General features: G+C 66.6%; 229 protein-coding genes, 2 tRNA genes and 1 other RNA gene (2 of these 232 cut by a window edge). 108 read left to right on the top strand and 124 right to left on the bottom strand.

Features of this window, described 5'->3' with window-relative positions; all coding sequences use genetic code 11:
- The 3 genes in view from drmB to ACPVPU_RS01560 are tightly spaced (at most 37 nt apart) and all read left to right on the top strand, a layout consistent with a single transcriptional unit that may run on beyond the window.
- Positions 1-1,148, top strand: partial view of a DrmB family protein gene (drmB, locus tag ACPVPU_RS01550; protein WP_448659164.1) — the 3' portion only. It extends 721 nt beyond the left edge of the window; only the last 1,148 of its 1,869 coding nucleotides appear in the window; its start codon lies beyond the left edge, outside the window; the stop codon is at positions 1,146-1,148.
- 16 nt (positions 1,149-1,164) lie between these two features.
- The gene (locus ACPVPU_RS01555; RefSeq protein ID WP_448659165.1) at positions 1,165-2,829 is read left to right on the top strand and encodes an AAA family ATPase; all 1,665 of its coding nucleotides are present in this window, start codon (positions 1,165-1,167) and stop codon (positions 2,827-2,829) included.
- A 37-nt stretch (positions 2,830-2,866) separates the two neighbouring features.
- Positions 2,867-3,751, top strand: a complete 885-nt coding sequence (locus ACPVPU_RS01560) for an NgoMIV family type II restriction endonuclease (protein ID WP_448659166.1) — start codon at positions 2,867-2,869, stop codon at positions 3,749-3,751.
- On the opposite strand, the gene ACPVPU_RS01565 is transcribed toward ACPVPU_RS01560, so the two are convergent.
- From ACPVPU_RS01565 to ACPVPU_RS01635, 15 genes are all read right to left on the bottom strand, one after another.
- A complete protein-coding gene (locus ACPVPU_RS01565; RefSeq protein ID WP_448659167.1) occupies positions 3,748-4,188 on the bottom strand; it encodes a very short patch repair endonuclease in 441 nt (146 codons plus the stop codon). The genes ACPVPU_RS01560 and ACPVPU_RS01565 overlap by 4 nt on opposite strands.
- Before the next feature lies 1 nt (position 4,189).
- A complete protein-coding gene (locus ACPVPU_RS01570; protein ID WP_448659168.1) occupies positions 4,190-5,161 on the bottom strand; it encodes an HNH endonuclease in 972 nt (323 codons plus the stop codon).
- Position 5,162: 1 nt separating this feature from the next.
- On the bottom strand, positions 5,163-6,227 hold the full coding sequence (locus ACPVPU_RS01575) for a DNA cytosine methyltransferase (RefSeq protein WP_448659169.1): 1,065 nt from the start codon (positions 6,225-6,227) through the stop codon (positions 5,163-5,165).
- 629 nt (positions 6,228-6,856) lie between these two features.
- Entirely contained in the window at positions 6,857-8,875 is a 2,019-nt protein-coding gene (gene rlxS, locus ACPVPU_RS01580) for a relaxase/mobilization nuclease RlxS (RefSeq protein ID WP_448659171.1), read from the bottom strand.
- A gap of 197 nt (positions 8,876-9,072) precedes the next feature.
- A complete protein-coding gene (locus ACPVPU_RS01585) occupies positions 9,073-9,432 on the bottom strand; it encodes a hypothetical protein (RefSeq protein ID WP_448659172.1) in 360 nt (119 codons plus the stop codon).
- Between the two features lie 233 nt (positions 9,433-9,665).
- Positions 9,666-10,277, bottom strand: a complete 612-nt coding sequence (locus tag ACPVPU_RS01590; RefSeq protein ID WP_448659173.1) for a lytic transglycosylase domain-containing protein — start codon at positions 10,275-10,277, stop codon at positions 9,666-9,668.
- On the bottom strand, positions 10,265-10,846 hold the full coding sequence (locus tag ACPVPU_RS01595) for a S26 family signal peptidase (protein WP_448659174.1): 582 nt from the start codon (positions 10,844-10,846) through the stop codon (positions 10,265-10,267). Before ACPVPU_RS01595 ends, ACPVPU_RS01590 begins: the two co-directional genes overlap by 13 nt.
- Entirely contained in the window at positions 10,843-11,073 is a 231-nt protein-coding gene (locus ACPVPU_RS01600; RefSeq protein ID WP_448659176.1) for a helix-turn-helix domain-containing protein, read from the bottom strand. The genes ACPVPU_RS01595 and ACPVPU_RS01600 overlap by 4 nt, the downstream gene beginning before the upstream one ends.
- Before the next feature lie 157 nt (positions 11,074-11,230).
- On the bottom strand, positions 11,231-11,530 hold the full coding sequence (locus ACPVPU_RS01605) for a DUF736 domain-containing protein (protein ID WP_448659177.1): 300 nt from the start codon (positions 11,528-11,530) through the stop codon (positions 11,231-11,233).
- Positions 11,531-12,047: 517 nt separating this feature from the next.
- Entirely contained in the window at positions 12,048-13,805 is a 1,758-nt protein-coding gene (locus tag ACPVPU_RS01610) for a ParB/RepB/Spo0J family partition protein (RefSeq protein WP_448659178.1), read from the bottom strand.
- Between the two features lie 104 nt (positions 13,806-13,909).
- On the bottom strand, positions 13,910-14,308 hold the full coding sequence (locus ACPVPU_RS01615) for a DUF2958 domain-containing protein (RefSeq protein ID WP_448659179.1): 399 nt from the start codon (positions 14,306-14,308) through the stop codon (positions 13,910-13,912).
- On the bottom strand, positions 14,305-15,282 hold the full coding sequence (locus ACPVPU_RS01620; protein WP_448659180.1) for an ArdC family protein: 978 nt from the start codon (positions 15,280-15,282) through the stop codon (positions 14,305-14,307). The genes ACPVPU_RS01615 and ACPVPU_RS01620 overlap by 4 nt, the downstream gene beginning before the upstream one ends.
- Before the next feature lie 297 nt (positions 15,283-15,579).
- A complete protein-coding gene (locus ACPVPU_RS01625; RefSeq protein WP_448659181.1) occupies positions 15,580-16,389 on the bottom strand; it encodes a DNA -binding domain-containing protein in 810 nt (269 codons plus the stop codon).
- A gap of 223 nt (positions 16,390-16,612) precedes the next feature.
- Positions 16,613-17,134, bottom strand: a complete 522-nt coding sequence (locus tag ACPVPU_RS01630; RefSeq protein WP_448660574.1) for a DNA -binding domain-containing protein — start codon at positions 17,132-17,134, stop codon at positions 16,613-16,615.
- The gene (locus ACPVPU_RS01635) at positions 17,106-17,630 is read right to left on the bottom strand and encodes a transcriptional regulator domain-containing protein (RefSeq protein WP_448659182.1); all 525 of its coding nucleotides are present in this window, start codon (positions 17,628-17,630) and stop codon (positions 17,106-17,108) included. Before ACPVPU_RS01635 ends, ACPVPU_RS01630 begins: the two co-directional genes overlap by 29 nt.
- Between ACPVPU_RS01635 and ACPVPU_RS01640 the strand changes: the two genes are divergently transcribed.
- The 7 genes from ACPVPU_RS01640 (at position 17,593) to ACPVPU_RS01670 (ending at position 23,136) form a co-directional block, all read left to right on the top strand.
- Positions 17,593-18,363, top strand: coding sequence for a LuxR family transcriptional regulator (locus ACPVPU_RS01640; RefSeq protein WP_448659183.1), 771 nt, complete (start codon positions 17,593-17,595; stop codon positions 18,361-18,363). The two genes, ACPVPU_RS01635 and ACPVPU_RS01640, sit on opposite strands and share 38 nt — an antisense overlap.
- Before the next feature lie 52 nt (positions 18,364-18,415).
- Complete coding sequence (locus tag ACPVPU_RS01645; protein ID WP_448659184.1) at positions 18,416-19,021, top strand: acyl-homoserine-lactone synthase; 606 nt, start codon at positions 18,416-18,418, stop codon at positions 19,019-19,021.
- Positions 19,018-19,902: a phytanoyl-CoA dioxygenase family protein gene (locus ACPVPU_RS01650; protein WP_448659185.1), complete on the top strand. Its 885-nt coding sequence runs from the start codon at positions 19,018-19,020 to the stop codon at positions 19,900-19,902. The genes ACPVPU_RS01645 and ACPVPU_RS01650 overlap by 4 nt, the downstream gene beginning before the upstream one ends.
- Positions 19,899-20,495 (top strand): GntR family transcriptional regulator, encoded by a 597-nt coding sequence (locus ACPVPU_RS01655; RefSeq protein WP_448659186.1) that lies wholly within the window; start codon positions 19,899-19,901, stop codon positions 20,493-20,495. Before ACPVPU_RS01650 ends, ACPVPU_RS01655 begins: the two co-directional genes overlap by 4 nt.
- A 105-nt stretch (positions 20,496-20,600) precedes the next feature.
- Complete coding sequence (locus ACPVPU_RS01660; protein WP_448659187.1) at positions 20,601-20,723, top strand: benenodin family lasso peptide; 123 nt, start codon at positions 20,601-20,603, stop codon at positions 20,721-20,723.
- Positions 20,724-20,767: 44 nt separating this feature from the next.
- Complete coding sequence (locus ACPVPU_RS01665; protein ID WP_448659188.1) at positions 20,768-21,445, top strand: lasso peptide biosynthesis B2 protein; 678 nt, start codon at positions 20,768-20,770, stop codon at positions 21,443-21,445.
- Positions 21,442-23,136: an asparagine synthase-related protein gene (locus ACPVPU_RS01670; protein WP_448659189.1), complete on the top strand. Its 1,695-nt coding sequence runs from the start codon at positions 21,442-21,444 to the stop codon at positions 23,134-23,136. Before ACPVPU_RS01665 ends, ACPVPU_RS01670 begins: the two co-directional genes overlap by 4 nt.
- Here ACPVPU_RS01670 and ACPVPU_RS01675 read toward each other — a convergent pair.
- From ACPVPU_RS01675 to ACPVPU_RS01690, 4 genes are all read right to left on the bottom strand, one after another.
- Positions 23,031-25,142 (bottom strand): Atxe2 family lasso peptide isopeptidase, encoded by a 2,112-nt coding sequence (locus ACPVPU_RS01675; protein WP_448659190.1) that lies wholly within the window; start codon positions 25,140-25,142, stop codon positions 23,031-23,033. The two genes, ACPVPU_RS01670 and ACPVPU_RS01675, sit on opposite strands and share 106 nt — an antisense overlap.
- Entirely contained in the window at positions 25,139-28,051 is a 2,913-nt protein-coding gene (locus ACPVPU_RS01680) for a TonB-dependent receptor domain-containing protein (protein ID WP_448659192.1), read from the bottom strand. The genes ACPVPU_RS01675 and ACPVPU_RS01680 overlap by 4 nt, the downstream gene beginning before the upstream one ends.
- Positions 28,052-28,114: 63 nt before the next feature.
- Complete coding sequence (locus ACPVPU_RS01685; RefSeq protein ID WP_448659193.1) at positions 28,115-29,098, bottom strand: FecR family protein; 984 nt, start codon at positions 29,096-29,098, stop codon at positions 28,115-28,117.
- Entirely contained in the window at positions 29,091-29,645 is a 555-nt protein-coding gene (locus tag ACPVPU_RS01690) for an RNA polymerase sigma factor (RefSeq protein ID WP_448659194.1), read from the bottom strand. The genes ACPVPU_RS01685 and ACPVPU_RS01690 overlap by 8 nt, the downstream gene beginning before the upstream one ends.
- Positions 29,646-29,669: 24 nt before the next feature.
- On the opposite strand from ACPVPU_RS01690, the gene ACPVPU_RS01695 reads away from it, so the two are divergent.
- The gene (locus tag ACPVPU_RS01695) at positions 29,670-30,890 is read left to right on the top strand and encodes a HEPN domain-containing protein (RefSeq protein ID WP_448659195.1); all 1,221 of its coding nucleotides are present in this window, start codon (positions 29,670-29,672) and stop codon (positions 30,888-30,890) included.
- Positions 30,891-31,352: 462 nt separating this feature from the next.
- Here the strand turns inward: ACPVPU_RS01695 and ACPVPU_RS01700 are convergent, their stop codons facing one another.
- On the bottom strand, positions 31,353-32,180 hold the full coding sequence (locus ACPVPU_RS01700; RefSeq protein ID WP_448659196.1) for an ImmA/IrrE family metallo-endopeptidase: 828 nt from the start codon (positions 32,178-32,180) through the stop codon (positions 31,353-31,355).
- Between the two features lie 20 nt (positions 32,181-32,200).
- Positions 32,201-32,512: a helix-turn-helix domain-containing protein gene (locus ACPVPU_RS01705; RefSeq protein WP_448659197.1), complete on the bottom strand. Its 312-nt coding sequence runs from the start codon at positions 32,510-32,512 to the stop codon at positions 32,201-32,203.
- Between the two features lie 111 nt (positions 32,513-32,623).
- Between ACPVPU_RS01705 and ACPVPU_RS01710 the strand changes: the two genes are divergently transcribed.
- From ACPVPU_RS01710 to ACPVPU_RS01740, 7 genes are all read left to right on the top strand, one after another.
- Positions 32,624-33,658: a CBASS cGAMP-activated phospholipase gene (locus ACPVPU_RS01710; RefSeq protein WP_448659198.1), complete on the top strand. Its 1,035-nt coding sequence runs from the start codon at positions 32,624-32,626 to the stop codon at positions 33,656-33,658.
- A 1-nt stretch (position 33,659) separates the two neighbouring features.
- Positions 33,660-34,829, top strand: a complete 1,170-nt coding sequence (locus ACPVPU_RS01715; protein WP_448659199.1) for a cyclic GMP-AMP synthase DncV-like nucleotidyltransferase — start codon at positions 33,660-33,662, stop codon at positions 34,827-34,829.
- Positions 34,826-35,503, top strand: coding sequence for a hypothetical protein (locus ACPVPU_RS01720; RefSeq protein WP_448659200.1), 678 nt, complete (start codon positions 34,826-34,828; stop codon positions 35,501-35,503). The genes ACPVPU_RS01715 and ACPVPU_RS01720 overlap by 4 nt, the downstream gene beginning before the upstream one ends.
- Before the next feature lie 701 nt (positions 35,504-36,204).
- Positions 36,205-36,738, top strand: coding sequence for a helix-turn-helix domain-containing protein (locus tag ACPVPU_RS01725; RefSeq protein ID WP_448659201.1), 534 nt, complete (start codon positions 36,205-36,207; stop codon positions 36,736-36,738).
- A gap of 63 nt (positions 36,739-36,801) precedes the next feature.
- Positions 36,802-37,149: a hypothetical protein gene (locus tag ACPVPU_RS01730; protein ID WP_448659202.1), complete on the top strand. Its 348-nt coding sequence runs from the start codon at positions 36,802-36,804 to the stop codon at positions 37,147-37,149.
- A gap of 14 nt (positions 37,150-37,163) precedes the next feature.
- Positions 37,164-37,661, top strand: coding sequence for a hypothetical protein (locus tag ACPVPU_RS01735; RefSeq protein WP_448659203.1), 498 nt, complete (start codon positions 37,164-37,166; stop codon positions 37,659-37,661).
- Between the two features lie 62 nt (positions 37,662-37,723).
- Positions 37,724-38,218: a JAB domain-containing protein gene (locus ACPVPU_RS01740; RefSeq protein WP_448659204.1), complete on the top strand. Its 495-nt coding sequence runs from the start codon at positions 37,724-37,726 to the stop codon at positions 38,216-38,218.
- A gap of 334 nt (positions 38,219-38,552) precedes the next feature.
- Here the strand turns inward: ACPVPU_RS01740 and ACPVPU_RS01745 are convergent, their stop codons facing one another.
- From ACPVPU_RS01745 to ACPVPU_RS01775, 7 genes are all read right to left on the bottom strand, one after another.
- Entirely contained in the window at positions 38,553-38,885 is a 333-nt protein-coding gene (locus tag ACPVPU_RS01745; protein WP_448659205.1) for an excalibur calcium-binding domain-containing protein, read from the bottom strand.
- Positions 38,885-39,484: a hypothetical protein gene (locus ACPVPU_RS01750; RefSeq protein ID WP_448659207.1), complete on the bottom strand. Its 600-nt coding sequence runs from the start codon at positions 39,482-39,484 to the stop codon at positions 38,885-38,887. Before ACPVPU_RS01750 ends, ACPVPU_RS01745 begins: the two co-directional genes overlap by 1 nt.
- The gene (locus ACPVPU_RS01755) at positions 39,481-40,689 is read right to left on the bottom strand and encodes a M48 family metalloprotease (RefSeq protein WP_448659208.1); all 1,209 of its coding nucleotides are present in this window, start codon (positions 40,687-40,689) and stop codon (positions 39,481-39,483) included. The genes ACPVPU_RS01750 and ACPVPU_RS01755 overlap by 4 nt, the downstream gene beginning before the upstream one ends.
- The gene (locus tag ACPVPU_RS01760; RefSeq protein ID WP_448660575.1) at positions 40,686-41,432 is read right to left on the bottom strand and encodes a hypothetical protein; all 747 of its coding nucleotides are present in this window, start codon (positions 41,430-41,432) and stop codon (positions 40,686-40,688) included. The genes ACPVPU_RS01755 and ACPVPU_RS01760 overlap by 4 nt, the downstream gene beginning before the upstream one ends.
- A gap of 342 nt (positions 41,433-41,774) precedes the next feature.
- A complete protein-coding gene (locus ACPVPU_RS01765) occupies positions 41,775-42,197 on the bottom strand; it encodes a hypothetical protein (RefSeq protein WP_448660576.1) in 423 nt (140 codons plus the stop codon).
- 5 nt (positions 42,198-42,202) lie between these two features.
- Positions 42,203-42,400 (bottom strand): hypothetical protein, encoded by a 198-nt coding sequence (locus tag ACPVPU_RS01770; RefSeq protein ID WP_448659209.1) that lies wholly within the window; start codon positions 42,398-42,400, stop codon positions 42,203-42,205.
- Positions 42,401-42,596: 196 nt separating this feature from the next.
- Positions 42,597-42,929 carry a hypothetical protein gene (locus ACPVPU_RS01775; protein WP_448659210.1) on the bottom strand — a complete coding sequence of 111 codons (333 nt, stop codon included), beginning with the start codon at positions 42,927-42,929 and terminating at the stop codon, positions 42,597-42,599.
- Positions 42,930-43,390: 461 nt separating this feature from the next.
- Between ACPVPU_RS01775 and ACPVPU_RS01780 the strand changes: the two genes are divergently transcribed.
- The 15 genes from ACPVPU_RS01780 (at position 43,391) to ACPVPU_RS01850 (ending at position 59,390) form a co-directional block, all read left to right on the top strand.
- Positions 43,391-45,445 (top strand): conjugal transfer protein TraG, encoded by a 2,055-nt coding sequence (locus ACPVPU_RS01780; protein ID WP_448659211.1) that lies wholly within the window; start codon positions 43,391-43,393, stop codon positions 45,443-45,445.
- Positions 45,446-45,448: 3 nt separating this feature from the next.
- On the top strand, positions 45,449-45,862 hold the full coding sequence (locus tag ACPVPU_RS01785; RefSeq protein ID WP_448659212.1) for a CopG family transcriptional regulator: 414 nt from the start codon (positions 45,449-45,451) through the stop codon (positions 45,860-45,862).
- A complete protein-coding gene (gene trbB / locus ACPVPU_RS01790; protein ID WP_448659214.1) occupies positions 45,859-46,845 on the top strand; it encodes a P-type conjugative transfer ATPase TrbB in 987 nt (328 codons plus the stop codon). Before ACPVPU_RS01785 ends, trbB begins: the two co-directional genes overlap by 4 nt.
- Positions 46,846-46,848: 3 nt before the next feature.
- Positions 46,849-47,190 (top strand): TrbC/VirB2 family protein, encoded by a 342-nt coding sequence (locus ACPVPU_RS01795; RefSeq protein WP_448659215.1) that lies wholly within the window; start codon positions 46,849-46,851, stop codon positions 47,188-47,190.
- Entirely contained in the window at positions 47,187-47,471 is a 285-nt protein-coding gene (locus ACPVPU_RS01800; RefSeq protein WP_448659216.1) for a VirB3 family type IV secretion system protein, read from the top strand. Before ACPVPU_RS01795 ends, ACPVPU_RS01800 begins: the two co-directional genes overlap by 4 nt.
- Positions 47,472-47,481: 10 nt before the next feature.
- Positions 47,482-49,944: a conjugal transfer protein TrbE gene (trbE, locus tag ACPVPU_RS01805; RefSeq protein ID WP_448659217.1), complete on the top strand. Its 2,463-nt coding sequence runs from the start codon at positions 47,482-47,484 to the stop codon at positions 49,942-49,944.
- Positions 49,945-50,537: 593 nt separating this feature from the next.
- Positions 50,538-51,482 (top strand): SIR2 family protein, encoded by a 945-nt coding sequence (locus tag ACPVPU_RS01810; RefSeq protein WP_448659218.1) that lies wholly within the window; start codon positions 50,538-50,540, stop codon positions 51,480-51,482.
- Entirely contained in the window at positions 51,479-53,224 is a 1,746-nt protein-coding gene (locus ACPVPU_RS01815) for an ATP-binding protein (protein ID WP_448659219.1), read from the top strand. The genes ACPVPU_RS01810 and ACPVPU_RS01815 overlap by 4 nt, the downstream gene beginning before the upstream one ends.
- 583 nt (positions 53,225-53,807) lie before the next feature.
- Positions 53,808-54,560, top strand: a complete 753-nt coding sequence (gene trbJ, locus ACPVPU_RS01820) for a P-type conjugative transfer protein TrbJ (protein WP_448659220.1) — start codon at positions 53,808-53,810, stop codon at positions 54,558-54,560.
- A gap of 161 nt (positions 54,561-54,721) precedes the next feature.
- Positions 54,722-56,044 carry a P-type conjugative transfer protein TrbL gene (gene trbL / locus ACPVPU_RS01825; protein WP_448659221.1) on the top strand — a complete coding sequence of 441 codons (1,323 nt, stop codon included), beginning with the start codon at positions 54,722-54,724 and terminating at the stop codon, positions 56,042-56,044.
- Positions 56,045-56,047: 3 nt separating this feature from the next.
- Positions 56,048-56,869, top strand: a complete 822-nt coding sequence (gene trbF / locus ACPVPU_RS01830; RefSeq protein WP_448659222.1) for a conjugal transfer protein TrbF — start codon at positions 56,048-56,050, stop codon at positions 56,867-56,869.
- Positions 56,866-57,702, top strand: a complete 837-nt coding sequence (gene trbG, locus ACPVPU_RS01835; RefSeq protein WP_448659224.1) for a P-type conjugative transfer protein TrbG — start codon at positions 56,866-56,868, stop codon at positions 57,700-57,702. The genes trbF and trbG overlap by 4 nt, the downstream gene beginning before the upstream one ends.
- On the top strand, positions 57,699-58,886 hold the full coding sequence (locus tag ACPVPU_RS01840) for a TrbI/VirB10 family protein (RefSeq protein ID WP_448659225.1): 1,188 nt from the start codon (positions 57,699-57,701) through the stop codon (positions 58,884-58,886). The genes trbG and ACPVPU_RS01840 overlap by 4 nt, the downstream gene beginning before the upstream one ends.
- 1 nt (position 58,887) lies before the next feature.
- Entirely contained in the window at positions 58,888-59,112 is a 225-nt protein-coding gene (locus ACPVPU_RS01845) for a DUF2274 domain-containing protein (RefSeq protein ID WP_448659226.1), read from the top strand.
- The gene (locus tag ACPVPU_RS01850) at positions 59,109-59,390 is read left to right on the top strand and encodes a helix-turn-helix domain-containing protein (protein WP_448659227.1); all 282 of its coding nucleotides are present in this window, start codon (positions 59,109-59,111) and stop codon (positions 59,388-59,390) included. The genes ACPVPU_RS01845 and ACPVPU_RS01850 overlap by 4 nt, the downstream gene beginning before the upstream one ends.
- Here the strand turns inward: ACPVPU_RS01850 and ACPVPU_RS01855 are convergent.
- Positions 59,287-60,540 carry a tyrosine-type recombinase/integrase gene (locus ACPVPU_RS01855; RefSeq protein WP_448659228.1) on the bottom strand — a complete coding sequence of 418 codons (1,254 nt, stop codon included), beginning with the start codon at positions 60,538-60,540 and terminating at the stop codon, positions 59,287-59,289. The genes ACPVPU_RS01850 and ACPVPU_RS01855 overlap by 104 nt on opposite strands.
- 185 nt (positions 60,541-60,725) lie before the next feature.
- Positions 60,726-60,816: transfer RNA gene (locus ACPVPU_RS01860), tRNA-Ser, on the bottom strand.
- A gap of 87 nt (positions 60,817-60,903) precedes the next feature.
- Between ACPVPU_RS01860 and ACPVPU_RS01865 the strand changes: the two genes are divergently transcribed.
- Entirely contained in the window at positions 60,904-61,794 is an 891-nt protein-coding gene (locus ACPVPU_RS01865; protein WP_448659229.1) for a peptidylprolyl isomerase, read from the top strand.
- 4 nt (positions 61,795-61,798) lie between these two features.
- Here the strand turns inward: ACPVPU_RS01865 and ACPVPU_RS01870 are convergent, their stop codons facing one another.
- Genes ACPVPU_RS01870 through ACPVPU_RS01885 form a run of 4 tightly spaced genes read right to left on the bottom strand, consistent with a single transcriptional unit; the run spans position 61,799 to position 65,300 of the window.
- Positions 61,799-62,392: an ABC-type transport auxiliary lipoprotein family protein gene (locus ACPVPU_RS01870; protein ID WP_448660577.1), complete on the bottom strand. Its 594-nt coding sequence runs from the start codon at positions 62,390-62,392 to the stop codon at positions 61,799-61,801.
- Positions 62,392-63,363 carry an MlaD family protein gene (locus tag ACPVPU_RS01875; RefSeq protein ID WP_448659230.1) on the bottom strand — a complete coding sequence of 324 codons (972 nt, stop codon included), beginning with the start codon at positions 63,361-63,363 and terminating at the stop codon, positions 62,392-62,394. Before ACPVPU_RS01875 ends, ACPVPU_RS01870 begins: the two co-directional genes overlap by 1 nt.
- A gap of 8 nt (positions 63,364-63,371) precedes the next feature.
- On the bottom strand, positions 63,372-64,181 hold the full coding sequence (locus tag ACPVPU_RS01880) for an ABC transporter ATP-binding protein (protein WP_448659231.1): 810 nt from the start codon (positions 64,179-64,181) through the stop codon (positions 63,372-63,374).
- A 3-nt stretch (positions 64,182-64,184) separates the two neighbouring features.
- Positions 64,185-65,300: an MlaE family lipid ABC transporter permease subunit gene (locus ACPVPU_RS01885; protein WP_448659232.1), complete on the bottom strand. Its 1,116-nt coding sequence runs from the start codon at positions 65,298-65,300 to the stop codon at positions 64,185-64,187.
- Between the two features lie 11 nt (positions 65,301-65,311).
- On the opposite strand from ACPVPU_RS01885, the gene ACPVPU_RS01890 reads away from it, so the two are divergent.
- Positions 65,312-66,043 (top strand): HAD family hydrolase, encoded by a 732-nt coding sequence (locus ACPVPU_RS01890; protein WP_448659233.1) that lies wholly within the window; start codon positions 65,312-65,314, stop codon positions 66,041-66,043.
- A gap of 68 nt (positions 66,044-66,111) precedes the next feature.
- Here the strand turns inward: ACPVPU_RS01890 and ACPVPU_RS01895 are convergent, their stop codons facing one another.
- From ACPVPU_RS01895 to ACPVPU_RS01905, 3 genes are read right to left on the bottom strand one after another with little or no spacing between them, the layout of a single operon-like run.
- The gene (locus ACPVPU_RS01895) at positions 66,112-67,383 is read right to left on the bottom strand and encodes a DUF445 domain-containing protein (RefSeq protein ID WP_448659234.1); all 1,272 of its coding nucleotides are present in this window, start codon (positions 67,381-67,383) and stop codon (positions 66,112-66,114) included.
- A 31-nt stretch (positions 67,384-67,414) separates the two neighbouring features.
- On the bottom strand, positions 67,415-70,645 hold the full coding sequence (locus ACPVPU_RS01900) for an efflux RND transporter permease subunit (protein WP_448659235.1): 3,231 nt from the start codon (positions 70,643-70,645) through the stop codon (positions 67,415-67,417).
- A 46-nt stretch (positions 70,646-70,691) separates the two neighbouring features.
- Entirely contained in the window at positions 70,692-71,906 is a 1,215-nt protein-coding gene (locus ACPVPU_RS01905; protein ID WP_448659236.1) for an efflux RND transporter periplasmic adaptor subunit, read from the bottom strand.
- 267 nt (positions 71,907-72,173) lie between these two features.
- Here ACPVPU_RS01905 and ACPVPU_RS01910 point away from each other — a divergent pair, with 267 nt between their 5' ends.
- Positions 72,174-72,887 (top strand): SIMPL domain-containing protein, encoded by a 714-nt coding sequence (locus ACPVPU_RS01910; RefSeq protein WP_448659237.1) that lies wholly within the window; start codon positions 72,174-72,176, stop codon positions 72,885-72,887.
- 67 nt (positions 72,888-72,954) lie between these two features.
- On the opposite strand, the gene ACPVPU_RS01915 is transcribed toward ACPVPU_RS01910, so the two are convergent.
- The 3 genes from ACPVPU_RS01915 to ACPVPU_RS01925 all read right to left on the bottom strand — a co-directional run bounded on the left by ACPVPU_RS01915 (position 72,955) and on the right by ACPVPU_RS01925 (position 74,058).
- Complete coding sequence (locus ACPVPU_RS01915) at positions 72,955-73,218, bottom strand: GlsB/YeaQ/YmgE family stress response membrane protein (RefSeq protein ID WP_448659238.1); 264 nt, start codon at positions 73,216-73,218, stop codon at positions 72,955-72,957.
- Between the two features lie 159 nt (positions 73,219-73,377).
- Positions 73,378-73,677 (bottom strand): CtrA inhibitor SciP, encoded by a 300-nt coding sequence (gene sciP / locus ACPVPU_RS01920; RefSeq protein ID WP_448659239.1) that lies wholly within the window; start codon positions 73,675-73,677, stop codon positions 73,378-73,380.
- 51 nt (positions 73,678-73,728) lie between these two features.
- On the bottom strand, positions 73,729-74,058 hold the full coding sequence (locus ACPVPU_RS01925) for a hypothetical protein (protein ID WP_448659240.1): 330 nt from the start codon (positions 74,056-74,058) through the stop codon (positions 73,729-73,731).
- Positions 74,059-74,151: 93 nt separating this feature from the next.
- Here ACPVPU_RS01925 and mnmA point away from each other — a divergent pair, with 93 nt between their 5' ends.
- Entirely contained in the window at positions 74,152-75,261 is a 1,110-nt protein-coding gene (gene mnmA, locus ACPVPU_RS01930) for a tRNA 2-thiouridine(34) synthase MnmA (protein ID WP_448659241.1), read from the top strand.
- Between the two features lie 4 nt (positions 75,262-75,265).
- Here the strand turns inward: mnmA and ACPVPU_RS01935 are convergent, their stop codons facing one another.
- The 4 genes from ACPVPU_RS01935 to ACPVPU_RS01950 form a co-directional block, all read right to left on the bottom strand.
- Entirely contained in the window at positions 75,266-76,639 is a 1,374-nt protein-coding gene (locus tag ACPVPU_RS01935) for a glutamate--cysteine ligase (RefSeq protein ID WP_448659242.1), read from the bottom strand.
- A gap of 565 nt (positions 76,640-77,204) precedes the next feature.
- On the bottom strand, positions 77,205-77,516 hold the full coding sequence (locus ACPVPU_RS01940; protein WP_448659243.1) for a GIY-YIG nuclease family protein: 312 nt from the start codon (positions 77,514-77,516) through the stop codon (positions 77,205-77,207).
- 126 nt (positions 77,517-77,642) lie between these two features.
- The gene (locus ACPVPU_RS01945; RefSeq protein WP_448659244.1) at positions 77,643-78,386 is read right to left on the bottom strand and encodes a 16S rRNA (uracil(1498)-N(3))-methyltransferase; all 744 of its coding nucleotides are present in this window, start codon (positions 78,384-78,386) and stop codon (positions 77,643-77,645) included.
- 182 nt (positions 78,387-78,568) lie between these two features.
- The gene (locus ACPVPU_RS01950; RefSeq protein WP_448659245.1) at positions 78,569-79,651 is read right to left on the bottom strand and encodes an oxidoreductase; all 1,083 of its coding nucleotides are present in this window, start codon (positions 79,649-79,651) and stop codon (positions 78,569-78,571) included.
- A 179-nt stretch (positions 79,652-79,830) separates the two neighbouring features.
- Here ACPVPU_RS01950 and ACPVPU_RS01955 point away from each other — a divergent pair, with 179 nt between their 5' ends.
- The 3 genes from ACPVPU_RS01955 to ACPVPU_RS01965 are packed head-to-tail and all read left to right on the top strand — an operon-like array spanning position 79,831 to position 83,793.
- Positions 79,831-80,487: an HPP family protein gene (locus ACPVPU_RS01955; RefSeq protein WP_448659246.1), complete on the top strand. Its 657-nt coding sequence runs from the start codon at positions 79,831-79,833 to the stop codon at positions 80,485-80,487.
- A gap of 58 nt (positions 80,488-80,545) precedes the next feature.
- The gene (gene hemB / locus ACPVPU_RS01960) at positions 80,546-81,535 is read left to right on the top strand and encodes a porphobilinogen synthase (RefSeq protein WP_448659247.1); all 990 of its coding nucleotides are present in this window, start codon (positions 80,546-80,548) and stop codon (positions 81,533-81,535) included.
- A complete protein-coding gene (locus tag ACPVPU_RS01965; protein WP_448659248.1) occupies positions 81,532-83,793 on the top strand; it encodes a fused MFS/spermidine synthase in 2,262 nt (753 codons plus the stop codon). Before hemB ends, ACPVPU_RS01965 begins: the two co-directional genes overlap by 4 nt.
- A 4-nt stretch (positions 83,794-83,797) precedes the next feature.
- Here the strand turns inward: ACPVPU_RS01965 and ACPVPU_RS01970 are convergent, their stop codons facing one another.
- The gene (locus ACPVPU_RS01970; protein ID WP_448659249.1) at positions 83,798-84,322 is read right to left on the bottom strand and encodes a hypothetical protein; all 525 of its coding nucleotides are present in this window, start codon (positions 84,320-84,322) and stop codon (positions 83,798-83,800) included.
- 83 nt (positions 84,323-84,405) lie between these two features.
- Here ACPVPU_RS01970 and ACPVPU_RS01975 point away from each other — a divergent pair.
- Positions 84,406-84,482 (top strand) — tRNA-Arg (locus ACPVPU_RS01975).
- Between the two features lie 130 nt (positions 84,483-84,612).
- Here the strand turns inward: ACPVPU_RS01975 and ACPVPU_RS01980 are convergent.
- The 10 genes from ACPVPU_RS01980 to ACPVPU_RS02025 all read right to left on the bottom strand — a co-directional run bounded on the left by ACPVPU_RS01980 (position 84,613) and on the right by ACPVPU_RS02025 (position 94,619).
- Entirely contained in the window at positions 84,613-85,470 is an 858-nt protein-coding gene (locus ACPVPU_RS01980) for a sugar phosphate isomerase/epimerase family protein (protein WP_448659250.1), read from the bottom strand.
- A gap of 52 nt (positions 85,471-85,522) precedes the next feature.
- Positions 85,523-85,921 carry a c-type cytochrome gene (locus tag ACPVPU_RS01985; RefSeq protein WP_448659251.1) on the bottom strand — a complete coding sequence of 133 codons (399 nt, stop codon included), beginning with the start codon at positions 85,919-85,921 and terminating at the stop codon, positions 85,523-85,525.
- A gap of 95 nt (positions 85,922-86,016) precedes the next feature.
- A complete protein-coding gene (locus ACPVPU_RS01990; protein WP_448659252.1) occupies positions 86,017-87,213 on the bottom strand; it encodes a Gfo/Idh/MocA family protein in 1,197 nt (398 codons plus the stop codon).
- Entirely contained in the window at positions 87,210-88,016 is an 807-nt protein-coding gene (locus ACPVPU_RS01995) for a 3-keto-disaccharide hydrolase (protein WP_448659253.1), read from the bottom strand. The genes ACPVPU_RS01990 and ACPVPU_RS01995 overlap by 4 nt, the downstream gene beginning before the upstream one ends.
- 17 nt (positions 88,017-88,033) lie before the next feature.
- The gene (locus ACPVPU_RS02000; protein ID WP_448659254.1) at positions 88,034-88,948 is read right to left on the bottom strand and encodes a hydroxypyruvate isomerase family protein; all 915 of its coding nucleotides are present in this window, start codon (positions 88,946-88,948) and stop codon (positions 88,034-88,036) included.
- On the bottom strand, positions 88,945-90,249 hold the full coding sequence (locus tag ACPVPU_RS02005; protein WP_448659255.1) for an MFS transporter: 1,305 nt from the start codon (positions 90,247-90,249) through the stop codon (positions 88,945-88,947). Before ACPVPU_RS02005 ends, ACPVPU_RS02000 begins: the two co-directional genes overlap by 4 nt.
- A 46-nt stretch (positions 90,250-90,295) precedes the next feature.
- Positions 90,296-91,342 carry a sugar phosphate isomerase/epimerase family protein gene (locus ACPVPU_RS02010; protein ID WP_448659256.1) on the bottom strand — a complete coding sequence of 349 codons (1,047 nt, stop codon included), beginning with the start codon at positions 91,340-91,342 and terminating at the stop codon, positions 90,296-90,298.
- A 68-nt stretch (positions 91,343-91,410) separates the two neighbouring features.
- On the bottom strand, positions 91,411-93,090 hold the full coding sequence (locus ACPVPU_RS02015) for a GMC oxidoreductase (RefSeq protein ID WP_448659257.1): 1,680 nt from the start codon (positions 93,088-93,090) through the stop codon (positions 91,411-91,413).
- Positions 93,091-93,163: 73 nt separating this feature from the next.
- Positions 93,164-93,715 carry a gluconate 2-dehydrogenase subunit 3 family protein gene (locus tag ACPVPU_RS02020; protein WP_448659258.1) on the bottom strand — a complete coding sequence of 184 codons (552 nt, stop codon included), beginning with the start codon at positions 93,713-93,715 and terminating at the stop codon, positions 93,164-93,166.
- Between the two features lie 280 nt (positions 93,716-93,995).
- Entirely contained in the window at positions 93,996-94,619 is a 624-nt protein-coding gene (locus ACPVPU_RS02025; RefSeq protein ID WP_448659259.1) for a c-type cytochrome, read from the bottom strand.
- A 137-nt stretch (positions 94,620-94,756) separates the two neighbouring features.
- On the opposite strand from ACPVPU_RS02025, the gene ACPVPU_RS02030 reads away from it, so the two are divergent.
- From ACPVPU_RS02030 to ACPVPU_RS02040, 3 genes are all read left to right on the top strand, one after another.
- On the top strand, positions 94,757-95,647 hold the full coding sequence (locus ACPVPU_RS02030; RefSeq protein WP_448659260.1) for a prephenate dehydratase: 891 nt from the start codon (positions 94,757-94,759) through the stop codon (positions 95,645-95,647).
- 94 nt (positions 95,648-95,741) lie between these two features.
- Positions 95,742-97,088 (top strand): TldD/PmbA family protein, encoded by a 1,347-nt coding sequence (locus ACPVPU_RS02035; protein ID WP_448659261.1) that lies wholly within the window; start codon positions 95,742-95,744, stop codon positions 97,086-97,088.
- On the top strand, positions 97,081-97,872 hold the full coding sequence (locus ACPVPU_RS02040; protein ID WP_448659262.1) for a 3'(2'),5'-bisphosphate nucleotidase CysQ: 792 nt from the start codon (positions 97,081-97,083) through the stop codon (positions 97,870-97,872). Before ACPVPU_RS02035 ends, ACPVPU_RS02040 begins: the two co-directional genes overlap by 8 nt.
- A 4-nt stretch (positions 97,873-97,876) precedes the next feature.
- On the opposite strand, the gene ACPVPU_RS02045 is transcribed toward ACPVPU_RS02040, so the two are convergent.
- On the bottom strand, positions 97,877-98,956 hold the full coding sequence (locus ACPVPU_RS02045) for a 5-(carboxyamino)imidazole ribonucleotide synthase (protein WP_448659263.1): 1,080 nt from the start codon (positions 98,954-98,956) through the stop codon (positions 97,877-97,879).
- Positions 98,953-99,441: a 5-(carboxyamino)imidazole ribonucleotide mutase gene (purE, locus tag ACPVPU_RS02050; RefSeq protein WP_448659264.1), complete on the bottom strand. Its 489-nt coding sequence runs from the start codon at positions 99,439-99,441 to the stop codon at positions 98,953-98,955. Before purE ends, ACPVPU_RS02045 begins: the two co-directional genes overlap by 4 nt.
- A gap of 250 nt (positions 99,442-99,691) precedes the next feature.
- Between purE and ACPVPU_RS02055 the strand changes: the two genes are divergently transcribed.
- A complete protein-coding gene (locus ACPVPU_RS02055; RefSeq protein WP_448659265.1) occupies positions 99,692-100,135 on the top strand; it encodes a hypothetical protein in 444 nt (147 codons plus the stop codon).
- A gap of 113 nt (positions 100,136-100,248) precedes the next feature.
- On the opposite strand, the gene gpmA is transcribed toward ACPVPU_RS02055, so the two are convergent.
- Genes gpmA through ACPVPU_RS02075 form a run of 4 tightly spaced genes read right to left on the bottom strand, consistent with a single transcriptional unit; the run spans position 100,249 to position 103,187 of the window.
- Positions 100,249-100,935, bottom strand: a complete 687-nt coding sequence (gene gpmA / locus ACPVPU_RS02060; RefSeq protein WP_448659266.1) for a 2,3-diphosphoglycerate-dependent phosphoglycerate mutase — start codon at positions 100,933-100,935, stop codon at positions 100,249-100,251.
- 40 nt (positions 100,936-100,975) lie between these two features.
- Positions 100,976-101,440: a GNAT family N-acetyltransferase gene (locus ACPVPU_RS02065; protein ID WP_448659267.1), complete on the bottom strand. Its 465-nt coding sequence runs from the start codon at positions 101,438-101,440 to the stop codon at positions 100,976-100,978.
- A complete protein-coding gene (locus ACPVPU_RS02070; RefSeq protein ID WP_448659268.1) occupies positions 101,437-102,555 on the bottom strand; it encodes a M14 family metallopeptidase in 1,119 nt (372 codons plus the stop codon). The genes ACPVPU_RS02065 and ACPVPU_RS02070 overlap by 4 nt, the downstream gene beginning before the upstream one ends.
- A gap of 8 nt (positions 102,556-102,563) precedes the next feature.
- Positions 102,564-103,187, bottom strand: a complete 624-nt coding sequence (locus tag ACPVPU_RS02075) for a DUF4136 domain-containing protein (protein ID WP_448659269.1) — start codon at positions 103,185-103,187, stop codon at positions 102,564-102,566.
- A 213-nt stretch (positions 103,188-103,400) separates the two neighbouring features.
- Here ACPVPU_RS02075 and ykgO point away from each other — a divergent pair, with 213 nt between their 5' ends.
- Positions 103,401-103,526, top strand: a complete 126-nt coding sequence (ykgO, locus tag ACPVPU_RS02080; protein ID WP_260020881.1) for a type B 50S ribosomal protein L36 — start codon at positions 103,401-103,403, stop codon at positions 103,524-103,526.
- 26 nt (positions 103,527-103,552) lie between these two features.
- The gene (locus tag ACPVPU_RS02085) at positions 103,553-104,170 is read left to right on the top strand and encodes an HAD family hydrolase (RefSeq protein ID WP_448659270.1); all 618 of its coding nucleotides are present in this window, start codon (positions 103,553-103,555) and stop codon (positions 104,168-104,170) included.
- A 52-nt stretch (positions 104,171-104,222) separates the two neighbouring features.
- Here the strand turns inward: ACPVPU_RS02085 and pyk are convergent, their stop codons facing one another.
- Positions 104,223-105,683: a pyruvate kinase gene (gene pyk / locus ACPVPU_RS02090; protein ID WP_448659271.1), complete on the bottom strand. Its 1,461-nt coding sequence runs from the start codon at positions 105,681-105,683 to the stop codon at positions 104,223-104,225.
- 75 nt (positions 105,684-105,758) lie between these two features.
- On the opposite strand from pyk, the gene ACPVPU_RS02095 reads away from it, so the two are divergent.
- Positions 105,759-106,151 (top strand): DUF1244 domain-containing protein, encoded by a 393-nt coding sequence (locus tag ACPVPU_RS02095; RefSeq protein ID WP_448659272.1) that lies wholly within the window; start codon positions 105,759-105,761, stop codon positions 106,149-106,151.
- Between the two features lie 75 nt (positions 106,152-106,226).
- Here ACPVPU_RS02095 and pal read toward each other — a convergent pair whose 3' ends face one another.
- The 7 genes from pal to ruvB all read right to left on the bottom strand — a co-directional run bounded on the left by pal (position 106,227) and on the right by ruvB (position 111,807).
- A complete protein-coding gene (gene pal, locus ACPVPU_RS02100) occupies positions 106,227-106,736 on the bottom strand; it encodes a peptidoglycan-associated lipoprotein Pal (RefSeq protein WP_448659273.1) in 510 nt (169 codons plus the stop codon).
- Positions 106,737-106,818: 82 nt separating this feature from the next.
- Entirely contained in the window at positions 106,819-108,108 is a 1,290-nt protein-coding gene (tolB, locus tag ACPVPU_RS02105; protein ID WP_448660579.1) for a Tol-Pal system beta propeller repeat protein TolB, read from the bottom strand.
- 116 nt (positions 108,109-108,224) lie between these two features.
- Positions 108,225-109,100 carry a cell envelope biogenesis protein TolA gene (locus ACPVPU_RS02110; protein WP_448659274.1) on the bottom strand — a complete coding sequence of 292 codons (876 nt, stop codon included), beginning with the start codon at positions 109,098-109,100 and terminating at the stop codon, positions 108,225-108,227.
- Between the two features lie 6 nt (positions 109,101-109,106).
- Complete coding sequence (gene tolR / locus ACPVPU_RS02115; RefSeq protein WP_448659275.1) at positions 109,107-109,544, bottom strand: protein TolR; 438 nt, start codon at positions 109,542-109,544, stop codon at positions 109,107-109,109.
- A gap of 6 nt (positions 109,545-109,550) precedes the next feature.
- Positions 109,551-110,237, bottom strand: coding sequence for a protein TolQ (gene tolQ / locus ACPVPU_RS02120; RefSeq protein ID WP_448659276.1), 687 nt, complete (start codon positions 110,235-110,237; stop codon positions 109,551-109,553).
- A 7-nt stretch (positions 110,238-110,244) separates the two neighbouring features.
- Positions 110,245-110,703, bottom strand: a complete 459-nt coding sequence (locus ACPVPU_RS02125; RefSeq protein WP_448660580.1) for a YbgC/FadM family acyl-CoA thioesterase — start codon at positions 110,701-110,703, stop codon at positions 110,245-110,247.
- Positions 110,704-110,784: 81 nt separating this feature from the next.
- Positions 110,785-111,807: a Holliday junction branch migration DNA helicase RuvB gene (gene ruvB, locus ACPVPU_RS02130; protein ID WP_448659277.1), complete on the bottom strand. Its 1,023-nt coding sequence runs from the start codon at positions 111,805-111,807 to the stop codon at positions 110,785-110,787.
- 123 nt (positions 111,808-111,930) lie between these two features.
- Here ruvB and ACPVPU_RS02135 point away from each other — a divergent pair, with 123 nt between their 5' ends.
- Entirely contained in the window at positions 111,931-113,187 is a 1,257-nt protein-coding gene (locus ACPVPU_RS02135; RefSeq protein WP_448659278.1) for a DUF2254 domain-containing protein, read from the top strand.
- 33 nt (positions 113,188-113,220) lie between these two features.
- Here ACPVPU_RS02135 and ACPVPU_RS02140 read toward each other — a convergent pair whose 3' ends face one another.
- The 8 genes from ACPVPU_RS02140 to ACPVPU_RS02175 form a co-directional block, all read right to left on the bottom strand.
- Positions 113,221-114,507 carry an endo-1,4-beta-xylanase gene (locus ACPVPU_RS02140; RefSeq protein WP_448659279.1) on the bottom strand — a complete coding sequence of 429 codons (1,287 nt, stop codon included), beginning with the start codon at positions 114,505-114,507 and terminating at the stop codon, positions 113,221-113,223.
- A gap of 130 nt (positions 114,508-114,637) precedes the next feature.
- Positions 114,638-115,243: a Holliday junction branch migration protein RuvA gene (gene ruvA / locus ACPVPU_RS02145; protein WP_448659280.1), complete on the bottom strand. Its 606-nt coding sequence runs from the start codon at positions 115,241-115,243 to the stop codon at positions 114,638-114,640.
- 162 nt (positions 115,244-115,405) lie between these two features.
- A complete protein-coding gene (ruvC, locus tag ACPVPU_RS02150) occupies positions 115,406-115,897 on the bottom strand; it encodes a crossover junction endodeoxyribonuclease RuvC (RefSeq protein WP_448659281.1) in 492 nt (163 codons plus the stop codon).
- The gene (locus ACPVPU_RS02155) at positions 115,891-116,391 is read right to left on the bottom strand and encodes an endonuclease domain-containing protein (protein WP_448659282.1); all 501 of its coding nucleotides are present in this window, start codon (positions 116,389-116,391) and stop codon (positions 115,891-115,893) included. Before ACPVPU_RS02155 ends, ruvC begins: the two co-directional genes overlap by 7 nt.
- A 47-nt stretch (positions 116,392-116,438) precedes the next feature.
- Positions 116,439-117,182: a YebC/PmpR family DNA-binding transcriptional regulator gene (locus ACPVPU_RS02160; RefSeq protein ID WP_448659283.1), complete on the bottom strand. Its 744-nt coding sequence runs from the start codon at positions 117,180-117,182 to the stop codon at positions 116,439-116,441.
- Between the two features lie 244 nt (positions 117,183-117,426).
- Positions 117,427-117,747 (bottom strand): heavy metal-binding domain-containing protein, encoded by a 321-nt coding sequence (locus tag ACPVPU_RS02165; RefSeq protein ID WP_448659284.1) that lies wholly within the window; start codon positions 117,745-117,747, stop codon positions 117,427-117,429.
- Between the two features lie 30 nt (positions 117,748-117,777).
- On the bottom strand, positions 117,778-118,017 hold the full coding sequence (locus tag ACPVPU_RS02170) for a DUF2312 domain-containing protein (protein WP_260020890.1): 240 nt from the start codon (positions 118,015-118,017) through the stop codon (positions 117,778-117,780).
- An 80-nt stretch (positions 118,018-118,097) separates the two neighbouring features.
- Positions 118,098-119,393, bottom strand: coding sequence for an amidohydrolase family protein (locus ACPVPU_RS02175; RefSeq protein WP_448659285.1), 1,296 nt, complete (start codon positions 119,391-119,393; stop codon positions 118,098-118,100).
- A gap of 140 nt (positions 119,394-119,533) precedes the next feature.
- Between ACPVPU_RS02175 and ACPVPU_RS02180 the strand changes: the two genes are divergently transcribed.
- The 3 genes from ACPVPU_RS02180 to ACPVPU_RS02190 all read left to right on the top strand — a co-directional run bounded on the left by ACPVPU_RS02180 (position 119,534) and on the right by ACPVPU_RS02190 (position 120,966).
- Complete coding sequence (locus ACPVPU_RS02180) at positions 119,534-120,430, top strand: SPFH domain-containing protein (RefSeq protein ID WP_448659286.1); 897 nt, start codon at positions 119,534-119,536, stop codon at positions 120,428-120,430.
- A gap of 9 nt (positions 120,431-120,439) precedes the next feature.
- Entirely contained in the window at positions 120,440-120,649 is a 210-nt protein-coding gene (locus ACPVPU_RS02185; protein ID WP_448659287.1) for a toxin-antitoxin system HicB family antitoxin, read from the top strand.
- A gap of 104 nt (positions 120,650-120,753) precedes the next feature.
- Entirely contained in the window at positions 120,754-120,966 is a 213-nt protein-coding gene (locus ACPVPU_RS02190) for a hypothetical protein (protein ID WP_448659288.1), read from the top strand.
- 3 nt (positions 120,967-120,969) lie between these two features.
- On the opposite strand, the gene dapD is transcribed toward ACPVPU_RS02190, so the two are convergent.
- The 5 genes from dapD to ACPVPU_RS02215 form a co-directional block, all read right to left on the bottom strand.
- Entirely contained in the window at positions 120,970-121,797 is an 828-nt protein-coding gene (gene dapD, locus ACPVPU_RS02195) for a 2,3,4,5-tetrahydropyridine-2,6-dicarboxylate N-succinyltransferase (RefSeq protein ID WP_448659289.1), read from the bottom strand.
- A complete protein-coding gene (locus ACPVPU_RS02200) occupies positions 121,794-122,465 on the bottom strand; it encodes a pyrimidine 5'-nucleotidase (RefSeq protein WP_448659290.1) in 672 nt (223 codons plus the stop codon). The genes dapD and ACPVPU_RS02200 overlap by 4 nt, the downstream gene beginning before the upstream one ends.
- Positions 122,466-122,505: 40 nt before the next feature.
- Positions 122,506-123,858: a sensor histidine kinase gene (locus ACPVPU_RS02205; RefSeq protein ID WP_448660582.1), complete on the bottom strand. Its 1,353-nt coding sequence runs from the start codon at positions 123,856-123,858 to the stop codon at positions 122,506-122,508.
- Positions 123,859-123,964: 106 nt separating this feature from the next.
- Complete coding sequence (locus ACPVPU_RS02210) at positions 123,965-124,633, bottom strand: response regulator transcription factor (RefSeq protein WP_448659291.1); 669 nt, start codon at positions 124,631-124,633, stop codon at positions 123,965-123,967.
- Between the two features lie 56 nt (positions 124,634-124,689).
- Positions 124,690-125,010, bottom strand: coding sequence for a hypothetical protein (locus ACPVPU_RS02215; RefSeq protein ID WP_448659292.1), 321 nt, complete (start codon positions 125,008-125,010; stop codon positions 124,690-124,692).
- Between the two features lie 118 nt (positions 125,011-125,128).
- On the opposite strand from ACPVPU_RS02215, the gene ACPVPU_RS02220 reads away from it, so the two are divergent.
- The gene (locus ACPVPU_RS02220; protein WP_448659293.1) at positions 125,129-126,907 is read left to right on the top strand and encodes an ABC-F family ATP-binding cassette domain-containing protein; all 1,779 of its coding nucleotides are present in this window, start codon (positions 125,129-125,131) and stop codon (positions 126,905-126,907) included.
- 123 nt (positions 126,908-127,030) lie between these two features.
- Here the strand turns inward: ACPVPU_RS02220 and ACPVPU_RS02225 are convergent, their stop codons facing one another.
- Positions 127,031-127,723, bottom strand: coding sequence for an extensin-like domain-containing protein (locus tag ACPVPU_RS02225; protein WP_448659294.1), 693 nt, complete (start codon positions 127,721-127,723; stop codon positions 127,031-127,033).
- A 98-nt stretch (positions 127,724-127,821) separates the two neighbouring features.
- Here ACPVPU_RS02225 and ACPVPU_RS02230 point away from each other — a divergent pair, with 98 nt between their 5' ends.
- Positions 127,822-128,688, top strand: coding sequence for an alpha/beta hydrolase (locus tag ACPVPU_RS02230; protein WP_448659295.1), 867 nt, complete (start codon positions 127,822-127,824; stop codon positions 128,686-128,688).
- 6 nt (positions 128,689-128,694) lie between these two features.
- Here the strand turns inward: ACPVPU_RS02230 and ACPVPU_RS02235 are convergent, their stop codons facing one another.
- Entirely contained in the window at positions 128,695-129,324 is a 630-nt protein-coding gene (locus ACPVPU_RS02235) for a DUF4328 domain-containing protein (protein WP_448659296.1), read from the bottom strand.
- Between the two features lie 176 nt (positions 129,325-129,500).
- Between ACPVPU_RS02235 and ACPVPU_RS02240 the strand changes: the two genes are divergently transcribed.
- The 4 genes from ACPVPU_RS02240 (at position 129,501) to ACPVPU_RS02255 (ending at position 133,892) form a co-directional block, all read left to right on the top strand.
- A complete protein-coding gene (locus ACPVPU_RS02240; RefSeq protein WP_448659297.1) occupies positions 129,501-130,658 on the top strand; it encodes a phosphoserine transaminase in 1,158 nt (385 codons plus the stop codon).
- A 117-nt stretch (positions 130,659-130,775) separates the two neighbouring features.
- Positions 130,776-132,353 carry a phosphoglycerate dehydrogenase gene (serA, locus tag ACPVPU_RS02245; protein WP_448659298.1) on the top strand — a complete coding sequence of 526 codons (1,578 nt, stop codon included), beginning with the start codon at positions 130,776-130,778 and terminating at the stop codon, positions 132,351-132,353.
- Between the two features lie 124 nt (positions 132,354-132,477).
- On the top strand, positions 132,478-132,789 hold the full coding sequence (locus tag ACPVPU_RS02250) for an endonuclease domain-containing protein (RefSeq protein WP_448660584.1): 312 nt from the start codon (positions 132,478-132,480) through the stop codon (positions 132,787-132,789).
- 5 nt (positions 132,790-132,794) lie between these two features.
- On the top strand, positions 132,795-133,892 hold the full coding sequence (locus ACPVPU_RS02255) for an ATP phosphoribosyltransferase regulatory subunit (RefSeq protein WP_448659299.1): 1,098 nt from the start codon (positions 132,795-132,797) through the stop codon (positions 133,890-133,892).
- 81 nt (positions 133,893-133,973) lie between these two features.
- On the opposite strand, the gene ACPVPU_RS02260 is transcribed toward ACPVPU_RS02255, so the two are convergent.
- Positions 133,974-135,272, bottom strand: coding sequence for a methyltransferase family protein (locus ACPVPU_RS02260; protein WP_448659300.1), 1,299 nt, complete (start codon positions 135,270-135,272; stop codon positions 133,974-133,976).
- A 129-nt stretch (positions 135,273-135,401) separates the two neighbouring features.
- Here ACPVPU_RS02260 and ACPVPU_RS02265 point away from each other — a divergent pair, with 129 nt between their 5' ends.
- Positions 135,402-137,309: a M61 family metallopeptidase gene (locus ACPVPU_RS02265; RefSeq protein ID WP_448659301.1), complete on the top strand. Its 1,908-nt coding sequence runs from the start codon at positions 135,402-135,404 to the stop codon at positions 137,307-137,309.
- A 16-nt stretch (positions 137,310-137,325) separates the two neighbouring features.
- The gene (gene ppa, locus ACPVPU_RS02270) at positions 137,326-137,910 is read left to right on the top strand and encodes an inorganic diphosphatase (protein WP_448659302.1); all 585 of its coding nucleotides are present in this window, start codon (positions 137,326-137,328) and stop codon (positions 137,908-137,910) included.
- A 67-nt stretch (positions 137,911-137,977) separates the two neighbouring features.
- Here the strand turns inward: ppa and ACPVPU_RS02275 are convergent, their stop codons facing one another.
- From ACPVPU_RS02275 to bla, 4 genes are read right to left on the bottom strand one after another with little or no spacing between them, the layout of a single operon-like run.
- Positions 137,978-138,298, bottom strand: coding sequence for a DMT family transporter (locus ACPVPU_RS02275; protein ID WP_448659303.1), 321 nt, complete (start codon positions 138,296-138,298; stop codon positions 137,978-137,980).
- Positions 138,299-138,301: 3 nt separating this feature from the next.
- Complete coding sequence (locus ACPVPU_RS02280) at positions 138,302-138,784, bottom strand: N-acetyltransferase family protein (protein WP_448659304.1); 483 nt, start codon at positions 138,782-138,784, stop codon at positions 138,302-138,304.
- Positions 138,781-139,680: a DMT family transporter gene (locus ACPVPU_RS02285; RefSeq protein ID WP_448659305.1), complete on the bottom strand. Its 900-nt coding sequence runs from the start codon at positions 139,678-139,680 to the stop codon at positions 138,781-138,783. The genes ACPVPU_RS02280 and ACPVPU_RS02285 overlap by 4 nt, the downstream gene beginning before the upstream one ends.
- Positions 139,681-139,712: 32 nt before the next feature.
- On the bottom strand, positions 139,713-140,606 hold the full coding sequence (gene bla, locus ACPVPU_RS02290) for a subclass B3 metallo-beta-lactamase (RefSeq protein WP_448659306.1): 894 nt from the start codon (positions 140,604-140,606) through the stop codon (positions 139,713-139,715).
- Positions 140,607-140,722: 116 nt separating this feature from the next.
- Between bla and ACPVPU_RS02295 the strand changes: the two genes are divergently transcribed.
- Positions 140,723-141,586, top strand: a complete 864-nt coding sequence (locus ACPVPU_RS02295; protein ID WP_448659307.1) for a LysR family transcriptional regulator — start codon at positions 140,723-140,725, stop codon at positions 141,584-141,586.
- A 392-nt stretch (positions 141,587-141,978) separates the two neighbouring features.
- Positions 141,979-143,919: a hypothetical protein gene (locus tag ACPVPU_RS02300; protein WP_448659308.1), complete on the top strand. Its 1,941-nt coding sequence runs from the start codon at positions 141,979-141,981 to the stop codon at positions 143,917-143,919.
- A 38-nt stretch (positions 143,920-143,957) separates the two neighbouring features.
- Here ACPVPU_RS02300 and ispG read toward each other — a convergent pair whose 3' ends face one another.
- Positions 143,958-145,079 carry a flavodoxin-dependent (E)-4-hydroxy-3-methylbut-2-enyl-diphosphate synthase gene (gene ispG, locus ACPVPU_RS02305; protein WP_448659309.1) on the bottom strand — a complete coding sequence of 374 codons (1,122 nt, stop codon included), beginning with the start codon at positions 145,077-145,079 and terminating at the stop codon, positions 143,958-143,960.
- 62 nt (positions 145,080-145,141) lie between these two features.
- Between ispG and ACPVPU_RS02310 the strand changes: the two genes are divergently transcribed.
- From ACPVPU_RS02310 to ACPVPU_RS02320, 3 genes are all read left to right on the top strand, one after another.
- Positions 145,142-146,359 (top strand): acyltransferase family protein, encoded by a 1,218-nt coding sequence (locus ACPVPU_RS02310; protein ID WP_448659310.1) that lies wholly within the window; start codon positions 145,142-145,144, stop codon positions 146,357-146,359.
- A 47-nt stretch (positions 146,360-146,406) separates the two neighbouring features.
- Positions 146,407-147,357: an isoaspartyl peptidase/L-asparaginase family protein gene (locus tag ACPVPU_RS02315; protein WP_448660586.1), complete on the top strand. Its 951-nt coding sequence runs from the start codon at positions 146,407-146,409 to the stop codon at positions 147,355-147,357.
- A gap of 139 nt (positions 147,358-147,496) precedes the next feature.
- Positions 147,497-148,396, top strand: a complete 900-nt coding sequence (locus ACPVPU_RS02320; protein ID WP_448659311.1) for a S1/P1 nuclease — start codon at positions 147,497-147,499, stop codon at positions 148,394-148,396.
- A 385-nt stretch (positions 148,397-148,781) separates the two neighbouring features.
- Here ACPVPU_RS02320 and ACPVPU_RS02325 read toward each other — a convergent pair whose 3' ends face one another.
- From ACPVPU_RS02325 to ACPVPU_RS02335, 3 genes are all read right to left on the bottom strand, one after another.
- Entirely contained in the window at positions 148,782-152,201 is a 3,420-nt protein-coding gene (locus ACPVPU_RS02325) for a TonB-dependent receptor (RefSeq protein WP_448659312.1), read from the bottom strand.
- A gap of 140 nt (positions 152,202-152,341) precedes the next feature.
- Positions 152,342-154,474: an NAD-dependent DNA ligase LigA gene (gene ligA / locus ACPVPU_RS02330; RefSeq protein ID WP_448659313.1), complete on the bottom strand. Its 2,133-nt coding sequence runs from the start codon at positions 154,472-154,474 to the stop codon at positions 152,342-152,344.
- 52 nt (positions 154,475-154,526) lie between these two features.
- A complete protein-coding gene (locus tag ACPVPU_RS02335) occupies positions 154,527-156,581 on the bottom strand; it encodes an EAL domain-containing protein (protein ID WP_448659314.1) in 2,055 nt (684 codons plus the stop codon).
- Between the two features lie 163 nt (positions 156,582-156,744).
- On the opposite strand from ACPVPU_RS02335, the gene ACPVPU_RS02340 reads away from it, so the two are divergent.
- Positions 156,745-158,265: a fumarate hydratase gene (locus tag ACPVPU_RS02340; protein WP_448659315.1), complete on the top strand. Its 1,521-nt coding sequence runs from the start codon at positions 156,745-156,747 to the stop codon at positions 158,263-158,265.
- A 3-nt stretch (positions 158,266-158,268) separates the two neighbouring features.
- On the opposite strand, the gene ACPVPU_RS02345 is transcribed toward ACPVPU_RS02340, so the two are convergent.
- Complete coding sequence (locus tag ACPVPU_RS02345; protein ID WP_448659316.1) at positions 158,269-159,459, bottom strand: serine hydrolase domain-containing protein; 1,191 nt, start codon at positions 159,457-159,459, stop codon at positions 158,269-158,271.
- 21 nt (positions 159,460-159,480) lie between these two features.
- On the opposite strand from ACPVPU_RS02345, the gene ACPVPU_RS02350 reads away from it, so the two are divergent.
- Positions 159,481-160,665 carry an MBL fold metallo-hydrolase gene (locus ACPVPU_RS02350; RefSeq protein WP_448659317.1) on the top strand — a complete coding sequence of 395 codons (1,185 nt, stop codon included), beginning with the start codon at positions 159,481-159,483 and terminating at the stop codon, positions 160,663-160,665.
- An 18-nt stretch (positions 160,666-160,683) separates the two neighbouring features.
- Here ACPVPU_RS02350 and ACPVPU_RS02355 read toward each other — a convergent pair whose 3' ends face one another.
- Positions 160,684-161,244, bottom strand: coding sequence for a DUF3617 domain-containing protein (locus ACPVPU_RS02355; protein WP_448659318.1), 561 nt, complete (start codon positions 161,242-161,244; stop codon positions 160,684-160,686).
- A 53-nt stretch (positions 161,245-161,297) separates the two neighbouring features.
- Here ACPVPU_RS02355 and uvrB point away from each other — a divergent pair, with 53 nt between their 5' ends.
- From uvrB to ACPVPU_RS02375, 4 genes are all read left to right on the top strand, one after another.
- Positions 161,298-163,487 (top strand): excinuclease ABC subunit UvrB, encoded by a 2,190-nt coding sequence (uvrB, locus tag ACPVPU_RS02360; protein WP_448659319.1) that lies wholly within the window; start codon positions 161,298-161,300, stop codon positions 163,485-163,487.
- Between the two features lie 95 nt (positions 163,488-163,582).
- A complete protein-coding gene (locus tag ACPVPU_RS02365) occupies positions 163,583-163,864 on the top strand; it encodes a type II toxin-antitoxin system RelE/ParE family toxin (protein WP_448659320.1) in 282 nt (93 codons plus the stop codon).
- A complete protein-coding gene (locus ACPVPU_RS02370) occupies positions 163,830-164,156 on the top strand; it encodes a HigA family addiction module antitoxin (RefSeq protein WP_448659321.1) in 327 nt (108 codons plus the stop codon). The genes ACPVPU_RS02365 and ACPVPU_RS02370 overlap by 35 nt, the downstream gene beginning before the upstream one ends.
- A 43-nt stretch (positions 164,157-164,199) precedes the next feature.
- Entirely contained in the window at positions 164,200-164,724 is a 525-nt protein-coding gene (locus tag ACPVPU_RS02375; RefSeq protein ID WP_448659322.1) for a hypothetical protein, read from the top strand.
- Positions 164,725-164,739: 15 nt separating this feature from the next.
- Here the strand turns inward: ACPVPU_RS02375 and ACPVPU_RS02380 are convergent, their stop codons facing one another.
- Together ACPVPU_RS02380 and ACPVPU_RS02385 are read right to left on the bottom strand one after the other, a co-directional pair.
- The gene (locus ACPVPU_RS02380) at positions 164,740-165,870 is read right to left on the bottom strand and encodes a glycoside hydrolase family 130 protein (protein WP_448659323.1); all 1,131 of its coding nucleotides are present in this window, start codon (positions 165,868-165,870) and stop codon (positions 164,740-164,742) included.
- Positions 165,867-166,148: a chorismate mutase gene (locus tag ACPVPU_RS02385; RefSeq protein ID WP_448659324.1), complete on the bottom strand. Its 282-nt coding sequence runs from the start codon at positions 166,146-166,148 to the stop codon at positions 165,867-165,869. Before ACPVPU_RS02385 ends, ACPVPU_RS02380 begins: the two co-directional genes overlap by 4 nt.
- 118 nt (positions 166,149-166,266) lie before the next feature.
- On the opposite strand from ACPVPU_RS02385, the gene ACPVPU_RS02390 reads away from it, so the two are divergent.
- The 4 genes from ACPVPU_RS02390 (at position 166,267) to ACPVPU_RS02405 (ending at position 169,554) form a co-directional block, all read left to right on the top strand.
- Complete coding sequence (locus tag ACPVPU_RS02390; protein WP_448659325.1) at positions 166,267-167,280, top strand: polyprenyl synthetase family protein; 1,014 nt, start codon at positions 166,267-166,269, stop codon at positions 167,278-167,280.
- 3 nt (positions 167,281-167,283) lie between these two features.
- Entirely contained in the window at positions 167,284-168,144 is an 861-nt protein-coding gene (locus ACPVPU_RS02395; RefSeq protein ID WP_448659326.1) for a pirin family protein, read from the top strand.
- A gap of 109 nt (positions 168,145-168,253) precedes the next feature.
- Positions 168,254-168,595, top strand: a complete 342-nt coding sequence (locus tag ACPVPU_RS02400; protein ID WP_448659327.1) for a PadR family transcriptional regulator — start codon at positions 168,254-168,256, stop codon at positions 168,593-168,595.
- A complete protein-coding gene (locus ACPVPU_RS02405; protein WP_448659328.1) occupies positions 168,592-169,554 on the top strand; it encodes a hypothetical protein in 963 nt (320 codons plus the stop codon). The genes ACPVPU_RS02400 and ACPVPU_RS02405 overlap by 4 nt, the downstream gene beginning before the upstream one ends.
- 27 nt (positions 169,555-169,581) lie before the next feature.
- Here ACPVPU_RS02405 and ssb read toward each other — a convergent pair whose 3' ends face one another.
- From ssb to ACPVPU_RS02430, 5 genes are read right to left on the bottom strand one after another with little or no spacing between them, the layout of a single operon-like run.
- Positions 169,582-170,133 (bottom strand): single-stranded DNA-binding protein, encoded by a 552-nt coding sequence (gene ssb, locus ACPVPU_RS02410; RefSeq protein WP_448659329.1) that lies wholly within the window; start codon positions 170,131-170,133, stop codon positions 169,582-169,584.
- Positions 170,134-170,142: 9 nt separating this feature from the next.
- Positions 170,143-171,990, bottom strand: a complete 1,848-nt coding sequence (gene feoB, locus ACPVPU_RS02415) for a ferrous iron transporter B (protein ID WP_448659330.1) — start codon at positions 171,988-171,990, stop codon at positions 170,143-170,145.
- Positions 171,987-172,235, bottom strand: a complete 249-nt coding sequence (locus ACPVPU_RS02420) for a FeoA family protein (RefSeq protein ID WP_448660587.1) — start codon at positions 172,233-172,235, stop codon at positions 171,987-171,989. The genes feoB and ACPVPU_RS02420 overlap by 4 nt, the downstream gene beginning before the upstream one ends.
- Positions 172,236-172,273: 38 nt before the next feature.
- Positions 172,274-172,933, bottom strand: a complete 660-nt coding sequence (locus ACPVPU_RS02425; RefSeq protein WP_448659331.1) for a COQ9 family protein — start codon at positions 172,931-172,933, stop codon at positions 172,274-172,276.
- A 36-nt stretch (positions 172,934-172,969) separates the two neighbouring features.
- Positions 172,970-173,896 (bottom strand): DMT family transporter, encoded by a 927-nt coding sequence (locus tag ACPVPU_RS02430; RefSeq protein WP_448659332.1) that lies wholly within the window; start codon positions 173,894-173,896, stop codon positions 172,970-172,972.
- 57 nt (positions 173,897-173,953) lie between these two features.
- Between ACPVPU_RS02430 and ACPVPU_RS02435 the strand changes: the two genes are divergently transcribed.
- Together ACPVPU_RS02435 and ACPVPU_RS02440 are read left to right on the top strand one after the other, a co-directional pair.
- Entirely contained in the window at positions 173,954-175,066 is a 1,113-nt protein-coding gene (locus tag ACPVPU_RS02435; protein ID WP_448659333.1) for an alkene reductase, read from the top strand.
- Between the two features lie 46 nt (positions 175,067-175,112).
- A complete protein-coding gene (locus tag ACPVPU_RS02440) occupies positions 175,113-176,459 on the top strand; it encodes an MATE family efflux transporter (protein ID WP_448659334.1) in 1,347 nt (448 codons plus the stop codon).
- Here ACPVPU_RS02440 and ACPVPU_RS02445 read toward each other — a convergent pair.
- Positions 176,456-177,142 carry an MJ0042-type zinc finger domain-containing protein gene (locus tag ACPVPU_RS02445; protein ID WP_448659335.1) on the bottom strand — a complete coding sequence of 229 codons (687 nt, stop codon included), beginning with the start codon at positions 177,140-177,142 and terminating at the stop codon, positions 176,456-176,458. The two genes, ACPVPU_RS02440 and ACPVPU_RS02445, sit on opposite strands and share 4 nt — an antisense overlap.
- A 174-nt stretch (positions 177,143-177,316) precedes the next feature.
- Here ACPVPU_RS02445 and ftsE point away from each other — a divergent pair, with 174 nt between their 5' ends.
- Genes ftsE through ACPVPU_RS02465 form a run of 4 tightly spaced genes read left to right on the top strand, consistent with a single transcriptional unit; the run spans position 177,317 to position 180,154 of the window.
- Positions 177,317-178,021, top strand: a complete 705-nt coding sequence (gene ftsE, locus ACPVPU_RS02450; RefSeq protein WP_448659336.1) for a cell division ATP-binding protein FtsE — start codon at positions 177,317-177,319, stop codon at positions 178,019-178,021.
- On the top strand, positions 178,018-178,914 hold the full coding sequence (locus ACPVPU_RS02455) for a cell division protein FtsX (protein WP_448659337.1): 897 nt from the start codon (positions 178,018-178,020) through the stop codon (positions 178,912-178,914). Before ftsE ends, ACPVPU_RS02455 begins: the two co-directional genes overlap by 4 nt.
- Positions 178,915-178,916: 2 nt before the next feature.
- Positions 178,917-179,471, top strand: a complete 555-nt coding sequence (locus ACPVPU_RS02460; protein WP_448660588.1) for a YdcF family protein — start codon at positions 178,917-178,919, stop codon at positions 179,469-179,471.
- A complete protein-coding gene (locus ACPVPU_RS02465) occupies positions 179,468-180,154 on the top strand; it encodes a lysophospholipid acyltransferase family protein (protein ID WP_448659338.1) in 687 nt (228 codons plus the stop codon). The genes ACPVPU_RS02460 and ACPVPU_RS02465 overlap by 4 nt, the downstream gene beginning before the upstream one ends.
- Here the strand turns inward: ACPVPU_RS02465 and ACPVPU_RS02470 are convergent.
- Both ACPVPU_RS02470 and hisC read right to left on the bottom strand, forming a co-directional pair.
- Positions 180,151-181,056, bottom strand: coding sequence for a prephenate/arogenate dehydrogenase family protein (locus tag ACPVPU_RS02470; RefSeq protein ID WP_448659339.1), 906 nt, complete (start codon positions 181,054-181,056; stop codon positions 180,151-180,153). The two genes, ACPVPU_RS02465 and ACPVPU_RS02470, sit on opposite strands and share 4 nt — an antisense overlap.
- Complete coding sequence (hisC, locus tag ACPVPU_RS02475; RefSeq protein ID WP_448659340.1) at positions 181,053-182,150, bottom strand: histidinol-phosphate transaminase; 1,098 nt, start codon at positions 182,148-182,150, stop codon at positions 181,053-181,055. The genes ACPVPU_RS02470 and hisC overlap by 4 nt, the downstream gene beginning before the upstream one ends.
- Positions 182,151-182,238: 88 nt before the next feature.
- Here hisC and metX point away from each other — a divergent pair, with 88 nt between their 5' ends.
- Complete coding sequence (metX, locus tag ACPVPU_RS02480) at positions 182,239-183,357, top strand: homoserine O-acetyltransferase MetX (RefSeq protein WP_448659341.1); 1,119 nt, start codon at positions 182,239-182,241, stop codon at positions 183,355-183,357.
- The gene (gene metW / locus ACPVPU_RS02485; protein WP_448659342.1) at positions 183,354-183,944 is read left to right on the top strand and encodes a methionine biosynthesis protein MetW; all 591 of its coding nucleotides are present in this window, start codon (positions 183,354-183,356) and stop codon (positions 183,942-183,944) included. The genes metX and metW overlap by 4 nt, the downstream gene beginning before the upstream one ends.
- On the opposite strand, the gene nudC is transcribed toward metW, so the two are convergent.
- The 3 genes from nudC to mutY are packed head-to-tail and all read right to left on the bottom strand — an operon-like array spanning position 183,941 to position 187,175.
- Positions 183,941-184,813: an NAD(+) diphosphatase gene (nudC, locus tag ACPVPU_RS02490; RefSeq protein ID WP_448660589.1), complete on the bottom strand. Its 873-nt coding sequence runs from the start codon at positions 184,811-184,813 to the stop codon at positions 183,941-183,943. The two genes, metW and nudC, sit on opposite strands and share 4 nt — an antisense overlap.
- Positions 184,813-186,126: a serine hydrolase domain-containing protein gene (locus tag ACPVPU_RS02495; protein WP_448659343.1), complete on the bottom strand. Its 1,314-nt coding sequence runs from the start codon at positions 186,124-186,126 to the stop codon at positions 184,813-184,815. Before ACPVPU_RS02495 ends, nudC begins: the two co-directional genes overlap by 1 nt.
- A complete protein-coding gene (gene mutY, locus ACPVPU_RS02500) occupies positions 186,126-187,175 on the bottom strand; it encodes an A/G-specific adenine glycosylase (RefSeq protein ID WP_448659344.1) in 1,050 nt (349 codons plus the stop codon). The genes ACPVPU_RS02495 and mutY overlap by 1 nt, the downstream gene beginning before the upstream one ends.
- A gap of 26 nt (positions 187,176-187,201) precedes the next feature.
- Here mutY and ACPVPU_RS02505 point away from each other — a divergent pair, with 26 nt between their 5' ends.
- The 4 genes from ACPVPU_RS02505 to ACPVPU_RS02520 all read left to right on the top strand — a co-directional run bounded on the left by ACPVPU_RS02505 (position 187,202) and on the right by ACPVPU_RS02520 (position 192,671).
- Positions 187,202-187,735: a DUF721 domain-containing protein gene (locus ACPVPU_RS02505; protein ID WP_448659345.1), complete on the top strand. Its 534-nt coding sequence runs from the start codon at positions 187,202-187,204 to the stop codon at positions 187,733-187,735.
- Positions 187,736-187,801: 66 nt separating this feature from the next.
- Positions 187,802-188,524, top strand: a complete 723-nt coding sequence (locus ACPVPU_RS02510) for a thioredoxin domain-containing protein (protein ID WP_448659346.1) — start codon at positions 187,802-187,804, stop codon at positions 188,522-188,524.
- A 47-nt stretch (positions 188,525-188,571) separates the two neighbouring features.
- On the top strand, positions 188,572-191,976 hold the full coding sequence (locus ACPVPU_RS02515; protein ID WP_448659347.1) for a chromosome segregation SMC family protein: 3,405 nt from the start codon (positions 188,572-188,574) through the stop codon (positions 191,974-191,976).
- Between the two features lie 5 nt (positions 191,977-191,981).
- Positions 191,982-192,671, top strand: coding sequence for a DJ-1/PfpI family protein (locus ACPVPU_RS02520; protein WP_448659348.1), 690 nt, complete (start codon positions 191,982-191,984; stop codon positions 192,669-192,671).
- Between the two features lie 31 nt (positions 192,672-192,702).
- On the opposite strand, the gene ACPVPU_RS02525 is transcribed toward ACPVPU_RS02520, so the two are convergent.
- Positions 192,703-193,134 (bottom strand): RrF2 family transcriptional regulator, encoded by a 432-nt coding sequence (locus ACPVPU_RS02525; protein ID WP_448659349.1) that lies wholly within the window; start codon positions 193,132-193,134, stop codon positions 192,703-192,705.
- A gap of 50 nt (positions 193,135-193,184) precedes the next feature.
- On the opposite strand from ACPVPU_RS02525, the gene ssrA reads away from it, so the two are divergent.
- Positions 193,185-193,531: a transfer-messenger RNA gene (ssrA, locus tag ACPVPU_RS02530) on the top strand.
- Positions 193,532-193,604: 73 nt separating this feature from the next.
- Here ssrA and ACPVPU_RS02535 read toward each other — a convergent pair.
- Complete coding sequence (locus tag ACPVPU_RS02535) at positions 193,605-194,288, bottom strand: HAD family hydrolase (protein WP_448659350.1); 684 nt, start codon at positions 194,286-194,288, stop codon at positions 193,605-193,607.
- A gap of 219 nt (positions 194,289-194,507) precedes the next feature.
- The gene (locus tag ACPVPU_RS02540) at positions 194,508-195,176 is read right to left on the bottom strand and encodes a YggS family pyridoxal phosphate-dependent enzyme (RefSeq protein WP_448659351.1); all 669 of its coding nucleotides are present in this window, start codon (positions 195,174-195,176) and stop codon (positions 194,508-194,510) included.
- A 22-nt stretch (positions 195,177-195,198) separates the two neighbouring features.
- On the opposite strand from ACPVPU_RS02540, the gene ACPVPU_RS02545 reads away from it, so the two are divergent.
- The gene (locus ACPVPU_RS02545) at positions 195,199-195,765 is read left to right on the top strand and encodes a thiamine phosphate synthase (RefSeq protein ID WP_448659352.1); all 567 of its coding nucleotides are present in this window, start codon (positions 195,199-195,201) and stop codon (positions 195,763-195,765) included.
- Here ACPVPU_RS02545 and ACPVPU_RS02550 read toward each other — a convergent pair.
- Positions 195,738-196,460: a hypothetical protein gene (locus ACPVPU_RS02550; protein WP_448659353.1), complete on the bottom strand. Its 723-nt coding sequence runs from the start codon at positions 196,458-196,460 to the stop codon at positions 195,738-195,740. The two genes, ACPVPU_RS02545 and ACPVPU_RS02550, sit on opposite strands and share 28 nt — an antisense overlap.
- A gap of 200 nt (positions 196,461-196,660) precedes the next feature.
- Here ACPVPU_RS02550 and ACPVPU_RS02555 point away from each other — a divergent pair, with 200 nt between their 5' ends.
- Genes ACPVPU_RS02555 through holA form a run of 4 tightly spaced genes read left to right on the top strand, consistent with a single transcriptional unit; the run spans position 196,661 to position 201,125 of the window.
- The gene (locus ACPVPU_RS02555) at positions 196,661-197,092 is read left to right on the top strand and encodes a DUF3576 domain-containing protein (protein WP_448660392.1); all 432 of its coding nucleotides are present in this window, start codon (positions 196,661-196,663) and stop codon (positions 197,090-197,092) included.
- An 18-nt stretch (positions 197,093-197,110) separates the two neighbouring features.
- Entirely contained in the window at positions 197,111-199,606 is a 2,496-nt protein-coding gene (gene leuS, locus ACPVPU_RS02560; protein WP_448659354.1) for a leucine--tRNA ligase, read from the top strand.
- A complete protein-coding gene (gene lptE / locus ACPVPU_RS02565; RefSeq protein ID WP_448659355.1) occupies positions 199,603-200,106 on the top strand; it encodes an LPS assembly lipoprotein LptE in 504 nt (167 codons plus the stop codon). The genes leuS and lptE overlap by 4 nt, the downstream gene beginning before the upstream one ends.
- Positions 200,103-201,125: a DNA polymerase III subunit delta gene (gene holA, locus ACPVPU_RS02570; protein ID WP_448659356.1), complete on the top strand. Its 1,023-nt coding sequence runs from the start codon at positions 200,103-200,105 to the stop codon at positions 201,123-201,125. Before lptE ends, holA begins: the two co-directional genes overlap by 4 nt.
- A gap of 24 nt (positions 201,126-201,149) precedes the next feature.
- Here the strand turns inward: holA and ACPVPU_RS02575 are convergent, their stop codons facing one another.
- The 6 genes from ACPVPU_RS02575 to ACPVPU_RS02600 form a co-directional block, all read right to left on the bottom strand.
- A complete protein-coding gene (locus ACPVPU_RS02575) occupies positions 201,150-202,085 on the bottom strand; it encodes a ParB/RepB/Spo0J family partition protein (RefSeq protein ID WP_448659357.1) in 936 nt (311 codons plus the stop codon).
- On the bottom strand, positions 202,082-202,861 hold the full coding sequence (locus ACPVPU_RS02580; protein WP_448659358.1) for a ParA family protein: 780 nt from the start codon (positions 202,859-202,861) through the stop codon (positions 202,082-202,084). Before ACPVPU_RS02580 ends, ACPVPU_RS02575 begins: the two co-directional genes overlap by 4 nt.
- Positions 202,858-203,472: a 16S rRNA (guanine(527)-N(7))-methyltransferase RsmG gene (locus ACPVPU_RS02585; protein ID WP_448659359.1), complete on the bottom strand. Its 615-nt coding sequence runs from the start codon at positions 203,470-203,472 to the stop codon at positions 202,858-202,860. The genes ACPVPU_RS02580 and ACPVPU_RS02585 overlap by 4 nt, the downstream gene beginning before the upstream one ends.
- Positions 203,469-205,316: a tRNA uridine-5-carboxymethylaminomethyl(34) synthesis enzyme MnmG gene (gene mnmG / locus ACPVPU_RS02590; protein WP_448659360.1), complete on the bottom strand. Its 1,848-nt coding sequence runs from the start codon at positions 205,314-205,316 to the stop codon at positions 203,469-203,471. Before mnmG ends, ACPVPU_RS02585 begins: the two co-directional genes overlap by 4 nt.
- Before the next feature lie 67 nt (positions 205,317-205,383).
- The gene (mnmE, locus tag ACPVPU_RS02595; RefSeq protein ID WP_448659361.1) at positions 205,384-206,688 is read right to left on the bottom strand and encodes a tRNA uridine-5-carboxymethylaminomethyl(34) synthesis GTPase MnmE; all 1,305 of its coding nucleotides are present in this window, start codon (positions 206,686-206,688) and stop codon (positions 205,384-205,386) included.
- A gap of 46 nt (positions 206,689-206,734) precedes the next feature.
- Positions 206,735-206,977 (bottom strand): DUF6489 family protein, encoded by a 243-nt coding sequence (locus ACPVPU_RS02600; protein WP_448660393.1) that lies wholly within the window; start codon positions 206,975-206,977, stop codon positions 206,735-206,737.
- 182 nt (positions 206,978-207,159) lie between these two features.
- Between ACPVPU_RS02600 and ACPVPU_RS02605 the strand changes: the two genes are divergently transcribed.
- Positions 207,160-207,855 carry a dienelactone hydrolase family protein gene (locus tag ACPVPU_RS02605; RefSeq protein WP_448659363.1) on the top strand — a complete coding sequence of 232 codons (696 nt, stop codon included), beginning with the start codon at positions 207,160-207,162 and terminating at the stop codon, positions 207,853-207,855.
- 58 nt (positions 207,856-207,913) lie between these two features.
- Here the strand turns inward: ACPVPU_RS02605 and ACPVPU_RS02610 are convergent, their stop codons facing one another.
- The 4 genes from ACPVPU_RS02610 to hemE all read right to left on the bottom strand — a co-directional run bounded on the left by ACPVPU_RS02610 (position 207,914) and on the right by hemE (position 211,716).
- Positions 207,914-208,645: a TerC family protein gene (locus tag ACPVPU_RS02610; protein ID WP_448659364.1), complete on the bottom strand. Its 732-nt coding sequence runs from the start codon at positions 208,643-208,645 to the stop codon at positions 207,914-207,916.
- Between the two features lie 108 nt (positions 208,646-208,753).
- The gene (rho, locus tag ACPVPU_RS02615) at positions 208,754-210,010 is read right to left on the bottom strand and encodes a transcription termination factor Rho (protein ID WP_448659365.1); all 1,257 of its coding nucleotides are present in this window, start codon (positions 210,008-210,010) and stop codon (positions 208,754-208,756) included.
- Between the two features lie 192 nt (positions 210,011-210,202).
- Entirely contained in the window at positions 210,203-210,658 is a 456-nt protein-coding gene (locus tag ACPVPU_RS02620; protein WP_448659366.1) for a CopD family protein, read from the bottom strand.
- Positions 210,658-211,716, bottom strand: a complete 1,059-nt coding sequence (hemE, locus tag ACPVPU_RS02625; RefSeq protein WP_448659367.1) for a uroporphyrinogen decarboxylase — start codon at positions 211,714-211,716, stop codon at positions 210,658-210,660. The genes ACPVPU_RS02620 and hemE overlap by 1 nt, the downstream gene beginning before the upstream one ends.
- 292 nt (positions 211,717-212,008) lie before the next feature.
- On the opposite strand from hemE, the gene ACPVPU_RS02630 reads away from it, so the two are divergent.
- The 11 genes from ACPVPU_RS02630 to ACPVPU_RS02680 all read left to right on the top strand — a co-directional run bounded on the left by ACPVPU_RS02630 (position 212,009) and on the right by ACPVPU_RS02680 (position 218,853).
- Positions 212,009-212,821 carry a pyruvate, water dikinase regulatory protein gene (locus ACPVPU_RS02630; protein ID WP_448659368.1) on the top strand — a complete coding sequence of 271 codons (813 nt, stop codon included), beginning with the start codon at positions 212,009-212,011 and terminating at the stop codon, positions 212,819-212,821.
- Positions 212,818-213,414: a Maf family protein gene (locus ACPVPU_RS02635; protein WP_448659369.1), complete on the top strand. Its 597-nt coding sequence runs from the start codon at positions 212,818-212,820 to the stop codon at positions 213,412-213,414. Before ACPVPU_RS02630 ends, ACPVPU_RS02635 begins: the two co-directional genes overlap by 4 nt.
- The gene (gene aroE, locus ACPVPU_RS02640; RefSeq protein WP_448659370.1) at positions 213,411-214,220 is read left to right on the top strand and encodes a shikimate dehydrogenase; all 810 of its coding nucleotides are present in this window, start codon (positions 213,411-213,413) and stop codon (positions 214,218-214,220) included. The genes ACPVPU_RS02635 and aroE overlap by 4 nt, the downstream gene beginning before the upstream one ends.
- Positions 214,217-214,846, top strand: coding sequence for a dephospho-CoA kinase (gene coaE / locus ACPVPU_RS02645; protein WP_448659371.1), 630 nt, complete (start codon positions 214,217-214,219; stop codon positions 214,844-214,846). Before aroE ends, coaE begins: the two co-directional genes overlap by 4 nt.
- Positions 214,843-215,535, top strand: coding sequence for a DNA polymerase III subunit epsilon (dnaQ, locus tag ACPVPU_RS02650; protein WP_448659372.1), 693 nt, complete (start codon positions 214,843-214,845; stop codon positions 215,533-215,535). The genes coaE and dnaQ overlap by 4 nt, the downstream gene beginning before the upstream one ends.
- Positions 215,536-215,593: 58 nt before the next feature.
- Positions 215,594-216,187: a ribosome hibernation-promoting factor, HPF/YfiA family gene (hpf, locus tag ACPVPU_RS02655; protein WP_448659373.1), complete on the top strand. Its 594-nt coding sequence runs from the start codon at positions 215,594-215,596 to the stop codon at positions 216,185-216,187.
- A 14-nt stretch (positions 216,188-216,201) separates the two neighbouring features.
- Positions 216,202-216,669 carry a PTS sugar transporter subunit IIA gene (locus tag ACPVPU_RS02660; RefSeq protein WP_448659375.1) on the top strand — a complete coding sequence of 156 codons (468 nt, stop codon included), beginning with the start codon at positions 216,202-216,204 and terminating at the stop codon, positions 216,667-216,669.
- Positions 216,659-217,135 (top strand): PaaI family thioesterase, encoded by a 477-nt coding sequence (locus ACPVPU_RS02665; protein WP_448659376.1) that lies wholly within the window; start codon positions 216,659-216,661, stop codon positions 217,133-217,135. Before ACPVPU_RS02660 ends, ACPVPU_RS02665 begins: the two co-directional genes overlap by 11 nt.
- Before the next feature lie 3 nt (positions 217,136-217,138).
- Positions 217,139-217,474 (top strand): DUF1491 family protein, encoded by a 336-nt coding sequence (locus ACPVPU_RS02670; protein ID WP_448659377.1) that lies wholly within the window; start codon positions 217,139-217,141, stop codon positions 217,472-217,474.
- A 165-nt stretch (positions 217,475-217,639) separates the two neighbouring features.
- A complete protein-coding gene (locus tag ACPVPU_RS02675) occupies positions 217,640-218,299 on the top strand; it encodes a cell wall hydrolase (RefSeq protein ID WP_448659378.1) in 660 nt (219 codons plus the stop codon).
- Between the two features lie 50 nt (positions 218,300-218,349).
- A complete protein-coding gene (locus ACPVPU_RS02680) occupies positions 218,350-218,853 on the top strand; it encodes an MmcB family DNA repair protein (RefSeq protein ID WP_448659379.1) in 504 nt (167 codons plus the stop codon).
- Between the two features lie 15 nt (positions 218,854-218,868).
- Here the strand turns inward: ACPVPU_RS02680 and ACPVPU_RS02685 are convergent, their stop codons facing one another.
- Positions 218,869-219,480, bottom strand: coding sequence for an ankyrin repeat domain-containing protein (locus ACPVPU_RS02685; protein WP_448659380.1), 612 nt, complete (start codon positions 219,478-219,480; stop codon positions 218,869-218,871).
- An 86-nt stretch (positions 219,481-219,566) separates the two neighbouring features.
- On the opposite strand from ACPVPU_RS02685, the gene ACPVPU_RS02690 reads away from it, so the two are divergent.
- Genes ACPVPU_RS02690 through ACPVPU_RS02700 form a run of 3 tightly spaced genes read left to right on the top strand, consistent with a single transcriptional unit; the run spans position 219,567 to position 221,238 of the window.
- The gene (locus ACPVPU_RS02690) at positions 219,567-220,133 is read left to right on the top strand and encodes an SCO family protein (protein WP_448659381.1); all 567 of its coding nucleotides are present in this window, start codon (positions 219,567-219,569) and stop codon (positions 220,131-220,133) included.
- Positions 220,121-220,567 (top strand): YcgN family cysteine cluster protein, encoded by a 447-nt coding sequence (locus ACPVPU_RS02695; protein ID WP_448659382.1) that lies wholly within the window; start codon positions 220,121-220,123, stop codon positions 220,565-220,567. The genes ACPVPU_RS02690 and ACPVPU_RS02695 overlap by 13 nt, the downstream gene beginning before the upstream one ends.
- 47 nt (positions 220,568-220,614) lie before the next feature.
- Positions 220,615-221,238: a M48 family metallopeptidase gene (locus ACPVPU_RS02700; protein ID WP_448659383.1), complete on the top strand. Its 624-nt coding sequence runs from the start codon at positions 220,615-220,617 to the stop codon at positions 221,236-221,238.
- A gap of 6 nt (positions 221,239-221,244) precedes the next feature.
- Here the strand turns inward: ACPVPU_RS02700 and ACPVPU_RS02705 are convergent, their stop codons facing one another.
- Positions 221,245-221,665: the final stretch of a PBP1A family penicillin-binding protein gene (locus ACPVPU_RS02705; RefSeq protein WP_448659384.1), read on the bottom strand. Its footprint extends 1,712 nt past the window's final position; only the last 421 of its 2,133 coding nucleotides appear in the window; its start codon lies off the right edge, out of view; it ends in the stop codon at positions 221,245-221,247.

Raw genomic sequence — 221,665 nt, forward strand, 5'->3', positions numbered from 1 at the left:
TGACACAGGACCGCGAGCCCTGCACCGCAGTACCGCGCACGCTACAACGCGGAGCATCGAACCTCTATTTCCCGGTGACCTATTCCAGCCTCAGCATCCCGCCGTGGACCGATGCGATCCAGCGCGAGCTCGATCCGTTCTGGCATCCGCTGCGCGCCCTAGATCCTGCGCTGCGCGACACGATGATCGACAGCTTGGCGGCAACCAATGCCTCGGTCCACAATATGACGCCGCAGGAATATGGCGACGTAGTGCGGCGGCGGCTCGAACTCGACGAAGGCACCAGTCTCGAGACACTGCGGTTCGAAGAATATATCCGGCTCGAAGCGGTGGCCGAGAGCCCGGATTTCCAGGTGCGTCAGGAGCAGGTGCCCCCGCTCATCGCGCCGTTCGTCGCCAAAGTCGGTCGCGTCGAGCGCTTACGCGAAGTGCGCGCGCTGACCGGGTTCAAGCGCATCTATCAGCCCGCGTCGGTGGAAGATCCGGGCCGCGGCCGGTTCGGCGATCTGGCGCTCACGCCCCTGCCGTGGCTACCCGCGATCGAGGTGCGCGGCGAAGGGATTTTTGTGTCGCTCGACGGCGCTGCGATCGACAATTGGCTGGCGCAACCCGGGGTGACCGAACGGGCGCAGCGCGTAGAGGCGGCGCACACGGCGGAACACGCGCGGATGCACGACGGTGCGCAGCCGCCGCAGCCGGTCGGCGCGGTCGAGCTGCTGGTCCATTCGCTGGCGCATGCGGTAATCAAGCGTTTGTCGTTCGAATGCGGCTATGACGCGGCCTCGCTGCGCGAACGCATTTACGTCGGGGATGCGCCGCGCATGGCGGGCTTTCTGATCTACACCTCGACCAGCGACGCCGACGGCACGTTGGGCGGATTGGAGCGCCAGGGTCGGTCCGATCGGTTCATGCGAATCTTGGCCTCGGCGGTGCAGGACTGCGTCTGGTGTTCGTCCGATCCCTTGTGCCGCACCGGCATTTCGAGCCTCTCGGAGAGCATGAACCTGGCGGCGTGCCACAGCTGTCTGCTGCTGCCGGAAACCTGCTGCGAGCGCGGCAACCGCTTCCTCGATCGGACAACGCTGGTCGGCGACGGGGTCGGCTCGCCGCCGGGGTTTTTCGACGATCTTATCAACGACGCGGACTGAGCCGGTGGCAGCCCGCATGATCCCGGCGGTTTTGCCGGCCGAAGTCCGCGCCGATCCCAAGCGCAGCGGCGAAGTCGCGGTCTATGATCACTTGAGCGGCTCGCCCTATCTCGACGGTTCGACGATCTTCTATTCGTGTGAGTGGCTCGGCCCCTACGGCAATATGCTTCGCGACGGCGAAGCCGATTTCGTCGTGGCGCATCCCAAGATCGGATATCTCGTCCTCGAGGTTAAAGGGGGACGCGTGCGGCGCAGCGTCGCCGACGGCAAATGGACTACAATCGACCGAAACGGCAAGTCGGCGACGATCGAGAATCCGGTGCGCCAAGCGATGAAGTCCAAAAAGGTCATCCTCGCGGCGCTCGCCAAAAATTGGCCTGGCAAAGTGCCGTGGATCACCGCGCGGCACGGCGTAGTTCTGCCCCACAGCAGCCGTCCGACCAATGCGGCGGTGATGGGCTCGGCCGCCCCGATCGAAATCTTCGCATTCAAGGAAGACATGGCGACGCTCGGCGCGCGCGTCCTCCAGATGATGCTGTGGACGCCCGACGGCGCGCAGGAAACGCCGGGCGGCTTGGGTCCGACCGGCATATTGCTGCTTGAGGATTTCTACGGCCGCGACCTTGACTTCGCACCGCGGTTGGCAAGCGAGATTAAGGAGAGCGAGGCAGCGATTACCTCGCTCACCGCGACCCAAACCCGCTACCTCAATTTCCTGGCAGGGACGCGCACCGCGATCATCGAAGGCGGCGCGGGCACAGGCAAGACGGTGCTGGCGGTCGAACGCGCCCGGCGATCGGCGGCAGCGGGGCGACGGGTGCTCCTGCTGTGCTTCAACCGCCCGCTGTCTGTTGCGATCTCCAACGAACTTAAGGGGAGCGCGGCCGCGGTCGCGACCTTCCACGAGTTCTGCAGCCGCATGTGCGTGACGACAGGCGTCGATCTCGACGGCGTCAAGGCGAGCGTCAACGATCGGGTTTTCTGGACCGTCAAACTGCCCGAGCTGCTGACCGATATCGGCCTCACCGAGCCGCCGGAGCGCTATGATGACCTGATCATCGACGAGGGCCAGGATTTCAAAGGAAATTGGCTCGAAGCATTGAAGCTGTTCCTCAACGAGGACGCGTCGCTGTTCCTGTTCCGCGATGATTTCCAGAACATCTACGGTGGCGCTGAAGCGGTCGCGGTGATCGGTTCGACGCCGCTCCAACTGACCGAGAACATTCGCAATACGCAGACGATATTCACGGCTGGATCGCGCTTCCGCACCGGCTCAGAGCAGACCTGCCTCGGCCCGCCGGGTGGTCCGGTGCATTGGGTCACCTGCAGTCCCGAGCGGGTCGCACGCACGGCCGAGCGCGAACTCAGCCGCCTACTGACGGTCGAGAATATCGCGCCCGACGATATCGCGCTGCTGTGCGGATGCGCGGCCGAAGCCAGCGTACTCCGCGCCGCGCCGACGATTGCCGGGCGGCCGTGGTGCGCGGCCGATCAGCCGACCCCGGGCGCGGTGACGGTCGACAGCGTGATGCGGTTCAAAGGTCTCGACAAGCCGGTGGTGATCGTCTGCGAAGCCGATGATGCGTGCGACGAGCTCGCCTATGTCGCGATGACGCGGGCGAAGAGCCATCTCATTGTGATCGCAAGCGAGGCGGCCGCAGACCGGCTCGGGCGCGCATGACCGACCGGCGATGCGGCGCGGGCGCGCTTATGCCATCATGCCCGCCGAACGAATCACGACGGATGAGATTTTGAGTCTGATCAGCACCGCCCGCGCCCAGTTCCACGCCGATCTGCGCAGGAAAGTCTATGTGCTCGATCAGAATGGCAAGCCGTCGAACGCCGACAAATCGCAGATCACGAGCACGGCGATCGCGACCGGGCTCGCCGCGTCGCTCGGCGTGATGCCGGGTCAGCCGCTGTCGGCGCAGGGCGCGGGCAATGAGTTCGAGCGGGTAACCGCCGAATTTCTTAGCAATACGTTTCTCAAGCTGACCGGGCTGCGCCCCGGCGAATGGGACATTCACCACGTCAAGTCGCGCAGCGGCGTCTCGATCGCGCAATATGAGCAATATGCGCATATCGGCGACATCAAGAAGGCGGCCGCAAAGGCGCCGGAGATCGAGGTGCTGCTCGGCCAGGATTACAATATCGCGTCCGATGTTGTGATCGCGCGCAAGCCCGAGACCGACGCTGCGATCAATGCGCAGTTTGATCTCGTCGATGATCAGTCGGCGGGCCGTACCGCGATCCGGTGGCGCCCCAAGCTCAAGCCAAGCCTCCACGCCTGCATCTCATGCAAATGGACGATGCGCAGCGATCGGGCGCAGAACGCCCGCTCGGAAGCGCTCAACCTGATCCGCAGCCGCCGCGGCCGCGCGCCGCACATCGTGGTGCTGACGGCCGAGCCGCTGCCGAGCCGTCTTGCCTCGCTGGCTCTGGGGACCGGAGACATTGACTGCGTCTATCATATCGGCCTGCCCGAACTTGAGGCCGCTGCTGCATCGCTTGCGAACGAGAAACCTGCCAATCTGCTCAAACTGATGATCGATCAGGGACGGCTGAAGGATGTGTCCGACCTACCGCTCGATCTGGCGATTTAGAGTTCGTTGGGCTCAGGCTCGCTCGAGCGATTAGGGAACAGTTGGGTCAGCTTTGCGCGCAGCGCCGTAGGCTTGCGCACATCGCACTCCCATAGGACGGCGACCCGCCAGCCGAGCGCGGTCAGCGCGGCGGTCTGTTCGCGGTCGCGCGCAATCGTGCGGTCGAACTTCGCTTCCCAAAATTCCTTTCGCTGTGCGGGCATCGTCGCCCGCCGGCATCCCTCGTGGCGATGCCAAAAACAGCCGTGGACGAAGATGACGGTCCGACGGCCCGGCAAAAGGATGTCGGGACGGCCCGGAAGATCCTTGCGGTGCAGCCTGAAGCGCAGCCCCATGGCGTGAAGCGCGCGGCGGACGATCAGTTCGGGATCGGTATCCTTCCCTTTGACGCGGCGCATGTTCTCGCTGCGCTCAAACGGAGACAGGCGGTCGGCCACGTCATGCGCCCAGATCGAGACGGCCCGCGTGAACCTGGTCGTGATGGACGTTGCACAAGGTGATGAGGTTCTCGACGCTGTTGTCACCCTTGTCGGCGTGCGCGGTCAGGTGATGCAGTTCCAGGAATTTGCGGGGATCATCCGGCCGGAGCTGGTCGCGGGTCCAACCGCACACTCGGCAGGCAAAATTGTCGCGGATCAGCACTTCGACGCGGACGTCGTCGGGAATGCGACGGTCATGTTCGGGCGCCTGCTTATCCTCGTCAAGCACATAGGTGCCGACCGGCAGATCGGTGCGCCCCTGCATCCGCGTGAAGATCGGCCAGCCGTCCTCGGTGCGCAGCTCGCGCATACGGCGTGCCCATTCGCTTTTGTCGCCCGCGAGATAGCGCAGTTCTTCGATCGAAACCGGGGCACCGACGTTAGCGCGCATGTATTCAAGCAGCCGCGATTTGACGCCGAGGCCCTTGCGCTTGCGGATCGTGTTGAGGACGTTCCACCGGTGCGCGGCTTCGCGGTCCTGCTCACCGCTCACCAGGACATATTGATCGGGTTTGAGCGATCGCGGATCGGCGCCCAACTCGTCAGCCAGCGCCGCCGCCATTTCCGGTTCGTCGTCGGCCATATCCTTGAATGTCACGCCGCTGCAGATCGACCAGCCGAACTGGACGCGCAGCTCGCGCAGTCGCCTCGCCCATTCGCCGATCCCGGCCACAACGAGGAGTTCTTCGCCCTCGATCACTTCGAGCGGATAGCGCTGAAAATAGACAAGGATGCGGTCGCGCGCAGAGGATGCGAGTTCCGGCGGGATCAGGCCTTTTCCCAATCCGCGCAGCGATTGGAACACCGGTGTTAGGCTGCGCACCTGATCGCGCAGATCGTCCTCATCTAGCTTAGTCAGGAAATTGTCGAGCAGCGCCTTGATGCGTTCGACGGCGTCTGCGGGATGCTGCGCAACCGCGCGTCGCGCCATGTCAGGCGCTTTTCGCCATGGGTGCGAGCATGTCTGCGACCAGCCGAGCGATCGCGCCCGCCAAGGGCGGCGGTACGGCGTTGCCGATCTGGCGCGCGACTTCGACCTTGGTGCCCTTGAACTTGAAATCGTCGGGAAAACCCATCAGTCGCGCAGCCTCGCGGTGCGTGATCGGCCGATGCTGATCCGGATGGAGATAGCGTCCTTTCTCCGGCTTGTAGAATTCGGTGCGGATGGTGACTGACGGCCGGTCCCACCACAACCGTCCAAAGAGATCTGTTCCACCCGAGGTCTTTCTGATCCAGCAGTCCGGGGTAATCTCCGGTGCATTGCGCTGCAGGTCAAAACGATTTCCGCCGGGCGGCACCGCTCGGTAGCGCGCCAGACTCTTATCGGTCGGCGTGCGCTTGATGTGGAGGTCCAGCGGCGCCGGACCTTCAATCTCAAGGCGCTCGGGCTTAGGCAGATCAGCGATCGCGTCGCGCACCGTTCGCCACGGAGGTAGGTTAGTGCCACCGCTCTTTTCGGCATGCGTCTTGAGCGGCGGGAATTCAGGCTGCCATAGCCCGGCCTTCCACCCAATGACGATGGTGCGACGGCGGGTCTGCGGCGCCCCGAAATCTGCGGCGTTCAGGATCGCAGCCTCGGTCTTGAAACCGTCGCGAGCCGCGCGTGCTCGAATGTCATCAAGTTCGGGCGACCGATACAACTCGGCGACATTCTCCATGATGAACACGCGAGCACCTGATCGCACTGCAACATCGAGAAACGGTTCCCACAACGCGCGCCGCGCATCGCCGTCACGCTTCTTGTTCAGCAGACTAAACCCTTGGCACGGCGGACCGCCGATCACGACATCAGCTTGCGGCACTACTGCATCTTTCAGCCACGTTTCGATATTGCCGCACACCGCATCGCCGCCGAAATTCTCTTTGTGGGTCGCGATCGCAGCTGGATCGTTATCGATCGCGAGGACACTTTCAAAACCACCGCAAAAGCGCGCATCGGCAAAGCCGAGAGACATTCCTCCGGCGCCCGAGAAAAGATCGATCAGCTTCCAGGTCATAGCGCTTCTTGTCATGTTAACGCGAAAATTGCACGCGGTTATGGCTTGAACATTTAGTGAACACAATGCGAATTTACGTCTTGGACAAACGGCTGGCTAGTAACGCTCTGGAAGGCGGCGAGTGCGGCCGTAACATCGGACGCAGCCAGCGACTGCGCGCCGCCTGTAAAGGCATCGTGCGACAGGTCCGCATCGGCGGACGATGAAAATGAGCACCCACGTCACCTATCTTGACCCAACCCAATGCGGACCCCCATGTGCTTCCCTGTCCTCCTTGCTGCATTTGTCGCCGGCGCGTGGGCGTCGCCCGAGCTGAACGAACCGGGTGGCCTCGCGGCCAAGCACCGTCTCGAACGTGTCGCGATGGGCAAGGTGTTGACCTGCCGCGCCGGCCGGTGCAGCTATGATCGCGTGCTGGCGACTTGCACGCTGGGCGGACGTCCGCTTGGCTCAGCCCTGCGTGCTGCGGGCGGTGTGGAGGGTGGCCGAGGACGGCGGCGGTGAACGCAATGCTGGACCTGTTTGACGCGCCGGTCGTCGCCGGTCTCTCGATCCGCGGCTAGCTCGTCTTGGCAGCTGAAGAAGGCGCGCCGATCAAGCAGCAACTGGCCGACGGTGAGCGGTCGGTCTCAGGATATCGTCGGCCCCGATCGCCCGCGTCCGAACTGCCAGCTGATACCGTCCGCCCGCACGATGCCAGAGGCCGTTTTCCCGATGTTCCGCTCCAGGACATCACGCCACGGCACCAACGTAAAATCCCGCGACCGCTCGACCAGCGCATGAGGACCGCTTTCCAGGTCCATTCGCCGGGCAATGACGCCCTCGATCCGCTCGCCCAACTTGGCTAGGTCGAAGCGCTTGCCCAGCTCCTTGCGAAGGCGCTCGCCGACGTCCTCCAGCTCGCCCAGCCGAAGACTCTCCAGCGCCCCGCGCCGCAGCCGGAATGCCTGCCCTTCGCCATCCGCCAGCTGCTGCTCGACCAGCCACTGTCGCCGCGCGGCCAACGCCGCTCGAACCTCATGCCCGAACCCCGTATCCCGCACCGCGCCCGACGGGCCTGACGCCAACTCGCGATCGAGCCAGGTCGGCGCCTCCAGCCCGACGAGATCGCCGACGGGTCGTGGCGACAGGATGGCGAGCGCGATTGGGCGGTCGCGTTGCTGGCGCTGGGCGAACGCTTCGGAGCGCGCCAGATGATCGGCCGTTATGGTCCAGCCGCCATCGGGCTGGCGCTCCGGCCCGATGCCCGCGCGGCGCATCGCCTCCAGCCGGCGGACATGGCTTTCGGCATAGGCCTGGCTCGCCTGAGCATCATGGCGGAGATGCAGGTCGACCGAGTAGCGCCCGCCATTGGCGCGAGCCACCGCGTCGACGGTGCGATCGGCAGTCGTTGCCTCGGCCCTGGTCGGCTCGATCCGAATCGTCGCGCCCTCGGGCACCGACTGGGTCGCATCGCCGCGTCCGATATCGACATAATGGACTCGCCCATCGACGCCATCGATCATCATGTAGTGGCGGTCTCCATGCTCGTCGGAAAAGCCCCGGCTGATGAGACGTCCAACAAGGGGCTCGCGCAGCTCGGTGGCGACCACCTGCTCGACCCCGGAGCGATCGAGCCGGCGGGCGGTCAGTTCGCGCTGAATGAGGCGGATGATGTCACCGCGCTCGCCCATACGGCGCAGCGTGTCTTCTAGACCCTCAGCCAGCCGATAGCGCCCACCGCCGATATCCTCGGCCAGGTCCATCGCTTTCAGTTTGCGCAGGCGACCAGAGGCGACCGATTGCTGGAATGGATCGTTGTCGGTCGCCGCGACGGTACGGTCAGCATCCATTCGTCGAAGCAGCCGCCGGTCGATGGCGGTCAGTCGCTCCTGGTCGACATCGTGGCGGAACCGCGCCTCGATCTCGTGGTCGGTGCGGGGCCCCAAGTCGAGCGTGACCAGTTCGGACGCACGCTCGCGAAGGCCGTGCGAGATATATTCACGCGCGATGATGAGGTTCTCGCCGGACTCGTCGACCCCGCGCAGGACGATATGGGTGTGCGGGCGTTCGGTGTTGAAATGGTCGACCGCGACCCAGTCGAGCTTCGTGCCAAGATCCTGCTCGACCTGCGTCATCAGCCGCCGGACATAGGGCTTGAGGTCGGGATATTCGGCGCCGTCCTCAGCCGACACCATGAAGCGGAACTGGTGCCGGTCCCCGGCGGTGCGCTTCAGGAAATCGTCGCCATCGGCGCGATCGGCTTCGGGACCGTACAGCTCGCCCGGCAGACCTTCGCGCGTCACCCCGTCGCGCTGGATGTAGCGCATGTGCGCGCGGGCGACCTGGCCGGCCTTGCCCTGCAGGCGGATCAGGCTGGCTTTGACCACCGCCCGCCGCGCACGGATTCCGGTGAAACGGTCGCGGCTGGACAGCAGCCGCCCGACGCTCGCGCCGCGACCGATCCGGCTGCCGTCGAAGCGGCGCGCCTTCACGCCGGTCTTGGTGCCTGCAAGCCGCGCCGCGGCGAGGATGCGCCCGCCATATTTGGTGGCGCGCTTGCCGTCCTTGCTCCGGCTCCTGCCCAGCTTCGGCTTGAAGTCGTCGTCAGGCACCGAACTGCTCCCGAGTCTCGCAATTTCGGGGCGGAAATGGCGAATTTTCGCCATTCCTTGTGAAGCAGTCTCGCAGCCGCAGGCTGCTGTCTCCCGGAAAAAGGATGTGCAGACAATCACTTAGGAAGTGTCGCGAGACACTGCCTTTATCTTGTTTCCCCTGTTTCCCTTCATCCCCACCCTTCCGGCTCAAAAAAGGGGGAGAGACGAGCGCCTTCCGACGCCGCCTCTCCCCGTGGGTATGCGCCCGATCAGTGCGCATGGAGCATTGCATCCCGCGCCCGAATCAGCGACCGGAATGTCCGGCATCCCATCATCCCTTGGGCCTGGCCATCGCCATCCACGAGCATGGTGGCACAGAACCACTTGCCATCGAGCCGCCCGCAAATCGCGATCCGGTCCAATTCGAATTCCTCGCCCTCGGGGGTTTCGTAGGTGCCGATCCAGCGCTCCTCGACCCTCGCATCCCAGCGAAAATCCGCTTCCTCAGTCGCCAGGAACCGATGCGCCAGTGCCTCTCCGGCACCGCGCCCGAACTCCAGTTCCAGCCCAGCGATCAATGCGTTCATCACGCGATCCGACGCCGTTCCGATGCTCTGAACCATGCTCATGATGACCTCCAACGCTTCTGTTCTCACCATCGAGAACGGCGTTTGAAGAACGGGTGGCGGAGCGGCTGTCAGGGCCGCGGAGCGAAGCGCAGCGCCGCGAAGCGGGCGTGGGGGGAACCGATTTTCGAAGAAAATTGGGGGGCACCTGCGGGCCTTGAGAGCCGCTCCGCCACCCGTCATGCTGGGCCTGTCGAGACGAGCTTCCTTCCTCTCGGTCATGCACGACATTGCGATCAGTCCCCTCTCGAAAGCATGACGAACAGTGACGACGTGGAAGGGGATTCGGCGTCCACCGAACCGACTGCCTGCAAGTCCCTGCGCACGGCAAAGATCGATTGCGGCGTGGCAGGCCGCGCTGGTGCAGGCACCGGACCGGGTGCGGCAGGCGCGACGCTGGCAAGGTAAGCGACCGTCTCGGACGGCAGCCTGGCCCGCCCTGCTAGATAGTCCGCATAGCGCTTGGGCCCGGCATTATAGGCCGCAAATAGCCCGGGATAACCGAACCGATCATACATCAGGCGCAGGTAGAGCGTGCCGGCAAGGATATTGTCGCGCGGGTCGTCGGGGTCGGTGCCGAGGTTGAGCCGGGCGCGCATGTCCGCCCAGGTTCCGGGCATCAGTTGCATCAAGCCCATCGCGCCCGCCGAAGAGCGGATCGGGCGGCCATTCAGCTGCGTCCTGCCCCGGCTTTCGGCCTGCATGACCCGCTCGATCCATGTCGCCGGCACGCCGAACCGGGCGGAGGCCTCGGCGATATAGGGCCGCCAGTCGGCGACCGTTTCGGCGTCTGCCGGGGCGGCGATTGCGAGACTGGCGGTGGCCAGCACGACCCTCACCGTGCCCATAGCAGCCGCGCCTTGCCGATGATGTCGCTGCCCTCGGTCACCCCGAGATAGCGCCCATCGAACGATGCGGGCGCGTCCATCAGCAGGAAGCGCTGATCCCCGCGCAGCCGGACGCAGCCGGTCCAACTCGGCAACGGCCGACCTGCACCGTCGACCCTCAAGCGCTCCGCGACCGGGCGTCCGTTGACCCGAATTTGCTGCCCCAGTGCGCACACCTCGTCGCCGGCCGAGGCCGCGACGCGCTTCACCAGGGGCACGTTCAGCGGCAGGTAGCGACGGGTCGCGGCAAGCTGCCGATGGAGGTGGGGCACGCGCGCGATCACCATGTCACCGGGAGCGGTGGGTGCGCCTGGAGACACCGCGTAGAGGCCGATCGGCGCGCTGGCCGAGGCGTTCCAGACGAGGCGGGGCGTGGGCGGGAGTGCTGCCGTTCCGAGAAGGATCATGCTGCCGATGGCCACCGCCACGGCCCGCCGCGCGAGGGTCCTGCGCCGCAGCTTGGCGGCGCGGAGCGCATCGCCCCAGGCGAGCAGCGGGGCGTCGGCCAAGCCACTCCGGCGGCGGCTCATCGGATGGTCGCCCGGCCGCCGGTGTCGCGGCTCCAGTCGTCGAGATCGTCGATATGATATTGGACATAGCGGCTGTGCCGCCGGAACACCGGGCCCTTGCCGTCGCGGCGCATGCGCTTCAGGAGGCGCGGCGAGAGCTTCAGGTAGAAGGCCGCCTGCTCGGTATTGAGGAAGGGCGAGCCGCGCCGGGCTCGGTTGGCGCGGGCGATCATGTCGTCGGTGTCCATCGGTCGGGCATCCCTGATGATGCGGACCGCACGATCGCGGCCCGTGCCCCGGCATGCCCGGCCAATCACCCGGCCGGGCGTGTCGATCTTGGCGATGCGATTTTCGACACCCTTTGGTGGCGTAAGGCCCCGCGCCTTGCGGCGCGGGGCGGCGGGGTCAGCGCGACCAGATGAGCTTGTATTCGCCGCCTTCGCCCTGGGTCAGCGTCGCATAGATGGGCGCGGGGAAGGACGGGTCGTCGAGCTTGAGGCTCATATATTCGGTGCCGGTGTCTCGCGCCGCCTTGGTCCAGCCCGCGCCGAACTCGACGGTGCCCGCGTTCACCCGGTGGTCGGGCGCCTTGTCATGCTCGCGCTCGGCGGGCCGGATCGTCGCCTTGACCTTGAGGGTCAGGGTCCGGATTTCACCGGTATAGGTGCCGTTCTCGTCGCGGGTGAAGCTGCCAATCTGTGCCATGTTACGTCTCCTCGATCAGGGTCTCGAGCCCGCCCCTTGCGGCCTCGATGGCGGTCGAACAGGCGCTGGACGGCCAACGCGCACCCGCGCCCGGGCACCGGGCGCATGGGGCCGAAGCGGCAGCGGAGGACGGCAATGAGCCGGGCTTCTTGTCTCGCGAGGAAGCCCGCAGGGCGGGGAAGAAGCCCGGCGAAGCCGTTGCGCGGGCAAGGCCGGACAGCGCCAGACCCGCCATGAATGAGAGGCGGAAGGGCGCGGGTTCCGGCGCTGGTCGGGGGAGGTTATGGCAGACTGTGCAGCGCCCGCGACGGGGTCGATGGTCCATCCGATTGCTGCCATCCCGTCTGAGGATCTGAGGTCGGGAGCTGGCCAACGACCCATGCTTCGGCATGACGGAACCCAGTAGGATTGACGCAGGCGGCGTCTAGCCGGGCGTGTCGGCCAGCGCCTGGGGCGCGTGGTCCGACGCGGTTATGCAGCGGAAAGCGGGCGGGCCGTGGCCCGCCCGCCCCATCGATCAGGCTGCCCTGGCAAGCGGCGGCTCGACCGTGTCCGTCGCCATGACCGCCTCGCGCGCTGCGGCAGCGCGGGCATGGGCAGCGAGGGTACCGACCCCGCCCCGGTCGGTATAGGCGGACGGCGGGAACGCCATCCAGCGCGGCACCCAGCGCTCGACCCTGGGCCTGCCGTCCGCGCCCGCTAGGTGATCGGCGACGATCCGGCGCTTGGTCCTGGCCTTCTCGTCGCGATTGGCAGCGGCAACGGTCTCGCCCGCCACCTCGGCCAGCACCGCGCCAAGCAACTGGCCGTCGCGGACAAGGTCGAGCAGCGCGGCATCGGCCTGCCACCAATCGGCCATGTCGAGGCCGATCTCGAGGCCGACCGCATCGACAGCGGCGCTCCCGACCGCGAGCGTCTCGCCCATCACGATGGCCGCCACCTCCATGACCGCCGGGTCGGGCAGCTGGAGCAACCGGGCGAACAGCCCGACAAGGGCGTAGTCGTCGCCATTGCCGCCCGCGACGGTCGGCTCCTCCGGGTCCAGGCCCAGCATCGCGAGCACCGCGCGGCGGCGCTCGTCGAACACCGCTTCCCCGCGCGAGGTCTCGAGGCTTTCGCGGATGGCATCGTTGCGGGTCGCCTGCGGCTCGGGCCCCACCGACCAGAGCGGCGAGCCGGTGATGGCATGGGCAAGCATCAACCGCATCGCCATGCCGGGATGCGCAAGCAGGCCAGCGCGGACGGCGGCATGGCGGTGCAGGTCGACATAGGCCTGCATCGGCCCGGTCAGTTCTGGGCGCTGCGCGACCGGCGCGGCCCCCACCTCGCCGCTGGCGGCGCGGCGCGCCTCCTTGCGGGTGAGGTAGCCTTCATGGACGATGGTCTCGCCATTGGGCCGGACATCGATATAGACCCGCCCGCCCTTGCGCTTGGCCGCGCGTTCATATTCCCAGATGTTGAACGGCTCGGTGGGCGGCACGATGACGACATCGCTCCATCCTTGCTCGACCAGCGCCTCCCGCCTCGCCGCGATGGCGGCATTCTGGGCGGCCCAGAAGGCGTCGGGGTCCGCGAAATAGCGGTCCTCGCCGAACAGGTCGGCCAGGATCGTCCCGCGATAGCCCGCCACGTCGAACAGGGCATGGCGCACCGGGATGGACTGGCCGCCGGTCAGCCATGCCTTCAACTGATGGCCATGGGGCACATGCGCGTCGGGATCGTCGAACAGCGCCAGCCATGCGCGCTGCTGGGACTTGCTGGCGAGCGTGAGGTGGCGGACGGTGGTGCGGTCGATCCGCTCGGCACCATAGAGGCTGCGGATTCGCGGCAGCAAATTGCCGAGCGCCAGCACCCGGGCGATAGTCAGCACCGGCAGGCCAAAGGTCTCGGCGATGGCCTCGGGGGTCTGGCCCTGCTTCACCAGACGGACGAAGGTTTCCCACTGCGTCACCTCGTCGGCATCGAGCCGCGCGAGGTTCTCGATCATCGAGGCCTCGATGGCGGCGGCATCGTCGATCTCGGCGAGGATGCGGCAGGGCAGGGGCTCGGTCTCGCCGGTTTCCTGCGCGACGATGCGCGCGGCGTGGAACCGCCGCGCGCCCGCGACGATCTCGAACCGGCCTTCCTCAGCGCAAGGCCGCACCAGCAGGGTCTGGATGATGCCGCGCTTGCGGACGGTCGGCATGATGTCGCTGACATCGGGGGCCTTGCGGCCATGGCGCATATTGGTGCGGCTGATGCACAGCCGGTCGAGATCGATAAAGGCAAGGGTCATGGTCGTTGCTCCGTCTTGAAGGCCGGGCAGCCGGGTCTGAATGACAGGGCTGGTCCGGCTCGGGATTGGCGGCGAGACGCGCCGCCCGCGTCATTCGCCGCCGGTCAGGGCGGGGAATTCCGGTCGGCCAGCGCCAACTGGCGCTCGGCGAAGAGGATCGCGCCGGTGCGGCGCGCCATGCGCGCCCAGGCGGACAGGGGGTGCCGGGTCTCGAAGCCGAGGTCGCGCTCGATGCCGAGGCCATAGGGCAGCCGGAGGCGGGCAAGCTCGCTTAGGCTGAACGAGCCGAGCTCGGGGCAGCCAAAGCCGAGATCGGCCAGCCCGAACAGGGTATCGCCGTCCTCGGCCAGTTCGGTCGCCAGCCAGGTCGCTGCCCCGAGCGGGTTGAACAGCTTGACGACCGGGCACGGGTCGGGCTCGGCCCCGCCAGCGCGAAGCGCGGCATGGCGGGCCTCGGCATTGGCGCGGAGCACTGCGCGCAATTCGGGGGTCAGGAGGATCATGCCGCGATCCTTTCCGCCGGTGCCGGGTCGAGCCGGTCAGCGCCCGCCTCGCGGTGGCGGGCAAGCAGCCAGTCGGCGGCCTTGCTGGCGGCGCTCGCTGCCTTGAAGATGGCGCGGCTGTCCTCGCGCAGCACCTCGAGCCATGCGCCGATATAGTCGGCATGGCGAACGGTCGGCACGATGCCGAGGGCGGCGCACAGGAACGCCGATCCCATTTCCGCGACCAGTTCCTCGCGGGCATAGTCCTTGCTGCCAAAGGCGTTGGCGAGCGAGCGATTGAGCCGGGTGGGATGCCCGGTCGCATGGGTCAGTTCGTGGAGGCAGGTGCGGTAATAGTTGATCTGGTCGTAGAAGGCGGGCTGGGGCGGCACCTGCACCCGGTCGAGCGCGGGCATGTAGAAGGCCTTGTCGCCGCCGACCTGGAAAGCGACGCCCGAGGCGGCGATCACGGCCTCGGCGACCGGCACGATCTCGCGCTCGGGCAGCGGGGCCGGATCGCTGGCAAGGCCTTCGCGCAAGCCCTCGCACTGGGCGACGTTGAACACCGTGAACCGCTTCAGGAACGCGATTTGCCGGGGGTCGTCGCCCTCGCGGGCGGAACGGTCCCGCTCGGCCTCGGGGATGAAGCGGTCGGCATAGACAACGGTCTGCCCCTGCTCGCCCTTGCGGACCGAGCCGCCCGCCGCCAGGGCCTGGCGAAAGGTGAGCCAGCATTGCGAGGGGTAACCCTTCTCGATCACTGCGCCCCACAGGATCAGGACATTGACGCCGGAATAGGCCCGGCCGGTGAGCGCATTGCGCGGCAGGCCCGGGCCGGTGGTGCCCTTGGTGCCCCATGGCTGAACCCAGGGCAGGCGGCCCGCCTCGAGTTCGGCAATGATGCGGTGGGTGACCTCGTCATAGAGGCTGGCGCGCGGCAGCGCGGCGCCATCCCCCGGCTTGCCCCGATCCTGGCGCTTGGTCCTTGCTGGCATGACGGCTCCTTTCGTCCCGCCCGCAAAAAGCCCCATGGCCTTCCCGCATGAGGCGGGGGTGGGCGGCAGGGAGCGACCGGAAGGCCCGGCTGGAGCGGCCGGCGCACCGCCAGGGCGCAAGGGACTGGAGCACCCCGAAGGGGTTGCGCCGGCCGTGCCGGGCCTAGAGGGACGCGGCCGCCCACGCCCGCCGATCCGGGAAGGCCCGATCGACAACGCCGGCGCGCAGCGGCGTCCATCCATCCGCCCGGCAGGGCATCGCGCTTGTCGCGGTCATGCCCGACCCTTTGCCTCGTTTCAGTCGAACAGTGCGCGATGGCCGCCCGTGGCCATTGCCTTCGCCAACGCGATCAGCCTGCGACAGTTGGACTTGAGCGCTTCGCTTGCCCAATCGGCTTGCACGCGATCTTCGCCAAACAGCAGGATGCCGATGTCGCGGATGCTCGCCCCGAGCGCTCGCGCATCATGGACCTGCAACGCCTGGACCTGGCGGCGATGCTGCTGCCGCGTAAGCCGAACCGATGTCGAGGGTATCGGGATGCAATTCGTCCCCAGCAACCGGCCGAGCGGACCAGCAATGGGTGCCGCTGTGCGAAGCGCGGCAGGATCGAGCACCAGCCGGACCGGTCCACCCAGAAGTGTCCCTGTCACGAGATCCATCCGGATCGTGCCGGCATCATCGTCGAGGCGGACATGCTCGGCATCCGGGCCGCGCGAGATCGCCGCCCGGCCAGGCCATGCAGCAAGGTCGAAGCCGAGCCCGATGCTTGCGCTCATCGGCAGCGCGGCAAGCGGCAGGACAGTCGAATCGAGTTCTGAGGACCAGAGGATGGACGCGTCCTGCCAACCCAGACAAGGATCGGGCAGGGTCAGGCAGCCAAGCGCCTCGATGAGATTGAGAGGTGCGGTCGGCAGGTCGGTGACCGGCTGTGCTAGTCCAAGCCATCGCGATGCCTCGGCGCGATAGGCGGGATTGCGCCGGAGCCACTCCCAGGCAAGGTCAGCGGGGCCGGCGTCTGCGAGCGCCAGGGGATCGGCAGCGGCGCAACCACCCGCCCCCTCCCCGCACGAGCGGCGGGGGGGGGCGTCAGGCAGTGGCCGCCACATCGCTGGTCAAGCTGCGCCGGGCGGATATGGTCGCGCTTGCCCAATACGCCTCGCATGCTTGCCATGGGACAGCGTCGGCCATTGCCATGATGATCGCGGGGCGAGGGCGACTGGATCCCACCATTATGGCGGCATGGCGGTTGCCGGGGGCAGCCGGCAGGGACGAAAGCCGGGGGTAGCGATCTTCGTCTCTACGGACTTGTCGCTGTCAGCTTCTCCGGGTTCAGGGCAAGCGGCTGCTCCCCAGCATGAGGCTTCGATAGCCGCCGTCTGCGAGGACGCGCGCGGCCCTGGTCAGGCGGCGGATCCGGGCGTGCAGCGCGCTGCCCGGGTGCCAGTCCCGCCGGATCCGCGCCTCGCCGTGGAGCGCGATGGCGATGTCGCGCTGGCTTGCGCCTCTTGCGAGGCCGTCACTGACCCTGAGGCAGAGGAGCCAGCGCGCTATTCGCGGCTCGGTCGGGAACAGTCGGCTGGTGAACCGGCCATGGCGGTACAGGCCAAGCAGACGGCGCAGCGTGAGCAGCCGGCGCTCGGCGTCGACAATTCCGGATAACCGGTAGTGTAGCCGAACCCGATCGGTGCCGCGCAGCGATCCATGGTCCACATCGAGCCGGATGCGGCGCCAGCCATCGCTCAGCACGACGTGTTCCTTGCTCGGTCCTCGTCCGACCAATGTCAGCCATGGGGCGAGGCGGCCGAGATGCACCCCGTCGGGGTCATCCGGCTGGGCCTCGATGACGCCCACCGGCAACGTCGACGGGTCGAGCGCCGCGTGCCAGACGATGCGTGCTCGAGGGACCGGGATGACCGGGTCTTCGGCGAAAATGAAGCCCCCATTGGGCGAGGCCCGGCAGGTCGGTGCTGCGATGGTCCATGGCCTTGCTTGCGCAGCTGTACCACGCGACATAGCCGGGATCGCGGCGCAGCCATTCCCACATCAACCCCGCCCGGTCGATGCGCGCGAGCCGGGCATAGGGCCCGGGGTCGCGCCAGTCGGGCCGGTCAGCCATCGTACGCAAAGCCGCCGCACACCGCTGCATGGCCGCTGTTTGGGAACCGGGCGAGCCTATGATAGCCTTCGGGTTTCGACAAAGGCGCGGCAGGTCGGCGTGAGGAACCGGCAGGGCGCGCGCAGCGACGGGAAAGGCCGGTCGCAGGGGCACCGGTGGCTTGAAGCACCGCCTGCGGTCTCGGGGATGCGCGATGCGCACGATGGACGCGGCGCACGAGCTGATGGGCATGATCGAGTCCGTCGGCGACGCGGCCGAATTGGCCGAGGCGATGGACGCAGTCGCGACAGCGCTGGGCTTCGACTATTTTGCGCTTGCGCATCATATCGACCTGCGCGCCGCCAATGCCGAGGCGATCCGGCTTCACAATTATCCAGCGGGCTGGGCCGAGCATTACGAGCGCCATGCTCTGGCGATCTCCGACCCGGTCCATCGCGCAAGCCATGTGACGAGCATCGGCTTTGCCTGGTCGCGGATACCGATGATGATCCCGCTGACGGCGAACGATCTTAAGACGCTGGCCATGGGCAGCGAGCAGGGCATCGCCGATGGGTTTACCGTCCCGGCACATGTCCCGGGCGAGGCGCGGGGTTCGTGTTCGTTCGCTATTCGCGCAGGACGGGGCCTCCCGCGAGATGTGCTGCCGCTCGCCCAGCTTGCCGGCGCCTTCGCCTTCGAAGCCGCGCGGCGATTGTCCATTGCGCGAGGCGAGATGCTGCCCGGTGCACCGGCGCTGACCGACCGCCAGAGGGACTGCGTGGTCTGGATCGGACGCGGCAAGAGTAACTGGGAGATCAGCCGGATACTCGGCGTGAGCGAGGAGACGGTGGTCACTCATGTCAAGCAGGCCTGCGATCGCTATGCAGTAAGCAAGCGGACATTGCTGGTCATCCGTGCCTTGTTCGACGGAACGATCAGCTTCAACGACGTGCTACGGCGGGGCCATCCCCCTTTCTGGGGATAGCGGGGAGGACCCGCGCCGATCGATCACGGCGGCATCCGAGGAGGGAACCACCATGATCCGACTGATCCAGCCAACCGACCCAGATGCCGACCATGACGTGCTTCGCGCGATGTTCGCAGCCCGCAAGCAGGTATTTGTCGACCTGCTCAAGTGGGATGTGCCGGTGCTCGCCGGCACCTATGAGGTCGACCAGTTCGACACGCCAGGCGCGCGATATCTTGTCATCGCCGACGACCAGGGCGGGCACCTCGCCTCGGCCCGGCTCTTGCCGACGACGGCGCCGCATCTGCTCGGCGACCGCTTTCCGGACCTGTGCGAGGACGCGGTTCCGACGGGCCAGTCGATCTTCGAGATCACCCGCTTCTGCCTTGATCGCTCGCTCACATCCCGGGAGCGGCGCGCCCTGCGGGACGCCTTGGTCGTCGCCCTGGTCGACCATGCTACGGCCAATGCCATTACCCGCTATACCGCGATCGCCGGCATCGCGTGGTTCCAGCAGATCCTCGCCTTTGGCTGGCGGTGCCGTCCGCTCGGGCTTCCGAAGATCGTCAATGGCGAGATGCTAGTGGCGCTGGAGATCGCGATCGAGGCGGACACCCGCGCCCGGCTTGCCGCTGCCGGCATCACCGCAGCCGATCAGGCAAAGGTCGCGGCATGAGCGCGCTGCATCCAACCCATCGCCCTGAAGCCGATCCGGAACTGTGGCGCATGCGCCTGCTCGACCAAGGCTATTGCATCATTCCCGACCTCGTGCCGGGTGGTGTGATCGAACGGCTGGATGCCGACCTTGCCGACCCCTTTGCGCGCACGCCCTTCGGCAAGGGCGGCTTTTACGGGGAGACGACCAAAAGGTTCGGGCGACTGCTGGCAAGGTCGCCCGAGGCGGAGACGCTGGTCATGCATCCGCTCGTCCTGGCGATCGTCGAGCCACTGCTCACGCGGTGGTGCGACTGCATCCAGCTCAACGTCGCCCAGGCGATTGCCGTCCATCCCGGTGCGCCACAGCAGATGCCGCATCGCGATCGCGACATGTGGTGCGCCGAGCCGGGCGAAGCCGAGCTGCTCGTCAATGTGATCTGGCCGCTGACCCCGTTTACGCCCGATAATGGTGCGACCCTGGTCTGGCCGGGCAGCCATGGCATGCAGGCAGGCACCCCCAATCCGAGGGGCCGGCCGCTCGCGGCTGCCATGTCGCCGGGTGACGCGCTGTTGTTCCTCGGCTCGACGCTGCACGGCGCGGGCGCCAACCGGACGGACGCGGTGCGCCGCGGCGTTGTCATCGGCTATTCGGCAGGCTGGCTGAAACCCTATGAGAATCCGTGGCTCGCCTATCCGCCGGCAATCGCATCGCGGTTCAGCCCCGATCTCGCGGCGCTGGTCGGCTATCGCCAGCATCGCCCCAATCTTGGCAATTTCGAGGGCCAATGCCCCTCAATACTGCTTGGCGGCGAACCCGATGCGCCGCTGGGCGCGATCGATACGCTGCGTCCGGACCAGGCGGAACTGGTCGCTGCCTTTATGCGTGAGGCGCAGCAGTGAATGGCGGCCCGACCGCCGAGCGGGTGCTCGATGGGCTGCGGCGGATGATCCTCGAGCGGGACCTGCGGCCAGGCATGCGGCTTGATCCGGCGGCGCTGTCCGAACGGCTCCTGTCCAGCGCCACGCCGGTTCGCGAAGCCCTGTGTGTCCTGCTGGGCGAGCGGCTGGTCGAGGTGCGGCCGGGCGGCGGCTTTCATGTCCCTATTCCCGATGCCCCGGGCATTGCTGACCTCTATGGCTGGTGCGGCGAGGTTGCTGCCATGGCCTTGCGCGCGGCCGTGCCGCTGCGGCCACTTGCCCAGCCCGATCCGGTGCTGTCGCATGCCGACCGCATGGCGCGGATACTCGGCGCCCTTGCCGACGCGTCGCCCAATGCGGAGCATGGGCTTGCGATGCGAGGCATCATTGCCCGGCTGCATGCCGCCCGGCTGGTCGAGCCGATCTGCATCCCGGACATGGACGGCGAGCAGCATGCGCTCGAGGCAGCGCTGGAGAGGGGGGATGCAGCAAGCCTGCGCGCCGGGCTTGCGCGCTATCATCGCCGCCGCCAGCGCGCTGCCCCCGCCATCGCCAGGGCGTTGCTCCGCGAGTAATCGATAATCGACATATCGAACCCGTATAAAGTTCGAATACCCAGCCCTCGGACCCATGCTCCCAAGGTCGCAGGAGTTCTGCGACGCTTAGCGAAGGAGCATAGCATGGAACGCCAGCATGACAGCCTGATCGATCTCGGCGCGGCCAGTGTCGAGACCCAGGGCGCACCCGGCCAGCGGACCGAGTTCGGCGTGATCGCCGAGCAGCTCGGCCTCGACGTCGAGTAAGCGGCAGGGCGGGTGCCCGCACGGTACCCGCCCTGTTCGACGCCATGGCGCTTCATTACCGCCTTCGCGGCGGCCTCGGCCATGCCGCTTTCGAGGACCGCACTATCCTGCTCGATGTCGAGGCGGACCGCTACTGGCAGCTGCCGGGCACCGCGGCGTTGCTGCTCGCCAAGGCAGCGAATGGAGACCCTTTTTGCGGAACAGAGGCCGGCCTCAGCCAGCTGCTGGAGCTTGGCTTCCTCGTTCGCGGACAGCCGGGCGATCTTTGCCAACCTTATGCAAGCCTGGCTTCGATCCCTGCGCCGCTGGCGGATTTGCTGGACGATGAACGCCCACAGGACCGGCCCAGCCTTGTCCGTGCAACGCAAATCGCCTGGTCGGCGATCGCGGTCAGGGCCGAGCTGCGCGCAACCCCGCTGCATCGCCTGCTGGCCCGCATTGCGCGGACCCAGCGTCGCGGGCGCGCCGGATCGGAGAGCGAGCTGGCGTCACTTGCATGGCACTATACCGCCCTATGCCGATTGCTGCCGGTCCGTCCGCGCTGCCTGCCGGATTCACTCGCCCTGTTGCGCCTTGCGCGCCGTCAAGGCCATGACCCCCGCCTTGTCTTCGGCGTCCAGCCCGCACCTTTCGCGGCGCATTGCTGGCTGCAAAGCGGACCGCTTGTGCTGACCGATCGCATTGGCCATGTGCGGCGCTTCACGCCGCTGCTTGCCCTGTGACCATTCCCCGCTTCCTGATCCTTGCGGGCGGGGATGCGACACTACGCGACGCGCTGGCCCGGCGCCTTGCGGCGAAGCTTGGTTTGGTGCGGTGCTGGCAATCAGGGTTTGCCCTGCTGCTGACGCGTCCCGAGACGCCGTGCTCGACCGTGCCCGACGGCATGATCATCGGCCGTTGCATCGGCGATCCGGGACGAGCATCGCTCGATGACCTGGTCGGGCGATGCTGGGGAAACTATGTTGCCGTCACCAGCCAAGGCGATGAAGTAACGATCCTTCGCGCACCGATGGGGTGCCTGCCAGTCTATTGGACCCAAGCGAACGGCATGGCGCTGATCGCCGCCCGGGCCGGAGACCTGCTCGAGGCGAGCGGGATCCGCCCATCGATCGACTGGCACGCCATGGCGGAGCATCTTGCCTTCCCGCACCTGCGCGGCACCGCGACCGGATTGTCGGGGATCAGCGAATTGGTGCCGGGCGAGCGTCTGCACGTGACCCCTGCGGCAACCCATCGCACGCTGGCCTGGTCGCCATGGCGTTTCACGGCGCCGGAAATGGCGATACCCGACCCGGCCATTGCGGCAGCGCTGGTCCGCGATACCGCCATCCGGGCGACGGCGGGACTGGCTGGCGCGCATGCCCGTCCGCTGCTCGAGCTGTCGGGCGGGCTGGACTCCTCGATCCTGGCGGCGTGCCTCACGCGGTCGAATATGCAGGCCTTTGCCATCAACCTGGTGACGAGCAATGGCGAGGGTGACGAGCGCGTCCATGCCGGGCGTGTCGCTGGGCACTGCGGCCTGTCGCTGGCGTTGCGCGATGTTTCCGATGCGGTGGACCTGACTATGGTGGATCGGGAGGGACTGGCACGCCCGGGCCTGCCGATGCTGATCCGCCCGGCGGATGCCCTGTTGTCCGAAGCTGCCGGCAGCCTGGGCGCCGACGCCTTTGTCAGCGGCACTGGCGGCGACAGCGTGCTCTGCTCTCCCGCTTCGGCTGCACCCGCCGCCGACAGGCTTCGGCGCGAAGGCGTGGGCACCGGATTTGCCCGCACCGTCATTGAGATCGCCCGGCTGCGCAACGCCTCGGCATGGCGTGTCACTGCGCTCGCCATCCGCCAGGCGCTGCGGCCGCCCTTGCATCGGTACTGGCCGCAGGTGCCGGGGTTCATGGCTCCTGATGCTATCCCGGCGCAACCCGCCGCCCATCCCTGGTTTTCGGAGCCCGACGGCTTGTTGCCGGGGCGTCGGAGCCATGTCCGCTCCATCCTCGCGGCGATGGCGCATCTCGACGGCTATCCACGGCAGCGCCATCGACCGTCGCTGTTCCCGCTGATGAGCCAGCCCGTGGTGGAAGCATGTCTCAGGGTGCCGAGTTGGCTGCAGGTCGCGAATGGCCGCAACCGGGCGGTCGCGCGCGAGGCGTTCCGCAGCCTGCTGCCGGCCGGCCATGTCGACCGGGGTGCCAAGGGCGGTCTGGACCGTTTCGCCATGCACGCGATCCTCGCCAACCAGGCAGGCTTGCGCGCGTTCCTGCTCGACGGCGCGCTGGCGGCTGGGGGCCTTGTCGACCGCCCCCGGCTCGAGGCCTATCTCTGCGGCGGCGCCTTGCCTGCGGACGAGCGCATGTTCCTGCTGCTCCCCCTGATCGATGCCGAGGCCTGGGCGAGAGGCTGGCTGTCGACGAGGAATTGAGTACAGCTGGTGGAAGGCGCCGATGCCCAGCGGCACCAGCGGCGATACTGCGCTGCCTTGGCCGGGTTGTCGTCGACGCTGCCTGCCAGCCAGAAGCGGAACCAGTCGAGGTTGCGCTGGTTGGCGGCGAGGCGATGCCGGGGCTGCCATTTGATATGCGCTTCATCGGCAAAGGCCCAGAGCTCGGCCGGGGTTCCCGCCCGTTGCAGCCGGGCGAGCAGCTCGATATTGGGTCGATATTCCTGCTCGGGCAGCTGCATCAGGAACGGCGTCCGGATACGGTCGGTATTATAGGCTGGCGAGAGCTGCCGCCAGGCCGGGTCGGCCGGAGACGGCTCGCCAAGGCCCCATTCGCTGAGCAGCATGGCGGGCACATCGCGGCCCTCGACCGCGTTCTGCCAATAATAGGTCGGCGTCGGCATGACATTGGCGATGGACAGCGCAGCAAGCCGGTCCGGCGAATGGATGGCAATCCAAGCGGCGACCTCGCCGCCAAAGCTGACTCCGCCCATGCCAACGCGGCTCGGATCGATCGCGCCTTCCCTGGCCAGCCGGTCGATGATCGCCTCGATCCCCGACGCGGCGATCGCATAAGCCTCGCGATTGGCGGCCTCTCCATCCTGGGCCGGGTATCGGTTGATGCACAGGGCCGCGATGCCATGCTCCGCCAGCTGGCGCAGCGGAAATTCATCGCCCAGACCGCCCCGGATAAAGCCTGGGCAGGAATAATAGGTAATGAACAGGGGCGCAGGCCTGGCGGGACCGAGCGGTCGGAGCAGCTGGCCGGTAAAGCGCCGTGCTTGCCGGTCCTGCCACTCGACCGGCTCGAACCGCAGGGTGATCCGCTCGGCGATCCCGGCATTGGGCCCGGCGAGGGTCCGCATGCGACCATCGGCAAGATCGATCGCCACCAGACGGGGCGGGTGATTGGCATTGGCGGCGACACAGATGGCTGCAGCGGCTGTGACGGCACAGCCCTGGCTTCGGTCGCGCCCACCATTGAGCGTGTCGATGGTCTCGGCGATCCGAGTGACCCGGCCCAGCCCGATGTCCCAGCGGAGCAGGATCGTGCCGCCAGTCTCGAGGCTGTCGGCGAGCAGCAAAGCGTTTGATCCGGGGATCCAGGCGGCATGGAGGATGCGGCGCCCCTGGCAGGCCGGGTCCGGGCAGGCGATGGCGCGGCCGCGTCGGGCAAGGACGGGCTCGACGACGCCATTCCGGTAGAGGAGGTGGACGACGCCGCGGGGATCGCCGAAATCGACACTCCGCATGATCTCGCGCCCCTTCACGCCGTCGGGCAGCGGGGCGGGTGGGGGAGAAGCCGTGCCGGCATGAATGCTGAAATCGCGAAGATCGAGCCGCTTCGCCACGGGTGGCTGGTCGCCGAGCAGGCCGGCGCTGCCGAACCATCGGCCATGCAGGCGCTCCGATGCACGGCGGCCATCGATCAGGCCGCCGCGCAGCAGGGGCCTTGAGGGGTCGATGGTCGCATCGATCCGCACGCCTTTGTCACGGGCGGCGGCTTCCGCGCGCTCGATCGCCGCGCGGTCGGGCTTGACCCGGAACCGGGCGAACGCGCCATCGAGTTGAAGCAGATCTGCGACATCGCCCGGCTCGCTCGTCACGCGCTCCGCCCGCTCCCCATCGACCGAGGCGCGCCAGAGCTGGGTCTCGCCATCGATGGTCGCCCGGTAGAGGATCCAGCGGGAATCGGTCGACCAGAGTGGCGGCTCGGTCAGCAGCGTGCCGTTGAGCCAGCCCCCGTCGCCCGCGCCGCCGATGCGCCGGGGCGGCAGGCTCCCATCGACCGGGACCACGAACCAGTCGAGCGCATGGCCATTGCGCTCGATCGATCCGCTTTCCTGCCGATAGACGACATGCTTTCCATCAGGCGATGCGGCGATGCTGGAGAGATCGGCAAGCTCGATGGTTTCGCGAAGCGTTGGACCGGCCGTGGCGGTCGTGCCTGCCGCAAGGGCAAGCAGCAACGGCAACACCCGCCTCACCAGCGCTTCACCAGCTGAAGAGCGACGAGCCGTCCGATCGGGCTGGCTTGTTCGGGATCGAAGGCGGAGGCGGAGAAGGGTGTGCGATTGTTCACATAGGGCGGGTCCTTGTCGAGCAGGTTGGTGGCGGCGAGCGACAGGCGAAGCCCCTGCAGGATGCCCCTGCTGGCCCTGAAGTCATGCCAGAATTGAAGGTCGATCGTCGTCCAGCCCTCAACGCGTTCGACCGGCGTGACCCCATTGTTGAGATAGCCGCCGACATGATTGACGAAAGCGGCCGCACCGAGAATGCCCAGCTCGCCGCTCATGCGCCCACGCAATCGCAGGTCGCCGGCATTGCCGATGGTGCCGACGACGTCGGCCGAGGGCGCGCTTTCGGTCAGCTGCTGGCGGATGCGGAACAGATAGGCGCCGCCGATCCCAAGTTCGAACCGGCGACCCGGACGACCGGTCGCATAGCCGATATCGAAGTCGAGGCCATTGACCCGGGTACTGGCGAGGTTGGCATTGCGGGCATCGACGATGGCGGCGATCGCGCCGGGAGCGATCCCGAACGGATTGAAGAAGAAGGGGTCGGCATAAAGCGCGGCGATCTCGGTGCTCGAAGGGGCATCGCGGATCAGTGTCTCGAACCGGCTGCGCTGGGCGAGCATCAGCTGGAAATCGACGGCAGGGTTGTAGATGCGGTTAGTGTAGCGAATGTCGAAATAGGTCGCGCTGAGCGTCAGGCCCGGCACCGGCTTCGGGGCGGCGGTCGCGCCAAGGGTCAGGGTCCGGGCGGTCTCGGGGCCGATATCGGGATCATTGCCGAACAAGGCGATGACGGCGGTCGTGCCGGTCGGCGAGGCCGGGTCGGCAAGCCGGAAGGGTACGACCTGATTGAGCCCCGGTCCGGTCCGGACATCCAGGAAGCTCGGCGCGCGGAACGAGGTGCCCAGCGATCCGCGAAGGCTGAGGCCATCGAGCGGCTCGTAGTTGATGCCGAGCCTCGGATTGGTGGTTGTCCCAAAGTCGCTATAGTCCTCGATGCGCGCGGCGAGCGACACGTCGAGCCGGCGAAGCCCGGCCATGCCCTGGTCCGGGCCGGCGAGCGGGATGAGCAGCTCTCCATAGCCGGCGAGTACCGAGCGCGCGAGCGGAAAGCCGGCGGTCCCGCCATCGACCGGACCAGCGGTAAACTGATCCTGGATTGACCTCGAGGTGCTCCGTTCGCGTCGATATTCGCCGCCAATGGCGATGCGGATGTCCCCTGCAGGCAGCGACGCGAGCGGGCCGTCCGCCTTGGCGGTCACCGACCAGATCGTCGATGTAGAGTTCTGACGATTGCTGCCGCGCACTCGGTCGATTGTCGCCTGCGGGGTGAAGCTGCCATCGCCGAACACATTGAACGCGGTTGCCGGATCGGGATCGGCGAGCGCAGCGGCAAGCCGGACCTGGTTGACGACATTGCGCGTGAGCAGCTGCTCGCGCTGCTCGCCATAAGAGCCGCCAAGCTCGAGCTGCCAGCGGCCCGGGCTGAAGCGAAGCGCGGCGCTGCCATCCAGGTTCTCGACCGAGGAGGTGAGCCGGTAGGGGCCAAGATCGCGCCGGAAGTCGTAGCGAACGCTGATCGGCCGGTTCGTGCCGATGGGATCGACATAGAAGGGGTTGGCAGGCGTCACCGTGACGGCGGTCAGCCCGGGCAGATAGCGGGTGTCGGAATACCGATCCGCATAGACACCCCGCGCCGTAAATTCGAGGTCCGGCGCCAGCGACTGGCGCAAGGTGACCGAACCGGCATGCCGGCGGGTCAGCGGCAACAGGTCCCCGCCCGCGCGTCCGTCAGTCCGGTTCGCGACGCCGGCAACAAGGTCGCCCGGCTCGAGCGACCGTCCATCCTGGCCGGCGGGAATGGCGAAGAGGCGGCCATCGGCCGCGACGATGGTCGCGGGATTGCCGAAGGTCTGGCGGTAGTCCGGGCCGCCAAACGGACGAAGATCCTCGGTCGCGAACGGACGATCATCGGCGCGCAGCCTGCCCCGTTCATAATATTCATAGGCGCCGGTCAGCTGGCCGCTGGACCAGCCGAAGCCAAGGAGTTGGCTTGCCTGAAGCTCGTCGAACCCGTCGGCCATGCCATAGCGCAGCTGCGTCTCCGCGCCCTTGAAGCGGTTCCGCAGCCGGACATTGACGACGCCGGCAACCGCATCCGACCCGTAGATGGCCGAGGCCCCGTCGGGCAGCACCTCGATCCGCTCGATCGCGCTGGCGGGGATGAGGCTCAGGTCCACAAAGGTCCCGCCGCCGCCAAGCGCGCTGCGATTGCCCTCGACCAGGACCAGGGTCGAGGTAACGCCGAGACCGCGAAGGTTCACGGCGCTCCCATAGCCGATGTTGATGCTGGCGTTGTTGCGCACGGAATAGCCGGGCGTGGCCTCGGAGGCACCGCCCCCGAAATTCTGGGGCAAGGCGGCAAGGACGTCCTGGGTGGTCGCACGCCCGCTCTGGTCGATGGCCTCGCGGTCGATCGTCACGACATTGGCGCCGACCGGGCCGCTGCCGCGAATGCGCGTGCCGGTGACGACGATCTCGCCATCCGCCCCGGTGTCGACACGGTCCGGTGCCGGGCCCGGGCGTGTGCGTCGAATGATGAAGCCATCGCCCATGCGCTCGGCGCGAAGGCCGCTGCCCGTAAGGACCGTGGCGAGCGCAGCGGCAACATCGAAGCGGCCCTTGAGCGCAGGTGCGGTCCTGCCTTCGACCAGTTCCGAGGCGACCATCACATTGCGGCCCGACAGGCGGCCGATTTCGCCCAGCATCGTGCCGAGCGGCTGCGCCGGCAGGTCATAGTCGCGGGCCGACTGCGCCATCGCCGGCATCGCCATGACGAGGTACAGGCCGCTCGCCCCCAGGATCATTGAATGCTTCATCTCGAACCTCCCCGCGCGGCGGGCATGCCGCGTCTCGGGAGGGCCAAACGACAGGCGGGCGATCTACCCCCCACCAGCCTCCGATTTTTTTGCAGGCTCGCCTGTGAGACGAATGCTGCCATCGGGGCCCGGCTCGAGGCGGAGGTCGAACATCGCGGCGAGGCTGTCGGCAAGCGCGGCCTGCTCGCCTGCGCGGAAGGAGCCGGTGACGTGCAGGCCGACAATGGCCGGGTCGGCAACGACCAGCGGGGTCCGGCTGTAGCGGTTGGCTTCGGCCGCCACGGCGACCAGCGGCGTCCCATCGAAGCTCAGCATCCCGCTTGTCCAGGCCGTGCCGGCAGCCGGGCCGATCGAAGGCGTTGCCGCCCCGGCGCCGGGAAGGCTGACCTGTTGCCCGGGCCGAAGCCGGACCGGGCGCGCGAGCTGTCCAGGGGAGCGCCCCGCCACTTCCACGTCGCCCTCGATCAGTGCGACCTGGACCTGGCCGCGCTCGGCACGAACGTCGAAGACCGTGCCGCGGTCGAGAATGACGAGGTCGCCGACGGTCACCATGAACCGGCGGGGATCAGCGGCGACGTCGAACCGTGCCCGCCCGCGGTGGAGAACAATCTCGCGGCTGGAGCCGTCGAACCGGACGGCGATGCGGCTGTCGGTGTCCAGCGTTACCCGGGTCCCGTCGGAAAGGGTCAGCGCGCGCAGTTCGCCGACAGCGCTGGCCAGCCGGGTCGCGGTTGCAACCGGTTCCGTCAGGCGCATCGCGAAGGCGGCGACCAGCGCAATCGATGCGGCGGCGCCGAGTGCCAGGGTCGTCCGGCCATGGGGCAATCGCCACCATGGCGGTCGCAGCGGGTTGGTATTGACGAGGGCGCTGTCGGAGAGGACATGGCTGGCTGCCCAGTGGCGCTCGAGCCTTGCCATCGCTGCTGCATGGGCGGGGTGCGCATCGCGCCAACGCGCATAGGCCGGCCGGTGAAGGTCGGCATCCGGCCCCTCGAGCCGGGCTAGCCAATCGGCAGCTTCGCGTCGAAGCCGCGCCTCGTCAGTCATGGCCGAGCCGGTCCATTTCTCGAGAGAGGATCTGGAGAGCCCGTCCCATCTGCTTTTCCACGGCCTTGATGCTCATGCCGCCGGCCCCGGCGATTTCGGCATAGCTCATGCCGTGGACGCGGCGAGCGATAAAGATGGACCGGGTGCGCGGCGGCATGGCGGCCACGGCCTGTTCCACCTGGCGAAGCGTGTCGCGTGCCTCTATCTGGCGTTCGAGGTCGATGCCATGCGCATCGGCATCCTCGAGCGGCACGTGCAGCGCGGCCGAGCGGCGTCGATCGCGCTTGGCGTGGTCGAGGCCGATGTGCCGCGCGATGCGGCGCAGATAGCCGACCGGCTGTTCGGCGGCGAGTTGCCGGAGCCGCTCCGGGCCGAGCGCGAGCAGCCGGACAAAGGCGTCATGGACGAGATCGCTTCGATCCTGGTGCGAAGATCCGGGAGACGGCACGCGGCCGAGGCGCGCGGCCTCGCTTGCATAGAGGGTCTCGACCAGCTGGAACTCGTCATCCGCCGGGCGCACGCGCCGGGTGCCGCCGCGGTCGATCATGCCGACCCCCGGCAGCGCGCCAGGATGGCCCGCACGCGCGACAATGCCGTGAGCAGGAAATACCTCCAGCGCGAGGCAAACCGGCCCTGCCGGCGATCGGGTCACGCGCGATGGGACATGGCCGGCGTTTTTAGCCGCGCCAGCGGCCTGGACATCTACGCCAGCGGCCCGGAACGCCATGCCGCCCCGGCCCAAAGGTCCCAAGCGAGGTCCTCAAGCCTCGGCGCAGCCCGAGGGTTGCGCAAGGCCAAGACTATCCCCCTGAATTCATTTTGCAAGCAGGGCCAGACGGACCCCAACCGGCTTGCATTGCAGCCCGGCATCGGGGAAGATTCGAACACAATGCGAACGGACCTCGACCATCTTCCGGACCGGAAACGCCGCGACCTGCACCGCGCGGTGCAGGTGCTGTTCGCAGAGTTCGAGGACGCCACGCGACTGGCAACGCAGAAGTGGAAGAAGCAGGGCAGGATCCTCAAGGTCATCCTCTATGGGAGCCATGCGCGGGGCGACTGGGTGGACGATCCGGTCGGCGGATATGTCTCGGACTATGACCTGCTGGTGGTGGTCAGCGACGAGCGGTTGACCGATACGCTCGAATATTGGGCAAAAGCAGACGATCACCTGACCCGGGAAGTCACGATCGCGCAGGCGATCGGCGCACCGGTCAACTTCATCGTCCACAGCCTTGCCGATGTGAACGACCAGCTCGCAAGGGGTAGGCCATTCTTCGTCGATATCGCGAACCAGGGCATCGCCCTGTACGAAGCCGACGGCCACCCGTTGGATGCGCCCCGGCCCCTGACGCCAGAGGCCGTCAGGCAAGAGGCCCAGGCTCATTTCGATCAGTGGTTTTCAAGTGCAGCGGGCTTTTTGGACACCGCTCGATATTCGATCAGCAAAGCTAGGCATAATGAAGCCGCGTTTCTGCTTCATCAAGCAGCAGAGCGGTTTTATCATACCACGCTACTCGTGCATTCGCTGTACAGCCCAAAATCTCACAAGCTGAATTTCCTCCGCTCGCAAGCTGAAAACGCTGCCCCCAACCTGATCACAATTTGGCCCCGGGATACAAAATTCGCGCAACGCTGCTTTGAGCTCTTGCGGCAGGCCTATGTCAACGCGCGCTATTCGAAGCACTACCGGATCAGCGTCGAGGAGCTCGAATGGATCAGTGAGAGGATCGAGGCACTATCGGTCGTCGTCGAACAGGTTTGCCGCGATCGAATTGTCGGTACCGACTGATTGATGCCTATCTAAGAACAAGCGTCCGTTGTTCGGCCGTGAGTTGATGGTCCGGTTCTCGATGACGCACGTGAGATAGCTGCCATACCCTAGGGCAACGCAGCAGAGACGGCTCGCGACCCTACCCGGCCGTTCAGCGCCGCCATAGCGTTCGCGTTTTTTCGCAATGGGCATCGCCGGCAGGCGAATGATCTGCTTCACCTGCCGGTAATATGAATTCCATAGCCCTCACGCCGGTCATGATGATCAGCATCGACACGTGTCTCACCTTAGAGCTAGTCTAGGGATGCGACCAGCTCGGCGGTGCTGATTCAAGCTCGGCGGTGAGACGTGGCTTTGTAAGCCGTCCAGCAATTTAGCTCGGATTCACGAGTCAGGGGCGGCCGCCGATCGATCTTGGACGAGGCCGGCCAGCGGACTTTCAGAAGGTTGGTCGACCGCGCTACGTCGATCTGAATGAAGTCAGAAGCGTGGGGTGTAGCGGCGCACCAGGTCGTCGTCCTCTTCGGCTTCGCTCTCCTCGACACTGTCCATGAACAGCAGCGCCGTCTGGAAGCCGTTGGCCTGGTTGAGGATCTGCATGCGCAAGTCGGACTGCCGCGCCAATGTGGGCTTAAGCCAGTCCGAAGCCCTGACGTCCTGCCAGGCGCGAGCATTGTCGGCGTCGCGACATTCGCTGGGGGCCTGATCCCCGCTACGGATCGCGAGGTCTGGAAAGTAACGCGAGGTGCGGCTGTATCGGATGCGGCCGTCCTTCAGGAAAACGAAGGCACACGCCTCGCCGGTTAGCTCGGCGTAACGGCTGCCCGCAGCCTCCTGGCTCACGTCATATGTGGCGCTGAGGATGCGGAGATGGTCGATGTCAGGGCTACCGAAGGAGTGGACCTGATCGACGAACCAGGGCTTGGGCATGAGCAGGCCAGCGGCGAACCGGTTCGCTTGGGCCTCTTCCTTCTGATGCGAGGTTTCGCGCCTGCTCTCCAAGAGATCCCGCGTCGTGCAGCGCTTGTCGCCGCGATGTGCCGGAATCAGGTAATGTCCTAGTTCATGCGAGACGGTGAAGCGTCGGCGGGCCCGCGAGAGCCCGGCGGCGGCGAGGATGATGCCTTTCGTCTTCTCCATGTCTGTCTGGAGCGCGCCGACGAACCCGTCCGCCTCGAGATCGACGAAGTCGATGATGCCGACGGTGCGCGCGAACGTCTCGATGTCCACGGGTGGCCGCCATTCGGGATGGTGCTGAAGAATGACAGCGAGGAGTCGCTCTGGGGATCCGCAGTCGGCGAGATCCATAAGAAGCTCCTCGTTGACGGTCACTTCCCTTTCAGCCTTTCGGCAATCGACCGCAATGCATCCCAGTCCCGGTCGGACAGACCATCGAAATCGCGGAAGAACTGGAGTGCCGCAGGATCCTCGCCCTGTTCCCCTTCGTCGCTGGTGAGAAAGGCGATCGTTACCGAGAAATGCTCGGCGAGCTTACGAACCAATTCGATGCCGGGGTTGCGGCTCTTGCCCGTCTCGAGTTCCCAGATGTGGGCCTTCGACACGCCCACGCCGTCGGCAACCTGCTGGAGCGACTGACGGGCCCGCGTCCGCAGGTCCTTCAGCTTTACGGCTAATGACAAATCGTTTCCTCCTCGGCGCGTCGCTCCGTCAACTTAATCTTACGCTTCGTTCGCACCCGTTTACAAGCGTCTTTCCGTTCACTATATCTTACGAATCGTCAGAAAGGGCTTATGATGGCCAACGAGTCGAAGGACGGAGCAGTGAAAGGCGGAAGCCTTCCCCGCCGGATTCTGGCCATCGACGGTGGCGGACTGAAGGGGGCGATGCCCGCGGCGTTCCTCGCCGAACTGGAGCAGCGCACTGGCATGAGGGTGGTCGACCAATTCGACCTCATCGCCGGAACGTCGACCGGTGGAATCATTGCGATTGGCTTGGCGATGGGTATCAGCGCCGACGAAATCTCCCGCTTCTACGAAGAGCGCGGTCCCGGAATCTTCGATCAGGCGCCTGCGCAAGGCCGGTTCGGCGCGCTGGTGGATCGGCTGCGCGGCATCGCCCGCACCCTCCGGCACATCGGAACGGCCAAGTACGGTGCAGGGGAACTCCGGCGCGCGCTGGAGGATGTGCTCGGCTCCCGGCTCATCGGCGATAGCCTGACGCGCCTCGTAGTGCCGGCCTACGATTCCATTCATGGCGGACCCTACGTGTTCAAGACCGCGCACCATCCTCGGTTCAAGGTCGACTACACTGCGCTTGCGGTCGACGCGGCCCTCGCCACCGCGGCGGCGCCCTCCTACCTCCCGGCACACAGCTTCGACGGCGCGTCGCATCTGCTGGATGGCGGCATCTGGGCCAACAATCCGATGGGGACCGCGGCGCTTGAGGCCGCGTCCGTACTGCAGTGGCCGATGGCGGAAGTGCGTATGCTCTCCCTAGGCTGCACCGACAGCGTGCATCCGGTAAAGCAGGTCGTCGGCATGAAGAACGTGAAGTGGCTGCTGGAGCTGATGTTCCAGGGCCAGGACAGGCTGAGCCAGGCGACCGCCAAGCTGCTGCTCGGGCATCCGCATTCCAACCCTCACCTGCACCGCATCAATCCGACGGTCGAGCCGGGTTTCACGTCGCTCGACGACGCCTCGAAGATCGCCACGCTCATGCGGATGGGACGCGCCAGCGCGCGCGCCCATCTGCCGGTCATCGAAGATTGCTTCTTCATCGGCACCCGGGAGCCGTTCGTCCCGTTCCACACCGTAGCGGAGACCTGAGATGCTGCATTCCAATCCCGTCGACCGATACTATGACGACCTGCTCGCAGACGTGGCGCGCAAGATCCAGCTCACCGCAACGGCCTATGGCGAGGCCGTTGCCCACTTCGATGCCGTCAGCTGGTATCTCGATCAGCATGAGGGCGGTCTGCCGGAGTATCACCCGGTCATCTATCCTCAGGGATCGTTCCGCATGGGCTCGACGATCTCCGCGCACGACGACCGAGAGGATTACGACATCGACCTGCTGCTGGAGTTGGCGCTCGATCCCGCGACCTCACCCGAGGCGGCACTCCTACTGGTCGTGCGCTCGCTTGAGGCGGGCAAGGGGCGCCTGAAGTTCTCGACGCTGGAGGTCAAGAAGCGCTGCGTCACGCTCGGCTATGCGAACATGCACCTCGACGTCACGCCGGCGGTGCTGGTTCCGTGGCGCGACCCGCGCGTCGTCTCCATCTTCGATCGCCATCCCGAGCGACCGGACCACCCGCTTGCGAACCCGGAAGGCTTCGCGCGCTGGTTCGACGCCAAGGTGCGGCCCAACAGCCCTATCGAGATGCGCAGCGTCACGCCGAGCCGCTCGACCCTGGCGCATGTCGTGCCGGTGCCGGAGCAGAAGCCGGCGGAGCACAAGACCGACCGCCTGCTGGCGATCCAGCTGCTGAAGCGCTTCCGCGACATCCGCTGCGACCGCGGGGACTATGATCGCTGCCCGTCCGTCTTGCTGTCGCGTATCGCGGCCGAGGCGCCCCAGCGGCCCGGCCTTGTCGCCGATCTGCGCTCGGCGGCGGCTCATCTGGCGCGCGAGGTGGTCGCCACGCCTCTGTACGTCACCAATCCCGCCTGCCCCGAGGACGTGCTGTCCGATCGCTGGCCGAAGCGTGAAGGGTCGAATATCCTGTTCGCCCGCGACCTTGGCGTGTTGGTCGAGCGCCTTGATGAACTGGTGCGTGCCGACGGGACGCAGGTGCGCAAGTTGGACATCCTGAAGGACCTGTTCGGCGAGCACGCAGCCCTCGACGGCTTCCGCAAGGCTGTGGAGCGCGCCAGCAACCAGAGCCGCGCTGGCACCTTCTCCGCGGCGAAGAACGGTGCGGTTAGCTTCGGCGCGGCGGTTCCGGCGAGCAGCGTAGCAGCACCGCAGCACCGCTTCTTCGGCGACCCTGAGCGGTGAGCCCTGTCGGCGAGCAGGTCGGGTGGGAGGCGCCGCTGTGCGTTCCGGGCACCGGGCGGTGGCGCGCCCAAGTCGCCTGGAATCTCGCCGCGATGCAGGTCGAGGCTATGCGTGCCCATTTTCCCTCTCTCCGCCTGATCGTAAACCAGGCCGGCATCTCGATTTGGGAGGGTGAGCTCCAGCCTCTTTCTTCACCCTACACGATCCGCGTCATCGACCAGCGCGGCGTGGACGACGGCGAGATCATCATGCCGTACAGGCCCCCCGTCGTGCGGGTACGGGCGCCGCAATTGTCGCGGCGATCCAGCGAACCGCATCGGATGGTGCCACACCTGTACGGGCCGCACGATGATCCGCTCGGCGCGCACCTGTGCTTGTACTACCCCGACGGCACGGAATGGACGCGGCAGAGCCTGCTTGCCGAAACCATCCTGCCATGGACAGCCGAGTGGCTGTTCTTTTACGAGATGTGGCATGTCACCGGCACGTGGGGCGGCGCTGAGGCCCCTCACACGCCCCTTGACCCGCCCCCCGCGCCAGCTGCGGTCGCATCCCGCCTCTCTTGCCGGCCGCTGCGCATGATCGATGCCCACTGCATGCGAAGCATGTCGTACATGCTGATGAAGCAGGTCCACCGCACTATACGGGAAGACGCCCAATCCCGGGCCGCGTGAAGCAGGTGACCGAGGTGGACGCTCGCGCGCTGGGTACGGCAGCTTGCGCCGCTCCTCGAGATCAACGGGCGCGTAGCTTTCTGATCGGCTGAAGCGAAGATGTTGCGCCTCCACACCCTTCGGGCACCGATCGCGCAGTCAATCAATGTCGGCTCGGGCAAGCGCCGGACGTCGGCTTCTGGCCAGACTGCCGTTCAACACGCCGCCACGGAACAGCCGAAAAGTCCCGATGTCGGTCGTCCAATCGAGGTGCAACGAACGGCAGCTTTCAGGATCAACCAGGCGGGTCCGAAATGACCGGGATTGGGGCGCAAAGCGGTCGCTAGGCAGGTTTCCAACATGTCCCCAGAACTAGTGTTAACTGATCAGCAGCGTGGCGATGCGCGCAACCTGCCTGACAGATCGAAAAATCAGCGACCTAGGCATCTGCAGCCTCATCTTTGCCGACTGAAAGGGAGCATCCATTATGGAGGCGATGAACTGATTGCCTTGCGGATATTCCCACTAGAATGGCCCGATGGAAGGACAGCCAAGCTCGCCGTCGGAAGTGCGCAAGCGACTCAACCTGCTTATTCGCGACTGCGACCGTGCGGGCTTCACGCAAACCGCAATCCACCTCGACCTCGCAAGGCATCATCTGCCCGGCTCCAGATGGTTAAAGCGGGCTAGGCCGATGCCGGACGCCGAGTCATGATGACACCATGCCATGGTCTTCCCCGGATCCTGATTCGCAGTCGCCGATTGCGCTGCTGACGGCTCGGGAACGGAACTGCCTCGAACTCGTCGGCGAAGGGTTCCGGTCGAAGGAGATCGCCGTCCGCCTCGGCATCTCTCACCATACGGTCGACCAGCACCTCAAGGCAGCGGTCCGAAAGCTGGGAGCCACCAGCAGGCAGGATGCTGCAAGGCTGCTTCGTGTCGCGCTCCCTCCCCAATCCTTGGGGAGCCAAGCACCGGATGTCGCCAGCGCCTCATGGCCTCCCACAGACTGGCTGGGCGAACCAAGCGGGACACCAGCCCTGCAGCTTGCGGTCGAGGAGCCGCCCCCCGGGCGCTTCCAGCCCGGCGACGCTGCGGGATCGGTGTTCCCCGCCCGAGCACAGGGGAAGCGAAATGACCTGACGATCCGGACCACGTTGCTGCTGATCGTCACCCTGATCGCCGCGTTGCTGATCGGCTTCGGGGTCTTGATGACCGGCATCCAGGCGCTTGTCTCGATGAGGGCCTCATTCTGAACCGCGCCGTTCGCCCATCCGGCGAGCGAGACATTCATCATTCGGGAAAAAGGGAGCGCGCTCATGCGCAAGGAACGTGTTGCTGCTGCCACGGCGATTGCCGATCAATTATTTCCGCTGGAGGCGTCGATCGACACCGCGATCGCCTATAATGCCGGGCTGATCCGCTCCATCGTGGAGGGACGCATGGCTGCCGGCGTGGCGGTCCATTTCGGTCAGGATGCAATCGACAAGGCGGCCGAGACGATCCTCAGCCTGTCTTCCGCGCGCCGCGCTGCGATCGCGACCCACGACGAGCTGGCGCAGGTGAAGACGAGCATGGGCTTGTCCAACTTCTCGTTCGGCGATGTTCGCCCCAAGCCGGCGCCGCCGAGCGGCGAGACCGAGCGGCGCATCCGGGCGGTCGCCTGACGCATGAGCGGGCGTTGACTGCGGCCGGTTATCTTGGTCCGGTCAACGCTATGCTCAACATCTATCTCTTCTTTGCCTTCATGACGCTGTGCTGCGGCTATGCTTTGTGGCACGGCGGCGCACCGGAGCGGGCGGCTGCCTGCATTGCGCTGGCGGGCGCGATCGGCAGCCTTGTCGCAGCCTTGCTGTTCCCGTCCGAAGGCATGCGCATCTATTTCGGAGAGATCGCATGGACGCTGGTCATCGACCTGGCGATGCTGATTGCCTGGGTCGTCCTGGCTGTATGGTCCACACGCTATTGGCCGATCCTCGTCGCGGCCTGCCAGGGTATGCTGGTCGCATCGAGCTTGGCGGTGGCCGCGATGCTGATCCACCCATGGGCCTATTGGGTGCTCCAGATGATGTGGAGCTATCCAATTCCCCTGCTCATCGCGCTGGGTGCCCTTCGGCACCGGAGACGATTGCGCAGCGCAGGGACCGACATCAGCTGGAAGCCCTTCTTGCGCTGGTGAACCCGGCCGAAGCGGCGCAGCTGAGTGCGTTGATGATCGCGGCGCATGGCAATCTGGTCCAGGTGATCGAGGAGGCGGATGGCGAGCATTGGCCCGCCTGGTCGATCGACCTGATCGCCGGCATCCGGACGATCGTGCAAGACTGCGCGCGTGCCCGGCTGTTCAGCGGCGAACCGATCAAGGACCCGGCGGCGCTCAACGCCTATCTCATGACGGAACTGGCAGGGCGCCCGCAGGAAGAGGCCTGGGGCATCTTCCTCGACAGCGACCTGCGTCCCGTGAAGCAAAGCTGCTTCGCCGTCGGTCATTTCCGGAGTGCGCCGATCGAGCCGAGGCAGGTCATCCGCGCCGGTCTGATCGCGAATGCCGCCGGGCTCATCCTTGTGCATAACCATCCCGGCGGGAACCAGCATTTCTCGATGTCGGACATTGCGATCACCCGCCTGCTGATGGACTGCCTGAACTCGGTCGGGATCGTCCTGCACGAGCATATCCTCGTGACCCGGGCGGGGACCTGTTCGCTGCGGCAAAGCAATCCGGAACTCTGGCCATCCTGACCGATCTGACAGGACCGTGCCCGGCGGCGGAAGACGGAGCCCCGCGACAGGTCCTGGGTTCGGTGCGGCTGGAAACGCGGCAACCAGCGGCGAATTCGGTTGCGCGCAGCTGGATATGACGCCTGGCGCTTCACGAACAGTGGGTTGCGAGACCATAGAGGGGGTGCATGGCTGCAGCTACAGCGGCCCAGCGGTGGGATGCTGCGAATCCAGGCTGACGTTCACTTCGCCCGAGTAGCAGCGCTACGGCACGCCAAGCCACGCTGCGCCCGCCGCGCCTCGCTGCATCGTCGACAAAGGCGTTGCGCGCGTTAGTCAAACGGCGATGGCGGGATCATTCGCAGCCCACGCCATCGCCGTCCCGGTCCAGGTGGCGGCCATATCCAGGATCGCCGGCTCGGACGGGCGCGGCCCCTGCGGCGCGGGCAGCCGCACAATTTGCGAAGGCCTGCGGGCGCGATCGGGTAGGGTTGGGTGCAATGCCGGCAGCACCCGCCAGCCGGGTGGAACCCGGTCCCGGCCCGCGATGGCAATGATAGCCCGTTCCGCCCTTCCGGTCATGATGGCAGCCATGCTTGTCGAGGCCGCCGCCATGGGCATCGGCACGGTTGGGCATGCCTCCCCCCAGCACCGAAGCAACAAGCAGAAGCGCGACGATGGCCCGCATCAGAGACGGGCGGATTCCGCAAGCGCCCTGAATCGGCCTACATCCTTGTCGAAATAATGGATCTTGGGTGCATCGAAGGTCATCATGTAGAGCCTGCCGCCGATGATCGCGGCGCGCGCCTCGCCAAGCCGGGTGAGCATGTCGTCATCGACATAGCGGTAGCTGAACGCGATGCCTTCCTGGCCGAGGAACCGGGCCGGCTGCGTGTCGGTAACCTCGAAGCTGCCAATCTGCTTGTAGGTCCGATAGGTGCCCTCGAGCAGTTCGGGGACTTCGACCAGCAGGGTGGTCGAAGTGAACTTGGGCAAGGGGCCCCGCTTTTTGTTCCGCTCCTTCACGAGCGGCGCACCTGAACCGATGCCGCCAAAGAAGGTGATGTCGTTCAGCTGTTCGCCGTCGAGCGTCCAAGTCTCGGCATTCTTGCCCGGCTTGTGGTCGAGACGGTTCCAGTCATGGTCGGGCGTCACGGTGAGAGCGGAGCCGGCGACCTGCACGCTAAGGCCCTTCTCGCGAAGCTTGTGGGCATTCGCCGTTCCGCCGAGCGAAGCGGCGAGCAGCAGTGCGGCCGCCGCAAGTGCGCGAAGGATCATCTCGATCATTGCCGGGGTTCTCCAGGCACCAGGAGGCGGATCATCTTCGCGTCCTGGGCATCGGGCTTGAGAGAAAGATAGGTTCGAAGCGCAGCCTGGCCTTCGGATGGACGTCCGGTCTTGATCAACGACAGGCCAAGGCCGCGGTGCGCTTCCGCGTGGGCCGGATCAAGCGCAATGGCACTGGTGTAGAACTCGGCGGCATTGACGAGATCGCGCTGGTGTCCCCGTGTCCGGTAAAGCTCGCCGCGGGCAAACCAGAGCGTTGCCGTCCAGCCATTCTCGGCGAGCTGGCCGATGACATATTCGCTCGCACCAAAATCGTTGAGCTTGATCTGGTCATCCAGGAATATGGGCAGCCATTGCTGCAAGGCCGCTCGGTAACGGTCGGCACCCTCGTCGCGCGTTGCCGCTTCGGGATCTGCCAGTGCTTCGAGATAGGCGGCGCGCTCGGCATGGGGTGGATGCGAGGCCGTAAAGGCAATCGCGTTGAAATTGGGCTTTCTGAGACCGCGTACGCGAGCCGAGGCCTCGGCTTCGCCCATGACGTTGCGCCAGACAGCTGTCGCCGCATGGGGTCGAAGCTTGCTTGCATTGAGGTAGCCGAGCCCGAGCAGGTCCGCCTCGCGTTCCTGGTCGCGGTTGTAACGGAACAGGTTGCCGTAAACGGAGAGTTCCAGATCGCGATAGGTCCGGGCGGTGTCATAGCTCGGCGCCATGCTCGCCAGCAGCGCGCTCCAGGCCAGCACGTCGGAGCCTGACCGTGCCGCCTTGAACTTCTTGACGCCATGTCGCTGCTCGAAATGCCCGAATTCATGGCCGAGGATCGCGGCCAGCTCGGCTTCGCTTCGCATGCGGAGCAGCAGTCCACTGAACACCCGCATGGTCCCGTTCGGTGACATGGTCGCATTGAAGGTTGGCTCGCGCAGGATGTAGACGCGCGTTGCGCCGCAGCGGTCCGCGCCAACGGCTGAACAGAGGACGCCGCGCACATAGCTCGCTAACGCCTCGTCCCGGATGATCAACGACGAGGCGGCCAGCTGGCGTTCGCTTTCATCATCCTCGCGCCAGAACCCGGTCTCGTCGGTGCCGACGGGCTGGTAGGCTCCCGCATAGGGCGGCGGCGCGGGTGCGCGTTGAGCCGCGCCTGGCGATGATGCGCTCGCGACCAGCAGGGCAGCAAGAAAGCGAAAGCCTGCAGAGCGCATGGTCATTCCTTCTCGATCTGGCTGCCGGGCAGCCCCTCGAGCAGCTGGCGAACCCGCTTCTGCGACCCTTCCGGTTCCCGGACATCGCCGCCCATCGCCGCGTCTGCGTTGAGCCAGAGCAGGTCCCCGGTCTTGAGGTCCACCAAGGCGGCATAGCCGACATGCTCCCCCGATTTTACCGGGATACCGGGACCGAGCGCAGCGAGGACCTGGAGAACCTTGCGACCGGTGGAGCCGTAGGCGTCCTTGTTGTAGATGAAGAGCGCGTAATCGGCATCCTGGGCGCCGGGCAGGTCGGCAACGCCCGGACCGAGCGACCATTCGAAGATCTCGGCCTTGTTGTCCTTCTTCTTCGTGGGCAGCCGGTTTCCGACGAAGAACTGATATTCGATGACGGCGCGGGATACCGCCGCAAACAGCGCCATGTGCTCCTGCAGCCTCTGGGCATCCTCGCCATAGGCCTCGGGCGCGACAATGACGGTATTGCCGAGCTTCGCATGCATCGCCTCGAGCGAATCCTGGATATTGCGCTTGGCGCTCTCGGTCCATTCTGCGTTCGGCTCGAACAGGCCGGCAGTCGATTGTGCGCCGACACTGACCGCAGGCCGATATACCAGGATACGCTTGCCGCTCTGTGCTGGCAGTTCGAAGCCCTGCCTGACCGCTGAGCGCTCCTGAGCGCTTGCCGGCGAGCCAAGCGCTACTGTCACGGCAAGCGCAAGCGCGTGCCAAGCCAATCTAGACTTCATGCTATCCCCCTCGCCACCGAACAATCAGCAGCGTGCAACCTACTAAATCACGTTGGTATCGAACCACAAGTGGCTAGGCGAAGCGGGACACAAGTTTTCTGTAATCCGCCGGGTTGAATTTCCGGCCTTCTATCTTGGTGTCATGCGACCGCTACATAATCCGCTGCTTTAGAAATGAAGCAGCGACTCGATATGGCCGAGGGGAAAGAACCATTTTGGCTTTAATCCAATTACGGCTGGGTCAGCTAAAGGGCGGACGGCTGGTCTCGTCTGCTCCGATAGATTGATTCAGCACCAAGCAATGACTCAATTTAGACTTTTGTCATTGCCCGCTTGCCTTGTTCAGCAATCCGGCCCACGCCAGTAGCGAGCCCATCGCAGCACCGTGCCGGATACCAGCATCGCGCAGGACAGGTCGCCGTGCCGTGGCGACCGGCAGCGGGCAGCCGTTCTGCCGCCGCCAGCGCTGCCATAGGACCGGCATTGAAGCGCCGGCCCTATGATCAGCGCATGGCCTTCGCGGGAGACGCCGACCTGGCGGCCGAGCAGTCCGGCCAGTGCGGTGCGCGCGGCGGTGGCGGAGGCGACCGGGCAGGGATGGCCCTTGCGGCAGGAGCCATTTGCCTCGCGAGCCGCAATGCCATTAAGCCTGACCCTCGGGCCTTCGCTGCACCAGATCGGGCCGTCGCCATCCCAGAGACGGACTGGCGTACAAGTGAATGCGGTACCGGACGGCAATGCGGAAAGGGCAAGGGCCAGCAGCATGCCCATCAGAACAAGGCCTTCAGCAAGCCCACCAGACCCGCGATGAATGCGCCGGCGACGAGGATCGCCATCACGCCATGTTCGATGGAGACAGCCAGTTCCCGAAAGCGTTCGTTACGATCGTCATAGTCCATGTCGCGTTCGTGACATAGCGCGGGCATGTAGGACAGCCCCGTCGAGAGCATTTGCCGATGTGCAGCCATTACCGATCAAATCCCCCAAGGCGATGCCGGTTATCCTTGCGGGAGAGGATTATGCGCTGTGGTTCGAAGCGGAGTGGTCGGGAGCACGAACGCCAACGCAGCCTTTGCCCGCCCAGTTGATGACATTGACCACCGACTGACCGCCATCCCGCTACTATGTGCTGATATCGCGCTCGGCGCTATGGGAGATGCGGCTTCAGCCCCGCCAGCGGCTAAGCGCTCGCTTCCATTCTCGTTCATCGGGCCAGGGCAGGTTGATCGTGGCGCGTGCCCGGTCCTGAATGTCGATACGCGCTCCGCGACGGCCGCACCGGGTGCAGCGCAGCCGGGTCTCGAGCGATCCGAACCCGTCGTGCCATCGCTTGCGCTGGAACAGCCACCAAAGCTGATGCGGATCGAATATCGCCTGATGTCCGCAGGCAGGACAGGTCGCCGCGATCGATCGATGCCATGCGGCTGCCTCGAACAGGCTGGTTGGTTGCTTAAGGCCATTGACGATTCGCGCCATGGCAAAGGTGTCCAACAGCATGCAGCATGTAGGAAAGCGTTTGGATTGACCGGACTGTTGCCCGGATCCAGCGCTGTCCCGCAAGCGAGCCAGGCTCGATACGGAGAGGGTCGGATCAGGCTGGAACCAGTGGACGGCGGCACTGCACCGGGCCTTGAGGCACGCTTGAACGTGAGCCGACGCCTTTAGTCGCAAAGCGACCTGGACATGCGCGCCGACGACCCGGCTGTTGAAGCAATCGAACGCTCTGCCCGAACAACCTATCCAGCCGGGGCGCCGGGGGTTTGGCTTGATGCATCCATTATGGATCAGTTCCTGCGCCGCGCCGGACAGGCTGCGCGCTGCTTCTGGATAGGCTCGCTATTCCACGGCACCGGACTGCCCCATGCGTCCCCTGCCGATGCCTGATCCCTTGGGTCGTTTGAGACCATTGTGGCGGCGTCCCGGCACTGGATAGGCCAAGGCCGGGCCCGAGGGACGGCATGACACCGACCAAGCTCCTTGTTGGCCAGTTGATCGTCGTCCTGGCGATCATCCTTGCAGGTGTGTGGGCTGCTACCCAATGGGCGGCAGCCGCGCTTGCCTACCAGCCGGAGCTCGGCCCCCCGGCCGCGTTCATCCTCGGCGCGCCCGTGTACCGGCCATGGCAACTCTTCATCTGGTGGTACCAGTTCGACGCCTATGCGCCCGACATCTTCGACCGGGCCGGCGCCATGGCGGCGGGCACGGGCTTCCTGGGCTGCGGCGCGGCGGTGGCTGGCTCGCTCTGGCGTGCCCGCCAGTCGAGCCGGGTGACCACCTATGGCTCGGCGCGCTGGGCGAAACCCCGGGACGTCGCCGCGGCCGGCCTGCTTGACGATCGCGGCCTCGTCCTCGGCCGGTTGGGTGCCCGCGACCTCCGCCATGACGGTCCCGAGCATGTCATGGCGTTCGCACCGACCCGGAGCGGCAAGGGCGTCGGCCTCGTCGTGCCAACCCTGCTTTCCTGGACGGGCTCGGCGGTCGTCCACGACATCAAGGGCGAGAATTGGCAGCTGACCGCCGGCTGGCGCGCGCGCTTCTCGCACTGCCTGCTGTTCAACCCGACCGACGCCCGTTCGGCTCGATATAATCCGCTGCTCGAAGTGCGGCGCGGCGTGAACGAAGTTCGGGACGTCCAGAACATCGCCGACATCCTGGTCGATCCCGAAGGCGCGCTCGAGCGTCGAAATCACTGGGAAAAAACAAGCCACTCGTTGCTGGTCGGCGCGATCCTCCACGTCCTCTATGCCGAGGAAGAGAAGACGCTCGCCCGGGTCGCGACCTTTCTGTCGGATCCGCAGCGCAGCTTCGCCGCGACCCTGCGCCGGATGATGGCGACCAACCATCTTGGCACCGACGACGCCCCGCTGGTCCACCCGGTCGTCGCCTCGGCGGCACGCGAACTGCTCAACAAGAGCGAGAATGAACGCTCGGGCGTGCTGTCGACCGCCATGTCGTTCCTCGGCCTGTATCGCGACCCGACCGTCGCCGCCGTCACCGCCGCGTCCGACTGGCGGATCGCCGATCTTGTGGAAGCAGCGCATCCGGTCTCGCTCTACCTTGTCGTACCGCCGTCCGACATCAGCCGCACCAAACCGCTCGTCCGCCTGATCCTCAACCAGATCGGCCGTCGGCTGACCGAGGAACTGCACGGCACCGGCAAGGAAGGCGAAGGCGGAGCCAGGGGTCCTGGGGGCCGCCATCGCCTGCTGATGATGCTCGACGAGTTCCCGGCGCTGGGCCGCCTCGACTTCTTCGAGACGAGCCTTGCCTTTCTCGCCGGCTATGGCGTGCGGTGCTTCCTGATCGCGCAGAGCCTCAACCAGATCGAGAAGGCTTACGGCGAGCACAACGCCATTCTCGACAACTGCCATGTCCGCATCGCCTTCGCGACCAACGACGAGCGCACCGCCAAGCGGATCTCGGACGCGCTCGGCACCGCGACCGAGCAGCGCGCGATGCGCAACTATGCCGGGCACCGGCTGGCGCCCTGGCTCGCGCATGTCATGGTCAGCCGTCAGGAAACCGCCCGCGCCCTGCTGACACCGGGCGAGGTGATGCAACTCGCGCCCGCCGACGAGCTGGTGCTGATTTCGGGCCACCCGCCGATCCGCGCCAGGAAACTGCGCTACTATGACGACCGCCGCTACACGGCGCGCGTCCTGACCGCACCGGCGCTCAATGCCGACGGCTACCGTGATCGCCCCGCCGCCCGCCCCGACGACTGGGCTGGACAGGTGCGCGGTGCCGACATGCGCCTCGTCGGCAGCGCCGATGGCGAGGAAGGCGCCGACGCCGGCGGTCTCGAGCAGGCCCGCCACCCCGCGCACGAAATCGAGCCCGCCCCGGTGGTCGAGCCCGATATCGCTGACCCGCTCGGCCTCGGCGAGGACGATACCGACCAGGCGGCCGAGCGCCGCGCGATGGACCGCGTCCAGCAGCTCGGCACCGCGCGTGCGGTCTACGGCCTCGATGCCGCCTCGGGCCGCCCTGACGACCTGCAGCTGGAGTTCTGACCGATGGAGAAGGCCAAGGAGAAAGTGCGCCACCAGCTGTTCCTGCCGAGGCCGCTCTCAGACCGGCTCGAGGCGCTCGCCGCCAAGCCCGGCGCGAGCAAATCGGCGATCCTCGTCGATGCCGTCACCGCCTGGCTCAACCGCCGCGGCGCGTCGGAGCTCGAAGATCGGTTCGCCATCCGGCTGGACCGGCTGACCCAGGCGATCGGCCGGGTCGACCGCGACACCTATGTGATCCTCGAGACGCTGGCGCTGTTCATCCGGTTCGAGCTCGCGATCCAGACGCCATTGGCGGAAAACGATGCGGCCGGCCGTGCGCTCGGCGCGAAGCGGTTCGAAGCCTTTGTGACGCAGGTCGGACGGCAGGTCTCGACCGGGCGGCGCACCCTTGGCGCCACGACGGAGAGCGGGGAATGACCGGGACTCTGTCCGCCGATCGCCGCCGCCGCATGCTGATCACGGCACTCGGGACCGACATCGCCGCCGCCATGCGGGACCCCCTGGTCATCGAGATCATGGTCAACCCCGACGGCGCGCTGAGGCTCGACCAGCTCGGCGAAGGTCGCATCGACACCGGGGTGCGAATGGCGCCGGACCAAATCGAGCGGATCATCCGGCTGGTCGCATCCCATGCGCGCGCCGAGATCCATGCCGAGCATCCGATCATCTCGGCCGAGCTGCCCCCGCATATCGAAGGCCGTGCCGGCGAGCGCTTCGAAGGCGTGCTGTCACCGGTCTCTTCTGCACCCTGCTTCTCGATCCGCAAGCCCGCCACGAGGCTGCACACGCTCGACCACTATATTTCCGACGGATTGATGTCGGAGCGCCAAGCCGACGCGCTGCGCGCCGCGGTCACCCAGCGCTGCAACATCCTCGTCGCCGGCGGCACCAGCTCGGGCAAGACGACACTCGCCAATGCGCTGCTTGCCGAGATGGGCAACGTCGATGCCCGAGTGATCCTGATCGAGGATACGCGCGAGTTGCAATGCCCGCTGCCTGACACGGTAGCGCTGCGAACGCGGCCACCGCGAGTGACGATGACAGATCTGGTGCGCTCGACCATGCGCCTGCGCCCCGACCGCATCGTGGTCGGCGAGGTCCGCGGCCCCGAGGCGCTCGACATGCTCAAGGCATGGAACACGGGGCATCCCGGCGGGATCGCGACCGTCCATGCCAACAGCGCGCTCGCCGCGCTCTACCGGCTCGAACAGCTCGTGCAGGAGGTGGTGGTCACCGTGCCGCGCCAGCTGATCGCGGAAGCCATCGGCATCGTCGTCTTCATTTCCGGGCGCGGTATTGATCGACGCGTCTCAACCATCGCGCGCGTCGTCGGACTCGATCCTGACACCGGCGCCTACGCGCTCGCCGATCTTCCCGAACTCAACGCCAAGGAGACCTGAACCATGACCCGTACCCTCACATCCCGCATTTCCACCAACCGGCACCTGCTGGTCGGCGCAGCAATCGGCCTCGCGCTGACGCTCGGAAGCCAGGTCCAGGCGGCCGGGTCCGGCATGCCATGGGAGGAACCGCTGCAACAGGTGCTGGAGTCCGTACAGGGTCCGGTCGCCAAGATCGTCGCTGTGATCATCATCATCGTCACCGGCCTGACGCTTGCGTTCGGCGAGAGCTCCGGTGGGTTCCGGCGGCTGATCCAGATCGTGTTCGGCCTGTCGATCGCGTTCGCGGCATCGAGCTTTTTCCTGTCCTTCTTCAGCTTCGGCGGCGGGGCGCTCGTCGCATGAGCGCCAGTTCGTTCGGGGGCGGCCAGCATATCGACGGCTTCGAAGTGCCGATCCACGGCTCGCTCGGCGCGCCGCTGCTGCTCGGCGGCGCGCCGCGAGGCCTCGCGATCGTCAATGGGACGCTGGCCGCCGCCGTCGGCCTCGGTCTCCAGCAATGGCTGGCCGGGGTGCTGCTCTGGGCGGTTGGCCACAGCATCGCGGTGATGGCCGCCCGCCGCGATCCCAGCTTCGCGCCGGTTCTCCTGCGCCACATCCGCCAGAAGGGATATTTCGCATGCTGAGGCATTTATCATGATGTTCCTGGGCGAATATCGCGACCGGGCCGAACGCCTCGCCGATCACCTGCCCTGGGCAGCACTGGTCGCGCCGGGCGTCGTGCTCAACAAGGACGGCAGCTTCCTCCGGGTGCTCAGCTTTCGCGGTCCCGATCTCGAATCGGCTACCGAGGCTGAGCTGGTCGGCGCCTGCGCGCGGGCGAATAATGCGCTCAAGCGGTTCGGCAGCGGCTGGGCCTTGTTCTTCGATGCCGAGCGGCGCGAGGCGCTGGCTTATCCCCACAGCGACTTTCCCGATGCGGCAAGCTGGCTGGTCGATGGCGAGCGGCAAGCCGCGTTCGAGGCCGAGGGCACGCATTTCGAGAGCCGCTACCACCTGACGCTGACCTGGCTGCCGCCGGCGGACACGACCGATCGTGCCGGGCGCAGCCTGGTCGAAAGCCCCGATGGCGATCGGGAGCGCGACTGGCGCGGCGCACTGGAGAGCTTCGTCGCCGAGACCGACCGCGTGCTCGACCTGTTGTCGGGGTTCATGCCCGAGGTGCGTCCGTTGGACGACGGCGAGACCCTGACCTTCCTCCACGGCACCATCTCCGATCGCCGCCATCCGGTCGCTGTGCCCGAGACGCCAATGTATCTTGACGGCTTGCTCGCCGACACGCCGCTGGTCGGCGGGCTGGAGCCGAAGCTCGGCTCCAGCCACGTCCGCACGCTGACCGTGCTCGGCTTTCCGGGCCTCAGCCGACCCGGCATCCTCGATGCGCTCAACCACCAGGATTTTGGCTACCGCTGGGTCACCCGCTTCATCGCGCTCGACAAGACCCTGGCGACCAAGACGCTGACGTCGCTGCGGCGCCAATGGTTCAACAAGCGCAAGTCGGTCACTGCGCTGCTGCGCGAGGTGCTGTACAATTCGCCGGCGCAGCTGCTCGACAGCGATGCCGACAACAAGGTCGTCGATGCCGACCAGGCCCTCCAGGCGCTCGGCGGCGACCATGTCGCCTTCGGCTATCTGACCACGACGATCACCCTCACCGATCGCAGCCGGACTGCGGTCGAGGACAAGGTTCGCGCCGTCGAGCGCATCGTCAATGGTCTTGGCTTCACCTGCGTCCGCGAGACGGTCAACGCGGTCGAGGCCTGGCTCTCGTCGCTGCCGGGCCAGACGTACGCCAATGTCCGGCAGCCGCTGGTCCATACGCTCAACCTCGCGCATCTGATGCCGCTATCGTCGGTCTGGGCCGGCCCGGTGCGCAACGGCCACTTGGACGGTCCCCCGTTGCTGGTGGCGAAGACCGCCGGCTCGACGCCCTTCCGGCTTTCGACCCATGTCGGCGATGTCGGGCACATGATGGTTGTCGGACCGACCGGCGCCGGCAAGTCGGTGCTGCTGAGCCTGATCGCGCTCCAGTTCCGCCGCTATCCGGGCGCACAGGTTTACATCTTCGACAAGGGCAACAGCGCGCGGGCCGCGGTGCTGGCGATGGGTGGCGCGCATCATGCGCTCGGATCGGCGGAAGCCGACGGCGAGACGCTCGCCTTCCAGCCGCTCGCCAACATCGACGATCCCAGCGAGCGCAGCTGGGCCGCCGAGTGGATCGCGGCGCTGCTGACGCACGAGAATGTGCCTGTCACCCTTCAGGTGAAGGACGCGATCTGGACAGCGCTCGGCAGTCTTGCATCAGCCCCGCGCGAGGAGCGGACCATGACCGGACTGGCGCTGTTGCTGCAGTCGAATGGGCTCCGCATCGCGCTCCAGCCATACACGCTCGAAGGACCGCATGGCCGATTGCTCGATGCCGCCGAACAGCAGCTCAGCCTCGCCGACGTCCAGTGCTTCGAGACCGAGGCGCTGATGGGCCAGACCGGCGCAGTCGCGCCGGTGCTGACTTATCTCTTCCACCGACTGGAGGAACGGTTCGACGGGCGGCCGACCTTGCTGATCCTCGACGAGGCCTGGATCTTCCTCGATCATCCCCTGTTCGCCGCACGCATCCGCGAGTGGCTGAAGGTACTGCGCAAGAAGAACGTCGCGGTGCTGTTCGCGACGCAGAGCCTGGCCGACATCGCCGGTTCTGCGATCGCCCCGGCCATCATCGAAAGCTGCCCGCAGCGCATCCTGCTGCCCAACGACCGCGCGATCGAGCCGCAGGGCCATGACATCTATGTGCGCTTCGGCCTCAACGACCGACAGATCGAGCTGATCGCCCGGGCGACGCCCAAGCGGCACTATTACCTGCAATCCGCGCGCGGCAACCGGCTGTTCGACCTGGGCCTTGGCCCGATCGCCCTCGCGCTGTGTGGTTCGTCCGACCCCGCGGCACAGGCGCGGATCGATGCGATGCTCGCCGAACATGGCCGTGACCGCTTCACCGGAGCGTTCCTGCGGAATGCCGGCCTCAACTGGGCGGCGGACCTTGCGGATCAGTTCTTTCACGAGAAAGCGCTAGATGCTGTAATGCTTGACCCGCCTGTATAGCTGGTTCTCGGGACGATTTATCCGGGCAGTTCGGTCTGTTCAGGCACATTTTGCAAGGGCGAACCGGCGCGTGAGCTTTGCGCCCCATAATCAGCCATTAGGGTGGCGAGCGTCGAGCTCGAAACCAGTCGTTCGTTCGTTCATACTAACAAATCGCCGCTCCGAACGGCTGGCTTTGGGACAAACCTGCCCCTCGACGCCGTGGCCGAGAACGTCAAGTTGGGCCAAAACCGGCCATCCACCTGATCGCGAATTTGATCTAACCTCTGTCCGGACTTGGGGACGATGGCGACCTACCGGATCCCACCTCGCGACCTTGAAAACCTGCCCTTCGTTCAGTTGCATCATATGACGAACCCTTGGTGCTGGGCTAGATTCAGCGCCACCGTTTTCTTGCCTAAATTTCCCTTTTGTTCTTAAGTAATCGCTCTAAATTTGACGATGATTTCAGTAGATCAAGAGCTTGGAAGAGAGAGACGGTGCCGACGATATCGGATTTCGATAAGATTACTGAGTTTGCTCAAGATGCGCTCGCTTTAACGCCAGTGATCATCCTTGGGAGTGGGGCCTCCGCAGCGCAAGGATTGCCTGGCATGTGGCCGCTCGCTGCCCATCTGCGCGGCCTTGCCGTTCCGACCGAATGGCAAGCCGAAGAATGTGCCGAATGGCAGCAGTTCGTCGATTCCCTAGCTGCCGGCACCGATCTCGAGACTGCGCTCCAGGCGGTGCGCATGACCGACCGACAGACAGCGCATGTCGCCGAAGCTACCCGTGCCCTACTGCTTCCGCATGACGAGCGTGTCTTTCTGGACGTGCTGAACGACCGCCGCGCGCTGCCATTGACCCGGCTGTTTCGTCACCTCTTCGCGAGCATCCACCGCACGATCGATGTTGTTACGCCTAATTACGACCGCCTCGCCGAATATGCAGCCGACGCCGGGGAGTTTCTTCACCATACTGGCTTTACTCCGGGATACCTGCAGTCGAGGCCGAAGAGCAGCGGCACTAGGGGAGCGGCGACGCCAGGCGATCTGTCACGCATCGTCCGGGTCTGGAAGGTGCACGGCTCGCTCGACTGGTTCCACAACGGCGAGGGTCAAATCGTCGGCATCCGCGTCGGTCGCGACACGCCCCTGGGCTTCTCGCCGCTTATGATCACACCGGGCATCGACAAGTATCGTCTCACCCATACCGAACCGTTTCGCACGATTTTCAGCTGTAGCGACGCCGCGCTCGAGACGGCGCGCTCCTACTTCTGCGTCGGCTACGGGTTCAACGATCCCCACGTTCAGGAAAAACTCGTCGAGCGCTGCGATCGTGATGCTACTCCCATCGTCGTTATCACTAAATCCTTGTCCGATACCGCCAAGGCGTTCCTCGGAGGTGGGCGCTGCCGCAAATACCTGGCCATCGAGGACGACGGCGCTGGGGGTGCGCGCGCCTTCACCCACGATGCGCCGGGCGGCGTCGCGCTTACCGCCAAACCCGTTTGGGCCCTTCCTGATTTTCTCGACCTGACCTTGGGGGCTGCCGCATGAGCTTTCTCGACTATAACGATACCGATGCACTGGGACAGGTCCAGTCGGTCGATACCGCGACCGTTGTCGTGAAAGTCGCCAACATCGAATCAATGCGCGCATTGCAGGTCAATCGCCTCGTCGCCTTGCAAAGCAGTCGGGCCGGCCAGCACCTCATCGGCATCATCCAGAAAATTACCCGCACGGCTGTCGAAGCCCGCAGCCATGCGGAGGGAGAAGGCCTTGCCGAGCAGGCTTTCCCCGAAGTCAACCTCGTGCGGATCGCACTGATCGGCACGATGATCGCGCGCCTCGGCCAGGACGACAACGTCTTTAGGCGTACCCTCGAAACCGTCCCGGAAATCGACGCCAATTGCTTCACGCTCGAGGGGGAGCGGCTGACCAAATTCATGCGGGTGATCTCGGCGGTCTCGGGTGACGGCCAGCATCTCTCACTCGGTAACTACACACTCGACACAGCCGCCGAAGCCTACGTCAACGGCAACAAACTTTTCCAGCGGCATGCGCTCGTGGTCGGCAGCACGGGCTCGGGCAAGTCGTGGACCACGGCGCGCCTGCTTGAGCAGATCGCCGAGCTCGAGAGCGGCAATGCCATCGTCTTCGACATTCACGGTGAGTATCGCTCGATGGAGGGCGATGGCTTCGAGCATTTTCGAGTCGCCGGGCCCGCCGACATTGAGGCCGGGCGTGGCCTGGACGATGGCGTACTCCATCTACCCTACTGGCTGATGGCATACGAAGCTTTGGTCTCGATGTTTGTCGACCGGTCTGACGCAAATGCCCCCAACCAGGCGATGATCATGTCGCGCGCAATCACCGAGGCGAAAAGCGCGTTTCTGAGCGACGGGGGTCACAGCGCCGTTCTCGCCAATTTTACGATCGACAGCCCAGTGCCGTTCGACATTGAGCGAGTTCTCGGCAACCTGAGCGGTCTCAATCAGGAAATGGTTCCGGGAGCAAAGGCCGGCACCGAGAAGATGGGCGAGTTTAATGGCAAGCTCTCAAGGCTGATCCAGCGCCTCGAGAACAAGCGGGGCGACCGGCGCCTGGGCTTCCTTTTCCCCGCCGCCGGCGCGACGCTGGACTATGCTTGGCTTGATCGCATCGTCGCGGTCCTGCTCGGCGGCCGGTCGGCGAAGGGCGCCAAAGGCGGCGTAAAGGTCATCGATTTTTCCGAAGTACCGTCCGACGTCCTGCCACTAATTGTCGGCATGGTCGCCCGTCTCGCCTTTTCAGTGCAGCAATGGATTCCGAGCGGGAGCCGCCACCCGATCGCCCTATTCTGCGATGAGGCGCACCTATACATTCCGGAGCATCATGACGGCGGCGCCATGGAGAATGCCATTGCGGTCTTCGAACGGGTTGCCAAGGAAGGCCGAAAATACGGCGTGGGCCTCGTCGTCATCAGCCAGCGCCCTTCTGAAGTCAGCCGCACCGTCGTCAGCCAGTGCAGCAACCTCATTGCCATGCGGCTCACCAACGGCGACGACCAGGCCGTAGTCCGCCGACTCCTGCCCGACAGCTTGGGCGGGTTTAGCGATCTGCTTCCCATCCTCGACACCGGCGAAGCCCTTGTCGTGGGCGACGCTATTCTACTGCCAACTAGGATAAGGATCGCCATGCCGCGTAACGAACCGCTGTCCGGCACGATCGATTTCTGGGACCACTGGGCAGGCGCGACCTGTGCCAGCGATTTAACCAAGGCCGTCGAGAGCTGGCGACGCCAGACCGTGCAGCCGTGATCGGTGTCCATCCAGCCGCCCCCCGCTAATTCAGAGTCGAGCACGTCGGCGAGCCATTTGCGCATGTTCTCCGTCAGCAATTGCCGCGACTGTAATCTGACGATCGCTTCGCTCGCCTTTCGACGGATTCCGTCAACAGCAGACGTCCGCGGCTGGGACATTGAACGACCTGACCTGGTCGGAAGGCGTCATGCGTGATCGGTCGATTGACTCGGCAGCTTTCCCGACTTGACCGGCTGAAACTTGCCAGTCTGAAACCAGCCCAATTGCAGCCCTTAGCCTTCGCCTGAAGACGGAGCTGGGGTCGCCCAGCGAATTGCAGTGGAATTCGAAAGCAATGGTCGCGCAGTCGGCTTCGCCATGAGAGTAGCAACAACCGTCTGCCCGAGCGCCCGTGTCGATTATGGCGCGCAATCCGTCGAAGCCACCTTCAACGGACCAGGGCGAGCACCTTGCCCCGAAGGAGGATGAGTATTCCCCAAAGGGTCACTGATCTCCGGAGCCTGGATGAGACAAACTGCCCGGCAATCCTGAGGCACCTTCCGCCCTGCCAGGAGAAGATGTCAGTCCCTGGAGATCATCCATGCGCACCCCTATCCGCATTCACGCAAAATCTGTTGCCGCGCCCTTGCTTGCAGCTGCCTCGCTGGGCTTCGCTGTGATCATACCGATCATCCCCGCCCAAGCCCAGCTCGGCGGCCTTGTCTTCGACCCCAGCAACTATGCGCAGAACGTCCTGACCGCCGCCCGCACGCTCCAGAGCGTCAACCAGCAAATCCAGCAGCTCCAGAATGAGGCACAGATGCTGGTGAACAGCGCCAAGAACCTGAGCAAAATCGATTTCCCGCAGCTCGACGCGCTGAAGCACAAGCTCGCCGAGATCGACCGGCTGATGGGCCGCGCGCAGGCGATCGACTTCCGGGTCGACCAGCTCGACGACAGGTTCCAATCGTTGTTTCCGAAGGACTTCGCCTCCGCGCTGCGCACCGATGCCCGCATCCGCGATGCCCGCGCGCGGCTCGATGCCAGCATGGGTGCCTTCCGCCAGACGATGACGGTGCAGGCGCAGGTGGTCGAAAACATCCAGTCCGACACGCAGGCGCTCGCCGACATCGTCGCTAAGAGCCAGGGAGCCGAAGGATCGCTCCAGGCCCATCAGGCGACCAACCAGCTCCTCGCGCTCACGGCCAAGCAGCAGTTCCAGCTCCAGCACATGATGGCGGCTCAGTTCCGCAGCGAAGCGGTCGAACAGGCGCGGCGCGCAACGCAGGCAGCGGAAGCCCGCGCGGCGACCAAGAAGTTTCTCGGTTCCGGCTCGGCCGACACGCCTGACTAGGCCCCGTCGGGCACGGCCCGATCCGGTCACCAGCGACCAACGGCTCCCACTCCGGCCGCCGGTCGCCGTCGCGGGGCGCGGCGGCGAAAGTGTGACCCCGCACCCTTTCGCCCCACAGCCGCGTCCCGCGACACCCCTTCACCAACGTAGGAAGAACCGCCTTGAACGACCTCAACGTCATCGATCGCTTCCTCCAGGCGTTCATCACCTACATCGACAGTGGGTTCGGGCTGCTCGGGCCGGACGTCGCGTTCCTGACCGCGACGCTGATCGGCATCGACATCACGCTCGCCGGCCTGTTCTGGGCGATGGGCGGCGAGGACAATGTCATCGGCCGCTTCCTGAAGAAGATCCTTTATGTCGGTGCGTTCGCCTTCATCCTGAACAGCTTCTCAACGCTTGCCGACATCATCTTCCGGTCGTTCGCCCAGGCCGGGCTGACCGCCGGCGGCGGCACGCTGTCGGCTGACGACCTGCTCAAGCCCGGGCGGCTCGCGGGCACCGGTTTCTCGGCGGCATGGCCGCTGCTCGACCAAGCGAGCGAGATGGTCGGGTTCACGACCTTCTTCGACAATTTCCTGACGATCATGATCCTCTTGTTCGCATGGGCGCTGGTGATCGTCGCCTTCTTCATTCTCGCCGTGCAGATGTTCGTCTGCATCCTCGAGTTCAAGCTGACTGCACTCGCCGGCTTCATCCTCGTTCCTTTCGCCCTGTGGAACCGCACCAGCTTCCTCGCTGAGCGTGTGCTCGGGAACGTGGTCTCCTCCGGCATCAAGGTGATGGTGCTCGCAGTCATCGTCGGCATCGGCTCGAACTTCTTCACCGAGTTCACCGACGCGCTTCAGGGCCAGGAGCCGGACATCGGCCAGGCGATGAGCCTCGTGTTGGCCAGCCTGTCGCTGTTCGGGCTCGGCATCTTCGGACCCACGATCGCCTCAGGCCTTGTCTCCGGCGCGCCACAGCTCGGTGCAGGCGCTGCACTCGGCACGACCATCGGTGCCGCCGGCGTCACGATGCTCGCCGGTGGCGCGGCGGTCGGCGGCGCTCGTGCGCTTGGCGGCGTGGCACTGGGTGCGGTCCGCTCGGGCACCGCGATGGGGTTTGCGGCATCGGCCGCCTACAGCCTTGGCAAGGAAACCGCCCCGACCCCTTCGGTTGGTGCGGGGCTCGGCGGCGTCGCGCGCGCGGCCGGCAACGTCGCGCGATCGCGCATGAGCGGTGCGATCGGTCTGAACGAAGCTGCGGCTGGCGGACGGCAGGCGGCGTGGGATGCCCTCAGCCAGAACTCAACCCAAAGTTCTTTGGCGCCATCATCGGGTCGAGCAGGCGGCGGCGACACCGGTGTAACGCCTGCCTGGGCACGCGCGATGCGCGACCAGCAGACGAGCCGGCACCGCCAAGGCCAGGCGATCCATGCGCTGAGCCAGGGCGATCGCGGCGGCGGGTCCGTCATCCCCGACATCAAGGAAAGGAACGACTGAGCCATGTTCTTCAAGCGAAGCGTGCAACGCTACGGGCGCACGCCGCCTCCCGAGACGCCCTACCAGCGCGCCGGCCAACTCTGGGACGAGCGGATTGGCTCGGCGCGGGTGCAGGCGCGAAACTGGCGGCTGATGGCTTTCGGCTGCCTGCTGCTGACTGCCGGGACTTCGGCAGGTCTCGCGTGGCAGTCGATGCAGAGTCGGGTCACGCCCTATGTGGTCGAGGTCGACCGCCTTGGCGAAGCACGCGCGGTTCAGGCCGCCGATGTCGACTATCGGCCGACCGACCCGCAGGTCGCGTGGCACCTCGCTCATTTCATCACCAACGTCCGATCGGTGTCGCTGGATCCAGTGCTGATGCGCCGGGATTGGCTTGAAGCCTATGACTTCGCGACGAAGCGGGGCGCTCAATTTCTCGGCGAATATGCCCGGTCAGCGTCCCCGTTCGCCAATGTCGGTGAGCGCACCGTGTCGGTGCAGGTCACGAGTGTCGTGCGGGCGTCCGACAAGAGCTTTCAAGTAAAGTGGACGGAGACGGAGTTCGAACGCGGGTCTGAGGCGGGCACCAGCCGCTGGACGGCGATCCTTACCACGGTCACGCGCCCGCCGGCCTCGGCTGAAGTGCTGCGCAAGAACCCGCTCGGCATCTATGTCGACGCGATCGACTGGAGCCGCGAACTCGACACGGCGCCCAGCGCGCCGCCCGTAGCCCGGCCGGCACTACAGCCCGAACCGACCCTTCCGCTTGGATCGCCGCTCGACCCCACCCTCGGCACGCAATTCGATGCGCCGACCCGGTCCAACTCGCAGGAGACAAATCCATGAAGCTCGTTCTCTTGCCGGCGATCGCCGGTATCGTCCTTCCAAGCCCCGTGCTCGCGCAGGAACGGCCAGCATCGCCGCTGAAGACGGTCCGCACCGCGACGCAAAGCGCAACCATCGAGCCGGTCGCGACCGGGTTCGTCAGCGGCGCGCAAGTCTATCCCTATAGCGAGGGCACGATCTTCCAGGTCTATGCCGCGCCGGGCCTCGTCACCGACATCATGCTCCAGCCCGGCGAGAACCTCGTCGCGGTCGCGAGTGGCGACACCGCCCGCTGGGTCATCGGCGACACCACCAGCGGTTCGGGCGATGGCAAGCAGACGCACGTATTGGTTAAGCCGTTCTCGGCGGGATTGCTGACGAACCTGGTCATCACCACCGACAGGCGGGCGTATCATGTCCGGCTGGTCAGCACGGCGGCGACGGCGTTGTCCTCAATGCGGTGGATCTATCCGCAGGACGAGTTGCTGGCGCTGCGCCGCAAGGCTCAAGCCGCACAGGCCGCCGCGCCCGTGGCGAGCGGGCTGGCGATCGAGCAGCTGCAGTTCAACTATGTGATCCGCGGCGACCGGCCGGCATGGCGTCCGCTGCGCGCATTCGACGATGGGACGAAGACCTATGTCGAGTTTCCCGCGTCGCTGGCAAGCAGCGAGGCTCCGCCGCTGTTTGTCGTGGACCGCGAGGGCAAGGCCGAACTGGTCAACTACCGTCTGCGCGGCCGCTTCTATGTCATCGACCGGATCTTCGACGCTGCCGAACTTCGGCTTGGCCTCAAGAAGCAGCAGGTCGTGCGCATCGATCGGATTGCACCAGCCGCCAAGCGGAGGGGCGCATGACCGAGGTCGCCGCCCCCACACCGCCCGCGCCGGGCTTGCCGCCGAAAGTCGATCCCGAGACCCTAGCTATCCGCTCACGACCGGCGCGTGCGATCCGGTTTCGCAAGGGGGCGATCATCGCCATCGCGGCGCTGGGATCCGTGAGCCTGATGGGCATCGCCTGGATGGCGCTCAAGCCGCAGGTGTTCCGGCAGGTGGCACAGGAAAGCGAACTGTCGCAGCCGATGCCGAAGCCGGCGTCCGACGCGCTTTCCGGCCTGCCGTCCAGCTATGGCGACGCGCCGAAGCTTGGACCGCCGCTCCCCGGCGATCTCGGTCGACCGATCCTGCGGGCACAGCAGCAGGCTGAGAGCGTGGTCCCGCCCGCGCGGGTCGATGCCGCCGAAGCCGGGCGCCAGCAGCGCCTCGCCGATCTCAAGACTGCTCGGGAATCGGGATTGATGGCGCAGGTGCAATCGAGCCGCGCGGCTCCGGTTTCGCTGGACGTCGATCCTGCCGCGAGCGGGCCAGGCGCACCCACGGCGCCAACCGTAACCGGCACGCGCAAGGAGCAATTCGCTTCCGAGCGCGACAGGGACGGCGACCTCAATTCTGGCGGCCTGGTCGCGCAGGTCTCGCCGAACAGCCTACTTGCCGGCAGCGTCATCGCGGCGAGCCTGATCACCGGGCTCAATTCCGACCTGCCCGGCATGGTCACGGCGCAGGTGACGCAGAACGTCTTCGACACCGTGACGGGGAACATCCTGCTGGTGCCGCAAGGTGCCCGACTGATCGGCAAATATGACTCCGTCGTGGCATTCGGCCAGCGGCGCGCGTTGGTCATCTGGCAGCGCCTGATCCTGCCTGATGGCAGTTCGGTAGGGCTCGACAATATGCCGGCGATCGACGCAGGCGGTTATGCGGGGCTCGCCGACAGGGTCGATTTTCACACATGGACGCTTTTGAAGGGCGTCGCGATCGCGACCCTGCTCGGGGTCGGCTCGGAGCTCTCGATCTCGGGCGAAAGCGATCTCGTGCAGGCGATCCGTGAATCCACGCAATCCAACACGGCACGGGCGGGTGACCAGATCACTCAGCGAAATCTCGACATCCAGCCGACGATCACGATCCGCCCCGGTGCGCCCGTGCGCGTGCTGGTGACCCGCGACCTCATCCTCGCACCGTGGCGCGGAAAGGCAGGCTGACATGGAACTTAAGCTCGGCAAATTGCCCGATCGCACACCGGTCAAACTCGCCATCACAGTGCTACCCGACCTTCACGAGGCGCTTCGCGACTACGCTCGATGCTACGCAGAAACCTACGGCAACGAAGAGCCAGTGACCGAGCTTATCCCGCATATGCTCGCGGCGTTCCTGTCGACCGACCGGGCCTTCGCAAAAGCACGTGAGAAGAGTGTTCAGCGGCCGTGACCAAGCGATCCGACCGAGCGCTTCGATCGAGCCCCTTGACGGTAAGGGTCGCCGACGCCGCAGCATTGCTCGGTATCGGTAAGACGAAAATCTACGAGCTGATCGGTGCGCGTGAGATCGAGATCATAAAGCTTGGGCGCGCCACCCTGATCATCAGCGCAAGCATAGAAGCTTTCATCGAGCGGGAGCGCGAACCGGCCTCCGCAACGCCGATGCCCCGGAGGCGCGGGCGGCCGAGGAAGACTTTTCGCGAGCTGGCTTCCGGACGCGAGCCTTAGAGTTGCCGAGGCAGTGGTTCGCCCACGCCTCCATCAACGCACGCCGCTTCGCCAGGAAATCAGTCCGCCGATACGCTGCCTCGACCTTGTTCTCCAGCGTATGTGCGAGGGCGGCTTCTGCGATTTCGCGGGCCACGTCGGTTTCCTCCGCCGCCCAATCGCGAAAGCTCGATCGAAACCCGTGGACCGTGGCTGCGACCCCCATGCCCCGCACCAACTCCAGAAGCGCCATGTCCGAAAGTACGGTCGCTGACATGCTGGACGGGAAGACGAGGTCACTATCCTCGACTCGAAGGACCTTCGCACGCCTGAACACGTCCGCCGCCTGGGGTGACAGAGGCACGACATGATCAATCCCAGCCTTCATGCGATCGCCCGGTATCTTCCAAAGTGTGAGATCTTCGTTCAACTCCGGCCAGCGTGCGCCCCGAACCTCGCCGGATCGCACGGCGGTGAGAATGAGAGCTTCAAGAGCTAGCTGGCTTGCGGACAGCTCCTTGGCCCTTAGGCGGACGAGAAATGCCGGAACCTCCGCATGGGGAAGGGCAGCAAAATGCCCCGTCTTTTTTGGCTGGCGAGGCAAGCCTTTCGAGATTGAGCGCATTGGCGCTTCGGTGTCGCGGAAGCCGTTCGCATAGGACCAATCCAGTACCGTGCCGATCCGCTGCCTTACCCGCCGCGCGGTCTCCGGAATTTCAAGCCAGATCTCGGCAAGCGCGTCGCGAATGAGTGGCCCATCAATCTTGTCGACCTTGCGCTTGCCGAGCTTGGGATAGGCGTAAAGCTCAAGGGTCTTGATCCACTGCTTGGTGTGCTTGCCATTCTTCCAGCCTTTGACCATTTCGGCGTGCGCCTTCTTGGCGGCCTGTTCGAAGGTCGGCACGACCTTGGCCACCTTACGGCGCTCCTCAAGCGGATCGATGCCAGCCGCGGCCAGCTTCTTCGCAGCCGCTGCTTCCAGGCGAGCCGTTTTTGCCGGGACGTAACGAGCATCGCCAAGGCCGATATCGCGCCGCGTGCCATTGATCTGAATGCGCAGCATCCAGCTTTTGCCGCCGCTTGGCGAAACCTTCAGGTAAAGCCCGTCCCCGTCAGGATACCGACCTGGTTCTTGCAAACCCTCGATAATCGATTTGGTGAGCTTTCCCATTCACGGATCATAGCATCTGGCTGGTTGAGATTGAAGGCTATGGAACGGCCCCAGTCCCACACCCAGTCCCACACTACTTTTCGAACACCGACGAACGTCCGCAACCGCTTATGAGAATTTATCCAGCAATTCCTTGGGTTTATAAGGATTTTGCGGGCTTTGGCGAACGCCGGAAAACTGGAAAATGGCGGAGCGGGAGGGATTCGAACCCTCGATACGGTTTTGCCGTATACTCACTTTCCAGGCGAGCGCCTTCGACCACTCGGCCACCGCTCCGCATCCCTGGCAGGTTGCGCTCCCTAGAACGGGTGGGCGCGCGCTGCAAGCATTGTCAGCCGGGTTGGGCCATGCGATCCATTGGCCATGCTGAGCCTGTTGTCCGCCATCGCCCTGTATGCCCAGTCGACGCCCGCCGGGCCGCCGCCCGCGCCGTTGCCGTCCGATCCGATCGAGGCGGACTGGCAGGCCATTCCCGCCGACGAGCTGCTGGTCATCGATCTGGCGGGCGGGCGGCGCGTGGTCATCCGGCTTGCCCCCGACCGGGCACCCGTTCACGTCGCCAATATCCGCCTGCTCGCCCGGGCGCATTGGTGGGACGGCACCAGCGTCTATCGCGTGCAGGACAATTATGTCGCGCAGTGGGGCGATGCGACCGAGCAGAAGCCGTTGCCGGCGGGCATCGTCGCCAATCCGCCGGCCGAATATGAATTTGCAGCGCGCGGGCCGGTCGCGCGGCTGACCCTGCCCGATCCTTATGCCCGCCGGACGGGGGTGACCGCCGATGGCTGGCCGCAGGCCAGCGGCCCGTACCGGTCCGACCAGGCGACGGACATGGCGTGGATGCCGCATTGCTATGCCATGGTCGGGGTTGCCAGGGGCCTGGCGCCCAGCACGGGCACCGGGGCCGAACTGTACACAGTGATCGGCCATGCCCCGAGGCATCTGGATCGCAACATCGCGCTGGTCGGCCGGGTGATCGCGGGCATCGAGCATCTGTCCAGCCTGCCCCGAGGCACGGGCAATCTTGGCTTTTATACCGATCCTGCCGAACGCCTGCCCATCGAACGGGTGCGGCTGGCCAGCGATATCGCGGCGGAGGATCGGCCGACCTATGCCTATCGCAGTGCCGACAACCCGCGATTCGACGCCCATCTGAGAACCAGGGAAAATCGCGAGCCGCCGTTTTTCACCGTGCCCGCCGGCGGGGCGGACATCTGCAACGTGCCGTTGGCCGTCCGACCGTCGAAACGTTGAGCCCTCAGCGGCCCGCCGCCCAGCGGGCCACGTCGACCGCCACCTGATTGGCCGCCTGATTGAGCGCAGCGCCGACGCCCGCCGCCTCGATCGCAGCCACGGGCACGCGGGTTTCGAAGCGGCGCTTTTCGATCGATTCCGCGCCCTTTCGCACCAGGGCCGCGTCATAGGTGACGATCGCTTCGTTCGTGCGAGCATCCACGCCGAACTGGCGCAGCTCACCCGACAGCGATGCGCCGGGATCGACCAGAATCTGACGGGCAGTCAGCACGGTGAACCCGCCCTCCGCCGCCAGGGTATCGGACAACAACCGCTGGAACAGATAGGCCGGCGGTTCGACCCATTGCGCGTCCTTGACATAGGCAAGCGTGGTGGCGTCCGAGCGCACCGGCACCCGGTTGACGGCAATTTCCTGGGGCACGGACGGCGGGGCGACCGTGATCGTGGGGACCGCGCCCGAATTGACGGACTGACCGGCAGCCATTCGCGCCGTCGGCTCCAGTGTCATCAGCGACGTCGGCGCCTTGCCACCCAGGCTGACACAGGCGGCGAGGGGCAGGGCAAGCGCCGGAATGAGGACGTAGCGGATCACGGGCATCATTCCTTTTCGGGTTCGTAATCGGGCAGGCGACGACGTCCGATGATCGAGGCCGCACCCTGACGATCGACCTTTTGCAGGATCGAATTGATGCTGGTCGTCGCTTCACGCAGTTCCCCGACCAGCTGGTTGACCTCTGGCAGGGTTTCGCGGGTCAGCGTCTGGACGCCGGGACGCGCGTCGCCGATCGTCTCCTCCAGCGCGGCCATGCTGCGCTGGGCAGAGGCAATGGTGGCATTGAGGTTCTTAAGCGCGGGCCGCACATCCTCGCTGACCAGCTGGTTCGAGGTTCCGGCAAGTTCGGTCAGCTGATTGGCCGCCTGGGTCGCGGCACGGATCGCCGCCTGAGTCTCGGTCAATGTCTGGGCGATCGCCGGGGCCTGATCGGCATAGGCGCCGGTCAGCCGTTCGGTGTTTTCCAGGATCGCGCCGATTCGCGCCTGATTCTTGTCGGACAGCAGCTCGTTCGCGCGTTCCAGCACCGCCGTCACCCGTTCGAGGATGGCCGGGGCCGAATTGAGAAGCGCCCCCAGCCCGCCGCGCTTGGTGGGGATGACAGGCACCCCCAGCGGACAGACGCTTTCCGGGCGCGCCTCGGGACAGACCAGCGCCGGTGCACCCTTGGTCGCGCCCTGCAGCTGCACCTGGCTGACCCCGGTGAAGCCGATCCCCTCGATCGCGGCGGTCGTGCCGACCAGGATCGGCACATCCTCGTTCACGGACACGCGGACCCGCACGACCGACGGGTCGGGCTTGTACAGGTTGATCGATACGACCTGTCCCGCGGGAACGCCGGAGAAGACCACCGGCGACCCCTTGGCAATCCCGTCGACGGCCTGGCGGAAGAAGATGTCATATTCCCGCGCGGTATTGGTGTTCAGCCGTGCCAGCCAAACCGCGAACAGCGCGGTGACCAGCAACAGGATCAGGACGACAGCGCCTACCAGCACATGATTGGATCGCGTTTCCATTCAGCCCCTCATGCCCCCAAGGGCGTCGTCGCGCCAGCCCGTTCGGCCGATGCCACCGCAGCCCGCCCGCGCGGTCCGTTGAAATAGGTCTGGATCCACGGATGGTCCGTGGCCAGCAATTCGTCGATCGTGCCCACCGCAATCACCCGCTTGTCGGCCAGCACGGCCACCCGATCGCAAATAGCATAGAGCGTATCCAGATCATGCGTGATCAGGAAAACGGTCAGGCCCAGGGTTCGTTGCAGCGACAGCGTCAGTTCGTCGAACGCCGCGGCACCGATGGGGTCCAGCCCCGCCGTCGGTTCGTCGAGGAACAGCAGTTCGGGATCCAGCGCCAGCGCCCGCGCCAGCCCGGCCCGTTTCTTCATGCCGCCCGACAGTTCGGAGGGATATTTCGGCCCGGCATCGGCGGGCAGGCCGGTCATCACCACCTTGTACCCGGCGATCTCGTTCAGCAGTTGCTGGGAAAGGCCGGAATAGAATTCGCGCAGCGGTACCTGAACGTTTTCGGCAACAGTCAGCGTGGAGAACAGCGCACCGCCCTGAAACAACACGCCCCAGCGCTTGCGCACTTCGACCGCTTCGGTTGCCTCGCGGCCGATCGTGTCTTCGCCGAATACCTGGATGCTGCCTTCGACCGGTGTCTGCAGTCCGATGATCGACCGCATCAGAACGGATTTCCCGGTACCCGATCCGCCGACCACGCCGATGATCTCGCCCCGGCGAACGTCCAGGTCCAGCCCGTCATGCACCACCTGGTCGCCAAAGACGTTCTTCAGCCCCCGCACGCAGATGATGGGTTTCTGCTCGTCGGCCATGCCCTAGTTCCACCCGATATAGGTGAAGAACACCGCGAAGAACGCATCGAGCACGATGACGAGGAAGATCGCCTGAACCACCGCCGCCGTGGTCCGCTTGCCCACCTGTTCCGCATCGCTTTCCACCAGCATCCCCTGGAAACAGCCGGCGATGGCGATGATTGCGCCGAAGACGGGCGCCTTGACCAGGCCGACATACAGGTCCGTGATCGGAACGACCTCGCGGATGCGCTGGATGAAGGTGATTGGCGGGATGTCCAGCGTGATCCAGCACAGCAGCCCGCCGCCGATGATCGCGATCAGCGAGGCGTACATGCCCAGAAGCGGCATCATCAGCACCGCCGCGAGCACGCGCGGCAGCACCAGCGCCTCCATCGGCGACACGCCGATGGTCCGCATCGCGTCGATCTCCTCGGTCAGCTTCATCGTGCCGATCTGCGCGGCAAAGGCGCTGCCCGAGCGGCCAGCCACCATGATCGCCGTCATCAGCACGCCGAGTTCGCGCAGGGTGATGCGCCCGACCAGGTTGATCGTGAACACCTCTGCCCCGAACTGGCGAAGCTGCACCGCGCCCTGTTGCGCGATGACGATGCCGATCAGGAAGCTCATGAGGCCGATGATGCCGAGCGCGGATACCCCCACCACTTCGAACCGCTGAACGGTCGCATGGAAGCGGAACCGGTTCGGCGGGCGCACGATGCTGACCATCACCGCGCCAAAGGCAAGGACGGTGGCACCCAGAAAGCCCAGCAGCCCGGCCATCGTCCGAGCGGCCTGCACCACCGCAGCGCCGATTTCGTCGAGAATCCTGAGGCCCGCCGGCAAGCTGGGATTCTTCATCATCACCGGCTGGTCGGCTTCGGCCACCTGATCGAACAGCTGGCGCTGGTCGCCGCCCAGCCCGTCGATGCGGGCGCCCCGCGCCGTCGCGGTGCGATGCACCACCCAGGCGCCGATGGTATCGATGCGATCGACCCCGGACAGGTCGATCACCTGCACCGTGCCCGTCACCGCCGCCATCCGGTCCGGCAGATCGCCGATGCCGGCGAGCACCCAGTCCCCGGTCAGCGACAATTGCTGCGCCTGTGCATCATATCGGAAATCAGCCGGCGCGCTCATGATGGCATCCCATGCGGCATTTGCGCTGGCGCGGCAAGACGATAGCCTTCATGTACCGGCCCATGCCCGATGCACCGCGCCTTTCCATCTGGGACATGGACAAGACGATCACCAGGCGGCCGACCTGGACCCCGTTCCTGATCCATGTCGCGCTGCGCCGCAGCCCGTGGCGGCTGATCCTGCTGCCGGTGGCGGGGATCGCCGGGCTGGGATACCGGATGGGCCTGATGTCGCGGACCCGGTTGAAGGAACTGGCCCAGCGATGGGTGATCGGCCCGCGCCTGACCGCCGCCGAGGCCAATGCGCTGGCCGACAGCTATGCTGCCGACATCGTCCGGCGCGGCCTGTTCGCCAAGGCGCATGAGCGGGTGCTTGCCGACCGCGCCGACGGATACCGAACCGTCATGGCGACCGCCAGTTTCGGCTTTTATGCCGCAGCCATTGCACGGGCGCTGGATTTCGACGGGGTCATCGCCACCCCGTCGGCGCGCGACGAGCGGGACCATATCCTGCCGCGCGTCGATGGCGAGAATTGCTACGGACCGGCCAAACGCCGGATGGTCGAGGCGTGGCTGGCGGAACAGGGAATCGACCGGCCGGGTGCGTCGATCCGTTTCTATTCCGATCATGTCAGCGACGCGCCGATGCTGGAACTGGCGGACGAGGCCTTTGCCGTGAACCCGCACCCGCCGCTTCGCCGGCTGGCGAAACGGCGCGGCTGGACGATCATCGACTGGCATTGAGGGCATCCCTGCCCGCCAAGCCGTCAGCCCAGTGCGATCATTCGCCATCCCGGCGTTTCCGCTAATCGTCACAGCCATGTGTCGACCAGGTCAATGGCCAGGCCGACCAGGCCGCCGACCAGGGTTCCGTTGATGCGAATGAACTGGAGATCGCGGCCGACCGCATTTTCCAGCCGGTTGGTGATGGTGTCGGCATCCCAGCCCCGGATCGTGTCGGATACCAGCCGGACGATCGCATCGCCATAATCGCTGGCTGCGCCCACCGCCGCGCGGCGGATGAAGCGATTGATGGTGCGCGCCAGTTCGGGGTTCGACTGAAGCGTCTCGCCCAATTGACGAAGCGCGCCGCCCAGCTGGCCCGCCATCATCGCATCGGGATTACCGGCCATGTCGATCATCCGGGCACGAAGGATGTCCCAGACGCTTTGCCACCAGTCGGCCAGCGCGGGATTGTCCAGCAGCTCGGCCTTGAACGCCTGCACCTTTGCCTGGGTTTCGGGATCGTGCTTCAGGTCGATGGCCAGCCGGGCCAGCCCCTCCTCCGCCTTGTGCCGCAGGGGATGCGACGGATCGTCCGCCATGTCGTTGACCAGCCCGGTCAGGCCATCGATGATCTTGTTGGCCAGCGTTTCGTCCAGCCCCGTCCAGCGCAGAATCGACCCCGCCCGCTCGTGAACCATCTGACGGATCAGGTGCTCGTTCGCTTCCAGCACCTTGGCCGTCCAGCGGATCATGCCGTTCAACAGGGGCACGTGGCGATCGTCCTCGATCGCGGTGTGGAGCGCCTGGCCCAAAAGCGGCGCAATTTCCATCCGCCGCAGCTGCTGGGACAAGGCGGATCGGACGACACCGCCCAGCCGTTCCTGATCCAGCGATTGCAACAGATCGACCGCGAGGCGCGACGCGCCGTAGCGCAGCCGCCCCGCCGTTGCGGCGCCGGGCGGCTGGGTCAGCCAACGCCCGGCCGCACCGGCCATGTCGATGCTGCGCATTCGGCGCGCGACGACGCCGGGAATCAGGAAGTTTTCCTTGAGAAACCGGGCAAGGGTATCGGCGATCCGGTCCTTGTTGCGCGGAATGATCGCCGTGTGCGGGATGGGCAGCGCCAGCGGATGACGGAACAGCGCGGTAACCGCGAACCAGTCCGCCAGCCCGCCGACCATCGCGGCTTCGGCAAAGGCACGCACATAGCCCCAGGCCGGATGCCCGCCCTCCGCCGTCCGGGCGAACAGGAACAGCATGGCCATGGCCAGCAACAGGCCCGTCGCCACCCACCGCATCCGCCGCAGCGCAGCCGGTGGCGGTTCCAGTCGGACCGGGCGGCGGGGAAACAGTTTCATGCCCGCATCAATGCCCCATCCGGCGGATGGTTCACTCCGCGGGCTGAACCGGGCCGTCCCCGTCCTGGTAACCGATCCGGCCGCCGGGCTGATGATCGATGGCCGGCGTGACCGGGCGACCGTCATCGCCGGGGCGATAGGTGAGCAGGCGGCGGGACAGACGCGGGCCGACCCAGCGTTCGAAACCGAGCGCCAGGCTGAACGTCGCTGGCACGATCACCAGCGTCAGCACGGTCGACAGGGTCAGGCCGCCGATGACCGTGATGCCCATCGGCGCGCGCCACGATCCGTCGCCGTTCAGCGACAGGGCGGTCGGCACCATGCCCGCGACCATGGCGACGGTGGTCATCACGATCGGCTGTGCCCGCTTGTGCCCGGCGTCCATGATCGCGCTGAACTTGTCGACGCCCTTTTCCATTTCCTCGAGCGCGAAATCGATCAGCAGGATCGAGTTCTTGGCAACGATGCCCAGGAGCATCAGCATCCCGATCAACACCGGCATGGAAATCGGATTGCCGGTGATGACCAGCCCGATCAGCCCGCCGAGCGGCGCCAGCAGCAGCGAACCCAGATTGACCATCGGGGCCATGATCCGGCGGTACAGGAGCATCAGCACCGCAAAGACCAGGAAGATGCCGGACACCAGGGCGACGATGAAATTGTTGAGCATTTCACCCTGCCATTTGGCCTGGCCGACCTCCAGCTTGCCGACGCCGATGGGCAGATCGCGCATGGCGGGCAGCTGATCGATCTTGGCCATGGCGGCACCCATGACAAAGGGTTTGCCGGTCTTGGGATCGGTGCCGAGATCAGCGCCGATCACCAGGCGGCGCTTCTGGTTCAGCCGGTCGATGCGGGTCGGCCCCGCACCGAAGCGGATGTCGGCGACGACGCCCAGCGGCACCGACCCGCCGGTCTGCGTCGGCACGGGCAGGTTGCGCAGCGTTTCCAGTTCCGCCCGTGCGCTTTCGGCCAGGACGACGCGGATCGGGATTTGCCGGTCGGCCAGCGAGAAGCGAGCGCTGTTCTGGTCGATGTCGCCAAGCGTCGCAATGCGGATGGCATTGGACAGTGCGGCCGTGGTGACGCCCAGATCGGCGGCCAGCGCCGTGCGCGGTTCGATCAGGATTTCCGGCCGCTGCAGGTCGCCGGTGATGCGCGGCGAGGCCACTTCGGGCAGCTTTTCCATCTGTTCGACGATGGTCAGCGCGGTCTTGTACAGCAGTTGCGGGTCTTCGCCGCCCAGGACGATGGACACCGCCCGGCCGCTGCCACCCCAGCCGCCCTGTGCACGGACGTTGACGCGCGCATCGGGGATGCTGGTCAACAGGGGCGCGATCTGTTGTTCGAACACCGTGCTGGTGATGATGCGCTTGCCGGCCGTCGCGCTTTCGTCACCCAGCACGCTGGCCTTGAAGCTTTCCCACGCGGTCGGCCGGTCCTTCAGAATGGCGACGACGCGGCCATTGCCGACAAAGGTGCGAGAATAGACGCTGGCCACCGCATCGTCGCGCTTGGCGATCACGGACACCACGCGGTCGATCACTGCCTTGGTCTGCGACAGGCTGGTGCCGGGAACCATCTCGACGTTGATCGAGATGTCGTCCTGATCCTGATTGGGCTGGAAGGTGAACTGGAGCGGGCCGCCTGCCGCGAGATAGACGGTCAGGACGAAGGCGACGGCGCCGCCGACGATTGCGGACCAGCGGTGCCGCAGGGTCCAGCCAAGCACGCGCATGTACAGGTCGACCAGCGGCCCTTCGCCGTGCACATGATGCCCCTTGGCCTTCAGGAAATAGGCAGCGATCATCGGCGTCAGCATGCGCGCGACGACCAGGCTCATCAGCACCGACGCAACGACGGTCAAGCCGAAATTCTTGAAGAACTGCCCGGAAATGCCCGGCATCAGGCCGACGGGCAGGAACACCGCGACGATCGACATGGTCGTGGCCAGCACCGCGACGCCGATCTCGTCCGCCGCGTCGATCGACGCCTGATAGGCCGACTTGCCCATGCGCATGTGCCGGACGATATTCTCGATCTCTACGATCGCATCGTCGACCAGCACGCCCGCCACCAGGCTGAGCGCCAGCAGGGTCATGTTGTTGAGCGTGAAGCCCAGCAGGTCCATGAACCAGAAGCTGGGGATGGCCGACAGCGGGATGGCAAGTGCCGAGATGATCGTCGCCCGCCAGTCGCGCAGGAACAGGAACACGACGACCACGGCCAGCACCGCGCCCTCGATCATCGCGGTCATTGCCGATTCATACTGCGATTCGGTGTATTTCACCGAATTGAACAGCACGTTGAACGATACCTCGGGATTGCGCTCGGTCAGCGCCTTCAGCTTCTTTTCGGCCTCGTGGAACACGGTCACGTCGGACGCGCCCTTGGCCCGCTTGATGTTGAAGGACAGCACCTGGCGACCGTTATATTCGGCCAGGCTGCGCTGTTCGGCATAGAGATCCTGCACCTTGGCGACATCGCCCAGCCGCACGGTCCGGCCACCGCCGATGGCGATCATGGTGTTCGCCAGACCGACGGCATCGGCCGCATTGCCGAGCACGCGGACCGATTGTTCGCTGCCCGAAATCTCTGTCCGGCCACCGGCGGCGTTCAGATTGACCTGACGCAGCTGCTGGTTGATCTGGCTGGCGGTCAGGCCGAGCGACTGGATCTTGGGAAGGTCCAGGATCACCCGGATTTCGCGGTTGACCCCGCCGATCCGCTCCACGCCCGACAGGCCGTCGATGCTGAGCAGTTCGTTGGCGACGGTGTTGTCGACATACCAGGACAGCTGTTCCAGCGTCATGTCGGTGCCGGTCGCGGTAAAGGTCGCGATTTCCTGATCCGTCGTATTTGCGCGACCGACCACGGGCTCGAGGATGCCGTCGGGCAGGTCGCCCCGGATCTGCGCCACGGCATCGCGCACGTCGCTGACCGCGCGGTCGATCGGCGTGCCGATGTCGAGCTGGATGACGGTCGCGCTGTTGCCCTCCGTCACGTTGGATTCAAGCTGGTCGATGCCCTGAAGGTTGCGGACGGCGGCTTCGACCCGCTGGGTGATCTGCGTTTCCAGTTCGCTGGGCGCGGCACCCGGCTGGCTGATCGATACCCAGACCACGGGAAAGTCGATATCCGGCTGGTTGTTCACGTCCATCCGCATGAACGCCATGATCCCGGCGATGGTCAGCGCCAGGAACAGGACGATCGGCGGCATCGGATTGCGGATCGACCAGGCCGAAATGTTGCGAAAGCTCATGCCAATTTCCCGTAATCCAACTGTTCAACCGATCGACCCGGTGCCGCTATTTGGCCGCCGCCGCCTGCGGATTGACCTTTTGCCCCGGATTGAGGAACGCGCCTGCACTTACCACGACCCGTTCCGTGCCGGATAGCCCGTCGGCAATCATCACCCCGTCGTCCGAAACCGCGCCCGTGCGCACATCGCGGCGCACGACGGTATTCTGGGCATCGACGACATAGACGTAGTTGCCACGCGAATCGCTGAGCACGGCCGATTGCGGCAGGCGCGGCGCGACATTGGCCCCCGATTGCACGCGGGCCGTCGCAAAGCCGCCCGGCCGCAGCGCGCGGTCATAGGCGAGCGCGACCCGGGCAATGCCCTGGCGCGTCTGCGGATCGACGACGGGGGAGACCTGCCACACCTCCCCCCGGAAACTGCGTTCGCCGCCGACCGGCGTCACTTCCGCAGACGATCCGACCGTGATGCGCGCCAGATCGGACTCGGCCAGGCGGACCTGCATTTCCATCTGGCCACCCTGAGCCATGCGGAACAGCACGCCGCTGCCGCCGGAGACGATCTGCCCCGGCTCGACACTGCGCGACAGGACCAGACCTGCGGCGGGTGCGCGGATATCCAGCCGGCCGTTGCGGGCGCGCGCCTCTGCGAGTTGCGCTTCGGCCACGCGCACCCGCGCGACCGCAGAATCGCGCGTGGCGGTGCGGCGGTCGATATCGGCCTTGGAAATGAAACCGCGATCCACCAATTGCAGCGCCCGGTCCAGTTCGGCCTGGGCCAATTGAGCATCGGCGCGGGCTACCCGCACCTGCGCCGCCAGCGATTCGGCCGTCTGCGCCTGAACCGAGCGGTCGACGCTGGCCAGCACCTGACCGGCGGCGACCCATTCGCCCGCGTCGACCAGCACGCGCGTCACCAGCCCGCCCTCGCCCGCGACGCCCACCGGCATCTCACGCCGTGCGGCGATCGATCCGGTGCCGGTCACGACGGAGGCAACGGTCTGGGTGCCGGGAACCACGACGCTGATCGTCGGGATCGAACCGGAACCCGCCGCCCCGCGATCGGCGCCCTCCTTTGCCGCCGGCGCCTTGTCGGCCCCGTCCGGCGTGCCCCCGCTCATCGCCAGGACCGCAACCACGACTGCGACGATCGCTGCGATCACGCCCATGATGATCCAGCGGCGCCGCCGGCTGCGCGGCGCATCGTCGCCGATCAGATAGGGTGCCGCATCGTCCGCCGTCGTGCGTGTGTCGAAATTCATCCCGTACTTCCCTGCTTGGCCCCCCAGCAGGCCAGTCCGTCCAGCGCTGTATTATATGAACATATCACCTGGCTCAAGCAGGCATTTCTTGGCCAAATCCAGCAGGAAAGGCCATATCCTGCACTGCGACATGCGCAAAGGACAATGTGCGGCTTTACCCAAATCGCGCATACAGCAGTGCGCGACGTTCATCGCCGGTTGTGCATCCCGGCCCTAGATCGCCAGCCAGCGGTGCCGGACATTTTCGGACCGTTCAGGAGGATATCAATGAACCGTTCCGTTCCGATCGCGCTCGGCCTGGCCATGGCGGGACTGCCCGCCGCCGCCGGAGCCCAGCAGGCCGCCCCGCTGGTGATGACCGACGGTGCGCTTCTGGACATCGTGGCCGAGGGTCAGGTGACCCGGACGCCCGATATCGCGGTGATCCGCGCGGGTGTGGTGACACAGGACGCCAATGCCGCTGCCGCGCTGAAGGCCAATGCAGAGCGAATGGCTTCGGTGATGGCGGCGATCAAGCGGCTGGGGATTGCCGAACGCGACGTGCAGACCGCGCAGATCAATTTGCAGCCGCAATATCGATATGCAGAGGGTCAGCCCCCGGTCATCACCGGGTATCAGGCGACCAACACGCTGACGCTGCGACTGCGCGACGTGGCCCGCGCTGGAGCCGCGCTGGATGCGCTGGCTACTCAGGGGGTCAATTCGATCGACGGACCGACCCTGACCATCGATGCGATGGATTCGGCGATGGACGAGGCGCGCGTCGACGCGATTCGCCGTGCCCGTGCCCGTGCCGAACTCTATGCGCGTGCCGCCGGGTTGTCGGTCGACCGGATCGTGTCGATCAGCGAGGGCGGAGCCGGCATGCCCGGACCGGTCCCCGTGCTGATGGCCCGGATGGAAGCGGACAGCGCCACTAAGATCGCACCGGGCGAACAGGCGGTCGGTGTGACCGTGAATGTGCGATTCGTATTGAAATAACGGAAAAGGGCGGCGGTGCCCATCGCACCGCCGCCCCGAACCGCGTATCACGCTGACGTATCGCGGGTTACCGGACCCGGCCGCGACGCGCCAGGTTGATCAGCGCCAGCAGGATGCAGGCACCGATGAACGACCAGAGCAGGCCCACGGCGCTGAACGTCGTCAGAGTCGCGCCCGAACCGAACAGACCTCCGACGATGTTGCCGATGAACGATCCGATGATGCCGACGACGATGTTGAGCAGGATGCCCTGCTGCGCATCCGTGCGCATGACGATGCTCGCCAGCCAGCCAATGACGCCGCCGACGATGATGGCGATAATGATACCCATTTCCCGTCCCTCCTGAACAGTCTGACCCGCCATCGCGGCTGGTCTTCGGGGACTAGGACGCCTTTGCGCGGGCTTTGTTCCGCTGATTGATCGAAACGGAAACGGCCCGCCCCCGGGATGCGCCGGGGACGGGCCGTGCGGAACCGGCGATGACCGGTTTCAGAATTTCTGCTGGCGTTCGTACAGCGACCGATAATGCTGGATGCGGGTGACGCGCAGGCCGGGCATTCCGACCCGGTCGATCGCACGCTGCCACGCGGCGAATTCCTCGACGGTCAGGCTGTAGCGTTCGCACACCTCGTCAACGGTCAACAACCCGCCATTGACGGCGGCGACCACTTCGGCCTTGCGACGCACGACCCAGCGCGTCGTATTGGGCGGCGGCAGGGTATCCAGCGTCAGCGGTTCCCCGAGGGGACCGATGACTTTGGCCGGCCTTATCTTCTGGTTCTCGATCATACACCCTCGATCGGGGGCGGGGGGCCCCCCTCTCAAATACTAGAACGACCTTTAGGCCACGGACTTGAACATGGACTGAAACGGCAGGGTAAATGCGGTATTCACATCTGGGCGCGCCCGCCCCACCCCCGGACCGGCGGGCAGCGGAGCAGCAGCCGCCCGCCGACCCGCGAACCGGCCATCGGCAGGACGCAGCTTGTTGCGGCTGACCGGCGCGGCCAGACGGGCCTGGACCCGCGCGGTCGGGCTGGCCGCCTGACGACTGACGATGCCGACCAGCAGAATGGCGAAATCGGGGACATCGGCCGCATCGAGCCGAGAACGCTGGATCCGCAGCCATTTCGGGTCACCGGACAAAGGGGGCGGATCACGCAGTACCATTTGCCGTGTGTAACCCGGCAGTTCTGAAAGCCGGGTAAAGGCAACCGATCCAGCTTTTGCATCGTCGCGCCACAGCCCCTATCTGCCGCAATCATGTCGCTTGATCTGTTTCAGCTTGCCGGTCCCGCCAGCGCCCGCCGCATCGTCGTCGCCATGTCGGGCGGAGTCGATTCGTCGGTCGTCGCCGCGCTGGCCGCACGGACGGGGGCCGAGGTGATCGGCGTGACGCTGCAGCTATACGATCATGGCGAGGCGGTGGGCCGGGCGGGCAGTTGCTGCGCTGGCCGGGACATCCGCGATGCCCGCGCGGTGTGCGACCGGCTGGCCATCGCGCACTATGTCCTGGATCACGAATCGAGTTTTCGCGAGCAGGTGATCGACGATTTCGCCGAAGAATATCTGGCGGGGCGAACCCCCATCCCTTGCGTCAAATGCAATATGGGGCCGAAGTTCACCGACCTGTTCAAGGTGGCGCGGGACCTGGGCGCGGATTGCCTGGCGACGGGGCATTATGTTCGGCGCGTGATGGGGCCGGGCGGCGCGGAGCTGCACCGCGCGGTCGATCCGGCGCGGGATCAGAGCTATTTCCTGTTCGCCACGACTCAGGACCAGCTCGATTACCTCCGCTTTCCACTGGGCGGGATGGAAAAGCCCGCGGTGCGCGCCCTTGCCGCCGAACTGGGGCTTGGCGTGGCGGGCAAGCCGGACAGCCAGGACATCTGTTTCGTGCCCGACGGCGACTATGCCACGCTGGTTAAAAAGCTGCGGCCCGATGCGGTGCGCGGTGGCGAGATTGTCGACCGGGCGGGCCGGGTGCTGGGCGAACATCGCGGCATCATCCATTTCACCGTCGGCCAGCGGCGTGGGCTGGAGATCGGCGGCAGTCCCGAGCCGCTGTACGTCCTGTCGGTCGATGCGGAGACGGCGCGGGTCGTGGTCGGGCCGCGCAGCGCGCTGGCGGTGGGTGCGGCGCGGATTTCGGGCATCAACTGGCTGGCCGGGGACAATGACGGCCCGGCGATGGTCAAGGTCCGGTCGATGGCAAAGCCCGTGCCGGGGCGGCTGACCGGCGACCGGGTGATCTTCGACGCGCCCGAATATGGCGTGTCGCCCGGCCAGGCGGCGGTCCTGTATCGCGGCGACCGCGTGCTGGGCGGCGGCTGGATCGAGGAGACCGAGCCGGCGGAGGCGGTGGCCGCCTGACCGGTCAGAAGCGATTGTCGCGGTAGAGCGCGCAGACATCCTCGTCCCAGGCGCCCTTGTACCGTTCCAGCAGCTGTTCCGCCGGTACCTTGCCCCGGCGGACGATGTCGCGCAGCGGATCGAGGAACCCAGTCTCGTCGCTGCCGCCCGCGTCGATCCGCGCCCGTGCGGACAGCCCGGCATGGGCGATATCGAGCACCGCGCCCGCAATGTCGCGCAGGGTGCGGCCACCGGGCAACGGCGCGTTCAGGCCCAGTTTGGGCACCGAGTCGCGCAGCGTCTGGCGATCCTCGATGCTCCAGCCCTTGACCAGATCCCATGCCGCATCGAGCGCGCCCTGATCGTATAGCAGGCCGACCCAGAGCGCGGGCAGCGCGCAGATGCGGCCCCATGGCCCGCCGTCCGCGCCGCGCATCTCCAGGAAGCTCTTGAGCCGAACTTCGGGAAAGGCGGTCGACAGATGGTCGTTCCAGTCGTCCGTCGTCGGCAATTCGCCCGGCAGGACGGACAATTCGCCGCGCAGGAAATCGCGGAAGCTGAGGCCCGCCGCGTCGATATAGCGACCGTCGCGATAGACGAAGTACATCGGCACATCGAGGGCGTAATCGGCGTACCGCTCGTATCCGAAGCCATCCTGAAACACGAAGGGCAGCATCCCCGTGCGCGCCGGATCGGTATCGGACCAGATATGGCTGCGATAAGACAGGAAGCCGTTGGGCTTGCCCTCGGTGAACGGCGAATTGGCGAACAGCGCGGTCGCCAGCGGTTGCAGCGCCAGCGACACGCGGAACTTCTGCACCATGTCCGCTTCGCTTGCATAATCCAGGTTGGTCTGGATGGTGCAGGTGCGCAGCATCATGTCGAGGCCGAGCGAGCCGACGCGCGGCATATGGCGCAGCATGATCGCATAGCGGCCCTTGGGCATGATCGGCAGCTCGGCTCGGGTCTTGTCCGGCCACATGCCGAGACCCAGGAAGCCGAGACCCAGCCGGTCGCCCACCGCCTTCACCTGTTCAAGGTGGCGGCCGGTCTCCGCACAGGTCTGGTGCAGATTGTCGAGCGGCGCACCGGACAGTTCCAGCTGCCCCGCCGGTTCCAGGCTGACATTGCCGTCGGGTCCGGCAAGCGCGATGATGTTGCCCCCCTCCTCGATCGGGGTCCAGCCGAATTCGGTCAGGCCATTCAGCAGGTCGCGGATGCCGCCGGGTTCGTCATAGGCGGGCGCACGCAGATCGGCGGTGCGATAGACGAACTTCTCGTGCTCGGTGCCGATGCGCCAGCGGTCCTTTGCCTTTTCGCCCTTGGCAAAGGCAGCGATCAACTGGGCGCGGTCGGTAATGACCGGCGCGTTGCTATCCGAAACCGTCTTGGTGCTCATCGCGCCCCCCTAGTGCGGGTTAGATGGGGCCGCCAGCGGGATTTTGCCAAGGGGGTGCGATGCTCGCGAAAGGTGGCGAAGGTGATGCTACGTCGCAGCCGGACATCGACGGTGCGAGGGTGTGCGGCGACGAACGGAGCGGAGGTGCGGGCAGCGCGGCGCATGGGGGGAGCCAAGCAGGCGAAGTCCTACATTGCGAGCGGCTTGTGAGGCCTGTGGGTTTGTCCGCGCCGGTAGCTGCCGAGCCGGTCGAAGCACTGCCCTTCTGTCCACGCGGGGTCCCGTCAGCAAGAAGGACAATGCTTCGACAAGCTCAGCATGAGCGGGATGGGTTGTAGCGGGAGCGAACGGGCAGATCCTCCCCTGCAAGGGGAGGTGGCAGCGCGGCACGCGCTGACGGAGGGGTGAGGCGTTTTCGACAAGGTGACACCCCTCCGGCGCTTCGCACCACCTCCCCCTGCAGGGGAGGATCTTTTGGGCTGTGAGCAGATGCGAGCGGCCTGTCGGTTTCGCTTCCGGAGCTGCCATCTCCTCCTCGTCGCCCCGTGCTTGACACGGGGCTTGGCTACTTTTGCTCAGTCTCGGGTGAGAACCATTGCTCCCAAAGATCATCCCACTCGGGATTTTCGGCTTCGATCAGCGCAAACTTCCATTCGCGCCGCCATTTCTTGACGAGCTTTTCGCGGGCAATGGCGCCTTCGATGGTTTCGTGCTGTTCGAGATACACCAGCCGCGTCTTGGCAAAGTCAGCGACATGGCGCGAACCCGTCCCCTGGCGATGCTGGTAGACGCGGGCGAGTGCGTCCGCAGTCACACCGACATACATCCCGCCGCGATAGCGGTTTGCCATGATGTAGACCCAGCCGCCCCTTTCCATGCGCAACCTATCGCTGCCGGTTTCGCTGAAGAACAGCCAAGCCCCGTGTCGAGCACGGGGCGACGAAGGGGAGAGGTAGCAGCGCACCACCCATCATCGTCATTGACCCCTTCTGCCTTCCCCTTCCTACCAATCCCCCGCCGCCGCCATCCATAGCCCGACCGCGGCCGCCGCTGCCGTCTCCGCACGCAGAATGCGCGGTCCCAGCGTGATGCCGACCGCCGCCGGACAGGCGCGGATCGCTGTGCGTTCCTCGTCGTCGAAGCCGCCCTCCGGGCCGATCAGGATCGCCGCCGGGCCGGGGCGGGACTGCATCGCCGCCAGCGCGGGTTGGCCGCCTGCTTCGTCAGCGAAGAAAAGGTGGCGATCCGTGGGCCAGTCGCGGAGCAGTGCGGGCAGCTTCACTGCCGAGTCCAGCGCGGGGAGTGCGGTGCGGCCGCATTGTTCCGCCGCTTCGATCAAATGCGCGCCCAGCCGCTCGGCGTTCAGCTTGTCGACGACGCAGCGCCGGGTCAGCACCGGCACGATCCGGTCGACGCCCAGCTCGCACGCCTTTTCGAGCGTCCATTCGATCCGCCCCTTCTTGATCGGCGCGGCGCACAGCCACAGGTCGGGCCCCGGTTCGCGCGGGCGGAGCAGCGGGCTGACGGTCAGGGTCACGCGCCGCTTTGCCACGTCGGCGGCGACGGCGAGCCATTCCCCCGTCCGGTTGTCGAACAGCTTGACCGGATCGCCCGGCGCTATCCGCATCACCTGTCCCAGATAATGCGCGGCATTGCCGTCTAGGGTCAGCGACAGTCCCTCGGCCAGCAGCTGATCGACGAACAGGCGCGGGGTGGATTGCGGGGGCCAGGCGGGGGTGGCGATCATGGGTGCGCTGCTTGTGCCTTTAGAAAGGACAGTGCTTCGACAGGCTCAGCACGAACGGGGTTGGTGGCATCGATTCGCCCCTGATGGGGCAGGAACGGGGAGCGCGGCGCGGAGCCGCATCCAGGTCTGGGACTGGATTGTTTCGCTTCGCTCGCAATGACGGGCCGGTTGGGCATGGCCGCTTAATCCTCGCCCCAGGATGCTGCCCAGGCGGTGCGTTCCGCTTCGGTCAGGGGCAGGGGGACGGCGCGGCCCTCGCGTGCGCTGGCCAGCCCCGCCTCGATCACCGCCATCACCGCGAGCGCCTGAACGGGCGGCACGGGATTGGGCGCGGTGCCCCGGATCGCGTCGCGCAGCCCGGCATAGAAGCGCCGCTGGTCGCCATCGGGGACGCGGGCGTGGACCGGCTCGCCCTCTCCGCCGAAATAGACCAGCGGGTCGTCGTCGCGGCCCCATCCCGGTTCGCCGGGCGTCATGCCGCTGCGCAGCTGGCCCTCCTGCGGGTCCATCCCTGCCTTGACGATGCTGCCGCCGGTGCCGTGGACGGTGAAGCGCGCCGCACCCCCGGCAACCAGCATGGAGGCGTGGAGCACGGCGCGGGCCTCGCCATAATCCAGCACCGCATGCGCCCAGTCGTCGGCCTGTCCGCCGTCGCGGGCGACGGCCAGGCTGGCGGATACGGTGTCGGGCAGGCCGAGCAGGCCCAGCGCCTGATCCGCCAGATGCGGGCCGAGATCGTACCAGATGCCGCCGCCCGGCCCGGCGCGTTCCCGCCAGCGATCCACCACCTGTGGCCGGTAACGATCGAAATGCGCCTCGACATGGGTGACCCGTCCGATCAGGCCGTCGCGCACCGCCTGAACCACGCCCAGATAATCGCTGTCCCAGCGGCGATTGTGGAACACGGCGGCGTGTACTCCCGCCTCCTCCGCCGCCGCTATCACGCCGCGCGCCTCGTAGAGCGACAGGGCAAAGGGCTTGTCGATGACGACATGCGCACCGCGCGCGATGGCGGCGCGGGCGAGCGGAGCATGGGTTTCGTTGGGGCTGGCGATGACGATCAGGTCGATGTCGGCGCGGGCGATCAGCGCGTCGGGCGTCGGTTCCACGATCATGCCGGGATGGTCCAGCGCCACCTGTTCGGGCCGCGACGAGGCGATGGCGACGAGTTCGAGGCCGTCGGTCGCGGCGATCAGGGGGGCGTGAAACGTCTTGCCGGCAAAGCCATAGCCGATCAGGCCGACGGATAGCGGAGCGGGGTCCATGCCCCTGTCCTAGCGCGGCGCGCGCGGGCGTCAAAGCGCCGAGGGGCAGGAAGGCCGGCGGTCTTTCTTCTTCGTCGCAAAACCCGATCTTGCCCAGGCAAAAGCAGCCATGGCTGGCCATTGCAGGGCCGCTTGGGCACAGCGGTTGCGCAAACTGCAACTGGGACAGGGGGCATCCGATGATCCGGTGGTTCACGCCCATCCTTGCCGGGGCGGGTCAGCGCGAGCGGTTGATCGCGGGGATCGGCGCGGCGCTGGGCATTGCGCTGACCGCGTTGATCGGCGGTGCGGCTGGCCTGTCGCCAACGCTGTTGCCGATGATCGTTGCGCCGATGGGGGCGAGCGCGGTGCTGATCTATGCCGTGCCGACCAGTCCGTTGACCCAGCCATGGCAGGTGATCGGGGGGAACACGCTGTCGGCGCTGTGGGGGCTGGGCGTGGTCGGCATGGTGCCGCATCCGGCGCTGGCGGCCGGAATTGCGGTGGGCGGCGCGATCATCCTGATGTCCGCCACCCGCAGCCTGCACCCGCCCGGCGGCGCCTCGGCGCTGACCGCCGTGATCGGGGGACAGGCGGTGATGGCGGCAGGGTTGGCCTTTCCCCTGCTGGTGCTGGTCAACAGCGCCTCGATGGTGGCGATCGGGTGGGCGTTCCACCGGCTTGCCACCCGCAACCGCTGGCCCCACCGCCCTGCCCCGCCGCCGCCGCCGCCGACGCTGGGGCGGGCCGATATCGATGCCGCCCTGGCCGAGATGGGCGAGACGTTCGATATCGCGCCTGAAGACCTGGCCGAACTGCTCGACCGGGCAGAGGCGCACGCCCGCGCCAGGCGATAGCGGGCCGGGGCGGTTTTGGGGTTGCCACTGCGGTGCCTGCACCGCACAACCCGCGGCCATGAGCCATTATCCCGCCCTGCGCATGCGCCGCGCCCGATCCGCGCCCTGGAGCCGCCGCCTGCATGCGGAAACGGTGCTGACCCCGGCCGATCTGATCTGGCCGCTGTTCGTGACCGACGGGTCGGGCGTGGAGGAGCCGATCGCATCGCTGCCCGGCGTGTCGCGCTGGTCGGTGGACGGGATCGTGGCGCGTGCGAAGGAAGCGGCGGCGGCGCGGATTCCGTGCGTCGCGCTGTTCCCCAACACGCCGCATGACCTGCGGACGGCGGATGGGCGCGAGGCGCTCAATCCCGACAATCTGATGTGCCGGGCGATCCGGGCGATCAAGGATGCGGTGCCGGACGTGGGCGTGCTGACCGATGTCGCGCTGGACCCCTATACCGCGCATGGCCATGACGGGCTGGTCGACGCGTCCGGCTATGTGCTGAACGATGCGACCGCCGAGATGCTCGTCGGCCAGTCGCTCAACCAGGCGGCGGCGGGGGCGGACGTGATCGCGCCCAGCGACATGATGGACGGGCGCATCGGCCTGATCCGGGCGGCGCTGGAGGAAGGCGGGCATCATAATGTCCAGATCATGAGCTATGCCGCCAAATATGCGTCGGCCTTTTACGGGCCGTTCCGCGATGCGGTGGGTTCGCGTGGGTTACTGAAGGGCGACAAGAAGACATACCAGATGGACCCGGCCAATACGCAAGAAGCGCTGCGCGAAGTGGCGCTCGACCTGGACGAGGGCGCGGACAGCGTAATGGTGAAGCCGGGCCTGCCCTATCTGGACATCGTGACCCGCGTGAAGGAGCGGTTCGAGGTGCCGGTGTTCGCCTATCAGGTGAGCGGCGAATATGCGATGATCGAGGCGGCGGCAGCGGCGGGCGCGGGGGACCGCGACGCATTGGTGCTGGAGACGCTGATGGCGTTCAAGCGCGCGGGCTGTTCGGGTGTGCTGACCTATCACGCGCTCCATGCCGCGCGGCTGCTGAACGCGTGAGCGAAGCGCCGACCGAGATCGCGGCGGCCCCGGCCACCGGGGGCAGCCAGGCGCGGCGATGGCTGTTCGTCGGCACGATCCTGCTGGGCAGTTTCCTGTTGTTCCTGGTCCAGCCGATGATCGCGCGCATGGCGCTGCCCCGGCTGGGCGGTGCGCCGGCGGTGTGGAACAGCGCCATGCTGGTCTATCAGGCGCTGCTGTTGGGCGGATATGGCTATGCCCACTGGCTGGGCCGGTTCGGCGTCCGGCGGCAGGCGGCGATCCATCTGGGCGTGCTGGCGGGCGCGTGCCTGTGGCTGCCCATCGGGCTGGTGGCGATGACGCCGCCTGCGGACGGGGAACCGGCGATCTGGGTGCCGGGCCTGTTGATCGCGTCGATCGGGCCGCTGTTCCTGGCGGTATCCGCACAGGCACCGCTGATGCAGCGCTGGTTTTCCAGCGCCAGCGGCGGGGCGGACCCCTATGCGCTCTATGCCGCGTCGAACATCGGCAGTTTCGGGGGGCTGCTCGCCTATCCTTTGCTGGTCGAGCCGAGCCTGCCGATCACCGGCCAGCGCTGGCTGTGGACGATCGGCTATGTCGCGCTGATCCTGTTTGTGCTGGCGTGCGCGCGGATGCTGCCCCGGGGCACGGTGCCGACGCGCGAAAGCCATGCGCCTGGCACGGCGCCGGGTGCGCGCCGCATCCTGACCTGGCTGGCACTGGCGCTGGTACCGTCGGGACTGATGCTGGCGACGACGACGTTCCTGACGACCGATATCGTGGCCGTGCCGCTGCTGTGGGTCATGCCGCTTGGCCTGTACCTGCTGAGTTTCAGCGTCGCATTTGCCGACCGGCGGGCGGTGGCGGACATCATCGTGCGATGCGCGCCCATCACGCTGATCATGTTCGGCGGCGTCATCATTTCGGGCAATCATGAATATCCGGTGCTGAATGCGGTGATGGCGCTGGGGCTGTTGTTCGTCGTTTCGGTCGCGCTGCACGCCCGCATGTACGAGCTGCGCCCCGAACCCAGCAGGCTGACCGGATTTTACCTGGTGATGGCGCTGGGCGGCGCGATGGGCGGCGTGTTTTCCGGGCTGATCGCACCGGTGGTGTTCGACTGGACCTATGAATATCCCATCCTGATCCTGGCCGCAGGGGCGCTGGTGCCGCAGATTTTCCTGCTCGATCCGATCGAGCGGCTGTGGAGCGGGCCGAAGCGGCGGCAATGGCTGATGACCGGCGCGGTGACGGCGGCGGTGTTCGCCATCGTGATGATCGGGCTCAATCGGCCCGAGCTGTTGCCGGGCAAGAAGCCGGAGGGCGTCGGGTTCCTGGCGCTGGCCGGGCTTTCGCTGTTCGTCATCGGGCGGCGGGTGCCGTTCATGGTGATCCTGGGCGGCGCGCTGTTCCTGTTCGGCGGGTGGAACGCCATCGGCCTGTCCATCGCGGGCGACATCCGCACCCGCAGCTATTTCGGCGTCTATACGATCAACCAGCGCAGCCCCTATGTCCGCGAACTGACCCATGGCACCACGCTGCACGGCGTGCAGTTGCAGGGCAGCGAGGCGCGGCTGCGCTGGCCGACCACCTATTATGTGCCCGGATCGGGCGTGGGCCAGGCGATGATGGCGGCAGAAGCGCTGTACGGCCCCGATGCGCGGATCGGTGTCGTCGGCCTGGGGACGGGGACGCTGGCCTGTTATGCCAAGCCCCGCCAGCAGTGGCGGTTTTTCGAGATCGACCCGACCGTCGTCCAGCTGTCGCGCGATTCGGGCAAGTTCACGTTCCTGAAGCGGTGCGCGCCCCAGGCCCGGATCGTGCTGGGCGATGCGCGGCTGCGGCTGGCCGAGGCGGACGAAGCCAGCCTGGACGTGATCGCGCTGGACGCGTTTTCATCCGACGCCGTGCCCGTCCACCTGCTGACGCAGGAGGCGTTCGCCACCTATCGCCGCGCCATGGCGCCGGACGGCCTGTTGCTGGTGCATATTTCCAACCGCTATCTGGCGATGGCCCCGGTTGTCGCGGCGAATATCCGGGGCAAGGGATGGTATGCCGCCCGGATGCGGTTCGTGCCGCGGGTGGGCGAGGAACAGGCGACCGCATCCGACTGGATCGCGCTGACGCCCAGTGCCGAGACGCTGGCGATGCTGCAATTGTCCGGCCAGGGGTGGGAGGGCCTGAAACCCTATCCGACGTTCAAGCCGTGGACCGACGATCACGCATCGATCCTGCCCGTGCTGAACGCGCTTCACCCCGAACTGGCAGACGAGTGACCGTTCAGCCGGCGGGTGCCAGCTGCTGTTCCAGCCGGGCGATCAGCGCCCGGCGATCGGCCAGCGCCTGCCGCGCCTCGGCCAGGCGGGCGGCAAGCGCCGGATAGGGCGCGGCCCCGGAAATGCCCCGGTCGCCGTCCAGCCGTTCCAGATCGACCACCAGCCCGGACAGGGTGTCGCGGCGCAGATCGAGCTGACCGATCGCCAGTTGCGCCGTCAGCCAGCGGTCGCTGCCCGCGGCACTGCCCCGCGCGGCAGCCACCGCGCGTTCGGCATCGCCCTGCGCCGAATCGAATGCGGCCAGCGCTTCGGCAAAAGCGGGGTTGATGCGGGCCAGTTCCGAATCGATCGCCGGATCGGCGGCCGGCACGGCCGGTTCCGCAGGATCGGCCGGCCGGGGCCGGGCGACCCCGCCCTGTTCCACCGGACGGGGCAGCAGGCTGGGATAATCGCCGCCCGTGGTGGCGCACCCGGCCAGCGGCAGCAGCAGCGCGATCGCAAGACCGGGCGAAAGGGGGTGGCGGGCCATGGCCCGTCTCTATGCGTTGCACCAAAGCCGCGCAACGGGCTTGCATCATCCGAAAACCCCCTCTATCAGCGCCACTCCATTGCGCGCCCGTAGCTCAGCTGGATAGAGCATCAGACTACGAATCTGAGGGTCGGACGTTCGAATCGTTCCGGGCGCGCCACCATCCCCCCGACGGCTTGTCATGCCGGGCGGGGGATTTTTTTGCCCGGCGTCGGTGGCGGCAGGTCGGGCGGATGGCCCCGCCGGGGACGCGCCGTTGCCGACCCGCCCCCGGACACGGAGCTGCCGGATCAGAAGCCCAGCCGCTTCATCCCGGCAAAGCTGTATTCCACGCTGCCGAATTCGTCGGGGCGATAGGGCAGTGCCGCAAAGTCGTTTTCGACGAACAGGTGGCGGACTCCCGCCTTGGCGTTTTTGGCGAAGATCGCGGCGAAATCGATCGCGCCCGATCCGACGCTGACCATCACGCCGTCGGTGGTCCTGTCCTTGACGTGATACGACACGATGTTGCCGGCCAGCCGGTCGATCCACGCCATCACATCCTCGCCCGCTGCCACGGTCCAGAACAGGTCCAGCTCGATCTTGACCAGCGCACGGTCGGTGCCGGCCAGAAGGATGTCCATCAGGCTTTTGCCGTCATGCTTAACCGTGAACTCGAAATCATGGTTGTGATAGGCGAGCTGCATCCCGGCGCGCTGGGCGCGCTCGCCGAACCGGTTGAGATCCGCCACCAGCTTGCGCCACGGCTCCGGCGCGCGCTGATCGGGCATGGCATAGGGGATGACGAGCAGGCGCGTGCCGAGCGTCCGCGCGCGTTCGACGACCGCATCCGGCTTTGCCAGCATCTGATCATAGGGGACGTGGATCGACGGTGCGGTCAGCCCCAGCCGGTCCTGGGTCCGGCGCAGCATGGCGGCATCGAGCTGATCATAGCCGCCGCCGCCATATTCGACCTCGCGGTAACCAATGCTGGCGACGCGTTCCAGCGTGGCAACCGGATCCTTCTGAAACGCAGCGCGCACGGTGTAGAGCTGAAGCCCAATGCCGCTGATCGCGCCGGATTGGGCCAGCAATGCGGGGCCACCCGCCACCGCCGTGCCGCCAAGAAATGCCGAGGCCGCCAGAGCCTGTCGACGGGTCAGTTGCATGATCGTCCCCTCCTTGTTTGCTGATCGATGCCGGCGTTGCCGCGCCGGGCGGTTATTTCGACCCTTCGGCCTTGAGATAGGCGATCAGCGCCGCCCGCTTGGCCGGATCGTTGACGCGGGTGACCATCTTGGTTCCGGGCACCAGGCCGGCGGGATTGGTCAGATAGGCGTCCAGTTTCTCTTCAGTCCACACGACCCCGGACTTGGCGAGGGCGGGGCTGTATTTATAGCCGGCGACCGAAGCGGCCTTGCGCCCGACGACGCCGTGCAGATTGGGGCCGACGCCATTGGGTCCGCCCTTGGCCAGGCTGTGGCACGCCTTGCACTGGGCAAAGGCGACGGCACCGGGCGACGCGGCCTTTTGCACGGGGGCGGCGTGACCGCCGGTCAGGGCGACGACGGCCGCGCCGCCCGCGATGGCGGCGGCCAGGGTGATTGCTTTAACCTTCATGCGTTCATTCCCTCCATCGGGCGCAGCGGCGCCCGTCAAACTTGTCCAGCCCCGGTTTATGGACCAGCGGCGCTGAACCGGCGATTGCCGGCCGGTCAGCCCCCGCCCTGCCGGGCGGCGTCCAGCACCGCATCGAGCCGGGTCCATTTGTCGTCGCCGGCCGAATTGACGACCGCCGCCTGAACGAAGCTCATGGTGCGGATGCCGTCGGTAATGCCGGGGAACCAGTCGGGCGTTCCGGGAGCGGGCACCGTGTCCGCCCCGGCATGGATCGACCGGCCGAATGCGCGGTACAGGTTGGCGAACGCCTCCAGATACCCCTCCGGATGGCCGGAGGGCGTGCGCTGGCGCCCGACAGCCAGCGGGTCGAGCGCCGGGCCGCCCGTGCGCAGCATCTCGACCGGGCGGTCGTGCCAGCGGATGACGAGCGTGTTCGGCTCCATCTGTCGCCATTCCATGCCGCCGCGCTCGCCATAGATGCGGATGCGCAGGCCGTTTTCCTCGCCCGCCGCAACCTGGCTGGTGCGCAGCGTGCCGGTGGCCCCGCCCGCCAGCCGCAGGAGCACCGCGACATCGTCGTCCAGCCGGCGGCCGGGCACATGGATGCTCAGCTGCGCGCTGACCGCATCGACCGACAAGCCGGTGATGTGTTCGGCCAGTTGAAACGCATGGGTGCCGATATCGCCGATACAGCCACCCAAGCCGGCCATTGCGGGGTCGGTGCGCCATGCCGCCTGTTTCTGACCCTCGGCATCGATCGCGGTGGTCAGCCAGCCCTGAAGATATTCCACCTCGACCAGCCGGATCGCGCCCAGTTCGCCGCGCGCGATCCGCGCCCGGGCCTCTGCCACCATCGGATAGCCGCTATAGGTGAAGGCCAGCGCATAGAGGCGGCCGGACCGAGCGACCGCCGCCTCGATCTCCAGCGATTCGGCCAGGTTGAGCGCCATCGGCTTTTCGGAAAAGACGTGGAACCCCGCGTCGAGCGCGGCGATGGCCGCCGGTTTGTGCAGATGGTTGGGCGTGACGATGGCCAGCGCCTGCATCCGCTGATCCGCGGGCAGCGCCTGCTCGCCCGCCAGCATCGCATCCAGCGTGGCATAGGCGCGGTCGGGCGCGACATGCACGGCGGCGGCGGAGCGCGCGTTGCGCGCCGGATCGCTGCTGAAGGCGCCTGCCACCAGGTCCCATTCGCCGTCCATCGCGGCGGCAATGCGGTGGACGGCGCCGATGAACGCCCCCTCCCCGCCGCCGACCATGCCGTAGCGCAGCCTTGGGATCGCGCCGCTCATTCGCCAGCCTCGTCCAGGGTCAGCGGGCGGACCCAGATGTTGCGGAACGATACCGGCGAATCATGGTCCTGAAGCTGGATGGGCAGCGAATCGCCATGGGGTTCATAGGTAGCGACCTTGCGCCACACCGTCGTGCCCAGCATCCGCTGGCGGTGCTGGACCAGCACGCCGTTCAGGAACACGGTGACATAGGCAGGGCGTTCGACCTTGCCCGCCGCATCGAACCGGGGGCGTTCAAAGACGATGTCATAGCTTTGCCATTGGCCCGGCGGCCGCGACGGATTCACCAGTGGCGGTTTCCAGCCATAGATGGCCCCCACCGTGCCATCGGCATAGGTCGGGTTCTGATAAGCGTCGAGGATCTGCACCTCGTAGCGCTGCATGAACGAGATGCCGCTGTTGCCGCGGTCCTGCGACGTACGCTCCGGCGGGTTGGGCGAGCGGAACTCGAGGTGAAGCTGGACATCGCCGAAGCCCTGCTTGCTGATCAGCGTGCTGTCCTTGCCGCCGACGCGGGGCGGCACCGTCAGCACCCCGTCGCGCATCAGCCAGGGCACGCCGGTCGTCGTCCAGGCATCCATCGACGTGCCGTCGAACAGCACGGTGGCATCGGACGGGGCGGCCCCGACCGACGGGCCGGGGGTCACCACGGCCGGGGCCGGCCGGTCGGGATCGTGGACGCGCCATTTGCCGTCGGGCAGCATGGGCGTATCCCGGAAACCGGGCTTGTCCTGTGCCATCGCCGCCGCAGCGACCGCGACGATCAGGCCGGTTGCGGCCAGACTTGCCTGCCAGTGCTTCACCTTCGATGCTCCTTCGATCAGGCCGGGTTGATGGCGCGATAGGCGGCGGCCAGCCGTTGCTCGCCCGGGCGTCCGGCAACGGTGTTGCCATGTTCCATGCCGATCACCCCGGCATAGCCGCGCCGTTTCAGCCAGGCGCAGATATTGGCATAGTTGATTTCGCCCGTGCCCGGTTCCTTGCGGCCCGGATTGTCGCCGAACTGCAGATAGGCGATTTCGTCCCAGCAGGTATCGAGCGTGGGGATCAGCTGACCCGACTGGATCTGTTCGTGATAGAGGTCGGCCAGGATCTTGACCGACGGACTGTTCACCGCCCGCGCGACCAGATAGCCCTGGGCGATCGACTGCAGGAACACGCGCGGATGATCGGTGCGGGTGTTGAGCGGTTCCATCACCATGACGATACCGTGCGGGGCCATGATGTCGGCGGCGCGGCGCATGACGTCGATGACGCGCGCCGACTGGATGTCCATGGGCACGCGCGGGTCGAGAAAGCCCGGAACGACGGTGGTCCAGCGGGCATTCAGCCGTTTGGCGACGGTGACGGCATTGCGGATGTCCGCCAGGAACGCCTGACGGTCGCCATCGTCATTGCCGCCCAGCACCGGGCGATAGTCGCCCCAGCGCGGCATGGAGGCGACGAAGACACCCATCGTCATGCCGCGCTGCGCCAGCGCACGGGCCATCGCCTCCTGTTCCGCCACCGGACGCCCGGCGGCTTCGTTATCCTCCCATGCGCGAAAGCCGAGATCGGCGGCATAGGCGATCTGGTCAAGCCGGTTGCCCCGGCTGGCGAAGCTGCCCTCATGCGGGGCGAAGTTCAGCGCAAAAGGCGCACTGCCCTGCGCCGGCCCGGCGGCGAGGCCGCCCGCCATCGCGGCACCGGCCAGCCCGGCCCCGCCGACCAGGACGGTGCGGCGGCTGGCGCTCACGCCGCCTCACCCGCCAGCTGCGCGCGGGACTTGCCCCGTTCGCGCAGGATGACGATGCCGAACACGACCAGCAGGATCATCGGCAGGATGGCCAGCCGGGCAAAGGACAGAGACGCCGCCGCGTCCTCGACGGCCAGTTTCGCCTCGCCCACCAGCGCGGCATAGGCGTCGGCCCCGCCGGCAAAGCTGATCTTTGCCTCGTCATACATCGCGCCCAGGCGCGGCAGCACGACATAGCTGGCCAGCGCGCCCGCCGACCCGACCAGGCCCATCGCCCATGCCCCGCCGCGCGGATAGCGTTCGGCGACCGATGCCAGCATGGTCGGCCACATCACGCAGACGCCCAGACCCCAGACCGTCGATGCCGCGATGGCAGCGACCGGCGACTGGGCCAGCGACAGCATGTAGAGGCCGATCATGGCGAGCAGGCTGGACAGCCACAACAGGCCGGGGTTCGATATCTTGTTCGCCAGACGGCCCGCAAAGTGGCGGAAGATGAACATGAGCGCGTTGACATAGACGAGCAGCAGGATGCCGCGCATCCCGACCCGGTTGGTCAGCGCCACGTCGATCCACTGACCCGGGGCCAGTTCGGACGCGGCGGTCAGGAACATCGCGCCGAACCAGATGAAGAAGCTGGGGCGGCGGAACACCTCGCCCATCATCTCGCCGAACGACACGCCGCTCTGCGCGCGCAGCGGCGGCGGGAAACGGGTGGTTGCCGCCACGGCGACGGTGATGACGGCGGGAATGATCGTCAGGCCGATGATCGCCTGCCACGGCAGCACATCGCCCAGGAAAAAGCCGAGCAGGCCGCCGATGATGATGCCGCCGGGGAACCAGGCGTGCAGCACGTTCAGCCGGTGCGTTGCCTCTTCGGGATAGATTTGCGCGGTCAGCGGGTTGATCGCCGCTTCGCACAGGCCCCAGCCGATCCCGCTGAGCAACATGCCGAACCAGACAATGGAATAGATGCCCATGCCGCTGGCCAGCTTGCCCGCCAGCACGATGGCGAGCGTGCCGACGATGAAGCACAGGCCGCTGCCCAGCAGCATCCGTTTCATCCCGATCTGGTCGAGCAGCGCGCTGGTGACGAACAGGGTGATGGCAAAGCCGAGAAATGCAGCGCCGAGTGCGCCCGCGATCAGCTCGCCCGCCTGAAGCGGCGCGACGGGATCGATCCATTCCGCCTTGAGCCCGCCGGCGATCGCACCGCGAAACGCAAGCCCCGCGGCGGCGGTGAACAATGCCATGACGCTCAGCCAGAACAGCCGGGTCCGGTCAAACGCGCCCTCGATCACTGCCTCATCCCCTTGTCCCTTTATCATCATTGGCCGCGATGCGGGTTCAGCCGTCCAGGCCGAGCAGCCTGCGGTTGACGGCGGGATCGCTGCCCGCCGCGAAATCGTCGAATGCGCGTTCCGGCCGGCGGATCATGTGCGCAGCGATGAAGGGCGCACCCTCGCGCGCGCCGTCCTCGGGATGCTTCAGGCAGCATTCCCATTCCAGCACCGCCCAGCCGGCATAGCCATATTGGGTGAGTTTCGAGAAGATGCCCCCGAAATCGACCTGCCCGTCACCCAGCGAGCGGAAGCGGCCCGGCCGATCCACCCAGTCCTGGAACCCGCCATAGACGCCCGACCGGCCAGTGGGATTGAGTTCCGCATCCTTGACGTGGAACATCCGGATACGGTCGTGATAAATGTCGATGAACTGGAGGTAATCCAGCGCCTGCAGCACATAATGGCTGGGGTCGAACAGGATGTTGGCGCGCGGGTGATTGTCGACCAGCACCAGGAACCGTTCATAGGTCACGCCGTCGTGCAGATCCTCGCCCGGATGGATTTCATAGGCGACGTCGACGCCCTGTTCTTCGAAGGCATCCAGGATCGGCCGCCACCGTTTGGCCAGCTCGCCGAACGCTTCCTCGACCAGTCCCGCCGGGCGTTGCGGCCACGGATAGAGATAGGGCCAGGCAAGCGCGCCGGAAAAGGTCGCATGGGCGTTCAGGCCAAGGCGGCGGCTGGCCCTTGCCGCCAGGTGAAGCTGCTCGACCGCCCATTGCTGGCGTGCCGACGGGTTGCCGCGCAGCGCCTCTGGCGCGAACCCGTCGAACGCCGTGTCATAGGCGGGGTGGACCGCGACCAGCTGGCCCTGCAGATGCGTGGACAGTTCAGTGATCTCGACGCCCGCCTCGCGGCAGATGCCGGCGATTTCGTCGCAATAATCCTGGCTGTCCGCCGCCTTGGCCAGATCGATGCAGCGCGCATCCCAGGTCGGGATCTGCACCCCGACATAGCCGGCATCGGCCATCCATTTCGCGGCCGAGGCCAGCGTGTTGAACGGCGCGTCGTCCGACATGAACTGCGCCAGGAAAATCGCCGGACCCTTCATGCGCCACCCATTTCGTCATGCTTCATGCGACTGTCATTCCCTGATCATGGTCGAGCCGGACCGGCCGTTCAGATTTCGCCCGCCTTGATCGCCTTGACGGCATGGTCGGCCGCCCGGGCGGACAGGGCCATGAAGGTCAGCGACGGATTGACGCAGGAGATGGAGGACATCTGTGCCCCGTCCACCACATAGACATTGGCGGCATCGTGCAGGCGGCTGTGCCGATCGACCACGGACTGGCGCGGATCGGCGCCCATGCGCGCGCCGCCCATTTCGTGGATGCCGTCGCCGGGCACGTTTTCGCCCCGGCCCGAGGTGACGTTGAGCAGCCCGGCGGCCTTCAGCATCGCCTCTCCCTGCACCCGCGCATCCTCGATCAGCTTCATCTCGGCATCGCGGAAGCGGACGTTGAACTGCGCCTGCGGCATCCCGAACCGGTCCTTCTTGGTCGGGTGCAGCGTCATGCGATTGTCTTCATAGGGCAGGCATTCGCCGAACGCGCCCATGCTGAACCGCCACGGGCCATAGGCGCGCATCGCGTGCTTCATTTCGGCACCGAATCCGGGCGCCATCACTGGCCCGCGCGAGGCCGAACCCTGATAGCCATAGCCGCGGGTGAACCCCAGCCCCTCGTCCCCCGCCAGGTTGCGGAAGCGGGGGAGATAGACGCCGCCGGGCCGGCGGCCATATTCGATCACGTCCATGTTGCCCGGCACATCGCCCGAGGCATAAGTGCGGAAGATGTGATCCATGACATAGCGGCCCAGCGTCCCGCTGGAATCGAACGCGCTGGTCTCGCGGCCGTCCATCCGGCTGTTCAGCAGGATCTGGACGGTCGCCGCGGTCGAGGCACCCAGCATGATCAGCCGGGCGTTGATGATTTCCGCCTGGCCGGTCTTGGTATCTACCACCCGCACCCCGGTCGCCCGCTTGGTCCGGGGATCGTAGATCAGATTGGTGACCAGCGCATCGGACCGCAGCGTCATGTTGCCGGTCGCCTCTGCCGCGGGCAGCGTCACCGCCTGGCTGGAGAAATAGGCACCGAACGAACAGCCCCGTCCGCACTGGTTACGGAACTGGCATTTGGTGCGGCCCTGTTCCGGCTTGTCCTCGGTCATGTTGGACAGGCGGGCATTGATCAGCTTGCGCCCAGGAAGTGCCGTTTCCAGCCGTTCCTTCACCCATTTTTCAGCGACGTTCATCGGCATCGGCGGCTGGAAATCGCTGTCGGGCAGATAATCCAGATTTTCGCGGCTGCCGGAGATGCCGGCATATTGTTCGACATAGCTGTACCAGGGGGCCAGATCGTCATAGCGGATCGGCCAGTCGATGCCGTGGCCGTCGCGCTTGTTCGCCTCGAAATCCATCGGCGCCCAGCGGAACGACCAGCGGCCCCAGATCAGCGACTTGCCGCCGACGGCACCGGGGCGGATCCAGTAGAACTTGTCCCCGTCCTCATAGGCATAGGGATTCAGCCGGTCGTTGTTGTAATGCTTCTTCGCGCTGGGCGAGACATAGCCGTAGCGGGCGATGAAATAATCGCTGTCGCGTTCGCGCACCGGCATCTGGTCGCGCGCCGGGATTTCGAACGGGGCCTTGCCCTCGTAATCGTAATTGCCGTGTTCGACCATCACCCCCCGGTCGAGGACCAGGACCTTCAGCCCCTTTTCCGTCAGTTCCTTGGCGGCCCAGCCACCGCTGATGCCCGATCCCACTACGATCGCGTCAAACCGATCCGTCATCGCCACTCAACCCGTTTCATCAGAGAAATACCTGTGGTTCCTGTCCATCGGCGCGGGCCGGGGCGCGCGCCGGCGGCGATCAGCCGGTCATGATGCGGCCCACCTCCGCATAGGGATAGGCACCGTCGTAGCGGCCGGGGACCGGCAGATAGACCCGTTCCTGGGTGATGCCGATTTCCGAGGTGTAATAGCCGAACAGCACCATCTGCTTGAGCGCCGGAAAGAAGGCCGGATCGCCCAGCTTGCCGTTCATCGATTCGGTCAGCAGCGCATCGAGCTGTTCACCGGTAAGCGACGCGCCCGGCTTGCCATGATCGGCAACGGCCCGCGCCTCGACCGCGTCCAGGCCGCCGGTGACCAGCACGGCGTCGGCGGGAAGCGCCCATTCGCTGAGCAATTGTTCGATATAGGCGGGCACCTCCGCCGCCTTTGCCCCCGGCGTATCGGTGGCCGGGACGATGCGTTCGCTGAGTTCGGTCAGCAGCGCGCGCTGCGCCGGGGTGAACAGCGGCTGGGCGGGCGACTGGTGCGGGACGATGGCCCCCGCCGCCTCTGCCCGGGCAAGCGGCGCGAACAGGGACGCCCCCATCGCCGAAACCAGACCCCCGATGACCATGCGCCGATCAACCATGCCCACTCCTATGTCTGGCGCTGTCATCGCGCCGCGATTTGTTTCCCGACGGTATGATCATCTTGGTTTGATGGATCAATCGGGTTGTTCGCAAAATGCGATGCAGCGATCCTGACACCGCTGTCGGGGCCGTTATGGCAAAGGGGGAGGCGAACAATCAACCCCCATTAAATCCGATTTATTCCGGCAACAGCAAAAAGCCCGCCCCCGACTGGCGGGGACGGGCGAACCGGTTCGGAAACGGGCGAGCGGATGAAGGACCGCCCGACCGGGGCCGCGATCAGGGGGCGACGTTGCCCATCGCATCGGCAGGCGCATCGGCGGCGGCCGCCGCCGCATCCCCCTCGGCCGCCGGAGCGGCTTCCTCTGTCGCCGGGGCGGCGGGCAACGGCAGGTTCGACCCCTGAGCGTTCAGATAGGCGATGACATTGGCGCGGTCCTCGGGCTTGGCCAGTCCGGCAAAGGTCATCTTGGTGCCCTCTGCATATTTGCGCGGGCTTTTCAGCCACTGGTTCATCGCTTCGAAGTCCCAGTTGCCGCCCACCGACTTCAGTGCGTCGGAATAGGCGAAGCCGGCAACCGCGGCATGGGGCTTGCCCATCACCGCCCACAGGTTCGGGCCGATGCCATTGGCCCCGCCCTGGTTGATCGAATGGCAGCTGGCGCACTTCTTGAACACTTCGGCACCGGCCGCGACATCGGCGGTCTGCATCAGGGCCGCGATCGGGGGTTCGGCAGCCGCGCCGCCGCCCGAACCGCCGGCCGGTTCGGCCTCAGCGACCGGATAGCCCTGCTTTTCAGAGCCCTCGCCATGATAAACCATCCCGCTCGCAATCGACAGGCCCAGCGCCGCTGCGCAACCCGCCAGTACCCAGCCTGCGATCGTGTTCGTCCGATTTTCCATGTTCTGCGCGCAATCCCGCCTGATGATAGGTCGTCGGGGGTCCTTTAACTACGCAGATGCAGCACCGCAACCCGTGCGATTGCCGATCAACGGCCCATTCTTGCACCCGCGCCGGGGGGCGGCTAAGCGCCCCCGCCATGCAGCAATTCGCCGCCCCCGCCCGCGCGCTTGTCGAGCGCATGACCGCCACGGCCCTGGCCGAGCCGGCGCGCGCGGTCGCTTTTCAGGGCGCGCCGGGGGCGAACAGCCATGTGGCGGCGCTGGAAGCGTTTCCGCAGTGCGCGCCGCTACCTTGTTTCAGTTTCCTGGAAGCGATCGATTCGGTGCGCGACGGCCGGGCCGATTGCGCGATCATCCCCATCGAAAACTCGCTGCACGGCCGGGTGGCGGACATCCATTTCCTGCTGCCCGAATCCGGGCTGGTGATCACCGGCGAGCATTTTTTGCCGATTCGGCACGCGCTGCTGGGGCTGGGGCCGATCGAGGCGGTCCGCCGGGCGATCAGCCACGAACAGGCGCTGGGCCAGTGCCGCCACTGGTTGCGGGCGCACGGCATTGAGCCGCAGGTCTACGCCGATACCGCCGGGGCGGCGGCGCTGGTCGCGGAAACCCGCGACCCCGAGGTGGCGGCGCTTGCCCCACCGGGCGCGGCGGCGCTGTACGGCCTGACCGTGCTGGCGAGCGACATCGCCGATGCCGATCACAACACCACGCGGTTCGTCGTCCTGGCGCGCCAGGCACCGGCACTGCCCGCCCACGGCCAGCAAATGACGACATTGGTGTTCGAGGTGAAGAACGTGCCCGCCGCATTGTACAAGGCGATGGGCGGATTTGCGACCAACGGCGTCAACATGACCAAGCTGGAAAGCTATCAGTCCGGGGCCAGTTTCGCCGCGACCCAGTTTTACTGCGACATCGAAGGCGCACCGGGCGATCCGGCGGTGGACCGCGCACTGGACGAGCTGCGCTTTCACTGCAAATCGGTCCGGTTGCTGGGCAGTTATCGCCAGGCACGCAAGCGCGGCTGACCGGGCGTATCCGGCGCGGATTTCAGGGGCGAAAGCGCAGGCATCGGCCCCAAAGCGCTTTGCGCGCCCCGACCGACATCCTATGTCCCGTGTCATGCTGACCGTTGACCAAGCCGTTGCCCACGCCGCCGCCGCCGTCGAGGCCGCTGCCCGTGCCGGGGCGGATGCCGCCGATTCCCTGATCGCCGCAGACCGCGCCATCGGCGCATCGGTCCGGCTGGGCGTGCTGGAGGATGTCGACCGGTCTGAGGGGACCGAGCTTGGGCTGCGCGTCTTTGTCGGCAAGCGATCGGCAAGCGTATCGACCAGCGACCTGTCCGAAGGCGCGCTGGCGGCGATGGCCGAGCGCGCCGTCGCCATGGCACGGCTGGCACCGGAGGACGACTGGGCGGGGCTCGCCCCCGCCGAACGGCTGATGCACGGTGCCGCGCCCAGCCTGCACCTGGACGATGGCGGCGATGCCGATCCCGCCGTGCTGAAGGAACGCGCGCTGGCGGCAGAGGATGCCGCACGGGCCGTCCCCGGCGTCGCCAACAGCCAAGGCGGCAGCGCGAGCGCGCATCGCGGCATCACCGCCCTGGCGACGAGCAGCGGGTTCGCGGCCGGATATGCCGCCACCAGCTATGGCGTGTCCGCCAGCGTCCTGGCGGGCGAGGGTGGCGCGATGCAGCGCGATTATGCCCATCACAGCGCGCGGCATCAGTCGATGCTGGAACCGGCGGCGCTGGTGGGCGCGCGGGCGGGCGAGCGGGCGGTTGCTCGGCTGAACCCAGCGCGGATCGACAGCGGGCCGATGCCCATCGTCCTTGACCCCCGGGTGGGCAGCAGCCTGATCGGCCATTTGCTGGGCGCGATCGCCGGGCCGGCCATCGCGCGCCGGACCAGTTTCCTGTTGGAGGCCATGGGCACCCGGATCTTTCCCGCCGGCATTACGATCATCGACGATCCGCATCGGCCCCACGGCCTGCGGTCGCGCCCGTTCGATGGAGAGGGACTGCCGGTATCGCCCATGGCCATCGTCGCCGACGGCGTCCTGCAATCCTGGTTGATGGATTCGGCATCGGCCCGCCAGCTTGGGCTGGCCCCGACGGGGCACGCCGCACGGGGGCTTTCCGGGCCGCCGGGCGTGTCGGCCAGCAACGTCCACATGGAACCCGGCACCATCCCGCCCGATACCATGATCGGCGACATCCGCCGGGGCCTGTACGTCACCGAGCTGATCGGCCAGGGGGTCAACGGCATCACCGGCGATTACAGCCGGGGGGCGGCGGGGTTCCTGATCGAGGACGGCGAACTGACCCGGGCGGTGCAGGAAATCACCATTGCCGGCAATCTGACCCGGATGTTCCGGGAATTGACCCCGGCCAACGACTTGGAACTGCGATACGGCATCAACGTCCCGACCCTGCGCATCGACGGGATGACGGTGGCGAGTGGCTGAACCCGGCATCGACGCCCTGGCCCCGGCCATTGCCGATGCGGTGCGAAACGCAGGCGATCTGGCCCATGCGCGCTGGCAGGGTGCGTTCGATGCGTGGGAGAAATCCCCCGGTCAGCCGGTATGCGACGTCGATCTGGAGGTCGACGAGCATCTGAAACAGGCGCTGGGCCGGATCGATCCGGCGGCGGGATGGCTGTCGGAGGAGACGATCGACCGGTCCGACCGGTTGCAGCGGCGACGGGTATGGGTGGTCGACCCGATCGACGGCACCCGCGATTTCATCCGCCGCCGCCCCGGCTGGGCGGTATCGGTGGCGCTGGTGGACGGGGATCAGCCGCTGATCGCCGTGCTGCATGCCCCGGCGACCGACCGGCTGTGGGTCGCGCAGGCGGGGGCGGGCGTGACGATGAACGGTGCGCCGATCGCCGCATCGCCCCGCACCGACATCATCGGCGCGCGCGTGCCGGCAGACGCCCTGCCCCGCACCGACCGCGACCTGGTGGCGGTGGCCAAGCCCAACAGCATCGCGCTGCGCATCGCCATGGTGGCGGCGGGCGAGGCGGATCTGCTGGCGACGCTGCGCTGGGGCCATGAATGGGACATCGCCGCCGCCGTGCTGATCGCGCGCGAAGCGGGGGCAACCACCACCGACGCGCTGGGCCGCAAGCTGCGGTTCAACACGCCGCGCGGTCAGGCGTTCGGCGTGGTGGCCGCAGCGCCGGGCATCCACGATGCCGCCATCGCCCGGTTGCGACCCCAGGCCGTGGCGGCGCTGGGGCGATAGCCGGTTAAAGCGGGGCGCGGGTGACGCGGGTGACGTGCCCCATCTTGCGGCCTGGGCGAATCTCCGCCTTGCCATACAGATGCAGATGCGCGCCCGCCTCTGCCAGCAGGTCGGGCCAGCGGCGCGCGGCATCGCCGATCAGGTTTTCCATTTCGACCGATCGGCCGGTCAGCCCCGTCGGGCCGAGCGGCAGGCCGCAGATCGCCCGGATATGGTTTTCGAATTGCGAGGTTTCGGCCCCTTCGATCGTCCAATGGCCGCTATTGTGCACACGCGGGGCCATTTCGTTGAACACCGGCCCGTCCGCCCCGCAGAAAAACTCGAGCGTCAGGACGCCGACATAGCCGAGCCGGTCGGCCACCCGCCCCGCCAGCGCCGCCGCTTCCGTCCACTGCGCCGCGACCGCCGCCGGTGCGGGCACCTGCGACGTGGCGAGGATGCCGTCGACATGCGTGTTCAGGGGCGGCGGATAGCCCTGGATCGAGCCATCGGCACCGCGCGCCAGGATGACGGAGAATTCGTGATCGAACCGGACGAAGCCTTCAAGGATGGCGGCATTGCCGCCGATCGCCGCCCAGGCCGCATCGGCATCCGCCGCCGTGGCGAGCCGCGCCTGCCCCTTGCCGTCATAGCCGAAGCGGCTGGTCTTGAGGATCGCGGGGGCACCGATCCGGGCCAGCGCATCGTCCAGATCGGCGCGGGTTTCGACCACCGCCCAAGGCGCGGCCCGCCCGCCGAGCTGTTCGACGAAGCGTTTTTCCAGCACCCGGTCCTGCGCCGTGCGCAGCGCGGCCACGCCCGGCCGCACCGGCACGCGTCCGGCCAGCACGTCGATCGGTGCCGCCTCGATATTCTCGAATTCATAGGTGACGACGTCAACCGCATCGGCAAAGGACGCCAATGCCCCGGCATCGTCATAGGCGGCGCAGGTAAAGGCGTTGCAGATATCGTTCGCCGGGCCGCTGGCAGGCGCCAGCACATGCACCCGGTACCCCAGTTGCGCCGCAGCCACGCCCAGCATCCGGCCCAGTTGTCCCGAACCGATGATGCCGATGGTCGAACCGGGGGGCAGGGCCATGGTCATTGCGGCGCATCCGCCACGCTGTCGGTCTGCGCCGCGCGCCAGGCGCGCAGCCGTTCGGACAGCGCCGGATCCGACGTGGCCAGGATCGCCGCCGCCAGCAGGCCGGCATTCGTCGCCCCCGCCTTGCCGATCGCCAGCGTGCCGACCGGGATGCCGCCGGGCATCTGGACGATCGACAACAGGCTGTCCATGCCCGACAGCGCCTTTGATTCCACCGGTACGCCAAGCACCGGCAGGTGGGTCATCGCAGCCGCCATCCCGGGCAGGTGCGCCGCGCCGCCGGCCCCGGCGACGATGACCCGCAAGCCGCGATCCGCCGCACCGGTGGCATAATCGACCAGCCGCTGCGGAGTGCGGTGCGCGGATACGACCTTGATTTCATGCGGCACGTCGAGCGCGGCCAGGGCATCGGCGGCGTGGCGCATGGTTTCCCAGTCGGATGTGCTGCCCATGATGATGCCGACCACTGGCTGCCGCTCGGCCATCCCATCCCCCTTTGCACGCTCTACCGTCGAAAGTTGCCGGGGGGTTAGCGGCGACGCGCGCCAAGAGCAACGGACATTGCGGGATGATAGCGCTAACGCCCACCACGCATTAACCCTGTCCCGCAAGTGCGTGACATGACTTGCTGCGCTGCAGCATGTAAAGGGTCACCGGTTCCGAGGGGAATAGCCGCCGATGTTCGCGCGGCGAGGTGCCGCGGTTCGCCGCCGCCCGCAACGCAGGACGAGGCAAATGAAACTGATGCAAGCGCTGGGCGCGGGCGAGGTGGGCCAACCCATTTCGACCCCGGCCGAAGTCTATCAATTCCGGCGGTGGCGCGATGCCCATGCGCCCGGCAGCTATTTCGGCGAACCGGGCTGGGACATCCTGTTGCGCGCCTGGATCGCGCGCGAACAGTTCACGTCGATCACTGCGGAGGATCTGCGGCTGGAAATCGCGGTGCCGGAGGGTGCGTTTGCCCTGGTGCTGGAACGGATGGTGGCCGATGGCATGATCGTGCTGGTCGACAGTCCGTCGGGTGCGCACCGGGTCGAACTGACCGAGCGCGGCGGCACGTTCATCCAGTCCGTCTTTCACTTCATGTTGCGGGCGCACCGGGCACCGACCCTGGATGCTGCACCGGCAAGCCGCTTTCCGTGGTTGGCCAGGTGGCTAGGCCGACGCCGCGGCGAATAGAGGTCGACCGGTCGGCCGCCCCCTTCCCTTTTCGGGGAGGTCGACCGGATCGTCCGCCGCCATCCCGGACCTTTCCCCCCTGGTCCGGGATGGCAGCATGGACCGCCGGGCGGTCAGCGTTCGGACAGATAATAGCGGTCGGTCGCGGCCAGATCGTCGTCCAGCTGATAGACGATGGGCTGACCGGTCGGGATTTCCAGGGCGGCGATGTCTGCGTCCGAAATGCCCGACAGATGCTTGACCAGCGCGCGCAGCGAATTGCCGTGCGCCGAGATGACCACCCGCTTGCCCGCGCGCAGATCGGGGGCGATGACGCTGTCCCAATAGGGCAGGACGCGGGCGATGGTATCCTTCAGGCTTTCGGTGGCGGGGATTTCTATTCCCGCATAGCGTCGGTCGGCGGCCAGATCATAGTCGCTACCCGCTTCCATCGGCGGCGGCGGGATATCGAAGCTGCGGCGCCAGACATGCACCTGTTCCTCGCCGTGGCGGGCCGCCGTCTCCGCCTTGTTCAGCCCGGTCAGGCCACCATAATGCCGTTCGTTCAGGCGCCAGTCCTTGACCACCGGCAGCCACAGCCGGCCCATTTCCTCCAGCGCCAGATTGAGCGTCTTGATCGCACGGGTCTGAAGCGAGGTATAGGCGATGTCGAAATCGAACCCCTTGTCCGCCAGCATCCGCCCGGCATCGCGCGCCTCTGCAACACCCTGTTCGGTCAGGGCGACATCCCACCAGCCGGTAAAGCGGTTTTCCAGATTCCAGGCGGACTGGCCGTGGCGGATCAGGACGAGCGTGGGCATGGCGTTCCTTTCGCGTAATGGGGGTTGCGCAGCCGCTACCCTAGATCGCGCGCGTCAGGAAGCGGTTGAACGCATTGCCGTCCCGATAGTCGCCGAACGCGGCGCATGGCCGAAACCCCGCACCGGCATAGAGCGCCAGCGCCGGGGCGAAGGGTGGCGTGGTGCCGGTTTCCAGGCTGAGCCGCGTCATCCCCGCCGCCCGCGCCTGTCCGATCAGATGGTCGAGCAGCGCACGCCCGACGCCCCGGCCCAGATGGGGCGCGGCGACCCGCATGGATTTCAGTTCGCCATGATCCGCGTCCAGCCGCTTGAGCGCGCCGATGCCGGCCAGATCGTCGCCGTCCCAAGCGGAGTAGAAGCTGACATCGCTCCGTTGCAGGCCCGACAGGTCGAGGAAATGGCAGGCATTAGGCGGCGACGCCGCCAGCATGCCGTCGGCATGGATGCGCAGCAGCGCGAGCACTGCCGGATGGTCGAGCCCGCCAGCCCGGATCGCCAGGGTCATAGCCGGTCGACAAAGCCCGCCAGCGTGTCCAGGCAGGCATGGGCCAGCGCCTTGCACCGCTCGGGCGACCAGCCATTGACCGGATCCGGCGCGGGATCGTGATCCTTGAACGGCATTTCCAGGGTCATCGCCACCGCGCCGAACCGTTCCGCCAGCTGATTGGTGGACATGGACAGGTTCGCCCGGCCCGGCCGCGCCTTTTCATAGCCCTTTTCCGTCTGGAACAGCGGCGAACTGGCCGCGAGCGCCCGGGCATAGGCGTAGAATTTGTCGCCCAGCGCGTCCGTCCAGCCCGGAATCCCCTCGAACCCCGCAAGGAAATTGGCCGGGATCGCCTCGTCCCCGTGCACGTCCATGGCAAAGGCGACGCCGGTTTCGTCCATGGCGCTCCGGACGCAAAGCACTTCCGGGCTACGCTCGGGCGTTGGGGCATGCCATTCGCGGTTGAGGTTCACACCAACCGCATTAGTTCGCAAATGGCCACGTCGCGATCCATCCGGGTTCATGTTGGGTACGATGTGAAAGGTCGCCTTTTCGCGTAGCAGCCGCGCCTGCGGATCGGCGGGATCGGTCAGCTTTTCCAGCGCCCCTTCCGCCCACCATTCGGCCATGCTTTCGCCCGGATGCTGGCGGGCATAGAGCCAGACCGGTTTCGGCCCGTCGCCCAGGGTCAGGCAATCGATGGGCTGGCCGTCGAGCGACAGGCCAAGCGCGCGGTGCCGCACCCCCGGCATCGCTGCCATCCGTGCGATCAGATCGTCATGCCGTTCCATCGAATAGGGCGCGAAATAGGCGAACCAGGCGACATCGCCGTCGAACCGGTGCGTAAAGCTGAGCACGCCGTCGGCATAGTTCGTATCGGTCATCGGCCAGTGGCGGCGATCCGTGCTGACCCGCGTGCGATAGCCCGGCCAGCCAAAGGCATAGGCGGCGCCGCCCGCATTCAGGATGCGAAAGGTGAGCGTCCGGCCCCGCGCCCCACTGACGCGGAAATGAAACCATTGATAGAATTCGGACTGGCGGTCCGGCCGGATCTTCAGATCCACCCGGTCGCCTTCCATCCCCACCAGATCGATGTTGCCGCTGTCGAACGCGGCGTTGACGATGACGCTCATCGGCGCGCTCATTCCACCGTCACGGTGATGCCGGATTCGCCGGGAAAGCGATCGAACATCGCATCGGCCAACCGGGCGGCGACGGCGGCCGGATCGCCGGCAGGGGTCGCATCGATCGACTGGGTTTCGGCGCGTCCTTCCCAGATGGTCGTGCCGTCGTCCCGCCGGCGCAGCTGCACCGACAATTGCGTTGCGGTCACCGCACGGGTGCGCCCGCCAAGGCCGAGGCTGAGCCCGCCGCCGACCGCGCCGCCCAGGGATCCCGACACGCCGCCCAGCCCGATCGACACCGGCGATCCGCTGCGCACCGAACCGGCGGAGCCGCGGGTGAAGGATACCGCGGCGACATAGCGGCTGGACCCGGCCTGCCCGTCGGGCACCAGGGTAAAGCCCAGATCGCCCAGTTCGGCGGCGACCGCATCCAGATAGGCGCGATAGGCCAGGCTGGGTTCGCTGCCGCTGGTCAAGGCCTCGACCGCGATGGTGCCCGGTTCGATCGGCATGCCCAGATGATAGCGGATCGCGCTGGCCGGGGGCAGGCGCGGCGTGGTGGCACAGGCACCGAGCGACGCGAGGACCGCGCAGGCGGGCAGCATCAGCATGGCGGGGCGGATGACGGCAAATCGAGGCATCGGCAACCTTTCGACCGGAACGACACGGGCGCATGGACCGAGCGCCCATGGCAACCATGCCCCAACGCCCGGAACCGCGCCAGTGTCCATGCCGATGCGTGCCGCCGTGCCGCACCAAGCCTTGACTCACGACTGCCCCTCGACTAGGCGACCGCTTCGCTCGGGGTCAGGCCCCGGAACTCCTGTTCATTCGAATTGCAAGGCCCGCCGATCATGAAGATCGTCAACTCGCTGAAGTCGCTGAAGGATCGTCACCGGGACAACCGCGTGATCCGCCGTCGCGGCCGCATCTACGTCATCAACAAGACCCAGGCCCGCTTCAAGGCCCGCCAGGGCTGAGCCGCATTGCGGGGCAGGAACGTCGAATGACGACCCGCCCCCGTGCCGTCATCTTCGATGTCGGCAATGTGTTGTTTCACTGGCGACCGGATGCGCTTTATCGGCGCCTGATCGACGACGATCGGGCGCTTGAGGCGTTTCTGGCCGATGTCGTCACTCAGCAATGGCATTTCCAGCATGATGCCGGCCGCAATTTCGCCGATTGCGCCGCCGAACTGACCGCGCGCCATCCGCATCACGCCGAGTTGATCGCCGCCTGGGGCCCGCGCTTTTCCGAAACGGTCGAGGATCCGGTCGACGGCATGGCGGCAATCGTCGCCGAGCTGGACGAGGCCGGGGTGCCGTTGTTCGCCATCACCAATTTCAGCCACGAATTCTGGCCGCCGTTTCGCGCACGCGAGGCCGCGTTGTTCGACCGGTTCCGCGACATCGTGGTATCGGGCGAGGAAAAGCTGGTGAAGCCCGATCCCGCCATCTACCGGCTGGCGCTCGACCGGTTCGGCCTGGCCCCCGGAGACGCGGTGTTCGTCGATGACAATCCGGACAATATCGCCGCTGCGTCGGCGATGGGCATCGATGCCGTCCTGTTCACCGACGCGGCCGCATTCCGCGCGCATCTGGTGAGCGTCAGACTGCTCGGCTGAAGCGGGGGGCGGCTGCGGACCCGCCGCCACCGCCCCGACCCGGCGCCCCCGGTCAGGCGCCGCGATAACCCTTAAGCTCGTCACCGATGATGCGCACGACATGGACCAGATTGGTCGATCCAGGCACGCCGAACGGCACCCCGGCACAGACCACCACCCGGTCGCCAGCAGCGGCGATGCCGTGGCGCAGCGCCATCCGCTTGGCCTTTGCCACCATTTCCTCGAAATTGGCGACGTCCTTGGTCTGAACGGCATGAACGCCCCAGAGCAGGCCCAGGCGACGGGCCGTTTCCTGTTTGGGGGTCAGCACCAGCACCGGCACGGACGGCCGCTCGCGCGCCATGCGCCGGGCGGTGGAGCCGGACAGGGTGAAACAGATGATCGCCTTTGCCCCGGTCGTCTGGGCGATGTTCTTCGCCGCTTCGGACAGGGCATCTGCCGTGGTGGGATCGGGGGTGGTGACGGTAAAGTGCACCCGGTCGCCATGCGCCGGATCGCGTTCCACCGCCTGGGCGATGGCATCCATCATCGCCACCGATTCCTCGGGCCAGGCACCGGCCGCGCTTTCCGCCGACAGCATGATCGCGTCGGCCCCGTCATAGACTGCGGTGGCGACGTCCGACACCTCGGCGCGGGTCGGCGTCGGCGCGGTGATCATCGATTCCAGCATCTGCGTGGCGACGATCACCGGGCGGCCGAGGCGGCGGGCGGTCTCGACGATCCGCTTCTGCATCGGCGGCACGGTTTCCGGCGGCAGTTCGACGCCCAGATCGCCCCGCGCCACCATCACGCCGTCGCACTGTTCGACGATTTCCTCGAGCCGCGCGACCGCGCTCGGCTTTTCGATCTTGGCGAGCAGCGCCGCCCGCCCCTGGATCAGCAGCCGCGCCTCCGCCAGGTCGTCGGGCCGCTGGACGAAGCTGAGCGCGATCCAGTCGACGCCCTGTTCCACGGCAAAGGCCAGATCACTGCGATCCTTGTCCGTCAACGCCGCCATCGGCAGCACGACGTCGGGCACGTTCAGCCCCTTTGAATTGGACAGCGGGCCGCCCACTTCGACCTCGGTCACGATCCGCTGATCGTCATGCTCGATCACGCGCAGGCGCAGCTTGCCGTCGTCCAGCAACAGCCGCGCGCCCTTTTCGATGGCGACGAAAATCTCGCGGTGCGGCAGTTCGACGCGGGTGGCATCGCCCAGCGCATCGGACCGGTCGAGCACGAAGCGGCTGCCGGTTTCCAGGATGACCCTGCCATCGGCGAACTTGCCGACGCGCAGTTTCGGTCCCTGAAGGTCGGCCAGGATCGTGCTGGGCCGGCCGAACTGTTTTTCCAGGCTGCGGATCGCCTGAATGAGCGGAATCTTTGCTGCCTGATCGCCATGGCTCATGTTGACGCGGAACGCATCGGCACCAGCCGCGTAGAGTTTGGCAATCATCTCGGGCGTGCTGCTCGCCGGACCCAGGGTCGCAAGCACGCGGACCTTCCGGGAACGGGGGCTGATGGCCATAGTCATGGGTTGGGGGCTTCCTTGGCTTTGTCCGGTTGTGGCTCTAACCCAAATCGCAAAAGGATCAACAGGAGGGATCGCATGACCACAATTGAGCAACTGGACGACGCCGTTGCCGCCGCCGCATTCCGGCGGCTCGTTCGTCACCTGCGGCACCGCACGGATGCGGAGAATATCGAGCTGATGGCGCTGGCCGGTTTCTGTCGCAACTGCCTGTCAGACTGGGTGCAGGAGGCATCGCAGAATACGAATACAGCGTTGGACAAGGACGCCGCGCGCGAGGCGATTTACGGCATGCCCTATGCCGAATGGAAGGCAAAGCACCAGGGCGATGCGACGCCGGACCAGCTGGAGCGGATGCGCCTGTCGATGCTGCGCAACGAAGTGCCGAGCGACGAGGCGGCGCTGGACGATGCGCTGGCCGATACGTTTCCGGCCAGCGACCCGACAGTCGCGCAGGATCCGTCCACCTGAACCCCATAACGACAGGGGCGGACCGACCCCGTGGTCGGCCCGCCCCGTCATGCCGCCCGATCGAGCGGGCCGGCGTTACTGGAGCGTGATGGTGACCGCGCGGCGGTTCTGCGCCCAGCTGGATTCGTCGGAACCGAGCGCCAGGGGACGTTCCTTGCCATAGCTGATCGTGGTGATGCGCGTCGGGGCGATGCCGCGGGCGGCCAGGTAATTGGCTGCCGCATTGGCGCGGCGGTCGCCCAGCGCCAGATTATATTCGCGCGTGCCGCGTTCGTCGCAATGCCCCTCGATCGTGATGCGGACATTGGGATAGCGCTGAAGCCACTGGGCCTGGCTGTCCAGGATCTGCGCGGCGCGCGAATCGATCTGATAGCGGTCGAGATCGAAATTGACCGTGTCCGACGCGACACTGGCCAGGAAATCCTCCCGCGAGCCGGGAACGACACCGGTGCCGGTGCCGGGATCGGTGACGCCCGTGCCGACGTCGCCCGGGCCGGGCGGCAGCACCTCGGGACGCTTCTTGGCGCAACCGGCGGTGGCGATCAGGGCGGTTGAGATCAGGAGGGTGGCAGTCAGGCGAGACATATGCGCTTCCTTGTCCAGACAAAATATTCGGTTGCAGGGCTGGAACGATCCTGTCGAGTGAATCGATCCATGGAAAGCCCCATCAGGGACGCAACGCCCCCCAATCCGGATCCGATCCATCAAGCGGGGTCGGCACACGGCGTTCATTGACCCCGGTCAGGTCGACGATCCACACATCGCCCCGACCCGACCCCTGGGCCGAGCGGAAATAGGTGAGGACGCGGCCATTGGGCGCCCAGTTCGGCCCTTCATCGCCCCACGCCTCGGTCAGCAGTTTTTCGCCGCCGCCGGACGGGGACATGACGCCGATGCGGAAAGCGCCGCCACCGATCTTGGTGAACGCGATCTGGTCGCCGCGCGGGCTCCATGCCGGGGTGGCATAGCGGCCGCCGCCGAAGCTGATCCGTTGCTGGTTCGACCCGTCGGCATTCATCACATAGAGCTGCTGGCTGCCCGAACGGTCGCTTTCAAAGACGATGCGGCTGCCATCGGGCGAATAGCTGCCGCCGGTATCGATGCCGGGCGCCGTCGTCAGCTGTTGAGGACGGCCGCCATCGGTGGGCACGCGGTACAGGTCGGTATCGCCATTGACCGCCATCGAGAACAGCACATAACGGCCATCCGGAGAAAAGCGGGGGGCGAAGGCCAGGCTGACATTGCTGACCAGCGCGCGTTGCCGCCCGGATGCCAGATCATAGACGTACAGCGTCGGCTTGTCGTTCAGATAACTCATATAGACGATGCGGCCATTGTCGCGCGACAGGCGCGGCGTCAGCACGATCGACTGGCCATTGGTCAGGAAGCGGTGGTTTTCCCCGTCCTGATCCATGATCGCCAGCCGCTTGATCCGGCGCCCCTTCGGCCCGGTTTCGCTGATATAGACGATGCGGCTGTCGAAATACGGCCCCTCGCCCGTCAGCCGGGTATAGATGGCGTCCGAACATTTATGCGCTGCGCGCCGCCAGTCGGCGGGCGAGACGACAAAGCCCTGCCGCGTCAACTCCGTACGAGCAAACACGTCGTACAGATAACAGCCGACGGTCAGCGTGCCGTTGCCATTGGCCCGCACGAACCCCTGAACCAGCGTCTGCGCGCCGGTACCGCCCCAATAGGCGAAATCGGGGGCCGTCACCTGGGGGAAGCCCACGGCACGCACCTGATTGGGGCCAAGCGGCTTGAACAGGCCGGAATTGGTCAGGTTGGCGGTGATAATCTGGGCGACCTTGACGCCCAGCTCCTCGGTCGAGCCGGCGGGGGTCGCCTCGCTCTGCGGGGTGGGCATCGCCGGGATGGCGATGGGGGCAGGGGCGGAAATGCCGCCGACGATATCGACCTCGACCTGCGCCATCGCCGGCGCGGCACCCAGCCCCATGGCAAGGATCGCGGCGCGGATCAGGGGGGACAGCCATTGGCTCATCGGACTTCCTTTACGGCTGCGGCCGGGTTCGGTCGCATAGGATCGGGGAAAAAGGGCAAGAGGAAGGCGCATCACGGCAACCGGTAATTGATGATGATGTCTTCCCAGCCGCCGGCATAAAGGTCGGCGGGCAGTTCATAGGGCGCGCACTGGATGAACGCGGCGATGGCCAATTCGGCCACGCGCTGGGCATAGCGGCGGTTTTCGTCGGTCAGGCCGGTCTGGCCGCGCAACTGGGGCCGGGCGGACATGGTGCCGTCAGGCGACAATTGCAGCCGGATGCGCGAGCGGATCTCATTGGCGCCCGGCCCCGGATTCGGGATGCGGTTGGCACAGGGCTGCACCTGGCGCTGGATTGCCTGTGCCAGATTGGCCACTGCCTGCGCTCCGACCTGTTCCCCGCGCGGCGTCGCGCCCTTGCCGGGGCTTTCATTGGCGACGATTCCTTTCAGGAAATTGTCGCCCAGCCGTCCGCCGGTGGGCCGGGCCTGAGCGGTGCTTTTCGCCGTGCCAGCCTGTTTGGTCGGGGCGGCCGCGGCCTTTGGCGCCGGCCTAGCTGGGGTCGTCTTGGCCGGGGTGCGATCCGCCTTTGCCGCGGGCGGCTTTGGCTGGGGCTTGGGCGCGACGGGCTTTGGCACCGGCTTTGGCGCGGGGGCCTCCACCTTGGCCACCGGTTCCGGCGCGGGCGGCTCCGGCGCGGGTTCGGGCGCCGCCGCGTCTTCCGGTGGGCCGAAATCGGGCGCGACCGACGTTGCCGGAGCCTCGGTCGTCGGGGGTGCCTGGGAAATCAGGGCGACATCATCGATCAGCGACACGTCCATCGGCGGGCTGACCGGTTCGGTAACCGGCGGCTGCGACAGAAAGACCGACAGCAGCGCGAACAACCCCAGATGCGCGACAGCGGCGATCCCGAAGCCCGTCCATTCGCTGCGGTCGAGGGTCGCCATGCTCGCTCAGCGCCCCTCGCCCTGGGTCGTCACCAGCGCCACGCGGGTCAGGCCCGCCCGGTTGAGTTCGCCCATCACCGCCATCACCCGCCCATAATCTAGGCTACGGTCGGCACGCAGCAGGATCTGGGGCGGCGTGCCGTCGATGGCACGGGCGGCAATCGCCTGAAGCTGGCCGGGCAGCGCATCCGTCGCCACAGCCTGTTCCCCGACGAACACCGCGCCGGTTTCGTCGATGGAAATGGCGATCGGCTCCTGATCCTGATCCACCGCCTTGGCCCGGCTGTCGGGCAGGTTCACCGACACGCCGGCGGTCAACAGCGGTGCCGTCACCATGAAGATGATCAGCAGGACCAGCATCACGTCGACCAGCGGCGTGACGTTGATTTCCGCCATCGGCGCGCGGCGGCCCCTGGCGCGGGCGGAGGGCAGGTTCATCGCCATCGCCGCTTACCCCTCCAGCTGGCGGGAGAGTTGCAGGTGGAATTTGTCGGCAAAGCGCATCAGCTTGGCCTCCACCCCGTTCACCCGGTGGCTGAACCGGTTATAGGCGATGACCGCCGGAATGGCCGCGAATAGGCCGATGGCGGTGGCGAACAGCGCCTCGGCAATGCCAGGCGCGACCACGGCCAGCGCAGTATTCTGTTCGGCGGCGATGTCGTTGAAACTACGCATGATGCCCCAAACGGTACCGAACAGGCCAACGAAGGGCGCGACCGAGCCGATGGTGGCCAGCCAGTTGAGCCGTTCGGACAGCTTTTCCACCTCGAACGCGACCCGGCCCGCCATGGCGGTGGCCAGCCGCTCGCGCGTGCCGTCGCGGTCGATGCGGTGGCCGGCGGTGGATTTGCGCCATTCCTCTACCCCGGCGGCAAAGACGCGTTCGATCGCCGTCTCTCCATCCGCGCGCTGCCGATAGAGCAGGTCGATATCCTGTGCCCGGTCGAAATCGCGTTCGAACCGGACGATCGATTTGTTGACGCCGCCCAGCCGGAACAGGAAACCGAAGATGATCGACCAGGTCCACAGGCTGGCCAGCGCCAGGCCGATCATCACCGCTTTCACAACGATATCGGCCTGAAGGAACAATGCCAGCGGCGACAGCGAGGCCGGATCGGTGGCCAGATTCAATTCCATGTCCGTATCATTCCCCTTGCCAGACCAGCGGCGCGAACCGGTCCATCCAGTGTTGCGGCTGACGGCGCGGCCGGCCGGATGGCGCGACGAACACCGCCTCTACCGTGGCTTCGACCAGAAGTTCCGCACCGCGCATGACTCGTTGATGAATATCGACCGCCGCCGCCCGCACCCGGATCACCCGGCTGAGCAGCAACAGGGCATCGTCGAGCACGGCGGGCGCGTTGTAGCGCATGGTCAGGTTGCGAATGGCATAGACCCCGTCCCCCGCCATATGCGCCGCACGCTGATCGATCCCCGCGACCCGCAGCATGTCCGACCGCGCCCGTTCCATGTAGCGCAGATAATTGGCGTGATAGACCATGCCGGACAGGTCGGTGTCCTCGAAATAGACGCGCAGTGGAAAGCGGTGCTCGCGCCCGTCGAAGCGGCCCGTCGCCGGTTGATCTGTGCCGTGCCCGTCCATGCCGCCCATGCTGCTACCGACGAACGACCGGCGGGGAAAGCCCGCATGGCGCAATTTTGCTTGTCTTCGCGCAACTTGACGTCAATCGAACAGGCCGTCCTGCGCTCCTTGCGGCGGATCGAGGCCGAGATGCCGCCATGCCGCACCGTTCAGGCAGCGGCCGCGCGCGGTGCGGGCGATCATGCCGACCTGGATCAGATAGGGCTCGATCACTTCCTCGATCGTGTCGCGCGGCTCCGACAGGCCGGCGGCCAGCGTCTCCACCCCCACCGGCCCGCCGCGATAGACATCGGCGATCATGGTCAGATAGCGCCGGTCCATCGCATCCAGGCCCAGCGCATCCACCTCCAACCGGTTCAGCGCGGCATCGGCGACACCGGCATCGACCACCGCCGCCCCGGCGACATCGGCGAAGTCCCGCACCCGGCGGAGCAGCCGCCCGGCGATCCGGGGCGTGCCGCGCGACCGGCGGGCAACCTCGCGCGCGCCGTCCGGGGCGATGGCCAGCCCCAACAGCCCGGCGGCGCGGGTGACGACGCGTTCCAGTTCGTCGACCGAATAGAATTGCAGGCGGACCGGAATGCCGAACCGGTCGCGCAAGGGGGTGGTCAACAGCCCCTGGCGCGTCGTCGCACCCACCAGGGTAAAGCGCGGCAGATCGATGCGCACGGACCGGGCCGACGGCCCCTCCCCGATCATCAGATCGAGCGCGCGGTCCTCCATCGCGGGATAGAGCACTTCCTCTACCGCCGGGGCCAGCCGGTGGATCTCGTCGATGAACAGGACGTCGCCGTCCTCCAAGTTGGTCAGCAGCGCGGCCAGGTCGCCCGATTTGGCGATGACCGGGCCGGAGGTGGCGCGAAAGCCGACGCCCAGCTCGCGGGCGATGATCTGGGCCAGCGTCGTCTTGCCAAGACCCGGCGGACCAAAGAACAGGACATGATCCAGCGCATCGCCGCGCCTGCGTGCCGCATCGATGAACACGCGCAGATTCTCGCGTGCCGCCCGCTGGCCGACGAAATCGTCCAGCGATTTGGGCCGCAGCGCAGCGTCCACATCCTCGGGGCGGCGCGCGGCGGTCAGGATACGGTCGGGATCGGTCACGCTGCCCGTCCTAGCCGCAGGCAAGCCGTCCTGTCGAGAACATCGCGGGAACCGTTATCCGCGCTTGCCGGTTTGGACGTGGCCGAACGATAAGGGGCGGATGCGGGACGGGGAGGGGCTGGAATGAAGCGCTGGTGGTGGCTGTGCCGGCAGGTAATGCGCAGGATGGGCGTCAGGGCCAGCCTGTTTTCGGGATTCGCAGTCGTCCTGGCACTGATCGGATACTGGCTGGCCCCGATCGTGCCCGACGATCTGGAGGCAAGGATCGGTGCCGGGGCCGTGGACGGCATCCTGAATATCCTGGCCACCACCATGCTGGCCGTCACCACCTTTTCCCTGACCGCGATGGTGCAGGCCTATGCCAGCGCGACCAGCACCATCACGCCGCGCGCCGTCCAGCTGCTGATCGACGATCCGCTGGCCCAGAATGCGCTGGCGACGTTCCTGGGCAGTTTCCTGTTCGCCATTGTCGGCATCGTGGCGCTGGCGATGGGCGTGTACGGCAATGAAGGTCGGGTCATCCTGTTCATCGGGACGATCGCCGTCATCGCGGTCATCATCCTGACGTTCCTGCGCTGGATCGACCATGTCGCGCATCTGGGGCGGGTGAGCGAAACGATCGTCCGGATCGAACAGGCGGGGTGCAAGGCCGCCGGCACGGCGGGCCGGGCCATTCGCTGGTCGACCGCAGACGATGCGGCCACCGGTCAGCCGGCGGGCACGCCGCTATGCTGCGACCGGATCGGCAGGGTGACCCATGTCGATGTCGAGGCGTTGGCCGAGCTGGGCGAGGCGCATCGCCTGTCGATCATCATCGACGCCGCACCGGGGGCGATGGTCGAGCCGGGGCGGCCGCTTGCGTGGATCGTGGGGGACGTGACCGAGTGCCGCCAGGCGCTGATCGATGCCTTTACCATCGCCGATGGTCGGCGGTTCTACCATGATCCGCGGCTGAGCCTGGTCGTGCTGGCCGAAACTGCCTGTCGCGCGCTGTCGCCGGCGGTCAACGATCCGGGAACCGCGATTTCCGCGCTGGAATCCGGGGCGCGGGTGATGACGGCATTGTTCGACGCGGAGCCGGATGCGGGGCAGACGACCGGACCGGTCCGGATGCCGCCGCTGATGCTGGCCGACCTGCTCGACGATCTGGTGCGGCCGGTGGCCCGCGACGGCGCCGGCATGGTCGAAGTGGCGATCCGCATCCAGAAGATGCTGCGGTCGCTTGCCCGGACCCGGCCGGAGGGACTGGACGGTTTCATCGCCATGGCGCGGTCGGCCGAGGAAAGGGCTCGCGCCGCTTTGACCCATGCCGACGATCTGGCCGCGCTGGACCGGGCAGTGTCGCATCGCTGGCCCGGTGGGTCGTCGGCGGGCGATTGATGGATCGCATCGCCCGCCGACAATTGCCGGAAATCAGGTCGCGGCCGGGCGGACCGTGGTTGCGTTGAACGCGTTGATGATCGCGCTGTACAGCTGTTTCGGCTGGGCGCTGGAATCATAGGGACAGGGACGGAGCGGCAGGCCGTCGGGGCGGGGCGAGCCGAAATTCTGCAGCCAGCTATATTTGTCGTTCATGCCCCAGGCCAGCACGTCCCTGAGCTGTGGATAGCTGAAGAGCAGGTCCAGCCACGCCTTGCCATAGACAGCGACATCGGCGTCGCGCTGGGCGATGGTGCCGGTGCGGCTGCGGTCGTTGACGTCGAATTCGGTGATCATCAGCTTGTAGCCGAGCGCCGTCACCTGATCGAGCCAGGTGCGCATCGCCGGGATCTGGGCATTGGCGATGTCCTGGGCCGTGCCCGAGGAGTAAAAGCCGATATGCGACTGGATGCCCAGCGTGTCGATCGGCACGTTCCGGTCGCGGAACCCCTGAAGCAGCCGCAGCACGCCGTTGCGATGCTCGGTCGAGCCCCAGTCCATATAGTCGTTATAGACCAGTTCGGCGTTCGGCAGTTCCTCGCGCGCGGTGCGGAAGGCGACGTCGAGGATGTTCGGCTCCCGCGCGTTGCGCTCGGCACCGCTATAGGCCTGATGCAGGATGTTGGTGCGGATCTGGCCGTTGCCCTCGATCGCCTCGTTCACCACGTCCCAGCTCTTGATCCGGTTGCCGAAATGGCGGGCGACATTTTGGACATGGGTGCGCACCAGCCGCTCGGCCGTCGCCTTGGGATTGGCCCCCATGTCGTAAGTGCGCAGCCAGGCGGGAAAGCGTTCCTGGATGTACCAGAGCATCACATGGCCGCGCACTTCCATGCCCTTTGACGTGGCATAGGCGATCATTTCGTCCGCACGGGTCCAGTTATAGACGTTTTCGGCGCTGGACTGATATTCCCACTTCATCTCGTTTTCGGGGACGAGCAGCTGGCAATCGCGTTCGAGCAGCGCGGCATAGGCCGGGTTGTTGAACGACCCCGCATCCGCACCGGGCGCGGCCCAGGCGAGCGTCGATCCGAACCGCATCCCCTTTGCCGCGGCAGCCGCGGCGATGGTGCCGGTCGGCGTCGGGGTGGGGGTGGGTGTAGGCGTTGGTGTGGGCGTCGGCGTCGGCGTAGGGGTAGGGGTAGGGGTTGGCGTGGGGGTCGGCGTGGGGCTTGGCCCCGAAATCGAGCCACCGCCGCCGCTGCTGCCACCGCCACAAGCGGTCAGGCCGAGCGCACCGGCAAGCGCAATGGTTTCACGTCGTGAATAGGGCTTCATCATCCTTCTCCCACCCGGCCGCTGAACGGCCCTTTCAACTTCTGCCGGATATGCTTCCGGTCTGAGTTTTGGATGGTACCGCTATCAATCCGATAGGCAAGCGATATTGTGGAAAGAAATCGATTGCTTGCGCCTATCGCGCTGCGCGCTTCAATGCCTCTCGCACCAGCGCGTCGAGCGTGGCCGCGCCGCCCAGCGCGTCTTCGGCGGATCGCACCGCTGCCGATGCCTCGGCCGGACGAAAGCCCAGATTGAGGAGGGCGGACACCGCATCCGGCCCATGCCCGGCCGCCGGTGCCGATCCCGCAGCCAGCGACGGCCCCGCGGCCAGGGGCGTGCCCCCGGCCCGGTCCTTCAGTTCGCGCACGATCCGTTCGGCCAGTTTCGGGCCAACGCCGTTCGCCCGGGCAACCATCGCCTTGTCCTGGCCCGCAATGGCGCGGTGCAGGTCGGCGGGCGGCAGGATGGAAAGGATCGCCAGCGCAACCTTTGCCCCCACCCCCTGAACCCCGGTGAGCAGCCGGAACCAGTCGCCCTCCTCCGCCGTGGCAAAGCCGACCAGCCGGATGAAATCCTCCCCCACCAGCATTTCGGTGTACAGTTTCACCGTGCCGCCAACGGGGCCGATCGCCTCCAGCGTGCGGGCCGATGCGCCGACCAGATAGCCGACGCCGTTCACATCGATGACGGCATGATCGCTGGCGGTGGCGACAAGCTCCCCCTTCAGATGGGCGATCATCGGGCCGCGCGCCCGCGAAAGGTGGCGAAGGTGGTGCTGCGTCCCCCCCGGAATCGTCCTCGGACGGGTGATCCGACGGGCGGCTGGACGGTGGCGGCGGGAGGGAGTTGGATCATCCTGCCAGCTAACAGCAGCGGGGCCGGATAGGAAAGGGGTGTACCGCTATCTCGGCCCAAGCGCCCGAGCGCTGGCGGCGTGATGGGCATGGCAGATGGCAACGGCGAGCGCATCGGCGGCGTCCGCGCCCGCGATCTTCGCGCCGGGGAGCAGCCGGGCGACCATGGCGTGCACCTGCGCCTTGTCCGCATTGCCGACGCCGACCACCGCCTTCTTGACCAGCCGCGCGGCATATTCGCCGACATCGATGCCCGACCGCGCGGCGGCACACAGCACGACGCCGCGCGCCTGACCCAGTTTCAGCGTCGATTGCGGGTTGGCGTTGACGAAAACCTCCTCCACCGCCGCGGCTTGCGGCGTGTGATCGGCGATCAGCGCGGCAAGCATCGCATCGAGATGAACGAGGCGACGGGGCAACGGTGCACCGGCGTCGGTCCTGAGCTGGCCATTGGCAAGGTGCGACAGCCGGTTGCCTTCCGCCCGGATCAGCCCCCAGCCGGTGGTGCCAAGTCCCGGATCGAGGCCGAGGATCAGCATGGGTCGCCGCCAGTTTTTTGCCGGGCGTCCCCCACCCCAACCCCTCCCCTGAGCCGCAGGCGAGCGCAGCTCAACGGGAGGGGCTTGGATTGCTGCACGGATAGCCCCTCCCCTTCAGGGGAGGGGTTGGGGTGGGGCTGGCTTGGCCAACGGTCTGGCATTTGCGCGAGCGTGAAGACGATGATCTGCAGCACGCCTTCGATATTGTCGCGCACATCGGCGTTCGTAAAACGGATGGTTCGATAGCCCTGCTCGGTCAGCCTCTGGTCGCGGCGAGCATCGACGGCGGGATCATGGGTATCGCCGTCGATCTCGATGATCAGCGCCTTTGCCGGGCAGAGGAAGTCGCAGATATAGGGGGCGATGACGGACTGGCGGCGGAATTTATGGCCAAGCTGGCTGTTCGACAGGTGCCGCCATAGGCGTTTTTCCCACTCGCCGGGGTCGAGGCGCATTGCTTTGGCGCGATTGAGAAGGTTTCGTTCCGTGGCCACGCCCCCACCCCAACCCCTCGCCTGAAGGGGAGGGGCTATTTGCTGTTCTAACCCAGCTTCTCCATCACCTCGTCGGAGACTTCGTAATTGCCCCAGACGGTCTGGACGTCGTCGTCGTCGTCCAGCGCGTCGATCAGCTTGAACAGGGTCGCGGCGTCGGATTCGGCGACGTCGACCATGGTCTGGGGGCGCCAGGCAAGCTTGGCGCCCTCGGATTCGCCCAGTTTAGCTTCCAGCGCGCTTGCGACTTCGTGCAACGCATCGGCGGCGGTCCAGATCTCGTGGCCGTCCTCGCTGCTGGTCACGTCCTCGGCCCCCGCCTCCAGCGCCGCTTCGAACACCCGGTCGGCGTCACCCGCACTGGCGGGATAGTTGATCAGGCCGACCCGGTCGAAGGCGTGGCTGACCGAACCGACCGTACCGAGATTGCCGCCATTCTTGGACACGGCGGTGCGGACATTGGTGGCGGTGCGGTTGCGATTGTCCGTCAGCGCCTCGATGATCAGCGACACGCCGCCGGGGCCGAAGCCTTCGTACCGGATTTCCTCGTAATTCTCGGTATCGCCCTTCGACGCCTTGTCGATCGCGCGCTGGATATTGTCCTTGGGCATGGACTGCGCCTTGGCCGCGTTGACGGCGGCGCGCAGGCGCGGGTTCATGTCGGGATCGGGCAGGCCCATCTTGGCCGCGACGGTGATTTCGCGGGACAGCTTGGAAAACATGCCCGAGCGCTTCTTATCCTGCGCGCCCTTGCGGTGCATGATGTTCTTGAATTTCGAATGACCTGCCATTGGGGTTCGTTTCTCAATCTGTTGAACGGACAGGCGCCGGAGACACCCTTTCCCCTGCCCCTAGAAGAAAGGACAACCCTTCGACAAGCTCAGGGTGAGCGGGTTGAGGGAACGGACGCCCCGTCCGCCTTACCCTTCACGTCACCCTGAACGTGTTTCAGGGTCCATATTGCCTCTGGCCGCGTCGCGAGAGGCGAAATGGATGCTGAAACAAGTTCAGCATGACCGCATCAAGGTGCGAGGTTCAGGCCAGGGTGACGGCGGTGCCGGAGACGGAGACCATCAGCATCGAGCCCTTGTCGCCGACGACCTCGTAATCGATGTCGATGCCGATGACCGCATTGGCACCGAGTTTCCGGGCCTCTGCCTTCACTTCCTCGAACGCGCCGTCGCGCGCCTCGCGGAACACGCGTTCATAGCTGCCCGAGCGGCCGCCGACGATGTCGCGGATATTGGCGAACAGATCACGGAACAGGTTGGCGCCGACGATCACCTCGCCAGCCACGACGCCGTGATATTCCCGGATCTCGCGGCCCTGGATGGTGGGGGTGGTGGTGAGGATCATGGCGTCTCTCCTTGCTGGCGGTGCGCCGGGTTATACCAGACCCAGCGCCTGCTTGTAGGTTTCAAGCAGCATTTCCGCTTCCTCGCGGTGATGCTTTTCCATCTTCCGCAGGCGGACGATGGACCGCATCGTCTTCACGTCGAAGCCGGTCGCCTTCGCCTCGCCGTACACGTCCTTGATGTCGTCGGCGATGCCCTTTTTCTCCTCTTCCAGCCGCTCGATGCGTTCGATGAGCAGGCGGAGCTGTTCGGCGGAGATGTTGTCGCTCATGGATGATTCCCGGATTGCATGAAGATCAGGCTGGCGCGTCTAGGCAATGACGTCACCCGCCTCAACCATGATGATGGCCGTCAGCGATCATCCTTGTGGACAACCCCGTCGGCCATGACGAACGCCACCCGTTCCAGGACGCGGACATCGGCCAGCGGATCGCCGTCGACGGCGATGATATCCGCCTGCTTGCCGGGCGCCAGGGTGCCGATGGCGGCGGACTGGCCCAGCACTTCGGCGGCGCTGACCGTGGCGGCGCGAATCGCCTGGGCCGGGGTCATGCCCGCCTCGACCATCAGGGCGAATTCCTGTGCGTTGTCGCCGTGCGGGGAGACGCCGGTATCGGTGCCGAACGCGACCTTGACGCCCGATGCGATGGCGCGCTTGTGGCTTTCGATGGCGGCGGCGGCGGCTTCCTCCGCCTTGGGGATGGTGGCGGGGGGCAGCTGGCCGCCGCGCGCCTGGGCGAGCGCCGCGCGCGGGGCCATCATGGTGGGGACGAGCCAGGTGCCCTTGGCCTTCATCGCGCGGATCGTCTCGTCATCCAGGAACGTGCCATGGTCGATGGTATCGACCCCGGCATCGACCGCCGCGCGCGTGCCCTCTGCCGCATGGCTGTGCGCCGCGACACGGCGGCCGAGCGCGTGCGCGGTGTCGATGATCGCGCGCATCTCGTCCGGCTCCATAGCGCGGCCAAGCCCGCCCGACACGTTGGACAGGACGCCGCCGGTCGCGGCGAACTTGATCACCTGAGCGCCGAGCCCGACCTGTTGCCGGACGGCGCGGCGGCAATCCTCCACCCCGTCGCAGACATTGACCTGAACGTCCTTGATCATCTCGGCCACGTCCTCGCGCACGCCGTTCGCGCCGTCGCCGTGCCCGCCGGTGACCGAGATCATCGTGCCGGCATTGACGATGGCCGGGCCGGCGATGTCGCCGCGCGCGATGCCGTCGCGCAGCGCGCGGATGCCGCGCGGATTGCCGCCCAGGTCGCGGACCGTGGTGAAGCCGGCCTGGATGGTCTTCTTCGCGTTGGCGGCGGCGAAGATCAGGTCGTCGGTGACGTCGCGGTTGAGCGCGGTGGCCCGCGTCTGGATCGGTTCCCCGCGAAAGCCCCAGAGATGGACGTGCAGGTCGATCAGGCCGGGCAGCACGGTCTTGTCCCGAAGGTCGATGACAGTCGCGCCCGAATCGGCAGGCACATGGCCGTCGCGCAATTCGGCGACCTTGCCGGCGCGCACGACGATGGTGGTCGGGCCGAGCGGCGGCTTGCCCGGCTCTGCGATCACGCGCCCGGCATGGATGAAGGTCGGCGCCTCCTGAGCCAGGGCGGCGGACGAAGCGCAGGCGAGCAAGGCTGCGAACAGGTGTTTCATGGGCATCCCCCCGATTGATCGTTGCCGCCAGCCTAGCGCCCGGCGGCGCGAAGGGAAGGGGATTGCGGATACCACCCGATTCCGCTTGCCTGCCGCAGCGAATGATATAAATGTGATATCACATTAAACGGGAGGCTAGGATGATAGACGCAGGGACGGCCACTTCGCTGAGGCGGAGCGAGGAACGGGCGGCAAGGACGAAGAGCGGGTACGGGCCGCTAGTGTTCCTGGCGGTGCTGATCGCGGCGACGATCGCTGCGCTGGGGTTCGTCGAGCCCAAGGGCGCGAAGGTCGCGGTGGCGTTCGTCGGCCTGTTGCTGCTGCTGTTCTACAGCGCGGGCTTCTATCTGCTTCAGCCCAACCAGGCGGCGGCGATCCTGTTGTTCGGGGACTACAAGGGCACGGACCGCACCACGGGCCTGCGCTGGACCTGGCCGTGGATGACCAAGAAGAAGGTGTCGGTGCGCATCCACAACGTCACGTCCGAACGGATCAAGATCAACGACCTGCGCGGCAATCCGATCGAGATCGCGTCGAACGTGGTCTGGCGGGTGGCGGATACCGCCCAGGCGCTGTTCGATGTCGATGATTACAAGGTGTTCGTGAACATCCAGATCGAAAGCGCGGTGCGCGCGATCGGCAGCCGCTATCCCTATGACGATTTCGAATCGGAAAAGACGACGCTGCGCGGCGATGCCGATACGGTCAGCCACGAGCTGCAGATCGAATTGCAGGAACGGGTGGCGATGGCCGGGGTGCGGATCGACGAATGCCGCCTGACCCACCTGGCCTATGCGCAGGAGATCGCCCAGGCGATGCTGCGTCGGCAGCAGGCCGAGGCAGTGATCGCGGCGCGCATGAAGCTGGTCGAGGGTGCGGTCGGCATGGTGGAACTGGCGCTGGAGCAATTGTCGGCGAAGAACGTCGTCGAGCTGGACGACGAGCGCCGCGCGGCGATGGTATCGAACCTGATGGTCGTCCTGTGCAGCGAGCGGGATACCCAGCCGGTCGTCAATGCCGGATCGCTGTACCAGTAAGGACCATCCATGGCGTCGCCGCCCCGCAAGGCCTTTCCCCTCCGCCTCGATCCCGCGCTCTATGCCGCGATCGAGCGGACGGCGGCGGGCGACCTGCGCAGCGTCAATGCGCAGGTCGAATGCCTGCTGCGCGAGGCGCTGGCCAGGCGGGGAGTCAAGCTGGCGGAGCCGGAACGGGCGCGGCGGGGCCGACCGCCCAGACATGAAGGAGAAGAATGATGCTGACCGTTTATTTTGCCCGCAGGACCCACCGCAACGCGCTGTTCCTCGTATCGGCGCTGATGCTGGCGATCGGGCTGGCCGCGCTGTAAGGGAGGATCGCCATGCGATCGCATAGCTGCCCCAAATGCCAGAGCGCGATGGCCGAGGGCTTTGTCGCGCATAAGCCGGACGGGATGGCCGCCGTGCTGAACTGGTATCGCGGCACCCCGGTGAAAAGCTGGTGGGGATCGGTCAAGCTGCCCAAGCCGTCGATCCCCATCGCCACCTGGCGGTGCCAGCGCTGCGGTTTCCTGGAGCAGTTCGCCCGCGACTGACGATCAGTCGCGCAGCAGGTCGTTGATGCTGGTCTTCGACCGGGTCTGCGCATCCACCCGCTTGACGATGACGGCGCAGTAGAGCGCGGGCTTGCCGTCGCCGCCGCCTGTGCTGCCGGGGACGACCACCGAATAAGGGGGGACATGGCCGCGGTGCACCTCGCCCGTTTCGCGGTCGATGATCTTGGTCGACGCCCCCAGATAGACGCCCATGGAGAGCACCGCCCCTTCGCCCACGCGCACGCCCTCTGCCACTTCGGCGCGGGCGCCGATGAACGCGCCGTCCTCGATCACCACGGGTCCGGCCTGAAGCGGCTCCAGCACGCCGCCGATTCCGGCCCCGCCGGACAGGTGCACGTTCCGGCCGATCTGGGCGCAGGATCCGACCGTGGCCCAGGTGTCGATCATCGTCCCCTCACCCACATGGGCGCCGATATTGACGAAGCTGGGCATCAGGATCGCGCCCTTGGCAATGAACGACCCGCGCCGGGCGACCGCGCCGGGCACGACGCGAAAGCCGGCCGCGCGGAACCGGGCATCGTCCCAACCGGCAAACTTGCTGGGCACCTTGTCGAACGCAGGTGCGCCCGCCGCGCCGCCGTCGATCACGACATTGTCGTTCAGGCGGAACGACAAGAGCACCGCTTTCTTCAGCCATTGATTGACCCGCCAGCCGCCCGCGCCGTCCGGTTCAGCCACCCGCGCCTCGCCCGCATCGAGCAATGCGATCGCCGCCTCCACCGCGTCGCGCACCGGACCGGCGGTATCGAGCGACAGGCTGGCCCGGTCTTCCCAGGCCTGATCAATGGTGGTGGCAAGCGCGTCGGTCATTGCGGTTCCCCGTCAAATTGGGCGAGCCAGTGGCTCAGATCGTGGGTGGTGAAGTCGATATAGTCGGGCACGGCGTCGGCTGGCGGCTGTTCCGACCCGCCGTCGATCCACAGGGTCGCCATGCCGATCGCCTTGGCCGGTGCCAGGTTGCGGGCCAGATCCTCGGCAAACAGCGCCGTTTCCGGCGTGACGCGGTGATCGGCGCACAGCGTGGCATAGGCGCGCGGATCGGGTTTGGGGATCAGGCCGGTGGCCAGGATGTCGCAGACGGATTCGAACACGCCGCCCAGCCCGCGTTTGTCCAGCACCCGTTCGGCATAGGCGGTATCGCCGTTGGTGAACACCAGCTTGCGACCCGGCAGGGCGGCGATACGCGCGGCCAGCACCGGGTCGGGCTGGACCACATCCAGTTCGACCGCGTGCACATCGTCGAGGAAATGCTGGGGATCGACGCCGTGCAGCGCCATCAGCCCGGCAAGCGTGGTGCCGTGATCGAAATAATAGCGTTTTTGCAGGGCATAGGCCTGATCGTGCGGCAGGCCGAGCAGGCGCGCGACATAATCGGTCATCCGCGCATCGATCCGCGCGAACAGGTTTGTCGACGCCGGATAGAGCGTGTTGTCCAGATCGAAGATCCAGGTATCGACATGAGCGAGCGCGGGCAGCATCGCCGCTGCCCTTACTGCGCCAGCCGGTGAAAGCAAACGCTCACCCTGCGGCAGGCAGCCTCAACCGCACCAGCAGCCCGCCCAGATCCTCGCTTTCCTCAAGCGTCACCGTGCCTTCGTACAGTTCGGCGACGTCGCGGACGATGGCCAGGCCAAGCCCGGTGCCGGGCTTGCCCGAATCGAGCCGCACGCCGCGATCGAAGATGCGGATCCGGTCCGCCTCCGGGATGCCCATGCCGTCATCCTCGACCTGAATCTCGACATAGCCTGCCTCGGCAACCACGGTCACGAACACACTGCCACCGCCATATTTGGCGGCATTTTCGACGAGGTTGCCCAGAATCTCGTCCAGATCCTGTCGCTCGATCCGCGCCTGCGCCGTGGTCTGCCCGGTCGTGTCGATGCGGACATTGGGGTACAGGCGGGCAACGGCGCGCTCGACCGCCTCGACCGCCGCCCAGACGGGGGTGCGGGTATGCGCCGACCCGCGCCTGCCGACGGCGCGGGCGCGGGCGAGATGATGATCCACCTGTCGCCGCATCGTGCGCGCTTCGCGGATCACGGTATCGGCCAGATCGGCCTGGCCGGCGGCGGCGGCATTCATGATGACGGTCAGCGGGGTTTTCAGCGCATGGGCCAGATTGCCGGCGTGACGCCGCGCCTCTTCGGCCTGGCGGTCGTTATGGGCGACCAGCGCATTCAGTTCCTCGATCATCGGGGCGACCTCGGCCGGCATTTCCCCGGCGACGCGGGTGCTGGCTCCGGTGCGCAGGGCGCTGATTTCGCGCTGCACCCGGCGCAGCGGCAACAGGCCGTACCAGGTCTGAAGCGCCGCCATGACGATCAGGCCAAGGCCGAGCAGGGCAAAGCTGCGCACCACCGTCTGATCCAGTTCGGTCAGCTGCGCGTTCAGTTCGTTGCGGTCGCGCGCAACCTGAAACCGCCAGACCACCTGCGATCCGGGCAATTGCGCATCGCGTTCGGCGACGCGCAGCACCTCGCCCCGGAACTGGCGGCTGTCATAGATATGGACGCCGCGATCGGCATGATCGGCGTCGGTGCGCAGCCGCCGGTCCCAGAGCGATCGGGAGGGAAAGGGTTCGCTGGTGCCGCCGCTGACCTGCCAGTAAAAGCCGGAGCTGGGTTCCAGAAACCGCTGATCGGCGAGTTCGCGGTTCAGGATCACTTCGCCCTCCGGCCCGATTTCGGCGGACAGGATCAGCGTTTTCAGGACATAGGTCAGCTGGTCGTCAAAGGTGCGGGTGATCGTGCTGGTCAACACCCGGTCGAGCGCGAAGCCGCCCCCGGCCAGCAGCAGCAGGATCCACGCCGTCGCAATGACAATCATCCGGCGGCTGAGCGATCCGGTGACGCGGACGTGGCGCGACGGCATGGCGTCGGGGTCGGCCGCCGATGCGGCGCGGCCCGGAATGCCCGGCCGCAGCCGGCGGGAAAGGAAATCGGTCAGCGCCATTGCGGACGGGCCGCCCCGCCCCTTCCTAGCCAGCGGCCGGTTCGTCCAGGCTGTAGCCGAGCCCGCGGATGGTGGTGATGACGTCCGCGCCCAGTTTCTTGCGGATACGGGTCACGAACACCTCGATCGTATTCGAATCCCGGTCGAAATCCTGATCGTAGATATGTTCGATCAACTCGGTGCGGCTGACCACCTTGCCCTTGTGATGGAGCAGGTAGCTGAGCAGCTTGTATTCCTGCGCCGTCAGCTTGACCGGTTCGCCCGCCCGGGTGACCTTGCCCGAGCGGGTGTCCAGCCGGATGTCGCCCGCGATCAGTTCGGCCGAGGCATTGCCCGACGCGCGGCGGATCAGCGCACGCAGCCGCGCGATCAGCTCCTCCGACTGGAACGGCTTGGCGACATAATCGTCGGCACCGGCATCGAGCCCGGCAACCTTGTCGGACCAGCTGTCGCGCGCCGTCAGCACCAGAACGGGGGTCGTCCGCCCCTCCCGCCGCCAGCGGTCGAGTACGGTCAGCCCGTCGACTTCCGGCAGGCCGAGGTCGAGGATGATCGCGTCATAGCTTTCGGTGGAGCCGAGGAAATGCCCCTCTTCGCCATCGGCCGCCGTGTCGACGGCATAGCCCGCGCCGACCAGCGTGTTGCTGAGCTGCTGGCGCAGATTGGGTTCATCCTCGACGATCAGAACGCGCATCCATCGATCCCCTTGATCCTAGTTCGCTGTCATCCGGCGGCCGTGCGGTCGCCGCCCTATCGATCCGTGCGCCCGAGCACCCGCCCGGACCGGCCATCCACATCGACCCGGATGACGTTGCCATTGCGCAGGAACTTGAGCGTGTAAATGGCGGTGCCGGAATCGAAATCGAAGCCCAGATATTCGGCGCCGCGCATCTGGGGCACGACGCGCCGTTCGATGTCGCGCGACGGCAGCAGCTGGCCGGCGGCCCGGCCCTGATGCGCCGCCTGTTGATCGGTGCGCGGGCGGCGCTGCGCCGAGGCGGAATCCACCGGCGTGCCGCCGACAGACAGCAGCATCATCGCCAGACAGAAGGATTTAACCGCCATGTTCATGGGCGTTGCCATAAAATTGCCGCGTTGAACAACCCGTGAATAGGGCCGTCAGCCGCGCGCAAGCCCGAATATGCCGCGATGCTTGCCGGGGGGCCACACTGCCCCTAGGTGCGCGGCCATGGCAGCACCGATCTTGAGCTTTGAGGAACTGGGCCTGGTCCAGGGCAGCGGCTGGCTGTTCCGGGGGTTGAACCTGTATATCGGCGCGCGCGACCGGCTGGCGCTGATCGGCCGGAACGGGGCGGGCAAGACGACCCTGCTCAAGCTGCTGGCCGGGCGGATCGAGCCGGACGAGGGCAAAAGGGTGATCGTGCCGGGCACCCGCGTCATCCTGTTGGAACAGGACCCCAGCGTTGCGGGCCATGCGACGCTGATGGACTTCGCCCTGGCCGGGGCCGATGCGCCGGAGCGGCACGAGGTGGCCGCCATCGCGGACCAGCTGGGCATCGACATGGAGCGGGAGGCGGCGACGGCATCGGGCGGCGAGCGGCGGCGGGCCGCCATCGCCCGTGCGCTGGCGCAGGACCCCGATGTGTTGCTGCTCGACGAGCCGACCAACCATCTGGACATCGCCGCGATCGAATGGCTGGAGGACTGGCTGACCCGGTTTCGCGGCGCGTTCGTCGTGATCAGCCACGACCGGACCTTTCTCACCCGGCTGACCCGCCAGACCTTCTGGCTCGATCGCGGCACCATGCGGCGGTCGGAAATCGGCTTCGGCGGGTTCGAGGCATGGACCGAAGCGGTGGAGGCGGAGGAACAGCGCGCCGCCGAACGGCTGGATGCGCGGTTGAAGCTGGAGGAGCATTGGCTGCAGCGCGGCGTCACCGGGCGCAGGCGGCGCAACATGGGTCGGCTGAACAAGCTCATCGAGATGCGCGCCGAACGCGCCGCGATGACGGGGATGCAGGGGACGGCGGCGCTGGCCGCGTCGTCCGACGACAGCAAGACCAAGGTGGTGATCGACGCCAAGGGGGTCACCAAGACGTACGGCGAGCGGGCGATCATCCGCGATTTCGGGTTCCGGATCACGCGCGGCGACCGGATCGGCATTGTCGGGCGGAACGGTGCCGGCAAATCGACGCTGCTCAAATTGCTGACCGGCGAGGTCGCGCCGGATGCGGGCGAGGTGAAGCTGGCCAAGACCATCGACATGATCGTCATCGACCAGCAGCGCAGCAAGATGGCACCCGAAAAGACGGTGCGCGACGTGCTGGCCGATGGCGGCGAATGGCTGGACGTGCGGGGCAGTCGCAAGCATGTCCACGGCTATCTGAAGGAGTTCCTGTTCCCGCCCGAAATGGTGGACGCCAAGATCGGCACCCTGTCGGGCGGCGAGCGATCCCGCCTGTTGATGGCGCGCGAATTCGCCCGGCCGAGCAACCTGCTGGTGCTGGACGAGCCGACGAACGACCTGGACCTGGAGACGCTGGACCTGTTGCAGGAAGTGATCGCGGATTATGACGGCACCGTCCTGATCGTCAGTCACGACCGCGATTTCCTGGACCGGACGGTCACGGTGACGCTGGGGCTGGACGGCAGCGGCACCGTGGATGCGGTGGTCGGCGGCTATGCCGACTGGGAAGCCAAGCGGCGGGTTCGTCCCGAGGCGAAGAAGGCAACAGCAAAGCCGGTGGAGGCCGCGCCGCCGAAGCCCAAATCCGCGAAGCTCAGCTACAAGGACCAGCGCGACTACGAGCTGTTGCCCAAGCGGATCGAGGAACTGGACGCCCAGATCGCGCGGGACGAGGCGGCGCTGGCCGACCCCAGGCTGTACACGGAGGACCCGAAGCGCTTTGCCGCGCTGACCGCTGCCATTGGCAAGGCTCGCGAGGAAAAGGACGCGGCGGAACTGCGCTGGCTGGATCTGGCCGAACAGGTCGAGGCGCTGAGTTAAGACCTCCGTTCGTGCTGAGCTTGTCGAAGCACTGCCTTTTTCGTCTTTCGGGGCGGGGCAGCCAGAGGGACAATGCTTCGATAAGCTTAGCATGAGCGGGGTGGGGGATGACGCCTGCAAATTTCAGCGGCAGAAGTCGCGGCCGGCCATGTCGAAATGGAAATGATTGGCGTGGGCGGCATTATATTCCGGGCCGAGCACCGTGGTGAATCGCTTGCACGCGCTGTCGTGGATCAGGCGCAGGAACCGCCGGTCGCGTTCGTCCGGGCCGTTCCATCCCTGTAGCACGGTCACCTTGCGCCCGTCGGACAGGGTGAACCCTGCAACATCGACCGCATTGGCGAGGCCATGCTGCGATACGCGGCCGCTGGCTGCGGGTCCGTTGCCCACGATGCCCCGGCAGCTGAACGTGCCATAGGTTTCGATCCGCACCACCGTCGCGCCGTAAACCATCTGCGCGGCGGGCTGGACCGCATAGCGGGTCCAGGCGACGAAGCGCTGGGCCAGGGGACAGCGGATCGATTTGAGCCCGCTGGTCGGCAGGCCGTAATCGTCGAGCCGCACCGCCCCTTCGACCAGGCATCCGCTGCCGAAATCCTGATCGGGCAGCGGGGTAAAGCGAACCCCCTCGCGCGCCAGTTCGGCATGGCAGGCCAGCGTGTCGCGCGTCGGCTCGCGCCGCAGGGTCACGGGGCCGCCAGCGCGCGGCCGGATGCGCTGGACCGGGCGCTCCTCCTCCCCGCCCCCGCCGAACAGGCACCCGGCCAGCAGGAGCGGCAGGGCAAGCAGGACGGGCAAGCGGACGCGGGATACCATGGCGCCAGTCTAAAGCGGCACTGCGCCCGCGCAACCAGCCGCTTGACGAACCGATGCCTGCGAGCGCTACCATGCAGCCGGACAGGAGGGGATGAACGATGATCCGACGGATGCTCGCGCTGGTGGCGCTGTTCTGGGGCGCGGCGGCGCTGGCGCAGGGCGCGCCGGCACCGGGTACGCGCATTCCGTTGTGGGAAAAGGGCGCGCCGGGATTCGAGGCGCGCGCCGCGCTGCCCGAGGAATCGAAGGACTATTGGACCAAGTCGATCAACGCGCCGTCGGTCACCTATTTCCCGGCCCATCCCGAACGGCGCACCGGCGCGTCGGTCATCATCATGCCGGGCGGGGCGCACGAATTCCTGGTCATCACGACCGAGGGGGACGACGTCGCCCGCTGGTATGCGCAGCGCGGCGTTGCCGCATTCGTCCTGCGCTACCGCCTGTTCCGGCAGAAGGATTCGCCCTACAGCTTCGCCCATGCGCGCGAGGATGCGGAGCGGGCCGTGCGCCTCGTCCGCTCCCGCGCCGCCGAGTTTTCCATCGCGCCGGACCGGATCGGCGTGATGGGATTTTCGGCGGGCGGCGAACTGGCGCGCGTCACCCTGCTCAGCCCGCCCGTCCCCGCCCCCGGTGCAGGGGACGCCATCGACCGGCTGTCGGCACGGCCCGATTACGGTATCCTCGTCTTTCCCGGCCCGCTGAAGGGCGAGGAGGCGATCACCAGGGACGCGCCGCCGCTCCTGCTGTCCGCCGCCAGCGACGACGAATGTTGTTCGCAGCCGGTGATCGACATCCTGACCGCCTATCGCGCGGCGGGCGCGTCGGCGGAACTGCACATGTATGCCGCAGGCGGCCATGCCTATAATATGGGCGAGGCGACGCCGCTGGTGTCGCTGCGCCACTGGCCCGACCGGATCACCGACTGGATGACCGACCGGGGATTGCTCGCGCCGCCTGCACCCTGATGCGGGTCATTCGAAGATCGAAGGCGCGTGCGCATCGTTCTGCGCCGCCGACAGGCGCGGCACGATTGTCAACAGGGCAACGCCGCTGACCAGTCCGGCCAGCGCGGATGCCGCATCAATCCAGCTTGTCGTGATGAACGTGTCGATAGAGGCGTCATCCCGCATCATCATCCGGAATGAAATCTGCGACAGAATATTGGACACGATCCAACCGCCCCACCACGCAGCGAAGATTGCGGTCGCAGCACGGCGTTGCTCGTCGATATACGCCGCAGTCGCATCCCACGAAGCCCGCACCCCCCGATACGGCATCCAAAGATTGGCGAAGGGTACGAACAGATAACCGACATTCCAGCCCGGGCTCATCGGCATATCCGCGCCCAGGCTGTGTGCATTCTTGTTCACGCGGTACATCCAGCGACCGATCAGGATCAGGCAGGCGATCAGGACTACGAGCTGGACCAAGGCAGAAATCCCGGCGATGTCGTCGAGCATTTCCGGCGACGTCCATGCATCGCCTGCCCCCGCTTGCAGCGCCGCGCCCGCCATCGCCCCATAGATGCCGACGCCAATTCCGAGGACGGAGGTGGCCAGAAAGGCAAGCAATGCCCGCCGCACCCACTGCGCCAGCGGCATCGGATCGTTGAATTCATGGACCATCGTTTCCCCCTTCCCAGTCATGAAGCCCAGCGAAGCACCCCGCCAGAGCGCCGTCCATCGAAATCGATTGACACCCGCCCCCGCATCATTAGGGCGGCCGACGGGCCACGCGGTCCCAACGCCGCGCGTGCTCTCTGTAAGGAGAGACTGACATGACCGACCTGACTGCCGCTGGCGCGACCCTTGCGCCTGCCAAGCCCGCCACCCTGCCGGCGCGCCCCCATTTTTCCTCTGGTCCCTGTGCGAAGCCGCCCGGCTGGTCGCTGGACAAGCTGGCCACGGAATCGCTCGGACGCTCACACCGCTCCAAGCTCGGCAAGCAGCGCCTGCAATATGCCATCGACCTGATGCGCGAGATGCTCAAGCTGCCCGATACGCACCGCATCGGCATCGTGCCCGCGTCCGACACCGGCGCTTATGAAATGGCGATGTGGACGATGCTGGGCGCACGGCCCGTCACCGCGCTCGCTTGGGAAAGCTTTGGCGAGGGCTGGGTGACCGATGCGGTCAAGCAGCTGAAGCTCGATCCCACCGTCATCCGCGCCGATTACGGCCAGCTGCCCGATCTGGGTGCGGTCGATTGGTCCAGCGACGTGCTGTTCACCTGGAACGGCACGACCAGCGGCGTGCGCGTGCCGAACGCGGACTGGATCCCGGCCGACCGCGAAGGGCTGTCCTTCGCCGATTCGACCAGCGCGGTGTTCGCGTACGACATCGACTGGGACAAGATCGATGTGGCGACGTTCAGCTGGCAGAAGGTGCTGGGCGGCGAAGGCGCGCACGGCGTCCTGATCCTCGGCCCGCGCGCCGTCGAGCGGCTGGAAACCTATACCCCCGCATGGCCGCTGCCCAAGGTGTTCCGCCTGATGGCCAAGGGCAAGCTGGCCGAGGGTGTGTTCAAGGGCGAAACGATCAACACGCCGTCGATGCTGGCGGTGGAGGATGCGATCTTCGCGCTGGAATGGGCGAAGTCGCTGGGCGGCCTGGACGGCCTGATCGCCCGCAGCGATGCCAATGCCGCTGCGCTCGATGCAATCGTGGCGGAGCGCGACTGGCTGGGCCACCTTGCCGCCGATCCGGCCACGCGGTCGAAGACCAGCGTCTGCCTGACCGTCGAGGGCGCGGACGAGGCGTTCATCAAGCAGATGGCTGGCCTTCTGGAAAAGGAAGGCGCGGCCTTCGACATCGCAGGATACCGCGATGCGCCAGCGGGTCTTCGCATCTGGTGCGGCGCGACCGTCGATACCGCCGATATCGAGGCGCTCGGCCCCTGGCTCGACTGGGCCTACGCGACCGTCAAGGCCGGCTGATACCCCCCTCCGCTCGCGCTGAGCTTGTCGAAGCGCTGCACTTCTTCGCAACCGTTCAAGCAAGGGCAGGGCTTCGACAAGCTCAGCCCGAACGGGATTGAACAGGACACCCAATCCATGCCCAAGGTTCTGATTTCCGACAAAATGTCTCCCCTCGCCGCCCAGATCTTCCGCGACCGCGGGGTCGAGGTGGACGAGATCACCGGCAAGACGCCCGACGAGCTGAAGGCGATCATCGGCCAGTATGACGGCCTAGCCATCCGCTCCTCGACCAAGGTCACCAAGGACATCCTTGCCCATGCCCCCAATCTGAAGGTCGTGGGCCGTGCGGGCATCGGCGTCGACAATGTCGACATTCCCGCCGCCAGCGCCGCCGGTGTGGTGGTGATGAACACGCCGTTCGGCAATTCGATCACGACGGCCGAGCACGCCATCGCGCTGATGTTCGCGCTCGCCCGCCAGCTGCCGGAGGCGGACGCCTCCACCCAGGCGGGCAAGTGGGAGAAGAACCGGTTCATGGGCGTCGAGCTGACCGGCAAGGTGCTGGGCCTGGTCGGCGCGGGCAATATCGGTTCGATCGTCGCCGACCGGGCGCTGGGCCTGAAGATGAAGGTCGCCGCCTTTGACCCGTTCCTGTCGCCCGAACGCGCGCTGGAAATGGGCGTGGACAAGGTGGAGCTGGACGAGCTGCTCGCCCGTGCCGATTTCATCACGCTGCACACGCCGCTGACCGATCAGACGCGCAACATCCTCTCGGCCGAAAATCTCGCCAAGACCAAGAAGGGCGTGCGGATCATCAACTGCGCGCGCGGCGGTCTGATCGACGAGGCGGCGCTGAAGGCTGGGCTGGATTCGGGCCACATCGCGGGCGCGGCGCTCGATGTGTTCGTCGAGGAACCCGCCAAGGCGCATCCGCTGTTCGGCACGCCCAATTTCGTCGCCACCCCGCATCTGGGCGCGTCCACGAACGAAGCGCAGGTGAATGTCGCGCTGCAGGTGGCGGAACAGATGGCCGATTACCTGCTGACCGGCGGCGTCACCAATGCGCTGAACGTGCCCAGCCTGTCGGCGGAGGAGGCACCGCGGCTCAAGCCCTATATGGCGCTGGCCGAAAAGCTGGGCAGCCTGGTCGGCCAGCTGGCCCATGGCGCCATCCCCCGCATCTCCATCCATGCCGAGGGCGCGGCGGCCGAGCTGAACATGAAGCCGATGGTGTCGGCGGCGCTGGCCGGGTTCCTGCGCGTCCATTCCGACACGGTCAACATGGTCAACGCACCTTTCCTGGCCAAGGAGCGCGGGATCGAGGTGCGCGAGGTGCGGAGCGAGCGCGAGGGCGATTATCACAGCCTGATCCGCGTGTCGGTGAAGACCGATGCGGGCGAGCGGTCGGTGGCCGGAACGCTGTTCAGCAACAGCGCCCCGCGCTTGGTCGAACTGTTCGGGATCAAGGTGGAGGCCGATCTGGCCGGCGACATGCTCTATGTCGTCAACGAGGACGCGCCGGGCTTTATCGGCCGTCTGGGCTCAACGCTGGGCGAGGCGGGCGTCAATATCGGCACCTTCCACCTGGGCCGACGCGATGCGGGCGGGGAAGCCGTGCTGCTCCTGTCGGTGGACGAGGCAGTGACGCCGGAACTGATCGCCACCGTCCGCGCCCTGCCCGGCGTCAAGACGGCCATGGCGCTGAAGTTCTGACCTGAATAGCCCTCTCCCCTCCGGGGAGAGGGTTGGGAGAGGGGCATTGCGGCAGCCACGAGATCAGCGATTGCAGTCTCTTGCCCGGGATGCCCGTCGGGAACTCACGCCCTTCGAGCGCGACTTGTGGCTCGCACTACGTGCCAAGCGATTCCAAGGTGTGAAATTTACCCGTCAGGTAGTGATCGGTCGCTACATTGCCGACTTTGCCGCCCGTTCGCGGCGACTTGTGATCGAGGTTGACGGGGATAGCCATGCTGGCCAAGCCAGCTATGACGCTGAGCGCACGGCTTGGCTGGAAGAACAGGGATATCAAGTGATTCGGTTCACGAACGCTGAGGTTGGGGCAAATTTGGAGGGCGTGTTGAGCGCCATCGACGCGGCGCTTGCGGCACCCCCCCTCTCCCAACCCTCTCCCCAAGGGGGAGAGGGCTAAGCGACATGACCGGATTGCTGCCCGAGGGATTTCACGACCGCCTGCCGCCGATGGCCGATGCCGCCGCGCGGCTGGAGCGGCGCATCCTGGATACCGCTTTTGCCCATGGCTATGAGCAGGTCGATCCGCCGCTTGCGGAATTTGCCGATACACTTGGCCAGCGGCTGAAGGCATCCAGCCTGAAGGACGCGGTGCGCTTCGTCGATCCGGTGTCGCAGCGCACGCTGGCGATCCGGCCGGACATGACGGCACAGATCGGACGCATCGCCGCCAGCCGCATGGCGCATCACCCGCGCCCCGTCCGCCTGTCCTATGCAGGGCCGGTCCTGAAATTGCGGGCGGGCCAGCTGGCCCCCGACCGGGCGCTGCGCCAGATCGGGGCGGAGCTGATCGGGCTGGATTCGGTCGCGGCGGCGCGGGAAGTCGTCGGCGTGGCGGTGGATGCGCTGACGGCTGCCGGGCTGAGCGGCCTGTCGATCGACCTGACGCTGCCCGACCTGGTCGAGACGCTGGCGGGCGGCCGGTTGTCGCCGGCGCAGCTGGCCGCGCTGAACGATCGGCTGGATGCAAAGGACCATGCGGGTGTGGCCGCGATCGCCCCCGATTACCTGCCGCTGATCGAGGCGGCGGGGCCGTTCGACCGGGCCATCGAACGGCTGGCGGCATGGGACGCGGGCGGCGCGCTGGCCAGCCGGATCGATGGCCTGCGCGCGCTGGCCGAGGGTCTGGCCGGGCGGGTGTCGCTGACGCTGGATCCGACGGAGCGGCACGGGTTCGAATATCAAAGCTGGCTGGGCTTTTCGATCTTTGCCGCCGGCGTGCGCGGCGAGATCGGGCGGGGCGGCGCCTATGCCGTGCTGCATGACGGCGGCGCGGCCGAGCCGGCAATGGGCTTTTCGCTCTATGCCGATCCGATCCTGGAGGCCGGGCTGGCGGTGGCCGAGCGGCGGCGGCTGTTCGTGCCCACGGGCACCGACCCTGTGCTGGCGGCCAGCCTGCGCCAGGAAGGCTGGGTGACGGTCGCGCAGCTGCATGACGGCGACACGCCGCAGGCGCAGCTGTGCAGCCATGTGCTGACCGACGGCGGGCCAGCCCTCATCTGACGTGCGCCTGCGAAAGCCGGAGCCTGGAGCCGCAGCGGTTGGCCTTGTTGCTCTGGACCCCTGCTTCCGCAGGGGTGCTGGCTAGACCCGCGCCGCCATCGCCCGCCGCACGGCTGCGAAGAATCGGGGCACCGGGCCGTTGCGCGTCATCCAGTCGCTATAGGCGCGGTATTCCGGATCCTCGCCCAGATGCTTTTCCTCGGTCTTTGCGCGCCAGTAATAGACCGCGGTGACGCCCGCCATCAGCACCGTGTTGCGAACCGCATCCGACCAGCTGCCCGTCGTGGTCAGGAACGGCAGCGTGGCGATCCACCAGAACAGGTTCTTGGACAGATAGGCCGGGTGCCGCGTCCAGGCATAGGGACCATGGGTCAGGATGCCGCGATGCGTCAGGTTGGAAAAGCGGATGCCGAACGCCATGGTGGCCCAGGCATAGATAGCGGTCAGCACCACCAGCACCGCGCCGAACACCGCCATGACGCCGGGATGACCGGCCAGCCAATAGGTCCATTCCGACGTGCCGGGATGGTAATCCAGCGGCCCGCCATCGGCCATCAGCGCAAAGGGCGGATAGCAGATCAGCGCTGATACCCAGCCCGCCGTATAGGGCGTGGCGGTGCGGATATGCGCGTCCAGCGGTTTCATCGTCAGGATATAGCCGGATGTGGCGAACGCCACGTCGATCATGAACATGACGGCGATCAGGAACCGGGCCAGCGCCACCGGATCGGTGAGCAGCGCCGAGCGGTCCCACCGGATCACCTCACCGAAATTGCCGGGCACGATGGCCAGCATGAAGGCGAGGAAAAAGCCCTTTACCGCCCATGCGCGCAGATGGTTGTAAATCGCCTCCCGATCGACGGCCACGTCCAGGTTCATCAGCCACGCGCCCAGATGCCAGGCACCGTCGCGCGGCTCCACAAGATAGCGGTCGACCCAGAGCACGTAGGGAACGGACAGCGCGAACAGCCAGGGCGCCGCCATCTGGAAACACCACATGGCGAACTGGTAATTGCCCTGCCAGTAGAAGCGCGCGACGGAATAGATCGCCGCGATCCCCGCCCAGGTCAGCCACAGGCCGGTCAGTTTCGTGATGCTGATGTCGATGCTGTCCTTGAGCGGACGGCCGAGCGACCAGTCGATGCCGGTCGATGGATTGCGATGCACCTTGTCCACCAGCACCGACCACAGCACCATCGGCACCCCGGCGGCAGCGACGTTGATCAGCGCGGCATAGGGGCCGTCCATGCCGATCCACAGCGCAAGCACGAACCAGGCGGTCATGCCCGCCAGCCCGGCCATGCCGACGCCGTGCGACACGGCGGAGCGTGGCCGCGGATCGGCGGCGGCGCGTCCGGTCAGGCTGGCATCGTGATACATGGCCCCTTCCCTATCCCGGCATTGGTAAGCAAGCCGTGAAGGATTTGTGACGCGCGGGGACTGGACGCGGGCGGACTGCGGCGCTTTAGTGAAGCGCATCACCTCTGTTTGCCGAAAGGTTTCCCCCCGATGATCCGTCCTCTAGCGCTTGGCACGCTGTTGCTGGCGACCGCCGCCCCCGTGCTTGGCCAGAACAGCAAGCCACAGCCCATGCCGATCGTCGACACCGTGCCTGCCGCGCGCGACGTTGCTTTTCCCGGCACGCTGAAGCTGGAGATCGATGCGACCAACATCCAGCAAGGCATCTTCACGGTGAAGGAGACGATTCCCGTCGCCAAGGCCGGGCCGATGGTGCTGTTGTTCCCCGAATGGCTGCCCGGCACGCACGCGCCGCGCGGGCAGATCGAGAAGCTGACCGGCCTGGTCTTTACCGGCAACGGCAAGGTGATCCCGTGGAAGCGCGACGTGCTGGACGTCAATGCCTTTCACCTGGACGTACCCGCCGGGGTCCGGTCGATCGAGGCGCGGTTCCAGTTCCTGTCCGCGACGCAAGGCAATCAGGGCCGCGTGGTGATGGCACCCAAGATGCTGAACCTGCAGCCCAATTCGATGAGCCTGTATCCGGCCGGCTATTTCACGCGGAACATCCCCGTCAGCATGACCGTGACCTATCCGGACGGCTGGACCGCGCGGTCGGGCCTGCCCGCCACCAATCGCGGCGCCATCTACAGCTATCAGACCACCGATTACGACACGCTGGTCGACAGCCCGGTATTCGCGGGCGCGCATTTCAGGGAATGGGCGCTGTCGGACCGGGTGGACCTGAATGTGTTCGCCGACGATCCCAAGCAGCTGGAAGCCAAGCCCGAGCAGATCGAGGCGCACAAGCGCATGGTGGAACAGGGCGTGAAGCTGTTCGGCGCGCAGCATTACGACAAATACGAGTTCCTGTTCGCCATCACCGACGAAATGGGCGGCATCGGCCTTGAGCATCACCGCAGTTCCGAAAACGGGGTCGGCCCCGGCTATTTCACCGAATGGGACAAGGGGCCGGGCAGCCGCAACCTGTTGCCGCACGAATATGTGCATAGCTGGAACGGCAAGTTCCGGCGCGGGGCGGACCTGTGGACGCCCGATTTCCGGATGCCCATGCGCGACAGCCTGCTGTGGGTGTATGAAGGGCAGACGCAGTTCTGGGGCTATGTGCTGCAGGCGCGGTCGGGCATCGTCGGCAAACAGGATACGCTGGACATGCTGGCCAATATCGCCGCGTCGCTGGACAGCCGCGCCGGGCGCACCTGGCGTCCGCTGATCGACACCACAAACGATCCGATCATTTCCGCCCGCCGGCCCAAGGGCTGGACCAGCTGGCAGCGGAGCGAGGATTATTACAATGAAGGGCTGCTGATCTGGCTGGAGGTGGACGCGAAGCTGCGCGAACTGTCCGGCGGCACCAAGTCGATGGACGATTTCGCCAAGGCGTTTTTCGGCATCAACGACGGCGACTGGGGCGTCGTCACCTATACGTTCAAGGACGTCGTCGGCATCCTGAACGCCGTCCAGCCCTATGACTGGGCCAGGCATCTGAAGTCGCGCACCGAAGAGGTGAGCACCGGTGCGCCGCTGGGCGGCTTTACCGGCAATGGCTACAAGCTGGTCTATACCGACGAGCCGACCCCGTTTCTGAAGGCAAGCGAGGGCAGGGCCGGCGGCGTCAACCTGACCTATTCGCTGGGCCTGACCATCGGCCGGGACGGCACGATCAGCGGCGTCGACTGGGGCGGCCCGGCGTTCAAGGCCGGGCTTGCGGTCGGCGGCACGGTAACGGCGGTGAACGGAGAGGCCTATACGCCCGATGAGTTGAAGAATGCGGTGAAAGCGGCCAAAGGGGGCCGCTCGCCCATCCGGATGCTGGTCAAATACGGGACCCATTTCCGGGAAGCGAGCATCGACTATCACGACGGGCTGCGCTATCCGCGGCTCGAAAAGACGGGCACCGGCGACACGGGACTGGACCGGTTGCTGAGCGCCCGGTGATTTGGGGGAAAGACACATGCGTATCGACCTGATCCCGGTGGGCGAAGACCCGCCGCACAGCCTGAATGTCATTATCGAAGTGCCGACCGGCGGCGAACCGGTGAAATACGAGTTCGACAAGGGTTCGGGCGCGCTGTTCGTCGATCGCATCCTGCACACGCCGATGCGCTACCCGGCCAATTACGGGTTCGTGCCGCACACCCTGTCGCCCGATGGCGACCCGCTGGACGCGCTGGTCATCGCCCGTTCGCCCTTCATCCCAGGCTGCGTGGTCGCAGCTCGCCCGATCGCGGTGCTGAACCTAGAGGACGAGGCGGGCGGCGACGAGAAGCTGGTCTGCGTGCCGCACGACACCGTCTTCCCCTATTATTCCAACGTGGTGGAAAAGGACGACCTGCCCGGCATCGTCATGGAGCAGATCGAGCATTTCTTTACCCACTACAAGGACCTGGAAAAGAAGAAGTGGGTCCGCGTCGGCACCTGGGGCGGGGCCGAGGATGCGCGCCGCATCACGCTCGAGGCGATCGAGCGCTACAATCAGGACAAGAAGGCGGCAGCCGAATCGGTCGACCAGACCGGGGTCGAGGCGAGCCAGGGCTGAGCCGCTGTCAGCGCCGTGAACGGGGCCGGTGCACCATCGCGGTGCGCCGGCCCCTTTTCCGTCTGGCCTATTTCCCGGCCGTCGCCTTCAATCCGATGATGCAGCCGATCAGCGCCAAGAGCAGCAACAGCCGCACCGGCGTCGCGCTTTCGCCATATGCCAGGATGCCGACCAGGATGGTGCCCAGCGCGCCGATCCCGACCCAGACGGTATAGGCCGTGCCCATCGGAATGGTGCGCGCGGCGATTTCGAGCAGCAGCATCGACAGGGTGACGCTGACCAGAAAGGCCAGCGTCCAGGGCAGGTTCCTGAACCCGTCGACATGCCGAAGGCTGGTGGTGAAGCCCACTTCGAACAAGCCGCCCAGGATCAGCCAGAGCCAGGCCATCGATCAATCCTCCGCCGCCAGCCGGGCCAGGGCATCGCCGCTGACCCGCTGGACCGTCCATTCGTCCATGCCCAACGCGCCCATCGCCCGGTAGAAATCGATCGCGGGCTGGTTCCAGTCGAGCACCGCCCATTCGAACCTGGCACAGCCGCGCGCAACCGCGATGCGGGCGCACGCCCGAAGCAGCGCCTTGCCCGCACCCGATCCGCGCGCGCCGGGCGTGACATACAGGTCCTCCAGATACAGGCCGCGCCGCCCCTCCCAGGTCGAGAAATTGTGGAAGAACAGGGCAAAGCCGACCGGTTCGCCCCCCGATTCGGCGATGATCGCTTCTGCCGCCGGACGATCGCCGAACAGCGCGTCGGCCAGCATCAGCTCGGTCGCCCGTACCGCGTCGGGCTCACGCTCATACTCGGCCAGTTCGCGCACGAAGCGCAGGATCACCGGCACGTCCATCGCCACCGCCGGGCGAACCGTCACGCTCATATCGCAGCCTCCACGCCCTGATGCCCCTTGCTGCGCGCGGCCAGGATGCAGCCGGCGACGATCAGCGCCGCCCCCGCCACGGTCCAAGCGGACACGACTTCGCCAAAGACCAGCCAGCCGAGCACTGCCGCCCAGGCGAAGGCGGTATATTCGACCGGGGCCAGATAGCTGGCATCGGCGCGCGCATAGGCCCAGGCCAGCGCCTGGATCGACACCAGCGCCAGCACGGCGGCCGCCGCGATCCAGCCGGTGCCACTCCATCCCGCCATCGGCATCAGCGGAACGAACGGGATTGCCAGCAGATAGCAGAGGAAGAAGACGAAGTTGGTGGCGAACGCCACCTCCATCGGGCTGGCCCCCTGCGCCTGGACCCGCAGCATCACGTTGGACGCGCCATAGAGCATCGCCGCGATCAGGATGGCGACCGCGCCGCGAAACGCATCCGGCCCCATCGCGGTCTGCGCCTGTCCGGTCAGAATCACGGCCACCCCGCAAAAGGCGATGGCCGATCCGATCAGCGCCGAGCGCCCCACCTTTTCCTTCAGGAACAGCGCCGCCAGACCGATGGCGACCAGTGGCGAGATAAAGGCGAGCGCAATCCCCTGGGCCAGCGGCACGCGCGTCAGGCCCCAGAAGAACAGGACGATGGACAGCGCCCCGAAACTCCCCCGGATCAGGTGCAGCCGCAGCGCGCGGCCATGCGGCACCCGCCCGCCGCCGCCGAAATAGATCGCGCCGCCCATGACCGAGCCGAGCAATGAGCGCCAGAACATGGCGCTGAACGCGCCGATGGCGATGCTCTGCGCCTTCATGATCGCGTCCATGCCCGAAAACAGCGCGATGCCGACACAGCCCATGGCAAAGGCGATGATGGGGGCGGTGGCGGGGCGGGTCATGCCAGCGCGGATGGGCCGCGCCGCCGGCCCCGTCAACCGCCGCGCTCGTCCTTCAGCCGGGCATCGAGCTTCGCCTCGGCGCCATCCGCGAACCGGCGACAGGCGGCGGGATCGATCAGCGGGTTTGGGGACCGCGACTGATCGAGCTTCCTCATGCCCGCCAGCAGCCGCTCGTCGGGGTGCGAAGTGACGAGCAGGTCGCAGGACAGCCCCCGCATCCTTGCCGCCGCCCGGCGAAACATCGCCACCCGCTCCGGATGGTCGGTGAACCGGTATCCGTCGGAACTGATCGCATTCTGGCTGGCGGCGAACAGGATGGTCGCGCATTGTCCGCCCTCGCAGGATTTCCATGACCAGCTCATGCTGCCCGCCGTATGGCCGGGCGTCGCATGAGCGGTGACCACCGTGTCGCCCAGCCGGATCGCCTGGCCGTCGCGCGCCGCGCGGACGCGGGTGCTGGCGGGAATCGGGTGCAGGTCGGCATGTTGCGGATCGGCCGCATCGGGCTTGCCGGTGCGGTGTTCGGCCACCGCCTCGCGCCCGACAACGACCGTCGCGCCGCTATCCCGCGCCAGTGCTGCGACGCCGCCGGCATGATCGTAATGCGCCTCCGTCACCAGGATCAGCTTGACCTGCCTTGGATCGAAGCCAGCCGCGCGCATCCTGTCCTGTGTTTCACGCACCGTCTGGGGCAAAGCGCCGTCGATCAGGATGAGGCCGCGGCTGGTGCGGATCACCGCCATGCTGAGTCCCCGATAGCCGATGAACCAGCTTTGCCCGTGCAGCCGGGTGACGGGATGCGGATCCAGCCAGCGCCTCGCGTAATCCGGCGCGATCGGTCGCAGCAGCGGATCGTCCGGCGTCTGCGCTGGGGCGGCAATCGCCGCTGTCGCCAATGCCCCGATCGCTGCAATTTTCCTCATCATCCCTCCGTCCCCCTGCCCTGAGCGGTGCCATCGAGCGGGCAGGATGCAGCGCGATCAGCCGGGGGACAAACCATCCTTGCTCGACACAGGCATGAACTGTGCTCATGCTGCCGGACATGGATCGTGCCCAGTTGCCGCTGAACGCCCTGCGCGCCTTCGAGGCGGCGGCACGGCATCTGAGCTTTACCCGCGCCGCCGCCGAACTGTGCGTGACGCAGGGCGCGATCAGCCATCAGGTCGCGGCGCTGGAGGCGAGGCTGGGCGTCCCCCTGTTCCGCCGGCTGCCGCGCGGACTGGCATTGACCGACGAGGGACTGGCGCTGGTGCCGGTGCTGGCCGACGGGTTCGACCGCATGGGCGCGATGCTCGACCGGTTCGCGGGCGGGGGCCTGCGCAGCGTGCTCACCGTTGGCGTGGTGGGCACGTTCCTGAACCAGTGGCTGTTGCCCCGGCTGGACGGGTTTCGCGCCACCCATCCGCTGATCGACCTGCGGCTGATGGCCAACAACAACCGGGTCGACCTGGCGGGCGAGGGGCTGGATTGCGCGATCCGGTTCGGCGACGGTGCATGGCATGGCACCCATGCCGAACCCGTGCTGTCCGCGCCGCTTTCGCCGCTCTGCGCGCCCGAACTGGCCGCGCGGCTGACCGAACCCGCCGATCTGCACGCCGCGCCGCTGTTGCGATCGTACCGCGCCGATGAATGGCCGCGCTGGTTTGCCGCCGCCGGCACGCCCTGCCCCCGCCTGACCGGTCCGGTAATGGACAGTGGCGCGCTGATCGGCGCTGCCGCCATGGCCGGGCACGGCGTCGCGCTGTTGCCGCCCGTGCTGTTTGCCGGTGAGATTGCGGATCGGCGGCTGGTCCAGCCGTTCGCGATTCCGATCGATACCGGCAGCTACTGGCTCACCCGGCTGCATTCGCGGCGCGAGACGTCGGCGCTGACGGCATTCCGCATCTGGCTGCATACCGTCGACTGAGCGACGGATGGGCCCGTGCCAAGAGCTGGCTTGCGAGTCGCGGGCTGACCGCCACTGCTCCGACCGATGAACGCCAAGTGCTTACCGCCTCGTTTACTTGATGGAATGAAATCTAAATACGACAGTCGGAAGATTATTCCCTCTAAACGATGACTGATGGATCGGGTAATTTGGCAGATGGGGGCAATCACATTCCGGGTCGCGGGCCACCCTGTTCATGATGCGTATTTTGACGACGTCCGTCCGAAGGCTGTTGCTTTCGGACAGGGACTGCTGCGTTCACGCTAAATGATGGAAAGGATTGCCGAATGTCTCGATCTTTGGGAACGCCTGTGCCCGATTGCGGTACGCGTAGAGCAACTGCCCGCCGCCGCCGCGAGGCGAATGGCGCATTGACAGACCAACGCGGCCTTGGCGTCACCAGCGCCAATGGCGAGGAAATCAGTTTCGGTGCCAGTTTCGCCGCGAATTATCACAAGGGGCTCCCCCACGATGTCGACGGCTTCGTCGACACCGCCAGCTACCGGGCGATGGTCGGGGCGTTGACCGCCAACCAGCCCGGCGCGTTGGAAGGGCTGCCGATGGGCGGCAACCGGCGCGGCGCGGGAACGACGACAGATCCCGCACGCTATGCCGATCCCGCGAGCCATCCGCTGTCCAGCCCCGCCCGCCCGCTGGGCTACCGTAAGCTGACCAGCCCGCTGACCGGTCATGTCTATGACACCCAGGGCGGCGATGCCGGAGCCTTCGCCATTGCCGCCGCGCCGCTGGTCGCATCGGACGAGCTGGCGGCCGAAATGGCGGAACTCTACGCCATGGCCCTGCTTCGGGACGTGCCATTCACCGCGATCGAGGACGAAAGCGGGCCCAATGTCGCCGCCGTGCGCCAGGCGCTCGATTCGATGCCCTGGTTCGACGGCAGCTATACCCCGACCGGCGATGCAGAGCGCCGTCGCTTCGAAACGCGTGGGGTCATCAACGGCGGCGCCGACCTGTTCAGGGGCTCGACGCCGGGATCGAAGGCGGGGCCATGGGTGTCGCAACTCATGCTGGTCGGCAATCAGCCCAATCCCATGTTCCGCTTCGTCAAGCCCGATGGCACGCCTGCCAGCGGCAACAGCAGCCAGCCGAGCTTCGTCGGCACTGCCGCCCGCTTCGGGCGCGAGGACGGCTATGTCTATTACGGCACGCAGGTCATCGATCAGCGCTCGATCGTCGCGCGTGAGGGGATCGACTATCTCACCAACTGGGGCGCATGGCTCGATGCCCAGAACGGGGTGGATTTCAACAATTTCGACCGCTTCCGCGATCGCCGCCGCTATCTGTGGACGCCGCGCGACATCGCTACCTATGTCCATTACGACGCGCTGTATCAGGCTTATCAGGTCGCCTGCCTGCTGATGCTGGCCGATCCCGCCTTCCCCAAGGATCGGGGGATGCCCGAAACGACGAGCGCGACCCGCGCGGCCTTTGCCTCGTTCGGCGGCCCGCACATCCTGTCGCTGGTGACCGAGGTGGCGACCCGTGGTCTGAAGGCGGTGTGGCGACAGAAATGGCTGCATCACCGGCGGATGCGCCCCGAAGTGCTGGCGGGGCTGATCACGCTCCACGCGAATGATCCGGCACGGCTGTCGAACCGCAACCCGGCCCTCGCGCAATCGGTTGCTGCGATCACAGGCAAGATTCCGCCCGCGATCCTGACGATGATCGCCCAGCATAACCAGGCGCAAAACGCCTCGACCGAACTGAAGCAGAAAGCAAGCGGCCTGCCCGCCGACTTTCCGACCATCGCGGACACCAAGAACTATCTGCTCCCAATGGCCTTTCCCGAAGGGTCGCCGACCCATCCGGCCTATGGCGCGGGCCATGCCACGGTGGCAGGCGCGTGCGTCACCGTGCTCAAGGCATTCTTCGAAATGTACGCGGCCGACGGCGTCACCGAGCGGCCCTGGCCGTTCACGCCGTTCGTCGCCTCGCACACCAACGCCAATGCCAATGAGGGTGGCGAACTGGTCGCGGCGCCCGGCACGCCGACGATCACGATCCAGGGCGAACTCGACAAGCTGGCCATGAACATCGCCAATGCGCGCAACATGGCCGGAGTCCATTATTATACCGACTATTACGAATCGCTGCGGCTGGGCGAGCGGATCACCGTCTCGATCCTGGAGGAGCAATTGTCGCTCTATGACGAACCGGTGTCGATGAACTTCACCAGCTTCGATGGCGACCGCATCCGAATCGCCAGCAACGGCGACACCGCGTCGGTCCGGGTGACGCGCGACGGCAACCGGATCAGCGCTGCCGACTGGTACGATCGCTACAGCGACTGACGCCCGGCAATGGGGGCGGCCGGACGGTCCGGTCGCCCCTATTCCGCCGCCACTGCCGGCGCGTTCGCCGCCTCGATCTCGGCGGCCTTTGCCTCGACCAGCTGGACGATGTGGTCCAGCATGTCGGCGCTTTCGACCGTGTGGTCGGTGACGCCCGACAGATAGACCATGTGCTTGCCATTGCCGCCGCCGGTCAGGCCGATATCAGTCTCCCGCGCCTCGCCCGGGCCGTTGACGACGCAGCCCAGCACCGACAGCGACATGGGCGTGCGGATATGCTGCAGCCGTTCCTCAAGCGCCTGAACGGTGCGGATCACGTCGAATCCCTGGCGGGCGCAGCTGGGGCAGGAAACGACGCGGACGCCGCGATTGCGGATGCCCAGCGCCTTCAGGATCTCGAATCCGACGCGCACTTCCTCTTCCGGTTCCGCCGACAGGCTGACCCGGATGGTGTCGCCGATGCCGAACCACAAAAGCGACCCCATGCCGATCGACGATTTGACCGTGCCGCCGATCAGGCCGCCCGCCTCGGTAATGCCCAGATGCAGCGGGCAGTCCACCGCCTCGGCCAGTTGCTGATAGGCGGCGACCGCCAGGAACACGTCGGACGCCTTTACTGCGACCTTGTATTCGTGGAAGTCGTGATCCTGCAGCAACTTGATGTGATCGAGCGCGCTTTCGACCAGCGCCTCCGGGCACGGCTCGCCATATTTTTCCAGCAGGTCCTTTTCGAGGCTGCCAGCATTCACCCCGATGCGGATCGCGCAGCCATTGGCCTTGGCCGCGTTGACCACTTCGCGCACGCGGTCCGCGCTGCCGATATTGCCAGGATTGATGCGCAGACAGGCAGCACCGGCATCCGCCGCCTCCAGCGCGCGCTTATAGTGGAAATGAATATCGGCCACGATCGGCACGCGGCTGCCGCGCACGATCTGTTTCAGCGCGGTGCTGCTCTCAACGTCCGGCACCGATACGCGGATGATGTCGACGCCCGCTTCCTCGCACCGGCGGATCTGATCAATCGTCGCCCTTACGTCCGTGGTCGGCGTATTGGTCATGGTCTGCACCGTCACCGGCGCATCGCCGCCGACAGGGACGTTGCCCACCATGATCTGGCGACAGGGACGACGCGCGATATCGCGCCATGGACGGACTGACATGGATGGTTCCCGCGATCAGAGGCAGCTTTCTTCTGCGCCGCTATACCCCTAAGGCGGGCGGCATGAAAGCAGGTAGCGGCGTGGCGCGGCGGGCGCGGGTGGCGGAACCGGTCGCACGGCACCACGGCATGGACTGGCTGCGGATCGGGGCGTTCGCCATCCTGATCCTCTATCATGTCGGCATGGTCTATGTGCCCTGGGGCTTTCATGTGAAGTCGCCGTCAGGCGCGGACTGGACGACCATCCCGATGCTGGCGGTCAATGCGTGGCGGCTGGGCCTGCTCTTCGTCGTGTCGGGCTATGCCAGCCGGGCGCTGCTGGCCCGGTCGAGCGGGGTCGCCGGTTTCACTGGCAATCGCACCTTGCGGCTGGTGGTCCCTCTGATGTTCGGGATGGCCGTGATCGTCCCGCCCCAGCCCTGGGTCGAGGTGGTGACGAAGTTCGGCTATCCGCAGGATTACTGGCAGTTCTGGACCCGGGATTATTTCCGGTTCGGCAAGCTGTTCGGGCTGGACCTGCCGACGTGGAACCATTTGTGGTTCATCGTCTATCTGTGGGTGTACACGCTGATCCTGGCGATCCTGGTGCTGTTGTCCGGGGGCGATGCGGCGCAGCGATGGTTCGACCGGGCGATGGCGCTGGGCGGCGGGCTGGGCGTCGTCCTGATCCCGCTGGCATGGCTGATGTGCGTCCATGTGCTGTGGTTCCCGTTCCGCGGCGAGACCCATGCGCTGTTCGACGATCACATCGCGCATCTGATGTACCTGCCGGGGTTTCTGTTCGGCTTTGCCCTGGCCCGTTCGGGCGCGGCGATGGACGCCATCCGGCGGTGGTGGCCGCTGGCGGCGGCGGCGGCGACGGCGGCTTACGGCGTCAAGATCTGGGCGGAGCTGGCCTGGCCCGGCGACGTCGCGGTGCCGGCATGGTTCCTGCGGCCGTACACCAGCGCCCATGCGATCCAGCAATGGTGCGCGATCGTGGCGATGATCGGCATTGCCGAGCGGTACTGGAACCGCGATCATCCGATCCGGCCGATGCTGACCGAGGCGGTGTTCCCATTCTATCTGATCCACCAGACGATCATCGTGCTGGCGATCTTCTGGCTGGTGCCGATGGCATTGCCGGGATGGGTTGAGTTCGTGGCGGCGACCGCGGCTACCATTGCCGGATGCTGGCTGTTCTATCTGGCCGGACGCGAGCTGCCGTGGCTGCGCCCGCTGATCGGGCTGCGGCGCAAGCGGCCGCATCTGCCCATGCCGCACCCGGTTGCGACGACATGAGGAACCACGCCATGCGCCTGATCGCATTGATTGGAGGATTGCTGCTGATGATTGCCCCCGCTGTTGCCCAGGACACGCCCCGCTGGACCCTGGTCATCCATGGCGGGGCCGGGGTGATCGAGCGGGACAAGATGACGCCGGAGCGGGAGGCGGCGGCCCGGGCCGGGCTGAACGCTGCGCTGGACGCCGGATCGAAGGTACTGGATGCCGGTGGCAGCGCGCTGGATGCGGTGGAGGCGGCCGTGCGCGTGCTGGAGGACGATCCGCATTTCAACGCCGGGCGGGGTGCTGTCTTCACCTATGAGGGCACGAACGAACTCGACGCCGCGATCATGGACGGGGCCACCCGCGCTGCGGGGGCGGTGGCGGGCGTCACCGCGACCAAGAACCCCATCGGCCTTGCACGCCGGGTGATGGAGGCAAGCCCGCACGTCATGCTGGCAGGCAAGGGGGCGGACACGTTCAGCCGCGAACAGGGGCTGGAACAGGCCGGCCCCGAATGGTTCGCCACCGACGAACGCCGCCAGCAGCTTCAAAAGATGAAGGCGCAAAAGACCAGCTGGTTCGACGTCGACATGAAATACGGCACCGTCGGCGCGGTGGCCCGCGACGCACAGGGCCATGTCGCCGCCGCCACTTCGACCGGTGGCGTCACCGGCAAGCGCTGGGGCCGGGTGGGCGATTCGCCGCTGATCGGCGCGGGCACCTATGCCGACGATCGCGCCTGCGCCGTTTCCGCGACGGGCGCGGGCGAGTTCTTCATCCGCGAAGGGGTGGCGCACGAAATCTGCGCGCGGGTCCGCTTTGCGGGGGATACGCTGAAGGCGGCGGCGGACACGGTGATGGCGGAAACGCTGGCGCTGGGCGGTACCGGCGGCGTGATCGTCACCGGTCCCACCGGCGAGGTGGCGTGGAGTTTCAACACCCCCGGCATGTACCGCGGCAGCGCGACGGCGGGCGGCGAACGCACGGTGTCGATCTACGGCGACGAGGACTGACGAAAGTCGAACCCTGATTGTCCTTGCCCCCGGCAGGGGAGGATCATCCAGACCGGGTTTGCAACAGACCGGACCCCATTCGGCACGAACGGCACGAACGGTGGTTTCGCCTGTCACGCATCGCCCCTAAAGGCCCCGTATGATTCGCACCCTTGCCTCGCTGCTCCTCGCCCTCGCCCTTGTCCTGCCCCAGACCGCCAGCGCCTATGGCTTCTATGCCCATGGCCGCATCTCGCGGCTCGCCATGCTGAACGTGAAGCCGCAGACCCGGGCGGCGGTGATGGCGATGCTGCGGCAACAGGCGCTGATCGAGACGCCGGAGTGCCGGGTCGATACGATCGAACAGGCGGGCGTCTGGGCCGATTGCGTACGCGGCATGGGCCTGCGCTTTCAATATACCTCACCCTGGCATTACCAGAATGTCGATGTGTGCAAGCCGTTCGACCTCGCCTCGGCCTGTGCCAACGGCAATTGCGTGTCGGCGCAGGTGGATCGCAACCTGAAGCTGATCCAGGACCGTTCGGTGCCGCGCCGCGAAAAGATCATGGCGCTGTTGTTCCTGATCCATTTCGTCGAGGATCTGCACATGCCGCTGCATGCGGGCGACCGCAGCGACCGGGGCGGAAACGACGTACGCTCCAGATACGGCGCCTATGTCAGCGAACGGTTGAACCTGCACAGCGTCTGGGACGGCGCGCTGGCGGAACGCGCGATCACGACGCCGCCGGAAATCGTCCGCGTCTATTCGGCGGCAGAGCGGGCGGCGATCAACGGCGGCACCACGCTGGACTGGAGCCGCGAAGCCTGGGCCGTCAGCCGCGACGTCGCCTATGCCGGCGCGCTGGGCGATCCGTGCGGGCCGAAGCCGGAGGGGCGCGTGACGTTGACGCCCGAAGCCATCGCCGCCGCCGTGCCCGCCGCCCAATTGCAGGCGCAGCGCGCCGGGCTGCGCCTGGCCCGGCTGCTGGACGAGGCATTCGATCCGGCCCGCGCGTTCGACAGCGCCGCCGACCGCCGGGATCGTCGCCAGCGCGATTGACCGATGCCCGGCGGTGATCGAGCGGCTGCGGTGCCATGCCCGGCACTGCCGGACGATCCGTGCCATCGACTATCCCTGACCGCTGGTCGCCCACGGCCCTCTGACGCCCGGGAGCGGGTCGACCCGTTCGGGGCCGAGCCCCCGGACGGGCGATGAACGCCGGCCCCGATTGCAGGCCCCGTCGGTGCATGGCCCTGCGCCGGGTTCGGTCGATGCATTCGCCGCCGCCGCCGACACGAATGGGACAGCCCGCCCGATGCCGACCCGCGCTGGTCGGTTGCAGCATCGGCCCATGCGCATCGATCCCGCGCTCGCATGACCCCCAACAGCAAACCGCCGCCCCATTGCTGGGACGGCGGCAGTACCGAACAGGATCGGCAGGCGATCAGAAGTTGTAGCTGACTCCGACCTTCAGACGCCATACCGACGAGCTGACGTTGATCTGGTTGTCGGTGTTGTAGTCGTTGCCGATGAAGTTGGTGATGATGTAGCGGCCCTGCGCATCGACGCCGCCGGTTGCCAGATCCTGCAATCCCGAGAAGTTCCGGCGACGCTGGATGTTCCAGTCGCGATCGAGGAAGTTCAGGAAATTGTCGAACGTGGCGTACAGCCGCAGGCTGTCGTTCTGACCGAACAGACGGCCCGGCCCCGGCAGATCCTGCGAGAAGCCGAGATCGAGGTCGAAATACCAGTCGTTGGTACAGGTATTCCGTTCGATCGTGCGACCCACATAATCTTTGGCGCAATCGAGCGAGGCGGCGAACGCGGCCAGGTTCGACACGGCCGTGGCGTTGGACGACGGCGAGACGTTCGGATCGTTCACCCCGGTGGGGATGTAGATCAGAGCGTTGTCGTTGCCCGACTGCGGCACGTTGAACACGCTGCCGCCGGTGAAGGTCAGGCTGTACGGACGGCCCGAACGCGCTACGAAGGTCGCGCTAAGCGTCGTGTTCAGATCGGAGAAGAACTGTTCGCTGAACGTCGTCTGCACCGAGATGTTGTGGCGGCTTTCATAGAAGCCACGCGAGGCCGACGGGTTCTGGCGATCGAACGCGGCGGTCAGGTCATAGTTGGACCCGGCCGTCGAGTTGTACAGGTTCCGGCGATCCTGCGAGTCGGTGTAGGAGTAGCCAAGGCTGATGAAGGTCGAACCGCCATCGGTGATCAGGCCGCTGTTGAACGACTTCGACAGGATGAACGACGCGATATGGCTGCGCCACCCGGCCGAGTTTGTCAGCATCAGTTCGTCGAACCGCGACGTCGTGAAGCACGACGGCGTCAGGCCCGAAAATACCGGCCGCGGATTGTTTTCGACCAGCACGGCATTGCATCCGTTCAGGTTAAGATCGATCCCGCGATAGATCGGACGACCGTCGACGGTCAGGCCGTTCAGGCCCAGCCGGGAATCCACCGCCTGGGCCAGATCGACCACCGTGAACGGATTGCGGAACTGGCTGTAGATATAGTCCAGGTTGACGTTCCAGCCGCTGAAAAAGCCTTCGCCACCGAAATCCAGCTGCGACTGGAACCCGATATTTGCACGCAGCACCGTCGGCGTCTTGATGTCCGGATCGATCGACTGGACGTTGCCCAGACCACGGCTGGCGATGGCCGACGCGCTCTGCTGGAAGCAGGCCGGAACGCCCGTGAACTGGCCGTTCACGACCACATCGAGCTGCTGACCGGGGGCCAGGCCGCAGGCCGCATCCTGAGTGGTACCGGTCGCGAAGCCGCGGCCGTCATTCTGGAAGGCGTTGCCGAACCACACCAGCGGATCGCCACCCGAGAACATGCCGACGCCGCCACGGATCGAGCTGCGCGAGAAGATCGCGAAGTCGTTGGGTTCGTAGGTGAAGGCGACGCGCGGCAGCAGGATCGGTTCGAGGTTGCTGAACGCGACCGAGTTTGTGCGGCCATAACGGTCAAAAAATACCGGGTTGGGACGCGGCGCACCGCCCGAGAACCAGTCGGTGCGCAGGCCGAGCACGACGCCCAGCTGGTCGCTCAGCTGCCAGTCGTCCTGAGCATAGACCGTCCAGATCGTCCGGTCGAACTGAGCGGCGGCATCGGTGACGTTGCCGGACGCCGTGAAGTTGCCAAATGCACCTTCGGTCAGGCCGGGAACGACGTTGGCCGGGGTGGTATTCGTCTGGTTGTTGCCCAGACCCGGCGACAGCAGGCCCGCTTCCAGGTCGGTGGCGTTGCGGAACACCAGCGTACCCGTCGCGTTTTGCACGAACAGGTTGAACAGCTTGGCGTAATTGGCCTCGAAGCCCAGCTTCAGCTGGTGGTTGCCGGCGTCGTACTTGGCCAGGGCCCGCACCTGATGCAGTTCGGTCTGCAGGTCGTTGGCCGACCGCGAGTTGCCCGGACCCGCCAGCACCGTGCCGTCGGGACCGGTCGCATTGTCGATGCCGACGATGATGCGCGGGATCGGGTTTGCCGACTGTGCCTCGCCGCCGCCGACCGGATCCTGGCGATCCGTCACTTCCGACAGCGAATAGCGGAACTCGGTCGACAGGCGGTCATTCCAGTTGGAATACAGACGGGCCGAATAATAGTCGGAGATGGTGCCGCTGACCAGGAAAGTGTTGGCACCGGTAACCTGGGGCGAAGCCGCACCGGTGAAGAAATCGTCAGGGCGGACCGTGCCTTCCTCGAGGCGCTGATAGGTCGCTTCGAGACGGTGGTCGTCGTTGATGTACCAGTCCAGGCGACCGAAATAACGATCGTTGGTGAAATCGCGGCTGGTGACCAGCGGGCCGGTCTCGATGCCGTAGACGCGGCTCAGGATTTCCGAGATGCGGTTGAACTCGGCAACCGGCACGCCGGCCAGCGAGTTGGGATAGCCGGCACCGGCGGGGCCGTCGTCCTGGCTCTGGCCGGCTTCCTGATGCTCATAGGCACCATAGATGAACAGGCGGTCCGGGATGATCGGGCCGCCCAGCGCGACGCCCCAGCGCTTTTCCGGTTCGATCGGCGCCACATTGCGATCGGCAACCCGCGTGCCACGCAGATCCGAGTTCGAATATTCGAAAAAGGCCGAACCGGTGATCTTGTTCTGGCCCGAACGGGTTACGACGTTGATCGCGCAGCCGGTGAAGCCGCCATATTCCACGTCGAACGGTGCGAACTGCACCTGGGTTTCGCGCACGGCATCATAGGGAACCGGCGTCGAGCTGCGCGAGGCGAATCCCGTGTCGTTCAGACCGTAGATGTCGCCCTGGCTGATGCCGTCGACGGTGAAGGCATTGCCGCGATCGTTGCCGCCCAGGCACGAAATGCGGTCGACGCCCGAACCGCCGTCATCGCGGTCCAGGCTGACGCGCGGGTCGATGCGGATGACGTCGCGGATGTCGCGATTGAAGCTGGGGGCGTTGGCCAGCACTTCGGCGCCAAACGACGTGCCCGGGCCGACGGCCAGCTGGGTCACCGCCACGCGCGTGCCGGTGACGATGATATCGCCCTCACCCGTGCTCAGGTTGAACGCCAGGTTGGTATTGCCCTGCAGCGTGGTGATGACGCCTTCGATCGTCTGACCCTGATAGCTGTCGGCATTGGCCGCGACGGTGTAGGGACCGCCTGTCGTCAGGTTGTCGGTGCGAAACCCGCCATTGTCGCTGGTCGTCAGCGTGCGCGACAAACCGGTGCGGGTATCGGTGACGGTGACCGACGCGCCGACAATCGGCTCGCCCGCTTCATCAAGCACGCGCCCTTCGATCCCGGTGGTGATCTGCTGCGCGCTGGCCGCGGCAGGAATCATCAGCGCAGCAACGGCCGCGCCCACAAAAAGCTGGTTTCGCATCGGTGTCCCTTTGAAATGCCCATGGTGGGGGGTGCGGTGCAATTCACCGTCTGTGGCCGCCCATGGGGGGCCATTATTGCCGGATTGTTACAGGACGAAAGGGGGGGCGGTCGTAATGCTTGCTGCGTTGCAAAATTGCATCACCGGGCGGCAGCGACGATCGCCGACCAGCCCGCCTCGTCAATCACCCGCACGCCAAGCTCTGCCGCCTTTTTCAGCTTGCTGCCCGCGCCCGGCCCGGCGACGAGCAGGTCGGTTTTGGCTGACACGCTTCCCGATACCTTGGCACCCAGCGCCTCTGCCTGCGCCTTTGCCTCGTCCCGCGACAGGGTTTCCAGCGTGCCGGTGAACACCACCGTCTTGCCGCTGACTTCGGAGGCGCGCGCCTCGACCACATAGGGCGGGGGCGACACTTCGCTCAGCAGATCGTCCCAGAGGGCGCGGTTGTGCGGCTCATGAAAGAAATCGGCCAGGGCATGGGCCACCGCCGCACCGATCTGGTCCACCCCGATCCGTTCGGCGAGCAGCTTGTCCAGCCGCGCCTGTGCCTTGCGCGGTTCCTCGCCCAGTGCCGGCTGGTGCGTGTTGCGCAAGGCAATGAGCTCGTCGGCCAGCGCCTTTACCGCCGCCAAGGTTTCATACCGCTTGAGCAGATCGCGCGCCGTCACCGCGCCGACATGGCGGATGCCCAGGCCGAACAGCAGCCGGGCGGCATCGGGCGTGCGCTTTGCCTCGATCGCGGCAAGCAGGTTGTCGACCGATTTTTCCTGCCACCCCTCGCGCCCGAGCAGCGCGGCACGGTGCGCCGACAGGCGGAACAGATCGGCCGGATCATCGACCCAGCCCAGCCCGACCAGCTCGACGATCGTCTTTTCGCCCAGCCCGTCAATGTCGAGCGCGCCCCGGCTGACCAGATGGCGCAGCCGTTCGATCCGCTGTGCCGGACAGACCAGCCCGCCGGTGCAGCGGATATCAACCTCACCCTCCTCCGCCACCGCTTCGGACCCGCATTCGGGGCAATGATCCGGGAATTGCCAGGGATCGCGCTGCTCTTCGCGCGTCAGATTGTCGACGATCTGCGGGATGACGTCGCCCGCGCGCTGCACCACCACCCGGTCGCCGGGCCGCACGCCCAGCCGGGCAATCTCGTCGGCATTGTGCAGCGTCGCGTTGGTGACGACGACGCCGCCCACCGTTACCGGCGCCAGCCGCGCCACCGGGGTCAGCTTGCCCGTCCGCCCGACCTGGATGTCGATGGCGTTCAGGGTCGTCTGCGCCCGTTCGGCCGGGAACTTGTGGGCCAGGCCCCAGCGCGGCGCACGCCCGACAAAGCCCAGCCGGTCCTGCCAGTCGAGCCGGTCGACCTTGTACACCACCCCGTCGATATCGAACGGCAGGTCGGCCCGTGCCGCCTCGATCGCGCGATAGACGGCAAGGGCTGCATCGACATCGGCCGCCCGGGCGAAATGCGGCGCGATGGGAAAGCCCCAGGCGCGGAGCGTATCGACGACCTCGCCCTGCATCGCGCTCGGCATCGCGCTCGCTTCCCCCCACCCATGGGCGAAGAAGCGCAAGGGGCGGCTGGCGGTGACGGCGGCGTCCTTTTGCCGCAGCGAACCGGCGGCGGCGTTGCGGGGATTGGCGAACTGGCGCGCGGGCTTGCTCGATGCCTCGGCCTCCGCTGCCAGCCGGGCATTGAGGGCAGCAAAATCGGCCTTGGCCATATAGACCTCGCCGCGCACCTCGAACAGGTCGGGGGCATCGGCGGGCAGGGTGCGGGGGATATCGGCAATGGTCAGTGCATTGGCCGTCACATCCTCGCCCACCTGGCCATCGCCGCGGGTCAGCGCCTGAACCAGACGTCGCCCTTGATAGCGCAGCGAACAGGACAGGCCGTCGATCTTCGGCTCGGCGGTCAGCGCGACGGCTTCCTCGGCAGGCAGTTTCAGGAAACGGCGGATACCGGCGACGAAATCGGCGACGTCCGCATCGGAAAAGCCGTTGTCCAGGCTGAGCATCGGGCGGGCATGGGCCACCTTCGCCAAATGGCCCGCAGGGGCAGCACCGACCATCCGCGACGGCGAATCGGCGCGCACCAGATGGGGGAACGCCGCCTCGATCGCGGCATTGCGGCGGACCAGCGCATCATAGGCCGCATCGCTGATCTCCGGCGCGTCATCGGCATGGTAGAGTTGGTTGTGATGCGCGATCTCGGCGGCCAGCCGAGCCAGTTCGGCAGCGGCGTCCTCTTCGGTGGCGGGCATTGGGTCCATCGCCCAGCGCTAGCGGCGGGCGGGGGCATGGATCAAGCCCCGCCGGGCGGGATCAGGCGGATCGCCGGATCTTGCTGGCGCGGGGCGGCGCGTTCAGCCGTTCCATGTTGAACGGCGAGTCGAATTGCAGGCCAGCCTGCCCCCCACGCGACCAGCGCAACGTCGCGCCCATCCATTCGCCCTCGACCAGCTGGATCATCATATCGGACCCCACGGCGCTTTGCGGAAACTCGATGCCGTCGATCATCGCGCCGCTTGACGACAGATCGCGGATCCGCACCTCTCCCTCGGCGCCGTTCACCCGCAGCTTGGCCCAGCGCAGCATCTTGGCGCGCGGCGCGCGGCTGACCCGGTGGCCGGACACCTCGACCGTCGGCGAATCGCCCGCCAGCTGTTCGCGCACGATGTCGCACCGCACCGGCTTGCCATAGACATAGCCCTGGATGTGGCTGCATCCCAGGTCGCGGATCAACTCCACCTCGTCCTGAAGCTCGACCCCCTCTGCCGTCGTTTCCATCTGCAGCGTGTCGGCCAGCGTCACGATGGCGCGGATGATGGCGGCGTTGCGGTTGCCCGGCTGGGCCGCGCCGCGGACAAAGCTCTGGTCGATCTTGATCTTGTCGAACGGCGCGTTGCGCAGATAGCCGAGCGAGGAATAGCCGGTGCCGAAATCGTCGAGCGCCAGCCGCACGCCCAGCCCCTTCAGGCTGGCGAACATGCGGTCGGTCGCCGCATTTTCGGTCAGGAACACGCCCTCGGTGATTTCCAGTTCCAGCCGGGCCGGAGCGATGCCCGACCGGCTGAGCGCGCTGGCCACCGTGCTGGGCAAAGCTGGATTGGCGAACTGGATCGGCGAGACATTGACCGCGACCCGCACATGGTCGGGCCAGTTTGCCGCCTCCAAAGTCGCGGTCCGCATGACCCAGGTGCCGATTTCCTCGATCAGCCCGCAATCCTCGGCGATTGGGATGAAATCGGCCGGGCTGATCGGGCCTCGGACGGGGTGATCCCAGCGGATCAGCGCTTCATAGCCGACGATGCGCGGATCCCGCGTCGACACGACCGGCTGATAGACCAGATGGAACTGGTTTTGCGCCAGCGCCGAGCGCAGATCGTCCTCCAGCTGGCGGCGGCTCTGTGCGCCGGCCAGCAGCTCCGCGCGAAAGAACCGGTGGACGCCGCGCCCGTCCGCCTTGGCCGCATATAGCGCCAGATCGGCATTGCGGGTCAGCGTTTCCGAATCCCCCCCGTCGTCCGGCGCGATGGCGACACCGATCGAACAGCCGATGCTGATCGACGACCCGCCGATGAAATAGGGCTGGCTGAGCGAATCGATGATGGTGCGGGCAATCTGGCTGATCGATTCCTGATGCCCCTCGCCCGGCAGCACCACTTCGAACTCGTCGCCGCCCAGCCGGCCGACCAGCCCGCGCTCGCCGACCGCGCGGGTCAGCCGCTGGCTTACCTGTTTCAACAGCGTGTCGCCCGTCTGATGCCCCAGCGTGTCGTTCACCGCCTTGAACCGGTCCAGATCGAGCAGCAGCAACGTGGTCGCGCGGTAGCTGGCGCGGCCGTTGATCGAGAGCATCTGATCCAGCGACAGCCGCATCCGCTGGCGATTGGCCAGACCGGTCAGCGCATCGAACATAGCGAGCCGCTGGATCTCCGCCTCTGCCCGACGCTTTTCAGAAAGGTCGCTGCCGCTGCCGCAAAATCCCTGGAAATGACCCAGATGATCGAACACGGGACGGCCGGAGATCGACCACCACCGCTCCACCCCTTCCTTGGAACAGCGAACGGAATATTCGGTGAAGCTGGTCCGCGACGTCAGGTGAAAGGCCAGGCTGCGTTCGGAATCGGGTGATTCCTCGTCCATCCGGAAAATGTCGGTCAACATGGCGCCGATGGCCGGGCGGTCCAGGGTCGAAACCTCTGCCGTCACCTTTGGCGTCAGATAGGTGACGCGTCCGTGCCGGTCGGTCTGCCAGAACCAGCCGGTACCATGCTCCTCGAACGCACGGACCAGTTGCAGCGCAAGCGCGCCGTCGCCGCCGGCATCCTTGCGCGTTCCCCCCGTTCCAGCCTTGGAAAGCAACCCGCCCAGCACAGCCCGCCGTCTTTCATTCCGTTGCAACGGCATGGGTTAGCGCGCAGGTGTTTGACAATTGGTTTCCAACGGGCGGCACATCGGCCTGCAAAAGCCCCCTTGGCCAAGCGGGACGCGCGCAATAGATGCCGCGCTTCACCTTTTGACAGCGCGGGCCGACCCCATGACCATCATCAAGACCGCCGACCTGATCGACAGCGTGGCCGACGCGCTGCAGTTCATCAGCTATTATCACCCGATGGATTATATCCGGGCGCTTGGTGCGGCGTATGAGGCCGAACAGGCCCCGGCGGCCAAGGACGCCATTGCCCAGATCCTGACCAACAGCCGCATGTGCGCCGAGGGACACCGGCCGATCTGCCAGGATACCGGCATCGTCAACATATTCGTCAAATGGGGCATGGACTGCCGGCTGGACGATACCCGCCGCAGTTTGCAGGACATCGTCGACGAAGGGGTGCGCCGCGCCTATCTGAATCCCGAAAACAAGCTGCGCGCATCGGTGCTGACCGATCCGGCCTTCACCCGCCGCAACACCCGCGACAACACGCCGTGCGTCCTGCATGTCGATATGGTGCCAGGCCACCATGTCCATGTCGATGTCGCGGCCAAGGGCGGCGGCAGCGAGAACAAGTCCAAGTTCAAGATGATGAATCCGTCGGATTCGATCGTCGACTGGGTGGTGGAGATGCTTCCGCAAATGGGCGCGGGCTGGTGCCCGCCGGGCATGCTGGGCATCGGCATCGGCGGCACGGCGGAGCATTGTGTGCTGCTGGCCAAAAAGGCGCTGATGGAGCCGATCGACATGGGGCCGCTCAAAAGCCGCGGGCCGCAGAACGATATCGAGGCGCTGCGCATCGAGATTTTCGACCGGGTCAACGCGCTCGGCATCGGCGCGCAGGGCTTGGGCGGGCTATCCACCATCCTGGATGTGAAGATCCTGGACGCGCCCTGCCATGCCGCGGGCAAGCCGGTGGCGATGATCCCTAATTGCGCGGCCACGCGGCACGCGCATTTCACGCTGGACGGCACCGGCCCCGCCTATCTGGAGGCGCCGAAGCTGGACGAATGGCCCGACGTCAATTGGACCCCGGACAAGGCGGCGATCCGGGTCGATCTCGATGCGCTGACGCCCGAGATGGTGCAGGGCTGGAAACAGGGCGACCGGCTGTTGCTGAGTGGCAAGATGCTGACCGGGCGCGATGCGGCGCACAAACGGATCGCCGACATGCTGGCGGCGGGCGAGGAACTGCCGGTCAGCTTCAAGGGCCGAGTCATTTATTATGTCGGCCCGGTCGATCCGGTGGGCGAGGAAGTGGTCGGACCCGCCGGCCCCACCACGGCGACGCGCATGGACAAGTTCATGCGGATGATGCTCGATCAGGGCCTGCTGGCGTGCGTCGGCAAGGCCGAGCGCGGCCCGGCGGCGACCGAGGCGATCAAGGACGCGAAGTCCGCCTATCTGATGGCGGTCGGCGGTGCAGCCTATCTGGTCGCGCGGGCGATCAAGGGATCGAAGGTCGTCGGGTTCGAGGACCTGGGGATGGAGGCGATCTACGAATTCGAGGTCGAGGATTTCCCGGTGACGGTGGCGGTGGATAGCGAGGGCAACAATGTCCACCAACTCGCCCCGCTGGTGTGGCGCGAGAAGATTGCGCGGGAAGGGCTGTTGCAGGGCGCGTGACGATCAGCGCAGCCGCGCGAGCCAGGCTTCCTCTGCGCTGAACGCGCTGCGCGCATCCTTGCTGGCCAGCGGCACGCCGAGCGCGAAATAGGCGACGCCGGTGCCGGCTTCGCGGTCGATCCACAGGCCGGATCGCAACCGGTAGGCGTCGCCCGCATGGCCGACGCGCACCCGGCCGTCCCCGAACCCGTCGTCTCGGCAGCCCGGGGCCGGGTTGGCCGCCAGCGTCTGCGTCGCCAGCCCATAGGCGCAGAAGAACCCGTCATCCGCGCCCTCGCCGGTGACGCCGTTGGTGCCGTCCAGCCGCCATGCCGGGGCAAGCAGCGTGTCGATCGACTGCGGTTTCAGGAAGCCCTCTCCGCCGCGCAGCAGCATCTGGCCGATCCGCGCCAGGCCATTGGCCGAGATGCGCAGGCCGCCCTGCGGGCTGAACACCGCGCCATTGGTGCCGGGCACATAGGCGGCGAGATCGCAGCTGCCGTCGCGCGCGGGCGTGACCGGACAGGCGGGCCGCTGTCCATTCAGGTCATCGCGGACCGGGGTGCCATCCGGCTCGATCAGCACGACCGCGCGGGCGATGGCTGCATCGCTGCACATCGTCCAGTTGAAACAGGCATCCAGGCCGAGCGGCGCGATGACGAGCCAGTGCATCAGCCGATCGAACCGTTCCCCCGCCACCCGCTCCATCACGCTGGCGATCACCGGATAATTCAAATTGGCATAGCGGAAATAGCCGCCCGGCGGATGCGCCGCATCCCATGCCGCCGGATCGGCCAGCACGTCGCGCAGCACCGCGTCGAGGGGCAGCACATAATCCACCCCGTCCGTCAGCGCCGAGCGATGAGACAGCAGGTGGCGGAGCGTGATCGGCACGTCGCCATGGGCCGGATGGCGCAGCGGCCAGCCGAGATAGTCCCCGACATCCCGGTCGAGATCGAGCTGCCCCGCCTCGACCATCCGCATCACGCCAAGCGCGACGACAATCTTCGAGATCGAGGCGACCCGCACCGGATCGTCGGCGGTCAGCGCGCGCCCCGTGCGCGCATCGGCCAGCCCGTGCGCCCGCTCCGTAAGGCGGGTGTCGGCGTCGAAGGTGACATGCGCCCAGGCCCGTGGCTGGCGCGCAGCCGCCGGCAGCGGCAGTGCGAGCCAGCCGAGGGTTGCAGCAATCGCCCAGGCCATTACGGATTTCATGCAGGCTGAATAGGACACGGGATGACGGGCATAATCAAGCGGATCACCAAGGGGACGGGCGCCGTGCTGCTGTGGCTGCTCATCCTGCTGCTGCTGGCGGTGACGATCGTGCCGCGCTTCCTTGACCGGCGCTATTATGACGGCCCCGACAGCGGCCATTATGATGGCGAGCGCTTCTACAACCCTGACGGCGAGGATACCGCCGCCCCGCCCGGCGGGGGCAGCCGGGCCGGGTTCCTGTCCCGGATGCTGACCGATGACCGGCCGCCCTGGCCGGAGCGGGTAGCGGTGACGCAGGGCAAGCCGCCCGCGCGGGTCGAGGGCGAGGCGATGCTCGCCACCTGGATCGGCCATGCGACCGTGCTGGTGCAGACCCAGGGGATGAATATCCTGACCGACCCCATCTATGCCGACACCGCCGGGCCGTTCGGCGTCGGCCCCGCCCGGGTCGCAGCGCCGGGCGTCGCGTTCGACGACCTGCCCAGGATCGACCTGATCGTCGTCAGCCACAATCATTACGATCACATGGACCTGGCTACGCTGAAAAAGCTGTGGGACCGGGACAAGCCGGTGATCGTCACCAGCCTTGGCAATGACAGCGTCATCGGTCAGGCGGGCGCGCCAGCCCGCGCGGTCGATTGGGGCGGGCGGGTGTCCGTGCGGCCGGGCGTCGAGGTGATCGTCAACCGCAACCATCACTGGGGCAGCCGCTGGTTCGCCGATCGCAACCGCGCGCTCTGGTCCAGCTTCGTTGTCACGCTGCCGTCGGGCGGCAACCTGTTCTTTGCCGGCGACACCGGCTTCGGCGACGGCAACTGGGCGAACGAGGCGGCACGATATGGCCCGATCCGGCTGGCGATCATACCGATCGGCGCATTCCGGTTCACGCCCGGCCAGATGGGCACGGGCAGCCATATCGGCCCAGTCGACGCGGTGGAGGTGTTTCGCCGCCTGGGTGCCGCCCGCGCCATCGGCATCCATTGGGGCACGTTCCGCCTGTCCTATGAGGCCTATGACACCCCGCCAAAGCTGTTGGCAGCGGCCATGGCCTGCACGCGCCAGCCTGGGCGGTTCGACACCGTTCGGCTGGGTGCCGTCACCCCGGTCGCGCCAACTGGCCAGGCCGTGGCAGCCGATGGGCCGATGCCGAGCCGGGATGCGCTGCTCCGCTGCCTCGACACGCCCGCCGTCCGCGCGCTACGCTGAACCGATGCGCCGGGTGGGTCACCCCGCCTTGGCCGCATCCCCAGTGCATTCGCCGATCCGGCGACCGCTGACTGTGGAGGTGATCTTGGCCGGCTGGCCATCCGGGGTCATGCCAGTCACTTCCGCGCGATTGGTCAGCGTGTAGCGGTCGGCGGCGAAACTGCCGCTCATCTCTGCCCGCATCTTGCCCTCGCCCGTGGTGCAATTGACCACGCCGTCCAGCTTGCCGCCCTTCATCGTGAAGCGTTCATAGGTGCATTGGCCGTCGGTACCGGTGAACAGATCGCCCCCGGGATTGCGGGCCTGTGCCTCGGTGACGCAGTTGGTCACCGTCGTCTTCATCGACTGCATCATGCCGCCCATCTGGCCGCCGGTCATTTTGCCGATGCCCGGCATCTCGATCTCGGTCATTTCGACCGTTGTTTCCCATTGCCCGGGGGTCAGGCTGGCGTCGATTTCGGGTGCGGTTGTGGTCACGGCGGCTTCGGCGCCGTCCTTTTCCGCCGACGGAGTTGTCGCCTCCTCGCCGCCGCATGCGGCCAGCGCCAGGATGGCCGACAGTGCAATCGCCCTTCGCATCGATGATCCCCCAAGCCTTTGCCGATGGCCGACTGTCTCCCCATATTGCGGCGATGGCAATTCAGATTCGCACCCGGCTGGACGAACCCGAAACCGGCGACACGTTCATCCCCCATCGCCCGGCCCGGCCGGAAAAGAGCGAGGGCGGGCGGCCGTTCCGCATCGTCTCCGACTATACCCCGTCCGGCGATCAGCCGGGCGCGATCGCCGAACTGGTCGAACAGGTGAATGCGGGCGAGCGGGATCAGGTGCTGCTGGGTGTCACCGGTTCGGGCAAGACCTTCACCATGGCAAAGGTGATCGAGGCGGTGCAGCGCCCCGCCCTGGTACTCGCCCCGAACAAGATCCTGGCGGCGCAGCTGTACGGCGAGTTCAAGAGCTTTTTCCCCGAAAACGCGGTCGAATATTTCGTCAGCTATTACGATTATTACCAGCCAGAGGCCTATGTGCCCCGCAGCGACACCTATATCGAGAAGGAGTCGAGCATCAACGAGGCGATCGACCGGATGCGCCATTCGGCGACCCGGTCGCTGCTGGAGCGCGACGACGTGATCATCGTCGCTTCCGTTTCCTGCCTGTACGGCATCGGATCGGTCGAGACCTATTCGGCGATGATCTTCGACCTGAAAAAAGGTCAGACGGTCGATCAGCGGGAAATCATCCGCAAACTGGTCGCATTGCAGTACAAGCGCAACGACGCCGCCTTTGCCCGCGGCGCATTCCGGGTGCGCGGCGACACTCTGGAGGTGTTCCCCTCCCACTATGAGGACACGGCCTGGCGCGTCAGCTTCTTCGGCGACGAGATCGAGGAGATCACCGAGTTCGACCCGCTTACCGGGGCCAAGGTCGCCAGCCTGAACAGCATCCGCGTCTATGCCAATTCGCACTATGTGACGCCTGGCCCGACGCTGAAACAGGCGATGGAGGCGATCAAGTTCGAACTGGCCGAGCGGCTGAAGGAGCTGCAGATCGAAGGCAAGCTGCTGGAGGCGCAGCGGCTGGAACAGCGGACCAACTTCGATCTGGAAATGATCGCGGCGACCGGCAGCTGTTCGGGGATCGAGAATTACAGCCGGTTCCTGACCGGGCGGATGCCCGGCGAGCCGCCGCCGACGCTGTTCGAATATCTGCCGGAAAACGCGCTGCTGTTCGTCGATGAAAGCCACCAGACGATCGGCCAGATCAACGGCATGTCGCGCGGCGACCACCGGCGCAAACTGACGCTGGCCGAATATGGGTTCCGCCTGCCCTCCGCCATCGACAACCGCCCGCTTCGCTTCAACGAATGGGAGGCGATGCGGCCGCAGACCACCTATGTGTCCGCCACGCCGGGATCGTGGGAGATGGAGCAGACCGGCGGCGTATTCGTCGAACAGGTGATCCGCCCCACCGGCCTCATCGACCCGCCGGTCGAGATCAAGCCGGTCGAGGAGCAGGTGCAGGACCTGATCGTCGAGGCCAAGGCGACGGCAGCCAAGGGATACCGCACCCTCGTCACCACGCTGACCAAGCGAATGGCAGAAGACCTGACCGAATATATGCACGAGGCGGGGCTGAAGGTCCGCTACATGCACAGCGATGTCGAGACGCTGGAGCGCATCGAGCTGATCCGCGACCTGCGGCTGGGCGTTTACGACGTGCTGGTCGGCATCAACCTGCTGCGCGAGGGACTGGATATTCCCGAATGCGGGCTGGTCGCGATCCTGGATGCGGACAAGGAGGGGTTCCTGCGCTCCGAAACCTCGCTCATTCAGACGATCGGCCGCGCCGCGCGGAACGTCGAGGGCCGCGTGATCCTTTATGCCGACCGGATGACCGGCAGCATGGAACGCGCGATCAACGAAACCAACCGGCGGCGCGAGAAACAGGTCGCCTACAATACCGAGCACGGCATCACGCCCACCACGATCAAGCGCAACATCGGCGACATCATCGCTCATGTCGCCAGCAAGGATCAGGTGACGGTCGATACGGGAATCGAGGATCGGCCCCATATGGTCGGCCACAATCTGCGCGCCTATATCCAGGACCTGGAAAAGAAGATGCGCGAGGCCGCCGCGAACCTGGAATTCGAGGAAGCCGGCCGCATCCGAGACGAAATCCGGTCGCTGGAGGCAGAGGAACTGGGCCTGCCGGAAGGGGAGCGCAAGGCACCCGTCATGGGGCGGAGCAACGAAGGCAAGCCGGGCACGCGCAAGACGCGGTTCGGGAAAACGCAGCGGAAGTGGGGTGGTAAGCGGTAGATCGGTCCGAAATGTCGTAACCGCCCCGCTTACGACATGACGGCGGTAACATGGCGGGTTGATACGGGATAAGCCGCAGGAGAAAGGATAATCCCATGATCCGCTCCTTCGCCGACCCGGAAACCGAACGCATCTGGCTTGGCGAACGCAGTCGGAAGCTCCCACCTGACATTCAGAAGCGCGCGCTCGACAAGCTGAGGCTGCTCAACCGCGCGCGGACGATGGACGACCTTCGCAACCCCCCGTCCAATCGGCTTCACGCGCTGGACCGCGACCGGGCTGGGCAGCACAGTATTTCAATTAACATGCAATGGCGTATATGTTTCGTCTGGAAGGACGGACATGCCGAGCGCGTCGAGATCACCGACTACCACTAACCCCGACTGGCTGCACAACAGCCATGCCGGCGAATTGCTGTGGCTGGAATTCATGGAACCGCTGGGACTGGATGCGGCCGCCTTGGGTCAGGCGATCGGCGTCGTGGACAGCGTCATTCAGGCGTTGATCGACGGTCAGCGCCCGATGGATGGTGATCTCGATCTGCGCCTTGCCCGGTATTTCCGCATGTCCGAGGGCTTTTTCCTTGGCCTTCAGCTCGATTACGAACTGCTTGAGGCAAAGCGGCGTCTGAACGGGGAACTCGACCGGATCGTGCCCCGCGCTGCCTGATCGCCGGTTGAGGCAACCGCGCGCTTCGCTCATAAGCGGGCGCATGGCCCGTTTTCCCCGTATCGCGCTGATCGCGCTCAGCCTGTCCGTTGCCGCCTGTGTGCCGCGCGTCGAGCCGCCGGCCCCTGCGCCTGCGCCGCCGCCGGCCCCTGCTCCCGCACCGGCGCCCGCGCCGGCACCGCTGCCCGGCCCCTATGCCGGCGACTGGCGCGACTGGCCGGTGACGCCGGGCAACTGGCGCTGGCAGCCGGGCGTGGCGACCTTTGGCCCCTCAAGCGCAGCGCCTCTGGTCAGTGTTCGGTGCGAGACGGGCCAGGTGACGATGGCATTCCGCCTGCCTGCAACCCCCTCTGCTCAAATCCAGACCAGTTCCACCGCTGCGCCGGTTGCGCTGTCGCCAGTGCCCGGCCAGTCCGGCATGACCGGGCTCGTCCGGCCAGCCAGCGACCGGGTGTTCGACGCGATCGGATATAGCCGGGGGCGGTTCGTGGTGACGGGTGGCGGGCAGGTGCTGGTCGTGCCCGCCTGGCCGGAATTCCTGCGCGTCATCGAGGATTGCCGGGGCTGATCGCCCGCCCGGGGCCTATTCCGGCAGCCCCTGTGCGCCCTTCGGCACCCGAGTCAGGCGACAGGCCAGATCGGCCTCTCCGCTGGCCACCAGCCAATGGTCGCCGCCATCGACCATCCCGGTGGAAAACACCACCGGCGAGGGCAGGTAAAGCCGGCTGGCCAGGGGCCGGGTAAGGGCGGGCGCCGGTTCGATGAGCGGCGCATCGTCGGCGACATGGATCAGCCGCCCCGGATCGCCCGCTTCGGCCAGCGCCCAATAGGTGCGGTACGTGCCGATCCCGCCGTCGGATTGAACCCCGTGCCACAGGATCAGCCAGCCTTCGCGCGTCAGTACCGGCGGCGGGCCGCCCCCGATCCGTGCCGCCCCCGCCACGCCCCGGCGCGGCCGGATGAAGGGCCGGTCGTCGGGTTTCCAGTGCAGCGCATCGGGCGACGCGGCCAGATTGATTGACGGCCCGGCAAGCCACGGGCTTTCGGGCGGATAAGCAAGCCAGCCGCTGCCCAGCGGCCGGGTGACCGCACAGTAGCGGCCGTCAACCCGCCCCTCGAACAGCGCCATGTCCTTGTTCTGATGATCGAGCACCAGCCCGGCCAGCCGCCAGTCGAGCCCGTTGTCCGACAAGTGCAGCACGGTGCCGTGCCGTTCGGGGGACACGCAGCAGCTGGTCATGAACCACCGGTCGCCGATGCGGGCGATCCGCGGATCTTCCAACCCATAGATCGAATGGCTCGCCTCCGGCACCACGGCGCGATCGTAATGCAGCTTAAGGATGCGCGACCCGTCGGCGGACAATTCCACCGGCAACAGCCAGGACAGGCTGGTCAGCGCGAACGGACGATGCGGTTCCCGGTCAAGCGCAAAGGTCCTGGGATCCGACAGGTCGGCATCGCCGACGGGCCAGTCATCGAGCCGATAGCCTTCGGAAGTCCAGCGGATCGAACGCACCGCGTCACCGCGTACCGGGTCGGTCAGCGCCTCTGCCACGCGCACCATCAGCAACAGATTTCCGGAGGGAAGGCGGGTGAGCGCCGGGTTGAACGCGCCCAGCACATGGGTCGGCTCTGCCACGCCCCGCCGCAATGGCGACCGGCCGAGATCGATGTCGCCGGGCGACAGGATGATCCAGTCGTCGGCCGGCGTCACTGCGCCTGGAACCGTTCATGGTGGCGGATCACCTCGTCGATGACGAAGCGCAAGAATTTTTCGGAAAATTCCGGGTCCAGCCCCGCCTGATCGGCCAGTTGGCGCAGTCGTTCGATCTGCCGCTCCTCCCGACCCGGATCGGCGGGGGGCAGTCCCGCCGTCGCCTTGTACTGGCCGACCGCCTGGGTGATCTTGAACCGTTCGGCGAGCATATGGATCAGCGCCGCATCGATATTGTCGATGCTCTGGCGATAGCGCGCGAGCGTAGCGTCCGTCATTTGGCGTCCCCCCTGAACCCCCGGTTCGATTCCATAAACGCTGCTTTCACGGCCCGGTTGCGCGCTGGCAAGTCCTAAGCCTTGCCTTTGGCAGGGCAAGCCGCCACATCCCGTTTCGATGACCGCGACGATCCACCGCCTGCGCGCCGGGGCCGAGCCCTCGCTCAATCCCATGATCGCGCTCGTCGCGGCCGACATGCATTCGGTGAACCAGGTCATTCTGGACCGGATGCAGTCGGAAATTCCGCTGATCCCGGAACTGGCCGGACACCTGATCGCGGGCGGGGGCAAGCGGATGCGGCCGATGCTGACGCTCGCCAGCGCCAGGCTGCTGGATTATGGCGGCACGCGCCACCACCGGCTGGCGGCGGCAGTGGAGTTCATCCACACCGCGACGCTGCTGCACGACGATGTGGTCGACGGGTCGGACCTGCGCCGCGGCAAGCGGACCGCCAACATCATCTGGGGCAATCCGGCCAGCGTGCTGGTGGGGGATTTCCTGTTTTCGCGTTCGTTCGAACTGATGGTCGAAGATGGCAGCCTGAAGGTGCTGAAGATCCTGTCCAACGCCAGTGCCGTCATCGCCGAGGGCGAGGTTAACCAGTTGACCGCCACGCGCCAAATCACGTTGGGCGAGGATCGCTATCTCGACATCATCGGCGCCAAGACCGCCGCGCTGTTTGCCGCTGCCTGCCGGATCGCCGCCGTCGTCGCCGAACGACCCGAATCGGAAGAGGCAGCTTTGGACGCCTATGGCCGCAACCTGGGTATCGCATTCCAGCTGGTCGATGACGCGATCGATTACACGTCGGACGCCGGCACCATGGGCAAGGATGCGGGCGACGATTTCCGGGAAGGCAAGATGACCCTGCCGGTCATTCTGGCCTATGCGCGCGGTGATGAAGCGGCGCGGCGCTTCTGGGCCGACGCCATCGCCGGACGACGCGCGTCGGACGAGGATTTCGCCGAAGCGGTTCGCCTGGTTCAGGCGAGCCGCAGCGTCGACGACACCCTGGCTCGTGCCCGCCATTACGGCCAGCGGGCGATCGACGCGCTGGGCGGCTTTGCCAATGGCAAGGCCAAGGACGCGATGGTCGAAGCCGTAGAGTTCGCGGTCGCCCGCGCGTTCTGATCGATGACGGACATCGCGCTGATTGCGGCCCATCCGGCCCACCGCGACGATATCGGTGACCTGATCACTCGTCGGCCGGTGCCTGGGCCTGGGTTGGACCGGATCGGCGCCTTCTTGTTCCTGAACCATCACGGGCCGCAGACCTATCCGCCCGGCAATCAGGGCCTGCCCTTTGGCCCGCACCCGCATCGCGGGTTCGAAACGGTGACGTTCGTGCTGGACGGGTCGCTGGCCCATACCGATTCGGCGGGGCATGAAAGCATCGTCGGCGCAGGCGGCATCCAGTGGATGACGGCCGGGCGCGGCATCGTCCATGCAGAGGTCAGCCCCGCTGCGTTCAAGCGCGACGGCGGCGGGATGGAAATCCTGCAGCTGTGGATCAACCTGCCCGCGCGGCAGAAGATGACGGAGCCGCGCTATGTGGGGGCCAGCGCCGGGGCGATCCCTGTCGTCACCCGCGACGGCGCGCGGCTGCATATGGTGGCGGGCGGTTTCGGCGGTGCGATGGGGCCCGTCGAATCGCTGACTGGCGTATTCGCCAGCTTCGGCACACTGAATGCGGGCGCATCGCTTTCACTGGACGGCCTGAGCGGGCGCGATGTGTTCGTCTATGCCGTGCGGGGCGCGTTGGACATTGGCGGGCGGGCATTGCCGGAACATCATCTGGCGCGGTTCGGGCCAGGCGACCGACTGACGATTGCCTCGGCATCCGGCGCCACCTTCCTCCTGTGTCACGCCGATCCGATCGACGAACCGGTGGTCGCGCACGGCCCGTTCGTGATGAACAGCGCCGAGGAAATCCACGCCGCCTATCGCGATTATCAGGCGGGCCGGTTCGGCATCGCGGATATCTCAACCCTCTAACGTCGCCTAAGACCGTCATCAGCGGCCAAGCGGCCAAATCGATCAACCCTTGCGTCGCACAGTAGTGTGTGTCATACAGTGTGTGACACACATAGTGCAGGGCTGCGAAATGTCGATAGAGGACGACCTGTTCGACAAGCTTCGGATCGAGCAGCGGCGGGGAACGCTGGTGCTGGCGGTGCTGATCGCGCTCCGCCGTGAACGCTATGGCTATACCCTGCGCCAGACACTCGACGATGCCGGCCTGCCGATCGAGGAAGGTGCCCTCTATCCCCTGCTCCGGCGGCTGGAGGTTCAGGGCCTGCTGGTCAGCGAATGGCGCGAGGAAGATCGCCGCCAGAAGCGCTTTTATCGCCTGTCCGATGCCGGTGAGGCCATGCTTGCCCGCCTGCTCGGCGAATGGCGCACCATTTCCGGTTCAATCAACCTGCTGGACGAAAGGGCATCATGATGGACATGATCGACCGTTATCTGGACGCCGTTCGGGGCAACCTGCCTGCCCGGCGTTCCGACGATATCGCCGCCGAACTCGATGCCGAATTGCGGGACCGGATCGACGCCCGTCAACTGGCCCTTGGCCGTCCGCTGGATGGGGACGAGATTGCCGATCTGTTGCGCAGCCATGGCCATCCGCTGCTGGTCGCGTGGCGATACCGCGATCGACAGCAGCTGTTGGGTGCTGAAACCTATCCCTTTTTCCACTTCACCCTGCGGATCATCCTGCTGGTCGCCGCGATGCTCGCCCTGGTCGGCTTTGCCGGAGTGATCCTGCTCGGTGGCGCCCACCCGGCCGACAGGCTGCTGAATATCGCAGCCCAGGGATTTCAGGGCGTGCTGACTGCCATCGGCGTAACAGTGGTCCTGTTCTGGATTCTCGACCGGCTGGGGTTTCCGGCGGACCATCTGCGCCGCTGGCGACCCGAACACCTTCCCGTCCTTTCCAAGATTAGGCTCGGGACGGCCAATGCGCTGATCCAGCTCGCCCTGATCCTGGCCTTCATCCTGTGGTGGATGGGGGTGGTGGCCATGCCGATGACGGCCACCGCACCGATGCGGATCGAGGCAGCCTTCGATTTGACCGGTTACCGCTGGCCGGTGCTGGTCCTGGCCGGACTCCAGGCGGCACTGATCGCGCTGCAATGGCTGGCCCCGGCCTCCCGCTGGCGTGGCCTCGCCCTTGGCCTGTTCACTGGCGGCGCGCTTTGGACATTGTCCAGCTATGCCGCGGCGGGTGCCGCCAGCGGCGAGTGGCTGCGCATCGTTGCCACCCCGGGAAATATGGGGCTGACCGCATCGCAGGATGCGCTGAACCTGGCGGCTCGGCTGGGGATCGTCGCGATGGCCGTCACCCTGATCGTCGTGCCGTTGGTCGAGCTGTACCAGCTATGGCGTTCCAAGCGGTCCGGCTGACCCGGTCGCTCGGATGCCGGACCGGTTTCAGAACGGAACGTCGTCGTCCAGATCGTCGGGGAAGCCGCCACCGCCGCCCGAGCCGCCGCCATGATCGTTGAAGCCCCGGCCAGCGCCATTGCCGCCGCCACGCGAGGATTGACCGGCGAATTCGTTGCCGCCGCCCTGATCCCAGTCGCCGCCGCCGCCGCGCGAACCGCCGCCGCCCATGCCGCCACCGCCGCCGGGTGCGCCGTCAAGCATCGTCAGGTTGCCGTTCAGCCCCTGCAGCACGACTTCGGTCGAATAGCGGTCCTGGCCCTGCTGATCCTGCCATTTGCGGGTGGTCAGTGCGCCCTCGATATAGACCTTGCTGCCCTTTTTCAGAAAGCGCTCGGCAACCCCGGCCAGCCCGTCGTTGAAGATCTTGACCGTGTGCCACTCGGTCTTTTCCTTGCGCTCGCCGGTCTGGCGATCCTTCCAGCTTTCCGACGTGGCGATGCGCAGTTCCACCACCTTGCCGCCGTTGGAAAAGCTGCGCACTTCCGGGTCCCGCCCCAGATTGCCGACCAGAATGACCTTGTTGACGCTGCCTGCCATGTTCTGTCCCTAAAGCCCCAGGGCGACCGCGCCCCAATAAACGATACCGGCCGAGGCATAGGCCAGCAGGAACAGATAGCCAACCATGAACAAGGGCCATTTCCAACTGTTCGTCTCGCGCCGGGCGACAGCGATGGTCGAGATGCATTGCGGCGCGAACACGAACCAGGCGAGAAAGGCGAGCGCGGTCGGCAGGCTCCACCGGGTGCGCAGGTTTTCGCGGATCGTTGCCTGTCCGCCCGCGCTTTCCGAATCCTCGACGGCATAGACGGTGCCGATCGCCGCCACCGCCACTTCGCGCGCGGCCATGGCAGGGAGCAGTGCCAGCGCGATGTCGCGGTTGAACCCGATCGGTGCGACCACCGTTTCCACCGCCGCGCCGATCCGCCCGGCATAGCTGTATTCGACCTGCGCCTGCCCCGCCGGTGCCTGGGGAAAGGTGAGCAGCGCCCACAGGATCACCGTGGTTACCAGGATGATCGTGCCCGCACGCTTCAGGAACGCGCTCGCCCGCTGCCACAGCCCGAGGGCAAGGTCGGTGAGGTTCGGCATCTGGTATCGCGGCAGTTCCATCATGAAGCCGGACGAAGCTCCCTTCGTCACCGTCCGCCGCAACAAAAGCGACGCGACCAGCGCGCCGATGATCCCGACGATATAGAGGATGAACAGCACCAGCCCCTGAAGCCCCACGCCGGGCAGCACCGCCCGCGCCGGGATGAACGCGCCGATGATAATGGTATAGACGGGCAGCCGCGCCGAACAGGTCATCAAGGGAGCGATCAGGATGGTCGACAGCCGTTCCTTTTCATCCGCGATCGTCCGCGTGGCCATCATGCCCGGGATGGCGCAGGCAAAGGAGGAAAGAAGCGGAATGAACGCCCGGCCGGACAGCCCGACCCCGGCGAGCAGCCGGTCCATCATGAACGCCGCGCGGGTCATGTACCCCGATGCCTCCAGCACCAGGATGAAGGCGAAGAGGATCAGGATCTGCGGCAGGAACACGATCACCGCGCCGACGCCGGCAATGATGCCGTCGACGACCAGGCTGCGGACGAATCCTTCGGGCAGCACGCCGCCCACCGCCTTGCCAAGTGCCGCCATGCCGCCCTCGATCCAGCCGATCGGCGCTTCGGACCAGGCGAACACCGCCTGGAACATGACGAACAACAAACCGAGCAGAAGCGCCAGGCCGAACACGGGATGCAGCGCGACCGCATCGATGCGGTGGGTCCAGCGGCGCGTGGCCGTTTCGCTGACCGTCGCTGAACGGGCGATGGCGCGGGCGCGGCGCTGTACCTCGGCAAAGTCCGGGATCGTCGTCGGCGGCGGCGCGACGGCCCTTGTCCGAAGGGCCTCTGCCAATTGTTCGCGCAGGTCGTCGAGGCCGCGCCGCCGCACCGCCACGGTCGGCACCACGGGCACGCCCAGGTCAGCGGACAGCCGGGCAGGATCAAGGGTCAGCCCGTCGCGTTCGGCCAGATCGACCATGTTCAGCGCGACCACCACGGGCAGGCCGAGCGCGATCAGTTGCAAGGCGAAGCGAAGGTGATTGTCGAGATTGCCCGCATCGACCACGACCAGGATCGCATCCGGCCGCCGCTCCCCGGCAAAGCGGCCCATCACAACGTCCCGGGTCACCGCCTCGTCCGGGCTGGCGGGATTGAGGCTGTAGGTGCCGGGCAGGTCGACCAGCTCCGCCGGACGGCCATCGGCCAGCGCGATGCGGCCCGAATGGCGCTCCACCGTGACGCCGGGATAATTGCCCACCTTTTGCCGCGCGCCGGTGAGCGCGTTGAACAGCGCCGTCTTGCCGGCATTGGGGTTGCCGACCACCGCGATCATCGGAATGGCGCTCATGCGGCAGGCTCGACCGTCACGGCGAGCGCGACATGTCGGCGCAATGCGACCGTCATCCGCCCGATCCGGCAGGCCAGCGGCCCGCCCAGGATGCCGCCCCGGCGCACCATCTCCACCTCTACCCCCTCGTCCATGCCCAGTTCGCGCAGGCGGCGGGCTTCCGGCTCGGACAGGCGATGCCAGTCGATGGCGGACACCGTCGCACGAGCGCGCGGACCGAGTTGGGCAAGCGAATGAGATGACATCACCCGCCCGCCTTAGCGTTGCTGCGACTGATTATCAATTAGATTGCGGGATAGCGCAGACGGCCGATGAAGCGGGTCAGGCTTGGGCGTTCGCCGCCCGCCCCACGCCATTTGGCCTTCACCTTTTCGAACTGCATCACATTGTCGATCCGCCGGCCCAGAAAGGCGCGCGTGTCGGCGAAATCCTCGCTTTCGTCGTCCAAAAACACGGCGATCGTGCTGGCATAGACAATGCCCAACGTCATCCGCTTGGTATAATGGTTGAAATCGGTGGCGGTATCGCCGGCCATGCGCCACATCAGGTCGGCCGACCGCCAGCCGAGCTTCACCCCGGTGGGGGCGTTTTGCGGCATGGCCAATATGGCCAGCGCCCGGCGCAGCGCCTCGCGGTCCGGGGCGACGATTTCCAGCCGCGTCTCGATCAGGCGGGTGATCCGGTCGCGGATCTTCAGGTTGGACAGCTGTTCCGTCGGCAGCCGCGCCTCCATTTCCCGGTCCACCGATGCGAACCAGGCATCGATCATGTCGACCGCGCCGCCCGGAAACGCCAGCCTGGCCACATCGCGGTCGACGCCGAGCGCATCGGCCGCCGCATCGACCGCCGCCGGTTTCCACCCGTCGAACGCCGCCTGGGCAGGCAATTCCGCGGCCAGCGCCTCGCGCAGTTCGTCCAGGGTCGCGTCGGACAGGTCGGCCATGTTCAGTCTCCTTGGCCCTAATCTAGATGTGCGGTGCTACTTCGCAAGCGCCGGGCCGCGCCGGACGAGCACCAGCGCCGCCGCGACCAGCAGCGCACCGATCAGGTCGAGCAGCCCCAGCCGCTCGCCAAACAGCAACCATCCGGTCGCACCCGCCACCACCGGCTGAGTCAGCAGGGCGATGCCGACGACCAGCGGCGAGACATGGTGCAGCGCATAGATGATCAGACTTTGCCCCAGCACCTGGCTGCACAGCGCCAGCGCGATCAGCGGCGTCCAGTCGCCCGGCCAGATCCGCTCGCCCAGCATCAGCGCAAAGACAAGCAGCGGTGCTGCGCTCATCAGGCTGGACAGGGCAAGCGCGGGCACCGCGTCCAGCCGCTCGCGCACCCGGGCCATCAGGATGAAATAGACCGTGTAGAGCAGCCCGGCGAGCAGACAGAGCAGGTCGCCGAGGATGTTGTCCGCGCTCAGCTGCGCCGACCGGCCGAGCAACAATCCGGCCCCCACCATCGCCATGGCCAAAGCCCCGGCCTGTGCGCGGCTGGGCCAGGCGCGCATGACCAGAAATCCCCAGACGGGAAAGAACAGCGTCGTCGAATTGCCGAACAGCGTGGCGTTGGCCATGAACGTCTTCAGGATCCCCAGATGCCAGGACGCCAGATCGGCGGCGAAGGCGATCCCGGACAAGAGCAGGATCGGCCAGAGCCGGGGCAGTTCGCCCGCCCATTTCTGGCCCCGCCATGCCGCCAGCGCGAACAGGATGGGCACCGCCAGGCTGATCCGCCAGAAGGCGGAGGCGACCGGGCCGGTATCGGCCAGCCGCACGAACAAGGGGCCGAAGGCAAGAAGGATGTTCGATGCGACCAGCGCCAGCAACGGCCCCGCACCCAGCGATGCCGGCGTGCCGCCAATTTCTTCTTTCGGGCCTGAAACGCTTTCGGCAGGGGCGCGGGGGTGCATCGGCCCGCTTCACCCCTATCTTTGCCGCAACGCAATGATTTTTTCGGGAGGTTTCCAATGCCCAGCCTGTTCGACCCCATCCAGCTTGGCGCGGTGACTGCGCCCAACCGCATCCTGATGGCCCCGCTGACCCGTGGCCGCGCCACCGAGGCGCATGTGCCGACACCGATCATGGGCGAATATTATGCCCAGCGCGCAACCGCCGGCCTGTTGATCAGCGAAGCGACCGGCATCAGCCGCGAGGGGCTGGGCTGGGCCTATGCGCCGGGGCTGTGGACAGACGAACAGGTCGAAGGGTGGAAGCCCGTGATCGAACAGGTGCATCAGGCAGGCGGGCGCATCTTTGCCCAGCTGTGGCATATGGGCCGGCTGGTCCATCCCGATTTCCTGGGCGGCGTTGCACCGCTGTCGTCCTCGGCCACGACCGCGCCGGGGGCGGTGCGCACCTATGACAGCCTGAAGGAAAGCGAGACGGCCAAGCGCCCCTATGGCCAGGCGCGGGCCGCGACGCTGGACGACATCGCCCGGGTGCTCGACGATTATGAGCGTGCCGCGCGCAATGCGCGCGAAGCCGGGTTCGACGGCGTCCAGCTCCATGCCGCCAACGGCTATCTGATCGACCAGTTCATGCGCGACGGCACCAACCACCGCGACGACGATTATGGCGGCAGCGTTGAAAACCGCACCCGCCTGCTGCGCGAATCGGTCGAGCGGCTGATCGCGGCGGTCGGCGCCGACCGGGTCGCGGTGCGGTTCAGCCCCAATGGCGACACGCAAGGGGTGATCGACAGCGATCCCGAATCGGTGTTCGTGCCCGCCGCCCAGTGGCTGAACGATCAGCGGATCGCGTTCCTTGAACTGCGCGAAGTGGGACCGGAGGGGACGTTCGGCCAGACCGACCAGCCAAAGGTATCGCCTGCCATCCGCCGCGTGTTCACGCGCCCGTTGATCCTGAACCAGGATTACCGCGCCGATAATTCGGCACCCGAAGTGGAAAGCGGGCGCGCCGACGGCATCGCATTCGGCCGTCCGTTCATTTCCAATCCCGATCTGGTCGAACGGTTGCGGACCGGGGCCGAACTGGCGCCCGATAATATGGCGACATGGTATGCGCGCGGGGCCGAGGGATATACCGACTATCCGACGCTGAGCGAAGCGGTCGCCGCCTGAATTGACGCTTCTGCATGACCGGGCGGCAGCGTATGGCCGCCCGGTCATGCATCCTCCATCAACCTCGATCCGATCGGAGACGGGCCGGCTGATCGCGCTGGCCTGGCCGGTCGTGCTGACCAGCCTGAACTGGACGATCCTGCACGTCACCGATGTGGTGGTGGTGGGGATGACCGGGACGGACGAGGCCGCCGCGCTGGGGGCGAGCCGGGCGGTCACCTATGTCAGCATCGTCATGGCGGTGGGGTGGCTGTCGGGCATCCTGGTCCATGCCGCGCGGGCCGACGGCGCGGGAGACAGGGCGTCGACGGGACGAACCCTGCGCCATGGACTGATTGCCGCAACGGGCCTGGCGGCGGTCCTCACCACCATCCTCGCGCTGTTTGCCGCGCCCATCCTGTCGGCGATCGGCGTCGATCCCGGCATCTTGCCGGCCGCCGCGCGGGTGGTGCAGGTGATGGCGCTGGCGACGCCGTTTCAGCTCGTCATCCTTGCCTGCAGCTTCTTTTTCGAAGGAATCAGCCGGCCGCGCATCGCCATGATCATCAATCTGGCCATCCTGCCGCTGAACGGCGTGCTGGCCTGGGCCTTGTCCGGCGGGCATCTGGGCCTGCCCGCATGGGGCGCGGCCGGGGCGGCGGCGGCAACGGCAACCGCATCCGCAATCGGTGCCGCAGCGATGCTGATCGCGGCATGGCGGATGCACGATTCCGCCGAGCGCGGGCTGGCGGGCGGGCAATGGGCGATCCGGTGGGACGAGGTGGCGGCGCTGCTGCGGTTCGGGTCGATGCCTGCCTTGGCATCCGCGCTTGAACTGGCCGGGTTTTCCGTGCTGATCGCCCTGTCGACCCGGCTGGGCGATCAAGTGGCGCACGGGTTCCAGATCGTGTTTTCGGCGCACAACCTGACCTTTGCCTTTGCCATCGGCCTTGGGTCCGCCGCCGGTGTGCGGGCGGGCAATGCGGTCGGTGCAGGCATGGCGGCAGCAGCCATCCCCCGCACGATGATCGCCGCAGGTCTGGCGGCGGCGACTACCGGGCTGCTGGCGCTGCCGATGATCGTCGCCCCCGGCCAGGTTGCGGCGCTGTTTCCGGCGGAGGCGGCAACCGAGCGCGCCGCGGCGGCCATGCTGGCGCTGTGGGCCCCGTTCATCCTGTTCGACGGCATCCAGGTCGTCCTGGTCTATGCCCTGCGGTCGCTGGGCGATCAGGTGGTGGCGGGGATCAATTCGATCCTGGCCTATTTCGTGGTGACGGGCGGGCTGGGCTGGTCATTCTATGCCAGCGAATGGGGCGGCAACGGCCTGGCGCTGGCATCGGGCATGGGCATGCTTGCCGCCGCACTGCTGAACGGTGCCCGGCTATGGGTCGTGGCGCGGCGGCTGCGCGCCTAGATCGGGCCGGAAAAGCTGAGTTCGACCCGCTTGCCGTTGCTGGGCAGGTTCAGCTTCACCGTGTTGAACCGCACTTCCCCGTTCGGTTCGATGCTGCGCTGAGGCGGGGCGACCGTCCAGCTATAGACCAGCCGGTCCTGGGCATCGCGCAGATCGACCCGGATGTCCGGCACGCGCTGCATCGTGCCCGTCGGATTGGTGACGCGGCCGGAAACCGCGAACAATTCGCTGCCGCCGGTCAGTGCCCGGCGATCGACGGGATCGCTGACCAGCCCGAGCGGCGTTTCCGCCTGGACAAAGGTCAGCCCCATCTGGCGCGCAAGTCCCGGCGTATCGACGAAGACGATGCCGACGATCGCGGCGACCATCAGCGCGCCCGCACCGACCGCCATCGCCGTCCATCGCCGGGCCGGGTTCACCCGCGGGCGAAAGGGGGCCCGGTGGGCAAAGGCGTCGATCGGACGATCGGCCGGCCGGGCGACGGCTTCGGGCGCGGCGATGGCCGATTGGGCCGGGCTGGCCACGGCAATGGCCGGGGCCGCGGCGGACGGCGCGATCGGCATGGACAAGGCCTGGAACCAGCTATGCCGGCACTTGGCGCAGCGCACCGTGCGCCCTTCGGCACCGATGGCGGCATCGGGCACCAGATAGCGGGTATGGCATTCGGAACATTCGATAATCATGGGCAGGTCCGCAACAAGAAAGGCCCGTCGCCGTCAACGCGGCGAATGCGGGAATCTAGGCCCGCTGCCATGGTGAACGCAAGCGAAAGACGCCCGGCTTGAGCCGGAGTCGCGGACGTGCGATGGCATGTCCCGTCACGGAACGCCGAAGGAGCCGCAGGGGACCGCGCACGAATGGCCAAGATCGTCCAGTTCGAGCAGGTCGGCCTTCGATACGGCACCGGTGCGGAAACGCTGAGCGATATCAGCTTTGCGCTGTCGGACGGGGCGTTCACCTTTGTCACCGGCGCGTCGGGCGCTGGCAAGACGTCGCTGCTGCGCCTGCTCTATCTGGCCCAGCGGCCGACACGGGGCGCGATCCGGCTGTTCGGCGAGGATGTGAGCGCGCTGAAACGCGACCGGCTGCCCGGATTTCGGCGCCGCATCGGCGTGGTGTTCCAGGATTTCCGGCTGGTCGCGCACCTTTCCGCCTATGACAACATCGCCCTGCCGCTGCGGGTCGCCGGAATGCGGGAAAGCGAGATCGATGCCCCCGTGCGCGAAATGCTTGCCTGGGTCGGGCTGGGCCAGCTGGGCGACGCGACGCCGGAGACGCTGTCGGGCGGGGAACAGCAGCGCGTGGCCATTGCCCGTGCCGTCATCACCCGCCCCGAAATCCTGATCGCGGACGAACCGACCGGCAATGTCGATCCCGACATGGCCGAACGGCTGCTCTATCTGTTCGAAAGCCTGAACCAGATGGGGACGACCGTGGTGGTCGCCACGCATGATTTCCACCTGATGGCCCGCATCCCGCGCGCGGAGATGCTCCGGATCGACAAGGGGCGGCTGATCGATCCGTCGGGGCTGCTCCGTCATCCGCCGGGTTCGGCTGCATGAAGGCGCTCGACCTCTGGCTCCCCTCGCCCGCCGACCGGCGGCTGCTGGACGAACGTCACCGGACGCGGGCAATGCTGTGGACCATGGCGATCATGTTGTTCCTGACCACCCTGTCCGCCGCCGCCGGGCTGATGCTGGCCCGCGCGGGCGCATCGCTGGACCGTCAGCTGGCCGGGCGGCTGACCGTGCAGGTGATCGAGGGGGATGCCGCCGCGCGCGACCGGGCGGCCGGCATCCTTGCCGGCCGGCTGCGGGCCATGCCGCAGGTCGCCGACGTCCGCCCGATCGAGCGACAGGCGATGGCGGCGCTGCTGCAACCCTGGCTGGGCGATGCCGGGCTGGACCCGGATCTGCCGCTGCCCGCGCTGATGGACGTCGACGTCCGGGGGGGCACGGCGGGGATGGACGCGGTGGAACGCGCGGTGCGCGCCGCCGCGCCGGGGGCACGGGTGGAACGCCATGCCCGATGGCTGGCCCCGGTGCGCACGATGTTTTCGCTGCTCGGCTGGCTGGCGATCGGCATCGTCGCGCTGATGGCCACGGCGACCGCGCTGGTCGTCATCCTGGCGGTGCGATCCGGGCTGGATACCCACCGGATCACCATCGACGTGCTGCATCTGCTGGGGGCGATGGACAAACAGGTCGCCCGGCTGTTCGAAGCGCGGATCGCGCTTGATACCCTGATCGGCGGCATGATCGGAACGGGCGCGGCGGCCCTGGTGCTGATCGTGGTTCAGTGGCGGGCGGCGGCGATGGAATCGGCGCTGGTCACGGGCGGCCTGCTGGGTGCCGGCGATGCGATGGTGCTGATCGCGCTGCCGCTGGCGTTCGGTCTGGCAGCACTGGTCGCCGCGCGGATCGCGGTGCTGCGCACGCTGGAACAGGTGCTGTGACGCTGCTGCGCTGGCTGGCCCGGCTGATTGCGCTTGCGGTGATCCTGTGGGTCGGCGGCCTGGCGTGGTTCCTCGTTTCGTTCGGACAACCGGCGGACAATGCGCGAACCGACGCCATCGTCGTGCTGACGGGCGCGGCGGGCCGGATCGACCGGGGACTGGAGCTGATGCGCAGCGGCGCCGCAGACCGGATGCTGGTATCCGGCGTCGATCCCGATGTTCGCCCGGTGGAACTGGCCGCCGAATATCGCGCGCCGAACCGGTTGTTCCGATGCTGCATCGACCTGGGGCACGAAGCGGTGGACACGCGGTCGAACGCCGATGAAACGCGGGCCTGGGTCCGATCCAACGGCTATCGATCGGTGAGGCTGGTGACGTCGGACTGGCATATGGCCCGGGCCAGCCTGGAACTGCGCAACAGCCTGGGCAGCGGCATCCAGGTCATCGAGGATCCGGTGGTGACCAATGCGCCGTTCCGCGTGCTGCTGCGCGAATATCACAAATATGCGGTGCGGCGGGTCGCGCTGACGCTGGGCATCGGCGGACCCACGGGATGATCCGGTTGCGCCATGTCCTGTTCCAGTGCCTGTTCATCCTGTTGTCCGTGCCGGTGGTGCTGGTTGCGCCCATCAGCCTGATGTTCGGCCAGCGGGGGCTGATCCGTTATGCCGGCGGCTGGGCGGCGATGGCGCTGTGGACGGCGCGCGTGACTGCCGAGGTGCGGCTGCGGATCGAGGGGGAGCGCCCGGCCGGCCCGGTGCTGTATGCGGTCAAGCATGAATCGATGATGGAAACGCTGGTGATGGCGGCCTATTTCGGCGGCCCTGCAATCATCCTGAAACGCGAGCTGGCGCAGATCCCGGTCTGGGGCTGGCTGGCCCAGCGCTATGGCTGCATCGTCGCCGATCGGGAGGCGTCGGCGACGGCATTGCGCCACATCATGAAGGAAGGCCGCGCGGCAGCGGCGCAGGGGCGCTCCATCGCCATTTTCCCCGAAGGCACCCGCGTGCCCCCTGGCGAACAGCCCCCTCTGAAATCCGGCTTTGCCGGGCTTTACCGGCTGCTCGCCCTGCCCGTCGTGCCCATCGCGGTGGACAGCGGCCCCGCCTGGCCGCGCACCGGACCGTTGCGGGCGGGCATGGTGACGGTTCGGATCGGCGACCCCATTCCGCCGGGCCTGCCGCGCGAGGAAATCGAGGCGCTGGTGCACCGGGCGATCAACGGGTTGAACCCGTCCTAGTCGTGCACGCGCCCGAAATCGGGCCGCGCATCGTCCTGACCCTGTTCCACGATGCCGCGCCGGATGTCGCGGGTGCGGCTGAACAGTTCGAACAGCTCGTCCCCCTTGCCCCAGCGGATCGCGCGTTGCAGCGCCGACAGATCCTCCGAAAAACGCTGCAGCATTTCCAGCACCGCCTCGCGGTTCGCCAGAAACACGTCGCGCCACATGGTGGGGTCGCTGGCGGCGATGCGGGTGAAGTCGCGGAAACCCCCGGCGGAATATTTGATGACCTCGCTGCGCGTCACCGCCTCCATGTCGGATGCCGTGCCGACGATGGTATAGGCGATCAGGTGCGGCAGATGGCTGGTGATCGCCAGCACCCGGTCGTGATGCTCGGCGTCCATCGTCTCGACTTCCGCCCCGATGCCGCGCCAGAAGCCGGCCAGCCGTTCGACCGCCGCCGGGTCGGCATCGGCTGGCGGAGTGAGGATGCACCAGCGACCCTTGAACAGGGTGGCAAATCCAGCCTCCGGGCCGCTTTGTTCGGTGCCCGCCACCGGATGAGCGGGAATGACGATGGCACCAGGCAATGCTTCGGACAGCGCGGCGGCGACGCTTGCCTTGCACGAACCCACATCACTGACGATCGCGCCGGGCGACAGGCCGGGGGCCAGTGCGCGGGCGGCATCGCCCATCGCGCCGACGGGCACGCACAGCACGACCAGGTCGGCGCCGTCGACCGCCTGCGCCGGATGGTCGAACACCTCGCACAGGCCGATCGCGCTTGCCCGCGCCCGCACGTCCGCATCCCGGTCATGCCCGGTCACCCGCATATCGGGCAGCATCGCGGCGGTCGCCCGTGCGATGGATGCACCGATCAGGCCCAGCCCGATGATGGCGACCGAACGGACCGCGCTCATCCCGCCGTCACGATCTCGCGAAGCGCAGTGGCCACGCCGCGCGTCTCTGCCTGGGTCCCGATGGAGATGCGCAAGCCATGCGGCAGGCCCTGCCCGGGCAGCCAGCGGACGATATAGCCGCGCGCCATCAGCGCGTGATAGGCCGCCTCGGCCGTCACCGCGCCTTGGAACAGCACCAGGATGAAATTGCACCAGCTGGGCACCAGCTTGAGGCCGTGATTGCCCATCGCGGCGATCTCGCCCTCCAGCCAGGCGCGCCACTGCGCATTATGTTCGCGGCTGTGCGCGACGAAATCCTGATCCTTCAGTGCGGCGATGGCGGCCATCTGGCCCGCCGTGGTGACGTTGAACGGCGCACGGATGCGGTGCATCGCATCCACTGCCTCGGCCGAGCCATAGCCCCAGCCGATCCGTTCGGCGGCCAGGCCGTAAATCTTGGAAAAGGTCCGCGTGACGATGACGTTGGGCAGGGTGCGGGCCATTTCCAGGCCCAGATCGTCCTCGTCCGCCGACAGATATTCGGCATAGGCCTGATCGATCACCAGCATGACGTCGGCGGGCAATGCGGCGTGCAGCCGCGCGATCTCCTCGCGCGGGGCAAAGGTGCCCGTCGGGTTGTTGGGATTGGCGATATAGACGATGCGGGTGCGCGGGGTGACACAGGCCAGGATCGCGTCCACATCGGTCGCATAATCCTTGTCCGGCGCGATGACGGGCGTCGCACCCACCCGCCGCGCGGCGATCTCATAGACCGAAAAGCCGTAGCGGACGAAGATCACTTCATCCCCCGCCCCGGCATAGGCCCCGGCGACCAGGTGCAGCACCTCGTCCGACCCGGTACCATAGATGACGCGCGCGGGATCGAGGCCATGCGCCTCCGCAATCGCCTCGCGCAGGGCAGCGGCGCTGGCATCGGGATAACGGGCCAGGCTTTGCCGCCCGGTGCCGAAAGCCGCCTGGGCATGGGGCGAACAGCCAAGCGGGTTTTCGTTGGACGAAAGCTTGGCGGCAACGGTGCCGCTGTCGGTCTTGGACTTGCCCGGCACATAGGGGGCGATGTCCATGATCCACGGCTTTGGCATGGGAGCGTTCATGGCCGCGGGCCATGGCCCAGCTTGGCCGGGATGGCAAGGCGGGCAGGATGCTTGCGCCCGGCCGCGCCCGGCCCTAATTCCGCCGCCAATGTCAGACGATGCTCGGCCCGGCTCCAGCCCCAAGGCGATCCTGCCCGGACCGCTCATGCTCGATTCGGGCGCGAAGCTGTCTCCGGTCGAAATCGCCTATCAGACTTATGGCACGCTGAATGCCGACCGGTCGAACGCCATCCTGATCTGCCATGCGCTGACCGGCGACCATCATGTCGCCTCCACCCATCCCGTCACCGGCAAGCCGGGCTGGTGGACGCGGATGGTTGGGCCGGGCAAGCCGATCGACCCCGATCACCACTTCGTCCTGTGCGCCAATGTGCTGGGCAGCTGCATGGGATCGTCCGGCCCCGCCACGATCAATCCCGCGACCGGCACCCCGTGGGGCATGGCATTCCCGGTTATCACGATCCGCGACATGGTGCGCGCCCAGGCGATGCTGCTGGACCATCTGGGCATCGCCGTGCTGAAGGCGGTGGTCGGCGGATCGATGGGGGGCATGCAGGCGCTCAGCTGGGCCGCGACCTATCCCGACCGGGTGCGATCCGCCGTCATCATCGCATCGACCGCGCGCCATTCGGCCCAGAACATCGCGTTTCACGAGGTCGGGCGCCAGGCGATCATGGCCGATCCCAACTGGCGAGGCGGCGATTATTATGCCGATGGACAGCCACCCGCCGCCGGCCTGGCGGTCGCGCGGATGGCGGCGCACATCACCTATCTGTCGGAGGCGGGGCTGACCGCCAAGTTCGGCCGCAAGCTTCAGGCGCGGGAGAGCAAGACCTTCGGTTTCGACGCCGATTTCCAGGTGGAAAGCTATCTGCGGCATCAAGGCCTCAGCTTTACCGACCGCTTCGATGCGAACAGCTATCTCTACATCACCCGCGCGCTCGACTATTTCGACCTGGCGGAGGAGCATGGCGGGCTGCTCGCCAATGCCTTTGCGGGCACGCGGACCCGCTTCTGCGTCGTCAGTTTCGATACCGACTGGCTGTATCCGACGGCCGAATCGCGCAGCATCGTCCATGCGCTGCATGCAGCGGGCGCGGAGGCGAGCTTTGTCGAGCTGTCCAGCCCGTTCGGCCATGACGCCTTCCTGCTCGATGCGCCGGAGCTGAACCGCGTGGTCGGCGGTTTCCTGGGGAATGGCGCATGACGGCCCTTCGTCCCGATCTGGCCGTGATCGCCGACAATGTCGCGCCGGGCGCCCGTGTGCTGGATGTCGGGTGCGGCGACGGCCAGCTGATGGCGGCGATGCGCGATGAGCGATCCGTCGATGCGCGCGGGCTGGAACTGGACGCCGCCAATGTCGCCGCCGCGATCGGGCGCGGACTGTCGGTGGTGCAGGGCGATGCCGATACCGACCTGGCCGGTTATCCCGACCAGAGTTTCGATTACGCGATCCTGAGCCAGACGCTGCAGACGACCCGGCGGCCGGACCATGTGCTGGACGAATTGCTCCGCATCGGGCGGCGGGCATTCGTCAGCTTTCCCAACTTCGCGCATTGGCGGATGCGGCTGTTCCTGCTCCGCCATGGCCGGATGCCGGTCAACCGGCTGTTGCCAGCGCAATGGTACGACACGCCCAATATCCACCATCTGTCGGTCGATGATTTCCGAACCTTCCTGGCCGAGCGCCGGATCGCGGTGGAGGGGGCCTGGTATCTGACCGACGGGCGGCTGCGCTCGCCCTGGGCGGCGAACTGGACGGCGCAGCACGCGGTGTTCCTGCTGCGGCGCTAGGCCCCGGCCAGCCAGGCGGTCATCAGCGTGTGGGCGATGGCATAGGGGGGCGCGGGAATGAACGGGGCATCCGGATCGCCCGCCAGCGCCGCGCGCACGTCGTCGCGGGTGAACCACTGCGCCTGTTCCAGTTCGTTGGTATCGACGGTAATCGCCCCGTCCAGCGCCTTGCCGATGCACGCGATCATCAGGGACGAGGGGAAAGGCCAGGGCTGGCTGGCGATGTAGCGTACCGCGCCGACGCTGACCCCCGCCTCTTCCAGCGTCTCGCGCCGCACCGCTTCCTCGATCGTCTCGCCCACCTCGACAAAGCCCGCCAGCGCCGACCAGCGACCGGGCGGCCAGCTCGGCTGGCGACCCAGCAGCACCCGGTCGCCCAGTTCCGGCAGCATGATGACGACGGGATCGGTGCGCGGATAATGTTCGGCACCGCAATTGGGGCAGGCGCGCATCCATCCCGCCCGCGCTATCTGGGTCGCATGGCCGCAATTGGCGCAGAAGCCATGCCGCCGGTGCCAGTCGATCAGGCTGCGCGCCATGGCATAGACGGCGGCCTCTTCATGCGGCATTTCGCCCAGCAGTGCGGTCAGCGACGGCGATCGGCCGAACGCCGCCGGATCATCCGGGCGCGCTGCGGCAAAATGGGCTACCCCGTCGCGGATCCCCAGCAGCACCGGCTGCGCATCGGCCCCGATCGACGCGATCGCATCCCACACCAGCCGTCCGTCCCCGTCCAGTTCCGGCTCCAGCGCGGTCAGGCGCAACAGGCGGGACGCCGGATCGGCCAGCATCGCCGCCACCCGCTCCGGCTGCTGGCGCAGCGCATCCGCGCGGTCCAGCCAGCCGCCGCTAAACCCGGGCTGCGGAATCACTTGGCCGCAATGTCGGCATAGATCGCGCGGGTCGCCTCGTCGCGCAGCGGCCATTTCTCGCTGGGGAAATAATTGACCATGATCGTGCCGCGCACGCCATTCTTGGGATCGACCCAGGCGATGGTTCCGGCCGCACCTCCCCAGCCATAGGTGCCGGCACCCGCCCCGCCCGCCTTGTCGGCCAGATAGACGCTGCCGCCAGCGCCGTAACCCATCGTCGCCGCCGCTCGGTCGCCGCCGCTGTTCGCCGCAGCACGCTCGTAATCGACGCCGGGGGGCAACAGGTTCGACATGGCCAGCGCCGCCGTCTCGCGCTTCATGACGCGCACGCCGTCAAGCTCGCCCATATTCTGCAGCATGTGCAGGAACCGGTCGTAATCCCGCGCCGACATCACCAGACCCGCGCCGCCATAGGGAAATTCCGGCGCCTTCGTCCAAAGCGAGCCGATACCGGGATCGACCGGAATGCGGTTGTCGCCGACAAAGGTATAGTTGGTGGCCAGGCGGTTCGCCGCGCCATCCGGCACTGTCCAGAAACTCGACTTCATCTTCAACGGATCGAACAGCCGCGTCTGGACGAACCGGTCGAACGGCATGCCGCTCGCCTTTTCGACGACCGCGCCCAGCACGTCCAGGCTGATCGAATAGCTCCATACCGTGCCCGGTTCGGCGATCAGCGGGACGCTGGCCACGCGGCGCGCGAATTCCTGAAGGCTGTCCGGCCGCGCCTGTGCCATCTGCGCTTCCATCTGCACGTTCACCGCCGCAGGATTGAGGCCCAGCCGGTTATACTCCTCCAGCAACGGCCCCTTGGTGACGATGGTATAGCCAAGCCCGGCCGTATGGGTCAGCAGATGGCGTACGGTGATCGGTGTCTTGGCCGGGCGGCTGGCCAGGCTGTTCGCCGGATCGGTCAGCACCTTCATCTGCGCGAATTCGGGGATGATTTCTGCAATCGGCTGATCCAGCCGCAGCTTGCCTTCCTCGATCAGGATCATCGCTGCCATCGCCGTGACCGGCTTGGTCATCGAATAGATGCGCCACAGGCTGTCCGGGGTCACCGCCGGCGCATTGGCGTCATCGGCCAGCTTGCCCGCGCTGATATAGGTAGTGGGCGCATCGCCGACGCCGACCGCAATGGCGATGCCCGGCATCCTGTTTTCGGCGACATAGCGCCTGGCCAGCGCATCCAGGGCCGGCAGCGCGGCGGGCGCTGCCGACTGGACCGTGGACGGAGCGGCAGCGGGTTCGGACAGCGCCGGTGCACAAGCGGCACCCGCCAGCGCCAGCATCAGGATCAACCGCTTCATCACCCGCTCCTTTTCAACCCGGCGACCTTGGCGAACAGGGTCGGCAATCCCGCCTCGTCCAGCCGGTCGATCGGCCACCACTGGTCATTGGTTTCGATGTGCACCGGCATTGTGACGCTCGCAAGGCGGCAATGCAGTTCGAAATGGGTGAACACATGCCGGATGCTGCCGTCCGCCCAGCGCCAGTCCGCCGGGAAAGGCGCGTCGGCCAGACCGGGGGGCGAATCGGCCCATGGTCCGGTCGGCAGCGCCAGCATCCCGCCCAGCAAACCGCGATCCGGCCGCCGTTTCAAGAGCAGCCGGCCGTCCCGTTCGATCCAGAACATGGTGGCATGGCGCACCGGCTTTGCCTTGCGCGGTGCCTTGACCGGATAGTCCTGCGGATTGCCCTGCACGGCGGCCCGGCAACCGGCGCGAAGCGGACAGATCAGGCATTGCGGACCCCGCGGGGTGCACAGGGTCGCGCCCAGATCCATCATCGCCTGGGCGAAATCGCCCGTCCGGGCATCGGGCGTGATCGCATCCGTCGCCGCGCGGATCAGGGGCTTTGCCGCCGGCATGGGGGTGTCGATGGCGAACAGCCGGGCGACGACCCGCTCGACATTGCCGTCGACCACCACGGCCCGCCGTCCGAAGGCGATGGCGGCGATGGCGGCAGCCGTATAGGCCCCGATCCCCGGCAGGGCGAGCAGCGCCGCCTCGGTCTCCGGTAATCGCTCGCCATGATCGCGCGCCACGACGCGGGCACAGGCGATCAGGTTCCGGGCGCGCGAATAATAGCCAAGGCCAGCCCAGGCGGCCATGACGTCGGCTTCGTCGGCAGCCGCCAGCGCGCCGAAATCCGGCCAGCGCGACGTGAACGCCTCGAAATAGGGGATGACCGTGGCGACCTGGGTCTGTTGCAGCATCACTTCGGAAAGCCACACCCGGTACGGGTCCATCGGCGGCGTGCCCGGCGGTGCGCGCCACGGCAGGGTGCGCGCACTGCGATCATACCAGTCGAGCAGCGCGGGGGCGACGGATAAGGGATCAGGCGGACTGGCGGGCACCGGCGCGCTATGGCATGAAAGCGGCCATGGCCAAATCCCCGCGTCCTCGCCCCGCACCGGAAGCGCCGCGTCCGCGCGGCGGCAGTGCGCGCAGCGTCGCTGACCTGTTGCCCGATGTCGGCCGAGCGGCATTCCGACGATTCGGGTTCGTGCAAAGCGCGATCGTCACCCGCTGGCCGGAAATCGTCGGCGAACGCTATGGCCGGGTGTCGCAGCCCGAATCGCTGCGCTTTCCCCATGGCGAACGGGCCAATGGTGTCCTGACGCTGCAGGTGTCGCCCGCCTATGGCACGATGATGCAGCATATCGCGCCGGAGATCATGGACCGGGTGAACCGGTTCTTCGGTTATGCCGCGGTCGCGCGCATCGTGTTTCGCCAGGCAGCGCCGCCGCGCCGCGCACCCGCCCCGCCCCGCCCCGCCCTGCCGCACAACCCGGTCCAGCTGGGCGAGAATGTCCGCGCCGTGGCCGACCCCGAATTGCTGAAGGTGCTGGAGGCGCTGGCCGCCGGGATCGAGGATGCACAGCCCCTACCGCTGCCCGTTGCCAAGATCAGTTGATCCGCCGCACCGAACCCGCCACAAGGCGGCAAGAACCCATTGCTGCTGTGGAGACTGTCGTTGACGATGCGTAAGCTGATCCTTGCCGTGCCCCTGATCCTTGCGGCCTGTGGCGGCGCTGCCGAGGGCAATGTCGTGGCCGACGGCCCGGTCGAGGCGGCAACCCCGCCCGCCGGTCAGAATTGGACGACCACCATCGCCCGCACGCCCGAAGGCGGCGTTCGCATGGGCAATCCCGATGCGCCGCTGAAGCTGGTGGAATATGGTTCGCGCACCTGCCCCACCTGTGCCCGCTTTGCGATGGAGGGCATGGAGCCGCTGAAGGCCAACTATATTTCCAGCGGCAAGGTGAGCTTTGAATTCCGCGAGTTCCCGGTGCACGGCGTGGTCGATCTGGCCCCCATCCTGCTGGGCAATTGCGTGCCCGACACCGCGTTCTTCCCGGTCCTGGATCAGATGATGGCCAACCAGTCCGGCTTCATCGCCAACCAGTCGCAGATTTCCGAACAGCGGGCACAGGCGCTGCAGAACGATCCCAATGCCCTGGCCGCCTATATCGGCGAGACCATGGGCTATGTCGATTTCATCAAGCAGCGCGGCGTGCCCGAGGCGCGGGCGCGCGAATGCCTGGCCGACAAGGCGGCGATCGACCGGCTGACCAAGCAGACGCAGCAGGCGACCAGCGAGTTCAAGGTGAACGGCACGCCTGCCTTCCTGATCAACGGCACGTCGATCCAGGCATCGGTGTGGAGCCAGGTCGAAGCCGCACTGAAGGATGCGGGCGCCTGATCCCGGTCCGGGCCGCTTGATGCGCGTGGCGGGGGATTAGGGCCGCCATGCAGATCAAGCGGCTGCGCCTGACCGGCTTCAAGAGCTTTGTCGATCCCGCCGACCTCAGGATCGAGCCGGGGCTGACCGGGATCGTCGGCCCCAATGGCTGCGGCAAATCCAACCTGCTCGAAGCGCTGCGCTGGACCATGGGCGAAAACAGCGCCCGGTCGATGCGCGGTGCCGGCATGGAGGATGTGATCTTTGCCGGCACCGCCACGCGACCTGCACGCGAATTTGCCGAGGTTTCGCTGATCGCCGACAGCGGTTCCGGTGACGAGATCGAAGTGGTGCGCCGCATCGAACGCGGCGCGGGATCGGCCTATCGCATCAATGGCCGCGACGTCCGGGCCAAGGATGTGTCGCTTTTGTTCGCCGATGCGGCCACCGGCGCGCATTCGCCCGCCCTGGTCAGCCAGAACCGCATCGGTGCGATCATCGCCGCCAAGCCGGCCGAACGCCGCCAGATGCTGGAGGAAGCCGCCGGCATCGCCGGGTTGCATGTCCGGCGCAAGGATGCCGAACAGAAACTGCGCGCGACCGAGGCCAATCTGGCCCGGCTGAACGAATTGATCGCGGATCAGGACAGCCGCATCGGCCAGTTGCGGCGGCAGGCGCGCCAGGCGGAAAAATACCGCGCCCTGTCCGACCAGATCCGGGTCGCCGAGGCGCGGATGATCCATTCCCGCTGGCGCGAGGCCGCGCGCGCCGCCGATGCCGCCAAGGCCGAGGAAAAGGCCGCCGATGCGCTGGTTGCCGACCGCATGGCGGCACAGGAGGCCAGTGCCGCCCATGCCCGTGCCGCGACCGACCGGCTGGCCGATGCGCGGGCGGCCGCGCTGGCGGCGCATGACCGGGCGGGGGAGACCCGCCACCGGCTGGATGCGATGCGCACCGAACAGGTGGGCCTCGTCCGGCGGGTGGCAGAGATTGCCACGGCCCTGGACCGGCTGGCCGAGGATCGCGCGCGCGAAGGGGCGCTGGCCAGCGATGCGGCGGACGCCATTGCCGCGTTGGCCGAGGAGGCGAAGCGGCTGGACCGTTCGGTCCGCGATGCAACGGGTCGAATCCCTGCGCTGGATGCGGCGCTGGCCGCCGCCGAACGTGCCGCACGCGATGCCGAAGTGGCGCTTGCCCAGGCTCTGGCCGCACAGGCGAGCGAAGCCGCCGATGTCCGGGTGGCGCGCGCTACCCTGGCCGCTGCAGGGCAAAGGCTGGAACGCGCCGAACGCGATGCCGCCCGTAGCGCCGCCGAACTGGCCGCCCTGGCCGATCCGGCCCCGATCGAGGCCGAACGGACGGCGGCCGCCCGGCGGCGCGAACAGGCACTGGCGCGGATCGAGGCTGCGCGCATCGCCCTGGCCCGGGCCGAGGCGGACGAGCGTTCCGCCCATGACGCCCGCGAGCGGGCCCAGGCCGCGCGCGCCCATGCCTTTGCCGAACTGTCCAGCCTGGACGGCGAAGCGGCCGCGCTGTCCCGCGCGGTCCGCCCCGGCCCGCGCGAACGGATGCTTGACAGGGTGAGCGTCGCCGAAGGATTCGAGCGGGCGCTGGCAGCGGCGCTGGGCGACGATCTGGAGGCGGGGCTGGATCCGGCGACCGACCGGCACTGGGCGGGGGCCGATGCCCGGCCGGACGATCCCGTTCCGGCCCCGGGCACCACGGCACTCACCGCCCATGTCGATGCGCCGCCCGTCCTTGCCCGGCGGCTGGCCCAGGTGCTGGTGGTCCAGCAGGACGAGGGACAGACGTTGGCCGTCGGCCAGCGGCTGGTGACGCTCGACGGTGCGCTGCGTCGGTGGGACGGATACCGCGCGCGCGGCGGCAGTGCGGCGGCGGCAGAACGGCTTGAGCGGATCAACCGGCTGCGCGCGATCGAACGGTTGCGCCCTGCGGCTGTGGCGACCCTGGATGCCGCCGATGCCGAACTGGCGCGCATCGATGCGTTGCTGGCCGAATGTCGTCGCGCCATCGCCGATGCCCGCCGCGTCATCGAATCGGGCGAAGCGGATGCGCGTGAGGCGGCCCGGGCGGAGGACCGCGCCGGCGCGCAGCTCGAACGACTGGCGGCACAGCGCGACGATCTGGCCGCCCGGCAGCAGCGCGTGGCGAGCGAAGTGGCCGAGGCGGCCAGCGACCGCGACCGGGCGGCAGCGACGCTGACCGCACTGCCCGACGGATCGGCGACGGCAGCCCAGGTGACGGCGCTGTCGGGCCAGGCAGAGGAACGACGGCTGGCGGTGGCGCAGTGTCGTTCCGACCGTGCGGCGCTGGACCGGCAACTGGCCGCGGATCGCCAGCGCGCCGCCGCTGCCAGCGCGGAGCGGCAGGGCTGGACCGCGCGGGCAGGCGAGGCCGCACGTCGGATCACCGATATGGATGCGCGCGCCGCTGCCCTTCGCCGCGAACAGGACGAACTGGCCGACCGACCGGACGCCTTGGCCGACGAAATTGCCAGGCTGGCGGATGCCGCCGTGGAGATCGAGGATGCCGCCCGCGCGGCCCGCGAGGCCGAGCGCACGGCGGAACAGGCGCTGGCCCAGTGCGAATCGGTGCTGCGCGCAGCGGCGGAGGCGCTGGCCGAAGCGCGCGAATCGCGTGCCGGCGCCACTGCTCGCGCGGAAAACCAGGATTTGCGCCGGATCGAGATGGGCCGGCTGTCGGGCGAGCGATTCCAGTGTCCGCCGCCGCTGCTCCCTGAACGGGTCGGCTTTTCATCCGGCGATGTGAGCGATCCGGCAGCGGAATCGGCTGCCCATGAACGGCTGATGCTGGAGCGGGAGCGGATCGGGCCGGTCAATCTGGTGGCGCAGAGCGAACTGGCGGACCTGGAGGCGGTGCAGGCCACGAGCATGGCCGAATCCGGCGAACTGGCGGAAGCGGTGGGGCGACTGCGTGGCAGCATCGGGCTGCTCAACCGCGAGGGCCGCCAGCGGCTGAGCGCTGCGTTCGAGGCGGTGGACCGGCATTTCCGGCGGCTGTTCACGACCCTGTTCGAAGGGGGTCAGGCGCATCTGGAACTGATCGATTCGGATGATCCGCTGGAGGCGGGTCTGGAGATCATGGCCCAGCCGCCGGGCAAGAAACTGCAGTCGCTGACCCTGTTGTCGGGCGGCGAACAGGCGTTGACGGCGGTGGCGCTGATCTTTGCGCTGTTCCTGACCAATCCTGCCCCCATTTGCGTGCTGGACGAGGTGGATGCGCCGCTGGACGATGCCAATATCGACCGCTTCTGCGACCTGCTCGACCGGATGACGCAGGAAACGCGCACCCGCTACCTGATCGTTACCCACAATGCCGCGACGATGAGCCGGATGCATAGGCTGTTCGGCGTGACGATGGTGGAACGCGGCGTCAGCCGCCTGGTCAGCGTCGACCTGGGCGGTGCCACCGACCTGTTGGCGGCGGAGTGACGCGAATGACAACGGGGCCGAGCATTGCCTTCCTCCTGTTTCCCGGCATGACGCAGCTCGACCTGACCGGCCCGGCGCAGATCCTGTCCCGCTTGGGCGACGGGCCGCTGCACTATGTCGCGCGGACGCTGGATCCGGTGCCGACGGACAGCGGCTTTGCGATCCTGCCGACCGCGCGGCTGGACGCGGTAACGCGGGCCGATATCCTGGTGGTCCCGGGCGGTCTGGCCGTCCATGACGTCATCGACGATCCGGAAAGCCTGGACTGGGTCCGGACGGTGGGCGGACAGGCCGATTGGGTGACCAGCGTCTGCACCGGCGCCCTGATCCTGGGGGCCGCCAGACTGCTGAAGGGATACCGCGCCACCACCCATTGGGCCTGGCATCATCACCTGGCGCGATTCGGGGCGGAGCCGGTACGGGCGCGCACGGTGATCGATCGCAACCGGGCGACGGGCGGCGGCGTCACGGCGGGGATCGACTTTGCCCTGACCCTGACCGCCGCCATTCGCGGCGAAGACCATGCGCGCCTCGTCCAGCTGGCGCTTGAATATGATCCTGCGCCCCCGTTCGATGGCGGGTCGCCGGACCGGGCGGCGTCAGAGGTTGTCGCGGGGTATCGGGCGCGGGCAGACCGGCTGGCCCCCGACCGCGAAGCGCGGCTGATCGCGGCGGCGGATCGGCTGGGTTTCTGAAGCGGTTTCGGGGCAACCGCCCCGGCGCGGCTCAGGCGGCGGCCAGTTCCTTGGCCGTCGCATCCGCCAGACTTGTGCCATCGAGGATGCGGGCGGTTTCGTCGCGGACGCGGGCCATCGCCAGCCGGATCGCGCAGGTCGCCTCATCCGCGCAATCCTTGCACGGGCGATATGCGGTACGGCTGACGCAGGGAACCAGGGCCAGCGGCCCTTCGATCACGCGGATGATCTCGCCCAGCGAAATCAGGTGCGCCGGCCGCGACAGGTGATAGCCGCCTGCCTTGCCCCGCATCGAATGGATGAACCCCGCCTCGCGCAGATCCGCCAGGATAAGCTCCAGGAACTTGCGCGGCACATTGGCATTGGCCGCGATCCGGTTCATCGGCGTGGGTGCCCCATCGACGGGCTGCGTGGCAAGGAACAGCATCGCGCGCAGGGCATAGCGGGAACGCTGGGTCAACATAGGCGCTCTATAGCGCCGCCATTGTGGCATCGAAAAGGCCAATTCCGATCGGACTTGGCAATATTGGGGGTGTCACCTATATCGCAGGGGTCGGGTTCGCCCGGCTATGGCGATAAACTGCGGCGTGAACTAGGCGCAGCGGACCCGGGGGCAGTACCCGGCGGCTCCACCATGAACGGTGGTGTATCTGGACACCGTTTCTGACGGGGCCGAACCAGGATCGACGTGTGTTGAAAGGCGCTGTTTTCGCTCGGAATGGGACCACCGCGACGGCCCATAACACAAGTGCCAACGATAACGAGGCGCTCGCGATTGCGGCCTAACCCAAGTCCTCACGGACTAGGTTAGTCAGACAAAAGCGCGGTTCGGGCCACACCGGGCAACAGAAGTGGATACCAGCGGCCGCCAGGGGGCCGGGCAACAGAACCCCTGGCACTTTTCGCACCTTCACCGCATGCGCATCGGTGCCGTCAGGCCGGGGCCAGGCCCATCAGCGCCCGAACGGCATCATAATCCTCTGCGATATGCTCGACGCCGAGCGCGCGCAGGCGGTCGGCATGGCCGTCGATGCAGTGATCTGCTGCGGTCACCCCGATGATCACCGCACCGGTCTTGAGCGCGCCGGTAACGCCCACCGGCGAATCCTCCAGGATCACCGCGCGGGTGATGTCGACGCCGATTGCGTTGGCGGCGTGCAGATACAGGTCCGGCTCCGGCTTGCCCCGTCCGGGCGGCACATCCTCCTTGCCGCTGAAGATCCGCCCATCGAAGCGGTCGAGCAGCCCGTTATGGTCCAGATGGCGGCGAATCCACTTATGGGTGGAGGATGAGGCGATGGCGACGGGCAGATCGCGGGGCAGCGAACGGATGAATTCGATCGCCCCCTTTACCGGCCCGATCCCCTCGCGCATCGCCCGGGCGTCCTCTGCCGCGCGCTCGGCATGGAAATCGTCCGGCAGCGGCCGGCCGATCCATTGTTCCAGCGCATCGGTGAATTGCCGTCCGGACAGGCCCATGAAATGGGTCATGGCATGTTCGGCGCTGGTCGCATGGCCGATCCGCGACAGATAGTCGGCGATATGGGCGTTGCCCTCATATTCGCTTTCGATGACCACGCCGTCGAAATCGAACAGGATACCGTCAAAGCGCATCATCTACCTCGCGTCGCAATTGTCCCAGTCTGCCGCCGCACTGACGGCAGCGAATCCGCATGCGCGGGGTTCCGTTGGCGCCATAGCGGATGCCGCCTGCATCCCACACCGATCGGCCGTGACCGCATGCCAGGCACCGCATCATCCATTGCCGGGATTCGCGCTCCAGCCCGCGCATCCATGCCCGGGGCAGCAGCAGCGCGAACAGGCGCTGGACGATGCTCATCCCCGCGCGCCGAACAGGGCGCTGCCGATGCGGACATGGGTCGCCCCGATGGTGACCGCCGTCGGATAGTCCCCCGACATGCCCATGCTGAGGCCCGCCAGGCCGTGATCCCGCGCCAGTTTGGCCAGCAGCGCGAAATAGGGGGCGGGTTCGACATCCAGCGGCGGCACCGCCATCAGGCCCGCGACCGGCAGTCCGGCGGACACTGAAGCTGCCAGCAACGCGGGCAGTTCGGCGACGGGACAGCCGCCCTTTTGCGGTTCGTCACCAATATTCACCTGAATGAAGCAATCGGGCCGCCGACCGGCCCGGTCCATCGCCTTGGCCAGCGCCGTCACCAGCGACGGGCGATCGACCGAATGGATCGCATCGAACAGGCGAACGGCATCGTCCGCCTTGTTCGACTGCAACTGGCCGATCAGGTGCAGCGACAGGCCCGGCGTCTCTGCCATCAGCTCTGGCCATTTGCCCTGCGCTTCCTGCACCCGGTTTTCGCCGAACACCCGCTGGCCAGCCGCGATCAGCGGCCGGATGGCTGCGGCATCGTGCGTCTTGCTGACCGCGATCAGGGTGACGGAATCGGCCCTGCGCCCGGCCAGACGGGCGGCATGGTCGATCTGCTGCTGCACATCGGCCAGCAGGCTTGCGGAATCGTGTTCGGACATCGCCCGCGCTATAGGGACGGCGATGAACCGCCGCCACCCCAAAGCCCTGCCCCGGCTATGGCTGATGACCGACGAGCGGCTGGGGGATGGCGTGATCGATGCGGTCCGCGCCCTCCCGCCGGGATCGGGGGTGATCGTGCGCCATTATGCGACGCCGCTGGCGCAGCGCCGCGCGCTGTTTCGCCGCATCCGCGCCATTGCCATCCATCGCGATCTGACCGTGATCCGCAGCGGCAGCCAGCAGCTGGGCGGTGGCGAGGCCGGGGTGCATGGGCGACACCGCGCCGCCGGTCGCCCGTTGATCCGGACCATGCCCGTGCACGGCGTGGCGGAGGTGCGCGCTGCCCGACGGGCAGCGGCCGATCTTGTTTTCCTGTCCCCCGTCCATCCCACCCGGTCGCATCCGGGCGCCGAGGCGCTGTCGCGCCTTGCCGTCCGCAGGCTGGCGATGGCCAGCCCGGCGCCCGTCATCCTGCTGGGTGGCATGACCAAGCGTCGTGCCCGCGGCTATCGCTGGCGCATGGTTCATGGCTGGGCGGCAATCGACGCGTTCAGCCGAGTTCAGAAGCGGAAAGCGGTCCCGACATAAACCGCCTGCGAATCGCGGCGGTTGTCCTGCAACTGGGGCAGGCGATCCCGCTCCGCCTTGTACCGGACGCCTGCGGTCACATCCAGGTTGCGGCTCAACGAATAGCTGCCGGTCAGGTCGACCGAATAGCTGGGCAGGTCGTTGACCGCGGCGGGCGCATCGGCCAGCGGACGGCTGGCAGTGGCGGTGGCGGATGCCCCCGCGCGCTTGCCGCGATAGCTGAGGCCGAGATCGACCCGTTCCTGGCTACCCGGCGCACCGGCCATGTCGATCCGGGTGATGTCGCTGGATACGGCGAATCGCTTCCACCCGACCGACACGCCCAGATCATAGGCGATCGGGGCCAGCGCGACGCCCGACGGGGCGGCAGCGGCGCTGCGATCCGACAGGACCGGTGAACGATTGCTGCGGGCGCGCACCGCGACCGTCACCGGCTTGCGCCGGTCGATGCCGACACTGGCCGGGGTAAAGCGGAAATTGGTTGCGCTCATCCCGCTGCGCGCGATCAACGCCGCGAGTCGCGGATCGGCACTGGCCGGGGTAAAGCTGCCCAACGGGCGGGGTGCGGCGGCGGCGCGAGCGGCAGCAGCCGCATCCGGCGCCGTTTCCCGGGCGCTGATCGCGGGCGCAATCAGGGCCGTGCCGAGCAGCAGCCCGACAACGCCCGATCCAGCCATGAGTCGCCCAAGGGTCATTCGCCCATCCTTCGCTGATGCTGCTACCACGAACGGCGCTGCATGTTCCACTGCTGGCTGCGCTTTCCCCCCGACCTGTTGCGCGTTATCCACAGCCGATGGTTAACCCGCGCACGGCTTGCGGCACGGGCACCAGCATCTATAGAAGCGGCGTGGCCGTGCCCATGGTTGCCATGGGTCCAATGTTCGAGGAAATGCCGATGATCCGCCTGTCGCGTCTGATGATCCTGGCCCCGGCCGTGCTGGCGTTGGCCGCGTGCGGTGGCCGCGACCGGCCCCAGGCCGATCTGGCCGCATCCCAGGTGACGACGATCGGCGTGAACAGCTATCTGTGGCGCGCCAGCCTGGACACGCTCGGCTTCATGCCGCTCCTGCAGACCGATTCGAACGGCGGCGTGATCGTTACCGACTGGTATGTGAATCCCAACACCCCGACGGAACGCAGCAAGGTGACCGTATCGATCCTCGACCGCGATCTGCGCGCGGACGCCCTGCGCGTCGCGGCCCAGCGCCAGCTCAATCGCGGCGGCCAGTGGGTCGATGCGCCCGTACAGGCAGCGACCGTGCAAAAGCTTGAGGACATCATCCTCACCCGCGCCCGCGACCTGCGCCGCGCGGCCGTCATCGATTAAGGACAGGCACACCCCCCCATGGCGTCACGCTTCAACGCGCTGAAGGCGGACGCGCACTGGCAATCGGTCTGGGACGAGCGCCAGACCTTTGCCGCGCGCGACACATCCCCCAAGCCCAAAAGCTATGTGCTCGAGATGTTTCCCTATCCGTCGGGAAAGATCCATATGGGCCATGTGCGGAACTACACCATGGGCGACGTGCTCGCCCGGTTCCGCCGGATGCAGGGGATGGAGGTGCTCCACCCGATGGGCTGGGACGCGTTCGGCATGCCGGCCGAAAACGCGGCAATGGAACGCAAGGTGCATCCCGGCGCCTGGACCTATGACAATATCGCCACCATGCGGGCGCAGCTGAAGCGGCTGGGCTTCGCGCTGGACTGGTCGCGCGAACTGGCGACCTGCGATCCCGCCTATTACGGGCACGAACAGGCGCTGTTCCTCGATCTCTATGCCGCCGGGCTGGTTTACCGCAAGGAAAGCGCGGTCAACTGGGATCCGGTCGACATGACCGTGCTGGCCAATGAACAGGTGATCGACGGGCGCGGCTGGCGCTCCGGCGCGCTGGTTGAAAAGCGCAAGCTTTCCCAGTGGTTCCTGAAGATCACCGACTTTGCCGAGGATTTGCTGGCCGGGCTGGACGCGCTTGAGCATTGGCCGGACAAGGTCAAGCTGATGCAGGAAAACTGGATCGGCAAATCGGTCGGCCTGCAATTCCGCTTCGCTTTGCCGGACGGCGGCTCGGTCGAGGTGTTCACCACTCGACCGGACACGATCTTCGGGTCGAGTTTCGTCGCCATCGCCGCCGATCACCCGATCGCTCAGGCGCTGGCCGCGAACGACCCGGCGGTGCAGGCGTTCATCGATCAGTGCAAGCTGGGTGGAACGACGGCGGCCGAGATCGAGACGCAGGAGAAGCTGGGGCTGGATACTGGCCTCCGCGCCACGCATCCCTTTGATTGCGAATGGCAATTGCCGGTCTATATCGCCAATTTCGTGCTGATGGATTATGGCACCGGCGCGGTGTTCGGCGTCCCCGCGCATGACCAGCGCGACCTGGATTTCGCCCGCAAATACGCCCTGCCCGTCCGCCGCGTGGTCAGCGATGGCGACGCCACTAATCCGGTGTTCGAGGGCAATACCGCCTATACCGGCCCCGGCACACTGGTGAACTCCCGCTTCCTCGACGGCCTGTCGGTTGAGGACGCCAAGCGGATGGTGATCGCCCGCGCCGAGGCGGAGGGCTGGGGCAAGGGCACGACGGTCTGGCGGCTGCGCGACTGGGGCGTATCGCGCCAGCGTTACTGGGGCACGCCCATCCCGATCATTCACTGCGATGCATGCGGCGCGGTGCCGGTGCCGAAGGACCAGCTGCCCGTCACCCTTCCGGATGACGTCAGTTTCGACATTCCCGGCAATCCGCTGGACCGGCACCCGTTCTGGCGTCATGTCGATTGCCCAAGCTGCGGTGCCCCGGCACGCCGCGAAACCGACACGCTCGACACGTTCGTCGACTCCAGTTGGTATTTCATCCGCTTTGCCAGCCAGCCCGCTGACAAACCCTTCGATAAGGGCGTGGCCGAAAGCTGGCTGCCCGTCGCGCAATATATCGGCGGGGTCGAACACGCGATCCTGCATCTGCTCTACGCCCGGTTCTGGACGCGCGCGCTCAACCATATCGGCAAGCTGGATGTCGCGGAGCCTTTCGCGGGCCTGTTCACCCAGGGTATGGTGACGCACGAGACCTATAAATCGGCGGATGGCCGCTGGTTGTCGCCCGACGAGATTCGCGACGGCATGGAAACCGCAACCGGTCAGCCGGTGACAGTCGGCCGCGTCGAAAAAATGTCGAAATCCAAGAAGAACACCGTCGATCCGACCGAAATCGTCGATCAGTACGGGGCGGATGCTGTCCGCTGGTTCATGCTGTCGGATTCGCCGCCGGAGCGCGATCTGGAATGGTCGGAAAATGGCATCGAGGGCGCGTGGCGTTTCATCCAGCGGCTGTGGCGCCTGTTCGATGGGCTGGACGACGCAACGGGCGAAGACAGGGCGCTCGACCGCAAGCTTCATCGGACGATCGCTGGCGTGGCCGAGGATGTCGAGGCACTGGCGTTCAACAAGGCGGTCGCCAAGCTCTATGAACTGGTCAGCGCCATCGAAAAAGCAGCACCCTCGGCGTCCCGCACCACCGCCATCCGTGCGCTCGCCCGGATCGTCGCGCCGATGGCCCCACATATCGCGGAGGAAGCCTGGGCGGCATGGGGCAAGGACGGCCTGATCGCCGATGCCGACTGGCCTGCTGTCGATCCTGCGCTGCTGGTCGATGACGAGGTGACCGTCGCGGTGCAGGTGAACGGCAAGCTGCGCGACACGCTGACCCTGCCCAAGGGGACGGCCAAGGACGTTGCGGAAGCCGCCGCGCTGGCGTCGGACAAGGTGCAGCGCATTCTGGAAGGGGCCACCCCGAAAAAAGTGATTGTGGTGCCCGACCGGCTGGTCAACATCGTCGCATGACCCGCCTGATCGCCCCGCTGTTGCTGATCGCCCTGCTTGGCGGCTGCGGCCTGCGCCCCCTCTATGGCGGCGGCATGAACAGCCCGGTGCGCGCGGTGCTGACCGGGATCGACGTGGCCCCGATCGAGGGGCAGTCGGGCTGGCTGGTGGCCAATGCGCTGCGCGACCGGCTGGCCGGGACCAGCGACGGCGGCACTGCCGCCTATCGGCTGGATGTAACGCTGGACGATCAGATCATCGGCCTTGGCGTGCGCGGCGATGACAGCGTGGCACGGGAACGGCGTACCCTGCGCGCTCGCTATCAGCTGGTGGAGCTTGCCACCGGCCAGGTCGTGCTCGACGCCAGCGCCGGATCGGACGCCGGTATCGACGTCGTCGGATCGGAATATGCCACCATCGCCGCCGAACGCACCGCGCTGGAACGGCTGTCCGGCATCGTCGCCGACCAGATGGTTTCCCGCATCGCCCTGTTCTCGGAGCGGCGGGCCGGAGCCGAGTGAAGCTCACCAAGCCCGCCGATATCACTGCCCGGCTGGACCGTCCGGGCGACGAGATCCGCCTGTATCTGTTGCACGGACCCGATGAGGCGGGCGCGGCGACGCTGGTGGACAGGCTGGCCCGGGCCATGGGACCGGAGGCAGAGCGCGTCGACCTGGACGGCGCAGGCCTGCGGAGCAATCCCGGTCGTCTGGCAGAGGAGGCCGCATCGTTATCGCTGTTCGGCGACCGGCGCTGGATCCGGGTCACGGGGGCGGGCGAGGAATCGCTGGCGGCGGTCGAACAGTTGCTGGCCGTTGAGCGGGCCGGAAACCCGGCTGTAATGATCGCCCCCGGGGTCAAGACGACCGGCAAGCTGGTCAAGCTGTGCCAGTCGCACGGCAAAGCGGTCGCCTTTGGCTGCTATGTCCCCGATGCCGCCGCTGCGGCACGCATCGCCGCCGATCTGGCCCGCGAGCAGGGCGTGCGGCTGGATCCGCGCGCGGCACAGCGGCTGGCGGTGGCCAGCGGCGGCGACCGTGCCGTCATGGCCCGCGAGATTGAAAAGCTGTCGCTGTTTCTGGACGCGGCCCCCGATCGTCCGGTCGATGCGCGGATCGATACCCTGGCGATGATCGGTGCCGATCTGGAAGAGCATCAGGTCGGGCATCTGGTCGACGCCATGCTGGACGGCGCCCTTCCGGCGCTGGCGGCCGATCTGACGCGGTTCCAGGCGGAGGGGATCAGCGGCGTCATGATCATCCGGGCGGCGGTGCGCCGGCTGACCGAACTGGCCGTCATGCGCCAACAGGTCGACCGGGGCGGCGGCGTCAAGGATGCGGTCGAGGCCGCACGGGTGCATTTCAAGGAACAGGACAAGGTGGTCCGGCAACTGCGCCACTGGACATCGCCGCGCATCGCCGCCGCGATCCATCAGCTGCAATCGGCGGAGCGGGCGATCAAATCGAGCGGATCGCTCGGCGACCTGTTGGGTGCATCGACGATGATCGACCTGGCTGCCGAAGGCACCCGATTGCGCTGATCAGGGTCCAACCCACTGAAATTGCTAGAATTTGTCGCCGGTCAAACGCTGACACACCATGTCCAACTGGTCCAGCGTGGCATAATCGATGGTGATCGATCCACCGCCGGTCCCGCCATGGCCGATCCGCACCTTCAAACCCAATGCGTCGCCCAGATGCTGTTCCAGGGCGGCGATATCGGCATTGCCGCCTGCATTGTCCTCGGCAGGAGAAGCAACGCCGCGTTTGCCGGGTGCCTCCGTTAGCGAACCCCCGCGCCCCTTGGCCAGCTTTTCGGTATCGCGGACCGACAGGCCGCGTGCGATCACATCGGCCGCCATTCCTTCGGGATCGTCGACGCTCAACAGCGCCCGGGCGTGGCCCATCGACAATCGCCCTTCGATCACATGCCGCTGCACTTCCGCCGGCAGGTCAAGGAGGCGCAACAGGTTGGCGATGTGGCTGCGCGATTTGTGGACGATCTTTGCCAGCGCATCCTGCGTATGGCCGAACTGTTCGATCAGCTTGGCATATGCGTCCGCCTCTTCGATCGCGTTCAGATCCTGTCGCTGGATATTCTCCACCAGCGCGATTTCCAGCGTCGCCGCATCGTCCAGTTCGCGGACGATGACCGGCACCTCGTGCAACCGCGCGCGCTGAGCCGCACGCCAGCGCCGTTCGCCGGCGACGATCTGATAATCCTTGCCATGCGGACGGACGACGATCGGCTGAACGATGCCACGCGCCGCAATGGATTGGGCCAGTTCGTCCAGCGCCGATTCCTCGAAATGGCGGCGCGGCTGTTCGGGATGGGGCGACAGCGCGCTGATGGGCAGCATCCGCACCCCGCCACCCGCGCGCGGCGACCCGGCGACCTCCGGCTTGTCCGGGGTCGGCGCCTCGCCCAACAGGGCACCAAGGCCGCGACCCAGACCGGTGCGGGGCTTGCGGGCAGCGGCGGGGGCGTTGGAATCGGTCATGCGGCCTTCGCTTGTTTGGGCAACCGGGCAATCAGTTCGCGGGCCAATGCGATATAGGCCTCCGATCCCGGGCATCGATAATCATAGATCAGCGCCGGCAATCCATGGCTGGGCGCTTCGGACAGGCGGACGTTGCGCGGAATGACGGTATCGAACACCACCTTGCCCAATACCTGTCGCACATCGTCTGACACCTGTTCGGTCAACCGATTGCGCCGATCATACATGGTCAGCACCACGCCCAGGATCGACAGGCCGGGATTGAACCGGGCGCGAATGCGCTCGACCGTGGTCAGCAGCTGGCTCAACCCCTCCAGCGCAAAGAATTCGCATTGCAACGGCACGAGCAGCGCATGCGCGGCAACCATCGCATTGATCGTCAACAGGCCAAGCGAGGGAGGACAATCGATCAGCACCACGTCCCAGCGATCGCCACTGCGCGCCATTGCCTGATCCAGCCGGTGGGTTCGCGCATCAAACTCGATCAGTTCGATTTCCGCGCCGGACAGGTCGACCGTGGCAGGCACGATGTCCAGCCGTGGCACCTTGGTCGGAATGGCGGCCTGATCCAGCGTCGCTTCGCCGATCAACAGGTCATAGGTCGAAAATTCCCGGTCAGCCTTTGGCACACCCAGGCCGGTGGAGGCATTGCCCTGCGGGTCCAGATCGATCAGCAGGACCCGCGACCCGGTGGCGGCGAGCGCCGTGCCGACGTTGATCGCCGTCGTCGTCTTGCCAACCCCGCCCTTTTGATTGGCGATGGTGATACAGATCATCGAGGCCTGACCTTGCTCGCGATGACGATACCGGATTCGGCATCGGTCACGCTGGGTTCCACGTGAAACACACCTTGCCATGTGCGTCGGGCAATCGCCACCTCCGAATGCGCCGACTTGCCCTTTGGCAGCAGCCAGAACGGGTCGGCCGCGCAATGCCGCGAGGCTGCGGTAAAGAGCTCCGGCAAGGGTGCGACTGCCCGCGCCGAAATGACTGAAGCTGGCTGTGCCGGGACCGTCTCGGCCTTGCCGGTCAGCACCGTCGCATTGCGCAGGTCGAGCATCGCCACGCAGCGCTCCAGAAACTCGACCCGCCGCCTGCGTGGTTCGACCATAACTATGGGATCGTCGCGCAAGATGGCAATAACGATGCCCGGCAACCCTGCCCCGGTGCCGATATCCAGCCAACACCCGTTCCGGTCTGCCGCATGAGCCAGCAATTGTGCCGAATCGACGATATGGCGATGCCAAACCGCATTCAGCGTCGACCGGGCGATCAGACTCTGTCGCTCGGCCTCGTCCACCAACAAGCTGACGAATCGGCTTAGCGCTGTTTCACGTGAAACACCCCAGCGATCGATCAGCCATTGGCGGGCATCGTCCTCGGTCATGCAGCACGCTTCCGACTATGCAGGTGGATCGCGGCCAAAGCGGCTGGCGTCACTCCCCGCACCCGCGATGCTTCGCCGAGCGACTGGGGCCGCGCCGCCGACAGTCGCTCGACCATCTCGATCGACAGACCCGGGACCGCTGCATAGTCGAAATCCGGTGCGATCCGTTCGTTTTCACTGGCGCGCAGGGCAGCGATTTCAGCCGCCTGCCGCTCCAGATACGGGGCATAGCGTGCATCCTCGACGGCCTCGGCGAGTAAGGACGGATCATACCGGTCGGCGATGCCCGGCAATAGCTGGTCCAGACTTGCACCATTCAGCCGCAGCCAGTCGCTGACCGACCGGCGACTGCCATCCTGAGCCACTTTGATCCCGAGCGCTTGCACCTCCGCCGCGTTAAAGCAATTGTCCAGTTCTGCATCGATAGCCTGGCGGGCGCCGCTGCGACGATCGAGATGCGCGATCCGTTCGGGTGACAGGCAACCAATGGCTCGCCCCACCGGTCCAAGCCGCGCTTCTGCATTATCCGCGCGCAACCGCAGACGATATTCCGCCCGTGCCGTCAGCATCCGGTATGGCTCGGTCACCCCCTGGATCACCAGGTCGTCGATCATCACCGCCAGATAGCTGACCGACCGATCGAGCAGCAGCGGCGCCAGGGACAGTGCATGCGCAGCGGCATTGGCGCCGGCCACCAGCCCCTGCCCCGCCGCTTCCTCATATCCGGTGGTGCCGTTGATCTGACCGGCACAGAACAGTCCGGGCACCGCCGCAACCGCCAGCCGATGATCCAGCGCGCGCGGGTCGATATGATCATATTCCACGGCATAGCCCGGGACGACGATGGACGCGCGTTCCAGCCCCGGCATGGTCCGCACCATCGCCAATTGCACGTCAGCTGGCAGCGATGTGGAAATTCCGTTCGGATAGACCAGCGGGCTGTCCAACCCCTCCGGCTCCAGAAATACCTGATGCCCGTCCCGGTCACCAAACCGATGGATCTTGTCCTCGATTGAAGGGCAATAGCGCGGTCCGGCAGCGCCGATGGCACCGGTGAACAGCGGCGAACGATCCAGCGACGCACGGATGATGGCATGGGTCTGTTCGGTGGTGCGGGTGATCGCGCAGAACAGCTGTGGCAACGGACGCTGCCGACCGGTCATCGGCGACATGGTCCAGCCATCGTCGTCCGACGGCTGTTCTTCCAATCGTGCCCAGTCGATGGTGCGCCCGTCGATCCGTGGCGGCGTCCCGGTTTTCAGCCGGGTGATCGGCAAGCCGATGGCGCGCAATTGCCGGCCAAGCTCGGTCGCCGCCCGTTCGTCCACGCGCCCGCCCTCTGCCCGCTCTTCCCCGCGAAAGATGCGACCGCCCAGGAACGTGCCGGTTGCCAGGACCACGGCGGGGGCGTGAAGGCTGCTGCCATCGCCCATGCATACGCCTTGCACCGTGCCGCCGGCATCCAGGATCAGCCGATCGGCTTCCCCTACGACGATCGTCAATTGCGGGAGTGCAGCCAGCATTTGCTGGATCGCCGCAGCATAGCGAACCCGATCGGCCTGAACCCGTGGCCCCTGCACCGCCGCGCCCTTGCTGCGGTTCAACAGGCGATAATGAATCGCGGCTGCATCGGCCGCGCGCGCGATCAGGCCGTCCAGCGCGTCCACTTCCCGCACCAGATGGCCCTTGCCCAGCCCGCCGATCGCCGGGTTGCACGACATGGCGCCGATCTTTGTGCGGTCGAAGCTGACCAGTGCCGTGCGCGCACCGCGTCTGGCTGCCACAGCGGCAGCTTCGGTACCGGCATGGCCGCCGCCGATCACGATGACATCAAATTCGGGCATCACGCCTCTGTCGATACTTCAGCCGGGCAAATCCGTCAAAGCGATCGGCACCGTTTCACGTGAAACATCACTTGCCGATGCAGAACCGACCGAACAGGCTGTCGAGCATGGCCTCCACATCCGCCCTACCGGTAATCCGATCGAACGCGGTCCTGGCAGAGCGTAATTCCTCTGCAAGCAACAACGGGTCCGGGGTTTGGGCAGCTTCGCTGAGCGCGTGCTGAGCCTTGCCCAGCAGGACGTGTTGCCGCTGGTTCAGGACCAGCCCGTCGAGCCGGGGGATCATCACCGATACCCGCTCTTCCAGCGCCGTCCATAGATCGGCAATCCCCTCGCCCGTGACGGCGGAAAGCAGGATTCCGCTGCCAGTTCTGCCACCAGCTCGGCCCGGTTCATCGGTGCGGGGGTAAACCGCAATCGCGTTGGGGATGGCCGCCTCCCCACCGGGTGGCGCATCGTCGCCCAGCCAGACCAGGATATCGGCCTCGACCATCGCCCGGTGAGATCGCTCGATCCCCATCGCCTCGATCGGATCGGCGGTGTCCGACGCCAGCCCCGCAGTATCGATGAATACCCATGCGATGCCGTTTCGCTGCACCGGCACCTCGATCCTGTCGCGCGTCGTGCCGGCGATGGGCGAAGTGATGGCGGCGTCCCGGTCGGTCAACCGATTGAGCAAAGTGGACTTTCCGGCATTGGGCGGGCCGGCCAGCACCACGCGGATGCCGTCGCGCAGGCGTTCGACGGGCGGGTTCTGCAATGCGTCGGCAATACTATTGGCAAGCGCCGCTGCCTGTTGGCGGATCGGTTCCAATGCCTGCGGATCATCATCGACATCGCCCTCGTCGCCATGATCCAACACAGCCTCGACCCCGGCGGACAGCATCAGGACGCTATGCTGCCATTGTTCGACCTGTCGCCGCACCCCGCCCTCTGCACTGGCCAGCGCGGCACGGCGCTGATCCTCGGTTTCGGCGGCCAACAGATCGCCCAGCCCCTCCGCTTCGGTCAGGTCGATTCGCCCGTGCATCAGTGCGCGGCGCGTAAACTCGCCCGGCTCGGCCATGCGCAACCCCGACTGAGCTGCCAGCACCGACAGCACCCGCGCGACCACTGCCCGCCCGCCATGCAGATGCAGTTCGACCAGATCCTCGCCGGTCGCCGTTCCCGGTCCGGGAAACACCAGCAGGATGGCGTCATCGAGCGGATCGCCCGTGGCAGGATCGATCAGCCGCCTGCGGGCGGCCCGGCGCGGCGGCGGCAGCGGCTGCGCCAGCCGTTCGGCCACCGCCATGGCCTGGCCGCCGCTGATCCGCACGACGGCAATGGCAGCGGGCGGCGCACCACTGGACAAGGCAAAGATCGTCTGCATGACCCTGTGCCCGATCAACCCCCGCAATTAGTGATAGGAGCCGTCATCATCCCTCGCGCTTGCCGCCGCCCATGCCGGTTTCGAACAGCCCGCGCCAGAAATTGAACCCCGCCTCGCCCATGGGTGCCCAATTGCGCATCATCTGATCCATCAATTCCGGGCTGGCCCCTTTTTCCAGTGTTTCCAGCATCATGGCGATATACCGGTCATGTACCGGCGTGAAATCCGGCAAGCCCATCGCCCGGCGCGCCTCTTCGGGCGTGCATTCCACTTCGACATTGATCTTCATCGGCTCGTTTCTCCGGTTGCCGGTCATCGGCAAGGGCCGATAATGCGCCACCGACTATGCGCGGGAAAGCGGCGCTTTCGCAACGCCTGTCACCGGAATCCCGTTGTCCCGGCCATGGCGCGTCCCCATGTCCGCCGGGCATCGGACCGGCACGGATCGCCGCTCAATCAGGGAGAATGCACATGTCATCCGTCACCATTACCCCGCTGGACGGCCAGGGCCAGTTCCAGGCCTATCTGGCGCAACCCAACGGGACGCCAAAGGCCGCGATCGTGGTGATCCAGGAAATATTCGGCGTGAACCCCGGGATACGCCGGAAATGCGACCGGTTGGCCGAACAGGGCTATCTGGCGATTGCGCCGGACCTGTTCTGGCGACTGGAACCGGGCATCGAGCTGGACCCGGATGTCGAGGCTGAACTGAACCGTGGGTTGGACCTGATGGGCCAGTTCGATCAGGACAAGGGCATCGAGGATATCGAAGCCACGATCCGCACCGCGCGCGACCATGTGGGCGGGGGAAAGGTCGGGGCGGTCGGCTACTGTCTGGGCGGGCGTCTGGCCTATATGACCGCGGCGCGGACCGATGTGGATGCCACGGTCGGATATTATGCGGTCGGCATCGACGGCCTGCTGGACGAGGCGACGTCGATTGCCCATCCGCTGATGCTGCACATTGCCGGCGACGACGGGTTCGTTCCCGCCGAGGTTCAGGCGGCGATGCATGAAGGTCTGGACGATCATCCCAAAGTCGTGCTGCACGACTATCCGGGGATGGATCACGGCTTTGCCACCGAAATGGGCAAACGCCGGTCGGAAGCAGCGGCCGAGTTGGCGGACCAGCGGACGGCCGAGTTCTTCACCAGCCATCTGGGCTGAACGGAACCGGCGGGAAATGACGGCAGGGCGACGGCCAACCCGTCGCCCTGAACCGCTGTCAGCCAAACAGGCTGAGGATCCCCGGGGTTTCCGCGTTGCCCAGCCAGCCTTCGTAAATCATCTTCAGCGCGACGAAGACGATCACCGCCAGCCCGAAATAGGCAATCCAGCGATACCGGTCGATCAGCTGGGCGATGGCGTTGGCCGCCAGGCCCATCAGCGCAACGGACAGCAGCAAGCCGACGACCAGGATGCCGGGATGCTCGCGCGCGGCGCCCGCCACGGCCAGCACATTATCCAGACTCATCGATACGTCGGCAACGGCGACCGCCCAGGCGGCCCCGGCGAAGCTCTTGGCCGGCCGCAGACCCGATCCCTCATCGCCCGCGATCTCGGGCGAACCGGCGCTTTCCCCCGCCCCGTGGCGGATTTCCCGCCAGAATTTCCAGCTCACCCACAACAGCAACAGCCCGCCGGCAAAGATCAAGCCGACAATCCCCATCAGCCAGCTGACGATCAGCGCAAAGGCAATGCGCAGCACCAACGCCGCGCCGATGCCGATCAGGATCACCTTCTTGCGCTGATCGGCAGGCAGGCCCGCCGCCAGCGCGCCGACGACGATCGCATTGTCGCCTGCCAGCACCAGGTCGATCATCAGCACCGATCCGAATGCAGCCAGCGCCGCCGGTTCGCCCAGATTGGAGAAGTCGCGGATGATATTGTCCCAGATATCGGCCGGAGAACCGAGCCCCTGGGCAGCCGTGGCGGCGTGATAGAACAGGTCGAGCATGCTGTGTCCCTAATGACGATGGCGGCCCCCGCCAAGCCGGGGCCGCCATCGCGTCAACATTGCAAATCGCTATGGGTTGCAGGCCACCGTGTGGCGGCACGCAATCCGTTACTGGTTCATCGAATCGAAGAAATCCTCGTTCGTCTTGGAATCCTTCATCTTGTCGAGCAGGAACTCCATGGCGTCGATCGTGCCCATCTGCATCAGAATGCGGCGCAGCACCCACATCTTGGACAGCTTGCCCTTGTCGACCAGCAATTCTTCCTTGCGGGTGCCCGACTTGCCGACATCCAGCGCCGGGAACACGCGCTTGTCGGCGACCTTGCGGTCCAGCACGATTTCGGAGTTGCCGGTGCCCTTGAACTCTTCAAAGATCACTTCGTCCATGCGGCTGCCTGTATCGATCAGCGCGGTGGCGATGATGGAGAGCGAACCGCCTTCCTCGATGTTGCGCGCGGCGCCGAAGAACCGCTTCGGCCGCTGCAGCGCATTGGCATCGACGCCGCCGGTCAGCACCTTGCCCGACGATGGCACGACCGTGTTGTAGGCACGGCCCAGCCGGGTGATGGAATCGAGCAGGATGACGACGTCCTTTTTATGCTCGACCAGCCGCTTGGCCTTTTCGATCACCATTTCCGCGACCTGGACGTGGCGCGTGGCGGGCTCGTCGAAGGTGGAGGACACGACCTCGCCCTTCACGCTGCGCTGCATGTCGGTCACTTCCTCGGGCCGTTCGTCGATCAGCAGGACGATCAGGAACACCTCGGGGTGATTGTCGGTAATCGCCTTGGCGATATTCTGCAGCATCACCGTCTTGCCGACGCGCGGCGGCGCGACGATCAGCGTGCGCTGGCCCTTGCCCTGCGGCGAGACGATGTCGATGACCCGTGCGGACTTGTCCTTCTGCGTCGGATCATAGGGGTCAAGCGTCAGCTTGCTGTCGGGATAGAGCGGGGTCAGGTTGTCGAAATTGACCCGGTGGCGCACCGCGTCCGGATCGTCGAAATTCACCTTGTTCAGCTTGGTCAGCGCGAAATAGCGTTCGCCGTCCTTGGGCGCGCGCACTTCGCCTTCCACCGTGTCGCCGGTGCGCAGGCCGAACTTGCGCACCTGGTTGGGGCTGACATAGATGTCGTCGGGACCGGCCAGGTAATTGGCCTCCGGGCTGCGCAGGAAGCCGAAACCGTCCTGCAGCACCTCGATCGTGCCCTCGCCCATGATCTGTTCGCCGTTATCGGCCTGCGCCTTCAGGATGGCGAACATCAGGTCCTGCTTGCGCAGCGTCGATGCGCTTTCCACGCCCAGCGCTTCGGCCATGCCGACCAGTTCGGCGGGCGGTGTTTTCTTGAGGTCTTTCAGGTGCATCGGAACATTCCGTGAAGGCAGTTGGGGGAAAAGCGCCGACGCTGTTCAGGACGAACGCGCACTGGTCAGGCAAGACAAGGGATCGGCCGCGAATGGACCGCCCGCGCTGCCTATTCAGGTATCGTCGTCATTCCCCGCCGTCAAGCCACCGCCCTGCCCCGACGCATCGAACCGGCTGCGGCCGACCCCTTGTCAAAAGGGCTGAACAATCGCCAGCACCACGATCAGCGTCACGGCCAGCGCCGGCACCTCGTTCAGCATCCGCAACTGCCGGGGCTTGAGCCACGCCCGTCCTCGCCCAAGCCCCTTGGCATAGGCAACGGCCCAGCCATGATAGCCAGACAACAGAACGACGATCAGCAGCTTGGCATGAAGCCAGCCCAGCCCCGGCTGACCGTCGAACAAGCCCAGATGCACCGCCAGCACCATGCCCAGCACCCAGACCAGGATCAGGCTGGGCGTCAGGATCATCTTGCGCAGCTTGGCCTCGCGCTCGATCCAGCGCGGCGGCTCGGCCGGATCGCCCAGCCCTTCCTGGTGGTGCACCAGATAGCGGGGCAGGATGAACAGCCCGGCCATCCAGAAGATGACGAAGATCAGATGCGCCGCCTTCACCCAAGGATAAGCGAGGCCCAGGAAACCAGTCATTACGCGCGTCCCTTGCCCAGCATCGCCAGCGCCTGTTCGACATGGGCGATGGGGGTATCCTGCTGGATGCCATGGCCCAGGTTGAAGACATGGGGCCGCCCGGCCAGCATGTCGATGGTGCGCCGTACGGCGTCCGCCAGCACCTGTCCCCCGGCGATCAGCGCCAGCGGGTCGAGATTGCCCTGAACCGGCATCTGCGGCGGCAGCGATACCATCGCCCATGCCGGATCGACGGTTTCATCCAGCCCGACCGCATCGACGCCGGTTTCGCGGGCATAGGCGGGCAGCTTGCCGCCCGCGCCCTTGGGAAAGCCGATGATCGGGGTGTCGGGATGGATCGCCTTCAATCCGGCCACGATCCGCGCATTGGGGGCGATCACCCACCGTTCGAACTGATCGGGGCTGAGCGATCCGGCCCAGCTGTCGAACAGCTGCACCGCCTCGACCCCGGCATCGATCTGTTTGGCCAGATAGGCGATGGTCATCGCCTCGATCCGCTCGATCAGCGCCTGCATCAGGCCGGGGTCCAGATAGGCCAGACGGCGCGCCTCGGCCTGTTCGCGGCTGCCCTGTCCGGCGATCATGTAGGTGGCGACCGTCCAGGGACTGCCGGCGAAACCCAGAAAGGTGGTGGACGGATCCAGCGCCGCCCGGACGCCGCGACAGGTGGCATAGACCGGATCGAGCGCGGCCGGATCGGGGATCAGCGCGTCCAGCGTCGCCCCATCGGTGATCGTTGGGGCCAGCCGTGGCCCCTCGCCCGTTTCGAACCACAGCTTCTGTCCCATGGCCATCGGCACGACCAGAATGTCGGAAAACAGGATCGCCCCGTCGAACCCGAACCGGCGGATCGGCTGCAACGTGATTTCGATTGCCGCCTCCGGATCCATGGCCAGCGCCAGGAAGCCCCCCTTTTCCGCGCGCAGGGCACGATATTCGGGCAGATAGCGACCGGCTTGCCGCATGAACCACACCGGCGGAGGATCACGGCGCTCGCCGCGCAATACGGCAAGCAGCGGCTTGTCGGTCAGGGGATCGGACAGGGCAGGCTCTCCCATCTATAAAAGAAAAAGAATTGAATCTGGATGTTGTTATGGTTGGTCGGTGGACAAGGCGGAATTAGCCGGTCGTGCCGGAAATGCCAACAGCTTGACCTCCGGCAATCGCACGAATGCGGCGATTCACGGGCGTCGTCCACACCGTCCACAGTCTGTGGATGACGCCGTCCACCTGTCGATGCCGGTGTGAACAACGTCCCGTTCGTCCACAGCGGCTTGGCGCTTGGCCGGGCGGCGCGGTTGCGCTAGCGCTTGTCCGCCATCTTATCCACAGGAGCGTCGACACCCGGCCATGCAGCTGCATCTCCACCTGCTCTCCGATTCCACCGGCGAGACGCTGGAGAACATCGCCAAGGCCGCGCTGGCCCAGTTCGACGATGTGGAAACCATCCGCCATTTCTGGCCGATGGTGCGGTCCGAAACCCATCTGGAACGCATCCTTCAGGAAATCGCCCAGAAGCCGGGTCTGGTCCTGTTCACCCTGGTCAACCGCGATATCCGCCGGATGCTGGAGACGCGGTGCATGGCGCTCGGCCTGCCGCTCGTGGCCCCCTTGGATGCGGTCAACGACGCGCTGACCAGCCTGCTCGGTCAGGAGATGAAGGCGCGGCCGGGCCGCCAGCACGCGCTCGATGCCGCCTATTTCGCCCGGGTCGATGCGATCCAGTGGACCATCGCTCATGACGACGGGATCGGATGGGAGGATTGGGAGGATGCCGATATCCTGCTGGCCGGGGTATCGCGGTCGTCCAAGACGCCGACCAGCATCTATCTGGCCAATCGGGGCTACAAGACCGCCAATATCCCGATCGTTGTCGAAAGCCCCCCGCCCCCGGCGCTCTATACCCTGCATCGCCCCATGGTCGTCGGACTGACGACCAGTGCCGAACGGTTGATCCAGGTGCGGCGCAACCGGTTGCTCTCGCTTAATCAGGCTCCGGAAACCGCCTATGTCGACCAGGAGGCGGTTTCCCGCGAGGTGGCCTATGCTCGGCGGATGTTCGCCGATCATGGCTGGCCGGTGATCGACGTCACTCGCCGGTCGATCGAGGAGACGGCGGCAGCGATCATCACTTTGTATCAGGAACGCGGAGGTCCCGCATGACGCTGGTGCTCGCATCGACCAGCGCCTCGCGTCGCGCCATGCTGACCGACGCCGGCGTCCCGCACGAGGCGCTGGCCAGTGGTGTGGACGAGGAACCGGTCAAGGCCGCGCTGCTGGCCGATAGCGCCCCGCCCCGCGACATCGCCGATGCGCTGGCTCAGTTGAAGGCGGTAAAGGTCAGCAGCATGGTCCCTCCCGCCCTGGTGCTGGGGGCGGATTCGATCGTCGTCACCGCCGATGGCGCGGTGCTGGATAAACCGGAAAGCCGGGATCAGGCGGCGGAGCATCTGCGGATGCTGTCGGGCACGACCCATGATCTGTGGTCGGCTGCGGTGATCGCGGAGGGCGGCCGACCCGTCTGGCGGCACGTCGATCGCGCCCGGTTGACCGTCCGTCCGCTGTCCGAAGCCTTTATCCAGTTCTATCTGGACGGGGAATGGCCCGCCATTTCGGGCTGTGTCGGCTGTTACCGGATGGAGGGGCCGGGGGTTCAGTTGTTCTCGCGCGTCCAGGGCAGCCATTTTACCATCCTGGGGATGCCGATGCTCAATATCCTGGATTATCTGCGGGTTCGCGGGGTGCTGCCGTCATGACCGTCTTTGCTGAGGTGATCGGCGATCCCATCGCGCATTCCAAATCGCCGCTGATCCATAAATTCTGGATTCAAGCGCTCGGGCTGGATGCGGATTATCGAGCGGTCCATGTTCGCCCCGAACATCTGTCGGAGTATGTTCCGGTTGCATTGACCGATGAGGGATGGCGTGGATGCAACGTCACGATCCCGCACAAGGTCGAGATCATGGGCTTTGTCGACGACCCCGGCAATGTCCGCGGAACCATCGGCGCGATGAACACCATCCTGCGCCAGCCGGACGGCAGCGTGATCGGCACCAATACCGATGCGGCGGGATTCTATGCCCCCATCGCCGATTTCGACCTGGAGGGTGCGCCCGTCGCCGTCATCGGCGCGGGCGGTGCGGCGCGGGCGGTGCTCTATGCCCTAAAACAGGCGGGCGTGGGCGAAGTGACGATCCTCAACCGCTCGCCGCTGAAGGCGATGGGCCTATTGTCGATCTTCGGGCTCAAGGGACAGGTGCTGCCACTGGATGCCGCCATTCCCCCGGTCGCGTTGCTGGTCAATGCGTCTTCGCTGGGCATGACCGGCCAGCCGCCGCTTGACCTCGACCTGTCCGCCCTCCCCGACGATGCGCTGGTCTATGACGCAGTCTATGCGCCCTTGGAAACCGGGCTGCTAGCAGCAGCGCGCGCACGGGAGCTGGAAACGGTCGACGGGCTGGAAATGCTGGTTGGCCAGGCGGCGATCGCGTTCGAATTGTTCTTCGGCGTTTCCCCGCCGCGCGACCGCGATGCGGAACTGCGGGCCCTGCTGACCGCATGATGCCGCCGCGTCGGCCCGGTCCGCTGATCCTGGGCCTGACCGGATCGATCGGCATGGGCAAATCGACCGTCGCTCAGATGTTCCGCGACGAAGGCGTGCCGGTATTCGATGCCGATGCCACCGTTCACGCACTGCAGGGGCCGGGCGGCGAGCTGATCGGTGCGATCGAGGCGGCATTTCCCGGCACGACCGGCCCCGGCGGCGTGGATCGTACCGCGCTGGCCGCGCGCGTGCTGGGCGACGATGCGGCGATGGCCAGGCTGGAAGCGATCGTCCATCCCGCCGTTGCTGCGGCACGATCGGCGTTCTTGGGCGAGCATGAAGATGCCCCGCTGGTGGTGCTCGACATCCCCCTGCTGTTCGAAACCGGTGGCGACGCTCGAGTCGACCGGGTGGTGGTCGTGTCCGCTGCCGAGTCGGTGCAAAAGGCGCGCGTGCTGGCCCGACCGGGCATGACGCCGGTGAAACTGGCGGCGATCCTGGCCCGGCAACTGCCGGATGCCGAAAAACGGGCGCACGCCGATCATGTCATCGCCACCGATACCCCGCTGAACGATACCCGCGCCGCAATTCGCGCCCTGATCGCTTGCCTGTCGCCGCCGACGGGTGGATACTGCGCAGGATGAGGGAAATCATCTTCGACACCGAAACCACCGGGCTCAGCTTTGCCAATGGCGACCGGTTGGTGGAAATCGGCTGTATCGAAATGATCAACCGGGTCGAAACGGGCCGGGTCTTTCACGCCTATATCAACCCCCAGCAACCCATGCCGGCGGCGGCACAGGCGGTGCACGGCCTGTCCGATGCCTTTCTGTCGGACAAGCCCCTTTTCGAACAGGTGGTCGACGAACTGCTGGCGTTCATCGATGGCGATGCGCCGCTGGTGGCGCATAATGCCATGTTCGATTTCGGTTTTCTGAACGGCGAACTGACGCGCAGCGGCCGTGCCGCCATTTCGCTGGACCGGATGGTCGATACCCAGGCGATCGCGCGCGTGCGCCATCCGGGTGCCAAGCACAGCCTGGATGCCTTGTGCGCCCGGTACGGCATCGACCAGAGCCGCCGCACCTTTCACGGCGCGCTGCTCGATGCGCAATTGCTGGCCCAGGTCTATGTCGAGCTGACCGGCGGGCGCCAGATCGGGTTGGGCCTGGTCGCGGAACCGGCATCGACCGAACGGGTTCCGGGTACCACCGCCGCGCCCCGGGTGCGGCCGCCCCGTCCATTCGCGCCTTCTGAGGAGGAGCTGGCGCGCCATCGGCGGTTCATTGCCGAACTCACCTCGCCCTTGTGGGGCGAGCAACTTCAATCCTAGCCGCCAGCCGGTCGGGCTTCGCCCCGGCCTGTGACGGCGAAACTCGTTGGAGAATGCCATGGAAATCCGCGTTTCGGGCCATCAGGTCGATACCGGCGCCGCGCTGAAGGAACATGTCGCGACCCGGTTGCAGGGGATCGCCGACAAGTATTTCTCGCGCGCGCTGTCGGCACAGGTCACGTTCGGCCGCGGGCCGCACGACAATGGCTTCACCTGCGACGTGGTCGCCCATGTGATGCAGGGCCTGATCCTGAAGGCGTCGAATACCGGCATGGAAGCGCACGGCGCGTTCGATGGCGCGGCCGACAAGATCGAAAAGCAGCTGCGCCGCTATATGCGCCGGTTGAAGGATCGCCACGCCGATCACGCGATCGCCGCGGCCGAGACCTTCGCCTATGACAATGCAGGCTATACGGTGTTCAGCCCGCCGGTCGACGAACCGGAGGACCAGCTGGAGGCGGCCGATGCGCCGCTGATCATTGCCGAAACCCGGGTCGACGTGCCCGATGCCAGCGTGTCCGATGCGGTGATGATGCTGGATTTGCGCAATACCAACGCATTGCTGTTCAAGAATGTCGGCACGGGCGCGTTCAACATGGTCTATCGCCGCCATGACGGGACCATCGGCTGGGTCGAGCCGAACCGTGCCTGATCGGCTGGTTTGACATGCAGCGTCTGTCCGATCTGATCGATCCCGGTGCCATCCACGCCGGGATCGACGTGCGCAGTCGAAAGGCGTTGTTCCAGTTCATCGGGGCGCAGGCCGAACATCAGCTCGGCCTGGATGCGCGGGGCGTCGCCCATGCGCTCAACGAACGGGAAAAGCTGGGTTCGACCGGCTTTGGCGGCGGATTCGCCATGCCCCATGCCCGGCTGGAGGGCCTGTCGCGGGTACATGGGTTCATCGTCCAGCTGGCCGCGCCGATCGATTTCGGCGCGATCGACGACCAGGGGGTCGACCTGATCGTCGCGCTGCTGTCGCCGGATCAGGGCGGCGCGCGGCATCTGAAGGCGCTGGCGCTGGTTTCGCGCACCTTTCGGGACCGCACCGTGCGCGAACAGATGCGCGGTGCCCAGTCGCGCGATGCCATGCTGGCCCTGATCAGCGCAGTCGATTCGCGCGATGCCGCCTGAACCGGTCGCCGGAGCCTCCAGCGGCGCCCAGGCGCATTTCCGCGCGCTGGAATCGCTCTATGCGACAGCGCCGATCAACCGGCTGTTCCTGTCGCGGCTGGAGATCCCGGAACTCGGACTGGCACGGATCCATTTCGAACTGGACGAACGATATTACCATGCCGCCGGGGCGGCGCACGGGACCAGTTATTTCAAGATGCTGGACGACGCTGCTTTCTATGCCGCGAACAGCCGGGTCAGCGACCGGTTCCTGCTGACCACCAGCTTCAACCTGTTCTTCACTCGTCCGCTGCGCCAGGGACCGGTGATCGCAGAGGGCCGCTGGATCAGCGGCGAGCGCCGGGTGTTCGTTGCCGATGCCCGGTTGATCGATGCCGATGGCGAGGAAGCGGCGCGGGGCACCGGCACGTTCATGCGTTCCCAGATCGCACTGGCCGGCCTGCCCGGCTATGGCCCGGCACGATAGGGGGTGGCGCGGCTGACCAGCCAGGTCAGGGTGCAGGCATTGCTGCGCCGCGTCCATAATGCCGGCGGATCGGCGATGATTCGAGCGCGCGGCGATGCGACCGCGGGGGCGGTGCTGGTTCTGGCCGCCGAACGCGGCGCTGGCTGGCGCTGCCTGGAAACCGGACTGGACGCGCGCGGCGAAGCGGCGGTCATCCTGACCGGTCCGGCGGATGCGGATGAACCCGCGCTTGAGGCCTATTGGCAGCGCCGCCGGCGAAACGACCCCGATCTTTGGGTGGTGGAGGTGGATATCGCGGACGCGGAACGGTTCGCCGCTGAAACGATCCTGTCGGCTTGACAGCCGGGACGTTGCACTGGATAGGCGCGCGCCACAGAGTTCGCGTTGTGCTGTCCGGGGTGCGATCCCGTCAGTGACGCAGTCGGGGGGTCAGCCCGGTTCCGCTTCAGCCCAGACGGGCCGACCATCGGAACACGCGCGCCAACCGCATAATGTTAGTATGGAATGTCCGTTTCTCCCCGCGCCGCTTTCCTGTCGGCGCTGATCGGTGGCGCAGCATTGTTGAGCGGCTTGTCCGTTCCGGGTCTGGCCCTCGAACCTGATATTGCCGCCGTATCGGCGGCAAGTGCGGCAGTCGACACGCCGCTGCCCGTCACCAAAGCGGTGACGCCTACCCCGGTGATGGGGCCGCGCGCCGAAATCGTCCAGCCACTGCCGTCAGAGCCGGCGGACCGCGACGAATCGATCGATTACGACACGCTTGCGGCCGCCGTCGCCGATCAGGATGTTCCCCGCGACCTGGACGATCAGCACCGCTGCCTGGCGACCGGCGTGTATTTCGAATCCAAGGGTGAGCCCCTGTCCGGCCAGCTGGCGGTGGCAAAGGTGATCCTGAACCGCACCAAGTCCGGCCGGTTCCCGACCGATGTCTGCGACGTGCTGACCCAGCGGGGCCAGTTTTCGTTCGTGCGGGGTGGTCGGCTGCCGACCGTCAATGCCGACAGCCGCGCCTGGCGGACCGCCGTTGCGGTCGCCCGCGTCGCGCTGGACGGGCATTGGGACAATCCGGTGCCCGGCGCGCTCTATTTCCATGCCCGCCATGTGTCGCCCGGATGGCGGCTGGCCCGGCTGGGATCGGTGGGCAACCACGTCTTCTATCGCTGAAGGCGATTCCGCCTCTGGCATCCGTTCCGACTTTGTTCTAATCAACGGGGATGCGTGGCTTATCATCCCCATTGGCCGACACCCCGGTTGCCGATCCAGCATCGGCGGCCGGGGTGGCGCGCGGCGTCACCCGCCTGTTCCTTCAGCATGACCTGATCGCGCTTGGCGAAGTATCGCTGCCCGGCGGGCGGCGGGCCGATCTGATGGCGATCGACGCGCGCGGCGGCATCGTGATCGTCGAGATCAAGGTCAGCCGGGCGGATCTGCTCGGGGACGGCAAATGGCCGGATTATCTGGGCTGTTGCGACCGGTTTTTCTGGGCGGTCCCGGCAGGATTCGATCTGACCCCGCTGAACGCCGAGGCGTTTTTGCCCGAACGGACCGGCGTCATCGTCGCCGATCCCTATGGCGCGGCGATCGTCCGGGAGGCGCACAGCGTGCCGTTGGCGGCGCCGACCCGCCGAACCCTGACCCAGGGATTTGCCCGGCGGGCTGCCCGGCGGCTGATCGCGCTTGCTGATCCGGATGCAGCGCCCGTCGAAACGCTGGGCTAGGGACGCGGCCAGGCCTCAACGCGTGGGGCCGGAAACCGCTGCTGCCTTCGGCTTTTCCGTCGCTTCGATCATGCGCAGCATCGCGGGCGTCCGCGTGTCGCGCTTGGCATAATCGCGCGCCGAACTGCCGGACAGGTTGTCGGGCTTGTCGGGATCGGCCCCTGCCGCCAGCAACCGGCGGACCAGGTCGACATTGCGCAGCTGGACCGCGCGGATCAGCGGGGTCTCGCCGCTCTGGTTGCCCTGATTGTAATTGGCCTTGTACCGGGTCAGCACGTCCAGTGCCTCGCCGAAATTCTGTTCGACGGCCAGCATCGCGGCACTATTGCCGTTGCCGTCCTGCAGATTCGCATTGGCGCCATTGGCCAGCAACAGGCGAACGAACAGCAGGTTGCGGGTCTTTACCGCGATGTGCAGCCCGCCCTCGCCCGTGGTGCGGTCGCGGGTGTCGATGATCCGCTGCCCCGGCTCCCCCAGGATCTCGCGCACCTTGTTCAGGTCGCCGTCGCGCACCGCCTCCAGGAACTGATGACCCTTCGAAAATTGCTGCGCGGCCAGTGGCTCGGCCAGCGGCGCGACGCCCCCGGCGGCGGCCAGGGCGATCAGGGCGGGAACGAACAGACGCATCAGGGCAAACTCTTTCACGATGAACCTTGAGTCATGGCTGCTAACAGATCATGGCTGATCGCACCATGAATCAAGCCATTTCACGCATGTTTACGCTGGTGCTGCTGTTGATGGCGGCAGCTTGCGGCGCGCCGGATGCCGCCCCGCCGCTTGAGGGTGCGCGGATCGGCGGCCCGTTTGCGCTGACCGCACCGGACGGGCGTACCGTGCGCGACACCGACTTTGCCGGCAAATACCGTATCGTCTATTTCGGATACACGTTTTGCCCCGATGTCTGCCCGGTGGACATGGCCAATATCGGCCAGGGGGTAAAGCTGTTCGCCCGTCAGGATGCGGGCCGCGCGTCCAGGGTCGTTCCCATATTCATCTCGATCGACCCCGCGCGCGATACGCCGAAGGTTGTGGGCGAATTTGTGGAAAACTTCGGGGACAACGTCGTCGGCCTGACCGGGACGCCGGATCAGATCGCCGCCGTCGCCAAATCCTATGCCGCGGTCTATTCGCGGGAGGGCGGCACCGATCCCGAAAATTATCTGATGAGCCATACCAACATCGCCTATCTGATGGATCCGGACGGCAAGCCGGTTGCCCTGCTGCCGGCCGAAAAATCGGGTCAGGCGGTGGCCGACGAGCTGGCGAAATGGGTGAAGTGACCGCCACCCGTTTCTGGGAGGACACCCCCCTGGACCAGCTTGACCGCGCGCAATGGGAAATGCTGTGCGACGGATGCGGCAAATGCTGCCTGCACAAGCTGGAGGATGAGGATAGCGGCGCGGTCTATCCCACCAATGTCGCCTGCAAGCTCCTCGATCGCCGCCAGGGACAGTGCACCGATTACCGCAATCGCCGGGCCTATGTTCCCGAATGCGTCCGGCTGTCCGCCGCCAATGTCCGCGACATCGAATGGCTGCCGCGCACCTGCGCCTATCGGTTGCGCGCGGCCGGAGAGCCGCTGCCCCAGTGGCATTACCTTGTCTGCGGTGATCGGGAGGCGGTGCACCGGGCGGGTGAATCGACGCGGGGCTGGACGGTATCCGAACTCGATATCGGCGATCTGGAAAATCATCTGGTCGAGCGCGAGCTGTGACGGCCGCCCCTGCCATCCAGGTTCGCCGGCATCCGCGGGCGCGCCGGATGAAGCTGGCGGTCGATCCGGTCAGCGGCGTGGTGACGCTCACCCTGCCGCCCCGCGCGCCGTTGCAGCCCGCGCTCGATTGGGCCAGCGGGCACCGGGAATGGATCGCTGCGCAACGTGCCCGGATCGAAGCGGCAACGGTGATCGCGGATGGCAGCGTGCTGATGGTGGAGGGACAGGCCGTGACTGTCCGGCGCGATCCGGGCGCGCGCGGTCTGCCCCGGCTGGACGGGGATGTGCTGGCCTGTCCTGGGCCGCCCGAGCGGCTGGGCGCGGCAGTGCTGCGCTGGCTGCGCGCGACGGCGCTCGACCGGCTGAGCGCGGATACGGCGGACTATGCGGCAACGGCTGGCGTCCGCGTCACCGGGGTCGGCATCGGTGATCCCCGCCGCCGCTGGGGCAGCTGCGGGGCCAGCGGCTCGATCCGTTACAGCTGGCGACTGGTGATGGCACCCGTCGAGGTGCGGCGCGCCGTTGCCGCGCATGAAGTTGCCCACCGGGTGCACATGAACCACGGCCCGGCCTTTCATGCGCTCTGGGCCGATCTGTACGGCGCCGATCCCGCGCCGTCGATGGCATGGCTGAAACGCCATGGCCGCACGCTTCACCGCGTTATCGGCTGAACCGCCTCATTCCTCGCCCGTCGGCGGCCGGCTGGTCGGGCGCACCACGGGTGGCGGCTCGCGATATCGGGGCGACGGGGCGGGCACCGGCGTCGCCTGGGGCTGGCGGGTGGGCCGCTCATCGCCATTGCCGCGCGTCGCCCGTTCGAGGAACTCGTCGAAGCTCTCGTCGCCAGCCGGCCCCGGCGGCCGGGCGGCGGGATCCTGTCCGGGATAGGCGGGACCGTCGCCGGGGGGCAGGGGGTTGCCGTCCTCGTCCACGAACGCGCCATTGTCCGGCGATCCGTAATAGGATTCGTCGTCCGGTTCGGTCTGCCATTCGGGCAGGGTCACTTCGGTGGAAAAGGGGACGACGGGGCGGCTGGCCACTGCCGGTTTCATGAACGCGGCAAAAGCGCGGGCTGGCGCGGTGCCGCCCTGCAATCCG

It is taken from the genome of Sphingomonas paludis, from assembly GCF_053502515.1.

Bases quoted from the DNA above. Each gene is read 5' to 3' on its own strand.
- ACPVPU_RS01555 (WP_448659165.1), top strand. From the start codon at position 1,165: ATGATCCCGGCGGTTTTGCCGGCCGAAGTCCGCGCCGATCCCAAGCGC.
- ACPVPU_RS01560 (WP_448659166.1), top strand. From the start codon at position 2,867: ATGCCCGCCGAACGAATCACGACGGATGAGATTTTGAGTCTGATCAGC.
- ACPVPU_RS01570 (WP_448659168.1), bottom strand. From the start codon at position 5,161: ATGGCGCGACGCGCGGTTGCGCAGCATCCCGCAGACGCCGTCGAACGC.
- ACPVPU_RS01575 (WP_448659169.1), bottom strand. From the start codon at position 6,227: ATGACCTGGAAGCTGATCGATCTTTTCTCGGGCGCCGGAGGAATGTCT.
- rlxS (WP_448659171.1), bottom strand. From the start codon at position 8,875: ATGGCGAAAATTCGCCATTTCCGCCCCGAAATTGCGAGACTCGGGAGC.
- ACPVPU_RS01585 (WP_448659172.1), bottom strand. From the start codon at position 9,432: ATGAGCATGGTTCAGAGCATCGGAACGGCGTCGGATCGCGTGATGAAC.
- ACPVPU_RS01590 (WP_448659173.1), bottom strand. From the start codon at position 10,277: ATGGGCACGGTGAGGGTCGTGCTGGCCACCGCCAGTCTCGCAATCGCC.
- ACPVPU_RS01595 (WP_448659174.1), bottom strand. From the start codon at position 10,846: ATGAGCCGCCGCCGGAGTGGCTTGGCCGACGCCCCGCTGCTCGCCTGG.
- ACPVPU_RS01600 (WP_448659176.1), bottom strand. From the start codon at position 11,073: ATGGACACCGACGACATGATCGCCCGCGCCAACCGAGCCCGGCGCGGC.
- ACPVPU_RS01605 (WP_448659177.1), bottom strand. From the start codon at position 11,530: ATGGCACAGATTGGCAGCTTCACCCGCGACGAGAACGGCACCTATACC.
- ACPVPU_RS01610 (WP_448659178.1), bottom strand. From the start codon at position 13,805: ATGACCCTTGCCTTTATCGATCTCGACCGGCTGTGCATCAGCCGCACC.
- ACPVPU_RS01615 (WP_448659179.1), bottom strand. From the start codon at position 14,308: ATGATCCTCCTGACCCCCGAATTGCGCGCAGTGCTCCGCGCCAATGCC.
- ACPVPU_RS01620 (WP_448659180.1), bottom strand. From the start codon at position 15,282: ATGCCAGCAAGGACCAAGCGCCAGGATCGGGGCAAGCCGGGGGATGGC.
- ACPVPU_RS01625 (WP_448659181.1), bottom strand. From the start codon at position 16,389: ATGTGGCGGCCACTGCCTGACGCCCCCCCCCGCCGCTCGTGCGGGGAG.
- ACPVPU_RS01640 (WP_448659183.1), top strand. From the start codon at position 17,593: ATGCGCACGATGGACGCGGCGCACGAGCTGATGGGCATGATCGAGTCC.
- ACPVPU_RS01635 (WP_448659182.1), bottom strand. From the start codon at position 17,630: ATGCCCATCAGCTCGTGCGCCGCGTCCATCGTGCGCATCGCGCATCCC.
- ACPVPU_RS01645 (WP_448659184.1), top strand. From the start codon at position 18,416: ATGATCCGACTGATCCAGCCAACCGACCCAGATGCCGACCATGACGTG.
- ACPVPU_RS01650 (WP_448659185.1), top strand. From the start codon at position 19,018: ATGAGCGCGCTGCATCCAACCCATCGCCCTGAAGCCGATCCGGAACTG.
- ACPVPU_RS01660 (WP_448659187.1), top strand. From the start codon at position 20,601: ATGGAACGCCAGCATGACAGCCTGATCGATCTCGGCGCGGCCAGTGTC.
- ACPVPU_RS01665 (WP_448659188.1), top strand. From the start codon at position 20,768: ATGGCGCTTCATTACCGCCTTCGCGGCGGCCTCGGCCATGCCGCTTTC.
- ACPVPU_RS01680 (WP_448659192.1), bottom strand. From the start codon at position 28,051: ATGAAGCATTCAATGATCCTGGGGGCGAGCGGCCTGTACCTCGTCATG.
- ACPVPU_RS01685 (WP_448659193.1), bottom strand. From the start codon at position 29,098: ATGACTGACGAGGCGCGGCTTCGACGCGAAGCTGCCGATTGGCTAGCC.
- ACPVPU_RS01690 (WP_448659194.1), bottom strand. From the start codon at position 29,645: ATGATCGACCGCGGCGGCACCCGGCGCGTGCGCCCGGCGGATGACGAG.
- ACPVPU_RS01695 (WP_448659195.1), top strand. From the start codon at position 29,670: ATGGCCCGCACGCGCGACAATGCCGTGAGCAGGAAATACCTCCAGCGC.
- ACPVPU_RS01700 (WP_448659196.1), bottom strand. From the start codon at position 32,180: ATGGATCTCGCCGACTGCGGATCCCCAGAGCGACTCCTCGCTGTCATT.
- ACPVPU_RS01710 (WP_448659198.1), top strand. From the start codon at position 32,624: ATGATGGCCAACGAGTCGAAGGACGGAGCAGTGAAAGGCGGAAGCCTT.
- ACPVPU_RS01715 (WP_448659199.1), top strand. From the start codon at position 33,660: ATGCTGCATTCCAATCCCGTCGACCGATACTATGACGACCTGCTCGCA.
- ACPVPU_RS01725 (WP_448659201.1), top strand. From the start codon at position 36,205: ATGCCATGGTCTTCCCCGGATCCTGATTCGCAGTCGCCGATTGCGCTG.
- ACPVPU_RS01730 (WP_448659202.1), top strand. From the start codon at position 36,802: ATGCGCAAGGAACGTGTTGCTGCTGCCACGGCGATTGCCGATCAATTA.
- ACPVPU_RS01745 (WP_448659205.1), bottom strand. From the start codon at position 38,885: ATGCGGGCCATCGTCGCGCTTCTGCTTGTTGCTTCGGTGCTGGGGGGA.
- ACPVPU_RS01750 (WP_448659207.1), bottom strand. From the start codon at position 39,484: ATGATCGAGATGATCCTTCGCGCACTTGCGGCGGCCGCACTGCTGCTC.
- ACPVPU_RS01755 (WP_448659208.1), bottom strand. From the start codon at position 40,689: ATGACCATGCGCTCTGCAGGCTTTCGCTTTCTTGCTGCCCTGCTGGTC.
- ACPVPU_RS01760 (WP_448660575.1), bottom strand. From the start codon at position 41,432: ATGAAGTCTAGATTGGCTTGGCACGCGCTTGCGCTTGCCGTGACAGTA.
- ACPVPU_RS01765 (WP_448660576.1), bottom strand. From the start codon at position 42,197: ATGCTGCTGGCCCTTGCCCTTTCCGCATTGCCGTCCGGTACCGCATTC.
- ACPVPU_RS01770 (WP_448659209.1), bottom strand. From the start codon at position 42,400: ATGGCTGCACATCGGCAAATGCTCTCGACGGGGCTGTCCTACATGCCC.
- ACPVPU_RS01775 (WP_448659210.1), bottom strand. From the start codon at position 42,929: ATGCTGTTGGACACCTTTGCCATGGCGCGAATCGTCAATGGCCTTAAG.
- ACPVPU_RS01780 (WP_448659211.1), top strand. From the start codon at position 43,391: ATGACACCGACCAAGCTCCTTGTTGGCCAGTTGATCGTCGTCCTGGCG.
- ACPVPU_RS01785 (WP_448659212.1), top strand. From the start codon at position 45,449: ATGGAGAAGGCCAAGGAGAAAGTGCGCCACCAGCTGTTCCTGCCGAGG.
- trbB (WP_448659214.1), top strand. From the start codon at position 45,859: ATGACCGGGACTCTGTCCGCCGATCGCCGCCGCCGCATGCTGATCACG.
- ACPVPU_RS01795 (WP_448659215.1), top strand. From the start codon at position 46,849: ATGACCCGTACCCTCACATCCCGCATTTCCACCAACCGGCACCTGCTG.
- ACPVPU_RS01800 (WP_448659216.1), top strand. From the start codon at position 47,187: ATGAGCGCCAGTTCGTTCGGGGGCGGCCAGCATATCGACGGCTTCGAA.
- trbE (WP_448659217.1), top strand. From the start codon at position 47,482: ATGATGTTCCTGGGCGAATATCGCGACCGGGCCGAACGCCTCGCCGAT.
- ACPVPU_RS01810 (WP_448659218.1), top strand. From the start codon at position 50,538: ATGTGGCCGCTCGCTGCCCATCTGCGCGGCCTTGCCGTTCCGACCGAA.
- ACPVPU_RS01815 (WP_448659219.1), top strand. From the start codon at position 51,479: ATGAGCTTTCTCGACTATAACGATACCGATGCACTGGGACAGGTCCAG.
- trbJ (WP_448659220.1), top strand. From the start codon at position 53,808: ATGCGCACCCCTATCCGCATTCACGCAAAATCTGTTGCCGCGCCCTTG.
- trbF (WP_448659222.1), top strand. From the start codon at position 56,048: ATGTTCTTCAAGCGAAGCGTGCAACGCTACGGGCGCACGCCGCCTCCC.
- trbG (WP_448659224.1), top strand. From the start codon at position 56,866: ATGAAGCTCGTTCTCTTGCCGGCGATCGCCGGTATCGTCCTTCCAAGC.
- ACPVPU_RS01840 (WP_448659225.1), top strand. From the start codon at position 57,699: ATGACCGAGGTCGCCGCCCCCACACCGCCCGCGCCGGGCTTGCCGCCG.
- ACPVPU_RS01845 (WP_448659226.1), top strand. From the start codon at position 58,888: ATGGAACTTAAGCTCGGCAAATTGCCCGATCGCACACCGGTCAAACTC.
- ACPVPU_RS01855 (WP_448659228.1), bottom strand. From the start codon at position 60,540: ATGGGAAAGCTCACCAAATCGATTATCGAGGGTTTGCAAGAACCAGGT.
- ACPVPU_RS01865 (WP_448659229.1), top strand. From the start codon at position 60,904: ATGCTGAGCCTGTTGTCCGCCATCGCCCTGTATGCCCAGTCGACGCCC.
- ACPVPU_RS01870 (WP_448660577.1), bottom strand. From the start codon at position 62,392: ATGCCCGTGATCCGCTACGTCCTCATTCCGGCGCTTGCCCTGCCCCTC.
- ACPVPU_RS01875 (WP_448659230.1), bottom strand. From the start codon at position 63,363: ATGGAAACGCGATCCAATCATGTGCTGGTAGGCGCTGTCGTCCTGATC.
- ACPVPU_RS01880 (WP_448659231.1), bottom strand. From the start codon at position 64,181: ATGGCCGACGAGCAGAAACCCATCATCTGCGTGCGGGGGCTGAAGAAC.
- ACPVPU_RS01885 (WP_448659232.1), bottom strand. From the start codon at position 65,300: ATGAGCGCGCCGGCTGATTTCCGATATGATGCACAGGCGCAGCAATTG.
- ACPVPU_RS01890 (WP_448659233.1), top strand. From the start codon at position 65,312: ATGCGGCATTTGCGCTGGCGCGGCAAGACGATAGCCTTCATGTACCGG.
- ACPVPU_RS01895 (WP_448659234.1), bottom strand. From the start codon at position 67,383: ATGAAACTGTTTCCCCGCCGCCCGGTCCGACTGGAACCGCCACCGGCT.
- ACPVPU_RS01900 (WP_448659235.1), bottom strand. From the start codon at position 70,645: ATGAGCTTTCGCAACATTTCGGCCTGGTCGATCCGCAATCCGATGCCG.
- ACPVPU_RS01905 (WP_448659236.1), bottom strand. From the start codon at position 71,906: ATGAATTTCGACACACGCACGACGGCGGACGATGCGGCACCCTATCTG.
- ACPVPU_RS01910 (WP_448659237.1), top strand. From the start codon at position 72,174: ATGAACCGTTCCGTTCCGATCGCGCTCGGCCTGGCCATGGCGGGACTG.
- ACPVPU_RS01915 (WP_448659238.1), bottom strand. From the start codon at position 73,218: ATGGGTATCATTATCGCCATCATCGTCGGCGGCGTCATTGGCTGGCTG.
- sciP (WP_448659239.1), bottom strand. From the start codon at position 73,677: ATGATCGAGAACCAGAAGATAAGGCCGGCCAAAGTCATCGGTCCCCTC.
- ACPVPU_RS01925 (WP_448659240.1), bottom strand. From the start codon at position 74,058: ATGGTACTGCGTGATCCGCCCCCTTTGTCCGGTGACCCGAAATGGCTG.
- mnmA (WP_448659241.1), top strand. From the start codon at position 74,152: ATGTCGCTTGATCTGTTTCAGCTTGCCGGTCCCGCCAGCGCCCGCCGC.
- ACPVPU_RS01935 (WP_448659242.1), bottom strand. From the start codon at position 76,639: ATGAGCACCAAGACGGTTTCGGATAGCAACGCGCCGGTCATTACCGAC.
- ACPVPU_RS01940 (WP_448659243.1), bottom strand. From the start codon at position 77,516: ATGGAAAGGGGCGGCTGGGTCTACATCATGGCAAACCGCTATCGCGGC.
- ACPVPU_RS01945 (WP_448659244.1), bottom strand. From the start codon at position 78,386: ATGATCGCCACCCCCGCCTGGCCCCCGCAATCCACCCCGCGCCTGTTC.
- ACPVPU_RS01950 (WP_448659245.1), bottom strand. From the start codon at position 79,651: ATGGACCCCGCTCCGCTATCCGTCGGCCTGATCGGCTATGGCTTTGCC.
- ACPVPU_RS01955 (WP_448659246.1), top strand. From the start codon at position 79,831: ATGATCCGGTGGTTCACGCCCATCCTTGCCGGGGCGGGTCAGCGCGAG.
- hemB (WP_448659247.1), top strand. From the start codon at position 80,546: ATGAGCCATTATCCCGCCCTGCGCATGCGCCGCGCCCGATCCGCGCCC.
- ACPVPU_RS01970 (WP_448659249.1), bottom strand. From the start codon at position 84,322: ATGGCCCGCCACCCCCTTTCGCCCGGTCTTGCGATCGCGCTGCTGCTG.
- ACPVPU_RS01980 (WP_448659250.1), bottom strand. From the start codon at position 85,470: ATGCAACTGACCCGTCGACAGGCTCTGGCGGCCTCGGCATTTCTTGGC.
- ACPVPU_RS01985 (WP_448659251.1), bottom strand. From the start codon at position 85,921: ATGAAGGTTAAAGCAATCACCCTGGCCGCCGCCATCGCGGGCGGCGCG.
- ACPVPU_RS01990 (WP_448659252.1), bottom strand. From the start codon at position 87,213: ATGAGCGGCGCGATCCCAAGGCTGCGCTACGGCATGGTCGGCGGCGGG.
- ACPVPU_RS02010 (WP_448659256.1), bottom strand. From the start codon at position 91,342: ATGAAGGGTCCGGCGATTTTCCTGGCGCAGTTCATGTCGGACGACGCG.
- ACPVPU_RS02020 (WP_448659258.1), bottom strand. From the start codon at position 93,715: ATGGTTGATCGGCGCATGGTCATCGGGGGTCTGGTTTCGGCGATGGGG.
- ACPVPU_RS02025 (WP_448659259.1), bottom strand. From the start codon at position 94,619: ATGGAAAATCGGACGAACACGATCGCAGGCTGGGTACTGGCGGGTTGC.
- ACPVPU_RS02030 (WP_448659260.1), top strand. From the start codon at position 94,757: ATGCAGCAATTCGCCGCCCCCGCCCGCGCGCTTGTCGAGCGCATGACC.
- ACPVPU_RS02035 (WP_448659261.1), top strand. From the start codon at position 95,742: ATGCTGACCGTTGACCAAGCCGTTGCCCACGCCGCCGCCGCCGTCGAG.
- ACPVPU_RS02045 (WP_448659263.1), bottom strand. From the start codon at position 98,956: ATGACCATGGCCCTGCCCCCCGGTTCGACCATCGGCATCATCGGTTCG.
- purE (WP_448659264.1), bottom strand. From the start codon at position 99,441: ATGGCCGAGCGGCAGCCAGTGGTCGGCATCATCATGGGCAGCACATCC.
- ACPVPU_RS02055 (WP_448659265.1), top strand. From the start codon at position 99,692: ATGAAACTGATGCAAGCGCTGGGCGCGGGCGAGGTGGGCCAACCCATT.
- gpmA (WP_448659266.1), bottom strand. From the start codon at position 100,935: ATGCCCACGCTCGTCCTGATCCGCCACGGCCAGTCCGCCTGGAATCTG.
- ACPVPU_RS02065 (WP_448659267.1), bottom strand. From the start codon at position 101,440: ATGACCCTGGCGATCCGGGCTGGCGGGCTCGACCATCCGGCAGTGCTC.
- ACPVPU_RS02070 (WP_448659268.1), bottom strand. From the start codon at position 102,555: ATGAGCGTCATCGTCAACGCCGCGTTCGACAGCGGCAACATCGATCTG.
- ACPVPU_RS02075 (WP_448659269.1), bottom strand. From the start codon at position 103,187: ATGCCTCGATTTGCCGTCATCCGCCCCGCCATGCTGATGCTGCCCGCC.
- ykgO (WP_260020881.1), top strand. From the start codon at position 103,401: ATGAAGATCGTCAACTCGCTGAAGTCGCTGAAGGATCGTCACCGGGAC.
- ACPVPU_RS02085 (WP_448659270.1), top strand. From the start codon at position 103,553: ATGACGACCCGCCCCCGTGCCGTCATCTTCGATGTCGGCAATGTGTTG.
- pyk (WP_448659271.1), bottom strand. From the start codon at position 105,683: ATGACTATGGCCATCAGCCCCCGTTCCCGGAAGGTCCGCGTGCTTGCG.
- ACPVPU_RS02095 (WP_448659272.1), top strand. From the start codon at position 105,759: ATGACCACAATTGAGCAACTGGACGACGCCGTTGCCGCCGCCGCATTC.
- pal (WP_448659273.1), bottom strand. From the start codon at position 106,736: ATGTCTCGCCTGACTGCCACCCTCCTGATCTCAACCGCCCTGATCGCC.
- tolB (WP_448660579.1), bottom strand. From the start codon at position 108,108: ATGGGGCTGGGTGCCGCGCCGGCGATGGCGCAGGTCGAGGTCGATATC.
- ACPVPU_RS02110 (WP_448659274.1), bottom strand. From the start codon at position 109,100: ATGGCGACCCTCGACCGCAGCGAATGGACGGGCTTCGGGATCGCCGCT.
- tolR (WP_448659275.1), bottom strand. From the start codon at position 109,544: ATGGCGATGAACCTGCCCTCCGCCCGCGCCAGGGGCCGCCGCGCGCCG.
- tolQ (WP_448659276.1), bottom strand. From the start codon at position 110,237: ATGGAATTGAATCTGGCCACCGATCCGGCCTCGCTGTCGCCGCTGGCA.
- ACPVPU_RS02125 (WP_448660580.1), bottom strand. From the start codon at position 110,703: ATGGACGGGCACGGCACAGATCAACCGGCGACGGGCCGCTTCGACGGG.
- ACPVPU_RS02135 (WP_448659278.1), top strand. From the start codon at position 111,931: ATGAAGCGCTGGTGGTGGCTGTGCCGGCAGGTAATGCGCAGGATGGGC.
- ACPVPU_RS02140 (WP_448659279.1), bottom strand. From the start codon at position 114,507: ATGATGAAGCCCTATTCACGACGTGAAACCATTGCGCTTGCCGGTGCG.
- ruvA (WP_448659280.1), bottom strand. From the start codon at position 115,243: ATGATCGCCCATCTGAAGGGGGAGCTTGTCGCCACCGCCAGCGATCAT.
- ruvC (WP_448659281.1), bottom strand. From the start codon at position 115,897: ATGCTGATCCTCGGCCTCGATCCGGGACTTGGCACCACCGGCTGGGGG.
- ACPVPU_RS02160 (WP_448659283.1), bottom strand. From the start codon at position 117,182: ATGGCAGGTCATTCGAAATTCAAGAACATCATGCACCGCAAGGGCGCG.
- ACPVPU_RS02165 (WP_448659284.1), bottom strand. From the start codon at position 117,747: ATGATCCTCACCACCACCCCCACCATCCAGGGCCGCGAGATCCGGGAA.
- ACPVPU_RS02170 (WP_260020890.1), bottom strand. From the start codon at position 118,017: ATGAGCGACAACATCTCCGCCGAACAGCTCCGCCTGCTCATCGAACGC.
- ACPVPU_RS02175 (WP_448659285.1), bottom strand. From the start codon at position 119,393: ATGAAACACCTGTTCGCAGCCTTGCTCGCCTGCGCTTCGTCCGCCGCC.
- ACPVPU_RS02180 (WP_448659286.1), top strand. From the start codon at position 119,534: ATGATAGACGCAGGGACGGCCACTTCGCTGAGGCGGAGCGAGGAACGG.
- ACPVPU_RS02185 (WP_448659287.1), top strand. From the start codon at position 120,440: ATGGCGTCGCCGCCCCGCAAGGCCTTTCCCCTCCGCCTCGATCCCGCG.
- ACPVPU_RS02190 (WP_448659288.1), top strand. From the start codon at position 120,754: ATGCGATCGCATAGCTGCCCCAAATGCCAGAGCGCGATGGCCGAGGGC.
- dapD (WP_448659289.1), bottom strand. From the start codon at position 121,797: ATGACCGACGCGCTTGCCACCACCATTGATCAGGCCTGGGAAGACCGG.
- ACPVPU_RS02200 (WP_448659290.1), bottom strand. From the start codon at position 122,465: ATGCTGCCCGCGCTCGCTCATGTCGATACCTGGATCTTCGATCTGGAC.
- ACPVPU_RS02205 (WP_448660582.1), bottom strand. From the start codon at position 123,858: ATGCCGTCGCGCCACGTCCGCGTCACCGGATCGCTCAGCCGCCGGATG.
- ACPVPU_RS02210 (WP_448659291.1), bottom strand. From the start codon at position 124,633: ATGCGCGTTCTGATCGTCGAGGATGAACCCAATCTGCGCCAGCAGCTC.
- ACPVPU_RS02215 (WP_448659292.1), bottom strand. From the start codon at position 125,010: ATGAACATGGCGGTTAAATCCTTCTGTCTGGCGATGATGCTGCTGTCT.
- ACPVPU_RS02220 (WP_448659293.1), top strand. From the start codon at position 125,129: ATGGCAGCACCGATCTTGAGCTTTGAGGAACTGGGCCTGGTCCAGGGC.
- ACPVPU_RS02225 (WP_448659294.1), bottom strand. From the start codon at position 127,723: ATGGTATCCCGCGTCCGCTTGCCCGTCCTGCTTGCCCTGCCGCTCCTG.
- ACPVPU_RS02230 (WP_448659295.1), top strand. From the start codon at position 127,822: ATGATCCGACGGATGCTCGCGCTGGTGGCGCTGTTCTGGGGCGCGGCG.
- ACPVPU_RS02235 (WP_448659296.1), bottom strand. From the start codon at position 129,324: ATGCCGCTGGCGCAGTGGGTGCGGCGGGCATTGCTTGCCTTTCTGGCC.
- ACPVPU_RS02240 (WP_448659297.1), top strand. From the start codon at position 129,501: ATGACCGACCTGACTGCCGCTGGCGCGACCCTTGCGCCTGCCAAGCCC.
- serA (WP_448659298.1), top strand. From the start codon at position 130,776: ATGCCCAAGGTTCTGATTTCCGACAAAATGTCTCCCCTCGCCGCCCAG.
- ACPVPU_RS02255 (WP_448659299.1), top strand. From the start codon at position 132,795: ATGACCGGATTGCTGCCCGAGGGATTTCACGACCGCCTGCCGCCGATG.
- ACPVPU_RS02260 (WP_448659300.1), bottom strand. From the start codon at position 135,272: ATGTATCACGATGCCAGCCTGACCGGACGCGCCGCCGCCGATCCGCGG.
- ACPVPU_RS02265 (WP_448659301.1), top strand. From the start codon at position 135,402: ATGATCCGTCCTCTAGCGCTTGGCACGCTGTTGCTGGCGACCGCCGCC.
- ppa (WP_448659302.1), top strand. From the start codon at position 137,326: ATGCGTATCGACCTGATCCCGGTGGGCGAAGACCCGCCGCACAGCCTG.
- ACPVPU_RS02275 (WP_448659303.1), bottom strand. From the start codon at position 138,298: ATGGCCTGGCTCTGGCTGATCCTGGGCGGCTTGTTCGAAGTGGGCTTC.
- ACPVPU_RS02280 (WP_448659304.1), bottom strand. From the start codon at position 138,784: ATGAGCGTGACGGTTCGCCCGGCGGTGGCGATGGACGTGCCGGTGATC.
- ACPVPU_RS02285 (WP_448659305.1), bottom strand. From the start codon at position 139,680: ATGACCCGCCCCGCCACCGCCCCCATCATCGCCTTTGCCATGGGCTGT.
- bla (WP_448659306.1), bottom strand. From the start codon at position 140,606: ATGATGAGGAAAATTGCAGCGATCGGGGCATTGGCGACAGCGGCGATT.
- ACPVPU_RS02295 (WP_448659307.1), top strand. From the start codon at position 140,723: ATGGATCGTGCCCAGTTGCCGCTGAACGCCCTGCGCGCCTTCGAGGCG.
- ispG (WP_448659309.1), bottom strand. From the start codon at position 145,079: ATGTCAGTCCGTCCATGGCGCGATATCGCGCGTCGTCCCTGTCGCCAG.
- ACPVPU_RS02310 (WP_448659310.1), top strand. From the start codon at position 145,142: ATGAAAGCAGGTAGCGGCGTGGCGCGGCGGGCGCGGGTGGCGGAACCG.
- ACPVPU_RS02315 (WP_448660586.1), top strand. From the start codon at position 146,407: ATGATTGCCCCCGCTGTTGCCCAGGACACGCCCCGCTGGACCCTGGTC.
- ACPVPU_RS02320 (WP_448659311.1), top strand. From the start codon at position 147,497: ATGATTCGCACCCTTGCCTCGCTGCTCCTCGCCCTCGCCCTTGTCCTG.
- ACPVPU_RS02325 (WP_448659312.1), bottom strand. From the start codon at position 152,201: ATGCGAAACCAGCTTTTTGTGGGCGCGGCCGTTGCTGCGCTGATGATT.
- ligA (WP_448659313.1), bottom strand. From the start codon at position 154,474: ATGGACCCAATGCCCGCCACCGAAGAGGACGCCGCTGCCGAACTGGCT.
- ACPVPU_RS02340 (WP_448659315.1), top strand. From the start codon at position 156,745: ATGACCATCATCAAGACCGCCGACCTGATCGACAGCGTGGCCGACGCG.
- ACPVPU_RS02345 (WP_448659316.1), bottom strand. From the start codon at position 159,459: ATGAAATCCGTAATGGCCTGGGCGATTGCTGCAACCCTCGGCTGGCTC.
- ACPVPU_RS02350 (WP_448659317.1), top strand. From the start codon at position 159,481: ATGACGGGCATAATCAAGCGGATCACCAAGGGGACGGGCGCCGTGCTG.
- ACPVPU_RS02355 (WP_448659318.1), bottom strand. From the start codon at position 161,244: ATGCGAAGGGCGATTGCACTGTCGGCCATCCTGGCGCTGGCCGCATGC.
- uvrB (WP_448659319.1), top strand. From the start codon at position 161,298: ATGGCAATTCAGATTCGCACCCGGCTGGACGAACCCGAAACCGGCGAC.
- ACPVPU_RS02365 (WP_448659320.1), top strand. From the start codon at position 163,583: ATGATCCGCTCCTTCGCCGACCCGGAAACCGAACGCATCTGGCTTGGC.
- ACPVPU_RS02370 (WP_448659321.1), top strand. From the start codon at position 163,830: ATGCCGAGCGCGTCGAGATCACCGACTACCACTAACCCCGACTGGCTG.
- ACPVPU_RS02375 (WP_448659322.1), top strand. From the start codon at position 164,200: ATGGCCCGTTTTCCCCGTATCGCGCTGATCGCGCTCAGCCTGTCCGTT.
- ACPVPU_RS02385 (WP_448659324.1), bottom strand. From the start codon at position 166,148: ATGACGGACGCTACGCTCGCGCGCTATCGCCAGAGCATCGACAATATC.
- ACPVPU_RS02390 (WP_448659325.1), top strand. From the start codon at position 166,267: ATGACCGCGACGATCCACCGCCTGCGCGCCGGGGCCGAGCCCTCGCTC.
- ACPVPU_RS02395 (WP_448659326.1), top strand. From the start codon at position 167,284: ATGACGGACATCGCGCTGATTGCGGCCCATCCGGCCCACCGCGACGAT.
- ACPVPU_RS02400 (WP_448659327.1), top strand. From the start codon at position 168,254: ATGTCGATAGAGGACGACCTGTTCGACAAGCTTCGGATCGAGCAGCGG.
- ACPVPU_RS02405 (WP_448659328.1), top strand. From the start codon at position 168,592: ATGATGGACATGATCGACCGTTATCTGGACGCCGTTCGGGGCAACCTG.
- ssb (WP_448659329.1), bottom strand. From the start codon at position 170,133: ATGGCAGGCAGCGTCAACAAGGTCATTCTGGTCGGCAATCTGGGGCGG.
- feoB (WP_448659330.1), bottom strand. From the start codon at position 171,990: ATGAGCGCCATTCCGATGATCGCGGTGGTCGGCAACCCCAATGCCGGC.
- ACPVPU_RS02420 (WP_448660587.1), bottom strand. From the start codon at position 172,235: ATGTCATCTCATTCGCTTGCCCAACTCGGTCCGCGCGCTCGTGCGACG.
- ACPVPU_RS02425 (WP_448659331.1), bottom strand. From the start codon at position 172,933: ATGGCCGACCTGTCCGACGCGACCCTGGACGAACTGCGCGAGGCGCTG.
- ACPVPU_RS02430 (WP_448659332.1), bottom strand. From the start codon at position 173,896: ATGCACCCCCGCGCCCCTGCCGAAAGCGTTTCAGGCCCGAAAGAAGAA.
- ACPVPU_RS02435 (WP_448659333.1), top strand. From the start codon at position 173,954: ATGCCCAGCCTGTTCGACCCCATCCAGCTTGGCGCGGTGACTGCGCCC.
- ACPVPU_RS02440 (WP_448659334.1), top strand. From the start codon at position 175,113: ATGCATCCTCCATCAACCTCGATCCGATCGGAGACGGGCCGGCTGATC.
- ACPVPU_RS02445 (WP_448659335.1), bottom strand. From the start codon at position 177,142: ATGATTATCGAATGTTCCGAATGCCATACCCGCTATCTGGTGCCCGAT.
- ftsE (WP_448659336.1), top strand. From the start codon at position 177,317: ATGGCCAAGATCGTCCAGTTCGAGCAGGTCGGCCTTCGATACGGCACC.
- ACPVPU_RS02455 (WP_448659337.1), top strand. From the start codon at position 178,018: ATGAAGGCGCTCGACCTCTGGCTCCCCTCGCCCGCCGACCGGCGGCTG.
- ACPVPU_RS02465 (WP_448659338.1), top strand. From the start codon at position 179,468: ATGATCCGGTTGCGCCATGTCCTGTTCCAGTGCCTGTTCATCCTGTTG.
- ACPVPU_RS02470 (WP_448659339.1), bottom strand. From the start codon at position 181,056: ATGAGCGCGGTCCGTTCGGTCGCCATCATCGGGCTGGGCCTGATCGGT.
- hisC (WP_448659340.1), bottom strand. From the start codon at position 182,150: ATGAACGCTCCCATGCCAAAGCCGTGGATCATGGACATCGCCCCCTAT.
- metX (WP_448659341.1), top strand. From the start codon at position 182,239: ATGTCAGACGATGCTCGGCCCGGCTCCAGCCCCAAGGCGATCCTGCCC.
- metW (WP_448659342.1), top strand. From the start codon at position 183,354: ATGACGGCCCTTCGTCCCGATCTGGCCGTGATCGCCGACAATGTCGCG.
- ACPVPU_RS02495 (WP_448659343.1), bottom strand. From the start codon at position 186,126: ATGAAGCGGTTGATCCTGATGCTGGCGCTGGCGGGTGCCGCTTGTGCA.
- ACPVPU_RS02505 (WP_448659345.1), top strand. From the start codon at position 187,202: ATGGCCAAATCCCCGCGTCCTCGCCCCGCACCGGAAGCGCCGCGTCCG.
- ACPVPU_RS02510 (WP_448659346.1), top strand. From the start codon at position 187,802: ATGCGTAAGCTGATCCTTGCCGTGCCCCTGATCCTTGCGGCCTGTGGC.
- ACPVPU_RS02515 (WP_448659347.1), top strand. From the start codon at position 188,572: ATGCAGATCAAGCGGCTGCGCCTGACCGGCTTCAAGAGCTTTGTCGAT.
- ACPVPU_RS02520 (WP_448659348.1), top strand. From the start codon at position 191,982: ATGACAACGGGGCCGAGCATTGCCTTCCTCCTGTTTCCCGGCATGACG.
- ACPVPU_RS02525 (WP_448659349.1), bottom strand. From the start codon at position 193,134: ATGTTGACCCAGCGTTCCCGCTATGCCCTGCGCGCGATGCTGTTCCTT.
- ACPVPU_RS02535 (WP_448659350.1), bottom strand. From the start codon at position 194,288: ATGATGCGCTTTGACGGTATCCTGTTCGATTTCGACGGCGTGGTCATC.
- ACPVPU_RS02540 (WP_448659351.1), bottom strand. From the start codon at position 195,176: ATGTCCGAACACGATTCCGCAAGCCTGCTGGCCGATGTGCAGCAGCAG.
- ACPVPU_RS02545 (WP_448659352.1), top strand. From the start codon at position 195,199: ATGAACCGCCGCCACCCCAAAGCCCTGCCCCGGCTATGGCTGATGACC.
- ACPVPU_RS02550 (WP_448659353.1), bottom strand. From the start codon at position 196,460: ATGACCCTTGGGCGACTCATGGCTGGATCGGGCGTTGTCGGGCTGCTG.
- ACPVPU_RS02555 (WP_448660392.1), top strand. From the start codon at position 196,661: ATGATCCGCCTGTCGCGTCTGATGATCCTGGCCCCGGCCGTGCTGGCG.
- leuS (WP_448659354.1), top strand. From the start codon at position 197,111: ATGGCGTCACGCTTCAACGCGCTGAAGGCGGACGCGCACTGGCAATCG.
- lptE (WP_448659355.1), top strand. From the start codon at position 199,603: ATGACCCGCCTGATCGCCCCGCTGTTGCTGATCGCCCTGCTTGGCGGC.
- ACPVPU_RS02575 (WP_448659357.1), bottom strand. From the start codon at position 202,085: ATGACCGATTCCAACGCCCCCGCCGCTGCCCGCAAGCCCCGCACCGGT.
- ACPVPU_RS02580 (WP_448659358.1), bottom strand. From the start codon at position 202,861: ATGATCTGTATCACCATCGCCAATCAAAAGGGCGGGGTTGGCAAGACG.
- ACPVPU_RS02585 (WP_448659359.1), bottom strand. From the start codon at position 203,472: ATGACCGAGGACGATGCCCGCCAATGGCTGATCGATCGCTGGGGTGTT.
- mnmG (WP_448659360.1), bottom strand. From the start codon at position 205,316: ATGCCCGAATTTGATGTCATCGTGATCGGCGGCGGCCATGCCGGTACC.
- mnmE (WP_448659361.1), bottom strand. From the start codon at position 206,688: ATGCAGACGATCTTTGCCTTGTCCAGTGGTGCGCCGCCCGCTGCCATT.
- ACPVPU_RS02600 (WP_448660393.1), bottom strand. From the start codon at position 206,977: ATGAAGATCAATGTCGAAGTGGAATGCACGCCCGAAGAGGCGCGCCGG.
- ACPVPU_RS02605 (WP_448659363.1), top strand. From the start codon at position 207,160: ATGTCATCCGTCACCATTACCCCGCTGGACGGCCAGGGCCAGTTCCAG.
- ACPVPU_RS02610 (WP_448659364.1), bottom strand. From the start codon at position 208,645: ATGCTCGACCTGTTCTATCACGCCGCCACGGCTGCCCAGGGGCTCGGT.
- rho (WP_448659365.1), bottom strand. From the start codon at position 210,010: ATGCACCTGAAAGACCTCAAGAAAACACCGCCCGCCGAACTGGTCGGC.
- ACPVPU_RS02620 (WP_448659366.1), bottom strand. From the start codon at position 210,658: ATGACTGGTTTCCTGGGCCTCGCTTATCCTTGGGTGAAGGCGGCGCAT.
- hemE (WP_448659367.1), bottom strand. From the start codon at position 211,716: ATGGGAGAGCCTGCCCTGTCCGATCCCCTGACCGACAAGCCGCTGCTT.
- ACPVPU_RS02630 (WP_448659368.1), top strand. From the start codon at position 212,009: ATGCAGCTGCATCTCCACCTGCTCTCCGATTCCACCGGCGAGACGCTG.
- ACPVPU_RS02635 (WP_448659369.1), top strand. From the start codon at position 212,818: ATGACGCTGGTGCTCGCATCGACCAGCGCCTCGCGTCGCGCCATGCTG.
- aroE (WP_448659370.1), top strand. From the start codon at position 213,411: ATGACCGTCTTTGCTGAGGTGATCGGCGATCCCATCGCGCATTCCAAA.
- coaE (WP_448659371.1), top strand. From the start codon at position 214,217: ATGATGCCGCCGCGTCGGCCCGGTCCGCTGATCCTGGGCCTGACCGGA.
- dnaQ (WP_448659372.1), top strand. From the start codon at position 214,843: ATGAGGGAAATCATCTTCGACACCGAAACCACCGGGCTCAGCTTTGCC.
- hpf (WP_448659373.1), top strand. From the start codon at position 215,594: ATGGAAATCCGCGTTTCGGGCCATCAGGTCGATACCGGCGCCGCGCTG.
- ACPVPU_RS02660 (WP_448659375.1), top strand. From the start codon at position 216,202: ATGCAGCGTCTGTCCGATCTGATCGATCCCGGTGCCATCCACGCCGGG.
- ACPVPU_RS02665 (WP_448659376.1), top strand. From the start codon at position 216,659: ATGCCGCCTGAACCGGTCGCCGGAGCCTCCAGCGGCGCCCAGGCGCAT.
- ACPVPU_RS02675 (WP_448659378.1), top strand. From the start codon at position 217,640: ATGTCCGTTTCTCCCCGCGCCGCTTTCCTGTCGGCGCTGATCGGTGGC.
- ACPVPU_RS02680 (WP_448659379.1), top strand. From the start codon at position 218,350: ATGCGTGGCTTATCATCCCCATTGGCCGACACCCCGGTTGCCGATCCA.
- ACPVPU_RS02685 (WP_448659380.1), bottom strand. From the start codon at position 219,480: ATGCGTCTGTTCGTTCCCGCCCTGATCGCCCTGGCCGCCGCCGGGGGC.
- ACPVPU_RS02690 (WP_448659381.1), top strand. From the start codon at position 219,567: ATGTTTACGCTGGTGCTGCTGTTGATGGCGGCAGCTTGCGGCGCGCCG.
- ACPVPU_RS02695 (WP_448659382.1), top strand. From the start codon at position 220,121: ATGGGTGAAGTGACCGCCACCCGTTTCTGGGAGGACACCCCCCTGGAC.
- ACPVPU_RS02700 (WP_448659383.1), top strand. From the start codon at position 220,615: ATGAAGCTGGCGGTCGATCCGGTCAGCGGCGTGGTGACGCTCACCCTG.